The 230,686-nt window shown below is 69.2% G+C and carries 202 protein-coding genes, 1 tRNA gene and 1 pseudogene (1 of these 204 cut by a window edge); 102 read left to right on the forward strand and 102 right to left on the reverse strand.

Annotated elements, in window-relative coordinates; genetic code table 11:
- A partial coding sequence (locus DMH01_RS32195; protein WP_148106600.1) for an HNH endonuclease signature motif containing protein occupies positions 1-362 on the forward strand: 362 nt, incomplete at its 5' end.
- Between the two features lie 104 nt (positions 363-466).
- Here the strand turns inward: DMH01_RS32195 and DMH01_RS32200 are convergent.
- The 3 genes from DMH01_RS32200 to DMH01_RS32205 all read right to left on the reverse strand — a co-directional run bounded on the left by DMH01_RS32200 (position 467) and on the right by DMH01_RS32205 (position 4,704).
- The gene (locus DMH01_RS32200) at positions 467-1,540 is read right to left on the reverse strand and encodes a SagB/ThcOx family dehydrogenase (protein WP_125681457.1); all 1,074 of its coding nucleotides are present in this window, start codon (positions 1,538-1,540) and stop codon (positions 467-469) included.
- Between the two features lie 53 nt (positions 1,541-1,593).
- Positions 1,594-1,716, reverse strand: a complete 123-nt coding sequence (locus DMH01_RS43580) for a hypothetical protein (protein WP_255432121.1) — start codon at positions 1,714-1,716, stop codon at positions 1,594-1,596.
- Between the two features lie 81 nt (positions 1,717-1,797).
- The gene (locus DMH01_RS32205; RefSeq protein WP_125681459.1) at positions 1,798-4,704 is read right to left on the reverse strand and encodes a BTAD domain-containing putative transcriptional regulator; all 2,907 of its coding nucleotides are present in this window, start codon (positions 4,702-4,704) and stop codon (positions 1,798-1,800) included.
- A gap of 432 nt (positions 4,705-5,136) precedes the next feature.
- On the opposite strand from DMH01_RS32205, the gene DMH01_RS32210 reads away from it, so the two are divergent.
- Positions 5,137-5,415: a YggT family protein gene (locus tag DMH01_RS32210; protein ID WP_125681461.1), complete on the forward strand. Its 279-nt coding sequence runs from the start codon at positions 5,137-5,139 to the stop codon at positions 5,413-5,415.
- 58 nt (positions 5,416-5,473) lie between these two features.
- Complete coding sequence (locus DMH01_RS32215; protein ID WP_125681463.1) at positions 5,474-6,415, forward strand: Ku protein; 942 nt, start codon at positions 5,474-5,476, stop codon at positions 6,413-6,415.
- Here DMH01_RS32215 and DMH01_RS32220 read toward each other — a convergent pair.
- Both DMH01_RS32220 and DMH01_RS32225 read right to left on the reverse strand, forming a co-directional pair.
- Positions 6,402-7,040, reverse strand: coding sequence for a B3/4 domain-containing protein (locus DMH01_RS32220; RefSeq protein WP_125681464.1), 639 nt, complete (start codon positions 7,038-7,040; stop codon positions 6,402-6,404). The genes DMH01_RS32215 and DMH01_RS32220 overlap by 14 nt on opposite strands.
- Positions 7,041-7,051: 11 nt before the next feature.
- Positions 7,052-7,663 carry a LysE family translocator gene (locus DMH01_RS32225; RefSeq protein ID WP_125681466.1) on the reverse strand — a complete coding sequence of 204 codons (612 nt, stop codon included), beginning with the start codon at positions 7,661-7,663 and terminating at the stop codon, positions 7,052-7,054.
- Between the two features lie 148 nt (positions 7,664-7,811).
- Between DMH01_RS32225 and DMH01_RS32230 the strand changes: the two genes are divergently transcribed.
- The 3 genes from DMH01_RS32230 (at position 7,812) to DMH01_RS32240 (ending at position 9,501) form a co-directional block, all read left to right on the forward strand.
- Complete coding sequence (locus DMH01_RS32230; RefSeq protein ID WP_125682430.1) at positions 7,812-8,312, forward strand: ATP-binding protein; 501 nt, start codon at positions 7,812-7,814, stop codon at positions 8,310-8,312.
- Positions 8,312-9,196 carry an alpha/beta fold hydrolase gene (locus tag DMH01_RS32235; protein ID WP_125681468.1) on the forward strand — a complete coding sequence of 295 codons (885 nt, stop codon included), beginning with the start codon at positions 8,312-8,314 and terminating at the stop codon, positions 9,194-9,196. The genes DMH01_RS32230 and DMH01_RS32235 overlap by 1 nt, the downstream gene beginning before the upstream one ends.
- Before the next feature lie 98 nt (positions 9,197-9,294).
- The gene (locus DMH01_RS32240) at positions 9,295-9,501 is read left to right on the forward strand and encodes a CsbD family protein (RefSeq protein WP_034320799.1); all 207 of its coding nucleotides are present in this window, start codon (positions 9,295-9,297) and stop codon (positions 9,499-9,501) included.
- Positions 9,502-9,547: 46 nt separating this feature from the next.
- Here the strand turns inward: DMH01_RS32240 and DMH01_RS32245 are convergent, their stop codons facing one another.
- Complete coding sequence (locus DMH01_RS32245) at positions 9,548-10,654, reverse strand: cytochrome P450 (RefSeq protein WP_125681470.1); 1,107 nt, start codon at positions 10,652-10,654, stop codon at positions 9,548-9,550.
- Between the two features lie 88 nt (positions 10,655-10,742).
- Between DMH01_RS32245 and DMH01_RS32250 the strand changes: the two genes are divergently transcribed.
- From DMH01_RS32250 to DMH01_RS32260, 3 genes are all read left to right on the forward strand, one after another.
- On the forward strand, positions 10,743-11,210 hold the full coding sequence (locus tag DMH01_RS32250; RefSeq protein ID WP_125681472.1) for a MarR family winged helix-turn-helix transcriptional regulator: 468 nt from the start codon (positions 10,743-10,745) through the stop codon (positions 11,208-11,210).
- Between the two features lie 93 nt (positions 11,211-11,303).
- On the forward strand, positions 11,304-11,900 hold the full coding sequence (gene sigK / locus DMH01_RS32255) for an ECF RNA polymerase sigma factor SigK (RefSeq protein WP_125681474.1): 597 nt from the start codon (positions 11,304-11,306) through the stop codon (positions 11,898-11,900).
- Positions 11,897-12,619, forward strand: coding sequence for an anti-sigma factor domain-containing protein (locus DMH01_RS32260; protein ID WP_125681476.1), 723 nt, complete (start codon positions 11,897-11,899; stop codon positions 12,617-12,619). Before sigK ends, DMH01_RS32260 begins: the two co-directional genes overlap by 4 nt.
- Before the next feature lie 4 nt (positions 12,620-12,623).
- On the opposite strand, the gene DMH01_RS32265 is transcribed toward DMH01_RS32260, so the two are convergent.
- Genes DMH01_RS32265 through DMH01_RS32280 form a run of 5 tightly spaced genes read right to left on the reverse strand, consistent with a single transcriptional unit; the run spans position 12,624 to position 14,785 of the window.
- Positions 12,624-13,190 carry an alkaline shock response membrane anchor protein AmaP gene (locus tag DMH01_RS32265; RefSeq protein ID WP_125681478.1) on the reverse strand — a complete coding sequence of 189 codons (567 nt, stop codon included), beginning with the start codon at positions 13,188-13,190 and terminating at the stop codon, positions 12,624-12,626.
- The gene (locus DMH01_RS32270) at positions 13,187-13,714 is read right to left on the reverse strand and encodes a DUF6286 domain-containing protein (RefSeq protein WP_125681480.1); all 528 of its coding nucleotides are present in this window, start codon (positions 13,712-13,714) and stop codon (positions 13,187-13,189) included. The genes DMH01_RS32265 and DMH01_RS32270 overlap by 4 nt, the downstream gene beginning before the upstream one ends.
- Positions 13,711-14,097, reverse strand: coding sequence for an Asp23/Gls24 family envelope stress response protein (locus tag DMH01_RS32275; RefSeq protein ID WP_125681482.1), 387 nt, complete (start codon positions 14,095-14,097; stop codon positions 13,711-13,713). The genes DMH01_RS32270 and DMH01_RS32275 overlap by 4 nt, the downstream gene beginning before the upstream one ends.
- Positions 14,098-14,102: 5 nt before the next feature.
- Positions 14,103-14,279: a hypothetical protein gene (locus DMH01_RS43100; RefSeq protein WP_005154991.1), complete on the reverse strand. Its 177-nt coding sequence runs from the start codon at positions 14,277-14,279 to the stop codon at positions 14,103-14,105.
- A gap of 41 nt (positions 14,280-14,320) precedes the next feature.
- On the reverse strand, positions 14,321-14,785 hold the full coding sequence (locus tag DMH01_RS32280; protein ID WP_125681484.1) for an Asp23/Gls24 family envelope stress response protein: 465 nt from the start codon (positions 14,783-14,785) through the stop codon (positions 14,321-14,323).
- A gap of 247 nt (positions 14,786-15,032) precedes the next feature.
- Here DMH01_RS32280 and DMH01_RS32285 point away from each other — a divergent pair, with 247 nt between their 5' ends.
- Complete coding sequence (locus tag DMH01_RS32285) at positions 15,033-16,238, forward strand: alkaline phosphatase (RefSeq protein ID WP_125681486.1); 1,206 nt, start codon at positions 15,033-15,035, stop codon at positions 16,236-16,238.
- Positions 16,239-16,289: 51 nt separating this feature from the next.
- On the opposite strand, the gene DMH01_RS32290 is transcribed toward DMH01_RS32285, so the two are convergent.
- A complete protein-coding gene (locus DMH01_RS32290) occupies positions 16,290-16,901 on the reverse strand; it encodes an ANTAR domain-containing response regulator (protein WP_005157321.1) in 612 nt (203 codons plus the stop codon).
- 172 nt (positions 16,902-17,073) lie between these two features.
- Here DMH01_RS32290 and DMH01_RS32295 point away from each other — a divergent pair.
- From DMH01_RS32295 to DMH01_RS32305, 3 genes are all read left to right on the forward strand, one after another.
- Positions 17,074-17,150, forward strand: a tRNA-Leu gene (locus tag DMH01_RS32295).
- A 541-nt stretch (positions 17,151-17,691) separates the two neighbouring features.
- On the forward strand, positions 17,692-17,931 hold the full coding sequence (locus DMH01_RS32300; protein ID WP_125681488.1) for a hypothetical protein: 240 nt from the start codon (positions 17,692-17,694) through the stop codon (positions 17,929-17,931).
- Between the two features lie 107 nt (positions 17,932-18,038).
- Entirely contained in the window at positions 18,039-19,265 is a 1,227-nt protein-coding gene (locus DMH01_RS32305; protein ID WP_125681490.1) for a CdaR family transcriptional regulator, read from the forward strand.
- Here the strand turns inward: DMH01_RS32305 and DMH01_RS32310 are convergent.
- The 4 genes from DMH01_RS32310 to DMH01_RS32325 form a co-directional block, all read right to left on the reverse strand.
- Positions 19,227-20,291, reverse strand: coding sequence for an FUSC family protein (locus tag DMH01_RS32310; RefSeq protein ID WP_125681492.1), 1,065 nt, complete (start codon positions 20,289-20,291; stop codon positions 19,227-19,229). The two genes, DMH01_RS32305 and DMH01_RS32310, sit on opposite strands and share 39 nt — an antisense overlap.
- A 234-nt stretch (positions 20,292-20,525) precedes the next feature.
- Positions 20,526-21,113, reverse strand: coding sequence for a hypothetical protein (locus DMH01_RS32315; protein WP_125681495.1), 588 nt, complete (start codon positions 21,111-21,113; stop codon positions 20,526-20,528).
- Positions 21,110-21,535, reverse strand: coding sequence for a hypothetical protein (locus DMH01_RS32320; protein WP_125681497.1), 426 nt, complete (start codon positions 21,533-21,535; stop codon positions 21,110-21,112). The genes DMH01_RS32315 and DMH01_RS32320 overlap by 4 nt, the downstream gene beginning before the upstream one ends.
- The gene (locus DMH01_RS32325) at positions 21,532-23,817 is read right to left on the reverse strand and encodes an FdhF/YdeP family oxidoreductase (RefSeq protein WP_199745715.1); all 2,286 of its coding nucleotides are present in this window, start codon (positions 23,815-23,817) and stop codon (positions 21,532-21,534) included. The genes DMH01_RS32320 and DMH01_RS32325 overlap by 4 nt, the downstream gene beginning before the upstream one ends.
- Before the next feature lie 272 nt (positions 23,818-24,089).
- Between DMH01_RS32325 and dnaK the strand changes: the two genes are divergently transcribed.
- Genes dnaK through DMH01_RS32400 form a run of 15 tightly spaced genes read left to right on the forward strand, consistent with a single transcriptional unit; the run spans position 24,090 to position 37,366 of the window.
- The gene (dnaK, locus tag DMH01_RS32330; RefSeq protein WP_125681501.1) at positions 24,090-25,955 is read left to right on the forward strand and encodes a molecular chaperone DnaK; all 1,866 of its coding nucleotides are present in this window, start codon (positions 24,090-24,092) and stop codon (positions 25,953-25,955) included.
- A gap of 5 nt (positions 25,956-25,960) precedes the next feature.
- Complete coding sequence (locus DMH01_RS32335; RefSeq protein ID WP_125681503.1) at positions 25,961-26,443, forward strand: nucleotide exchange factor GrpE; 483 nt, start codon at positions 25,961-25,963, stop codon at positions 26,441-26,443.
- Positions 26,443-27,345 carry a DnaJ C-terminal domain-containing protein gene (locus tag DMH01_RS32340; protein WP_125681505.1) on the forward strand — a complete coding sequence of 301 codons (903 nt, stop codon included), beginning with the start codon at positions 26,443-26,445 and terminating at the stop codon, positions 27,343-27,345. Before DMH01_RS32335 ends, DMH01_RS32340 begins: the two co-directional genes overlap by 1 nt.
- Positions 27,342-27,653, forward strand: a complete 312-nt coding sequence (locus tag DMH01_RS32345; RefSeq protein WP_125681507.1) for a chaperone modulator CbpM — start codon at positions 27,342-27,344, stop codon at positions 27,651-27,653. Before DMH01_RS32340 ends, DMH01_RS32345 begins: the two co-directional genes overlap by 4 nt.
- A gap of 2 nt (positions 27,654-27,655) precedes the next feature.
- Positions 27,656-30,286: an ATP-dependent chaperone ClpB gene (gene clpB / locus DMH01_RS32350; protein ID WP_125681509.1), complete on the forward strand. Its 2,631-nt coding sequence runs from the start codon at positions 27,656-27,658 to the stop codon at positions 30,284-30,286.
- Complete coding sequence (locus DMH01_RS32355; protein ID WP_125681511.1) at positions 30,283-31,533, forward strand: CdaR family transcriptional regulator; 1,251 nt, start codon at positions 30,283-30,285, stop codon at positions 31,531-31,533. The genes clpB and DMH01_RS32355 overlap by 4 nt, the downstream gene beginning before the upstream one ends.
- A gap of 45 nt (positions 31,534-31,578) precedes the next feature.
- Positions 31,579-31,923, forward strand: coding sequence for a hypothetical protein (locus tag DMH01_RS32360; protein WP_125681512.1), 345 nt, complete (start codon positions 31,579-31,581; stop codon positions 31,921-31,923).
- The gene (locus DMH01_RS32365; protein ID WP_233621736.1) at positions 31,920-32,864 is read left to right on the forward strand and encodes a Dyp-type peroxidase; all 945 of its coding nucleotides are present in this window, start codon (positions 31,920-31,922) and stop codon (positions 32,862-32,864) included. The genes DMH01_RS32360 and DMH01_RS32365 overlap by 4 nt, the downstream gene beginning before the upstream one ends.
- A 4-nt stretch (positions 32,865-32,868) precedes the next feature.
- Positions 32,869-34,257, forward strand: a complete 1,389-nt coding sequence (locus tag DMH01_RS32370; RefSeq protein WP_125681516.1) for a glucose-6-phosphate dehydrogenase — start codon at positions 32,869-32,871, stop codon at positions 34,255-34,257.
- Between the two features lie 18 nt (positions 34,258-34,275).
- Positions 34,276-34,488: a hypothetical protein gene (locus DMH01_RS32375; protein WP_125681518.1), complete on the forward strand. Its 213-nt coding sequence runs from the start codon at positions 34,276-34,278 to the stop codon at positions 34,486-34,488.
- A complete protein-coding gene (locus DMH01_RS32380; RefSeq protein ID WP_125681520.1) occupies positions 34,485-34,934 on the forward strand; it encodes a CBS domain-containing protein in 450 nt (149 codons plus the stop codon). Before DMH01_RS32375 ends, DMH01_RS32380 begins: the two co-directional genes overlap by 4 nt.
- On the forward strand, positions 34,891-35,697 hold the full coding sequence (locus DMH01_RS32385) for an oxidoreductase (RefSeq protein ID WP_125681523.1): 807 nt from the start codon (positions 34,891-34,893) through the stop codon (positions 35,695-35,697). Before DMH01_RS32380 ends, DMH01_RS32385 begins: the two co-directional genes overlap by 44 nt.
- Positions 35,698-35,717: 20 nt before the next feature.
- Positions 35,718-36,653, forward strand: coding sequence for an alpha/beta fold hydrolase (locus DMH01_RS32390; protein WP_125681524.1), 936 nt, complete (start codon positions 35,718-35,720; stop codon positions 36,651-36,653).
- Positions 36,650-37,051, forward strand: a complete 402-nt coding sequence (locus tag DMH01_RS32395; RefSeq protein WP_125681526.1) for a hypothetical protein — start codon at positions 36,650-36,652, stop codon at positions 37,049-37,051. Before DMH01_RS32390 ends, DMH01_RS32395 begins: the two co-directional genes overlap by 4 nt.
- 33 nt (positions 37,052-37,084) lie before the next feature.
- On the forward strand, positions 37,085-37,366 hold the full coding sequence (locus tag DMH01_RS32400) for a hypothetical protein (protein ID WP_125681528.1): 282 nt from the start codon (positions 37,085-37,087) through the stop codon (positions 37,364-37,366).
- 1,018 nt (positions 37,367-38,384) lie between these two features.
- Here DMH01_RS32400 and DMH01_RS32410 read toward each other — a convergent pair.
- The gene (locus DMH01_RS32410; RefSeq protein WP_125681532.1) at positions 38,385-38,819 is read right to left on the reverse strand and encodes a hypothetical protein; all 435 of its coding nucleotides are present in this window, start codon (positions 38,817-38,819) and stop codon (positions 38,385-38,387) included.
- Here DMH01_RS32410 and DMH01_RS32415 point away from each other — a divergent pair.
- A complete protein-coding gene (locus DMH01_RS32415; protein WP_233621737.1) occupies positions 38,809-39,300 on the forward strand; it encodes a DUF4386 domain-containing protein in 492 nt (163 codons plus the stop codon). The genes DMH01_RS32410 and DMH01_RS32415 overlap by 11 nt on opposite strands.
- A gap of 281 nt (positions 39,301-39,581) precedes the next feature.
- Here DMH01_RS32415 and DMH01_RS32420 read toward each other — a convergent pair whose 3' ends face one another.
- Positions 39,582-40,172 carry a TetR/AcrR family transcriptional regulator gene (locus DMH01_RS32420; protein ID WP_125681536.1) on the reverse strand — a complete coding sequence of 197 codons (591 nt, stop codon included), beginning with the start codon at positions 40,170-40,172 and terminating at the stop codon, positions 39,582-39,584.
- 115 nt (positions 40,173-40,287) lie between these two features.
- Between DMH01_RS32420 and DMH01_RS32425 the strand changes: the two genes are divergently transcribed.
- Genes DMH01_RS32425 through DMH01_RS32435 form a run of 3 tightly spaced genes read left to right on the forward strand, consistent with a single transcriptional unit; the run spans position 40,288 to position 41,423 of the window.
- Positions 40,288-40,785, forward strand: a complete 498-nt coding sequence (locus DMH01_RS32425) for an iron chaperone (protein WP_125681537.1) — start codon at positions 40,288-40,290, stop codon at positions 40,783-40,785.
- A complete protein-coding gene (locus DMH01_RS32430) occupies positions 40,782-40,961 on the forward strand; it encodes a hypothetical protein (RefSeq protein WP_125681539.1) in 180 nt (59 codons plus the stop codon). The genes DMH01_RS32425 and DMH01_RS32430 overlap by 4 nt, the downstream gene beginning before the upstream one ends.
- A 12-nt stretch (positions 40,962-40,973) precedes the next feature.
- On the forward strand, positions 40,974-41,423 hold the full coding sequence (locus DMH01_RS32435) for a pyridoxamine 5'-phosphate oxidase family protein (protein WP_125681541.1): 450 nt from the start codon (positions 40,974-40,976) through the stop codon (positions 41,421-41,423).
- 521 nt (positions 41,424-41,944) lie between these two features.
- Here DMH01_RS32435 and DMH01_RS32440 read toward each other — a convergent pair.
- The 12 genes from DMH01_RS32440 to DMH01_RS32490 all read right to left on the reverse strand — a co-directional run bounded on the left by DMH01_RS32440 (position 41,945) and on the right by DMH01_RS32490 (position 53,554).
- On the reverse strand, positions 41,945-42,757 hold the full coding sequence (locus DMH01_RS32440) for an enoyl-CoA hydratase/isomerase family protein (protein ID WP_125681543.1): 813 nt from the start codon (positions 42,755-42,757) through the stop codon (positions 41,945-41,947).
- Positions 42,754-43,200, reverse strand: coding sequence for a hypothetical protein (locus DMH01_RS43105; protein WP_199745716.1), 447 nt, complete (start codon positions 43,198-43,200; stop codon positions 42,754-42,756). The genes DMH01_RS32440 and DMH01_RS43105 overlap by 4 nt, the downstream gene beginning before the upstream one ends.
- A 4-nt stretch (positions 43,201-43,204) precedes the next feature.
- Positions 43,205-43,966 (reverse strand): 3-hydroxyacyl-CoA dehydrogenase, encoded by a 762-nt coding sequence (locus tag DMH01_RS32445; protein ID WP_125681545.1) that lies wholly within the window; start codon positions 43,964-43,966, stop codon positions 43,205-43,207.
- 21 nt (positions 43,967-43,987) lie between these two features.
- Entirely contained in the window at positions 43,988-45,217 is a 1,230-nt protein-coding gene (locus tag DMH01_RS32450; protein WP_125681547.1) for a cytochrome P450, read from the reverse strand.
- 59 nt (positions 45,218-45,276) lie between these two features.
- A complete protein-coding gene (locus tag DMH01_RS32455; RefSeq protein WP_125681549.1) occupies positions 45,277-46,473 on the reverse strand; it encodes an NAD(P)/FAD-dependent oxidoreductase in 1,197 nt (398 codons plus the stop codon).
- Between the two features lies 1 nt (position 46,474).
- A complete protein-coding gene (locus DMH01_RS32460) occupies positions 46,475-46,666 on the reverse strand; it encodes a ferredoxin (RefSeq protein ID WP_125681551.1) in 192 nt (63 codons plus the stop codon).
- Positions 46,663-47,820, reverse strand: a complete 1,158-nt coding sequence (locus DMH01_RS32465; RefSeq protein ID WP_125681553.1) for an acyl-CoA dehydrogenase family protein — start codon at positions 47,818-47,820, stop codon at positions 46,663-46,665. Before DMH01_RS32465 ends, DMH01_RS32460 begins: the two co-directional genes overlap by 4 nt.
- On the reverse strand, positions 47,798-49,435 hold the full coding sequence (locus tag DMH01_RS32470; protein ID WP_125681555.1) for an AMP-binding protein: 1,638 nt from the start codon (positions 49,433-49,435) through the stop codon (positions 47,798-47,800). The genes DMH01_RS32465 and DMH01_RS32470 overlap by 23 nt, the downstream gene beginning before the upstream one ends.
- 5 nt (positions 49,436-49,440) lie before the next feature.
- Positions 49,441-49,842, reverse strand: coding sequence for a Zn-ribbon domain-containing OB-fold protein (locus DMH01_RS32475; RefSeq protein ID WP_125681557.1), 402 nt, complete (start codon positions 49,840-49,842; stop codon positions 49,441-49,443).
- Positions 49,839-50,999: a thiolase family protein gene (locus DMH01_RS32480; protein ID WP_125682432.1), complete on the reverse strand. Its 1,161-nt coding sequence runs from the start codon at positions 50,997-50,999 to the stop codon at positions 49,839-49,841. The genes DMH01_RS32475 and DMH01_RS32480 overlap by 4 nt, the downstream gene beginning before the upstream one ends.
- Positions 51,000-51,004: 5 nt before the next feature.
- Complete coding sequence (locus tag DMH01_RS32485; protein WP_125681559.1) at positions 51,005-51,808, reverse strand: crotonase/enoyl-CoA hydratase family protein; 804 nt, start codon at positions 51,806-51,808, stop codon at positions 51,005-51,007.
- An 87-nt stretch (positions 51,809-51,895) separates the two neighbouring features.
- On the reverse strand, positions 51,896-53,554 hold the full coding sequence (locus DMH01_RS32490) for an AMP-binding protein (protein ID WP_125681561.1): 1,659 nt from the start codon (positions 53,552-53,554) through the stop codon (positions 51,896-51,898).
- 161 nt (positions 53,555-53,715) lie between these two features.
- Between DMH01_RS32490 and DMH01_RS32495 the strand changes: the two genes are divergently transcribed.
- The 4 genes from DMH01_RS32495 (at position 53,716) to DMH01_RS32510 (ending at position 58,017) form a co-directional block, all read left to right on the forward strand.
- On the forward strand, positions 53,716-54,669 hold the full coding sequence (locus DMH01_RS32495) for a triacylglycerol lipase (protein WP_125681563.1): 954 nt from the start codon (positions 53,716-53,718) through the stop codon (positions 54,667-54,669).
- A gap of 44 nt (positions 54,670-54,713) precedes the next feature.
- Positions 54,714-55,838, forward strand: a complete 1,125-nt coding sequence (locus tag DMH01_RS32500; protein WP_125681565.1) for an NAD(P)-dependent alcohol dehydrogenase — start codon at positions 54,714-54,716, stop codon at positions 55,836-55,838.
- Entirely contained in the window at positions 55,838-57,283 is a 1,446-nt protein-coding gene (locus DMH01_RS32505; RefSeq protein WP_125681567.1) for an aldehyde dehydrogenase, read from the forward strand. The genes DMH01_RS32500 and DMH01_RS32505 overlap by 1 nt, the downstream gene beginning before the upstream one ends.
- Before the next feature lie 74 nt (positions 57,284-57,357).
- A complete protein-coding gene (locus DMH01_RS32510) occupies positions 57,358-58,017 on the forward strand; it encodes a TetR/AcrR family transcriptional regulator (protein ID WP_125681569.1) in 660 nt (219 codons plus the stop codon).
- A 1-nt stretch (position 58,018) separates the two neighbouring features.
- Here the strand turns inward: DMH01_RS32510 and DMH01_RS32515 are convergent, their stop codons facing one another.
- From DMH01_RS32515 to DMH01_RS32530, 4 genes are read right to left on the reverse strand one after another with little or no spacing between them, the layout of a single operon-like run.
- On the reverse strand, positions 58,019-59,365 hold the full coding sequence (locus DMH01_RS32515) for an NAD(P)/FAD-dependent oxidoreductase (protein ID WP_125681571.1): 1,347 nt from the start codon (positions 59,363-59,365) through the stop codon (positions 58,019-58,021).
- Positions 59,362-60,384, reverse strand: coding sequence for an alpha/beta hydrolase (locus DMH01_RS32520; RefSeq protein WP_233621739.1), 1,023 nt, complete (start codon positions 60,382-60,384; stop codon positions 59,362-59,364). Before DMH01_RS32520 ends, DMH01_RS32515 begins: the two co-directional genes overlap by 4 nt.
- A 5-nt stretch (positions 60,385-60,389) precedes the next feature.
- On the reverse strand, positions 60,390-61,898 hold the full coding sequence (locus DMH01_RS32525; protein ID WP_125681575.1) for an NAD(P)/FAD-dependent oxidoreductase: 1,509 nt from the start codon (positions 61,896-61,898) through the stop codon (positions 60,390-60,392).
- Entirely contained in the window at positions 61,895-62,275 is a 381-nt protein-coding gene (locus tag DMH01_RS32530; protein ID WP_125681577.1) for a hotdog fold domain-containing protein, read from the reverse strand. Before DMH01_RS32530 ends, DMH01_RS32525 begins: the two co-directional genes overlap by 4 nt.
- Before the next feature lie 189 nt (positions 62,276-62,464).
- On the opposite strand from DMH01_RS32530, the gene DMH01_RS32535 reads away from it, so the two are divergent.
- From DMH01_RS32535 to DMH01_RS32560, 6 genes are read left to right on the forward strand one after another with little or no spacing between them, the layout of a single operon-like run.
- Complete coding sequence (locus DMH01_RS32535; RefSeq protein ID WP_125681579.1) at positions 62,465-63,109, forward strand: hypothetical protein; 645 nt, start codon at positions 62,465-62,467, stop codon at positions 63,107-63,109.
- Positions 63,102-64,433: a glutamine synthetase family protein gene (locus DMH01_RS32540; protein WP_125681581.1), complete on the forward strand. Its 1,332-nt coding sequence runs from the start codon at positions 63,102-63,104 to the stop codon at positions 64,431-64,433. The genes DMH01_RS32535 and DMH01_RS32540 overlap by 8 nt, the downstream gene beginning before the upstream one ends.
- Positions 64,430-65,191, forward strand: a complete 762-nt coding sequence (locus DMH01_RS32545) for a gamma-glutamyl-gamma-aminobutyrate hydrolase family protein (RefSeq protein ID WP_125681583.1) — start codon at positions 64,430-64,432, stop codon at positions 65,189-65,191. Before DMH01_RS32540 ends, DMH01_RS32545 begins: the two co-directional genes overlap by 4 nt.
- Positions 65,188-67,518 (forward strand): AMP-binding protein, encoded by a 2,331-nt coding sequence (locus DMH01_RS32550; RefSeq protein ID WP_125681585.1) that lies wholly within the window; start codon positions 65,188-65,190, stop codon positions 67,516-67,518. Before DMH01_RS32545 ends, DMH01_RS32550 begins: the two co-directional genes overlap by 4 nt.
- The gene (locus DMH01_RS32555) at positions 67,515-68,612 is read left to right on the forward strand and encodes a Zn-dependent alcohol dehydrogenase (RefSeq protein WP_125681587.1); all 1,098 of its coding nucleotides are present in this window, start codon (positions 67,515-67,517) and stop codon (positions 68,610-68,612) included. Before DMH01_RS32550 ends, DMH01_RS32555 begins: the two co-directional genes overlap by 4 nt.
- A gap of 20 nt (positions 68,613-68,632) precedes the next feature.
- Complete coding sequence (locus DMH01_RS32560; RefSeq protein WP_125681589.1) at positions 68,633-70,087, forward strand: aldehyde dehydrogenase; 1,455 nt, start codon at positions 68,633-68,635, stop codon at positions 70,085-70,087.
- Here DMH01_RS32560 and DMH01_RS32565 read toward each other — a convergent pair.
- Entirely contained in the window at positions 70,076-70,693 is a 618-nt protein-coding gene (locus DMH01_RS32565) for a TetR/AcrR family transcriptional regulator (protein ID WP_125681591.1), read from the reverse strand. The two genes, DMH01_RS32560 and DMH01_RS32565, sit on opposite strands and share 12 nt — an antisense overlap.
- Positions 70,694-70,894: 201 nt before the next feature.
- Between DMH01_RS32565 and DMH01_RS32570 the strand changes: the two genes are divergently transcribed.
- The 3 genes from DMH01_RS32570 to DMH01_RS32580 all read left to right on the forward strand — a co-directional run bounded on the left by DMH01_RS32570 (position 70,895) and on the right by DMH01_RS32580 (position 73,978).
- Positions 70,895-71,587 (forward strand): transporter, encoded by a 693-nt coding sequence (locus DMH01_RS32570; protein WP_125681593.1) that lies wholly within the window; start codon positions 70,895-70,897, stop codon positions 71,585-71,587.
- Positions 71,584-72,936 carry an FAD-binding oxidoreductase gene (locus DMH01_RS32575; protein ID WP_125681595.1) on the forward strand — a complete coding sequence of 451 codons (1,353 nt, stop codon included), beginning with the start codon at positions 71,584-71,586 and terminating at the stop codon, positions 72,934-72,936. The genes DMH01_RS32570 and DMH01_RS32575 overlap by 4 nt, the downstream gene beginning before the upstream one ends.
- A gap of 355 nt (positions 72,937-73,291) precedes the next feature.
- A complete protein-coding gene (locus tag DMH01_RS32580; protein WP_199745717.1) occupies positions 73,292-73,978 on the forward strand; it encodes a GAF and ANTAR domain-containing protein in 687 nt (228 codons plus the stop codon).
- An 89-nt stretch (positions 73,979-74,067) separates the two neighbouring features.
- On the opposite strand, the gene DMH01_RS32585 is transcribed toward DMH01_RS32580, so the two are convergent.
- A complete protein-coding gene (locus DMH01_RS32585) occupies positions 74,068-74,406 on the reverse strand; it encodes a MerR family transcriptional regulator (protein ID WP_125681598.1) in 339 nt (112 codons plus the stop codon).
- A gap of 731 nt (positions 74,407-75,137) precedes the next feature.
- Between DMH01_RS32585 and DMH01_RS32590 the strand changes: the two genes are divergently transcribed.
- Positions 75,138-75,353 carry a hypothetical protein gene (locus tag DMH01_RS32590; RefSeq protein WP_125681600.1) on the forward strand — a complete coding sequence of 72 codons (216 nt, stop codon included), beginning with the start codon at positions 75,138-75,140 and terminating at the stop codon, positions 75,351-75,353.
- 255 nt (positions 75,354-75,608) lie between these two features.
- On the opposite strand, the gene DMH01_RS32595 is transcribed toward DMH01_RS32590, so the two are convergent.
- On the reverse strand, positions 75,609-76,067 hold the full coding sequence (locus DMH01_RS32595) for an STAS domain-containing protein (RefSeq protein ID WP_233621740.1): 459 nt from the start codon (positions 76,065-76,067) through the stop codon (positions 75,609-75,611).
- 535 nt (positions 76,068-76,602) lie between these two features.
- Here DMH01_RS32595 and DMH01_RS43585 point away from each other — a divergent pair.
- Together DMH01_RS43585 and DMH01_RS32600 are read left to right on the forward strand one after the other, a co-directional pair.
- Positions 76,603-76,725 (forward strand): hypothetical protein, encoded by a 123-nt coding sequence (locus DMH01_RS43585; RefSeq protein WP_255432122.1) that lies wholly within the window; start codon positions 76,603-76,605, stop codon positions 76,723-76,725.
- A 65-nt stretch (positions 76,726-76,790) separates the two neighbouring features.
- On the forward strand, positions 76,791-77,153 hold the full coding sequence (locus DMH01_RS32600; RefSeq protein ID WP_125681602.1) for a hypothetical protein: 363 nt from the start codon (positions 76,791-76,793) through the stop codon (positions 77,151-77,153).
- Positions 77,154-77,319: 166 nt separating this feature from the next.
- On the opposite strand, the gene DMH01_RS32605 is transcribed toward DMH01_RS32600, so the two are convergent.
- On the reverse strand, positions 77,320-77,916 hold the full coding sequence (locus DMH01_RS32605; RefSeq protein ID WP_125681604.1) for a response regulator transcription factor: 597 nt from the start codon (positions 77,914-77,916) through the stop codon (positions 77,320-77,322).
- Positions 77,917-78,303: 387 nt separating this feature from the next.
- Here DMH01_RS32605 and DMH01_RS32610 point away from each other — a divergent pair, with 387 nt between their 5' ends.
- A complete protein-coding gene (locus tag DMH01_RS32610) occupies positions 78,304-78,687 on the forward strand; it encodes a VOC family protein (protein WP_125681606.1) in 384 nt (127 codons plus the stop codon).
- A 166-nt stretch (positions 78,688-78,853) separates the two neighbouring features.
- Here the strand turns inward: DMH01_RS32610 and DMH01_RS32615 are convergent, their stop codons facing one another.
- Complete coding sequence (locus DMH01_RS32615; protein ID WP_125681607.1) at positions 78,854-79,255, reverse strand: hypothetical protein; 402 nt, start codon at positions 79,253-79,255, stop codon at positions 78,854-78,856.
- 520 nt (positions 79,256-79,775) lie between these two features.
- Positions 79,776-80,534, reverse strand: a complete 759-nt coding sequence (locus tag DMH01_RS32620) for a calcium-binding protein (protein WP_125681609.1) — start codon at positions 80,532-80,534, stop codon at positions 79,776-79,778.
- Between the two features lie 855 nt (positions 80,535-81,389).
- Between DMH01_RS32620 and DMH01_RS32625 the strand changes: the two genes are divergently transcribed.
- The 3 genes from DMH01_RS32625 (at position 81,390) to DMH01_RS32630 (ending at position 84,723) form a co-directional block, all read left to right on the forward strand.
- Entirely contained in the window at positions 81,390-82,715 is a 1,326-nt protein-coding gene (locus DMH01_RS32625) for a hypothetical protein (RefSeq protein WP_125681611.1), read from the forward strand.
- Between the two features lie 207 nt (positions 82,716-82,922).
- Positions 82,923-83,087: a hypothetical protein gene (locus DMH01_RS42795; protein ID WP_158633266.1), complete on the forward strand. Its 165-nt coding sequence runs from the start codon at positions 82,923-82,925 to the stop codon at positions 83,085-83,087.
- 877 nt (positions 83,088-83,964) lie between these two features.
- A complete protein-coding gene (locus tag DMH01_RS32630; RefSeq protein ID WP_158633267.1) occupies positions 83,965-84,723 on the forward strand; it encodes a helix-turn-helix domain-containing protein in 759 nt (252 codons plus the stop codon).
- Between the two features lie 118 nt (positions 84,724-84,841).
- Here DMH01_RS32630 and DMH01_RS32635 read toward each other — a convergent pair whose 3' ends face one another.
- Together DMH01_RS32635 and DMH01_RS32640 are read right to left on the reverse strand one after the other, a co-directional pair.
- Positions 84,842-85,849 (reverse strand): 3-oxoacyl-[acyl-carrier-protein] synthase III C-terminal domain-containing protein, encoded by a 1,008-nt coding sequence (locus tag DMH01_RS32635; RefSeq protein ID WP_125681615.1) that lies wholly within the window; start codon positions 85,847-85,849, stop codon positions 84,842-84,844.
- Positions 85,846-86,928, reverse strand: coding sequence for an alcohol dehydrogenase catalytic domain-containing protein (locus DMH01_RS32640; protein ID WP_233621742.1), 1,083 nt, complete (start codon positions 86,926-86,928; stop codon positions 85,846-85,848). Before DMH01_RS32640 ends, DMH01_RS32635 begins: the two co-directional genes overlap by 4 nt.
- Positions 86,929-87,152: 224 nt before the next feature.
- Here DMH01_RS32640 and DMH01_RS32645 point away from each other — a divergent pair, with 224 nt between their 5' ends.
- From DMH01_RS32645 to DMH01_RS32665, 5 genes are all read left to right on the forward strand, one after another.
- The gene (locus DMH01_RS32645; RefSeq protein ID WP_125681617.1) at positions 87,153-94,154 is read left to right on the forward strand and encodes a type I polyketide synthase; all 7,002 of its coding nucleotides are present in this window, start codon (positions 87,153-87,155) and stop codon (positions 94,152-94,154) included.
- Between the two features lie 407 nt (positions 94,155-94,561).
- Positions 94,562-95,683 (forward strand): 3-oxoacyl-ACP synthase III family protein, encoded by a 1,122-nt coding sequence (locus DMH01_RS32650; RefSeq protein ID WP_199745718.1) that lies wholly within the window; start codon positions 94,562-94,564, stop codon positions 95,681-95,683.
- Positions 95,667-96,923 carry an acyltransferase domain-containing protein gene (locus DMH01_RS32655; protein ID WP_125681619.1) on the forward strand — a complete coding sequence of 419 codons (1,257 nt, stop codon included), beginning with the start codon at positions 95,667-95,669 and terminating at the stop codon, positions 96,921-96,923. The genes DMH01_RS32650 and DMH01_RS32655 overlap by 17 nt, the downstream gene beginning before the upstream one ends.
- Complete coding sequence (locus DMH01_RS32660; protein ID WP_125681621.1) at positions 96,920-97,897, forward strand: beta-ketoacyl-ACP synthase 3; 978 nt, start codon at positions 96,920-96,922, stop codon at positions 97,895-97,897. Before DMH01_RS32655 ends, DMH01_RS32660 begins: the two co-directional genes overlap by 4 nt.
- A gap of 38 nt (positions 97,898-97,935) precedes the next feature.
- Positions 97,936-99,831: an acyl-CoA dehydrogenase gene (locus DMH01_RS32665; RefSeq protein ID WP_125681623.1), complete on the forward strand. Its 1,896-nt coding sequence runs from the start codon at positions 97,936-97,938 to the stop codon at positions 99,829-99,831.
- Positions 99,832-100,168: 337 nt separating this feature from the next.
- Here the strand turns inward: DMH01_RS32665 and DMH01_RS32670 are convergent, their stop codons facing one another.
- On the reverse strand, positions 100,169-100,804 hold the full coding sequence (locus DMH01_RS32670; RefSeq protein WP_125681625.1) for a TetR/AcrR family transcriptional regulator: 636 nt from the start codon (positions 100,802-100,804) through the stop codon (positions 100,169-100,171).
- Between the two features lie 93 nt (positions 100,805-100,897).
- Here DMH01_RS32670 and DMH01_RS32675 point away from each other — a divergent pair, with 93 nt between their 5' ends.
- The 9 genes from DMH01_RS32675 (at position 100,898) to DMH01_RS32720 (ending at position 114,301) form a co-directional block, all read left to right on the forward strand.
- Positions 100,898-102,385 carry a carboxylesterase/lipase family protein gene (locus DMH01_RS32675; RefSeq protein ID WP_125681628.1) on the forward strand — a complete coding sequence of 496 codons (1,488 nt, stop codon included), beginning with the start codon at positions 100,898-100,900 and terminating at the stop codon, positions 102,383-102,385.
- A gap of 107 nt (positions 102,386-102,492) precedes the next feature.
- Complete coding sequence (locus DMH01_RS32680; RefSeq protein WP_125681630.1) at positions 102,493-104,451, forward strand: P-loop NTPase fold protein; 1,959 nt, start codon at positions 102,493-102,495, stop codon at positions 104,449-104,451.
- A gap of 59 nt (positions 104,452-104,510) precedes the next feature.
- Positions 104,511-105,284: an acetylxylan esterase gene (locus DMH01_RS32690; RefSeq protein WP_233621743.1), complete on the forward strand. Its 774-nt coding sequence runs from the start codon at positions 104,511-104,513 to the stop codon at positions 105,282-105,284.
- Between the two features lie 122 nt (positions 105,285-105,406).
- The gene (locus DMH01_RS32695) at positions 105,407-105,784 is read left to right on the forward strand and encodes a hypothetical protein (RefSeq protein ID WP_125681635.1); all 378 of its coding nucleotides are present in this window, start codon (positions 105,407-105,409) and stop codon (positions 105,782-105,784) included.
- Positions 105,784-108,588: an AAA family ATPase gene (locus DMH01_RS32700; protein WP_125681637.1), complete on the forward strand. Its 2,805-nt coding sequence runs from the start codon at positions 105,784-105,786 to the stop codon at positions 108,586-108,588. The genes DMH01_RS32695 and DMH01_RS32700 overlap by 1 nt, the downstream gene beginning before the upstream one ends.
- 292 nt (positions 108,589-108,880) lie before the next feature.
- Entirely contained in the window at positions 108,881-110,443 is a 1,563-nt protein-coding gene (locus tag DMH01_RS32705; RefSeq protein ID WP_125681639.1) for a S8 family peptidase, read from the forward strand.
- Between the two features lie 26 nt (positions 110,444-110,469).
- The gene (locus tag DMH01_RS32710) at positions 110,470-111,930 is read left to right on the forward strand and encodes a trypsin-like serine protease (RefSeq protein WP_125681641.1); all 1,461 of its coding nucleotides are present in this window, start codon (positions 110,470-110,472) and stop codon (positions 111,928-111,930) included.
- Positions 111,931-111,957: 27 nt separating this feature from the next.
- Complete coding sequence (locus DMH01_RS32715; protein WP_125681644.1) at positions 111,958-113,487, forward strand: S8 family peptidase; 1,530 nt, start codon at positions 111,958-111,960, stop codon at positions 113,485-113,487.
- A gap of 226 nt (positions 113,488-113,713) precedes the next feature.
- Complete coding sequence (locus DMH01_RS32720; protein ID WP_199745719.1) at positions 113,714-114,301, forward strand: SMI1/KNR4 family protein; 588 nt, start codon at positions 113,714-113,716, stop codon at positions 114,299-114,301.
- Between the two features lie 51 nt (positions 114,302-114,352).
- Here DMH01_RS32720 and DMH01_RS32725 read toward each other — a convergent pair whose 3' ends face one another.
- The 3 genes from DMH01_RS32725 to DMH01_RS32735 form a co-directional block, all read right to left on the reverse strand.
- Positions 114,353-115,396, reverse strand: a complete 1,044-nt coding sequence (locus DMH01_RS32725; RefSeq protein WP_199745720.1) for a quercetin 2,3-dioxygenase — start codon at positions 115,394-115,396, stop codon at positions 114,353-114,355.
- Positions 115,393-116,331, reverse strand: a complete 939-nt coding sequence (locus DMH01_RS32730) for an alpha/beta hydrolase (protein ID WP_125681646.1) — start codon at positions 116,329-116,331, stop codon at positions 115,393-115,395. Before DMH01_RS32730 ends, DMH01_RS32725 begins: the two co-directional genes overlap by 4 nt.
- Before the next feature lie 75 nt (positions 116,332-116,406).
- On the reverse strand, positions 116,407-117,288 hold the full coding sequence (locus tag DMH01_RS32735; protein WP_158633268.1) for a LysR family transcriptional regulator: 882 nt from the start codon (positions 117,286-117,288) through the stop codon (positions 116,407-116,409).
- A 154-nt stretch (positions 117,289-117,442) separates the two neighbouring features.
- On the opposite strand from DMH01_RS32735, the gene DMH01_RS32740 reads away from it, so the two are divergent.
- Positions 117,443-117,991 carry a WXG100 family type VII secretion target gene (locus DMH01_RS32740; protein WP_125681650.1) on the forward strand — a complete coding sequence of 183 codons (549 nt, stop codon included), beginning with the start codon at positions 117,443-117,445 and terminating at the stop codon, positions 117,989-117,991.
- Positions 117,992-118,033: 42 nt separating this feature from the next.
- Here the strand turns inward: DMH01_RS32740 and DMH01_RS32745 are convergent, their stop codons facing one another.
- The gene (locus tag DMH01_RS32745) at positions 118,034-118,822 is read right to left on the reverse strand and encodes an SDR family oxidoreductase (protein ID WP_125681652.1); all 789 of its coding nucleotides are present in this window, start codon (positions 118,820-118,822) and stop codon (positions 118,034-118,036) included.
- A gap of 38 nt (positions 118,823-118,860) precedes the next feature.
- On the reverse strand, positions 118,861-119,223 hold the full coding sequence (locus tag DMH01_RS32750) for a nuclear transport factor 2 family protein (protein ID WP_125681654.1): 363 nt from the start codon (positions 119,221-119,223) through the stop codon (positions 118,861-118,863).
- Positions 119,224-119,301: 78 nt separating this feature from the next.
- On the opposite strand from DMH01_RS32750, the gene DMH01_RS32755 reads away from it, so the two are divergent.
- Positions 119,302-120,096, forward strand: coding sequence for a MerR family transcriptional regulator (locus DMH01_RS32755; RefSeq protein WP_125681656.1), 795 nt, complete (start codon positions 119,302-119,304; stop codon positions 120,094-120,096).
- A gap of 184 nt (positions 120,097-120,280) precedes the next feature.
- Here the strand turns inward: DMH01_RS32755 and DMH01_RS32760 are convergent.
- A pseudogene (locus DMH01_RS32760) lies at positions 120,281-121,384 on the reverse strand (GTP-binding protein); the annotation flags it as partial.
- A 353-nt stretch (positions 121,385-121,737) separates the two neighbouring features.
- Between DMH01_RS32760 and DMH01_RS32765 the strand changes: the two are divergent.
- The 6 genes from DMH01_RS32765 to DMH01_RS32790 all read left to right on the forward strand — a co-directional run bounded on the left by DMH01_RS32765 (position 121,738) and on the right by DMH01_RS32790 (position 124,400).
- The gene (locus tag DMH01_RS32765; RefSeq protein WP_233621744.1) at positions 121,738-122,016 is read left to right on the forward strand and encodes a YbaB/EbfC family nucleoid-associated protein; all 279 of its coding nucleotides are present in this window, start codon (positions 121,738-121,740) and stop codon (positions 122,014-122,016) included.
- Positions 122,013-122,312, forward strand: coding sequence for a hypothetical protein (locus tag DMH01_RS32770; protein ID WP_125681658.1), 300 nt, complete (start codon positions 122,013-122,015; stop codon positions 122,310-122,312). The genes DMH01_RS32765 and DMH01_RS32770 overlap by 4 nt, the downstream gene beginning before the upstream one ends.
- Positions 122,313-122,332: 20 nt before the next feature.
- Entirely contained in the window at positions 122,333-122,689 is a 357-nt protein-coding gene (locus tag DMH01_RS32775; protein WP_125681660.1) for a hypothetical protein, read from the forward strand.
- Positions 122,690-122,726: 37 nt separating this feature from the next.
- Entirely contained in the window at positions 122,727-123,404 is a 678-nt protein-coding gene (locus DMH01_RS32780; protein WP_125681663.1) for a hypothetical protein, read from the forward strand.
- Positions 123,401-123,580: a hypothetical protein gene (locus DMH01_RS32785; protein WP_125681665.1), complete on the forward strand. Its 180-nt coding sequence runs from the start codon at positions 123,401-123,403 to the stop codon at positions 123,578-123,580. Before DMH01_RS32780 ends, DMH01_RS32785 begins: the two co-directional genes overlap by 4 nt.
- Before the next feature lie 496 nt (positions 123,581-124,076).
- Complete coding sequence (locus DMH01_RS32790; RefSeq protein WP_199745721.1) at positions 124,077-124,400, forward strand: class I SAM-dependent methyltransferase; 324 nt, start codon at positions 124,077-124,079, stop codon at positions 124,398-124,400.
- On the opposite strand, the gene DMH01_RS32795 is transcribed toward DMH01_RS32790, so the two are convergent.
- Entirely contained in the window at positions 124,397-125,920 is a 1,524-nt protein-coding gene (locus tag DMH01_RS32795) for an MFS transporter (protein ID WP_125681668.1), read from the reverse strand. The genes DMH01_RS32790 and DMH01_RS32795 overlap by 4 nt on opposite strands.
- Before the next feature lie 190 nt (positions 125,921-126,110).
- Here DMH01_RS32795 and DMH01_RS32800 point away from each other — a divergent pair, with 190 nt between their 5' ends.
- On the forward strand, positions 126,111-126,923 hold the full coding sequence (locus tag DMH01_RS32800; RefSeq protein WP_125681670.1) for a TetR/AcrR family transcriptional regulator: 813 nt from the start codon (positions 126,111-126,113) through the stop codon (positions 126,921-126,923).
- Between the two features lie 45 nt (positions 126,924-126,968).
- On the opposite strand, the gene DMH01_RS32805 is transcribed toward DMH01_RS32800, so the two are convergent.
- Together DMH01_RS32805 and DMH01_RS32810 are read right to left on the reverse strand one after the other, a co-directional pair.
- Positions 126,969-127,721 (reverse strand): hypothetical protein, encoded by a 753-nt coding sequence (locus tag DMH01_RS32805; RefSeq protein WP_125681672.1) that lies wholly within the window; start codon positions 127,719-127,721, stop codon positions 126,969-126,971.
- A 37-nt stretch (positions 127,722-127,758) separates the two neighbouring features.
- The gene (locus DMH01_RS32810; RefSeq protein WP_125681674.1) at positions 127,759-128,736 is read right to left on the reverse strand and encodes a S9 family peptidase; all 978 of its coding nucleotides are present in this window, start codon (positions 128,734-128,736) and stop codon (positions 127,759-127,761) included.
- A gap of 53 nt (positions 128,737-128,789) precedes the next feature.
- Between DMH01_RS32810 and DMH01_RS32815 the strand changes: the two genes are divergently transcribed.
- Positions 128,790-129,338, forward strand: coding sequence for a helix-turn-helix domain-containing protein (locus DMH01_RS32815; RefSeq protein WP_233621745.1), 549 nt, complete (start codon positions 128,790-128,792; stop codon positions 129,336-129,338).
- A gap of 19 nt (positions 129,339-129,357) precedes the next feature.
- On the opposite strand, the gene DMH01_RS32820 is transcribed toward DMH01_RS32815, so the two are convergent.
- A complete protein-coding gene (locus DMH01_RS32820) occupies positions 129,358-130,122 on the reverse strand; it encodes an SDR family oxidoreductase (protein WP_125681677.1) in 765 nt (254 codons plus the stop codon).
- Positions 130,123-130,125: 3 nt separating this feature from the next.
- Positions 130,126-131,019: an NAD(P)-dependent oxidoreductase gene (locus tag DMH01_RS32825; protein ID WP_233621746.1), complete on the reverse strand. Its 894-nt coding sequence runs from the start codon at positions 131,017-131,019 to the stop codon at positions 130,126-130,128.
- Between the two features lie 121 nt (positions 131,020-131,140).
- Here DMH01_RS32825 and DMH01_RS32830 point away from each other — a divergent pair, with 121 nt between their 5' ends.
- Complete coding sequence (locus DMH01_RS32830; RefSeq protein ID WP_125681679.1) at positions 131,141-134,335, forward strand: BTAD domain-containing putative transcriptional regulator; 3,195 nt, start codon at positions 131,141-131,143, stop codon at positions 134,333-134,335.
- Positions 134,336-134,388: 53 nt separating this feature from the next.
- On the opposite strand, the gene DMH01_RS32835 is transcribed toward DMH01_RS32830, so the two are convergent.
- The 4 genes from DMH01_RS32835 to DMH01_RS32850 form a co-directional block, all read right to left on the reverse strand.
- Positions 134,389-135,072 (reverse strand): response regulator transcription factor, encoded by a 684-nt coding sequence (locus DMH01_RS32835; protein WP_125681681.1) that lies wholly within the window; start codon positions 135,070-135,072, stop codon positions 134,389-134,391.
- Entirely contained in the window at positions 135,069-136,181 is a 1,113-nt protein-coding gene (locus tag DMH01_RS32840; RefSeq protein WP_199745722.1) for a histidine kinase, read from the reverse strand. Before DMH01_RS32840 ends, DMH01_RS32835 begins: the two co-directional genes overlap by 4 nt.
- Before the next feature lie 90 nt (positions 136,182-136,271).
- Positions 136,272-137,108: a CPBP family intramembrane glutamic endopeptidase gene (locus DMH01_RS32845; protein WP_125681685.1), complete on the reverse strand. Its 837-nt coding sequence runs from the start codon at positions 137,106-137,108 to the stop codon at positions 136,272-136,274.
- A gap of 130 nt (positions 137,109-137,238) precedes the next feature.
- Complete coding sequence (locus DMH01_RS32850; RefSeq protein WP_125681687.1) at positions 137,239-138,597, reverse strand: hypothetical protein; 1,359 nt, start codon at positions 138,595-138,597, stop codon at positions 137,239-137,241.
- Between the two features lie 176 nt (positions 138,598-138,773).
- Here DMH01_RS32850 and pip point away from each other — a divergent pair, with 176 nt between their 5' ends.
- Both pip and DMH01_RS32860 read left to right on the forward strand, forming a co-directional pair.
- Positions 138,774-139,739 carry a prolyl aminopeptidase gene (gene pip / locus DMH01_RS32855; RefSeq protein WP_125681689.1) on the forward strand — a complete coding sequence of 322 codons (966 nt, stop codon included), beginning with the start codon at positions 138,774-138,776 and terminating at the stop codon, positions 139,737-139,739.
- 31 nt (positions 139,740-139,770) lie between these two features.
- The gene (locus tag DMH01_RS32860; RefSeq protein WP_125681691.1) at positions 139,771-140,193 is read left to right on the forward strand and encodes a VOC family protein; all 423 of its coding nucleotides are present in this window, start codon (positions 139,771-139,773) and stop codon (positions 140,191-140,193) included.
- A gap of 89 nt (positions 140,194-140,282) precedes the next feature.
- On the opposite strand, the gene DMH01_RS32865 is transcribed toward DMH01_RS32860, so the two are convergent.
- Positions 140,283-140,888 (reverse strand): SMI1/KNR4 family protein, encoded by a 606-nt coding sequence (locus DMH01_RS32865; protein WP_125681693.1) that lies wholly within the window; start codon positions 140,886-140,888, stop codon positions 140,283-140,285.
- A gap of 44 nt (positions 140,889-140,932) precedes the next feature.
- Positions 140,933-141,874 (reverse strand): SDR family NAD(P)-dependent oxidoreductase, encoded by a 942-nt coding sequence (locus tag DMH01_RS32870; RefSeq protein WP_125681695.1) that lies wholly within the window; start codon positions 141,872-141,874, stop codon positions 140,933-140,935.
- Between the two features lie 49 nt (positions 141,875-141,923).
- On the opposite strand from DMH01_RS32870, the gene DMH01_RS32875 reads away from it, so the two are divergent.
- Together DMH01_RS32875 and DMH01_RS32880 are read left to right on the forward strand one after the other, a co-directional pair.
- On the forward strand, positions 141,924-142,490 hold the full coding sequence (locus tag DMH01_RS32875) for a TetR/AcrR family transcriptional regulator (protein WP_125681697.1): 567 nt from the start codon (positions 141,924-141,926) through the stop codon (positions 142,488-142,490).
- A gap of 210 nt (positions 142,491-142,700) precedes the next feature.
- Positions 142,701-143,000, forward strand: a complete 300-nt coding sequence (locus tag DMH01_RS32880) for a hypothetical protein (RefSeq protein WP_199745723.1) — start codon at positions 142,701-142,703, stop codon at positions 142,998-143,000.
- 379 nt (positions 143,001-143,379) lie between these two features.
- Here DMH01_RS32880 and DMH01_RS32885 read toward each other — a convergent pair whose 3' ends face one another.
- Positions 143,380-144,234 (reverse strand): alpha/beta hydrolase, encoded by an 855-nt coding sequence (locus DMH01_RS32885; RefSeq protein WP_125681699.1) that lies wholly within the window; start codon positions 144,232-144,234, stop codon positions 143,380-143,382.
- Between the two features lie 122 nt (positions 144,235-144,356).
- Here DMH01_RS32885 and DMH01_RS32890 point away from each other — a divergent pair, with 122 nt between their 5' ends.
- Entirely contained in the window at positions 144,357-145,010 is a 654-nt protein-coding gene (locus DMH01_RS32890) for a TetR/AcrR family transcriptional regulator (RefSeq protein WP_125681701.1), read from the forward strand.
- Here DMH01_RS32890 and DMH01_RS32895 read toward each other — a convergent pair.
- The gene (locus DMH01_RS32895) at positions 144,957-146,207 is read right to left on the reverse strand and encodes a LuxR C-terminal-related transcriptional regulator (RefSeq protein ID WP_125681702.1); all 1,251 of its coding nucleotides are present in this window, start codon (positions 146,205-146,207) and stop codon (positions 144,957-144,959) included. The two genes, DMH01_RS32890 and DMH01_RS32895, sit on opposite strands and share 54 nt — an antisense overlap.
- 138 nt (positions 146,208-146,345) lie before the next feature.
- Between DMH01_RS32895 and DMH01_RS32900 the strand changes: the two genes are divergently transcribed.
- Positions 146,346-147,431, forward strand: coding sequence for an S-(hydroxymethyl)mycothiol dehydrogenase (locus tag DMH01_RS32900; protein ID WP_125681704.1), 1,086 nt, complete (start codon positions 146,346-146,348; stop codon positions 147,429-147,431).
- Entirely contained in the window at positions 147,428-148,060 is a 633-nt protein-coding gene (locus DMH01_RS32905) for an MBL fold metallo-hydrolase (RefSeq protein WP_125681706.1), read from the forward strand. The genes DMH01_RS32900 and DMH01_RS32905 overlap by 4 nt, the downstream gene beginning before the upstream one ends.
- A 14-nt stretch (positions 148,061-148,074) precedes the next feature.
- On the opposite strand, the gene DMH01_RS32910 is transcribed toward DMH01_RS32905, so the two are convergent.
- The 7 genes from DMH01_RS32910 to DMH01_RS32940 all read right to left on the reverse strand — a co-directional run bounded on the left by DMH01_RS32910 (position 148,075) and on the right by DMH01_RS32940 (position 157,086).
- Entirely contained in the window at positions 148,075-148,542 is a 468-nt protein-coding gene (locus DMH01_RS32910; RefSeq protein WP_125681707.1) for a hypothetical protein, read from the reverse strand.
- Between the two features lie 38 nt (positions 148,543-148,580).
- Positions 148,581-149,978 (reverse strand): tryptophanase, encoded by a 1,398-nt coding sequence (locus DMH01_RS32915; RefSeq protein WP_125681709.1) that lies wholly within the window; start codon positions 149,976-149,978, stop codon positions 148,581-148,583.
- A complete protein-coding gene (locus DMH01_RS32920; RefSeq protein WP_125681711.1) occupies positions 149,971-151,140 on the reverse strand; it encodes a cation:proton antiporter in 1,170 nt (389 codons plus the stop codon). Before DMH01_RS32920 ends, DMH01_RS32915 begins: the two co-directional genes overlap by 8 nt.
- Complete coding sequence (locus tag DMH01_RS32925) at positions 151,133-152,497, reverse strand: tryptophan 7-halogenase (RefSeq protein WP_125681713.1); 1,365 nt, start codon at positions 152,495-152,497, stop codon at positions 151,133-151,135. The genes DMH01_RS32920 and DMH01_RS32925 overlap by 8 nt, the downstream gene beginning before the upstream one ends.
- The gene (locus tag DMH01_RS32930; RefSeq protein WP_125681715.1) at positions 152,497-154,248 is read right to left on the reverse strand and encodes an amino acid adenylation domain-containing protein; all 1,752 of its coding nucleotides are present in this window, start codon (positions 154,246-154,248) and stop codon (positions 152,497-152,499) included. Before DMH01_RS32930 ends, DMH01_RS32925 begins: the two co-directional genes overlap by 1 nt.
- Entirely contained in the window at positions 154,241-155,014 is a 774-nt protein-coding gene (locus DMH01_RS32935) for a thioesterase II family protein (RefSeq protein WP_125681717.1), read from the reverse strand. The genes DMH01_RS32930 and DMH01_RS32935 overlap by 8 nt, the downstream gene beginning before the upstream one ends.
- 728 nt (positions 155,015-155,742) lie before the next feature.
- Positions 155,743-157,086: an MFS transporter gene (locus DMH01_RS32940; RefSeq protein WP_125681719.1), complete on the reverse strand. Its 1,344-nt coding sequence runs from the start codon at positions 157,084-157,086 to the stop codon at positions 155,743-155,745.
- A gap of 139 nt (positions 157,087-157,225) precedes the next feature.
- Here DMH01_RS32940 and DMH01_RS32945 point away from each other — a divergent pair, with 139 nt between their 5' ends.
- Positions 157,226-158,488 carry a CdaR family transcriptional regulator gene (locus DMH01_RS32945; RefSeq protein ID WP_199745724.1) on the forward strand — a complete coding sequence of 421 codons (1,263 nt, stop codon included), beginning with the start codon at positions 157,226-157,228 and terminating at the stop codon, positions 158,486-158,488.
- 78 nt (positions 158,489-158,566) lie between these two features.
- Entirely contained in the window at positions 158,567-160,564 is a 1,998-nt protein-coding gene (locus DMH01_RS32950; RefSeq protein ID WP_125681721.1) for a fatty acid desaturase, read from the forward strand.
- Positions 160,565-160,571: 7 nt separating this feature from the next.
- Here the strand turns inward: DMH01_RS32950 and DMH01_RS32955 are convergent, their stop codons facing one another.
- From DMH01_RS32955 to DMH01_RS33000, 10 genes are all read right to left on the reverse strand, one after another.
- The gene (locus DMH01_RS32955; protein ID WP_125682455.1) at positions 160,572-161,987 is read right to left on the reverse strand and encodes a glycoside hydrolase family 3 protein; all 1,416 of its coding nucleotides are present in this window, start codon (positions 161,985-161,987) and stop codon (positions 160,572-160,574) included.
- Entirely contained in the window at positions 161,980-162,795 is an 816-nt protein-coding gene (locus tag DMH01_RS32960; protein ID WP_125681723.1) for an HAD family hydrolase, read from the reverse strand. Before DMH01_RS32960 ends, DMH01_RS32955 begins: the two co-directional genes overlap by 8 nt.
- Positions 162,792-164,573 (reverse strand): glycosyltransferase, encoded by a 1,782-nt coding sequence (locus DMH01_RS32965; protein ID WP_125681725.1) that lies wholly within the window; start codon positions 164,571-164,573, stop codon positions 162,792-162,794. The genes DMH01_RS32960 and DMH01_RS32965 overlap by 4 nt, the downstream gene beginning before the upstream one ends.
- The gene (locus tag DMH01_RS32970; protein ID WP_125681727.1) at positions 164,570-165,640 is read right to left on the reverse strand and encodes a glycosyltransferase family 4 protein; all 1,071 of its coding nucleotides are present in this window, start codon (positions 165,638-165,640) and stop codon (positions 164,570-164,572) included. Before DMH01_RS32970 ends, DMH01_RS32965 begins: the two co-directional genes overlap by 4 nt.
- The gene (locus DMH01_RS32975; RefSeq protein ID WP_125681729.1) at positions 165,637-166,161 is read right to left on the reverse strand and encodes a deoxycytidine triphosphate deaminase; all 525 of its coding nucleotides are present in this window, start codon (positions 166,159-166,161) and stop codon (positions 165,637-165,639) included. Before DMH01_RS32975 ends, DMH01_RS32970 begins: the two co-directional genes overlap by 4 nt.
- Positions 166,158-166,688 carry a dCTP deaminase gene (dcd, locus tag DMH01_RS32980; protein WP_125681731.1) on the reverse strand — a complete coding sequence of 177 codons (531 nt, stop codon included), beginning with the start codon at positions 166,686-166,688 and terminating at the stop codon, positions 166,158-166,160. The genes DMH01_RS32975 and dcd overlap by 4 nt, the downstream gene beginning before the upstream one ends.
- Complete coding sequence (locus DMH01_RS32985) at positions 166,685-167,647, reverse strand: diiron oxygenase (RefSeq protein ID WP_233621749.1); 963 nt, start codon at positions 167,645-167,647, stop codon at positions 166,685-166,687. Before DMH01_RS32985 ends, dcd begins: the two co-directional genes overlap by 4 nt.
- A 2-nt stretch (positions 167,648-167,649) precedes the next feature.
- Complete coding sequence (locus DMH01_RS32990) at positions 167,650-168,690, reverse strand: polysaccharide deacetylase family protein (protein ID WP_125681733.1); 1,041 nt, start codon at positions 168,688-168,690, stop codon at positions 167,650-167,652.
- A gap of 26 nt (positions 168,691-168,716) precedes the next feature.
- Positions 168,717-169,922 carry an MFS transporter gene (locus DMH01_RS32995; RefSeq protein WP_125681735.1) on the reverse strand — a complete coding sequence of 402 codons (1,206 nt, stop codon included), beginning with the start codon at positions 169,920-169,922 and terminating at the stop codon, positions 168,717-168,719.
- Between the two features lie 182 nt (positions 169,923-170,104).
- Entirely contained in the window at positions 170,105-170,536 is a 432-nt protein-coding gene (locus tag DMH01_RS33000) for an HIT family protein (protein ID WP_125681737.1), read from the reverse strand.
- Between the two features lie 190 nt (positions 170,537-170,726).
- Between DMH01_RS33000 and DMH01_RS33005 the strand changes: the two genes are divergently transcribed.
- The gene (locus tag DMH01_RS33005) at positions 170,727-172,025 is read left to right on the forward strand and encodes a phytase (protein ID WP_125681739.1); all 1,299 of its coding nucleotides are present in this window, start codon (positions 170,727-170,729) and stop codon (positions 172,023-172,025) included.
- 45 nt (positions 172,026-172,070) lie between these two features.
- Here DMH01_RS33005 and DMH01_RS33010 read toward each other — a convergent pair whose 3' ends face one another.
- Positions 172,071-174,365, reverse strand: a complete 2,295-nt coding sequence (locus DMH01_RS33010; RefSeq protein WP_125681741.1) for a beta-glucosidase — start codon at positions 174,363-174,365, stop codon at positions 172,071-172,073.
- Complete coding sequence (locus DMH01_RS33015; RefSeq protein WP_125681743.1) at positions 174,362-175,396, reverse strand: LacI family DNA-binding transcriptional regulator; 1,035 nt, start codon at positions 175,394-175,396, stop codon at positions 174,362-174,364. The genes DMH01_RS33010 and DMH01_RS33015 overlap by 4 nt, the downstream gene beginning before the upstream one ends.
- A 133-nt stretch (positions 175,397-175,529) precedes the next feature.
- Here DMH01_RS33015 and DMH01_RS33020 point away from each other — a divergent pair, with 133 nt between their 5' ends.
- The 3 genes from DMH01_RS33020 to DMH01_RS33030 are packed head-to-tail and all read left to right on the forward strand — an operon-like array spanning position 175,530 to position 178,602.
- On the forward strand, positions 175,530-176,822 hold the full coding sequence (locus tag DMH01_RS33020; protein WP_125681745.1) for an ABC transporter substrate-binding protein: 1,293 nt from the start codon (positions 175,530-175,532) through the stop codon (positions 176,820-176,822).
- Positions 176,819-177,784 carry a carbohydrate ABC transporter permease gene (locus DMH01_RS33025; protein ID WP_125681747.1) on the forward strand — a complete coding sequence of 322 codons (966 nt, stop codon included), beginning with the start codon at positions 176,819-176,821 and terminating at the stop codon, positions 177,782-177,784. Before DMH01_RS33020 ends, DMH01_RS33025 begins: the two co-directional genes overlap by 4 nt.
- A complete protein-coding gene (locus DMH01_RS33030) occupies positions 177,784-178,602 on the forward strand; it encodes a carbohydrate ABC transporter permease (protein WP_125681749.1) in 819 nt (272 codons plus the stop codon). The genes DMH01_RS33025 and DMH01_RS33030 overlap by 1 nt, the downstream gene beginning before the upstream one ends.
- Positions 178,603-178,609: 7 nt before the next feature.
- Here DMH01_RS33030 and DMH01_RS33035 read toward each other — a convergent pair whose 3' ends face one another.
- Positions 178,610-181,144, reverse strand: a complete 2,535-nt coding sequence (locus tag DMH01_RS33035; protein WP_125681751.1) for a tetratricopeptide repeat protein — start codon at positions 181,142-181,144, stop codon at positions 178,610-178,612.
- A gap of 399 nt (positions 181,145-181,543) precedes the next feature.
- Between DMH01_RS33035 and DMH01_RS33040 the strand changes: the two genes are divergently transcribed.
- Positions 181,544-184,024: a tetratricopeptide repeat protein gene (locus tag DMH01_RS33040; RefSeq protein WP_125681753.1), complete on the forward strand. Its 2,481-nt coding sequence runs from the start codon at positions 181,544-181,546 to the stop codon at positions 184,022-184,024.
- 391 nt (positions 184,025-184,415) lie between these two features.
- On the opposite strand, the gene DMH01_RS33045 is transcribed toward DMH01_RS33040, so the two are convergent.
- From DMH01_RS33045 to DMH01_RS33105, 13 genes are all read right to left on the reverse strand, one after another.
- Positions 184,416-184,970, reverse strand: a complete 555-nt coding sequence (locus DMH01_RS33045; RefSeq protein WP_125681755.1) for a hypothetical protein — start codon at positions 184,968-184,970, stop codon at positions 184,416-184,418.
- Positions 184,971-185,130: 160 nt separating this feature from the next.
- Positions 185,131-186,177, reverse strand: a complete 1,047-nt coding sequence (locus DMH01_RS33050; protein ID WP_125681756.1) for an ornithine cyclodeaminase family protein — start codon at positions 186,175-186,177, stop codon at positions 185,131-185,133.
- Entirely contained in the window at positions 186,174-187,097 is a 924-nt protein-coding gene (locus DMH01_RS33055) for an ornithine carbamoyltransferase (RefSeq protein ID WP_125681758.1), read from the reverse strand. The genes DMH01_RS33050 and DMH01_RS33055 overlap by 4 nt, the downstream gene beginning before the upstream one ends.
- A 9-nt stretch (positions 187,098-187,106) precedes the next feature.
- Complete coding sequence (gene sbnA / locus DMH01_RS33060) at positions 187,107-188,099, reverse strand: 2,3-diaminopropionate biosynthesis protein SbnA (protein WP_233621750.1); 993 nt, start codon at positions 188,097-188,099, stop codon at positions 187,107-187,109.
- Positions 188,086-189,024, reverse strand: coding sequence for a threonine/serine dehydratase (locus DMH01_RS33065; protein WP_125681760.1), 939 nt, complete (start codon positions 189,022-189,024; stop codon positions 188,086-188,088). The genes sbnA and DMH01_RS33065 overlap by 14 nt, the downstream gene beginning before the upstream one ends.
- Positions 189,025-189,029: 5 nt before the next feature.
- Positions 189,030-195,956, reverse strand: coding sequence for a non-ribosomal peptide synthetase/MFS transporter (locus DMH01_RS33070; protein ID WP_125681761.1), 6,927 nt, complete (start codon positions 195,954-195,956; stop codon positions 189,030-189,032).
- On the reverse strand, positions 195,953-203,878 hold the full coding sequence (locus DMH01_RS33075) for a non-ribosomal peptide synthetase (protein WP_158633269.1): 7,926 nt from the start codon (positions 203,876-203,878) through the stop codon (positions 195,953-195,955). The genes DMH01_RS33070 and DMH01_RS33075 overlap by 4 nt, the downstream gene beginning before the upstream one ends.
- A 133-nt stretch (positions 203,879-204,011) precedes the next feature.
- Positions 204,012-206,459, reverse strand: coding sequence for a tetratricopeptide repeat protein (locus DMH01_RS33080; RefSeq protein WP_125681766.1), 2,448 nt, complete (start codon positions 206,457-206,459; stop codon positions 204,012-204,014).
- Positions 206,460-206,592: 133 nt separating this feature from the next.
- The gene (locus tag DMH01_RS33085; protein ID WP_125681768.1) at positions 206,593-209,985 is read right to left on the reverse strand and encodes an ALF repeat-containing protein; all 3,393 of its coding nucleotides are present in this window, start codon (positions 209,983-209,985) and stop codon (positions 206,593-206,595) included.
- Positions 209,986-210,251: 266 nt separating this feature from the next.
- Positions 210,252-212,123, reverse strand: coding sequence for a S1 family peptidase (locus DMH01_RS33090; protein WP_125681770.1), 1,872 nt, complete (start codon positions 212,121-212,123; stop codon positions 210,252-210,254).
- 38 nt (positions 212,124-212,161) lie between these two features.
- The gene (locus DMH01_RS33095) at positions 212,162-212,674 is read right to left on the reverse strand and encodes a hypothetical protein (protein WP_125681772.1); all 513 of its coding nucleotides are present in this window, start codon (positions 212,672-212,674) and stop codon (positions 212,162-212,164) included.
- Positions 212,671-213,012: a helix-turn-helix domain-containing protein gene (locus DMH01_RS33100; RefSeq protein WP_233621751.1), complete on the reverse strand. Its 342-nt coding sequence runs from the start codon at positions 213,010-213,012 to the stop codon at positions 212,671-212,673. The genes DMH01_RS33095 and DMH01_RS33100 overlap by 4 nt, the downstream gene beginning before the upstream one ends.
- A gap of 164 nt (positions 213,013-213,176) precedes the next feature.
- Positions 213,177-214,037, reverse strand: coding sequence for a peptidoglycan DD-metalloendopeptidase family protein (locus DMH01_RS33105; RefSeq protein WP_125681774.1), 861 nt, complete (start codon positions 214,035-214,037; stop codon positions 213,177-213,179).
- 276 nt (positions 214,038-214,313) lie between these two features.
- On the opposite strand from DMH01_RS33105, the gene DMH01_RS33110 reads away from it, so the two are divergent.
- From DMH01_RS33110 to DMH01_RS33120, 3 genes are all read left to right on the forward strand, one after another.
- Positions 214,314-214,496, forward strand: coding sequence for a hypothetical protein (locus DMH01_RS33110; RefSeq protein ID WP_125681776.1), 183 nt, complete (start codon positions 214,314-214,316; stop codon positions 214,494-214,496).
- 227 nt (positions 214,497-214,723) lie between these two features.
- Positions 214,724-215,116, forward strand: a complete 393-nt coding sequence (locus DMH01_RS33115) for an STAS domain-containing protein (protein ID WP_158633270.1) — start codon at positions 214,724-214,726, stop codon at positions 215,114-215,116.
- Positions 215,109-215,306 carry a hypothetical protein gene (locus DMH01_RS33120; RefSeq protein WP_125681780.1) on the forward strand — a complete coding sequence of 66 codons (198 nt, stop codon included), beginning with the start codon at positions 215,109-215,111 and terminating at the stop codon, positions 215,304-215,306. Before DMH01_RS33115 ends, DMH01_RS33120 begins: the two co-directional genes overlap by 8 nt.
- Here DMH01_RS33120 and DMH01_RS33125 read toward each other — a convergent pair.
- Positions 215,285-216,121: an SDR family oxidoreductase gene (locus tag DMH01_RS33125; protein WP_233621752.1), complete on the reverse strand. Its 837-nt coding sequence runs from the start codon at positions 216,119-216,121 to the stop codon at positions 215,285-215,287. The two genes, DMH01_RS33120 and DMH01_RS33125, sit on opposite strands and share 22 nt — an antisense overlap.
- Positions 216,122-216,338: 217 nt before the next feature.
- On the opposite strand from DMH01_RS33125, the gene ligD reads away from it, so the two are divergent.
- A complete protein-coding gene (gene ligD, locus DMH01_RS33130) occupies positions 216,339-218,327 on the forward strand; it encodes a DNA ligase D (RefSeq protein WP_233621753.1) in 1,989 nt (662 codons plus the stop codon).
- Between the two features lie 41 nt (positions 218,328-218,368).
- On the opposite strand, the gene DMH01_RS33135 is transcribed toward ligD, so the two are convergent.
- Positions 218,369-219,646 carry a serine hydrolase gene (locus DMH01_RS33135; RefSeq protein ID WP_125681785.1) on the reverse strand — a complete coding sequence of 426 codons (1,278 nt, stop codon included), beginning with the start codon at positions 219,644-219,646 and terminating at the stop codon, positions 218,369-218,371.
- Between the two features lie 102 nt (positions 219,647-219,748).
- On the opposite strand from DMH01_RS33135, the gene DMH01_RS33140 reads away from it, so the two are divergent.
- The 3 genes from DMH01_RS33140 (at position 219,749) to DMH01_RS33150 (ending at position 221,537) form a co-directional block, all read left to right on the forward strand.
- A complete protein-coding gene (locus DMH01_RS33140; RefSeq protein WP_125681787.1) occupies positions 219,749-220,378 on the forward strand; it encodes a TetR/AcrR family transcriptional regulator in 630 nt (209 codons plus the stop codon).
- A gap of 73 nt (positions 220,379-220,451) precedes the next feature.
- Positions 220,452-220,961: a phosphatase PAP2 family protein gene (locus tag DMH01_RS33145; RefSeq protein ID WP_125681789.1), complete on the forward strand. Its 510-nt coding sequence runs from the start codon at positions 220,452-220,454 to the stop codon at positions 220,959-220,961.
- A gap of 144 nt (positions 220,962-221,105) precedes the next feature.
- Entirely contained in the window at positions 221,106-221,537 is a 432-nt protein-coding gene (locus tag DMH01_RS33150) for a DUF6292 family protein (protein ID WP_125681791.1), read from the forward strand.
- Positions 221,538-221,552: 15 nt separating this feature from the next.
- On the opposite strand, the gene DMH01_RS33155 is transcribed toward DMH01_RS33150, so the two are convergent.
- Positions 221,553-222,011, reverse strand: a complete 459-nt coding sequence (locus DMH01_RS33155; RefSeq protein ID WP_125681793.1) for an SPW repeat protein — start codon at positions 222,009-222,011, stop codon at positions 221,553-221,555.
- A gap of 135 nt (positions 222,012-222,146) precedes the next feature.
- On the opposite strand from DMH01_RS33155, the gene DMH01_RS33160 reads away from it, so the two are divergent.
- The 3 genes from DMH01_RS33160 to DMH01_RS33170 all read left to right on the forward strand — a co-directional run bounded on the left by DMH01_RS33160 (position 222,147) and on the right by DMH01_RS33170 (position 224,592).
- Positions 222,147-222,674 carry a hypothetical protein gene (locus tag DMH01_RS33160; protein ID WP_125681795.1) on the forward strand — a complete coding sequence of 176 codons (528 nt, stop codon included), beginning with the start codon at positions 222,147-222,149 and terminating at the stop codon, positions 222,672-222,674.
- A gap of 294 nt (positions 222,675-222,968) precedes the next feature.
- Positions 222,969-224,009, forward strand: coding sequence for an ion channel (locus tag DMH01_RS33165; RefSeq protein WP_125681797.1), 1,041 nt, complete (start codon positions 222,969-222,971; stop codon positions 224,007-224,009).
- Between the two features lie 85 nt (positions 224,010-224,094).
- Positions 224,095-224,592, forward strand: a complete 498-nt coding sequence (locus DMH01_RS33170; protein ID WP_125681799.1) for a hypothetical protein — start codon at positions 224,095-224,097, stop codon at positions 224,590-224,592.
- Between the two features lie 5 nt (positions 224,593-224,597).
- Here DMH01_RS33170 and DMH01_RS33175 read toward each other — a convergent pair whose 3' ends face one another.
- The 4 genes from DMH01_RS33175 to DMH01_RS33190 form a co-directional block, all read right to left on the reverse strand.
- Entirely contained in the window at positions 224,598-225,164 is a 567-nt protein-coding gene (locus tag DMH01_RS33175; RefSeq protein WP_125681801.1) for a PadR family transcriptional regulator, read from the reverse strand.
- 40 nt (positions 225,165-225,204) lie between these two features.
- The gene (locus DMH01_RS33180; protein WP_125681803.1) at positions 225,205-226,071 is read right to left on the reverse strand and encodes an alpha/beta fold hydrolase; all 867 of its coding nucleotides are present in this window, start codon (positions 226,069-226,071) and stop codon (positions 225,205-225,207) included.
- Positions 226,072-226,093: 22 nt separating this feature from the next.
- Positions 226,094-227,485 carry an NAD(P)/FAD-dependent oxidoreductase gene (locus tag DMH01_RS33185; protein WP_125681805.1) on the reverse strand — a complete coding sequence of 464 codons (1,392 nt, stop codon included), beginning with the start codon at positions 227,483-227,485 and terminating at the stop codon, positions 226,094-226,096.
- A 92-nt stretch (positions 227,486-227,577) separates the two neighbouring features.
- On the reverse strand, positions 227,578-228,540 hold the full coding sequence (locus DMH01_RS33190; protein WP_125681807.1) for a sensor histidine kinase: 963 nt from the start codon (positions 228,538-228,540) through the stop codon (positions 227,578-227,580).
- 301 nt (positions 228,541-228,841) lie between these two features.
- Here DMH01_RS33190 and DMH01_RS33195 point away from each other — a divergent pair, with 301 nt between their 5' ends.
- Positions 228,842-230,686, forward strand: partial view of an amino acid transporter gene (locus tag DMH01_RS33195; protein ID WP_125681808.1) — the 5' portion only. Its footprint extends 135 nt past the window's final position; the window shows 1,845 of its 1,980 coding nt (coding positions 1-1,845); its start codon is at positions 228,842-228,844; the stop codon falls past the right edge of the window.

Consider the following 230,686-nt stretch of genomic DNA (forward strand, 5'->3'; position numbering starts at 1 on the left):
GGATCATCACCGACCCACTCTCCGGACAAGTCCTCGACCTCGGCCGCGACCGCTACCGGCCCACCGCCGGACTGGGCGAGTTCGTGCGGGTCCGGGACCGGGAATGCCGAAGACCCGGCTGCCACCGTGTCGCCCAAGCCTGCGACCTCGACCATTCGGTGCCGTGGCAGCACGGTGGCCACACCGCCGACACCGAGCTGGTCGATCTGTGCCGCCGCGACCACCGTTTGAAAGACGAACCCGGCTGGGTCTATCGGCTGGCCGCCGACGGCACCCTCACCATCACGACACCTACGGGGCACAGCTACGACAGCTCGCCACCGCCACTGCACGAACCCCGCACCGAGGAACCACCGTTCTGAGTCGTCGCCGAAATTCGGCCACGGCTCGGCCGCGTGAGCAGCTCTCGCTAGGTGGCCGTGCAGCCCAGCACTATCGCCGAAAAACGGCAAAGCCCTTCACGCACTCACAAACGAGTGCCCACCACCGACATGCCCAGCACCAGTTCGTTGGCTGGGTCGCAGCCGAGGAGATCTTCGACCAGTTCGTCGCGAAGCGCCGCGGTGAACGTGACGTTCAGTCCCAGCGCGGTCGCCAGCAGGTACACCGTCTGGCTCAGGTGACCGACGTCCATCAGCAGGACCCGATAGGTGCGGCTCACCGGGTACTTCCATTGGTTCCGCTCGATGACGCTGGTGTAGATCAGCAGCGCGCCGGCGTTCCGGGTCCACTGCTGGTCGCCGGCGAGCGCGACCAGTTCGTCGTCGTCGATCTTGCCGTCCAGCGGCGTGAGGGAGTGCCGGAAACCGTTGTAGTGGTAGACACCCTGATCCAGGTCCTCGACGTTCCTCGCGTAGACGTACACCTCTGTCGGATGCCTGGCTCCGCCCGACGGGCTCGTCTTGAAGACATTCCCGGTGGCGGGGATGTCGGAGTGCGTTTCGGGTCTCGTCGGCCGGGCCGACGTGAGGAGTGCGCTCAAATCGCGCAGCCGCAAGGGGTCTTCGCCGAACTCGCGGACGCTTCTGCGTTGGTTCAGCGCGTCGCCCAAGGCGATCGCGTTCAAAGGTTCCGGTGACGGTTCGGGCAGCGCTAGCGCGTCGTGCTCGCCGGAAGGCCTCACCGGAGAAGGCGGAGGGCTGGCCTTCGCCTTCTCCAGCAAGGTTTTCGCCGTCATTTCGCTGGTCGTGAACTCGGTCTCCCGCAAGGAGCGGGTGCCGAAGTGAAACGCCCGTGCGGACGTTCCCCAAGGGCCCCAATCCCGGAGGATCTCTTCTTCCCGTTGTTGCCGGGAAGAACCTTTGACCACCAGCACGTCGTACCGGATCATCGCTCGCGCGATACGGACGAGCCTTTCCCCGATCTCGGGATTCTCGTCCGCGGCGCGGACCGATTCCGGTTCTCGCCAAGAACTGAACCAGCGCAGGACGCGTTCTGTTCCTTCGGCGAGTTTCAGCTGGCGATGGCCGAGGTGATCGTCCCAGACGACGTCACCATCGGACCAATAAAGCGTTCCGCACGAGGAAACCCTGACCAGCATCGAATGTCTTGTGCCCCAGTCCCCAGTAATACTTTCCGAATACGTCCGGTCATTCAGCGTCGCGAGCGGAAAGGAGGCCCGCCGTGCGGAGGCGGTTCGAACCCGCCCCAGGTGCTCTGCGCCTTGTACTCCGCTTCGAGCTCGTACAAGAACTCGTCGTCGTCTTCATCGTGCATGCCGCCGATCCTCTCCGTGAGCGGTTACTCCGGTCAAGGGAATATACCTACGCCAACAGAGTACCGGAGCAGAACTGATAATTACGCGGAGTAATCGTTCAGGCGCTGTTTGAGTTCGCGTACCTCGGGGGCTTCCGAAATGCCGAGATCGGTGTAGATGCGTAATGCGAAGCGGCGATGACGGTCCGCATTCAGTCGATCACCGAGAATGTCGAACGCGAACGCCATCTCCTTGTGGGCGATGGGCAGCATGCTGCGATTCCCGGTCGATTCCAGCACTTCCACCGCGGTCGTCAACTGGCTGACCGCGAGCGCGCCGTCGCCGAGTCCGCGCGAATTGATACCGAGGGCGAGAAAGCATTCCGCCTCGAGATCGGGTGATTCGTTCTCCTTGGCGAGTCTCAGTGCCTGGTCGAGTTCCCGGGCGGCTTCGGGATAGCGCCTGTTCTCGGTGTGGATCAGCCCGATGCGGTGCCTGGCGCGGGCTTCGATGAGCACGCTGCCGTGGGCATGGGCGGTCTCGCGGACCCAGCCGAGGTGTTCGATCGCCTGGTCCGATTCGCCCTTGAGCCAGTGGGTGACCCCCGAGTTGCCCCTGGCCCGGCACTGCATCCGGATGTCGCCGGTGGTCGCGGCCAGTTCGAACACCTCGTTGAACAGCCGGTTCGCTTCGGTGAACTCGTTGAGCCGCCACAGGGTCAACGCGTACATGTGCAGGGCCTGGTACTCGAGCACCACGTTCCCGGTCACCCGCGCCGCGGACAGGGCGAGGGTCTCCAGCTCCCTGGCCTGCCGGTAGTAGCCGCGGTTGTCGAAGTAGCGCCACACCGCCGAACAGAAGGGCACGAGGTCGGAGTACTGCTGGTGGTTGTTCATCGCGACGGCCACCGGCAGCACGTTCTGCCATTGCGCGTCCATCCAGTGCGCCGCCTGGTCGTAGTCGGCGAAGGACTGTCCGAACTCGCTCTTCGGGACCTCGCGGCCGCCCGGCTCGTCTTCGGAGTCCGGGTCGATGAACTCCATCGCGGCCGCGACGGTGCTGCGGTAGTAGTCGAACAGCCGCCGCATCATCGCCTCGCGCTGGTGCTCGGGCTCTTCGGCGAGGAGGAGCTCACGACCGTAGCTGCGGAGCAGGTCGTGCATCTCGTACCGGTCCATCGACGGCTGGCGCAGGAGGTTCACGTCGACGAGGCGTTCGGCGAGGCGGCGGGCCTCGCCGAGGTTCACTTCCGCCAGGGCCGCCGTCGAGTGGAGATCGAAAGCGGCGCCGGGATGATGGCTCAGCCGGCGGAACACCCGGCGTTCGGTCTCGGTCAAGTTCAGATAGGACACCCGGAACGCGCCCGCGACGTCGCGTTCGCCGGCGGTGAGCTCGCCGAACCGGTTCCGTTCGTCGCGCAGCTGCCTGGCGACGAAGTCGAGCGTCCACGACGCCCGCGCGCGGAGCCTGCTCGCCGTGACGGCCAGCGCGAGCGGGAGGTCACCGCACAGGCTCGCGACCTGGTCGGCCGCGTCCGGGGATTCCCGCCGCAACCGCGAGGGCCCGACGATCCGGCCGAGCAGGTCCACGGCGTCGGCCCGGCTGAACGGTTCCAGCGAGAGCAGTTCGGCGCCGTCGAGGTCCACGAGCCGGGTGCGGCTGGTGATCAGCACGCAGCAACTCGCCGAACCGGGCAGCAGCGGGTTCACCTGCGCCGCCCCGATGGCGTTGTCCAGCACCAAAAGCACGCGTTTGCCGGCGAGGCAGCTCCGGAAGAGCGCCGCGCGCTGGTCGGTCGCGGCCGGGATGTCCGAACCCTGGATGCCCAGCGACCGCAGCAGCGCCTCGAGCGCGGCCCCCGGATCGACCGGGTCGCCCGCGGGCGAGAACCCTTCGAGGTTCACGAAGAGCTGCCCGTCGGGGAACAGCGGCGCGAGCCGGTGCGCCGCGTGGACGGCCAGCGCGGTCTTGCCGACACCGGGCATCCCGTCGATCGCGATCAGCCTCGGCCCCGCAGAGGAGCCTGCCTGGCCGATTTCGAGGACGGTCCGCAGTTCCGCGGCGCGGCCGCCGAACGCGGGGAGGTCCGCGGGAAGCTGCGCGGGGCGGGGGAACAGCGCCTTCTGCGCGTCCGCGTCCTCGCGTCGTCCGCCGGTGTCCATCCCGTTCCGGAGCCCGCCGACGCCGTACCGGACGAGGGCGCCGTCCGTCATCAGCTCGGCGTCGGCGCGCAGGATCTGCTGGTGGAGCGTGCTCAGTTCGGCACTCGGGTCGACGCCGAGCTCCTCGGCGAGCGCGATCCTGGTCCGGTCGAACGTCCGGAGCGCGTCGGCGCCGCGGCCCGCCCGGTAGAGCGCCAGCATGGTGAGGCACTGCAGGGTCTCGCGCGTGGGATGCCAGGCGGCGAGGTCGAAGGCCTCGCGAGCCGCCGCTTCGGTTTCGCCGAGCCGGAGCCTGGCGCCGATCAAGAGCTCGCAGGCGGCAAGGCGTTCTTCGTCGAGCCGTCGCGCCGTCTGCTCGATGGCGTCGCCTTCGAGACCGTCGAACGCAGGGCCTCGCCAGAGCGAGAGCGCGTCCGCCAGCTTGACGGCCGCCTGGGAGATCAGCCCGGCCGACAGGAGTTCGGCGCCCTGGTTGTAGTCCGCTTCGAAGCGGACGGAGTCGAGCGAGGCGCTGCTGATGACGACGCGGTACGCCGAGCCGGTGGTGACCACGGCGGACCGGGCCACGCCGAGGTCGTGCCGCAGCCGCGCGATCGCGTTGCTGACCTGGCGGACCGCGGTCTTCGGCGGATTCTCCGGCCACATCGTGCCGATCAGATACGACACCGGGACCAGCCTGCCCGCGTTGATCAGCAGCGCGGCGAGCAGACGCTGTTCACGGCGTCCGCCCAGCCGGACGGGAACGCCGTCGACTTCGGCTTCGAGCGGGCCGAGAACGGAGAAGCTGAGCTGGGATGGCCGGCCGAGATGCGATCCCGCCGAATCGGGTAAACGATCAGCGGTCATATGCGACTATGTCGTCCGAGACCGTGAGCGTGCTCACGCACTACCTCCAGTCCGTTCGCCGGCTGATCGGCACCCTAACCCACCGCTTCGGCCTCCAGCCAGATCGACGCGGGGCACGCCGTACGGCATTCGGCCTAACGGGCGCGCTCGGGCCTGCCCTGAAACCGGTTCGATTCTACGCCCGGCCGCCCCTGAACTGCGCGGATGCCGGGCGGTGGAGAGCCGATGTAATTCCGATGCAGGGCCTTGGAAAGCTGAAGACATCAGCTGGCGGGTCGGCGCGACGGGGCAGCGCGCCGAACCGTGTGTAGGGGCTCCGCGGCGGTTGGCCTTCGTACTGGGGGTGGCCAACCGCCCTGGTAGCCCTTTCTTGCTGTCACAGGTTGCTCCCAGCAAAGCGCGGCACACTGGACCAAAGAGGAGTGTGCCGTCATGAGTGCTCTAGGTGATCTGCTGGGCTACCTGCTCACCCTGTTCCTGATCGTGCTCATCGTCCGGATGGTGCTCGACTGGGTCGTCACCCTCGCCACCCGTCCGCCCGGCTGGGCCTTCCGTGCCCGCGGGATCGCCCATCGGCTGACCGAGCCCGTGCTGGCGCCGGTCCGCCGCGTGGTGCGCCCGGTGCGGGCGGGCGGGGTCGCATTCGACCTCGCCTTCACCCTCGTGTTCCTCGGGGTCGTCCTCCTGCAGTCCCTTGCGTTCAGCCTCTGACCAGGTGTGATCCGGCGCGATTCCGGGTACCAGCCCGCTGGAGGAGAGGAGTGTGCCCATGCGTCCGGTCTGGAGCGGTTCGCTTTCGCTCGGTCTGGTGACGGTCCCGGTCCGGCTGTACAGCGCGGTCGAGGACCATACGGTGCACTTCCGCCAGTTCCAGCGCGGAACCGAGGACCGCATCCGGTACCGGCGGGTGAACGAGCGCACCGGCAAGGAAGTCGGCTACGAGGACATCGTCAAGGGTTACGAGCTCGACAACGGCGAGTACGTGGTCGTCGAACCCGAGGAACTCGACGAGATCGCGCCCGGCCGGTCGAAGTCGCTCGACATCGAGAGCTTCGTCGAGCTGGACGCCATCGACCCGATGTTCTTCGACAAGACGTATTGGCTCGCGCCCGCGAAGGACGAGTTCGAGCGTCCGTACGCGTTGCTGCTCGAGGCGATGGATTCGTCGGGCAAGGCCGGGATCGCCAAGTTCGTCATGCGCGGCCGCGAGTACCTGGCGCTGGTCCGCTCCGGGGACGGGGTGATGGTGCTCAACACCCTGCATTTCGCCGCCGACCTGCGGGATCCCGCCGAGCAGCTGCCGGACCTGCCGGGCAAGGCGAAGGCGCGCGGCAAGGAACTCGACATGGCCGTCAGCCTGATCGACGCGATGAGCGACGACTGGCGGCCCGAGGACTACCGCGACACCTACACCGACCGCGTGCGGGAGCTGATCAAGGCCAAGAAGAAGGGCGACACCATCACGCCCGCGACCGAACCCGGTGAGCCGACGAAGGTCGTCGACCTGTTCGAGGCGCTTTCGAAGAGCGTGGAGAGCGGGAAGGCCAAGAAGAAGTCCGGAGCGAAGAAGCCGCCCGCGAAGAAGGCTGCCGCGAAAGACCTGTCCTCGCTGTCGAAGGCGGATCTGGACAAGCTGGCACGGGAGCGCAACATCAAGGGGCGTTCGAAGATGACCCGCGCCGGCCTGGAGAAGGCGCTCAAGGCTTCGTGACGACAGCCAGCTCGCTCGCGATGGCCTCGATCAGCAGCCGGACGTCCTCGGCCGCCGTCGCGTGCAGCCCTTCGGAAACGATCAGCACGTCGGACGTCGTGGCGGAGACCGCGGAGTGCCCGCTCTGCCGGTTCGTCCACCGCCTCGCGTGGGCTTGCCCGTCCTCGTCGGCGAAGATCACCTCGCCGGGGTTCGGCTGCTCGACCGTGCCGGCGAAGGTCACGTACTTCTCGTCGCCCCGCGCGTGGCGGACCTCCAGCGAGCCGCTGATCTTCGCGACGTCGAGCACCGCGACCGGGATGGCGTAGGCGACCGAAACCGCGTTGCAGAGATCGATCACCGGGTGGATCCGGGGGAGTGTGCCTTCTTTCCGCAGCCTGCGCAGCAGTGACTCGGACGCGCAGCGGTACTGCGTCGGCTTCAGGCCCATCTTGGCGAACGCCCGCCGCCAGGCCTGGATCTCGGGGAATTCCGATTCGGGCCCGTCCGCGAGCCGCCGCGTCGCCCGCGCGAGGAACTTCTCGAGGTCGACCGGCATTTCCGCGGTGATACCGGTGGCCCGCAGCGTGCCGACGGCGAGGCCGGGGTGGGCGGCGCGGATTTCCGGGTGGTGCTGGAGTCGCATGCTGAACCTGTCTACTGGGTGGTGAACGCGAGTTTGACGCCGAGCGCGGCGAAGGAACCGGCGAAGATCCGCCGGAGCCAGGCGAGTACGCGCGGCCGGGAAAGGACGTGGTGCCGCACGCCGGCGGCGAGGACGCCGTACACGCTGAACACCACGAAGGTCGCCAGCATGAACACCCCGCTCAGCAGCAGCATCCGAGGGATCGAACCGGGCTCTCCCGCCGGGACGAACTGCGGCAGGAACGCGAAGAAGAACAAGGTCAGCTTCGGGTTCAGGACGTTGATCAGCACGCCGGAGGTGATCGTCCGCAGGGTCGACGCGGGTTCGGGAGCACCGTCCACGACGATCGCGTCCCGGTCCTTAAGTGTCGCCCACGCCATGTAGAGCAGGTAGGCGACGCCGAGGTACTTGATGATCTCGAACGCCACCGCGCTCGCGTGCAGCAGCGCCGCGAGGCCGGTGATCGCGGCGAGCATATGCGGGACGATGCCGAGCGTGCACGCCGTCGCGGCGATGACGCTCGCGCGTCTCCCTCGGGCCAGCCCGGCGGAGAGGGTATAGACCACGCCGGTGCCGGGCGTGGCGACCACGACCAGCGTGGTGATCAGGAAGGCGATGCTCACGGGTTCACTGTGCGCGCTTTTTGGTCCGATGGACAGGGCCAAAGCCGAGTGACCGCACAGGACCAAAGGCTTGCGTGAGGCGGCGTGAAGGGTTCACCGGATGGAGTGGCATGATGCACGCTCGCACGTCGACGAGGAAGGCCTTGGTTTGAGCGCGCGCACTTCCCAGATGGACGACCTCCGGCTGGTGGCACAACCGAATGCCGTGTTGTGCTCCGAGCTCTTCGTCCGTCTCATCCTGTCGGATTGGTCCTTGCGGCCGTTGCTCGATCAGGCGAAGACCGCCGCGGCCAGATTGGTGGGCACGCTGGTCGACGCGGCCGATCCGAAGGAGCCGCCCTTCCTGACCCTGCGCTTGCGCCTGCGGTCGGACGTGCTGGTCATCGAAGTCGACCACGAGCTGGACGGGCTCCCCGTGCCGACGCCCGCGCCGGGTGAGCGGACCGGGGTGGCGCCGAGCGAGACCCGCGGCGTGACCTTCTGGTGCGAGCTGCCGCTGCCCGGTGGCCTGTCGGCAGGGCAGGTCCAGCTGCCGAGGCGGGGCGATCGCCGCACCCTGGTGGACGAACCCGTCTCCGGCGAGCCCGTCGGCGCCGATCCGGAAGTCCTGGAACGGCTTTTGACCCGGTTGAGCGGCTGGTCCGGTTGATGGCCACGAAGCGCGTCACCACGCCGGTGCTGGAGATCGAGTACGAACATTCCGGTGAAGCGGGCGGGCCGCCGGTGGTCCTGCTCCACGGCTTTCCGTACGACGTGCGGGCCTACGACGAGGTCGCCACGCTCCTCGCGGCGGACGGCGCCTCCGTGTACGTCCCGTATCTCCGGGGGTTCGGTGGCACGCATTTCCTCGACAAGGCGACACTCCGCTCCGGACAGCAGGCCGCCCTGGCGCAGGACCTGCTCGACTTCATGGACGCGCTGGGGCTGGAGAAGGCCGTCGTCGCGGGATACGACTGGGGCGGCCGCGCGGCGTGCATCGCGGCGGCGCTCCGGCCCGAGCGCGTGCGCGGGCTGGTCTCGGTGGACGGCTACAACGTCCAGAATCTCGCCTACGCGGGGGAACCCGCGCCGCCGGAATGGGAACGCACTTACTGGTATCAGTTCTACTTCCACTCCGAGCGCGGCAGGCGTGGGCTTGCGGAGAACCGCGACGAGCTGTGCGCCTTGTTGTGGCGCACCTGGTCGCCGACCTGGACCGGCGCGGACGAGGCGTTCCCGGCCAGCGCTCCCAGCCTCCACAACCCGGACTTCGTCGACGTCGTCATCCACTCCTATCGGCACCGCTTCGGCCTGGTGGAAGGAGATCCGCGGTATCAGGCGATCGAAGACCTGATCGCGCAGGAGCCGGCCATCACGGTGCCGACGGTGGTGCTGGAAAGCGGGGACGACGGCATCGGCGGCCCGAGCGCGGAGGGCGACCGCGAGTACTTCACCGGGCCGTACGAGCATCGGGTGCTGCCGGGGGTGGGCCACAATGTCCCCCAGGAGGCTCCTGAAGCGTTCGCGGCCGCGGTGGCGTCTCTGCTCCGGTGAGGACGATCACCCGTCCGTGTGCGTGACGAATCCTGATCTTCGGTGGTCCTTCGGACGTAAGGCGCACGATCCGGGCGCCACGGACGGAGGAGGACCCGATGTCGTTGGGCGACAAGATCAGCAACAAGGCCGAGGAGTTCGGCGGTAAGGCCAAGGAGGCCGCCGGCGACGCCACCGGCAACGACGAATTGCGCGCGGAAGGTCAGGCGGACCAGGCGAAGGCCGGTCTCAAGGGCGCGGTCGAAAACGTGAAGGACGCCGTCGGTGACGCGGCGGACAAACTCCGCGACACCTTCAAGAAGTAGTGCTTTCCGGGCCGGGGCGGCGGGTTTCCGCGCCCCGGCCCGTTTTTCATTCGTGCAGGACCACCGGCAGGCTCGTGAGCCGCGTTCCCTGGATGCCGCCGAGGAACGTCTGCCGGAGTTCGCCGTAGGGCACGGCGAGCCGGGCTTCGGGGAAGTCCGTGCGCAGAACCGCCGCCACCGCCCGCAGTTCGAGCTGCGCGAGCTGGGCGCCGACGCAGAAATGCGGGCCCGCGCCGAAGGTCAGGTCCGGGCCCGGTTTCCTGGCCGGGTCGGTGTTGATGCCCTGGATGTCGACGAGCACCGGGGCCTTGGCGGGGAGCCGGATCCCGGCGAGATCGACCTCCGAGGTCGTGAACCGCCAGAGCGTGAACGGTGCGGGCGGATGCACCCGGAGGGTTTCCCGGACCAGGTGACTTTCCGGGGTGGTGTCCCCGTTCAGGAGCCGCGAGACGAGGAAGCCGATCGAGGCGTCGGTGGTCAGCTGCCCGGCGAAGATCAACGCGAACAGGTGATACCGGAGGTCCTCTTCGGACGTTTCAGGCGGCAGGTTGTCGCGTAGTTCCGTCGCGAGCCCTTTCCGGTTCGGGGTCAGCCCCGCGGCGGCGAGATCCGCGATCGCGGCGATGGCCTTGCCCTGGGCGCCCGGTTCGGGGTCGGACATGCGACGGCACGCGTCGACGGCGACGTCGAGCAGGTGGAGCGGGATGCCGAGCAGGTCGAGCAGCACGGTGAGCGGGAACCGGGTGGAGAACCCGTCCATGAGATCGACCGGGCCGCCGCCGAGGTCCGTCAGCAGGGTTCGTGCGATCTGATGGATCCGCTCGGATTGCGCCTGGATCCGTTTGGCGCTCAGCAAAGGGGCGTGCGCACGCCGCAAGAGCGCGTGGTCGGGGCCGTCCAGTGTGGTGAGGGACGGCTGTTCGGCGGCGGTCTGTTCGAGCCTGGTCCAGCCCTCGGGGGCGAGCGCGGGATCCTTCGCGAAGCGCGGGTCCGCCAAGACCTCGCGGGCCAGCTTCTCCTCGGTCACTATCCACGCGCTTCCGCCTTCGGGGGCGGCCACTTCGACGAGAGGGCCGGCGGCCCGCAGCGCGGGGCGGACAGGGTCGGGTTCGGTGATGCCGCGGGTCGTCGCGGCGAACGGATCGGGGAGCACAAAAACTCCTTCATGTAAAAGTAGCTTCACCATGAAGGTATATTCGGAGCCGGTAGGTTGTCAAAGCGCACGGATCCGAGGAGGGGTGATGGAGGACGACGTCGCGGCGCGGAGCGCGTCGCTGCTGGACGGCCTCCGGAGCTTCGGGGCGAGCTACACCGAGTTCACCCGGCGTTTCGCGGACTGGCTCGGCCTGCACGCCACCGACGCCGCCGCGCTGGTGGAGATCCTCTACGCCGAAGACACCGGCTCGCCGTTGTCCCCGGCCCGGCTCGGCGAACGCATCGCGCTGACCTCCGGCGCGACCACGAACTTGCTGAACCGGCTGGAAAACCTCGGTTACGTGGTGCGGACCAGGGAGAACAGCGACCGGCGGCGGGTGACCCTGCGCAGCGGCCCGGACATCCAGGGGCCCGCGCGTGAGTTCTTCGGCCCGTTCAGCGCCGGGCTCGCGGCGCTGGTGGCGGAGTACCCGGCGGAAGAGATCGAACGGTTCGAGGCCTTCCTGCGGCATCTGAAGTCCACAATGGACGACGTGCTCGAAGAACAGGGGTGACTCCGGACCAGTCCGATCCGCACTCGGCACCGAATCCCTCCCGGACGCCACGGAACCGCGTAGCCGGGCGTCGGGTGAGGTGGAGGCGGCTTGATGGTCGAGGGAGTGCGGGCGAGTCCGCGCGGAAGCGGCGGCACCGGAGCGGTGCCCGCCGAGGCGAGTTTGATGCAACGGGTCGCGGCAGGTGACGAACAGGCGTTCGCCGCTCTGTACGACGTCGTGGCGGGACCGGTGTGGGGAGTGGTGAACAGGGTCGTCCGCAACGGCACGTTCGCCGAGGAGGTCACCCAAGAGGTCCTGGTGGAGGTGTGGCGGACGGCCGCCCGGTTCACCCCGGGCAAGGGGAGCACGCTGGCCTGGGTGCTCACGATCGCGCACCGGCGGGCGGTGGACCGGGTGCGTTCGCATCAGGCCGCGCTCGACCGGGACGATCGCGCGGGACGGCTCGACTTCCGCCGCCCGTTCGACGAGGTCGCCGAGTCGACGATCAGCAACCTGGAGCAGCAACGGGTGCGCCAGTGCCTGTCCGCGTTGACCGACCTGCAACGGGAATCGGTCGTGCTGGCCTACTACAACGGCTACACGTACCCGGAGGTCGCGGAGGTGCTCAAGACCGCGCCCGGCACGGTGAAGACCCGCATCCGCGACGGCCTGATCCGGCTGCGCGACTGCTTGGGGGTCGGGCAATGACTGCGGAGCTGCACACACTGACCGGTGCCTACGCCGTGGACGCCGTCCCGGAGGAGGAGGCCGCGGCCTTCGAACGGCACCTGCGGGGGTGCTCCGCGTGCGGCCAGGAGGTGCGGGAGCTCCGGGAAGCCGCCGCGCGTCTGGGGGCGGCGCTCGCCACCCCGCCACCGCCGAGGCTGCGGGAAGCGACGCTCACGGAGGTCGCCCACACCCGTCAATGGCCTCCGCTGGTCGCTGTCGCGCGTCGAGGTGGCCCGGTGAAGACGCGGGTCGCCCTCTGGGGTGCCGCGGCGGCCGCCGTCGGAGCGCTGGTGTTCAGCTTGGTCACCACGACCACCGATCCGGGAGCCGACCCCGCCCAGCAGCAGCTGGCCTCGGTGAACGCCGTGCTCACCGCACCCGATGCCTCGACTGCCTCGACGGTCAAGGGTGCCGAACGCGGCACCACCACGGTCGTGACCTCACGCGGCAAGGGCAAGCTCGTCGTACTGGCCGGTGACCTCCCGCCGTTGGCGCCCGGCAAGGCGTATCAGGTCTGGCTCATCGGGGCGAGCGGCGCGCATTCGGCGGGCCTGCTGGCGCCGGACGGTCCACATCGGACCCATCCGGTGCTCGCGGACCTGCCGGGCGGGATCGACCGGGTCGGCATCACCGCGGAACCCGCCGGAGGCTCGCCCGCCCCGACGGTTCCGGCGGTGGTCATGGTCGATTTGGTCTAGCGGGTCACTGAACGCGGGATCCGGCCTTCGCGGAGAAACGGAACTCGATGGTCATCGGAAGCTCGCCGAGATCCAACGCCTGACGCAGCCTCGGCAGGCCCTCGGTGGTGATCCGGTCACGGATGGCGGCCAGATCGCCGTCCTGTTCGGCGCTCAGCACCACGGCCAGCACCGGCGCGTCCTGGGAGCCGCCGAGCGTGGCGTGCGCGGCGTGGACGCCGGGATAGGTCGCGACCTCCGCGGCGAACGGTTCCACCGCGGTGCTCGCGGCCAGCGTGGTTTCACCGGTCTCCTGGCCGAAGCGCCAGGTGTGGGACTTCGGTTTGCGGACGGGCTGCGCGACGAGCCAGCGCAGCGCCAGCAGTCCGGCCACCACCGCGGCCCCGGCGACGGCGTACCAGACCCATCCGGGTGGCATGGCGGTGCCGGGAACGAGCGGGGCGCCCGGATCGAGCAGCGGGATCCTGCCGAAATGGGTGCCGACGGCGAACCCGCCGGCGGCGAGCAACACGATCCCGGTCAGCACCAGCAGGGTGCGGTTCAGCCGGGCGGGGCGGTTGAGGTCGGTCATGACGCGCTCCTGGTGGCCTTGACGCGGACCCGCACGGCCGGGACGGAGGCGGGGCCGATCTGGGAGAGGCGGTGCTCGATGGCCGCGCGGACGGCGTCGGCGAGGCCCGCGGTGTTCGTCCGCCCGGTGGTGACCACCGAGACGATCTTGCTCCGCTTGACCTTCAGCTTCGCCGCCGAGACACCATCCACAGTGGACGCCGCGGTACGCAGCGTCGACCGGTAACCGCGCCGGGAGGCCCCGGAATCCGTGCCGCTTTCGAGCGGCAGCACGGTGGGCCGTCCCGGCACGATCGCGGCCACGAGGAGCAGCAGGCCGAGGAGTGCGACCACGCCGCCCGCGATCGCGGGAAGCGGATCACTCCATCGGGTGCCGTGCAAGGCGGACGCGACGGCGTCGTAGCTGATCCACGGTTTCTCGCCGATGATCGTCTGGACCGCGACGGTGGCGGCCAGCGCGCATCCGGCGAGCACCACGATGCCGACCAGCACGGCCGGGACGGTGCGGCGGGGGCGCCGTTTCATCGGACCCTCCTCGTTTCGGTCTCCGTGGAATGCAGGGCCGTGACGGTGATGTCGACCCGCGTGACGGCGAGGCCCGACAGTTCGCCCACGCGGCGGATCAGGTGCTCTCGCGCCCTTTCGGCGGTGGCGCGCACGGAAAGCGGGTACTTCACCGAGAGCCGGACGTCCAAAGTGGCCGTCGATCCGCTGACGTGCGCGCTCACCTTGGCGCCCTGGTCGAGGTCTTCACCGCCGACCGCGATCCCGAGCACCCGGGAGGCCGCGCCGCCGACGCCGTCGAGTTCGGTGATCGCCCGTGTGGCGATCCGCTCGACGGCGCCGTCGGCCACGGTCAGGGCGCCGCGCCCGTCCGTTCCGGGCTCGGCGGCGGTCATGGTCGTCATGGCGATCAGCCCCTGTCGCGGCCCGCCAGGGCCGAAAGGTCGAGCTTGCCGTCGAGGAACCGGCCGACCAGCAGGCCGAGGACGGCGAGCACGAGCACGACGAGGAAGGCGCCGAAGCCGCCGAACGCGCCGGCCACGCCGAGCACGAGACCGGTCAGCAGGCCGAGATGGGTGGCGTTCATGAACGTTCTCCTTGTGGTCGGGCGCGAACCGGCGCCGATGGTCACTGGACGCGGGTGGATTCGGTGCTTTCGTCGGTGTCGTCGTCGCCGGGGATGTGCACGTCGGACACGTTGATGTTGACCTCGACGACCTCGAGCCCGGTCATCTGCTCGACCGCGCCGATCACGTTGCGGCGCACCGATTTGGCCAGATCCGCGATCGCGACGCCGTATTCGACGACGATCTGCAGATCGACCGCGGCCTGGCGTTCGCCGACCTCGACGGAGACGCCCTGCCCGGCGGACGCGGTGGCGCCCGGGATGCGCTCGCGCAGCGCGTTGAACGCCCGCACGGCGCCGCCGCCCAGCGCGTGGACACCGGTGATCTCGCGGGTCGCGAGGCCCGCGACCTTCTGCACGACGGTGTCGGCGATCGTGGTGACGCCCTGCGTGGAGACGAGCGCGCCGTTCTCGGCCGGGGCGGTGGAGTTCGAGTTCGGCTTGGCGGTGGTGGCGGTGTTCGTCATCGCGATCTCCTCGGGTTCGGATTCCGTTGCCTGCGGTGGAAGTTCTTCGCTTCCACACTCCATAGACCCAGCCGCGCGAAGATCGTCACGACCCGATCGTGTGGTCTGGATCTCACCGATCGTGGGTATGTCTTTCGGCCTAATCCCCGCGGCCGACGACGGCGCCGTCCTTTCAGCGCGGCTGAGCGGACCCCTGGCCTTCGCGTGACTTCTCTGTTAGGAAAGGTTCCTAACTAACGGAGGCGATATGCGCGGACGTGGTCTGGCGGCGGCGACGGTTCTGGTGGTCCTGTGCGGTGGTTCGGCCGCCGTCGCGGACACGACAGCGGCGCGCTCGGCACGCAACATCATCTACATCCAGGGGGACGGTCTCGGCCTCGGCCAGCGTGACCTGCTTCGCCTGGCGCTCAAGGGCAAGAACGGCAGGCTGGCGATGGACGGGCTCGCGGTCACCGGCCTCGTGCGGACGTCCTCGGCCGACCCCGACGAGATCGTCACCGACTCGGCCGCCGCGGCCACCGCCCTCGCGGCCGGGCACAAGACGCGCAACGGCGCCGTCGGCGTGGATTCCCACGGGCGCCCGCTGGAGACGATCCTCGAACGGGCGAAGCGGGCGGGGAAGTCGACCGGCCTGGTGACGACCGCGCAGGTGACCGGCGCGTCGCCCGCGGCCTTCGCGGCGCACGTCCCCAGCCGGGACTCGCAGAGCGACATCGCGAAGCAGTACATCGAGAACAGCCGCCCGGACGTTCTGCTCGGCGGCGGCGAGGACTGGTGGTATCCGAAGGGGAATCCCGGGCTCTGGCCGGACAAACCGGGGGAGGAGAGCCGCAGCCCGTACGGCAACCTGGTCGAACGCGCACAGCGAACGGGCTACACCTACGTGCGTGACGGCGACGAACTGCGGAACACGCGGGCGAACCGGATCCTCGGCCTGTTCGCGAACGAGGACATGGTCGACTACGGCCCGGACGACGTCGGGAAATACGCGCCGCGGGTGCCGCTCCAGCAGATGGCGCGCAAGGCCCTGGACACTCTTTCCCAGAACCCGCGCGGCTTCTTCCTGTTCCTGGAGGAAGAAGGAACCGACGGGATGTCGCACGAGAACAACGCGCACGGCGTGATCGACGCGGGCCGCGCGCTCGACGCCACCGTCGCCGAGGTCATGCGGTTCGTCCGCGCGCATCCCGACACCCTCGTGATCATCGGCGGCGACCACGAGACCGGTGGGCTGGCCATCGAGAACTACGACGCCTCCGACACCGACCCTGACCAGGACGGTCCGTTCGACGTCCCGGGTTCGAAGCTGCGGTTCACAGTGGACTGGACGACCCACGACCACACCGGCTCCGACACCCCGGTCACTGCCGAAGGCCCCGGCTCCACCCGTTTGGGTGGCACGGTCGAGAACACCGACGTCCACCGGGTGATGCGGGCGGCAAGCGGCCTCTGAACCGGAAAAGGCCACCTCCGGCGACGGAGGTGGCCTTCACGGGCGTTTCGGTCAGCCGATGCTTTCGACGACAGCCTCGGCGACCGCCTTCATCGTGGTCCGGCGGTCCATCGCGGTGCGCTGTATCCAGCGGAACGCGTCCGGCTCGGTGAGCCCCTGACGGCTCATCAGCAACCCCTTGGCGCGGTCGATCACCTTGCGCGTCTCGAGCCGGTCCGTGAGGCCCGCGACCTCGGACTCGAGCGCCTGGAGCTCGGCGAACCGGCTCACGGCCAGCTCGATGGCCGGCACCAGGTCACGCTTGGCGAACGGCTTGACCAGGTACGCCATCGTGCCCGCGTCCCTGGCCCGCTCGACGAGGTCGCGCTGGCTGAACGCGGTCAGGATGACGACCGGCGCGATCCGGTCGCCGGTGATCTTGGAAGCGGCCTCGATACCGTCGAGCTTGGGCATCTTGACGTCGAGAATCACCAGGTCGGGCTTCAACTCGGTGGCCAGGTTGATGGCCTGCTCGCCATCCCCGGCCTCACCGACCACCTCATAACCCTCTTCACGGAGCATCTCGACGAGATCCAGACGGATGAGGGCCTCATCTTCGGCCACGAGCACCCGCCGCTGGGGTGCGGCGACGGCACCATTGGCCTCGGCAGCCTGCTCGGTCACCGGGGTCCTCCTGAAGGTCGTCGGGCAGTTCGGCTCGCGGTCTGTCCGCGAACCTGAAGCCTACCGGGAACGATCCAGACGGCTAGATGGCGTTCACCACGTCAGACGGTCGTCACACTCCGGGCCCGGCGAACGGCGCGCTCCCGTGATCCCGTAAAGTTCACCAGGCATCGCCCCCGTAGCCCAACTGGCAGAGGCAACGGATTCAAAACCCGTCCAGTGTGAGTTCGAATCTCACCGGGGGCACCAACAGGAACCTCACAAGCCGAACCGGCGCGCTGCGCCGGGAGCTTGATCGTGATTGTCGCGTGTTCGCCGCCGTCGTGGACCATGATGGCGAGCTGGACGGCTTCGAACAGCGCTTGAAGGTACGGCCCCGCCGCCTCCGCTCGGGCAGTGCTGCAGATGTACCGCCCGTACCCCCGGAGATCCGCAGATCGCCCGCGCGCGTTCGACCTCCGACATGGGCCGGAACTGTAAACGGCCGCCCCGCTCTGTCATGCGATCGCGAGCGGCACGGTCGCTCGGCTCAGCCCGATCGTGGCAGGAGGCACCGACACAGCGATGAATGCGGTGTACGACCTTCCGGAATGGGCCGAGCACATTCGGTCCTCTGGTGGTGGCAACCTGATCGCAATTTTCAGGACGGGTGAACGGCTTGTTCGCGATGTCACCGTGAACAGAATTGTTGATGCTGTGCCACAAAAAGCAAAGGGAACTCGCGACCTGACCAAGATCGGTCTTGACCTCCGAGAATCGTGTGTGGCGAAATGCGGGTGAGGAGGTCGGCATGACGCGCTATCTCGTTCGACGGCCGACGGACCCACCCTTGCCGGGGCTGGATTCGTTCGCTGACGATGCCTTGGCGCGGCGCTGGTTCCTGTCGCCGAGGTCGTACGCGGTTGCTCGCTTTGAGCGGCTGCGCGCCGGGTTTTCCCTCAACTACGCGGCAGTACGTCTGGCGGCCGGGGTGACGGACCATCTCGCGGGTCTCGAACTCGGATTCCGCCTTCCGGCTCGGCGTGGGTGAGTCGGCAGGATGCCGGGAGGCGCGCGTTCGGATTGCGCAATACGGTTGTCATCACGGTGATGACGAGCTCGGTGATGAGGGGTTGGCGATGGTGACGGGAAGCTTCGATGAGTGACCCGGCGTTCGCTGAACTCGTCGCGTGGGCCGAGAGCCGGTTGTCACGACTGATCGACGAGGTGTTCGCGGCGGTGTGCGAGCGCATCGACCTGTATGGGGACGAGAAGATCGTGCCGCGTGCCGACCTGCATCGGTCGATCGCGGTGAACCTGCGGTTCATGGTCGGCGCGCTGGGCGACTCGGCCAGGTCGATCGAGGAGGCGGCGCCGGGCGAGACGGGTCGCCGTCGCGCACGCCAGGGGGCGCCGTTGCCGGAGGTATTGCAGGTGTACCGGATCGGCTGCGCGATGCTCTGGGACCTGCTGGTCGAGCATGTCAGGGACATGACCCGGCCGGACGCGGCCGACGGCCTCGTCGACGTGGCGAGCCTCTTGTGGCGGGTCGCCGACGAGCACGCCGTGCGGCTGACCGAGGCCTATCGGGCGGCCAGCGCGGAGTTGCTGATCGCGCAGCATCGGCGCCGGTCTGCTTTGGCCGCGGCGCTGTTCACCGGTCAGCGGGTGTTCGACGCCGGCGCGTGGGAGGCCGGGCGGTTACTCGGCCTGGCCGTGGACGGGCAGCTGGCCGTGGTGGCCGCGGAGACCCGGGGCCTGGCTGAGGAGAGCCTGCTCGGTGTCGAGCAGCGGCTCGCCGAGGTCGGGATGGTCTCGGCCTGGCAGCTGACTCCCACGATGCAGGCCGGAGTGATCTCGGTCCGTGATGAGCAACGCGACACGATGATGTCGATCGTGAAGGACGTCGCGGTGGCTCGTACCGGGGTGAGTCCGCTGTACCGGTCGTTGACCGAGACGCCGCGGGCGCTGCATCTCGCCCGGACGGCGCTCGCCGGTCTGCCGCCTGGACAGCCCGCTGTGCGCGCGTTCGGTTCCAGTCCTCTTGCTGCGTTCGTCGCTTACGACCCGGACGAGGGACGCCGCCTGGCCGCCGAGGTCTTCGGTGCGGTGCTCGACCTGCCATCGGAGGAGCGCGACGTCCTGCTCGAGACGTTGCGTGCCTACTTCGATCAGGGCGGCTCGACGGACGGGGCCGGACGTGTCCTGCACTGTCACGCCAACACCGTCCGGTATCGGTTGCGCCGGATCCGGGAGCTGACCGGCAAGTCGCTGACCGACCCGCGTGACCTGGCGGAACTGGTGACCGCGGTGCAGGCTCTGAGCCTCGATCCCGCCCGTGGTGGATCAGCCGACGGGTCGTCGGCGGGGACCGGCGAGCCTTAGCTCGTCGCCGGCCGATCGGCACGGCCCGCGAACGACGACCGAGGCCGCGATCCCGGCGGCGACGCCGATCAAGGTGTCGACGAGCCGTGCGGTGAGCAGCGTCGCGGGCTCGGCGGGGGAGGCCAATTCGGTCATCACCATGATCAGCGGGGTGAAGAAGCCCAACGCCAGGCCGTAGTGCCGCGCCATGAACAGCTCGGTCGGGAACAGCAGCACCATCACGACGACGGCGAGTGACGTGGTGCCGAGATGCAGTTGGAGCAGCCCGGCGGTGACGACCAGTCCGGCCAGAGTCCCTCCGACGCGGTGCAGGCTTCGGTGGACGACGCTGCCGATGCCGGGGTGAAGAAGGCTGCGGGTGTCCGCCACCGCCAGCGGCACCGCGGCGGAAGCCATCGCCCAGTTGGCATGGTCGACACCCAGCAGCAGGCCGGCGGCGCCTGCGGCCACGACGGCGACTGCGTATCGGAGGGCGTGGACGGACGAGCACGACAGTTGCCGTCCCCTGCCGCACCAGCCGCGGAGGCAGCGCGCGGCGATCGGTCCCTGGGCACGTCCGGCCGCGGTGAGTCCAATGAGGACGGAGAACACCACGGTGCCCGCACAGATCGACAACGCGGCCAAGGGTGGGACCCGCGCCGGAACCGTGGCCGTGGCGCCGAGCGCGAAGATGCCGAAGAAGGGACCGCGCGGGCTGAGGTCGAGCCGGGTCGTCACGAGGGCACCGACGAAGGCGAAAGCGGTCACGGTGGAGACCAGGATCCATGGCTGTGCCTGGTTTCCGGACAGGAACGACCCGATCCCCACCGCGGTCGACAGGACCGCTCCGGCTTGCGCCTGGTGACGCAGCCTGGAGCGGCGAGTGCCGGTCCGGCCGTACATCCCGGTGAAGGAGCCGAACACGGCATAGATGATCAGCTCCGGATATCCGAGGACCACCAGGGCCAGCCCGGGGATGAGCAATCCGATCGCGACCCGGCACGCGTGCGACCAGTCATCCGGTGCGGGGCCCACGCGCGCCGACATGCGAGCGAGAGCCGACCGAGGCGATATCGTGCTTCTCCTTCGGGAATGCCGGGAAGGACTGTCAGCGGAGCCGTCGTTCCTCGTCCTCTTCGAGCCGGCTTTTCTCTTCCTCGCTTCGCTCTTCCTCTTTTTCGATTTCTTCTTCGTGCGGTGTTTTGTTGGACATCGTGTCAGTATAGGAAAATCCACAGGGATGAATATCGTCTACAAAGATCTTTGTTTCCGGTGACAGGTTCAGTCGGTGAAGACGGTCTGCCTGATGTGAACGCAGTGGGCGGATCGCCAGGAAGGGGTCACGACGAACTTCACCGGTGCCCAGGGGTCGCAGGCTTCCCAGGGTTGTTGCCGTCGGGCGTCGAGTGGTGCGCCGATGGTCGCTTGGAAGTCCCACTGTGCGTTCGGCAGCCTGCCGGCGACGGCGGCGATCTGAACGAGGAGTTCACCGATGTCGGGCCCATAGGTGCCGGGGTCCAGGCCCAGGTGACGGCACAATCCGGCAGGCGATGCCGATTCGGAGAGCAGGATCCTGACCACCCGGCTCAGTTCGATGGCGATCCGCTCGGCGTCGGCAGGTTCGCCTGTGCCGGCGAGCGAGATCGCGACCAGCCGACGGCAGGACTGTTGCAAGAGGTTCGTGAACCGAAGAGACAGGTGCATGTGCCTGTTTTCTTCCTCGTCGGCAGGCAATCCCGTATTTCTGGTCGACAGTTGCCGCCGCAAGCGCAAGTTGATTTCTCGCATCCGGTCCAGCTCGCTGCGCAGAGATCTGGTCGAGGTGGCCAGTGTTTCGATTTGTCTCTGCGGTGGTTCGTCGTCGTTCATGTCCTGGGAAACCTCGCTTCGGCACGGATCTTGCGCCCCGATTCGTGCAGTGCCTCGCGGATGAACGGGTACAGCGTCGGCATCGCTTCGTCGTTCAGGAAGTCCTGCAGGACGGGCGGTTCAGCGGTGAACGGTGTCGCGGAGCGGTAGCGCACGACGGCGTCCACGACGTAGCTCGCGTCCGGGGTTTCCATCGCCAGCCGCGCCCGTAGCGCGACCGTGGTGTCGGTGCTGTGGACGTAGAACTTCCACTCCTGGTCGTTCGCTTCGCCCGCGAACTCCTTGCTGCTCAACGGGAATCCCGAGTGGGCTCGCGCGCTGACCTCGTATTGGCGGATGTCGTCCAGGCGGAGCAGATCGAGGGAAAGCGCGGTCAATGGAAGTTCCTCGGTGTCGTCGGTGCCGCGGACAGCAGGTCTCACCTGGAACGCTCGACCGTCACCTTCAGATGCTTCATCAGCGGCTGATCGCTCTGGGTGCTGTAGTCGCCGATCGCGCACAACACGTTCATCTCCGGCATGTACCCGGCGGCGCAGCCGGGCGGGATGTCGTACGGCACCGCGAGGTAGCCCTTGAGCGAGCGGGTGGTGCCGTCCTTGGCGGTGCTCGTGATGTCGACCGGGTCGAATTCGGACAGACCTCGGTCGAGCATGTCCGCGGAGTTCAGGAAGATCAGCGTGCGCAGGTTCTTGATGCCGCGGTAGCGGTCGTTGTCGGAGTAGATCGTGGTGTTCCACTGATCGTGCGACCGCATCGTGCCGAGCGCGAGTGTCCCCGGGGCGGGGACCACGTCGGGAACGTCCGCGGTGGAGAACTCCGCCCTGCCCGACGGCGTGTGGAAGACCCGCTCGCGTGCCGCCTGGTGAAGCCGGAACCCGAGCGGCTGCCGCACCCGTTCGTTGAAGTCTTCGAATCCGTCCAGCGCTCGCGACATCGTGTCGCGGATGCGGTCGTAGTCGCCGACGTAGTCCTCCCACGGCGTCGCGCTGTCCGGCAGGGTCGCGCGGGCCATCCCGGCGATGATCGCGGGCTCGGACAGCAGATACGGCGACGCCGGCGTCCGCTTGCCGACCGAGAGGTGCACCATGCTCATCGCGTCCTCGACCGACGTGGCCTGCGGCCCCGCCGCCTGGAGGTCTCGTTCCGTGCGGCCGAGGCAGGGCAGGATGAGGGCCTGCTTCCCGTGTTCGAGATGGCTGCGGTTGAGCTTCGTGCTGACCTGCACGGTCAGTTCGCACTTGGCCAGCCCGGCCGCGGTGTAGGGCGTGTCCGGGGCGGCGAGCACGAAGTTGCCGCCCATGCCGACGAACACCTTCACATCACCGCGATGCATCGCCTCGATCGTGTTCACGGTGTCGAGCCCGTGGTGCCGCGGCGGCGTGATCCCGCAGACCTCGGCGAGCCGGTCGAGGAAGTCGGCGGACGGGCGATGGTCGATGCCGCACGTGCGGTTGCCCTGGACGTTGCTGTGCCCGCGTACCGGCGAGGGCCCGGCACCCGGGCGGCCGAGGTTGCCCCGCAACAGCAGCAGGTTCACGATCTCGCGCACGGTGTCCACACCGTGTTCGTGCTGGGTCACGCCGAGGCACCAGCTGATGATCGAGCGCTCGGCCGAGCGGTAGACCCCGGCCGCGGCGCGGATCTGGGACTCGGTCAGGCCCGACTGCCGCTCCAGTTCGTGCCACGAGATCTCCTGGCAGGCGGCGCGGTACTCCTCGAAGCCGGACGTGTACGCCGCGAGGAACGCGGTGTCGAGTGCCGCCGGGTCGGTCTCGGCCATCTCCAGCAGGGCTTTCGCCATCCCGCGCAGGAGCGCCATGTCGCCGCCGATCCGCGGCTGCAGGTTCAGGGTCGAGGTCGGGGTGGCGCGGAAGGTGGCCATCCTCGCGAAGTCGTGCGGGATGATCGTGCGGGTCGCTCCCGCCTCGACCAGGGGATTGACGTGCACGATCTGCGCGCCCCGGCGGTAGGCCTCGGCCAGCGCGGTGAGCATGCGCGGCGCGTTCGAGGCGGCGTTGACCCCGAGGATGAACAGCGCGTCGGCCTCCTCCCAGTCGTGGATGTCGACGGTTCCCTTGCCGGTGCCGATCGCGGCCTGCAGCGCCCTCCCGCTCGCCTCGTGACACATGTTCGAGCAGTCGGGGAGGTTGTTCGTGCCGTACTCCCGCACCCACAGCTGGTACAGGAACGTGGCCTCGTTGCCGAGCCTGCCGGAGGTGTAGAACGCCGCCTGATCCGGTGAATCCAAATCGCGCAGTGTGCGGCCGACGAGGTCGAACGCTTCCTGCCAGGAAATTGGGACATATCGATCAATTCCGGCGTCATAGCGCATCGGTTCGGTCAGCCTGCCGTGTGCCTCGAGTTCGGTGTCACTCCATTTCCGGAGTTCGGACACCGTGTGCTCGGCGAACAATTCCGGGCCGACTCGTTTCCGGGTCATCTCCCAGGCGACGTGCTTGATCCCGTTCTCGCAGATGTCCAGATGGAGGCCCTTGGTGTCGTCGGGCCACGCGCAGCCAGGACAGTCGAAGCCGCCGTTCTCGTGATTCATCCGCAGGATCGCCTGCGGGCCCGCCACCAGCTCCTTTTCCTGTACGAGGAACTTGGTCACGCTCTTCGCCGCGCCCCAGCCCGCGGCCGGATGGTGGTAGGGCTTGAACTCCGGCTTGCGTCCGTCCGGTCCGTCCCCGTGTCGCTCTGTCACCGTCATCCTCTCGGCATGCCTTCGTTCCGGTTCTGATTCAAGCACGAGAGGCGCATTCGGGCATCATCGAGCACAATTGTGAACCACCCGTTGTGACCGGATGACAAACTTTTTAGTGGCGTCCCACAACGCTGGCGGAAAATGCCTGGTCGCAATTCAGGCGCACATCTTTTCGTCTTGACGCCCCTTATCGGGCTCAAGTAGACCGGTCACGAATTCACTGTTCCCGACACGGGAATTCGTGTGAGCGACTGCGCTGGAAGGAACACGCCGTGGCGAAAGCGGTAGGCATCGACCTGGGGACGACCAACTCGGTGATCGCGGTGCTGGAGGGCGGCCAGCCGGTGGTGATCGCCAACGCCGACGGCGCGCGGACGACGCCGTCGGTCGTCGCCTACACCGATTCGGGTGAACGGCTCGTCGGCCAGCTGGCGCGCCGTCAGGCGATCTTGAACCCCAAGGGCACGATCTCCTCGGCGAAGCGGTTCGTCGGGCGCCGCCACGACGAGGTCTCGAGCGAGCTGGACGCCGTCGCCTTCGACGTCGTCCCCGGCTCGGACGGTGCCGTCCGCTTCGATGTGCATGGCAAGCAGTACGCCCCTGAAGAGGTGTCGGCGCTGGTCCTGCGCAAGCTCGTCGACGAGGCGTCGAAGTTCCTCGGTGAGAAGGTGACCGAGGCCGTCATCACCGTGCCCGCGTACTTCAACGACGCACAGCGTCAGGCGACCAAGGACGCCGGCCGGATCGCCGGGCTCGAGGTGCTGCGGATCATCAACGAGCCCACCGCCGCCGCGCTGGCCTACGGTCTGGACAAGAAACAACAGGAGACCGTGCTGGTCTTCGACCTCGGCGGCGGAACGTTCGACGTGAGCGTGCTCGACATCGGCGACGGTGTCGTGGAGGTGCGGTCCACCGCGGGGGACACCCATCTGGGCGGTGACGACTTCGACCGGCGCGTCGTGGACCACCTCGCGGACGAGTTCGAGCGGGACAACGGGATCGACCTGCGCAAGGACCCGCAGGCCCTGCAGCGGTTGTTCGAAGCAGCGGCGAAGGCCAAGGAGGAGCTGTCGTCGGTCACCCGCACGACGATCAACCTGCCGTTCATCACCGCGGACGCCTCCGGGCCGAAACACCTCAACACCACGCTCATGCGGTCGACGTTCGACCAGATCACCGCGGACCTCGTCGAACGGTGCCGCGGCCCGGTCGAGCAGGCGATCTCCGACGCGAAGCTCTCGCCGAGCGACATCGACGAGGTCATCCTGGTCGGCGGATCCACGCGGATCCCGGCGGTGCAGGAACTGGTGCGCCGCCTGGCCGGTGGCAAGGACCCGAACATGACGGTGAACCCGGACGAGGTGGTCGCGCTGGGTGCGGCGGTCCAGGCGGCGATCATCAAGGGCGAGGCGAAGGACGTCCTGCTGCTCGACGTCACGCCGCTGTCGCTCGGTATCGAGACCCTCGGCGGCATGATGACCAAGGTCATCGAGCGCAACACCACGATCCCCGCCCGGCGCAAGGAAACGTTCAGCACCGCCGAGGACGACCAGTCCGCCGTCGACGTCGTGGTGCTGCAGGGCGAGCGCGAGAAGGCCGCGGACAACCGGGTGCTGGGCCGGTTCCGGCTGGAGAACATCCGCCCCGCCCCGCGCGGCGTCCCGCAGATCGAGGTCGTCTACGACATCGACGCCAACGGCATCCTCAACGTTTCCGCGCAGGACAAGGAAACCGGTGCCGAACAGCGCATCACCATCAGCGAGAGCTCCAATCTGGACGGTTCCGAAGTCGAGCGGATGGTGGCCGACGCCGAGGAGCACCGGGCCGAAGACGCACGGCTCCGCGAGCTGGTCGACGCACGCAACACGCTCGACCAGGCCGCCTACCAGGTCGAACGACGGCTGACCGAGCTCGGCGAGAGCGTGGCCGTGCACGACAAGGCGCGTGCCGAGATGCTGGTCGGGGACGCGCGAGAGCTGCTGAAGGACGACCGGGAACCCGGCCTCGACCGGCTCCGGTCGCTGACCGCTGAGCTGCAGCAGCTCTACCACGGTCTCGCCGCGGTCACCCCCGGGGAAGCCAAGCCGCCGGCCGACGGCGACGACGACGTCGTCGACGCCGAGTTCACCACGTCCTGATCACGATGACGACAGAGGACACCGCGCACGACGACCACGTCGATGAGAAGGCGCTGCGCGAACAGATCAAGAACCTGGAAGACCACGTGCGGCGTGTCTCGGCGGATTTCGACAACTACCGCAAACGCACGGCGCGCGAGGCCGAACAGCTCGCCGACATCGAGCGGATCCGGACTGCGGCCGCTTGGCTGCCGGTACTCGACAACCTGGACGTCGCGCTGGACCACGCGGACGCCGACCCCGCCTCGATCGTCGAAGGGGTCAAGGCCGTCCGGGAGCTGGCCGACGCCGTCATGGCGCGGTTGGGCTTCGCCCGGCGCGCGGAGGAGGCCGGGACGCCGTTCGATCCCGTCGCTCACGAGGCCGTGAGCACCGTCCAGGCGGGAGAGGTCTCTCCGGGCACGATCGTCGAGGTGGTGCGGCCGGGCTACGGCGAGGGACCGACCCAGCTGCGCCCGGCCGCGGTCGTGGTGGCGAGGCAGGACTGATGGCGCAGGACTTCTACACCGTCCTGGGGGTGAGCCGGACCGCGGACCAGGCGGAAATCCAGCGTGCGTACCGGAAACTGGCCCGGCAGTACCACCCGGACATCAACAAGGACCCCGGCGCCGAAGACCGGTTCAAGGAGATCTCCGAGGCCTACGACGTGCTGTCGGAGCCGGAAACCCGCCGCCGTTACGACGCGTTCGGCCCGGATTTCCGGCAGGTCCCCGACGGGATGGACCCGGAAACGTGGGCACGGGCAAGGTCCGGTGCCCCGTTCACCACGGGGAGCCCGTTCGGGAGCGCCGAGGACATCGACCTCGAAGACCTGCTCGGCGGGATCTTCGACGGCAGGGCCCGGCGGCACGGCCCGATGCCCGGCGCGGACCAGGAAGCCTCGATCGAACTCACCGTCGAAGACGCGCACCGCGGTGGCAAGCGGTCGATCACGTTGGGCCCGCGAACGATCGAGGTCGACATCCCGGCAGGCGTCACCGACGGTCAGCGGATCCGGCTCGCCGGCCAAGGCGGGCGCGGCACGGACGGCGCGCCTCCGGGTGACCTGTACCTGATCGTGCACCTCGCGCCGCATCGGCGGTACCGCGTCGACGGCCGGGACCTGACGGTCGATCTTCCGCTGACGCCGTGGGAAGCGGCACTCGGAACCACTGTGACGCTCGAAATCCCCGGCGGGGAAGCGAAGCTGAAGGTGCCGCCGGGCACGTCGACCGGGCGGAGGCTCCGGCTGCGCGGCCGCGGGCTTCCCCATCCCCGTGGCGCGGCGGGCGATCTCTACGCCAAGGCGTCCGTGGTCGTCCCGTCCGAGCTGACCGACGAGGAACGGGAACAGTTCGAACGACTGGCCGCGGTGTCCGCATTCAACCCGAGGAGCTCCGACCGGCGATGACCACCTACGCGCTGGTGCGCCACCCCGGCGCCGCCTACCTCGATCTGAAGACCTTCGCCCACGCGACCGGGCTGTCCGAGGAACTGGTCCGCCGCTTGACCGCGCTCGGACTGTTCAAACCCGCCACGGACAGCGGCGGAGAACTGTGGTTCCCGGCCGGAGAACTCGTGGCCGCGGCCCGGATCCGGCGTCTGCGTGCCGGATTGCCGCTCAACTACGCCGCCGTCGGCCTCGTCGCCGACCTGCTCGACCGCATCGCGGAACTCGAGGCGGCCCTTCGTACCCGATCTCGACGCAGCGGAGACTGACCATGGACCCGAACAGGCTCACCCAGAAATCCCAGGAAGCGCTGCACGACGCCCAGACCGCCGCGCTGCGGCTCGGCCACCCCGATGTCGACGGCGAACATCTGCTGCTGGCCCTGCTCGACCAGCCCGACGGACTCGTCCCGCGGTTGCTGACCGAGGCAGGCGCGGACCCGGCCCTGCTGCGCGGCGAAGTCGAGGCCGAACTCGCGCGCCGTCCCAAGGTCACCGGGCCGGCCTCCGCCCCTGGTGAGACGCGCGTGACCGCCCGGCTCGCTCGTGCGCTCGACGCCGCCGACCGTGAGGCCGGCCGGCTCAAGGACGACTATGTCTCGGTCGAGCACCTCGTCGCGGCCCTGGTGGAGGAAGGCGCCACGAGTGCCGCCGGACGGCTGTTGCGATCCGCCGGCTTGACCCGGGACAAGTTCCTGGAGGTGCTGCGGAAGGTGCGCGGCAATCAGCGCGTCACCTCCGCGACGCCGGAATCTGCTTATGAGGCCTTGGAAAAGTACGGCCGCGACCTCGTGGCCGATGCCGCGGCGGGCAAACTCGACCCGGTCATCGGCCGTGATGCCGAGATCCGCCGCGTGATCCAGATCCTCTCGCGCAAGACGAAGAACAACCCCGTGCTCACCGGTGAACCGGGGGTGGGCAAGACCGCGATCGCCGAAGGACTGGCGCAGCGGATCGACCGCGGCGACGTGCCGGAGGGGCTGAAGGGCAAGACGGTCTTCTCCCTCGACCTCGGCGCGCTGGTGGCCGGGGCGAAGTACCGGGGCGAGTTCGAAGAGCGCTTCAAGGCGGTGCTCAACGAGGTGAAGGCCGCCGAGGGCCGGATCCTGCTGTTCGTCGACGAACTGCACACGGTCGTCGGCGCAGGGGCCACCGAAGGCGCGATGGACGCGGGCAACATGCTCAAGCCGATGCTCGCCCGCGGCGAATTGCACCTCATCGGGGCCACGACGGCCGACGAATACCGCAAGTACATCGAAAAGGACGCCGCGCTCGAACGCCGGTTCCAGCCCGTGCTGGTGGACGAGCCGTCGGTCGAGGACGCCATCTCCATCCTCCGGGGGCTCAGGGAACGTCTCGAGGTGTTCCACGGCGTCAAGATCCAGGACAGCGCTCTGGTCGCCGCCGTCGTGCTGTCCCACCGGTACATCTCGGACCGGTTCCTGCCGGACAAGGCGATCGATCTGGTGGACGAGGCGTGCGCGATGCTGCGCACGGAAATCGATTCGATGCCCGCGGAACTCGACGAGCTGAGCCGCCGCCTGACCCGCGGCGAGATCGAGGAAGCCGCACTGGCCAAGGAAAACGACGCGGCGAGCGGGGCGCGGCTGGAAGAACTGCGCCGCGAGCTGGTCGATCTGCGCGCCGAAGCCGGCGGGATGCGCACGCAATGGGAGGCCGAACGCGCCGCCCTGAACAAGGTCCAGGCCTTGCGTGAGGAGATCGAACGAGTCCGTCACGACGCCGAAGCCGCCGAACGCGCCTACGACCTCGACCTGGCCGCGCAACTGCGGCACGGCAAGCTGCCCGAGCTCGAGCGACGACTCGCGGGTGAAGAAGAGCTGCTGGCGGCCCGGCAGGCGGGTACGCGGCTGCTGCGTGAGGTCGTGACCGAGGAGGAGATCGCCGCCGTGGTGTCACGGTGGACCGGCATCCCGGTCAGCAGGCTGCAGGAGGGCGAGCGGGAGAAACTGCTGCGGCTGGACGACCTCCTCCACGAACGCGTCATCGGGCAGGACGAGGCGGTGCGGGCGGTCGCGGACGCCATCATCCGCGCCCGCTCGGGGATCAAGGATCCGCGCCGCCCGATCGGCTCGTTCCTGTTCCTCGGCCCGACCGGGGTCGGGAAGACCGAACTGGCCAAGGCACTCGCGGCGAGCCTGTTCGACACCGACGACAACATCGTCCGCGTCGACATGAGCGAGTACCAGGAGCGGCACACGGTCTCCCGCCTCATCGGCGCGCCGCCCGGGTACGTCGGCCACGACGAGGGCGGCCAGCTCACCGAAGCCGTCCGCCGCAAGCCGTACTCGGTCGTCCTGCTCGACGAGATCGAGAAGGCGCACGCGGACGTGTTCAACACGCTGCTGCAGGTCCTCGACGACGGACGGCTCACCGACTCGCAGGGCCGCACGGTCGACTTCCGCAACACGGTCATCATCATGACCTCCAACATCGGCGCCCACTTCCTTGTGGACGGTGTCGACGCCGGCGGGGAGATCAAGGCCGACGCGCGTGACGCCGTCATGGCCGCCCTCCGCGGGCACTTCCGTCCGGAGTTCCTGAACCGGATCGACGACATCGTGCTGTTCACCCCGCTCACCGAACCGGAGATCGAGCGCATCGTGGAGCTGATGCTCGCCGACCTGCGTGGGCGCCTGGCGGCGCGGCGGATGACGCTGGCCGCGCCGCTCGACACCCTGCGCTACATCGCCGAGCAGGGTTTCGATCCGGTCTACGGCGCACGCCCGTTGCGCCGGTTCCTCGCCAGGGAAGTGGAGACCAGGATCGGACGGGCACTGCTCGGCGGGGAGGTCGGGGACGGCGCCGTGATCCAGCTCGGCCTCGCCGACGGCAAGCTCACCGTGACCTGCAGGAACCCCGGCACCGAGGAAGCGGCGTGAGCGACCCCGATTCACCGGTCGATCCCGTACGCGAAGGATCGTCCGTCGTCGCAGCCGCGCTCGTCGACTGGATCGAAGCCCGGCTGCCGCGGCTCGTGGACGACGTGTGCGCGGCCGTCCGCGAGCGCATCGAGCTCTACCGCGACGAAAAGATCGTGCCGCGTGCCGACCTGCGCCGGTCGATCGCGGTGAACCTGCGGTTCATGGTCGACGCCCTGGCTGGGACCGGAGACCCCGACCAGAGTGCTCCGGAGGACACCGGAGCCCGCAGGGCACACCAGGGTGCCCCGCTGCCCGAAGTGCTGCAGGTGTACCGGGTCGCCTGCGGGATGCTGTGGGACTTGCTGGTGCGGCACGCCCGCGCGTCCGCGTCGGAAGGCGCCATGGACGAGCTGGCCGACGTCGCGAGCCTGCTGTGGCAGGTCACCGACGGCCATGCGGTCCGGGTCACCGAGGCCTATCGGGCGACGAGTGCCGAGCTGCTCGCGTCCCAGCAACGGCGGCGTTCGGCGCTGGCCGAAGCGTTGTTCACCGGCCAGCGGGTCTTCGACGCGGGGCCGTGGGAAGCGGGACGGCTACTGGGTTTTTCGCTGGACGGCAAGCTGGCGGTGGTCACCGCCGAAACACTGAGCCTGGCCCAGGAGAGCCTGGTCGGGATCGAGCGGCAACTGGCGAGGCTCGGCATCGTCTCGGCGTGGCACCTCACGCCAACGCAGCAGGCCGGTGTCGTGTCGCTGCGCGAGGAGCAGTACGACGCGCTGCTGGCGCTACTGCAGGACCTGGCCAGGGCCCGGACCGGTATCAGCCCGCTGTACCGGTCGCTGACCGACACCCCGCGCGCACTCCATCTCGCCCGCGCGGCCCTCGCCGGCATCCAGCCGGAACGGCGCGAGGCCCGCGCGTTCAGCGCCAGCCCGCTCGCCGCGTTCGTCGCCTATGACCCGGACGAAGGGCGACGGCTCGCGGACGAGGTCTTCGGGGCGGTACTCGATCTGTCCGCGGAGGAACGCGATGTACTGCTGGAGACGCTGGAGGCCTACTTCTCCGTCGGTGGCTCGTCCGAACGGGCGGCGCAGGTTCTGCACTGCCATGCCAACACAGTCCGGTACCGGCTGCGCCGGATCCGCGAACTGACCGACCGGTCGCTGACCGAACCCCGGCAGGTCGCCGAGTTGGTGACCGCCCTGCAAGCGCTGAGCCTGAGCTCGCCGCGCCGGTCCGGCACGGTGCTGCTCGGCGAGCGCTGATCCCTTGTCGTACCGCAAACCTTTCATCGAATCCTGGGAAGTCTCATGAGCGAGCAGCGCACGATCACCGCCAAGACCATCGGCACGCCGCAGGGCGGGCTGTTCGACAATCCGTGGCCTCCCGATTTCCCCGCCGTCGGCCAGCGGGTCGCGATCTTCGTCTACGAGGTGACGAAGGTCGACGGGGAAACCACCGGGGATATCCGGACCTTCCATGTCGGCCCGGCCGAAACCGCGTCCAGTGGCGCGATCGGCGCCGAGTACGAACTGCCGCAAGGGGTCGCGGTCGCGTGGCGCGGTTGCGGGACCGGCACGGTGGTCCGGGTCTCCGATTCCACGCAGCGTGAGCGCACCTGCGAAGTGACCCCCGAAGACGCGGGATTGCTGTGAGAACACCGGAAAATCTTGCCCAGCCCGTTCTCGCGCCGCTGACCGAAAGCGCGCTCTTCATGACCCTGACGATCGGGACAGGGGGAGAGGCGGCCGTGCACGACCTGTTACCGGATCTGGCGGGGATGGTCCGGTCGGTCGGGTTCCCGTTGCCGGACGAGCATCTGACCTGTGTCGCGGGCATCGGCTCGGCGGCGTGGGACCGGCTCTTCACCGGTGAGCGCCCGGCCTTGCTTCATCCGTTCCGCGCCCTGTCCGGATCCAGGCATCAGGCGCCGTCCACACCCGGCGACCTTTTCCTGCACATCAGGGCGACACGGCTGTACCCGTGTTTCGAACTGGCTCGCCGGGTGGCGGCCCGCCTCGACACCGCGGTCTCGGTCCAGGACGACACGGTCGGGTTCCGCTACTTCGACCGCCGGGATCTGCTCGGCTACGTCGACGGCACGGAGAACCCGGTCGGCCACGCCGCCGGGGTGGCCGCGCTCGTCGCCGACGAGGACCCCGGCTTCACCGGCGGCTCGTATCTGATCGTGCAGAAGTACCTGCACGACCTGGCGAAGTGGACCGCCAAGCCGGTCGAGGAACGCGACCGGGCGGTGGGTCGGCATCTGGCCGACGATGTCGAGATCCCGGACGCGGAGAAGGCCGTCGATTCCCACGTCGCGCTCACCACGATCGAAGGCCCCGACGGGACCGAAGGCAAGATCCTGCGGGACAACATGCCGTTCGGGTCCATCGCCCGCGACGAGTACGGCACTTACTTCTGCGGATACGCCGCCGACCCGGGAGTGACGGAGCGGATGCTCACCCGGATGTTCCTCGCCGAGCAACCGGATCAGCTCCTCGACGTGTCCACCGCGGTCACGGGCGGCCTGTACTTCGTTCCACCGGCCGGTTTCCTGGCCGACCCTCCCGCGCTTCCAGCCGGCCGGGGCTGAAGCGATGGGGGACTGGAACGCCGGAGCGCTCGTGATCTTCGGGATCACCGGCGACCTTGCGGCGAAGATGACGTTGCCCGCGCTGTACCGGCTGGAACGTCGGGGAGTGCTGCGCTGCCCAGTGGTAGGTGTCGCCTCCGGCGGGTTGTCCACTTCGGACCTGAGGGATCTGGCGCGGCGGGCGATCGAGAAATCCGGAGAATACTTCGACGAGACGGTCTTCGCGCGCCTGGTGCGCCGTCTGACCTACGTGGGCGGTGATGCGAACGACCCGGACCTGTACGAGGCGCTGGCGGAGGAATTGGCGAACGTCCGGCGGCCGCTGTACTACCTCGCGCTGCCACCGTCGTTGTTCGCGCCGGTCGTGGAACGGCTTTTCGCCAGGGGCCTCCTGGCCGACGCGCGCGTGGCTCTGGAGAAGCCGTTCGGCGAAGACTTGACTTCGGCGCGGGAACTGCGCGCACGGCTCCGTCAGGTGCTGGACGACCGGCAGATCCTTCTGGTGGACCATTTCCTCGGCAAGGAACCGGTCATCGAGATCGAATACCTGCGGTTCGCGAACCACGCCATGGCACGGCTGTGGGATCGCGAGAGCGTCGAGGCCGTGCACATCACCATGGCGCAGCGGCTGGACGTCGCCGGACGCGGCCGGTTCTACGACTCGGTCGGAGCACTGCGGGACGTCGTCCAGAACCACCTGCTGCAACTGCTCGCGCTGATCGCGATGGACGCCCCCATCGGGCCCGGCGTGGCAGACCTTCGGGCGAAGAAACTCGAGGTGCTCAAAGCGATCCCGCCGGTGGACGTCCACACCGCCGTGCGCGGGCAGTACGAGGGATACCATGCCGTGCCCGGCGTGGCGCCGGGTTCGGACACCGAAACCTACGTCGCGTTGAAGCTGGGGATCGACAGCTGGCCTTGGGCCGGCGTGCCGGTCTTCCTGCGAGCGGGCAAGTGCCTGCCGGACAGCGCCACGGAGGTGCGGCTGTTCCTGCGGCACACGCCCCGGTTGCGGTTCCTGCCCGACGCGGCGCAGGTCGAGGCCAACCAGATCGTGCTCCGCGTCTCGCCGACGCCCGCCCTCCGGCTGCGTCTGTCCGGTTTGGACAGTCGAGGGCGATGGCGGCCGATCCGGCTGGACACGACCTTCGAACGGGACCTCGGCGGTCCGCGCTCGCCCTACGAGCGCCTGCTCGCCGACGCTCTGGACGGTGACGACCGGCTGTTCTCCTGGCAGGACGCGGTCGACGAGAGCTGGCGCATCCTCCAACCCCTCCTCGCCTACCCGCCGCCGGCGCGACCGTACGCGATTGGCACGTGGGGCCCGGCCGCGGCGGACACGTTGGTGGAGGGCTATCCCGCCTGGCAGCCGCCGTGGCTGCCAGGCGCCTGAATCAGCTGAGAGGCATCGATGAACTGGATCCAAGAAACCAGCCCCGGCCCGGAGCAGGACTGGTACTTCAACACGAGGACCGGTGAGGTCGAACGGGGCCGCCAGTCGCGTGGTGTCGACCTGCTCGGCCCGTACCCCGACGAGGAAACCGCTCGCAGGGCCCTGGAAATCGCCCGGGACCGCACTGCCGCGGCCGATCGCGCCGACACCGAGTGGAACGACACCGAGTGACCCGTTTCGGTGGCGCGACCGTGGCCGAGGCGATGCTCCACGCACCGAAGCTGCTCGATCACACGGCGACCGTCACCCAGGTACGCGAACTGTTCCGCGACGACCATGTGCACGTGGCGCTGGTCGTCGCAGGCGCGGTACTGGTGAGCGTCGTCGAGTGGCCGGACCTCACGGGCCTGCCCGGTGGGATGCCCGCATGGCGCGCGGGACGGCTGACCGGCCGGGTGGTCGGCCCCGAGGCCGATCTGCTCGCGACATGGCAGGCGATGCGCGGCCGTCGACGGAGGTTGGCTGTGGTGGACGGCGACGGCGGTCTGCTCGGTCTGCTGTGCCTCAAACGTTCCGGTCTTGGTTTCTGCTCCGACGCCGATGTGGCGGCACGGGCCCGTTCTCAGGAGAAACATGCACGCGATACAGCAGTACAAGCCGGGAAAACTGATCTATAGGCGGGTACCCGATCCCAGACCAGGGCGAGGCCAGGTCCGGATCGCCGTGAACGCGTGCGTCGTGGACCGCGGGGACGCCCCGGTTCCTGGGCTCGCGGTGGCCGGAGTCGTCGACAAGCTCGGCGAGGGGGTGTCACGCCGCTGGTGGGGCGAGCGCGTCGCCGTCCACTTGGGACCGGATGGCGGCGGCTACGCCGACCACGCGATCGCCCCGGTCGAGGCCCTGCACGCGCTGCCGGACTCGCTGGACGACGCGGCAGCGGCCGCGATGGTGGGGATCGGGCGCAGGGCGATGGGCATCGTCGAGGTCGCCGACCTGGTTCCCGGCGACGTGGTCCTGGTGCTGGTGTCCCGGGACGGGATCGGGCCTTTGCTCGCGCAGTCGGCCCACAACGTCCGCGCCACCGTGGCCCTGACCGACGGGGCGACCATCGTGGGCGGCCAGGTGACAGTGGTCCTCGACGGCGTCGGAGGGAAGGCGGGCCGTGCCGCGTTCGACCTGCTCGCCCCCGGCGGGCGCATGGTCCACTGGGGCGCCGACCCGGCACGGTTCACTCCGGAGGAGCTGCGGGAGCGGGACTTGTCCGCGATATCGGCTGCGGACTCAGCCCTCGCGAATCTCTCGGGCGGCTTGCGCCACCTGGAGAACGCGGCACTGACGGAAGCCGCCTTCGGTCGTGTGGTGCCCACCGTGCGGACGTTTCCGCTCAAGGACGCCGTCGTAGTCATTCCGGAGATCGGTATCGCGGTCCTCGTCCCCTGACGACGGTGGAAAGGTGGCTCATGGCACGCACGATCGCGGATCTCCCGGACCATGTCCGGGCATCGTTCCCCTACGAGTCGAACTTCCTGCGGGTGAACGGCAGGCGCATGCACTACGTCGACGTGGGCCCACGGGACGCGGCGACGGTCCTGCTGCTGGGCGGAAATCCGGCGTGGGGCTTCCTGTGGCGTGACGTCATGCGTCCGTTGCTCGATGCCGGTCTGCGCGTGGTCGTTCCCGACCAGATCGGGTTCGGCCTGTCCGAGAAGCCTCATGATCACGCGGTGCACACTCTCGACAACCACGCCGCGAACCTGGTCGCGCTCATCGACGGGCTGGGGCTGAAGGACGCGACGTTCGTCTGCCACGACTGGGGAGGCCCGACCGGCTTGGCGGCGATCGCCGTCCGGCCGCACGCCGCCTCGTCGGTCGTGGTGATGTCGACGTGGGCCTGGGCCGAACCCTCGGCCGAATTCCACCACCGTGTCATGCCGTGGAAACTCATGCACGCTCCGGTCGTCGGGCCCTACCTGCTGGGCGCGCGGGCCGCGATGCCCGGACGCGGTATGTACCTGTCGGTGGTGGACCGCGAGAAGTTCGTGCGCGAGGCGATGGCGGCTTACGTCGAGGTGCTCGCCGACGCCGACGAGCGGGCGTTGACCTGGATCTGGCCCCGGTCGATCCCTTTGGGACACGACGCCGACCTCGCACGTGAGCGATTCACCTGGCTCGAAGCACAGGTCCGCCGGATGCGGCTCCCCGCCGCGGTGATCTGGGGCCGCGATGACGATGTGTTCACCAGGGACGTGTTCACTCGCCACTGGACCCGGTTGTGGCCGCACGCGGAAGGGCCGTATTTGGTGACTGGCCGGCATTTCCTCCAGGAGGACTCCGGTGCGGAGATCGGCGAGATCCTGGTCGGCTTCGTTCGCCGCGTGACCGGACAGCGCCGATGACCAGGAACCACGACGTCGTCGTCGTGAACGGCCGGCCTGCCCGGGTTCGGTCCGTGCCGCTGCTCGCGGAGCATCAGATCGGCCACTATCCCGAGTTCCGTGCCTTCTTTTCGTCCGTGTTCGGCCTCGATGCCGACCCCTTCCGGGCCCCCGGCGTGATCAGGGTGGGTGGGCGTCACTACGAACTTGTGTTCGTTGGCTACTCGGGGCAGCCGTTTCCCGCCGGCGTGCGGATCGCGGCCCTGGTACCGGGCCTCGAACCGATGGACGAGGAGCAGGCGTTGAGCGACCTGTGGGCCTTCGTGGCCTGGATGATCGACGGCGTCGGGGGAGCCTGGGATGTCGGTGCCTTGAAGAAGACCGGGCGGATCTACCGCATCAGCGGTCGCCGGGTATAGCCGCTTCGTGTCTGGCGTCAGGGGCGAAGGACCGTGGAACGGCATTTCTGCGAGAGTCAGATTTGCAGGACTTATGAAGCGATCTTCGCGCAGCCCGTCACACGCGACCTCGAGTGGACTGCCTTTGTCGCGTTGTGGAACGACCTCGCGGACTTCGTTGTGGAGTCCGGCGAAGAGCTGACGGTGACGATTCAAGGCAGGTGTGAGGTGTTCTGTCGTCCTTCCGGGGGTTGGGTCTCCACGGAGGACGTCGAACGAGCCCGGGAGGCGCTTGTCGCGCCGCAGCCTCACGAAGGCTTTGAAACTGCCACCTGACGGGCGAGAACCAGAACTCGTCGACCACCGGCTGCGCATCGGAAGACCAGCCCCGCTCGCGCGGGGAGAACAAACCTAGAGTTTCGTCACCGAACACGATCCGGGGACCAGCCCCACTTGGGCGGGGACGACACCGACAGAACGATCAGCGCGGCCTGGTGGACGGGACCAACCCCGCTCGCGCGGGGACGACCGACCCGAGGATCTCGCCCGCGAACTGGGTGGTGGACCAACCCCCGCTCGCGCGGGGACGACACTAACTGACCTAGGTCTTTGAAGATCAAAATGCTGGTTTTCGTTCAGTTGGGTGGTGCTCAGGCTGATCATGGGGTCGGATCAAACCTTAGGACGTTGATTCGGCGAGTTCTCGTTCTGCGGTGTCGGCTTGCGGAAGTGGGTTCGGCGGTGCCGTCGTTTGAGGCATCGACGGTGTTTCGCGTGGTCGATGCGGCTCGGGGGCTGTGTGCGGGAGGATGCCTTCGCTGCGCCATTTTCGGAGGATGCGTCGGCCGTAGTTGTGGGTTCCGGCGATGCGGTCGAGTTCGGCTCCGGACGGTGTTCGGCCTTGTGAACGTTCGCGGAGGTAGTGGGCCCACATCAGTTGTTCGGCGGTTGTGGTGTGTGGATGGTTCGGTTCGCCTGGTGTGGGCGCCTGTTGCTCAGCTGGGGTCGGCGGGGGAGTCCGGAGTCGAACCTTCGCGCGCACTCACCCGTGATCCAACGGCGAATCCTCGCTCAGGACAAGGAACTACAGGCTCCGGAGCCCGACGAGACCGGGCCGGTCGCCGCCGGTGAAGACGCCCTACTCGGCAAAGGCGATCTGCGGACCAGCAGGCAGCATTTCGAAAACGCCTACAACCTGGCGAAGCAGGCGGGTGACGGAGAGAGCCAGGCGCGCGCGATGCTGGGACTGTCGGGCCTGTGGGTGCACGAACATCGCACGGCCACCGGCACCCACCAGATGCAGACCCGATTGAGAAACGCGCTTTCCGCTGTCGGCACGGAGTCCTCGCTGGCACTACGGCTGCGGGTACGGCTCGCGGGCGAGGTCGACTACCGGGCGGCCCGCCACACGGAAATCCTTTCCATGCTTGAGGAAACCCGGCTCGCGGACGACGCGGAGGCGCTGAGCGTCGCCCACCACTGCCTGCTCGGCCCGGACCACGGACAGCTGAGACAGACCCTGGCCAGGGAACTGATCGGCGAAAGCACCCACACCGGCCGTCGCGGCGACCGCCTGATGGGCCTGCTGTGGCATACCGTCGACCTGTTCCTCTCCGGCCATCCGCACGCCGAACGGCGGCTGGGCGAACTGAGGCAAGCCCTCGCCGAGCAACTCACTCACCACCGGGGTACTGAACAGCCCGGACTTCCCGGCCGGCGCCTCCACGCAAACCAGCGCGCTGGCCACCGGCGCCCTTCTGCTGGCCGGGCAGTTCGGGGTGGTGGGCATCGCGGTTCTCCTGTTCCCCTTGGTGAAACACCACGGCGAAGCACTGGCGCTGGCACACATCGGCTTCAGAGTCATCGAACTCGCCGCGAGCCTGTTCTACCTGGCGATCCCGCTGATGGTGATCGAACTCGGAGCCGGGTTGCGTGACGGCACGATCGACGCCGCCACGTCGGCGAGTCTCGGCGCTTCAGTGAAAGCGCAGCAGGGGGTCGCCACCTTGCTGATCTATCTGGTCGTCACCGCGGCGGGCCTGTGCATGTCCATCCTGCTCCACCGGTCGAGACTCGTCCCGCGCTGGCTCGCGGTCCTCGGCATCGTCAGCTACCCGACGTTGCTGGCCGGATGCGTCCTCGACCTGTTCGGCGTGGTCGACGTGACCCAAGGCGTCGGACTCGTCGCGCTGGTCCCGGGCGGTGTCTTCGAAGTGGTCCTGCCGATCTGGCTGTTCGTCAAGGGCTTCACCTTCCCCAGCGGCGCCTGAGCATGAGCCGCTCATCGTTTGCGGTGTAGACCTCGCGCTCCTGGTTTCGAGGCGGCCCCACTCTGAGGATCGTGAAGGTGGGGTAGGAGGTGTGGCGACGCATCGCCGAAGTACCCCGGAACGGTGGGGCTCACACCACCAACGCGGTGCCAGTGTGGTCGTGGCCGTCGGCGACGGGAAAGCTCTTGCCGCCGGCCATTTTTGGTGATTGTCCTGATGTGTTTCGTAGCTCGGCGTGTGATCGGGACACGATCCCGGATGATCGTGCGCGGAGCCGTTGTTCACCGGGTGGTGCGGTAGGCAGCCATGAACATGTCCAGCAGGTCGTCGACGGCGTTCTCGTCGATGGGGCGGGTCGACAGCAGTTGGCGGTAGTACAACGTGCCGCACAGCACCTCGGCCGCGAACTCCAGATCCACGTCCGCGACCAGTTCGCCGGCGTGCTGCGCGCGGGTGATCCTGTCGAGGGTGCGTTTCTCCACGGTGAGCAGGAATCGTTCGTGCAGGGTCGCTCGCAGTGCCGGGTCGGACTGCGCCTCGGCGATCAGCCCTCGGTAGACGGGGCCGATGGGTGGGCTGGAGAGTGCGGGGGCGGAGCGCAGGAACTGTTCGCGCAGGTCCGCTCGGACATCGCCGGTGTCGTGGTAGTCGAGGTCGGTGGTCCATACGCGGCTGAGCGCGTCCAGCAGGAGTGCTGCTTTGGATGGCCAGCGTCGGTAGATGGTGTGTTTGCCGACCCCGGCCCGGCGGGCGACCGCCTCGATGTTCAGGCCTGCGTAGCCGACCTCCGCGGCCAGATCGAGGGTCACTTGAAGCAGTTCGTCGGTGCGCGCGGCGCCTCTACGTCGCGGTGTGGCGTGCTGGTCGGACATACCGTCATTCTATCGGCACGTAGCGTGCCGTTGACAAGTCGTGGGCGTCGAGCGCATGATCGTGCCCGATCGGCACGGTGCGTGCCGATGTTGAGATCGTCGGAAGGACGCTGCGATGGGCAGCAGTAGAAACAGGACGCACGAGGGCTTCACCACCGAAGAGCGCGCCGCGATGAAGGACCGTGCCACGGAACTGAAAGCCGCGGGGCGCGGCAGTTCGCGTGCCGCAAAGGCGGCACAAGCGGAGCAGGACGTGGTCGCGAAGATCGCCGAGATGCAGCGAGCGGACCGGGTCATGGCCGAGCGTGTCCATGCCGTCGTCAAGGCCAACGCTCCGGTCCTGGAGCCGAAGCTGTGGTATGGGATGCCCGCCTACGCGCTGGACGGGAAGGTGGTGTGCTTCTTCCAGAGCGCGGAGAAGTTCAAGGCGCGCTACGCGACACTCGGGTTCAGCGATCTGGCCAGGCTGGACGACGGCCCGATGTGGGCCGCGGGTTTCGCCTTGACCGACGTCACGGCTGAGGTGGAGGCGCGGATCGGTGCGCTGGTGGAGCAGGCGGTGGCGCCGGCCGGGAATCGAGAAGCGTCCGCAGCCGCGGCGGAACCGGCGTGATCGCCCTGACCTCCATCGAGTCCGTCACCCTCGACGTGGCCGACCCCACGGCCGCCCAACGCGGTGTCGTGCGGGCCCCGGACGGGACGAGTCCGGTCAAGCCGGCGCTGTACCGGCGCCGCGCCCTTGCCAAGGTCGTCGGCACTCACGTCCTGATGTGTCCGCACGCGAAATAACAGGAGGAAAGCATGACAGGCGCGCCGCCGCGTGGACTCGACGAAAGACTGCGGGACACCCGCGCGAAACTGGAGAACGATGTCGATGTCTGGATCGCGACGTCGGGCTCCACGGGCGGCGGTGCCCACCTCGTCCCCCTCTCCTACCTCTGGGACGGCACCGCCTTCCTCGTCTCGGCACCGCGAACCTCGGTCACCGCCCGCAACCTGCTGGCCGATGGCCGAGTGCGGCTCAGCCTCGGACCGACCCGCGACGTCGTCATCGTCGACGGCACCGCCGAGCCGGTGGACCCCGCCCCTGAGACGGGCGACGCGTTCGCGACGAGGACCGGTTTCGACCCGCGCCGGCTCGCCGAGCCCTACCAGTACTTCCAGATCCGGCCACGGCGCATCCAGGCCTGGCGTGAAGAGAACGAGCTCCGGGGACGCGACCTCATGCGCGATAGTCGCTGGCTCGGCTGACCGCGCCGGCAAGTGCTCCGGTGTGAAGGGCCCTTCGACCCGACAACGCCGGGAGTGGGTCAGGTGGGTACTCGTCGGCGAGATGCCTCTGTTCTGGCTGTTTGGCTTCGGGTTCGCGCGTGAGCGTTCGGATTTTGGTGGGCAGGGCACTTCGCTTCGGCCATCGTCGTGGATCTGGTGGCGGCATAGCGATCCACGGACTGCCGCCACCCGGTTCCGGTCGATCAGTTCTGTGGTGCCGCTCGTCGACGTCCGGATGGGTGGACGATGCCCGGCCGGTGGATGGTCTGCGCGTGATGCGGGACCAGATCGTCTTGCCGGAGGCGGGGTCGTCGTGGTGGACGGCCTGGCGGTCAGTGTGGCTTCCGGGGAACCCGGGCGTCGTAGGTTCGTTTCCGGTCACGCCGGGAGAAAGTTCGGGGACACGGCTTAACGGATACTGAAGACGGATGAGGAGCTAAGGAAACCGGTCTCGCGCGTCCATTGCGTATGCGTTCCGCGGTGTCGATGGTCGACCAGTCTCAGGAATTCGGTGCCCCTGCTTGGGTTCTCGTTCGGACGTTGCCGAAGTCGGCCGGCCGGTGTTCGAGGAAGGCGGTGATTCCTTCCCTTCCTTCCGCGGTATCGGCCAGTGCGGCGATCTGACGGGCTTCGTTGTCGAGATGCGGCGCCAGTGTCGTGGTCGGAGCTTCGCGGACGAGGTGGGCAGACGCGGCCAGTGCCTCCCGTGGTCCACGGGCCAGAGAGTGGGCCATCGTGCAGGCGTCATCGAAGGGGTTGTCGGTCACGCGGCTGATCAGGCCGTAGCGCTCGGCTGTGTCGGCGTCGAGTTGGCGGTTGGTGAGGATGAGGTCGGCGGCTCGGGCGGGTCCGAGGGTTCTGGTGAGGATCCAGGAGGCGCCGCCGTCCGGTGAGAGGCCCGCCGCGGTGTAGGCCGTGCGGAAGCGGGCGTCGGTTCCGGCGATGACGATGTCCGCGGCGAGTGCGATGCCGAGGCCGCCGCCGGCGCATGCTCCTTGGACGGCGCTGATGACCGGCATCTCCAATGCGCGGAGGCCGAGGATGGCTGCGTGAGCGGCGTGGGCGACTTGCCCGACGAGGGCTCCGGGGGTCGTGGTGTTCGCGAAGGCGCGGAGATCACCGCCGACGCAGAACGTGTCGCCTTCGGCGTAGAGCACGGTGGCGCCGATATCGGGCATGGCGGCCACGGTGCGGACAGCTTCCGCGAGCGCCGTGGCGAGCGCCAGGTCGATCGCGTTCTTCCGCTCGGGGACGTTGAGTCCGATGCGGGCGACACCGTCCCCGTGGTCGAGGCGCACGGGTTCGCGGATCATAGGGCTACCTCGCAGTGAGTCAGGCCGGGGAGATCGGCAGACGGAGCGCGCCGGGGGCGGCATCGGGTACGGCCGGGTTCTCGGGTGGCGACGGGGCGGAGCCGTTCGTATCCGTTGCCCAGGGCCGGCTGGGGATCGGGGTCGCCGTTGTTCGACCAGAAGGACATGGCGCGTTTCTTGCCGAGGACGAACGGCGACGCTCCGTGGACGCGTTTGCCGCACAGGATCACCGCACGGCCTTCGAATCCGAGCGCGTTCCAGCCGGGCTGGACGGTACGGCCCCGCGCGGCGAGCTCGGCCACCGCGGCGGCGTTGAGTACCGGTGCAGTGCCGATCCGCTCCCCGGTCGCCGGGTTGACGGCCACGAGCTGGTCGCCCGTTCTGCTGCTCGCCTTCATGGCAGTGGGTTCGCCGATGCTCGGCTGCGATAGGCGTGCGGACACGGCGCTAGCGCGGGGCCATGCGAATGGCTCCGTCGAGCCGGATCGTTTCGCCGTTGAGCATGGGGTTGGCGATGATGTGCTCGACCAGCGCGGCGTACTCGTCCGGGTCGCCGAGCCGTGCGGGATGCGGAACCTGTGCGCCCAGGGAGGCTTTCGCCTCGTCCGGCAATCCGGCCAGCAGGGGAGTGTCGAACAGTCCGGGTGCGACGGTCATGATCCGGACCTGTTTGGCGGCGAGGTCGCGGGCGATGGGCAGGGTCATGCTCGCGATGCCGCCCTTGGACGCGGAGTACGCGGCCTGGCCGACCTGGCCGTCGAACGCGGCGACCGACGCGGTGCACACGATCACGCCACGTTCCTCGCCCACCGGGTCGTGAGCGAGGATACGTTCGGCGGTGAGCCGGGTGACGTTGAACGTGCCGATCAGGTTGACCTCGACGACCTTGCGGAACTGGGCCAGCGGGAACGGGCCGTCCTTGCCGACGGTCTTGTAGGCGTTGCCGATTCCCGCGCAGTTGACGGCCACGCGCAGCGGCCCGAGCTGCTCGGCCACATCCAGCGCGGCGGCGACCGAGGTCTCGTCGGTCACGTCGGCGGGTGCGAACCGTGCGGCGGCCCCCAGCTCTTGAGCGGCCTGCTCACCGGAAGACGAGGGCAGGTCGAGCAGGACGACGTTCCCGCCCGCCTTCACGATGCGGCGTGCGGTGGCCAGGCCCAGCCCGGAGGCGCCGCCGGTGACGATCGCGACGGTTCCTGTGATGTCCATTATGGATGTCCTTTGTGGTCTTCAGGCGAGAGCGCCGACTGCGGTGGACAAGCGGACGGGAAGCTCGCTGATCCCGTTGATGAAGTTGGATCGCGCGCGCACCGGTTCGCCGATCACCTCGATGGCAGGGAACCGGTCGAACAGGATCGGCAGCAGCGCTCGCGCTTCGAGGCGTGCCACGGCGTTGCCGAGGCAGAAGTGCGGGCCGGCGCCGAAGGACACGTGCGGGTTCTCGGTACGGGTGATGTCGAACCGGTCGGGGTCGGTGAAGACGTCCTCGTCCCGGTTCGCCGAGGCATAGCAGAGCACCACCTTGTCGCCCGCCCGGATCTGCTGCCCGCCCAGTTCGATGTCCTGCACCGCGGTACGCCGGAACTGGGTGACCGGCGGGAAGTAGCGCAGGATCTCCTCGATCGCGGTCGGCAGCAGACCGGGGTCGGCCCGCAGCCGCCGCCATTGGTCGGGATGTTGTGACAGCGTCAGGATGGTGCCGTTGAACAGGTTCCTGGTCGTCTCGTTGCCGGCGATGACCAGCAGCTGGAAGAACCGGTCGAGGTCGTCGTCGGACAGCCGCTCGCCGTCGACCTCGGCGTTGACCGCCAGGCTCCAGACATCGTCGGTCGGATGCGCGCGCTTCCGCTTGGTCAGCTCCGCGGCGTAGGCGAACAGCTCGATGAACGCCGAGACATACGACCTGGGATCACCGACCTGCGGGTCGCCGAAGCCGACCATGCGGTTGGTCCAGTCGTAGAGCAGATGGCGGTCGCCGGGCGGGACACCGAGGATGTCCGCGAGCACGAGCAGCGGCATCTCGGCCGAGACGTGCTCGACGAAATCGAGGTCGCCACCGTCGCCGAGTTTGTCCACCACGTCGCGGGCGTGGCGGGTGATCGACTCACTCATACCCGCCACGACGCGCGGGGTGAACGCCTTGCTGACGATCCGGCGCAGTTTCGAATGCTCCGGCGGGTCGGTGTTGAGCATCGCGCGGCGCATGTCGCGCAGCTCCCGAGGGCTGCTGTCGCGGATGAACGTGCCACCCTCGTGGGAGCTGAACACATCGGTGCGTTTACCGGCCGCCACGACGTCGGCGTGGCGGGTGACGGCCCAGAGGCCGGGGCCGCCGTCGAAGCCGTCGGCGGCCGGTTCGGGGCACCACACGACCGGGCTCTCACGGCGCAAGCGGGCGAACAGGGCGTGCGGGAAGCCGTCCTGATACGTGTCGGGATTGCCCAGGTCGGGAAGTATCACGCCGCCTCCTCAAGTCGTGTGGCCGTGCAAGATGAGAGTATGACCGTACGGACGGTCAGTCAAGTGGTGCGAGTCTTCGCGAAGGCGAGGCCGTCGTCCCAGGAGGCTTCTCCGGTGATGAGCCGGCGGTACTTCATGATGTCCCGCGGCCGGTTCAGGGTGAGTGCTCCGGCGAGCCGGTCGCCTTCGCGGTAGAGCGCGGTGAACCCGGTGCTGTCGGTGTCGCCGTCGACGACACGGACTTCGTCGGTCGCGGGGATGCCGACGAACTGGAAGCGGCTGCCGTACCAGTCCGACCAGAAATACGGCACGGTCGCGTACGGCCGGGCGTTGGCGGGATCGAGCGCGTTGCGCGCCGCCAGGGCGCCCTGTTCGGCCGCGCTGGTCCAGTGTTCCAGCCGCATGTGCCGGGAGAACGCCGGGTTGTGCCAGCGGGCGACGTCGCCCGCGGCGTAGACGCCGGGAGCTCCGGTGTGGAGTGTCTCGTCGCAGACCACGCCGTCTTCCAGTGTCAGGCCGGAACCGGTCAGCCACTGGGTGGCCGGGGACGCGCCCACTCCGACGACGACCATGTCCGCCTCGAGCACTGTGCCGTCGGAGAGCCGGACCCGCTCCACGGCGCCGTCGCCTTCGATCGCGGCCACGCCGACACCGCAGCGCAGTGTGGTGCCGTTGCGGGTGTGCAGTGACGAGCATGCCGCGCCCATCTGCGCACCGACGGCCCGGACCAGGGGAGTGGGCTGGGCTTCCACGATCGTCACCGTGAGCCCGCGGTCCCGCGCGCTGGAGGCGACCTCGGAGCCGATGAAGCCGGCCCCGACCACGACCAGGTTCGTGCCGGGGGCGAGGGCCGCGCGCACCGCCATCGCGTCGTCGAGGGTGCGCAGGGTGTGCACGCCGCGCAGCGCGTCCGAGCCGGGGATGGTGCGGGCGCTGGCGCCGGTCGCGATCACCAGCGCGTCGTATCCGTACTCCTCGTCACCGATGCGGACCGTCCTGTCCTGAGTGTCCACACCGGACGCCGGCCGGCCGAGGACCAGCCGCACGCCGAGCTCGTCAAGCAGTTGCTCGTCGCGGAACATCGGCGGCGCGGTGTCTTCCTTTGCCAGGAAGGCTTTCGACAGCGGGGGCCGGTCGTAGGGCAGGTGCTCCTCGGCGCCGATGAGGGTGATCGGCCCGTCGAAGCCGGACTTGCGGGCGGCCTCGACCGCGCGCAGCCCGGCCAGTGACGCGCCGACGACGACAAGGCCGCCCACCTTAGGGCTCCAGCCGCAACGCCTCGGTGGGACAACCCGACACCGCCGCTTCGACCTCAGCGAGCGCGTCCCCCTCGGCGACCTCGTCGAGCAGGACGAGATCGCCGTTGTCGTCGATCTCGAAATGGTCCGGTGCCAGCGATTCGCAGATTCCCAGGCCGGTGCAGCGGCCCCTGTCCAGCACGATCTTCATCGCGCGCTCCCCACGGTGTCGAGATTCAGGTTCTTGGCGATGATCTCGTTCATGACCTCGTTCGCGCCGCCGCCGATGCCGAGCAGGCGGGCGTCCCGGTAGTGACGCTCCACTTCGGACTCCCGCATGTAGCCCATGCCTCCGAAGATCTGCAGCGCTTCGTTGACGACGTGATCACACGCGTACACGGCGGTGTTCTTCGCCATCGCGATGTCGACGCTCACCTGTTCGCCGTCGTTGTACCGGCGTGCGACGTCGTGGACGAAGGTGCGTGCCGCGGTGGTCTGGCGGGCCATTTCGGCGAGTTTGTGCCGGATCACCTGCCGCTGCGCGAGCGGCAGCCCGAAGGTGACGCGCTGCCTGGCCCAGTCGAGGGACAGTTCGAGGCAGCGGGCCGCGGTGGCGCAGGCCTGCACCGCCATGATCAGGCGTTCACTGTCGAAGCGCTGCATGATCTGCCGGAACCCGGTGCCTTCCCCGCCGACGAGGTTGGCGACCGGCACCCGCACGTCGACGTAGCTCAGTTCCGCTGTGTCGGAGCAGCGGCAGCCCATCTTGTCGAGTTTGCGGGTCACGGTGAACCCGGGCGTGGACGTCTCGACGATCAGCAGCGACACACCGCGGTGCCCGGCGTCTCCGGTGCGGACGGCGGTGGTGATGAAGTCGGCGCGGGTACCGGAGGTGATGTAGGTCTTGGCGCCGTTGACGATGTAGTGGTCGCCGTCGCGCACCGCCCGGGTCGACAGTGCCGCGACGTCGGAGCCCATTCCGGGCTCGGTGACGCCGAGCCCGCAGATCTTCCGGCCCGCCAGCGCCGGGCGGACGAACCGGTCGATCTGGTCCGGGTCGCCGGCGGCGGCGATGTGCGGGGCACCGATGTTGTGCGTCATCAAGGCGCCGAGCAGCCCGGAACTGCCGCCGCGCAGGAGGATCTCCTCGGTGACGACCAGGACGTCGAGGAATTCGCCCGCCCCGCCGGCGGCTTCGGGGAAACCGAGTTCCAGGAGGCCGAGTTCGGCGGCCTGTTCGTGCAGCCGGCGCGGGACTTCGCCGTCCTCTTCCCATCGCGGGAGGTGGGGGACGATCTCCTTTTCGGTGAAGTCGGCGACCATCTTGCGCAAGCTGATGCGCTCAGGAGTGGTCCACGGATCCATGGCCGTCCTTTCTCGTTTCTGCGGTATCGCGGGCCCACGCGTAGTCGGCCTTGCCGTTGTCGTGCCGGTGGATCTTGTCGGTCCGGATGAAGTCCTTCGGGACCTTGTAGCCCGCGAGCCGTTCCCGGCAGCCCGCGGCGAGCTCGTTCGCGGTCGGTGGAACTTCGGTGGCGGAGTGGTAGAGCGCGACGACTTCCTGACCCCAGCGCTCGCTGGCGCGTCCCACGACCAGGGCGTCCGCGACGCCCGGCAAGGCACGGAGCACCTGTTCGACTTCCTCGGCGAAGACCTTCTCGCCGCCGGTGTTGATGGTGGTGGCCTCGCGGCCGAAGAACTCGATGCCGCCGTCGGCGAGCAGTCGCGCTCGGTCACCCGGCACCGAGTACCGCGTCCCGTCCACGGTGACGAAGGTGGCGGCGGTCTTGTCCCGGTCGCCGAGGTAGCCGCGGGGAATGTGGCCGCCCTGAGCCAGCCAGCCGATCTCGTCATCGCCGGGGGCGAGGACGCGGGTGCGGTCGTCGGCGAGCACGACGGCGTTGCCCTTGCCCGCGAACCGGTTGCCGGAGCCGCGTTTGGCGTGCAGTCCCGTTTCGGAGGAGCCGAGCATGTCCGTGATCCGCAGCTGTGGCAGCAGTTCCTTCAGCCTGGTCTTGAGTTCGTCGCGCAGGGCCGCTCCGCTGTTGACGAGCAGCCGCAGGTCCGGCAACGGCCGTGGTCGCTGTTCGAGCTCGGCCACCAGCGGAGCGCCGAAAGCGTCGCCGACGATGGCCAACGAGGTGACTCGCCGGTGCTCGCAGGTTTCGAGCAGCGTGGCCGCGTCGAAGCGCTCGGGACGGGGCTGGATCACCACGGTGGCGCCGCCGAGCCATCCGCCGAGCGCGATACCGGCGCCGGCGCCGTGCATCAGCGGGGGAGCGGGCAGGACGCGGCCGCGGATCGCGAGAGCGCGGCGGACGGCGTGTTCGACGTCGGTGATGGCGGAGCCGTCGCGGTCGCGCACGCCCAGCGGCCCGGCGACCAGGTCGCCGACCCGCCAGATGACACCTTTGGGCATCCCGGTGGTGCCGCCGGTGTAGAGCAGGTGAGCGTCGGCAGGGCTCGCTTTCGGCACTCCATCGGCCGGATCCGCTCCGGCGAGTGCGGTCTCGTAGTCGAGCGCACCCGGCAGCAGCGGTCCGGGTGTTCCATCGTCGACTTGCAGCAGAAGCGGCGAGTGGTCGAGCCGGGGAAGTACCTCCGCGAGCGCGGGGGCGAAGCGGGCCGCGTACAGCAGCGCGCTCGGCCGCGCGTCGCGCAGCAGATACGCGAGTTCCTCCTGGGTGTAGCGGTAGTTGATGTTGAAGGGCGCCACGGACGCCTTGTGCGCGCCGAGCAGGCCTTCGAGGTACTCGGATCCGTTGTGCAGCAACACTCCGAGGTGGTCCTGCCCGGTCTCCCATGGCTCGACGTGGTCGGCGCGGCGGCCGAGGCCGTGGTCGCGCAGGACCGCGGCGAGTCTGCGGGTGCGGTCGGTCATCTCGCGCCAGGACACCACTCGCCCGGCGATCACACAGGGTTCGTCGCCGAGTTCGGCGGCGATGGCTTCGTGCAGGGAGGCCAAGTCCAGTTCGGGCATCGGAATCACGCTCCCGCGGTGAAGATCGGATGGCTTTCACTGCCGTCGGCGTGCACGAACTCGGCGCGCAGGGGCATCCCTGCCGACGGTGTGGCGGTGTCCACCCGTGCGTGAAGCCAGGGGCCTTCAGTGAGTTCGACGATCCCGACGGTGTAGGGGACGAGGTCGGTGTAGGCCCGGTTGGGCGCGCGGTGCACGACGGTCCAGGACACCAACGTCGCCGTTCCCGCCGCGCGGACCCAGCTCAGTTCGGTTCCACCGCAGCCCGGGCACACGGCGGCGTCCGGTGCCGCCGCCTGCGCGCAGCGGTCGCAGTGTTTGATCAGCAGTTCGTCCCGTGCCGCGGCGTCGAAGAACGGGCCGCTCTTCGCGTCGCGGGTGATGGGAGGCCAGGCGTGTTCGGTCATCGGCCCGCTCCGCTCAGGATCAGGGTCGCGTGGTGTTCGAGGATGCCGCCGTTGCCGCTGACCATGATCACGTCGCGCCGGGCGGCTTGGCGTGCGCCGGCCTGTCCGCGCCCCTGGATCACGGCTTCGACGATGGGGGTGAACCCGGTCAGGTAGTAGGCCGACAGCTGGCCGCCGCCGGTGTTGCACGGCAAGGAACCGCCGGGGGCGAGCCGTCCGTCGGCGACGAACTTCCCGCCCTCGCCTTTCGGGCAGAAGCCGTAGTCCTCGAGCGTGACCAGGACGGTGTAGGTGTAGCAGTCGTACAGCTGCAGGAGGTCGACGTCGTCGACGGTGACTCCGGCCATGCGCAGCGCCCGCGGCCCGGACTCGGCGGCGCCCGTACGCAGGCCGAAGCGTGAGTCGCGGTGCATCACCCGTCCTGGATGTGCCTGCCCCCAGCCGAGGACGCCGACCGGGGGCTGGGCGAGGTCGCGGGCGTGGCCGGCGCTGGTGACGATGACCGCGGCGGCGCCGTTGGACACCAGGCAGCAGTCCAGCAGCCGCAGCGGATCCGCGATGACCGGCGACTCCTGGTGTTCGGCCAGCGTCAGCGGCACGCGGTGCTGTGCGTCGGGGTTGTCCGCCGCCCACGCGCGCTGGGCCACGGCGATCGCACCGAGCTGTTCACTGGTCGTGCCATAGGCCTCGAAGTGCCTGCGCGCGGCCAACGCGTAGAACAGGTTGGGGGTCACCGCCCCGATCCCCGCGTGATACCCGGCGAACCCCTTCGGCAGGGAACGGCCGGACCCGCCGAACGCGTCCCGCCCGGAACCCTGCGACTTGAGCGGCGTATCGGCGAACACGCAGGCGACCGCGGTCGCCTCGCCACGCTCGATCGCCGCCGCGGCGTGGGCGATCATCACCGCCGGGCCGGCCCCCAGCGCGCCGATCTCGGCGAGCAGACGCAGGTCGGTCATCCCGAGGACTTTCTGCAGCGACAACCGCGGCGCTCCTCGTACGCCGGGGGTGACGAGCAGTCCGTCCACTTCGGACATCGCCAGCCCGGCGTCGGCGGCGGCGAGGCGTACGGCCTCGGCGGCCAGATCCGTCGCGCTGCGGTCATAGATCTTGCCGACGTCGGTGAGACCGAGTCCGGCGATCGCCGCCCCACTCATGCGCGTCACCGGCTTTCCCAGCTGGGCTTGCGTTTCTCCGCGAACGCGCGTGGCCCTTCCCTGGCGTCGGCGGTCTTCATGATCGTGACCGCCTCGGCGTCGGACAGCTCCCAAGCGGCGGGTTCCCAGTCCGAACCGAGTGCGAGCATCTGGTGAATGACGCGTTTGCTGGCCTGTACCGCCAGTGGCGCGTTCGCCGCGATCACGTTGGCCAGCGCCAGAGCCTCGTCGAGCACCTTCTCCTGAGGAACGACCCGGTTGACCAGCCCCCAGTGCAACGCGGACTCGGCCGTGATCGGCGCGCCGGTGAGGGTGGCCTCCAGTGCGACCGCCAGCGGGACGCGCCGGGCCAGGCGCAGCAGGCCACCGCCCGCGGCGATGATGCCGCGGGTGACCTCGGGCAGCCCGAGCTCGGCGGTTTCGCTCATCACCGCCAGGTCGCAGGCGAGCATGAGTTCCGTGCCGCCGCCGAACGCGTAGCCGTTGACCGCGGCGATCACCGGCTTGTCCAGCCGGCGCTTGAGGAACCCGCCGAAGCCGCGTTCGCGCTGTTCCCGGGTGATGAGCGGACGTCCGGCCGCGACCTCCTTGAGGTCCGCTCCGGCGCTGAAGGCGCGGCCCGCGCCGGTCAGCACGCCGACACGCAGCTCGGGATCGGCGGCGAACTCGTCGACCGCGGCCTCCACCGCGACCGACATCGCGGCGTTGACGGCGTTCATCACGTGGGGCCGGTTCAAGGTGATGAGCGCGACGTGCCCTATCCGGCGCAGGGTCGCCGGGGGTTCGCCGGTGGGCAAGGGATCTGCCATGTCTCCTCCGCAGCCTCGGTTCTGTAGATGACCGTACGGACGGTCAGTCAAAATGGCAAGAGTGTGCCCCGGACGTTTCGCGGTGGGTCAGCCGTCCGCGCGCCGGGTGTACAGCTCGGCGATCTCGGACGCGTACTTCTGCGTGATGGGTTTGCGCCGGACCTTCATCGTCGGGGTGATCTCGTCGCCACCGGGTTCCCAGAACGCCGGGAGGAGGGCGAACTGCTTGATCTGCTCCGCTCGCGAGAGCTTCGCGTTCCCGGCGTCGACCGCGTCTTGGACGGCGAGCCGGATGCGCTCGTCCTTGACCAGGACGCCGGGGTCGGGCTCGAGGCCGAGTTTCTCGCCGAAGGCGGCGGCGACGTCCGGGTCCAGGGTGATCAGTGCGACGTTGTAGGGCTTGTTGTCGCCGATCACCATCATCGGGCCGATCAGCGGGGAGCCGGAGCCGATGGCGTTCTCGATGTTGGTGGGGGACATGTTCTTGCCGCCCGCGTTGATGATCAGTTCCTTCTTGCGGTCGATGATCGTGATGTGGCCGTCGTCGGCGACGGTGACGATGTCGCCGGTGTGCAACCAGCCTTCCGGGTCGATCGCCTCGGCGGTCCTGGCCGGGTCGTCGCGGTACCCCTTCATCAGGAAGGGGCCACGCGCCAGTAGTTCGCCGTCCTCGGTCAGGCGGGTCTCGAGGCCGGGCAGGGGTGTGCCGACCGTTCCCGCTCGAGCCTGGGCGGGCGGCGCGCCGATGCCGAGGCCGCACTCCGACATGCCCCATGCCTCGCTGACGGGAAGTCCGAGACGTTCGAGGAAGGCGTAGACGTCGGGTGGGATCGCGGCTGCGCCGGACAGGGCCCAGCGAAGCTTGTCCAGGCCGAGTTGGGCGCGCACAGCGGCCAGGACCTGCGGTTCACCGGCCTGGAAACCGGCGGCGAGTCCGGGATCGGCTTGCAGCCGCATCTCCAGCCCCAGCTTGATCTTCTCCCAGATCCGCGGCACCCCCGCGAACGTCGTCGGCCGCGCGGCGGCCAACGCGGCAGGCAGTTGCCGCAGATCGGCGACAGGGGTGACAGCGACCCCGTAGCGCATGGCGAAGTAATGGTTGAGAAACCGGTCCGCGACGTGGGCGGCGGGCAGATACGAGATCCCCATGTCGTCGTCGCCCAGCGGGAAAGGCGAGCTGAAACTCTTCGCCAGCGCGAGCACACCGCGGTGGGTGTGCTCGACACCCTTCGGCGGCCCGGTCGTCCCCGAGGTGTAGATCAGGCACAGCACGTCGTCCGGCCGCACCGAACGCCAGGAAGCCTCGAAGTCGAAGCCGGGGGAGGGCTCCAGGCGGTCGAGGTCACCATCCTCGACGATCAGGAGATGTTCGACCGGGCCGCCTGCCGCGCGGATCCGGTCGGCGAACTGCCGCTCGCAGATCACCACCCTCGTGCCGGCGTGGCCGAGCAGGTAACCGATCTGCTCCGGAGAGCTGGTGTTGTAGATCGAGAACGTCGTCGCGCCGAGATGAGAGGCGGCGGTCTCGCTCAGGTGGAATTCGGGGCGATTGGTCAACATCGTCGCGACGGTCTGTCCACGGTGGACACCCAACGCGGCGAGCCCGCCCGCGATGCGGCGTACCGCCTCGCCGTAGGCGCGCCAGGTGAGGTCCGGGCTGTCGTCCACCGTGTGCAGCGAGATGGCGTCCGGCTTGACCGAGACGGTGCGCTGGAACGCCTCGGGGAAGGTCAGGGGCTCGGTCATGGCTCTCCTAGATCGGCACGACGGCCGTCTTGTGTCGACGTTGACTTTGAGCAACTATGAGCCCGACCGCACGTACAGTCAATACATCGTCCGAGGTGTTCAGAGGGCTGCGACGTGCTCCGACCTCACCGCGCAACGAAGCGCGAGATGGGTGAGACACCATGGTTGCTCGTACCATTCCGGCGATACTCGCCGTCCTGCTCATGGCTTTCGCGGGCGTGCCCGCGATGGCGGCCGAAGACCCCGGTCCGCCGCTGTCGGCGCCGGAGGCCGCGATGGACGCGGCCGTCACGTGTACCGCCGACATCAAGGACGCCAGGGTCAACCCGGTGCTGCTGGTGCACGGCACCGGCGCGACACCGCAGGAATACTGGAGCTGGAACTACGAACGCGCCCTGCCCGCGCTGGGGGTGCCGGTCTGCACGGTGGCGTTGCCGGAACGGGCGCTGATCAGCGTTCCCATCGCCAACGAGTACCTCGTCCACGCGATCCGCCGCGTCCACGACCTGAGCGGCCGTAAGGTTTCCGTCCTCGGTCACAGTCAGGGGGGCACGCACATCCTGTGGTCCCTGCGGTTCTGGCCCGACCTGCCGGACAAGGTCGACGACGTGGTCGCACTGTCCGGTGACTTCCACGGCACCGCCATCGGCAACCTCGTCTGCGCCGGCCCCTGCACGGCGATCTCCTGGCAGGCTCGGATCGGTTCGAACCTGCTGACCAGGATGACCCGTGATCCTCTTCCTGTCGGGCCGTCGTACACCACGGTCCAGACCGTGTTCGACGAGATCGTCACCCCGGCGCCGCAAGCGGGCCGGCTCGACGGCGCGGCGAACTTCACGGTTCAGGACTTCTGTCCCGGACGTCTCGCCGATCACGTCACGATGCTGGCCGACAATGTCGCCTGGCAGGTCGCCGTCGATGCCCTCACCCACGACGGTCCCGCTGTCGCGAGCCGTATCAGGGCCCAATGCTGGAAACCGTTCCTGCCCAACGTGGATCTGCTGGGTTTCGCCAACGCCGTCCCCACGGTCGGCAGCGCTCTCGGCGGCATCCTGGGCCTGACCCAGCCGAAGCTGCCCGCCGAACCCGAACTGCCCGGCTATGCCCGACCGTAGCGGAAGACTTGACTGACCGCACGTACGGTCTGTAAACAGTATCCATGACCATCACGACCGGCACCGTGCGAGCGACCGCTGCCGTGCTCCGCGCACCGGACGGGCCGTTTTCTCTCGAGAGCGTCGTCCTGGACGCCCCCGGACGCGGCGAGGTCCTCGTGCGGATCGCCGGAGTCGGGCTCTGCCATACCGACCTGCTGCCCCGCACGCCGGTCGTGAAGCCGCCGGTGATCGCCGGACACGAGGCCGCCGGGGTGGTGGAGGCCGTCGGTGACGGCGTCGCCGACCCGCGGGTCGGCGACCACGTCGTGCTCTCCTTCGACTCCTGCGGCGACTGTGCGAACTGCCTGGCCGCCCAGCCGGCGTACTGCGAATCGTTCTGGCCCCGCAACATGTCGGGCAAGCGTGCCGACCGCTCGACGGGTGCCCGCGACGCGGCGGGCAACGCGGTCAAGGGCCGGTGGTTCGGCCAGTCCTCCTTCGCCACGCACGCCGTCGTCGCGGCACGCAACACCATCAAGGTCGACCCGGCGCTGCCACTGGACCTGCTCGGCCCGTTGGCCTGCGGTGTCCTGACCGGCGCCGGGTCGGTCTTCAACTCCCTCGACCTCAAGCCCGGAACCGGCTTGGCCGTGTTCGGCGCCGGAACCGTCGGGCTCTCGGCGATCATGGCCGCTCGTGTCGCCGGGGCGACGACCATCGTCGCGGTCGATCTCAACCCGGAACGGTTGCGGCTCGCCGAAGAACTGGGCGCCACCCACGTCGTCGACGCCACGACCCCGGACCTGACCCAGCATCTGCGGAAGCTCACCGGCGGCGGTCTCGAGTACACCTTGGACACCACCGGTGTCCCCGAGGTGATCACCACCGCGATCGACGTGCTCCGCCTGCGCGGAGTGTGCGGGCTGCTCGGAGTGCAGCGCGGGGCGCTCGCGATCAGGCCCGACCAGTTCGCGCTCGGCCGCACCGTCAAGGGAATCCTCGAAGGCGACGCCGTACCCAAGCTGCTGATCCCGCGGCTCATCGCGCTGTGGCGACAGGGCCGGTTCCCTTTCGACAAGCTCATCACCACCTTCCCCCTGGACGAGATCAACGACGCGGAGGCCGCGATGCACGCCGGCTCCGTCGTGAAACCCGTCCTGCTGCCCATCCCGACCAAGGAGCTGTGATGACCGTCCAAGCCGAGGCCCTCTTCATCGACGGCGGCTGGGCGCGGCCGTCGACCGCCGAACGGATCGCGGTCCATTCCGCGAGCACCGAGGAACTGCTCGGTCACGTCGCCGCCGGAGTGGAAGCCGACATCGACGCCGCCGTCGCCGCGGCTCGTCGCGCCTTCGACGACCCTCACGGCTGGTCGTCCTGGGAAGCATCGGCACGAGCCGACGTCCTGGACCGGTTCGCCGCCGAGCTGTCGGCGCGCAGCGGCGAGATCGTGCGGCACGTGAGCAGCCAGAACGGCATGCCCATCCGCATCGGGCTGCAGACCGAAGGCCTCGTTCCGGCCAATCTGCTGCGGTACTACGCGGGCCTGATCCGCGAGCAGCCACCGGAAGAGCTCCGGCCATCACTGGTCAGCGGCACGACAGCGGTCCGCAGGGAACCGATCGGGGTGGTCGGGGCGATCGTGCCCTGGAACTTCCCCCAGTCCCTGACCTTCTTCAAACTCGCCCCCGCGCTCGCCGCGGGGTGCGCCGTGGTGCTCAAACCCTCCTCGGAGACGGTGCTCGACGCCCTGCAGATCGCCGACGCCGCGATCGCCGCAGGCCTCCCGCCCGGCGTGCTCAACATCGTGCCCGGCTCAGGTCGCGGAGCGGGCGCCCACCTGGTACGCCACCCCGGCGTCGACAAGATCGCCTTCACCGGCTCCACCGAAGCGGGCAGGTCGATCGCGGAAACCTGTGGCAGGCTGCTGCGCCCGGTGACCCTCGAACTGGGCGGCAAATCCGCCGGCATCATCCTCGACGACGCAGACCTCACGGTGAGCATGAAGGGCATGTTCAGCTCCTGCCTGCTCAACCAGGGGCAGAGCTGCTTCATCAGCACCCGCATCCTCGCCCCGCGAAGCCGCTACGACGAAGTGGTCGACGCCTTCACCGCACTGGCCTCCTCCCTGCCCATCGGCGACCCGCTGGACAAGGCCACCGTGGTCGGCCCGCTGGCCAGCCGGAAGCAACGCGAAAGCGTCGAGGCCTACATCGCCACAGGCACGGCCGAAGGCGGCCGGATCACCACCGGAGGCCGCCGCCCCGCCGGCTTCGACCGCGGCTGGTACCTCGAGCCGACGATCTTCGCCGACGTCGCCAACGACCACACCATCGCCAGGGAAGAGATCTTCGGCCCGGTGCTGGCGATCATCCCCTTCACCGACGACGAAGACGCCATCCGCATCGCCAACGACTCCGACTACGGCCTCGGCGGCACCGTCTGGACGACCGACATCGACCGCGGACACGCCCTCGCCCGCAAGGTCGTCACCGGCACCATCGGCGTCAACGGCTTCACCATGGACCCCGGCGCCCCGTTCGGCGGCGTCAAAGCCAGCGGCCTCGGCCGCGAACTAGGTCCGGAAGGCCTGACCGCGTACCAGCGCTGCAAATCCATCTACCTGCCCTGAATGCCGGCAGGTCTTCTAGACTGGCCCTGATCGACCGTCCGTACGGTGACCACGCGAGACACAGGGAGAACGCGGTGCCCCGACCAGTCGGCAGGCGAGCAGAGATCCTGGAGACGTTCGCCCGGCACGTCGCCGAACGCGGCTACGACCAGACCAACCTGGGAGACATCGCCGACGAACTCGGCATGTCCAAGGGAACCATCGTCCACCACTTCGGCACCAAGGCCCAGATGCTGCGCGAAGTGGAAGAGAACTACATGCGCCGCCAACTCCACGCGGTCCAGGGAATGTGGGAACGCCTGGAGAAACCGCAGGAGCGCGTGGCCGCGATCATCTACGCCTCGGTGCTTCTGCACGTCGTCGATCGCCACGCCACCGTCGCGACCCAGCGGGAGGTCGTGCAGCTGTCGGACGACCCGGCGATGCAGGAAGTCCGCAAGCTGCGCGGCGAGATGCAGCGCCTCACCGAAGCCGAACTACAGCATGGCGTCGACGCCGGACTCTTCCGGAAAGTCGACGCCCGCGTCACCACCTTGCAGCTTTTTGGCTCTGTGCAATGGATGTGGGTCTGGTTCGACCCCAAGGGCGCGCAGAGCCCCGAAGAGGTCGGGGCATCGATGGTCGACGTCTTCCTCGGCGGCCTGCTGCTGGACAGGTACGGATTGCAGCAGGTGGCGGACCCTAAGGGGGCCGTGGTCGCCGTGGTACGGGAATGCCTCACAGCGGCCGAATAGCTCATCGTGGGCGGGACAGGCTCGCCAAAACCTGCTTCGCGGCCTGCTCACCTGACGAGGCCGCGTCAGCGAGTGAGGGCATGTCGAGCTGATAGTCGCCGGCCAGATACACGGGGCCGAGGTGTCGGCGCAGTGCCGGCAGCGAGGCCCGTCCGCCGGGTGCCCAGAACGGCACGACCCGAGGATGCCGCCGGACGATTCCCTCGTCGAGTTTTCCTTCGAGCTCGGGATAAAGCGAGAGGAGGTCCGCGGTGAACCGGCTGACGATCTCCTCGTCGGTGAGTCCGAACAGGCTGTCGGCCACGGCGCCGCCCGCGAAGCAGGCCAGTGCGCCGCCCGGCTTTCGTGGGCCGGGACCGCGCTGAGCCGCGGCGTGGTTGAACATCGCCTGGAACGACAGCTGGGGTGTCGACACGGCGATGTAGTCGTCCCATCGCTGAGGGCCTTCCTCGCGGGTGAAGTAACCCACCACCAGGTACCGGCCGTAGTGGATATCGTCGAACGCCGTCCGATACGCGGACGGGAGGCCGGGCATGAGCTTCACGGCCACATCGCCGGGAACGGCGACGATCGCCCGGCGGGCCCGGATCCGCGCCGGTCCGTTCGCGTCTTCGTAGTCCACGACGACGTCGTTCTCGGTCCACTCCACCGATTTCACCGGCGAATTCAGCCGGAGCCGTTCGCCGAGGTCGGCGGCCAGGATATCGGTGAGTGTCTGGTTTCCCCCTTCCGGCAAGGAGAAGTTGGGCACCTTCGCCGGATCGGTCAGGAGGATGCCCATCGAGGTGACGAACTGGGTCGCGGCGGTCTCCTCGGGCTCGCACCCCATCCATTGCCCGGACCACGACCGGACCATGTCCCGCGCGACCTCGGACCTGACACCTCGAAGGACATACGACGCGGAGAGGGCGTCGAGCTTCGCCCGGACCCGCTTCGCCAGGCGGTGGTCGGGGTTCAGTTGCAGGAACGGTGCCGCCGCGAGGATGCGGGCGCCGACGGCCGCCAGCCCTAACCGGTCCATAAAGGACATCCGGGAGCGGAACATCAGGCCGAACGGATTCGAGGTGTCGACCTGTTTTCCGTGGAGCGCGAGGGCCACCTTCTTGCCCGCCAGCGTCCCCATACCGACCTGGTGGCGTTCGAGGGCTTCGATCAGGGTGCCGGTTCCCTCGGTGAACTGGGTTCCGAGGTTGATCCAGTAGTCATCCTGGCGGACCGACTCCACGCGGCCTCCGGCCCGGTCGGCCGCTTCGAGCACGACGACGTCCTTTTCGGACAGTGTGGTCGCCGCCATCAATCCCGCCATACCGGCACCGATCACGACGACGTCCGTCTCGAGCTCGATCATGGTTTGCTCCGTTCCGGTGATGAGGTGAGCGTTGCGGCGACGGCTCGTACCAGCCGCATCGTGGCCGCTTTGCTGCTCGGGCTGATCGCGGTGAAGCCGATGTAGCCGTGCACGAGTTCGGGCTCGTGGATCACCTCTGCGGGTACACCGTTTGTCATCAACGCGGTCGCGTAGGCGATTCCGTCGTCGCGGAGCGGGTCGAATCCGGCGACCGCCACGATGGCGCGGGGGAGGCCCGTCAGATCGTCTGCCAGCAACGGGGAAACACGCGGGTCGAGCCGGTCGGTTCCTTCGGGGAGGTAATGCCCCATGAACCACTCGATCTGCTTGGCGGACAACGCGGGAGAGCCGGCGAACTCGTCCTGGGACGGACGCCGCTCCGAAATATCGGTCACCGGCTGGATGAGCACCTGCGTCATCGGCTGGACGGCCTCACCGCGTAGCCGCTGGCAAAGCACGGCGGCGATATTGCCACCGGCGCTTTCACCCGCGACGACGATCCGATGTGGGTCCACTGCATGCTCGATGGCGTAATGCCACGCGACGAGCGCGTCGTCGTGCGCCGCCGGGAAGGGGTGTTCGGGCGCGAGCCGGTACTCGACGGACAGGACGTCGGCGCCCGTTCCCCGCGCGAGCATCCGCGCCGGGGAGGCGTAACTCGCGCGGCTTCCCAGCGCGAATCCGCCGCCGTGAAAGAAAAGGATCAACCCTCGGGCGGACTTGCCTGAGCTGTAGCGGGTCGCCCAGAGCCCATCGCCGAGATCGACTTCCTGCTCGACCGGGCACGGGGCGATCCGGTCGGCGAACAAGGCCGCGTCCCGTTCGGTGACCTTCCTCGCCTCTGTCGCCGGCAGATCGCTGTAGTCGCCACCGGCTTCCGTGAGCTTCATCAGGAGGGCGACGTCGGGCGCCATCCGCTCGCCGGCGCTGTTGACCGGAGGACGTGTCAGCAGCTTGAGGAGTGGGGGAGGGGTGCGGCTCAGGGCGATGACGAGGGCCCGTTGGAGACGCCGGCTCACCGTGGTCACGAGTCGGCCGCCGCGCTCGTGAGGTCGGCGGACGCGGAGGTCCGTGCGGAGAACCGAATGTGCCGATCGACCAGTTTCCCCTTGAAGAGCCGGTTGTCCTTCACGAACGTCGTGTGCATCCGCCACGGCAATTCGGTGCCCTGGCGGGGAAGTTCGGGTTTCGCCCGCTGCATGTAGCCCGCGGTGAGGTCGAGGAGATCCGTGGTGGCGAGGCCATCCGGGACGACCGGGACCGCGATGTCGTACCCGTTCGCGTCCATGCGCCGGAGCACGTCGCCGACCAGCCGGCACACGTTGCTCAATCGGAGGGTCCACGACGCCTTCGTGTAGCCGAGCATCATGGCCCAGTTCGGTACACCGGAGATGAGGGCACCGCGGTAGAGGAGGGCGTCGGACATCTTCACCGGGAGACCGTCCACTGTGGGCTGGATACCGCCCAGCATCTGCATCACGAGGCCGGTCGCGGTGACGATGAGGTCGGCCTCCAGCTCCTGGCCCGACTGCAGCAGGATGCCGTTCTCGGTGAAGCGGTCTATCCGGTCGGTGACCACGTCGGCGTTGCCACTGCGGAGTGCCTTGAAGAACTCCCCGTCCGGGGTGACGCAGAGCCGCTCGTCCCAAGGGGCGTACGGAGGGTTGAAGTGGGTGTCCACGTCGATGTGCACCGGAAGCTCTTTGAGTGCCCACTTGCGAAGCGCCTTCCGCCCGAAGTCGGGGAACTTGCGCAAGGTGCTGACGAGCAGGAAGTCGATCCAGATGTTCTTCAGGCGCGTGGCCGAGTAGCCGCGCTTGGCCCCGAGCAGCTTGGTGAGCTTGACGGCGATGTTGTCGACCCGCGGCTGGGAGGCGATGTAACTGGGCGTGCGCTGGAGCATCGTCACATGGGCCGCGCCGCCGTCTCCCATCAGCATGGCCGGGAGCATCGTCACCGCCGTCGCGCCACTGCCGATGATCACCACGCGTTTGCCGCTGTGGTCGTAATCCTCCGGCCACTGCTGGGGATGGAGGATGTCGCCCTGGAAGTCGTCCTGACCTTCGAAGTGGGGCGTGTATCCCTTGTCGTATCGGTAGTAGCCGGTCGCGCTGAAGACGAAGCCCGCCTTGATGGTCTTGCGCTCGGTGCCGTCTTTCACGGCGACTTGAAGCGTCCACCGCGCCTTGGCGCTCGACCAGTCGGCGGAGGTCACCCGGTGCCCGAGTCGAAGGATCTTGTCCAGGCCGAACTCGGTGACCGTCTCGTCGAGGTATTCACGGATCAACGGCGCTTCGGCGATCGCGCTCCGGTGCCGCCACGGCTTGAACTCGTAGGCGTAGGTGTGCAGGTCGGAGTCGGACCGGACACCCGGATAGCGGAACAGGTCCCAGGTGCCGCCGATCGAGTCCCGGGACTCCAGCAGGAGGACCTTCTTGCCGGGGAAGTCGGCCATCAGGTGCCGGGCCGCGCCGATGCCGGAGATACCGGCACCGATGATCACGATGTCGGCGGATTCCGTGGCGTCTTTCATGCTGCACTTCCTTCTCGGTTGGCGGGTACGACACCGGTCCCGCGGGCCCGGGTGGCGACGATGGGTTCGGCGAGGACTTCCGCCTCGCCCGTGTGATCGATGGCCCGGGCGATGACGCGCAGCTCGAAGTCGATCGTCCGGCTCCGGGCGCCCTTCGCCGCGAGTCGGGCTTCGACCTCGACGACGTCGCCGCCGCGCACCGGAGCCAGGAATTCGACGGACGAATAGCCCGCGAAGAGGCTCTCGTGGCCGTCCATGACGATCGCGAGATGGGTTCCGGCGTCGCCGAACAGTGCCAGGCCGAACGCGCCGTCGACGAGGTTGCCGGCGTAGTGAGCCTCGGAGTAGGCGACGTAGCGCTGGTGGATGACTTCCATGAGAGCTCCTGTTCGGGGACCTAGTAGGTCATCCGATTAAGTCAGGTGATCGAGTGTGTGACAACTTCCCGCCCTCGTCAAGAGGCGGTGCCCGAAAGGGGCTGTTGACAACACGCACGGGGGCGCTCATCATCTTCGTCAATTGATCGAGTCATTTGACTAACTCGCCAAGATCGAAAGGGCCGCCTGATGGCCGAGATCATGACGTTCCCCGAGGCCCCCGCGAGGGAGGGCTCGACCTTCCCCATCACGATCGAAGACGACGCGAGTCCGGTCGTCCGGCTGATCGGGCGCACCTTGCGTGACTCCTCGCGGATCGGTCACGCGACCGAGGTCTTGGGCCGCTCCGTCGGCACCGTGGCCGTCCGCTCCCACGACACACCGCAGGCCGCGACGATTTCCTTCGGTGGCAAGACGATCACGGTGACCGGAGGAGTCGTGGCCGAGCCCGACGCGATGGTCGTCGTCGATCTGCGGGCGCGCTTCGCCGCTGTGCGGGAGCCCGCCGGCGATGTCGTCCTGGCCGCCGGCACCTTGCGCGCGTTGACGCCGCCGCTACCGCACTGGCGCGAGGCCGCCCGGCATTTCTGGGCGGTGACAAGGGAAATACCAGGCATCCCCGACGTTCTGCTCGTCGACGGCCCTGAGCGGGCCCGGTTCGGAGACGGGGCGACCGAGTACCTGATGGCGGGGCCGCCCGACGTTCTCGCCGGTGTCTTCAGCGGAGCGGACGACTTCGTCGCCTCGTTGGCGGCCGGTCTGCGGCTCAAGGGCACGTTGGCACAGATGTCGGTCATGACGGCCGCGTCCTGGAGGGTTCGGTTCGATGTCTGATACACGCGCCGTGCGCCTCGAGGCGACGAACCACGACGGAAGCTTTCTGGGCAAGAACGTCTCGATGACGAAGTTCGCCTCGGGCAAGGAATCCGGCTTCGCCTTCGCCGACATCCTGTTCGCGATCGACCTCGGCAACGAAATCGTTCTCGGTGACGCTTTCCCGGACTGGCGCGGCAATCTCTACGACATCCAGATGATCCCCGACCTGTCGACGATCGTCGAGTGGAAACCGGGCCTGGACGCGGTCATCGGCGACTACTGGCTGAAGGACGGCACGCCCGTGCCGATCTGCCCGCGGAATCTCGTACGGAAACTCGTGGCCCGGCTGGCGGTTCTCGGGTACACCGCGACGATCGCCGTGGAGATCGAAGCGACGCTGTTCGAGGAATCCGTCCAAGAGGCGCGAAAACTCGGGTACCGGAATCTGACGCCGTTGGGCGGCGGTACTGGAGCGACATACCACTTGGCGAGGTCCAAGGACTGGGTCGACTACATGGAAGCGGTCGTCGACCGCCTCGATCGCGTCGGCATCGCTTGGGAGGCATGGACCGATGAGGCCGCCGCCGGGCAGACGGAGCTGAATCTGGCGCCGGCGGATCCGATCACGCTGGCCGACTCCTGGGCGCGGACCCGTCAGGTCATGCGTGAGGTCGCGTTCGAGCAGGGCCACACGGTGACCTTCATGGCCAAGCCGACTGCGGGCTATGGACAGGGCGCCCACATCAACCTGTCGCTCCAGAGCGATGGAGTGAACCGGTTCTTCGCCGAGGACGGCCCGTCCCGGCTGATGCGGCACGCGGTCGGCGGCCTGCTGGCCACGATGGAGGGCAACACCTCGCTCGCGTTGCCGCAGATCACGTCCTACCGGCGACTGGTCGACTTCACCGGGCCGCCCACCACCGTGAGCTGGGGCGTCAACAACAAGACGGCCGCGGTGCGCGCGATCACCGGGCACCCCAAGTACTCGCGCCTCGAGTACCGGCTTCCCGGCGCCGACGTCAATCCCTACCTGGCACTGGCCGGGGTGTTGGCCGGAGTGCTGGCAGGCATCGAGCGGGAGATCGAGCCGCCCGAGCAGGTGACTGACATGGCGTGGTGCCTGCCCGACAATACCGGCGTGCCCCGGATTCCCGACACGATGTCGAAGGCGGGCGCGGCGCTGGAAGCCGATCCGCTCCTGCGCGAGTACCTCGGTGACGAGTTCGTGGACTTCTGGGTCGCGTCGCGGCGATGGGAATGGATGGAGTTCCACACCAAAGGCGGCGACCCGTTCGCGGAGCTCTCCCAGTGGGAGTCCACTCGCTACTTCGAGTTCCCGTGAGCGCGCGTCCGCTGATCGGCATCACCGGCAGGCGGTTCCGGCTGGAGCTGATCAAGGGAGCCGACGAGCGGTACGGCGACCGTTGTCTCGACAGCTACATGTCGGACTTCGCGAGCCGGATCGCGCAGGCCGGTGGGCTTCCGGTGCATCTCTCCTACGACACCGACGCGACGGCGATCTGTGAGCGGCTGGCCGGTGTCGTGATCACCGGCGGGCAAGACGTCCACCCGGCGTTCTGGGGTGGCGACCCGGGAGTGGTCCGCGACATCGATCCGAGAACCGCCCCGATGGTCCACGACGCGGCCCGGGACGAGTACGAGATCGCGCTCGTCCGTGCCGCCCTGGACCAGGGGATTCCGGTGCTCGGTGTGTGCCGGGGGATGCAGGTGCTCAACGTCGCGCTCGGCGGCACCCTCGTCGCCGATCTTCCGGCCGGCCCGGTGAGCCATCTGTCGGCGGAGACCGCGCCGACCGACGGCACCGCCGATCATCTTGTGTCGTTTGAGGAAGGCTCGATCGCCGCCGGTCTGTTCGGTGAGTACGCGATGACCAACTCGTGGCACCACCAGGCCGTCGACCGTTGCGGCACCGGCCTGGTCGTGACCGGGCGGACGAGCGACGGCGTGGTCGAAGCGGTCGAGCTCCCGGGCGCACCGGTGCTCGGCGTCCAGTGGCACCCGGAGTGGATGAAGAGCGAGGACCCGGCGATGGCGTGGATCGTCCAGTCCGCGGCGAAGACGCGAAGGAGCTTGCCATGACCGCGAAAGTGGCACCCGGACAGGCGGGTGACGACCCCACCGTCCCGACACTGACGGAACTGCTGGCGCGGCGTGCGAAGGACTCGCCGGAAAGGGAATTCCTGCGTTTCGGGGAGTGGTCGTGGAGCTTCGCCGAGATCGACGAATGGACCTCCAGACTGGCGCACCGGCTGATCGAGGTCGACGGCGTCCGGCCGGGCGACCGGGTCGCGATCATGCTCCCGAACGTCGTGCACTGGCCCGTGGTGTGGCTCGCCGCGTTGAAGGCGGGCGCGATCGCGGTACCGATCAACAGTTCCTACCAGCGCGCCGACCTCGACTTCGTGCTGCGGGACTCCGGGGCGCGCGTCGTGTTCACCGACGCCGACCGCTCGGAGCTGATCGCGGCGGTCGTCGCCGGTGAGGACATCCGCGTCGTCGATGTCGCCGACGACGGGTCGGAACCGTTCCCGGCGACGCCTCCGGCGGTGCCGATCGACGGCGGTGCGCTGGCGAACCTGCAGTACACGTCCGGCACGACCGGTTTTCCCAAGGCGTGCATGCTCACCCACGACTATTGGGTCCGGCTGGGCTGGCTCTGCGCGTCGGCGACCGGGCTCGGATCCGAAGACGTTCTTCTTACGGCGCAACCGTTTTCGTACATGGATCCACAGTGGAACACCGCGCTGGCGCTCACGGTCGGCGCGCCGCTGGTCGTACTGCCCCGGTTCTCCGCGTCGACCTTCATGGCCGACGTCCGACGGCACCGGGCGACCTTCTTCTACGTCCTCGGGTCGATGCCGACGCTGCTGTTCAAGCAACCGCCCGCCGCCGAAGACCGCGACAACGACCTCCGGCTCGTGTTCTGCTCGGGAATCCCGGTTGGGCTTCACTCTCGGCTGGAGGAGCGTTGGGGCGCGCCGTGGCGCGAGGTCTACGGGATGACCGAGTCCGGGATCGACCTGTTCAGCCCCTTCGACGACGCCGGTGCGGTGGGAAGCGGGAGCCTGGGACGGCCGGTACCGACGAAACAGGTCCGCGTCGTCGATCCCGGCGGCACCGAGGTTCCCGACGGCGAGGCCGGTGAGCTGATCATCGCGGGCACGCCGATGATGAACGGCTACTGGAACCGCCCAGAGGAGTCCGCTCGGGTGCTACGGGACGGCTGGCTCCACACCGGCGATGTGGTCGTCCGCCGCCCGGACGGCGGAATCCGGCTGGTCGGCCGGATCAAGGACATGGTGCGGCGCGGCGGCGAGAACGTCGCGAGCGTTGAGGTCGAAGCCGCATTGGAGCGGGACGACCTGGTGGTCTCGGCCGCTGTCGTCGCCGAACCCGACGAGATCCTCGGCGAGGAGGTCAAGGCTTTCGTTCAGTTGGCGGCGGGTGTACGGCCCGATCGTGCGACCGCCGAACGGATCGTCGAGCGGGCGGGCAAGGAACTCGCGCGGTTCAAGGTGCCGCGCTACCTCGAATTCGTCACCGATTTCCCCCGCACTCCGTCCGAACGCATCGCCAAACCGGCCCTCAAGGCCCGAGCCGCAGCCGATCCCGGCGTGACCTACGACCTCGGTGCGCGACGGGGATTCCTCGGCATCGAAGTCGTCCGGGACGTCGCGGTGCTGACCTTCCGGCGCCCCGAGAAGCTCAACGCCCTGGACGTCGCCACCCGGCGCCGGCTGGCGAGCGTCATTCGCGAATTCGGTACGGGCGAGAGCGTGCGCGGGATCGTGCTCACCGGTGAGGGCCGTGCCTTCTCCGCGGGCGAAGACCTCCAGAGCGCGCCGTCCACGGACGCCGGGATGCTTGAGGCGTTCGCGAGTTTCCACGACATCACGAGGGCGTTTCTGGAGACGCGGGTGCCCGTGGTCGCGGCCGTCAACGGAATCGCGGTCGGGGGAGCCTCAGAGCTCACCTTGTGCTGCGACACCCGGATCGGCACCCCGGAAACCGAGTACTACCAACCGGAAAACGGCCGGGGCATCACGATTTCGAACGCGTCCAGCGTGCTGCTGAGGCGACTCGTCGGGAACCACGCGATGCGCGTGGTGCTCGGCTCTCCGCGTGTCCGGGCCGACGAAGCCCTGCGGATCGGCCTGCTCGACGAGATCGTCGAGCCCGGCGCCCTGATCGGCCGCGCCATCGACACCGTCATCGAGTGGACACCCGAGGGGAACACGACGGCCCTGCACCTCGCGCTCCTGCGCCCGTCGGCAGAGGACGTCGAAGCGGCCTTCGCCCGGGAAGACCTCGCTGCGGCCCAGGCGTGGGAGAGCGGGGTTCTGACCGCGGGCATCCAGCGCTTTTTGTCCACCGACAAAGAATCCGTAGAGGAGACGTCGACATGATCGACACCGAGGCCGCGGTCCTGACCGCCGTCGGCGAACCGCTCGAGCTGACCGTCATCCGGGTGGACGACCCGGAGCCGCACGAGGTGCGGGTCGCGGTCACCAACGTGGGGTTGTGCCACAGCGACCTGCACTACATGACCGGAACGGTCCCGACCGGCCTGCCGGTCGTCGTCGGGCACGAGGTGGCGGGCGTGGTCGAGGCGGTCGGCTCGCAGGTGTCCGGCCTGCGACCGGGAGACCGCGTGGTCGGCGCGCTGACGCCTTCCTGCGGCCGCTGCGCGAACTGCGAGGCGGGACGGTCGACCCAGTGCGGCCGGGTGGAGGAGATCCGCCGACGTCCTCGGCCCGCGTTCCAGACGACGGCCGGCGAGCCGATCGAGCGACTTGGCGACATCGGGGCGTTCTCCCGGCACGTCCTCATGCGCGAGAACTCGCTGGTGAAGCTCCCCGACGACGTTCCACTCCACGTCGGTTGCCTCCTGGCCTGCTGCGTGATCACCGGCGTCGGCGCCGTCTTCCGCGGCGCCCGCGTGCGACCGGGCAGCACGGTCGCGGTCATCGGGTGCGGCGGCGTCGGCTCGGCCATCATCCAGGGCGCCAGGCTCGCCGGCGCCTCGGCCATCGTCGCGATCGACCTGGACGACGCCCGGCTCAAGGCCGCGCGCGGCTACGGCGCCACCCATGTCATCAACGGCGGGGACGAGGACCTGGTCGCGGAACTTCACCGCCAGCTGGGCGGCGGAGCGGACTACGCCTTCGAGGCGGTCGGCTCGGCCCGCACCGCGGCGACGGCGCTCGCCCTCGTGCGCCCGACGGGGACCGCGTGCCTGGTCGGGATCGCCCCTGGAGGCACCGAGCTCAGCATCCCCGCATCGGACTTCTTCTTCGAGGAGAAGCGGCTCATCGGCTCCTACATGGGCTCGGGCCAGGCACGGCAGGACATCCTCCAGCTCGCCCGCCTGTATCAGCAGGGACGCCTGCTGCTCGACGAGATGGTCACGCGCGTCATCCCCTTCGGCGAGATCAACGAAGGCTTCGAGGCGATGAAATCCGGCGACGTGACCCGCGTCGTCGTCGATCTCCAATCCTGACCGGCGAAGGAAACGTGAAGATGAGCAACGAGATTCCCCGGCCGGTGAACTACATCGCCGACGCCTGGAGCGAAGCCGAGACGATCCCCGGCGCGTGGAACGTCGACCCCAACACACGCGAACCCGTCCACCGCTCCGTCACGACAGCCCCCGACGATGTCGAGCGCGCGCTGCGGCACGCGGAGCGCGTGTACGACGTCGGACCCTGGGGCGAGGACGCCCGACGCGAGCGCGCCGAGATGCTGGAGCGCGTCGCCGACATCGTCGAGAGCCGTACCGAAGACATCGCCCGCACGGACTCGCTGACCAGCGGCACACCGATCAGTGTCACGCGCAAGGTCGCGGCCTTCCTGCCCGCGAGGATCCGCGCGTCGGCGGCGGATCTGGTGACCATCCCGCGGGTCACCGCGCTGGCGGCCGGCGGCCGGGACGTCCGCCTCTACAAGGTGCCGTGGGGCCCCGCCGCGATCCTCACCCCGTGGAACGGGCCGAGTTTCATTCCGGCGGCCAAGATCGCGAGCGCGATAGCCGCGGGCTGCCCCGTCATCCTCAAACCCTCGGAGCACGCGCCCGGCAGCGCGCAGGTCATCGTCGAGTGCTTCCTCGAAGCGGGCCTGCCCAGCGGCGCGCTGCAACTGGTGCACGGTGCGGGCGACGTCGGCGCCAGGCTGACCTCCGATCCGCGAGTCAAGATCGTCTCGTTCACCGGTGGATCCGGCGCCGGGCGCGCCATCGCCCGGGCGGCCGCGGAGGACTTCAAGGTCTTGCAGCTGGAGCTCGGCGGGAACAATCCGGTCCTCGTGCTCGACGATGCCGACCTCGACGTCACCGCGGCCGGCATCCTCGACGGCATGACCAAACTCAACGGTCAATGGTGCGAGGGACCGGGCAAAATTCTCGCGCACCACAGCCTGGTCGATCCTCTCCGCGAGGCCTTGACCGAGCGGATCGCCAAGCTCGTCGTCGGGCACTCTCTCGACGAGGACGTCCAGATCGGGCCGATCTCCAACGCCCCGCACTTCGAGACCCTCAAAAGCAGGATCGAGGGGCTTCGCGACCTCGGAGCGACCCTCCACCAGCCTGCTCGGCTGCCCGAACTCGACGGCTATTTCCTGTCGCCGGCCATCGCCGTCGGAGCCGACCCCGCTCGGGCCACCGCCGAACTGTTCGGCCCGGTCGTTTCGCTGCACGCCGTGGACTCCGACGAGGAGGCGTTGCGGATCGCCAACGCCACTCCCTCAGGTCTCGACGCCTACGTTTTCGGCGCCGACACGGACCGCGCGATCGACGTCGGCTCCCGCGTCCTGTCCGGCGAGATACGGGTCAACGGCGCCAAGATCGCCGACCTCGGTGACGACTCGGCTCAGAGTTTCTGGGGCCCGGCCGGTATCGGCGGCCACGGACCGGCCGAGTCGGTGCGCGTGTTCTGCGGTGACCGGGTCGTCGGTGTGGATTCGCCCGACTTACCGTTGTGAGGGCGCCACGGGCGTGAAGCCGAGCCGCGCCGCGAGCCAGCTATCGAGCACCGACGTGGCGAGCTCCATCTGCCCCAGCGCGGCGGAGCGATCCCCGTAGGTCAACCAGTTCGCGGCGAAACCGTCGGCCAAGGCGGCGATGACGAAGGCGATCTCCTCGACGATCTCCGGTTCGATCGGATGGTCCGAACCGGCGTCGCGCAGCGCGGTGCGCACGGTGTCGAGGGCCTTGTCGTACACCGCTATACCGCGGTCTCCGTGCTGGCGCCGCGCCCAGCTGATGAGTTCCATCGCCGCCATGGTGAAACTGGCCGACTCGAGATAGCACTCCATGACTCCGCGCAGGAGCCGTCGAGCCGTCTCCGCCACGTCGCCGGGGGAGTCGTTGCCCTCGAGCGCGTCGCGGTACCTGCCCGCCACGAACTCGTAGACGTCGGCGAAGAGATCCTCTTTGGAGTCGTAGCAGTAGTGCAGCATCGCGAGGTTCGCTTTGGCCTCCTCAGCGATCCGCCTGGTCGTCGCGCCTTCGATGCCGTGGGTCGCGATGACCTCCACCGCGGCCTTGATGAAGTCGCTGCGCCGTTGGGCGGCGGGGATCCGTGGCACGCAATCCTCCCGGTGCACGTAGTTGGACGCTTGATTAAGTCAAGACCAGCTTAGCAGCGGAAGTTCTTAGTCAAGCGACTTGATCGGATGGCTAAGTCCGGCGTACGCTATGGCTCGGATCACAAATCCGTGCAGCGTCCCCAGGGCTTCGGCCGCCGGCCCGAACACCGCCTTCAGGCATGAACCAAAGGAATCAAGGACATGAAGGACCTGCTCTTCATGCTGGCCGATCTCTGGATGATCTTCGCCGGCTTCTTCTTCGGCTGGAAATTCATCCGGCGCTACGGCAACTACCTGCTCGGCTTGGAATGGATGATCGTCGCCACGTCGGGCTCGAACTTTCTCCTGTGGGCACTTCTGGGCGGAGACGAGGACAGCTTTCTCTACACCATCGCGTACTTCTTCGACGCTTTCTCGCGATCCGTCGGCATCACCCTCATCCTCGTCCTGGGCCTGATGCGCGTGACGCATCGGTACAAGCCCTCCGTGGCGGTCGATATCGGCGTGTTCGCGCTCGCTGCCGCCGCCGGGCTGTACCTCCAGCAGTTCCGCGCCGACAAGCTGCACCTCGGCCCGGCGACGTTCTACGTCGTGGTCAACGTGCTCACGACGATCTTCCTCGCCTACTTCGTCTGGCGGCTCTGGCGCATCGGCGCCAAAAAGCAGGCCCTCGCCACAGCCCTGGTCACCCTCGCGGGATCCGTCATCGCGATCACGTACGACTTCTTCCCGATCCCGGGCGACGACGCGCACCGGACGCTCTTCTACACTGCGGCGCTGGCCACCTGGGGATTCCAGATGTTCGTGTGCTTCTTCGCCTATCGGGCCCTGCACGACCACAACGTCGCGAGCCGGCACAGTGCGAACACGGCCTTGCAGGGAGTTGAAGGATGAAGACCGGCGACGTCGAGTACAGCGCCTTCAGCGGCTGGGTCGATCCGCCCGCGGACGTTCTTCCTTGCCTGGCCGAGAACATCACCTGCGACGTCGCGGTCGTCGGCGGCGGCCTCAGTGGCATGTCGACGGCGCTGCGGCTGGCCGAACGCGGGCAGGACGTCGTGCTGCTGGAGGCCGAATTCTGCGGGCACGGCGCCAGTTCCCGCAACGCCGGGCAACTGGCGGGTGCTCCGGGCGGAGATCTTCAGCTCCTCAATCTGTTGTACCGCAAGAAGATGCCCGGAATGATCCGCCTTGCCGAGCGTGCCGCGCACCACGTCGAGGGCCTGATCGAGAAGCACGACATCGACTGCGACTATGAACGGACGGGCAATGTCTTCGCGGCGACGTCCCGTGGCCAGCTGGGCCGCGTGCGCCGGGTGACCAAGATCCTTCGGCGCGTCGGCGCCGACGTGGAACTGGGCACGAGCGACGAGCTCGGAATCCCCCGGGGATTTCTCGGCGGCATGCGCGAAAAGGTCGGCGGGATCATGAATCCCGGCCGATTCACCTTGGGGCTGCGACGTGTCCTGCTCCGCACCTCCGCGCGAGTCTTCGAGCAGACGAAGGTCACCGACGTGACGCGCGACCGCGGCCAGGTGGTCATCACCACCCCTCGGGGTGAAGTGCGGGCGAACAAGGTGGTGCTGGCGACGAACGCGTACGCCGGGGAATGGGACATCACGCCGCCGCGGCTTTCCGTGCCCATCTGGGTCAACGAGGTAGAGACCGAGCCCATCGACCCCGCCCGAATTGCAGCGCTGGGGTGGACCAGCCGCTCGGGACTCGTCACCCAGCACAACATCATGGAGAACTACCACCTGACACCGCGTAACACCGTCGTTTTCGGCGTCCGGCGGCTCGAGCGCGGCAGGACATATCCACTCCCGGCGAAGGAACCGGACCCGGCCCTCGTCGAAGAGCTCGCCGAAGCCTTCGCGACCCGGTTCCCGGCGCTGTCCGACGTCGCGATCGATCGCGCGTGGGGAGGATGGATCGCGATCACCTCGTCCTGGCTGCCCCTCGCCGGACAACTCGGCGAGAACGTCTACTACTCGATCGCCTGCAACGGCCACGGTCTGGCTCAGGCTCCTTATGTCGGCTCCCTCATCGCCGACCTCATCGTCGACGGCGAACGACACGAGGACTTGGCTGGTCTGTGGGTGAAGAAGCCCAAGTTCTCGCGCCCGATGATGATGAGCCCGTGGGGACTTCGGACCATCTGGGCCGTCGACCGGTTCAACGACTTCGTCAACGGGAGCCGACGCAACGCCCGACGAGGCTCGGTACCTGTGATCCGGTCCTGATCGACGACACCGACACGCCAACCGAAGATCAACCGCCCCGCTGAGAAGCCGTCGAGGTTGAGGGCCGCGAACGTCCACCTCTTACCCGATCACCTCGCCACGGGGCGGGAAGCCTGCGGCGGCAGCCGTGTTCGCGCCTTCTGGCGGTAGCGCTACAATGAGTCACGTATCGTGAGGTCGTTCAGACTGTGTGGAACCGGTCGGACTGTGGCCTCGGGCGGGCCACCGAAAATGAGGCGAGCCGAGCACCTGCCAGCGGGCATGACGTGCCCCTCTGCGGGTAACCGCTCCTGAGCTCGCTGGTGACCGGATCCACGTCACCGCGGTTGAGGAACCACTCGACAGGTGACCCCGCATGACACCGCCCGACGAACTCGAGAGCGTCCTGGCTCGCCTGCACCGCGCGGCCTCCGACGGGCGACACCTCGGCGACGTCGCTTCCCTGCGCATCGCCGGGCTGCTCGGCCTGGACGTCCTCACCATCGACCTGGTCAACAGCGCCGGAACCCTGGAACTGGTGTGGAGTGACCCGGCGGACGGGCCAGGGCCCGAGCTGGATGATCTGCAGTACACCCTCGGTGACGGCCCCACCCTGGAAGCCGTCGAGGAGGGCTACACGGTGTCCGAACCCGATCTGGCCGCCACGGATCAGGCGCGCTGGCCGTTGTTTCTGCCTGCCGCGATGCAGTCCCCGGCTCGAGCCGTCATCGCCGCCCCGCTGCAAGTCCACGGCGAGACTGTCGGAGCCCTCACCGGGTACCGCGCCACGCCCGGCGCGATGACCGCATCGCAATCACACGATTTCCATCGCGTCCGCCAAGCGTTGCTGCCCTTGGTGTCGCAGAGCGCGCCGAATGGGACCGGGGACGGTCTCCGCCGCTACCGCGAAGAAGTCCAGCAAGCCGCCGAGTTCCTCGCCGCCACCCTTGCCATCCCACCGGATCACGCACTCGCCCGGCTCCGCGCCTACTCTTTTCGGCACGACCGGTCCTTGGCGGACCTCGCCCGCGACGCCCTCACCCGCCGCCTCCGACTGGACTGATCACAACCCGTGGGGCATGTGACGTGGAGTAGTTCACGCATGGTGCGCCGGCAGCCGCGAGGTGCGGTGGCAGATCCAGACTTGATGGCTTATTCGGGGGCGCGGAGTTCGTTGTTCTGGCGTTGGGCTTCGTGGAGTTGGTCTTCGAGGGAGACGATGCGGCAGGCGGCGTCGACGGCTGTGCCCTGGTCGACCAGTTCCCGCACGCGGCCGGCGATGCGCAGCTGGTGCCGGGAGTAGCGGCGGTGCCCGCCTGTCGAGCGCTGCGGTGTGATCAGACCGGCTTCGTCGAGGCTGCGCAGGAAGTTCTGGGTGGCTCCCAGCATGTCCGCGGCGCGGCCCATCGTGTAGGCGGGGTAGTGGTCGTCGTCGAATTTATTGGCCCCGCCCGGACCGGGATCGGGGGTATTGCGTTGGTCAGGAATCATTCCACCTCCACATCACAAGGGACCCCGGGCGCCACATGTGGCGCCCGGGGTCCCAGGGTTGGGTGTCACCATTGTCTACCGGCCGTGAGGCCGATGTCCTGCATCCGCGGTGTCCGTCCGAGAGGCGGACGATGCGGAGATCGCTGATTCGTAACCGAGAACCACCTTCCAATCCGATGGGCCTGCGGTACCCGCGCGGCACTACTGCCCAGCCGCCGCGGGCGATCCAATGATGCTCCCGTTCCCTTCTATCCTGTGTTTCTCTCTTACTGGGTACTGCCTGTACTGCGATTTCAACAGACGTCACCGGCTGGAACCCTTCCCTTGATCGGCCCCAGCACGCGTGCTGCCTTGCAACTACCTACTGAATTGCTACTGCGTACTGCATTTATCGGTTACTGCACTTCTTCGCCGGGATCGGCCTTGTCGTTCACGTCTTCATTTCTCGATCCCGGTGCTTCTCCGGTCACCAGTCGAAACCTGTTCACCGATTGGCTTCGTCCTGCCTGACCGTCTTGTCTCACCTCGCGGGTAGTTCCGTCATCTCCCGCGCCTGCTTGACGTTGTCTCTCTCGGTACAAGGAGAACAGTACACACATCCAAGGTTGAATGTCTACTGTCACGGACACAGATTTTCTCTTGCCCTGGCCTGGAGAGGCGCCGGTGGGGCAGATCCGCAGGTCAATGTGCGGGTAGCGACGAACGACATCACTCGAAAGGGCAGGGCTGGAATGACCGACTCGACCGCACGGCAGGACCCGTTCGGCCTGACCGGGCTGCGCGACCACCAGGAGTACGTCGACGCCCTCAAACGCTTGGCCGAGCAAGGCCGTGGTGAACGCCGCATCCCGCTGCTGTCGGAGACCGAGGCCCACGTCGTGGCCGAACTGCTGGGCCAGTTCGCCATCCACAACCCCATCGGACATCTCAATCAGCTCGGCGCCTGAACGCACAGAGGACGTTCGTCTCGATGCTCGGTGGTGGAAACGTGACGAGCTCGATCCCGAGAAATCCGCGACCAGAAGCTGTGGGTGAGGACCCTTCCGTCGAGGCTTACGTCACCAGGGGGCCGGCGCTGGTGAACGATCTGACCGCGGAGCAACGCGGCCGGGTTTCGTGGCTGGAGCGGCGTTGAACCAGGACGTGGTGAAGGAGGGGCCGGATCCTGGCCGATCTCGCCACGTCGGCGATAGTCAGCGACGTCAGCGGTGTGGGTGGCGGCTGCGGTTCGACGCTTGACCGTGATCATTGCGGGCGTCGCCCTTCGCCGGGACTTCCGCTGGAGGCGATGCGGGCTGGTGGTCGGGCCGGGGTTGCGTGGATGGAACGTCGTCGTCGGTCCCGGCCGGTGTGACGATGGCTGCCGAGCGTGAGCCGTGGATGATCAGTCGTTCGTGCGGCCGGGCGATCTGCAGTAGCCGGGAGACGGCGCGCGTGGTGACGACCAGCCGGAAGTCGGTGTGCGGGGCGGCTTGCCGGTGGGCGGCCAGAAGGACCTCCAATCCGGTGGAGTTCAGGAACGGGACGAGACTCAAGTCCACGATCAACCGTCGAGGCCGACGGCTCAACGCCGCGTCGATCGCCTGGCGTGCGGCGGGTGCGGTGTGCAGGTCCAGGTCGCCGTCCACGATGAGGATCAGTGTGCGGCCGAGTTGTTCCACCGTTACGGCCAGCGGAGGGCACCGGTACGCCGGAGGTTCATGTCCGCCGGTGGGGACCTCGGTGACCGTCCGAACGACACCGAGGCCTGTTCTGTTTTGCGGGGCCGCAGCGGGTGCCGTGCGATCCGGTCGTGGGCGACGCGACCGGCGAAGATCGAGCGTTATGAGTTTCACGTTCCGGGCTCCAGGCTGGACCGGCCATCGCTGAGTCTCGCCGCGGAAGGTCGGGCGCGCGGTCGAGGGACAGATGCGGCCAGTGTGACGGTCGATCGTCGCGAGGGCGGGTGTCTGGGCACTCCGGCGCTGTCGCCGGGATTCTATCGCGTACTTGGGTGAAAAATCGGCGTCCGGTCCCGTTTCGTGGTGTGAGGTACCGGTCGCGCATCGGCGGGCGCGGTGCCGGGTTCAGGGGGTTACGCTGACGGTAACGCCCGATCGGCCGTCCGGAAGTCGACGGAACGGATTGTGGCGTATCGGGTTTCGCCCAGGACCTCGGCGTCTCAGGCTCGAGCCGCTTGTTCGCCAAGGAGTCGTCATGGGCATTCTCGCCTGGATCGTGCTCGGCCTCGGGATCGCCGGGGCACTGCCTCCGCTGACCAACCACGCGATCAGCGGAGGATTCCTCACGTTCATGCCCCGCCGGAATGTGCACCGATGACCGGCCAGGCGGCGGGATGGCGATGGCGTCACGCGTCGCGTTCCGAGAGGCAGGGAACGAGGATCATGGCGGAGCTCGAGCCGTTCACCGACAGCGCGGAGCGCGATCGGTCGCGGTGGAGCCGGCGGAGGACGGTGTCGGTCTCGTGCACCATCGTCAGAGTCCTTTGTGGATTGTTCGCGACGGTGCTCGCGGCGTGGATCGTGCTGGTTTTCGGTGAGGCCAACCCCGCGAACGGGGTGGCCGAGTTCGTCCGAGGTTTCGCCGCCGGTGTTTCGCTGGGGTTCGACGACTTGTTCACCCCGGACGACGCGAAGTTCCGAGTGCTGCTCAACAGCGGCCTCGCCGCGATCGTGTGGTTGGGCATCGGGTCACTGGCCACGATGCTGATCCGCCGGTTCGCCCTCCACGGGCCAGGGGAGTCGTGACCCAGGGATCTCGACGCCAGGATGTCGCCGCCGGCAAACCGCCTGAACAAGAGGGGCCCGCATGCCATGACCGTGGTGTGACGAGCGCTGACTTAAGTGACAGGGCGGATACCCTCGCCACGAGGCGTGACCCGCGGAGAATCAGCTCAGGCAGGAAACGGGGCTATCAGGTGATCAGGCGGCGTCGGAATCCGTGCGCGACGGCTTGAGCGCGGTCGTGCACGCTGAGTTTGCTGAACAGTCGGCGGGCATGGGTTTTCACTGTGTCTTCGGCCAGGTATAGCTCGCGGCCGATCTGTCCGTTGCTTTTGCCTTCGCTCATTCCTTGCAGCACCTGCATCTCGCGCTGTGTCAGCCGGACTCCAGGGTCCAGCGACTGCCGAGGGGCCGACACGGGAGTGGTGGCGAGCGTCTGGGCCACCGCGGCGACGAGTTCTGGCCGTGAGGCATCCCAGCGTAGGTAACCGCGGGCTCCGCCGGCGATCGCCGCGGCGATGGTGGCGGCGTCATCGGGTGCGCCGAACACGAGGACATTGGCCTGGGGATTCGCCGAGACCAGTAGCCGGGTGGCTTCCAGTCCGGATGGCACCGCACGCTGGGTTCCCACGAGCACGACGTCGGCAGGCTGCCGGGAGTATCTCGTGCGCAGCTCATCGCCATGCACGACATGATCGATGCGGTCGACCCCCGGAACCGAGGACAGCGCCCGGGTGAGTCCTTCCCGGACAATACGTCGCTCGTCGCAGATCAAGATGGTCGTCAAGTTGTTCCTTCCCGCCACACGTGTGGATCATCTTCCCTGGTGACACCAACGCTCGGCGCCGATTGCGGCTGTCGGTGATCATCAGCCCTGCGCGGGCGACGATGAAGTGGCTTGGTGCAGACACGATCGGGTTAACTCCGCGTGGTGGAGGCCCATCGACTTTACGCGTCGCGGCTGGGAGAGACCCTGTCAGTTAAGGAATGGACCGTCGGTCCTGCGACGACGGCGGGCAGTGGTGCGCCAGGGCGGCTGCTTGCGTCGCGCTTGGGTGGATGCAACTGTATGTGCCGACGGCCAGTTGGCTCGGTCCCATCACCAGGGCCGGTGCCGTCACCGCTCCAGACCGTGGCGGGTCACACCCGTACCCGTCTCGTCAGGAGTGTCGTCGTGAGCAGTACCGCCCTCGTGGGCTTGTCGGTTCCCCTGGATATGCGACGAATTCGTACCTTCCGGCTGGAGCGATCGCTGAGGTTCTACCTCGCCCTGGAGTGCGAAGTCCGCCTGTCGGGTGATGGCTGGGTGCTGGTGGGCAACGCGGACACCTTGTTCATCTTGGAACGCGGTGGCGCCGTCGTTCCCTCAAGCGGCACTGGTCCTGCGCTCAGCGTCGGGAACCTACTGCATCTGTGCCGTAGCCTGTGGGCGTCCAGCATTGACACGAGCCCGATCAGCTATCCCGCGTGCGCGCCTGGCGGCCGGATCACCGTTCGTGATCCTGACTCGCATGCTGTCTCCATCAGTCAGGCGGAGAGCCGGGGAAGTGTTAAGTGAGGCAAGGCCAACGTGTCGTGAGTGGCGATTCAGTGTGCTTTTGTCTTGCCCCTCACCAGGTGAGGGGCAAGCGTCGTGCGACGGCGGTCTGGGTCAGCCGGTGCAGTTGGGTACCGCGGGGGTGCTTCCGACACAGTTGCCGGGTGTGTTGGCGGTGATCGGGAAATTACGCCTTGGCGCAGGCGACGAGGACACCGATGGTCGCGTTGGCGGCCGTGGCGTGTGCGGCCGCGCTCGCCGCGGCGGCCGTGGCGGCGGCGGTGCTGAACGCACCCAGGTTGGCGGCGGCGTCGCTGATCGCGGCGGGCGTCCCGGTGAGCACACCCTCGGCGAACGCCTTGGCAGCGGCGGCAGCGGCGGCTGAGTCGGCGACGTTGGCCGCGGCGGCGGTGGCCGAGTTCGCGGTGTCGACCGCGGCGGCGATAGCGCTGGCACAGCTTGCGGGAGGGGCGTTCGCCGGTGCCAGGTCCGTAGTGGACGCGGCGGCACTGGCCGGCGCCATGGTCAGCATCGTGAGGGCGCTGACGGCGAAGGACGAGGCCGCGATACGGCGAAGGTTCATATTCATCTGCGGAACTCCTGAATCAGGAATGAAGAGCGAGTCCTGGCCGACCCGGTGAAAAAACCGAACCACCGGAACAAAGCCGGCTGAAAGTGAACCGGCTCATACAAGAAGTGGAGCACCGAACGAATATCAAAGACGAAAAGGCACCCGTACGTGTCCGTGTGGCGAGAGTGATCGGCGCCGGTGTGCACCGAACGAGCTCCGTTCAGTGGCACGTCTTCGCGCCGGCGTCTCGAGTTCATGAGCGCGGCGAACGCGAGGCTGTCACCGAGAAGCATCGCGATGCCGGCCGCCTTGACGGCGGACCCGACGACGGCCCGCTGGCTGCTGGCGCAGACTCAAACCCAGGACCCCTAAGCCCCCGCAGCTGTCGCTGTGGCAAAGCCGCTTGACACAAGAGGCTTTGAGTTCGGTGGGGCCGGCACTCGGACGAGCAGCGAGGTAGCTCCGACTCGCCTCAACGCGAGAGACCGCGCACGAGGGGACGGACGGCTACCGCGGTTGTACGAGTCCGCTGGCTTCGTCAGAGGGTGACGTGGGTGGCTTGTGGCCCGGCGGGCAAGAGGCAGGCGTAGCTCAGGGGGAGCAGGTTCACGAAGGTTCCGTTGGCTCCGGTGCAGATGTTGCTCGCTTCCTGGACTCGGCGGTTGGCGGGGTTGAGGGGGTTGAACACGCACACGTAGCCCACTGGGTCGACGGTGAGGGACAGGACGCCGCCGGTCGCGTTGCACAGTTCGGTGGCGTTGCCCGTGCTTGAGCCCGGGCCGGACGTGGGTGGCGTGCTCGTGTTCTCGCAGCTGGCGTGGATGTCAGGATCAGGCGCGGGTCCTTGGCAGGTGTCGATGCCGTCGCCGCCGTCGAGACTGTCCTGGCTGCCGTCGTTGGATGCGCCGATGAGGGTGTCGTTTCCCGCGCTGCCGGAGATGGTGTCGATGTCCAGCCCGCCGGCGAGAGTGTCGGCCCCGGTGCCGCCGGTGATGGTGTCGTTGCCGTCGCCGCCGTTGACCGTGTCGTCGAAGTCCGATCCGGTGATGGTGTCGTTTCCGCCGTTGCCGTTGATCGTCTTGGCGGGGTTCGTGCCGCCGCAGTCGATCGTGTCGTTGCCGGGACTTCCGGTCACGACCGTACTGGTCTGGGTCACGCCGGGGCTGACGACACAGTTGACGGCGGCGTGGGCGGCCGGCGGGGCAGTTGCCCACAAGGCCGGGACCGCGAGGGTTCCGGCCAGCATGGCGACGATTCCCCGGCGGACCGGATTCTGCTGAATTCTCATGATCTTCATTTCCCGAAACACTGTGAGTGATGACTCGCGCGGGCGCGGTGCGCCGGCGGAATGGAGTGGTGCGAACAGTGGCCGCTGTGTGGCTGAGCTGTCGGCGTTCGCCTCGTTCGCACAAAACCACGGTTCGTGATCTTGAACCGGGATCTTCACGGATATGTCACGTCACCGAGGTCTAGGGGTACCACGGGCAATTTACTCCGGCGGTCGCGGAAACCGATACGGCTGTACCTCGAATGCGCGTGCACCGTCCGGAGCCGACACGAGATTGTGTCGTCCACGCCCGGCCGAGTTCGGCATGACGGCCGTCGCCGACAGTGGGGTTCGACGCGGCATCATTTCGCGCATTCCTGGTGAAATGAGGGTATCGAGTCGCCCCTAGGTCGTCCGGTGGTGCTCCAGGGAAGCAGATCGCGACCCCTTGTCGGACCTCGTGTGCGCCACCGCGCGGTCGAGCGCCTCGGCTACCTCCGCAGGGGTGCTGGCAGTTGCGCCGGTTTTGGCACCAGAGCCAGACGAGTTCCGTCGGCTACGTCTTCGGTTCCGAGCCTGGAGTGCGGCGAAAGTGTCGCATGCGGTGGGAGAGAGGGCGCCTCACAGCGGATACAGCCGACTGCGACGTCGGCCGCGATCATGGGCATTCCGCGGAGCCCTGATCACGTATGGGTGACTAGCCACGGTTGCGCTTGCAAACCCTGGTGAAGGGGCGAAGGGTCGGTCATGTCGAGGGTGTTGATTTGTCGGTCCCCTTTCGCGAACACGGCACCGGGCAGTGGCCCCAGACTTTCGGTCATCACACCACCTCGCAGATCCGTGGCATCAGTCCCGGATCCCCTTTTATCCGTTGGAAGGTTGATCATGAGATCGACAGCGCGTATCAGTGCGGCAGGCCAGATCGGCCGGGTCCTGATCGGTGTGGGCACCGCCGCGGGGTTCGCCCTCGCGGTTCCCTCGCAGGCGTGGGCGCTCCCGCCGGGGTGCACTCAGAGTGGCGCCAACTTCACGTGCACCGCTGGGATTCCCGCCGGTGATGTACTGGACGGCACCACGGGGAACAACATCATCACCATCACCGGCGGTGCCGTGAACGGCACGGTGAACGGCCTCGCCGGCAACGACACGATCACGGTGACCGGCGTCGCCGGATCCCTGGGCGCCAACGGCCCTCCGGGAGCAGCCGGTAACGCTGGTACACCCGCGGGCACCGCTGGTGGCAACGGCGGAGCAGGAAACGTCGGCGGTGCCGGTGTGGGGACGACCGGCGTCATCAACGCCGGTGACGGCACGGACAGCATCACTGTCCTCGGTGGTGCGGGAGGCAACGGCGGGTACGGCGGTCAGGGCGGGGCAGGCTTCGCCAGCGGTGCCGGTGGCGCCGGTGGCAGTGGCGGTGTCGGCGGGATCGGTGGTGCAGGTAACGCCGGGAACGTCACCGGCGGCGTCGGCAACGACACCGTCGTCCTCACCGCGGGCAGAGGCGGCAACGGCGGTCTCGGCGGCCTCGGTGGCAACGGCGGCGGTGTCGCCGGAGGCGCGGGTGCCGGGGGTATCGGTGGCGCGGGTGCGGCCGGTGGTGTCGGGAACTCGGGAGCCTATAACGATGATCTCCTCGATGTCGGGCTCGACAACGTCACTGCCAACGGTGGTGCCGGTGGTACCGGCGCGGCCGGTGGCGTCGCCGGCTGCGGCCATGGCGGCGGAGCCGGAGGCGTCGGCGGTGCCGGAGGAGCCGGCGGTGTCGGGAACTCCGGGACCGTCAACGGTGGTGCCGGTGCCGACACGCTGAAGTCCAACGGCGGGCTGGGCGGCAACGGTGGCGTCGGTGGCAAGGGCGGCAACGGCTCTGCAGCCGTTCAGCCTGGCGGAGCCGGCGGTGTCGGCGGCGCGGGTGGCGCCGGTGGGATCGGAAACTCCGGAACTCTTACTGGTGGAACCGGTGTCGACTTCATCACCGCGACCGGTGGCAAGGGCGGTAATGGTGCCGGCGGCGGTAACGGTGGCACGGGTTGCAGTGGTCCCGGTGGTCCTGGTGGCATCGGCGGTGCCGCGGGTGCCGGCGGTCTCGGGAACTCCGGAACCATCAACGACGGGGCGGACACCATCGCCACGCCGTCCGGCGCCAGTGGCCTCGCGGGTGGCAACGGCGTCGCCGGAATCAACAACGGCGGCGTCTGTACCTGCTGACCAGTGAGCTCCCAGCAACACCGGGGATGTCGCCGCCGACATCCCCGGTGTTGCTGGGGCTCGCACACGATCACCGCCCCAGAGCCCGCTTATGGCGGTTCGTGGACCCGGCTAGTGGCCTGGTCCGGCACCGTGAACTGGCCGCCGGTCCCGCCGCCTTCGCACCGATGACGGCCGCGACCGCCCGAACCCGCCGATGGTCACCTGTTGCCCTACCAGGACAACAGGTCCGCGCCGCAGCAGGAGGCCTCGGACTACAGGGGTACGCTGCCGTGGTCGTCGGTGATCGCGTTGTGGTGTTCGCCGGTGGTGTCGGAGTCGCCGCTCGGTGGCATCGTCCGCGCCGTCGTGAGACTGACCGGCCACAGTTGACAGTTTCCGGTTGACACCGGTTATTGCCCGCCCGCGTCGGCATCGGCTTCGAAGGGCAACGGGTTCAGCGACTGGCGGCCCAGGTGCAGGTGTGGTCCTGTGTGGATCGTCCGCATCGGACCGCGGTTGTTGTCCCGGCTGTCCCCACCCTGGTCGTCACCTCGGGGCGTTGTGACTCAGCGCGTCGGCCGTCGTGCTCGTGGTCGGCAGCCGGCCCTCTTCTTTCGTCTCGTGCGAGTGGCATCGCGAAAGCTAGGGAAAGCGGCGGGCGACCTCGGAGTGCTTCCGCATCCGGCAGGCGAACTGGCGCCGGTCCAGTGGTGCTCAACGATGCATCCCCGCCGCCGCTCCAGACGCGTTGGCACGCCAGGCCAGGGTTGCCGTTCCCGTGCAGCCGGGGAGTATCGGGTGTTGTGGCTGGGCGGCAATGTCCCGTCTATGAAGTTGGACGATCCCGGGGCGTCGTTGTCCTGGTTGAGAGGTGATCAGTTGGCAGAAGAATGGTGATCTTGTGGAAAACCGGACAAAGAGGTTGAGGCGTCTGCGCTTGCGATCATGTCAGTGCGTAGTTTGTCACGATGACGAATGCGCCACGACGCTGATATCAGTGCACATTCGGCGGTAGAATTCACAGGGTGCAGCACTGGCTGGAGTGGCGCATCAGGTCGGTTGATCTTTTCCGGTGAAGTAGAGTGCCGGTTCGACGTCGATGTCCTGGTCGGGTTAAGATGGGCAATGGGTAGAAGTCTGCGCAGGGCAACCAGGTCAGGTTACCCGTGGTCAGGTGTACGTTAAGGCAAATCGGAATCGAGCTTCATGTCGGCGTGTCATGGAGAACTGATCCGTGAGCACGGCATGTGACCGAGGGGGTAATGGCGTGCATGGCGAAAGTGCTGTATCACGAAAGCCGATACCTCGAGCTTTTGCAATCTTGACGGCTATTGGGGAATCGGGTGGAAGTGACACGCTGAGCGGTATATCGAACTCCACGCGATTGCCGAAAAGTACTGTACATCGGTTGCTGGCCGAGATGCAAAATTGTGGTCTTGTTGAGAGAGCGGGGCATCACTACAGTCACGGCTCGGCCTTGGCGCGCGTCGGGAAGGTCGAGGCAGGGGTGGGCGTGCAGCGGTTGCGGAGAGGTGTTCTTCCGTACCTGATCGATGTACAGCGCCGAACCGGATATTTCGTCGGTATCGGGGTCGCGCGTGGGAGCCGGGTTCATTTCGTGCAAACGATTTACGATTACGATCACTGTCCACTTGTTGAGCAGATCGAAAACGATTCGCAGCTTACTATCAGTGCGGCGGGGAAGGTCCTGATGGCATATGACCCGGGCCTGGTGGCAAGGCTGTCCATTCGTGATGGGCATCTTGAGTGTGCTGGCCCGGAAGCCGATCTTGAAGCATGGATGGGTTTGGAGCTGGAAGGAATTCGGCGTCGGCAGATATACTTCAATCTGGATGGCCCTGGCTTGCTGGCCGCTGCGGCGGTACCCGTCTTCGATGTCGCCGGCGTGATGGTCGCTGCCCTGAGTTTTGGAGCTCTGCGGAAGAGATTCGATTCGCGTGAGGCGCACTCGTCGCTACTGGCGGCACGGATTGTGGCCCATCGGATACTTCGCAGTGATCTTTGAAGCCTCTTCTGTATTCGACTTGTGACCTGTCGACTCGACGGTATTCGTCATGTCCACCTGGCTGCGCGCCGTTATCCGCGGACCGATACCGGCACGATCGCACCATGCTGAGGCCGCCTCACGTTCGCAGCAGGAGGGCGGTGACGTGTGCTCCGGTGCCCAGCCCGACGATCACGACGTGAGCAGTGTCGATGTCGTCGAAGGCAACGGAGAGGTTGACCGGATAGGTGCAGGTCAGCAGGTTGCCGAAGGAGGACAGGGTCTCGACGTAGCGCGCGGGCCGGATGCGTTCGGCCCAGTGGTCGAGCAGCAGCCGGACCCCCTGATGGGTGATGAGCGTGATGTCGGACGCCGGAACGCCGTTGCGTTCCAACAGGTCGTGCACGATCTTCGGAATGCTGTCCTTGTAAAGGCTGCCGAGCAGTTCGATGCCGGTCTGGGTCATGTCCAACGTGGGGGCGGGCATACCGGTGGTGCGGTCGATCGGCCAAACGTGCCTTTGCTGCAACGTGAGTGGGTTCAACCCGATGGTGATGGCGCGTTGATAGGCGCTGTCGGTGAGCGCGGCGTAATCGGTTATGGCGAATCGGTCGGACGGGCCGACGACGGCGGCCGCGGCGGCGTCCCCCATGCTGGTCGAGTGGCCCTGGGTGTAGTCGATGTGCCTGGTCATGTTCGTTCCGCAGGCCACCAGGCAGTAGGTCGCGCGCCCCGCCGCGATCGCCTCCGCCGCTTGGATCACGCCGAGCAGGAATGGGGTGAACTCGGCGTTGATCGGGACGACCATCGCGGTGCGCGGCAGGCCGAGGTCGTGGTGGACCTGATAAAGCTCGTTGGGTGAGTTGTACTCGGGAACGGTGATATAGCCGTAGATCCGGTCGATCTGTTCCGGGGTGACTTCCGCGCGCTCCAAGGCCTGGCGGCAGGATTCGGTGACGAATCCGGTGATCGATTCGTCGGGACCCAGGACGTGGCGACGATCCAGGCCGCGGAACAGGACGGACTGGTAGATGCCTTGTGCGTTGCGGCTGGTGTCGAGGCTGGCGAAGATCGGGTCGTCGTTGCGGCGCACGCCTCGTGGGACGCGGTGGCCGCAGCCGAGGATTCCTGCGCGTCGGGAAGTCATCTGCCCTCCTCGTACGAGATGTAGGGCTTGATGATGTTGCCTGCCTTGGTACGCATCAGTTCGAAGGCGTGCTCGACGTCGTCGAATCCGAAGCGGTGGGTGGTCAGGGGGGTGGGGTCGACTCGCCCGGTCTGCATCAACCGGAACAGGCGGGTGAGCCGGTCCCCGTTGATCGGTGCCATCATTCCCCGGATCGTCTTGTCTCCCATGCCCATTCCGAACGAGATGATCGGAACGGGCAGTGGTTCCTGGTTCGCCCACCCCTGGTAGCCGGTGTTGACGATGGTGCCCCCGGGTTTGGTCACACGGATCGCGGCTTCGAAGGTCTCGGGCGTGCCGAGCGCCTCGATCGCGCTGTCGACGCCGTGGGAGCCGACTGCCGCCCGGATCTGTTCCACCGGTTCGCCGCGCCGGGGGTCGAGAACGACGTCGGCGCCGAACCGCCGGGACAGCGCGGCGCGTTCGGGCCGGGTGGCGGTGGTGATGATCAGCCCGGCGCCGAGCAGGCGCGCGCCGATGGTGGCGCACAGCCCGATCGAGCCCTGGGCGAAGATCGCGACCGTTCCGCCGTAGGGGATCCGCGCCAGCTCTGCGGCACTGACGCCCGTGGCGAGCACGTCGGTGGCGTACAGCGCCTGTTCGTCGGTGATGTCGTCCGGGATGGGCACGACGTTGAAATTCGCGTCCGGTGCGACGAAATACTCGGACAGGTTTCCTTCCCGCTGGGTCGTCCATTTGTAGCCGCCGACCATGCCGCCGCATTGGGCGACGAATCCGCGTTGGCAGTACTCGCACCATCCGCAGCCGGTGACGCCGCCGACCGCGACGCGTTGCCCTTCCCGGATGCCGGTGACCTCGCTGCCCGTCCGGTGTACCACTCCGACGCTCTCATGACCGAGCGTTCGGTCCAGCGGGATCGCCATCGCTCCCGAGATGGTGTGGATGTCGGAGGTGCAGATGCTGGACGCGGTCGTGCGTACGACCACCTCTCCCGGCCCGGGTTCGGGAATCGGTTTCTCCCGTATGCCGACTTGGTCGGTGTCGATGAAGACCAGTGCGCGCATGAGTTCGCTCGCCACGCCGTCGATTCCTTCCGCAGGCTTGTGAATCCTTGCAAAGGTGCAGACGAAGGTCGTGCCACGGTCGCAGCCGGGCGCGGTGATGTCGACCGCCGGTTCCGCCGCACGGAACGGCCGATGTCCACGCTGTCCAACCCTCGCTACGGTCGGTCGCATGGTGCGCCGCCGCGGGTTCGCACTGCTCTCGAAGCCGTCTTCCCAGCGAGTACGAAGAAGGGTGAACCGTGACCGATCAACGACACCAGCCGATCGCGATCGTCGGCATGGACTGCCGTTTCCCTGGCGGGGTGGAAACTCCTGAGGATTACTGGCGGTTGCTCGACTCGGGACGCCACTTTTCCACATCGTTGCCCACTGATCGGGGATGGGATCTCGCGTGGCTGTGCGACCCGAATGCGAAGGCCACAGGTGAAACCGTTGTGCGGCAAGGGAGTTTCTTCGCCGACGTGAGCACCTTCGACGCCGGGCTCTTCCGCGTGAGCCCGCGGGAGGCGACGCTGATGGATCCGCAACAACGCCTGCTGTTGGAGAGCACGTGGCGGGCCATCGAACGCGCGCGCATCCCCGCTGATTCCCTGAGCGGGACGCGCACCGGAGTCTACGTCGGGCTCCGTCATTCCAACTACCACTCCGTGGGCACGCCGCCGCAGGCGGGGAGTGGCGCGGAAGCCGACCTGTTGACCGGAGACGCGATGAGCGTGGCGTCCGGTCGGCTTTCGTATCTGCTGAACCTGAGCGGTCCCGCGTTGTCGGCGGACACCGCGTGCTCGTCGGGTCTGGTGGCGTTGCACCTGGCGGTGCGGGCGCTGAGGACGGGCGAGTGCGACATGGCGATCGCCGCGGCGGTGTGCGTGTTGTCCACACCGGACTTGTTGGTGGAGTTCGGCCGTGCGGGGGCGTTGACCAGTGACGGCCGGTGCAAGCCGTTCGCCGCCGAAGCCGACGGGTTCACTCCGGGGGAAGGCGTCGTGGCGGTGGTGCTGATGCCGCTGGACCGGGCGCTGGAGACCGGGCGGCCGGTGTGGGCCGTGGTGCGCGGGACCGCCGTCAACCACGACGGTACCGGGGCGGGGCTGACTGTGCCGTCCGGTGCGGCTCAGCGGGCGTTGATCGCGGACGCGCTCGCCGACGCCGCACTGCGGCCGGACCAGGTCGACCTGGTGGAGGCGCACGGCACCGGGACCAGGGTCGGCGACCCGATCGAGGCCCAGTCGATCCAGGCGGCCTACGGGACAAGGGATCCCGCGTCGCCGGTGTGGCTGGGGTCGGTCAAGTCCAACCTCGGGCACACCCAGGAGGCGGCGGGTCTCGCCGGGGTGGCCAAGATCGTCATGGCGTTCGCCGGCGAACGGATGCCCGCCACGCTGCACGTGGCCAATCCGACGCCGGAAGTGGACTGGTCGACGGGAAATGTGCGGCTACTGCGGGAGGCGCGGGATTGGCCGCGCGGCGACCGGGTGCGCCGCGCGGGTGTGCTGGCCTACGGGATCAGCGGGACGAACGCGCACGTGCTGCTGGAAGAGCCGCCCGAGCCACCCCCTCGCCGCGTCCGCCCGGCTGCGAACAGGTCCGGGCCGAAGCTGTGGCCGTTGTCCGCGGCCTCGGTGCCGTCGCTGCGCGGGCAGGCCGCGGCGATGGCCGGCTGGGTGCGTGACCGCCCCGACGCCGATCCCGGGGACATCGGCTGGTCCCTGGCGACCACCCGCGCTTCGTTGCCCGAACGCGCCGTCGTGGTGGGTGCGACCGTCGAGGCCCTTCTGGCCGGGTTGGACACACTTGCCGACACCGGGACGCTGTCCGAGGAGGCAGGCGCTCGGGCGCGGGCGGACTTCTCGGCGCAGCCGGTGTTCGTCTTCCCCGGGCAAGGCCCGCAGTGGGCGGGTATGGGTGCCGCCCTGTGGGACGAGTCCCCGGTGTTCGCCGAGGCGTTGCGCCGCTGTTCCCATGCCCTGGGGCAATGGCTCGACTTCGACGTGGTGGACGTGGTGCGCGGCGTCAGTGGCACGCCATCGCTGGAAGAATCGGAGGTGGTCCAGCCCGCGCTGTTCGCGATGTATGTGTCCCTGGCCGAGCTGTGGCGGTCGCACGGCGTGCGACCCGCTGCGGTGATCGGGCACAGCCAGGGCGAGATCGCCGCCGCGTACGTCGCCGGCGCATTGACCCTGCCGGAAGCCGCTCAGGTTGTGGTGGGGCGTTGCCGAGCGCTCCGGAAGGTCACCCGGGACGGCGCGATGGCGGCGCTGGGGCTGTCCGAGGAGCGGGCCAGGGCGCTGATCGACCGCTGGCGCGGCAGGCTCGACGTGGCCGCCGTCAACGGTCCTGCCGCCACCACGGCCGCCGGGGACACCGCGGCCGTCGACGAACTGCTGCGGCACTGCGAGGCCGAGGGCATCTGGTGCAGGAAGGTACCGGTCGACTACGCCTCCCACTGCTTCCACATGGAGGCGGTCCGCGACGAATTCCCGGTGCTGCTCGCGGGACTGCGGCCGACCGCGCCGGTCATCCCGATGTTCTCCACCCTGACCGGACGCGGTGTGGGCGGCGCCGTCCTGGACGCGGACCACTGGTACCGGGGAATCCGCCAGCCGGTCCTGTTCGAACAGGCCGTGCGCCGGGCGATGGGGCAGGGTTACCGGCGGTTCGTCGAAGTCTCACCGCACCCGGTCCTGGCGGGCTCGGTGCGGGACATCGCGGCCGACCTGGGGGTCGACGCACTCGCCGTTCCGACGTTGCGGCGCGGGCGCGGCGGGTTCGCCGGCGTGCTGGCCGGCGCGCACGTGGCCGGGATCGAGGTGGACTGGTCCCGGCAGTACCCGGACGCGGTCGAGGTCGACCTGCCGACCTACTCGTTCGACCACAACCGCTACTGGATCCCGGGCATGTCGCGGTCGCGCGACTTGTCGTCGGCGGGCGTGCGGGAAGTGCGGCACCCGTGGCTCGCCGTGTCGACCGATCTGCCCGGCGGCGTCACGGTGCGGACCGGCCACCTGTCGTCGACCGCTCAGCCGTGGCTGGCCGACCACTCCGTGTTCGGCTCGGCGATGCTGCCGGCGACCGGGATGCTGGAACTCATGCTGCACGGCATCGCGGGCACCGGTGCCGGTCGCCTGGAGGACGTGGTCTTGCACTCGCCGCTCGCGCTGACCGAGAGCGGCGCGGACATTCAGGTGCATACGGATCCACCAGGGGACAACAGCCGTCGCCCGGTCAGGTTGTACTCGCGTGCTCGCCTGCCAGGCGCTTCGTGGATACACCACGCGGACGCCGTCGTCACCGAGTCCGACGACGCCGAGCCGGTGTACGCCGTCGAGTGGCCGCCGGCCGACGCTGTCCCAGTCGATGCAGAGGAGCGGTACCGGGAGTTGGCCGGGAAGGGGTACCTGTATGGGGCGGCGTTCCGCAACATGACGGCCGCTTGGCGGACGGATGGGCGGATTTCCCACCTCGAGGCGGCGGTCGACCCGCGGCCGACGGACCAGGGCTTCAGCGTCCATCCGGCGCTGCTGGACGCGGCCCTGCACGGCGTACCTCTCGATGGGGACGGCCGACGGATCCTGTTGCCATGCGCGATCGACTCCGTCACGGTGCACAGCCGGGGCGCGACGACGTTGCGCGCGGTCATCACCGGCGACTCCGATCGGGTGGACCTGCGCGCCACCGACGCGTCCGACAAGCCTGTGGTCGACATCCGGGGGCTCCGGCTGCGTCCCACGACCGCCCGCGCGCTGCGCGCCACCCGCACGGCAGGGGACGCCATCACGTTCGACACCGCGTGGCGCGCCGTCGAACCAGCCACCCCGCCGCCGGGCCGATGGACTGCAGTGAGCCGCTGTGACGACCTGCCGGTGGACGCGAACCACGACAGCATGGCGAAGCTGATCGCCACGTTGCCGGCAGCCGGCCCGATGCCCGACGTGGTAGTGCTGGACTGCCGGGAGCGTCCGCGCGCCGACCAGGGCACGGAAACCGGGCGACTCCGCGAACGGCTGCACCGCGTGCTCGCCGACACGCAGGCATTCCTGGCCGAGGCCCGGCTGGGGCGATCCCGGCTCGTGCTGCTCACCCGTCGCGCGCAGAGCACCGCGTTCGGCGAGCCCGTCGACGACGTGTCCGGTGCGGCCTGCGCGGGGCTGCTCCGTTCTGTGCACAAGGAATACACCGACCGGGTGCGGGTGGTCGACCTGGACGACGACGTGCCGGATCTCGCCGTTCTCGCCGCCGCCGCGTCCGCGGGTGGGCCGGACGCCGCGGTGCGCGACGGCAGGTGCCTGGTACCTCGTCTGGTCCGCTCAAGTGACGAGGCGCTGGAACTGCCGGCAGGTGACACGCCGTGGCGGCTGGCGCCCGGGTCGTCTGGAACGTTCGAGGACGTCTCCGCCGACGTCGCGCAGGACCTGCGCATACCGGTCGGGGAAGGCCGGGTCCGGCTGAGGGTCGAGGCGACCGGCGTGAACTTCCGGGACACCATGATCTGTCTCGGACTGATCGAAAGCGACCGGATCGGCTGGGAGGTGGCGGGCACCGTCGTGGCGACCGGCCCCGGGGTCGCCGCACCGCGGGCCGGCGACCGGGTGGTGGCTTTCGCCGGGGACGGCGGTGGCTTCGCATCGATGGCGGACCTCGACCATGAGCACGTGTTCCCGATGCCACGCGGGTGGAACTCTGCCCAAGCCGCCGGTATCACCATCCCGTTCGTGACCGCCTATCACGCGCTGCACGTCCTCGGCCGCGTGCGACCGGGGGAGAAGGTCCTCGTGCACGCCGCGGCAGGCGGGGTCGGCACGGCGGCGGTCCAGCTCCTCCGGGCATGGGGTGCGGACGTCTACGCGACCGCCGGCACGGCGAAGCACCCGACGGTCGTGGACCTGGGCGTGCCACCGGGGCATATCGCCGATTCGCGGTCACCGTCCTTCGAGCCCCGTCTGCTCGATGCCACCGGTGGGACCGGGTTCGACGTCGTCTTGGGCAGCCTCACCGGGGAGTTCGTGGACGCGTCGCTGCGGCTGCTGCGGCCAGGAGGTCGCTACCTAGAGCTGGGCTTACGGGACGTCCGCGACCCGGAGGAGGTGGCTGCCCGGTACCCCGGCGCCACCTATCATGCCTTCAACCTGGTCGAAGAGCCGGCGGGAACGTTCCGGAGGGCGTTCGACGCGCTCCTGCCGATGTTCGAGGACGGGACGGTCCGGCCGTCGCCCGTGCGGCGGTGGGGTGTCCGACAGGCGCGCCAGGTGCTGCGCCGGCTCGGCCAGGGGCACACCACGGGCAAGGCCGTGCTCACGCCCCCTTGCGAACTCGACCCCGAGGGCACGGTCCTGATCACCGGGGGTACCGGCACCCTCGGCGGGCTGCTGGCCGTCCACCTCGCCACCGCGCACCGCGTGCGCCACTTGCTGCTGGTGAGCCGGCACGGCGAACAGGCGCCTGGCGCGACGCGGTTGCGGAAGCGGCTGGCCGCCATCGGCGCCTCGGTCACGGTGACGGCCTGCGACGTCGCCGACCGGGACGCGCTGGCGACCGTCCTCGCCGGCGTCCCCGAGGGGCACCCGTTGACCGCCGTCGTGCACGCTGCCGGGATCCTGGACGACGGCTTGGTCGCCGACCTGACACCCGAACGGCTGGACACGGTGCTGCGGTCCAAAGTGGACTCGGCGGTCAACCTGCACGACCTCACCTCGGACCTGGACCTGCGGGCGTTCGTCCTCTACTCCAGCGTGATCGGCCTGGTCGGCTCGCCTGGTCAGGCCGCTTACTCCGCGGCCAACGCCTACCTCGACGCACTGGCCCACCACCGGTGCCGGCTCGGCTTGCCGGCGGTCTCCGTCGCCTGGGGGTACTGGCAGGAGGACAGCGCGCTGACCGCGCGGATGGGCCGCGCGGACCGGGCTCGTGCCGCTAGGCAGGGATTCCTTCCCGTACCCACCTCGCAGGCCCTGAGCGCCTTCGACACCGCTCTGGAACTGGGCCGGCCGAGCGTGGCCGTCACCGCGCTGGGCGTGCTCGACGACCAGTCGTCCGATCTGTTCGCCGACCTTCCTCACCGCCCGGCCGGTTCCGACAGGGAAGCCGGGGACGGAGAACGCGCGGCGCTGCTGGCCCGTCCGGCGGGTCAGCGGCTCGACGCCATCACCAGCCTGGTGCGCAGGCACGCCGCGGCGGTCCTCGGCCACCCGGGTCCCGAGGACGTTCCGCACGACCAGCTTTTCCGACGTGCGGGCTTCGACTCGCTGTCCACCGTCGAACTCCGCACGAGGGTCGCCGCCGCGACCGGCACCACACTCGCCGCCACGGCCTTGCTCGACCACCCCACTCCGGTCGCGCTTGCCCGGCACGTCGACACCCTGCTCGACGGCTCGATGGTCGACGGCTCGGTGGACGACGGCGATGACGGGACGGATGCAGCCCAATCGTTCGTGACCGATGTCCTGACCATCTGGCGTGACGGCGACGCACGGCGGGCACGCCTCATGCTCGACGAAGCCGCACGAGACAGGGCCGCCGGTGATCTGCCGAGGCCGACGTGGCACCGGCTCACCACGGCTCCGGCACCCCTCCGGTTGCTCTGCGTGCCGCCGATCATCGCCTCCGACGCCGTGTCGCCCTACGCCACGTTGGCGGACGGGCTTGAAGGCTCGTGCGAGGTGTGGACGACCCGGTTGCCCGGCTCCGTCGAGGGCGAGCCCGTGCCGCGCAGCCTGGACGAGCTGGCCGAGGCGTGGGCGAACTCCGTGCCCGATGGCGAGATGTGCCTGCTCGGGCACTCGTCAGGAGGCCTGCCCGCCTGCCACCTCGCCGAAGCCCTCCGTCGCCGGGGCAGGGAAGTACGGGGACTGGTCCTGCTCGACGCCGCGACTCCGAGCACGCTGCCGGAGCGCGTGGCCAGGACGGTCATTGACCGCTTGGTGCAGGCGTCGGCCACGGTGAGCCTGGCCGCGTTAACCGCACTCCGCAGGTACGAGTTACTGCTCGACGCGGAGGGGGACACGCGGTCGGAGGTGCCGGTGCTGTTCCTGCACCCACACGACAGTCGCCTCCACGAACTCTGGTCGGGTCGGCTCGAGGTGTGGGAGGTGTCCGGCACCCACCTGTCGATGCTCGAAGAACACGCCGCCGAGACTGTCCGATCAATCCGGGACTGGCTCGACCTCCCGGACGTGAACATGCGAACGCCCCGGTCACTGAGTCAGGAGGGACAGCTCCTGCCGTCCACCGTTCGTGCCGACCCGTGACCGGAAACGAATTCGGTGCGCTCGCCGGATGGCGATCGCTTTGGCCGGCTTGCCGGTGCGCATGTCCGGCCACACGCGGAGTTCGGCGCAGAACCGGTCGACACCGGCCACAATGGACTGAGGGGATATCGCCGTCCGAAGCTGAAGACCGTGCGGACAGGTAAACGAGTTGGGTGTTCGGCGAAGGCCTCCCGCTCCGATGCCGCGCGTCTCGCGGTGATTCGATCGTGAACCCATCCTGCAGAGGATGGTGAAGCGAGCCGAGTTCCGCCCCGCGGAACGTTGGATTCACCGGGCGTCGGCGTCGGCTTAGTCTGGCTTTCGAAGCGGCAAGGGCACAGCCCAGATAGCAAGATCCGCGGCATTGTGATGCCCGTCGAGCATCGACCTCCGCTTTGGATACCAGGGTGTCCGACACCAGGATGGTCGACTCCTTCGCTGACGCGGGCATTTTGACGATCGCGAACTTCATGGAGGTGACGATGGATACCGGCCCGATCGGAATCTTGGGCACCGGTTCGTACGTGCCCACCGGGATCCGAACCAACGAGCAGGTCGCGGCGAAGGCCGGGGTGGACGCGGAGTGGATCGCGGAGCGCACCGGGATCAGGTGCAGGCACGTCGCCGGCCCGGAGCAGGCCAGTTCGGACCTGGCTGCCGAGGCGGTGCGCAACGCGCTGGAAGGGGCCGGACTGGCGCCGGAAGCGTTGGGGCTGCTGGTTTTGGCGACGTCCACACCGGACGAACTGGGACCGTCCTCGGCCTGCCGGGTGCAGGCGCTGCTCGGTGCGCACAACGCGGTGGCGTTCGACGTTTCGGCAGCGTGCACCGGATGGTTGTTCGGGGCACGGGTGGCGCACGACTGGCTGCGCGCCGGTACCGGAGAGCGGTATGCCGCCGTGGTCGGCGTGGAGTGCTATTCGCGGTTCCTCGACGAAGGCGACCGGGCGACCGCGTCGCTGTTCGGGGACGGTGCGGCGGCAGCCGTGCTGGGACAGGTCGAGGAGGGGTGCGGGTTCGCCCCGATCGTCCTGGGCAGCGACGGCAGGCAGGCGGGCGACGTGCTCATCCCCGCCGGCGGCAGCCGAGCTCCGAGCTCGACCGACACCGTGGCACGCGGTGGGCACTTGATCCACATGGACGGCGGGCGGGTCCGGGAGTTCATCCTGGACATCTTCCCGAAGGGGGCGGCGGACGCCCTGGGCCGGTCTGTGTTGTCACGGGACGAGGTGGACCTGGTGATCTCCCACCAGCCCAACCCCGTACTTGTGCGCTGGGCGTGTGAAGCGGCGGGGTTGGACGTCAATCGCCTGGTCGTGGTGGGCGACAAGGTCGGCAACATCGGGGCCGGCGGGCTGCCCTACGCGCTGGCCTCCGCCCACCGCCGGGGCCGGCTTCGTCACGGGGACCGGATCCTGGTGGTCGGGTTCGGCGCCGGGTTGACGTGGGGCAGCACCGTGCTGACGTGGGACGGCGCGGCGAGGAACGGGGACCGCATGGAGGAGAAGGCCGATGCCCTCGGGAGATGAACCGGTTTTCCTTGTCCCCGGCCAGGGCGCCGACGCGCGCGGGGTCCTGCACGAGCCCTATTGGGCCTCGGACGTGGTCCGGTCGGTGGCGGACGACGTCCTCGCCGTCGTGCAGCAGGTCCTCGCCGAGGAATGGCCGGGGAAACCGCCTCCGCTGCGCGAAGTCCTGCTGGACCCGGCCCAGACTGTCCACATGGGACTCGGTGTGCCGCAGATCGCGGGCTACGTGGTCTCGGTCGTGACCGCCGGGGCGTTGGTCGCCTCCGGTGTGGAGCCCGTGGCCGTCGTGGGCCAGAGCTTCGGGGAGATCGCCGCACTGGTCTGTGCCGGGTCGTTGGACGTGGCGGACGGCGCTAGGGCGGTGTGCGCGCTGAATTCGGCCTTCGAATCCGTGCGCGGGCAGGGTGCGATGGCGTTGTTGCCCGGCGTCGGCGAACGTGAGTGTCGCGAGCTGCTGGCCGGGATCGGTCTGCCTGACCTGGTGCTGGCATGTGTGAATTCCCCTGAGCAGACCGTGGTGAGCGGTTCGTCCGAGTCCGTGACGGCCCTGGCCACGGTGCCGGAGCTGAAGGTGGTACGGCTGCCCGTCCCCTATGCCTCGCACCACCCCGGGCTCGGCGGGGTCGCGGCACGGTTCTTCGAGGGCCTGCGTGCGGTGACCGTGCAACCTCCGCGGGTACCGGTGTACTCCCCGGTCGCGGGCAGGCGCTACACGCCCGAGGACGACCTGCGTCAGGCGCTGGCCGACTGCGTGACCAAGCCGGTGGACCTGCCCCCGTTGGTGCGGGAACTCGCTGCGCCGCAACGGTTGTTCGTAGAACTGGGCGCGGGGGACACGCTGACCCGTGCCGTCCGCGCCACGGTGCCCGCGGCACGGGCCGTCGCACTGCTGGGAAGCGATCCGACCTGGTTCCTGGACATGACCAACGAGCCTGCCCGGCAGGCAATCCCGAACTGCAAATCCTCAGCAGAAAGGAGCGCGATGATGAGCACCTTGACCGTGGACGGACTTCGCGGCGTGATGGTGGCGTGCCTGGGGGGCAGCGGCACCGTCGACCTGGAGATCACGGACCTGAAGACGCGGTCCTTCGAGGACCTGGACTTCGACTCGCTGGCCCGGGTCGAACTGCTCCACCGGCTGCGGGAGTCCTTCGGAATCGAAATCTCCGACGAGGATTTCCAGGGCTTCTCCGGTCCTCGTGACCTGCTCGACCACGTCAACGCTGTGGAGCGGGCATGACGGCTCGCGGCGCGCGTCTGCTCGGGGTCGGCGCGTACCGGCCGAAACGCGAGGTCGGCAATGTCGAAGTCGGCGAGGCGATCGGCGTCGAGCCGGGATGGATCGAGGCCCGGTCCGGGTTCGCGAGCAGACGGTTCGCCTCGTCCGACGAGACGGTGGAGGCGATGGCCGTCGTCGCCGCGACCGATGCGCTGATCAAGGCGCAGTTGGCCGCGACGGACATCGACGTGGTCATCATGGCGACGTTCACCTACCTGTGGCAGATGCCGGCCGCCGCGCCCGTGATCGCCCATCGGCTCGGTACCAAGGGTGGGGCGTTCGACCTGAACGCCGCCTGTGCCGGGTTCTGCTACGCGCTGGCCGCCGCCCGGGACTTCATCCGCTCGGGCAGCGCGCGGCACGTCCTGGTGGTGGCCGCGGAGCGGATGACCGACGTGGTCGACTCCCACGACAAGAACACCGCGTTCCTGTTCGCCGACGGTGCCGGGGCGGCGGTGGTGGGCCCATCGGAGGGAGCCGACGTAGGACCCGTGGTGTGGGGGTGTGATGGCGCGCAGGCGTCCGTGCTGACGATGACCACCTCGTGGGCCGACTTCGCCGCCGATCCCACGGCCGAGCAGCCGTACGTGCGGATGGACGGTCAACGGCTCGCCCAGTGGATCCGCCGGGAGGTCGTCCCTGCCGCCCGGCGGGCGCTGGACGCGGCTGGGGTCGGCTGGTCGGACCTGCGGGCGTTCATCCCGCACCAGGCCAACGCCCGGGTCGTCGGCATCCTCGCCGACGTCCTCGGCGTGCCGCCGGAGGTCGTCGTCGCCAAGGACGGCGTCCGGTCCGGCAACACCAGCGCGGCGTCGATCCCGCTGGCGATGCACGCCCTGCTCGACCAGGAGCAGGTGGCAAGCGGCGACCGGGCCCTGCTCATCGGGTTCGGCGCCGGGGCAAGCTACGCGGCCCAGGTGGTCACGCTCCCGTGATCCGAGGCGCGCCCGTCGCAGAGGACTGAGAGGACCCCATGTCTGATCGCACCGTCACCTCGATCGAGAGTGTTCCCACGACAGCCGTCGAAGCGGCCGGTACCCTCGCCGGACTGCTGGCCGGCCCGCTGCCCGCCGAGTCCCGGCGGGAGATCCTCGACCTGTTCGGGCACGAGATCTTCACGCCCCGCCACGGGCACCCCGAAGTCGACGGCTACCGGCTCACCTACCAGCGGATGCGGCACGTCGCCGATCACCTGGGGCGGCCCAACCTGGCCCACGACCCGCACCGCCTGTTCGAGCTCGTGGCCGCCGCCGGCGTGGTCGACCCGTCGCTGTCCGTCGCGATGGTCATCCATCACGGCCTGTGCCTGTCCTTCCTGGAGGACCTGGTCCCGGACCCGCGGCAACTGCGGGAGGAAAAGGACGCACTGATGGCGGTGCAGGCCGCCGGCCACCTGCTGGTCACCGAACTGGGGTACGGCAGCAGCCAGCTCCAGGTGCACACCACGGTGACCTACGACCCCGGCGACCGGAGCTTCGTCCTGCACACCCCGAATCCAGCCGCCCGCAAGTTCATGGGCAACGTCGGGCTGCGCGGGGTGCCCCGGCTCGCGGTGATCAATGCCCGCCTGGTCGTCGGAGGCCGGGGCCGCGGGGCGTTCCCGTTCCTGGTCCCGATGGCGCACGAGAATGGCCCGCTGCCCGGCGTCCGCGTGCTGCCTACGCCCGCCGGTGTCGTGCCGCTCGACTACGCCCTGGTGGACTTCGACCACGTGCGTCTGCCCTTCGGCTGCTGGCTCAGTGACGGCGCCGTGATCGACGACGACGGCGAGTTCACCGACCCGCACAGCGGCGACAGCCGGATCGCGCGGTCCCTGACCGCGGTGCAGAACGTGTGGACCGGCATGTCCGGAGCGCTGGCCGCCATCAGCCGCACCAGCGCGGCCACCGCCCTGCGCCTGGCCACCCAGCGCACCGCGCTGGCGCGGGTCGGCACCGCGCGTCCCTTGATCGACTACGTGTCGCAGCAGCGATCCCTGTTCTCCTGCCTGGCGTCCGCGCTGACCATCACATGCCTGGCCAACGACGCCCGCAGGGTGCGCTCCGACCTCGTCCTGGCGTGGCGCAACGGCGACCCGGGTGCGCCGGTGCCGACCGGGACGATGACCTGGACACCGTGGACCGACGTGAACCGCACCTTGGCCGTCACCAAGGTCATGGCGGCCTGGGCGGCCGAGGCGATCACCGCCGAATGCCGTTTGCGCTGCGGTGTGATGGGCTCATTGACCGCCAGCCGCTTCCTGGACTACCAGGGCCTTGGGCACATGCTCAACTCCGGCGGCGGCGACAACTTGTTGATCCTGCTGGACGCCGCCCGTGCCCTGGTCACCGAAGCGGGCTCACGCCCGGCCCCCTCGATACCGGAGACCCACACCCGAACGGTGAGCGACCCAGGGCTGCTCCGCGACCTGCTCGCCGTCCAGGAACACACCCTCGCCCACCGCATCCACGAGGCGGTGGAGGACGCCAAGACACGGGGCATGGACGACTTCGAGGTGTGGAACCCGCACACCGCCGACCTTCGCGTACTCGGCGAGACCCACGGCCAACGGCTGGCCGTCGAAAGCCTGATCGCCGCCTTGGACACCCTCCCCGACACCTCGGAGGCGGCGACCGCACGGCACCTCGGCTCGGTCCACGTACTCGATGAGTTGTCCCGGCGGGCGTCGTGGTTCCTGTGCGAGGATCTGCTCGGCACCGACCAGGTCCGCGGGATCGAGTCGGACCTCGCCGCGCACTGCGCCGCACTGGCCGGTCACACCGACGAACTCCTCGACGCGTTCGGCGATCTGGTGCCCTTGTCGCATTCGCTCCTGGGCGGCGACGACTACATCCGGTCCGTCATCGAGTGGGCGGAGTCGTCCGCGTAGACGCACCGCCCTGCGACCGGCCCGGTGCGGATCGCTCCGGGCGGCCGCAAGTCTTCCGCTGGAGGACGCCCGCGACCGGGCTGGCGCAGGCATCGGTCGCATTGTCGTGGTCGACTGCGGCATCCGTGGCGTCTCAGAGGCATCACACGCTGTGGTCTTTCCTGCTTCCCACCGGGTATCTCACAAGGAGTGCCGCCGCAGGAGGCCTTGGCGCCCGGACTCGGTCCAGGCCGCGTCGAAATCCGTGTGCGACGGCTTGAGCGCGATCGTGCACACCGTCGCGCGCTGGTACGGCACCCCGATTCTCGGAGGTCGGCGTCGACGAGGGGAAGCGCTCTTAAGGAACCGTCAGCGGCTGCCTCGTCACTGACGCGGAGGTTCTCCTGAACAGCCGGTCCAGATGCAGGTCGATCGCGGCGAGCGCGTCCTGGGGCTTGATCACGTCGAGTTCGATCAGGGAGGTGAAGCCGGTGAGGGCGAGGAGCAGGTTGGTCTCGGTCGCCGGGTCGCGGCCGGAGTCGATGTGCCCGTCGGTGATCGCCTGGCGGACCAACTGCTCGACGAGCGCCCGCCCTTGGACGAGGCCGCGGCGCGCGTGCTCGTGCACGGCTTCGTCGTGCAGCGCCTCCAGGACGTAGGCGGCGCTCATCCGGCTGGTCGCGCGGGCGTCGGGATGCAGGGGGAGCATTTCCGCGAGCGTCAGTCGCAGCATGTCACGGGGGTGTGGACGGTCACCGAGTTTTTCGAGCCCCTGGTGTACGCGCGCCGAGGTCTGCTCGGACGCGAAATCCATGGCGAAGGAGAGCATGGCGGTCCGGGAGGCGAAGTAGTGCTGCAACTGCCCGAGTGACATGCCCGCCTCCTGCGCCACCACGCGCATCGTCAGCTGTGTGACGCCGCGCTGCTCCACCACCCGCCACAGTGCGCGGGCGATCGCTTCGCGGCGTGCGTGGTGATCCACCTGTTTCGGCATCGCCGACCCTCTCGTGCCCCGGGACTGTTCCAATACAGTTGACATAATACACCTGACCCATAATCCTGGGGCCACTCGCGGGAAGGAATCGTCATGTCCGAACAGCCCAAGGTGCGGACCACGGAAGGCGTGGTGCAGGGACTCTGGCGGCAGGGGCACGCGGTGTTCCGCGGCATCCCCTACGCCCAGCCGCCGGTCGGAGCGCTCCGCTTCGCCGCGCCCGCGCCGCCGCACCGCTGGGAGGGAACGAGGCAGGCGGTCGAGTTCGGCCCCGTGGTGCCGCTGTCCCTGCCGATCGACGTGCCCCCGCAGGGCACCGACTGGCTGACGCTCAACGTCGGCACTCCGGATCCCGGCGCGGCGGGACTGCCGGTGCTGGTGTGGATCCCCGTGGGCGGCTACGTCTCGGCGGCGTCGAGCGACCCGATGTACGACCCGGCGGCGCTGGCCGGGGCGGGAGTCGTCGTGGTGACCATCAACTGCCGCGTGGGCGCTGAGGGATTCGCGTTCCTCGACGATGCGCCGCCCAACCGAGGATTTCTCGACCAGATCGCGGCGCTGGAGTGGGTGCAGCGCAACATCGCCGCCTTCGGAGGCGACCCCGGCCGGGTCACCGTGGGCGGGGTGTCCGCCGGGGCGGGCTCGGTCGCCGCCCTGCTGACCATGAAGTCCGCGCGCGGCCTGTTCCGGCGGGCCATCGCCCATTCGGTGCCGGGGCTGCACAGCACGCCCGCGCTGGCACGGCAGGTGACCGCCGCGTTCGCGGACCGGCTCGGCGCGGTCCCCACCGCCGAGGCCCTGCGCGACATCGACCCATGGCACCTGGCCGCCGAGCTCACCTCGTTCAACGCCGGCCTCCACGCGCACCGGGAGAGCTGGGGACGCCTCACCGAGACCGGCACCGCGCTGTGCCCCGTCGTCGACGGCGAGGTCCTCCCGGAAACGCCCTGGCCCGCGCTGACCGCCGCGCACGCGAGCGGGACCGAACTGCTCGTCGGCCACACCCGGGACGAATTCCGGTACTTCAGCGTCATGAGCGGACGGTGCGGCACCTTCACCGAGGAGGACGCCCGCGCAGCTCTGGAACTACTTGCCCCGCAGCCGGACGGCGCGCGGGCCTACCGGGCCGCGTTCCCGCATGCAGGCCCGGAGGAGCTGGTGGAGACGGTGTATTCCGACGCCCTCTTCCGCATGCCGTCGCAGAAGCTGGCCGAGGCGAACGCGGCAGCCGGCGGCACCTCGTACCTGTTCGAACTGTGCTGGGTTTCCCCGGCCCTCGGCGGCATCCTGGGCGCCTGCCACAGCCTCGACGTGCCCCTGGCGTTCGGCACGCTGGACAGCCCCGTCGGCACCCAGCTCATCGGCGAGGAGCCCACTCCCGAGGCCGTCGCGCTCTCCCGCGAACTCCAGGAGACATGGGTCCGCTTCGTCACCACCGGCGACGCGGGCTGGTCCGCCCACCGGCCCGGCGGGCACCTCACCCGCGTCCTGGACACCGAGTCGAAGACTCTGCCCTACCCCGAACAGACATCCCGCCAGATCTGGGAAGGCCACTCGCCCGCCCCCTTCGATCTCTCGTAGAGGGCTTCGTCGTCGGCGAGGGTCGGATCCTCACCGACCGGTATCCCGGTTCGGTCGAGGGAACGAGGGCTCAGTACGGGGGATGGGCTGTCAGAATCGAGAGTGTGATGAGTGCCGAAGATCCGAATCCGCCGCGGCTGACCGCGCGGGTGATCGGGGGCCCGCGGGAGTACGACCAGCCGTGTCTGGTCGAAGTGCGTCTGCTCAACACGAGCGACGTCGTGGAGTTGTTCGATGTGACCTTCCGTGCGGACGGTGGTTCGATTCCCGAGTCACTGGAGCGAGTGAGTCAGGCCGTGTATCCCAGCGGGGATCATGTCTGGACGATCCCGGTACTGCTCAACGAGCAGACGTCGGCCCGGTTGGTGGTCGAGGCCCGCGGCGAGCAAATGAGATCACATCGGCGTATCGAGCTGACCGTGCCGAGCGAGTCCGAGGTCGACTCTGGTGGGGACAGGGCTGCGCCCGTCGAGGCCTCGAAGCTCACGCCGTCACGGTTCGCGTTGCTCAGTGACCATCCGATCGCCCCGGGTGAGGACATGTTCGAGCATCGGGCCATCGCTGAACGCATGGCCGGATTTCTCCTCGACGCGCGTGCCGTCACGCCGTTCACGATCGGCATCCAGGGCGGTTGGGGTGTCGGCAAAAGCAGCCTGATGCAGTTGCTGCGCCACGCAGTCGAAGACCGGGCCGAGGAACATCGCGGGCGGGTCCGCGTCGCTTGGTTCAACGCTTGGACCGCGGAAGGCACCAACGCGCTCACCGGCCTCATCCGGTCCGTGCTGGACCAGCTCGACCCGAGTGTGCTTCGCCGGATCCTTCGCCGCGCCCGGCGTTCCTCGTGGCTCGCCACCCCGTTCGTCGTTTTGGCCTCGTGGGTCGGCCTGCGGGCACTGGCCGACGACCTGTGGCAGCGCTTCCGGGTCGACGCCGCGCAGCGCAACCGGATCCGCAAGGAAATCCAGGACGCCGTCGCCGCGTGGTCGGACAAGAACCGTCCCCTCGATCAGCGGCGGATGCTCGTGGTCTTCATCGACGATCTCGACCGATGCTCCCCGGAGAACATCGTCCAGGTCTTCGAAGCGATCCGCCTCTATCTCGACGCACCGGGGCTGACCTTCGTCATCGGCTACGACCCGGCGATCATCGGCGACGCGCTCGCCCAAAGCGAACACGCCTCCTCCGCCGACCTCAGCCGTGCCTACCTGGAAAAGATCATCCAGGTCGACTACGTCGTTCCCGTCCCGGACCCCGAACGGTCGCTCGACCTGGCACGTGCCTGCGCCCACACCTCCGGCATCGCGCATCTGCTCGCCGACGAAGACCTGTCTCTGCTCGTCCAGCGCAGTGAACGCAATCCACGGCGGCTCAAGCGGTTCCTCAACACTTTCGTGCTCTCCCACCAGATCGACGGCCACTCCTCCCGGCTGCGCTCGGACGAGCACATCAAGATTCTGTTGCTGCGCATGTACTTTCCCAGTCTGTTCCGGCTGATCCTCGTCGAGCCCGAACAGGACATGCTCGGCCAGCTCATCGAACTCGCCCGCCTCCGGGCCGCCGTTCGCGCCGGTAGCGACATGGACCGTGAGCAAGTCGAATGGCTCTGCCGGATCACCGGTCTCGCCGCCCCGGCCGACGGCGAGTCGGCGGAGGACGTGTTGACCCGGCTGGAGAAGAACATCCCCGAATCCGTGATCGCCTTGTCCCGCGACAACGGCCTGTTCTCCCTCGCCTGGAGCCTCGGCACTCCGCACCAGCGCGCGGACCTGCTGCAACGCGCCCGCGAACGCCTCCCCTCATTGGCGCCGATGGGATTGTCAAGCACACCGGCCGGCGGAACGAAGAACGATCGCATGGTCGTGTGCTCCGGCTGCGGCACATCAGGCCATCTCAGCGACACGTTCTGCCCGAACTGCGGCACCTACCTCGAAAGGTCTGCCGTCACAGCCGATTCCGACGGCGGCACGTCCGCGATCACGTCACCGGCCGGAGGGCCATCCACGGGCCGCGAGGTTGCGGGTGGCCAGGCCGAGTTCGGTCTTCGGTACCAGCAGGGCCGCGGATAGTTTGATGCTGCGTTGTTTTGACGTCACGCGGGCGCGGTGCGGTCGCCCTGACTCCCGCGGTGTCCATCGCCGCACCGCAGAATTACTCGATCGGCGCCCGTGACTACGAAAAGGAAGGTCCACACGGGTCCGTCAAGGCCGCGGGCGGCACCGCGCACACGCTGTACTACCCGGCGGACCTCAAGGGTGACGCCTCCGCTCACCCGGTGCTGATTTGGGGAAACGGCACCGGTGCGACGGTCGAACAGTACGAACTCCTGTTCACCCATCTCGCGAGCTGGGGCTACGTCGTCGCGGCGGCGAACACCGGTCAGTCGGGCTCGGGGAAGGAAATGCTCGACGGAGCGAAGTACCTGATCGCGGAGAACTCCCGTGAGGGCAGCGTTTTCCGCGGCAGGATCGATGCCCGCCGCATCGCGGCCGCCGGGCACTCCCAGGGCGGGGGTGGCGCGATCGCCGCGGGCGCGGACCCGTTGGTCAAAACCGTCATCCCGATCATGCCGGGACCGCAGGGCAACGTGAACAAGCTGCACGGCCCGGCACTTTTCGTGTCCGGCCAGGCGGACACCGTCGTCCCCGCGTTCTATGTCCACAGCAGGTTCTTGGCCTGCGACCAGGTGCCTGCGGTGTACGGCGAGCTGAAGGGCGCCACGCATTTCCTGCAAGGGGACACCCGCTACCGGGCCGTGGGCGCATTGACCGCGTGGCTGCAGTACCACCTCGTCGGCGACCAGGTCGCGAAGGGCGTTTTCTTCGGTGCGAACCCCGGACTCGCCCAGGACGACGACGGCTGGTCCGAGTTCAAGCGCAACAAGGCGGCGAACGCCACCTAGGCGGATTGGGTCAGGGTCCTTACTTATCGCCTTTGTGCTGGTCAGTGCCACTGACCGGGTGGAAGGTGTAGGGACTGCCTGCCGAAGGGAAGACCGTGTCGAAGCGAGTCCAGGAGACTGTGGTGTCCGCTCTCGAATTGCACCTGGTCAGGGAGCGCATGGTGGTGGGTGTGGCGCGCCGGATGGCCACCATGCCGGACGTCGCCCCGTACCTGAGGGGTTCCTCACGTCCGGTGGCGATCCGGCTCATCGGCGAGGTGCTCGCGCGCTGCCTCGACGCGCTCGCGCCGGGTAGCGGGCTCAGCGCGGGACAGGACGCGTTGCGCTCGCTGCCCGGGGAACCGGCCGCCGTCAGGGCCGTGATCGCCCGGGCGGTGGGCAGGCCTGCCTGGGAACAGCTCTCCGGAGTCATCGAAACGTTCGGCACCACCTCGCAAGCGGTGCGCGACGCGGCGGAGGTTCTGTTCGACTGTCTCGTCGACCTGGCACGGCCCCACTGATGACGGGCCGTCCGGAGTGGCCAGAGGTGGTCAAGGAGGTCGGCAGGCCTGCCGCCTTCGTCGTGGTCGAGGGGGAACCCCGCGCCGGGCGGACGACGTTGCTCGGCAGGCTGGGCCGTCACGAACGGCAGGGCTCCGTCGTGCTCCAGGCGCGTTGCACGCGCCTGGCCGATCCCGTCCCGCTCGGGCCGGTACTCGAGGCCTTGAAGGCGGCTACCGTCGAGTGGGCCGCATCGGCCTCGAGGCTGTCACCCCTCGCGGGTTGCCTCCGGCCGCTGCTTCCGGAACTCGACGCCGTGCTGCCGCCGCGCCCGGAGGTGGCCGGCTCGACACGTGCGCTGGTCTTCAGGGCGCTGCGTGAACTGCTGACGCTGCACGAGCGCACCGTCCTCCTTGTCGACGACGTCCACGACGCCGACGAGGAGACGCGCGATCTCCTGCGCTATCTGGCGGCCTGCCCCTCGCCACGCCTGGCTGTCGTGACCGGTTCGGTGCCCTGTCGACGGCAACCCGTGCCCGGGGCCACCTGGTGGCCTCCCCGGACGGGCGTGACCGCGTACTTCACCTTGGATCCGCTGGAGATCGAGCAAGTCGTGGAGTTGGCCGGGTCGCGTGAACTCGCCGAGCGGATCCACCGGCGGACCGGCGGGGTCCCCGGCGCGGTCGATGCCGTGCTGAAGGCGATCGCGGACGTCGCGGACGAGCGGTCCGGGGTGAAGCTCGCCGAAACCGTCCTCCCGTCGGCCTGGACGACGTCGGTGGCCGCGCGGCTCGCGGACACCTCGCCCAGCTGTGCGTCGCTCGTCGAAGCGGCGGCGGTTCTGGGGCACCCCGCGGGAAGCCGCGCGCTCGCGAAGGTGTCCGGAGTGGACGGTGACGAAATCGTCGACGCCTTGCTGTGCGCGCTGGGCGCCGGATTCCTGCTGGATCTGGGACGGGACCGGTACGGGGCGCGTAGTCCCTTGCTGGCCGACACCGTGTACGACTCGATTCCGGGACCGCGCCGATGCCTGTTGCACACGCGCGCGGCGAAGCTTCTCGCCGCCGACACGGAACCGGCCGCGGCGCGGATCGCTCGTCACCACCGCGAGGCGGGTGAACTCGCGGAATGGATCCGGTGGACCTCCGTCGCCGTCGACAGCGCGGCGGCGGAGGGAAGCCCGGACGAGGCCGTCCGGCTGCTCGCCGAGGTGCTCGAGGACCCGGGATTGTCGCGAGCGGGGAGGGAGAAGTTCGCCGTCCGGCTCAGCAGGGAGATGATGCATGGCCTGGTCGACGAGGACACGGTCCGGCTGCTCCGCGTCGCGGTGCGCGACTGGTCGCTGAGCAGAGCGGCGCGGGGTGAGATCCGGCTCAACCTCGGCAGGATCCTGATCAACCAGACCGGGCAGGTGGACGCCGGGCGCTCGGAGATCGAACTCGCCCTCACCGACCTCTCGGGCAAGCGTGCCCTGCTCGCCCGAGGCCTGGCGACGCTGGCACTACCCCATGTCGGAGCGGTGTCGGTCGAGGAGAACCTGCGCTGGCTCGACCAGGCGGAACAGGTGAGCAAGGGGATCCGCGACGTCGAGGTGCTCGCCGCGGTGACCGCGAACCGGATGTCCAGCCGGATGCAGGTGGCCGATCCCCGAGTCTGGCAGGACGTCGGCGACCTGCCGGACTCACCGCCGTCGGCGGACGTGCGCCGGCAGGTCAGCCGGACCTACATCAATCTCGCCGACGCGGCCGCGTGGAACGGGTACTACCCGGTCGCCCGGACGTATCTCGCGACGGCACGCCGCCTGATCCACGACGAGCACCAGCCGTATCTGGAGGCGCTGGCCGACGGGGCCAAGCTCCGGATCGACGTCGCGACCGGAGCCTGGGCGCAGGTGGAGACCGAGGCCCGTCGCCTGGCCGACCGGGTCGGTCACGAAAGCTCGCTCGCCGCGGAACCGTTGCTCGCGCTCGGCTGGCACGACTTCGGGCTGGGGCACCGCGCGTCGGCGCTGAGCAATTTCGACGCCGCTTTCGCCCTCGCCGGTGGAAGCGTCCCGCTGCAGGCGTCCGCGTTCGCCGGGCGAGTGGCGGTGCTGCTCGCGGGAAAGGACCTCGCCGCGGCACGACGGCTCACGGATTTCGGTTTGGACAGCTTGCGCCGTAAGAACAACTGGGTCTGGGCGGCGGAACTGATGCCCCTGGCCGTGCGGGTCATGCTCGACCGGCAGGAGTCCGGCGCCGCCGAAGAACTCGTGGTCGAGTACCGGCAGGGCATCGCCGGTCGCGACGCGCCACTGGCGCACGCCGCGGAGATCCTCTGCCAAGGCTTGCTCGCGCGTGCCCGTCCTGCCGAAGCCGCTGAACTGTTCGGCCACGCGGCCAAGGCGTATCACGCCCTGCCTCGACCCTACGCCGCCGCGGGCGCGGACGAACTCGCCGGTGAATGCCATCTCGAACTCGACGACCAGGAGCGGCTCCTGGGTGCGTTCACCTCGGCCGAGACGACCTATCGTGCGCTCGGGGCCCTTGTGGACGCTCAGCGGTGCCGCCGGATCCTGGTCCGGCGCGAGGATCCCCGCACCCCGCGGCGGGGGCGCCGAGGCTACGGCCAGTCTCTGTCACCCCGCGAGCGTGAGGTCGTGCTCCTGGCAGCGCAGAATCTCACCAACCGTCAGATCGCGGAACGGCTCTTCCTGTCGGCGCGCACGGTCGAGGTCCACATCGGCCGGGCGCTGAGCAAACTCGATCTGCCTTCGCGTGCGGTGCTGAGCGAGGAATTGCTGCGCACCCGGCTCTCCTTGCCGCACGACTCGGCGACGGCCTGACCGCGACGCTTCCCCGATGATCGCAGAATCAAGAAGGCCTTCGTGTGTCCGCGCCAATAAATGGGGACCCGCATCTGTTTCCACTACGGTCCTGAATAATTTTCCGAGATCGATTTTGTGGCTGTTTTTCATGCGAAAAGCGCTGGTGGGAACGTTGCGCTATTTAATTGAGTAGTCGGCGCGGGGCGACCACTATTGTTTCTCCCGGCTCGAAATTTCACAGTTGTCGCAACGTGGTCGCTATCACGTTCGTCTCTCTCCCTGCCTTTCCCCGCTTCAGAGGAGTATGCCGATGGGTGAACGTTTCCGTTCTCGAAGGGCCGCCGTGGTCGCCGGCCTGGCCCTTGCCCTTTCCGCCACCGCGCTCGGGCTTCCCGCCACCGCGTCGGCGGGGAGCCAAGCGATCCTGAAAGGGGGGCCCGCGGCGATCCCCGGCGCCTACCTGGTCACTCTCAAGGCGGGACAGGCCACCACCACGAACGTCCAGGCACTGGCAGCAGGCTACGGCGGGCAGGTCACGCGCACCTACGACGCCGCGCTGCGCGGTTTCGCGAGCCGGATGACCGAGGCGCAGGCAGAACGGCTCGCCGCGGACCCGGCGGTCGCCTCGGTCGAGCCGGACGGCATGGCGTACGCGACCGACGTCCAGAACGATCCCACCTGGGGCCTGGACCGGATCGACCAGAAGGATCTGCCGCTCGACAAGAAGTACGGTTACGCCAACAAAGGCGACGGTGCCACGGTCTACGTCCTCGACACCGGGACGGACTACCGGCAGAGCGAGTTCGGCGGGCGCGCGAGCAGCGGCTACGACTTCGTCGACAACGACAGCGACGCCTCGGACTGCCACGGCCACGGCACGCACGTCGCCGGCACCGTCGGCAGCACGACCTACGGTGTCGCGAAAGGCGTGAAGATCGTCGCCGTCCGTGTGCTCGGCTGCAATTCCAGCGCGCCGTGGTCGACGATCGTGTCGGGGATCGACTGGGTCACCAAGAACGCCAAGAAGCCCGCGGTGCTCACGATGAGCCTCGGCGGCGGCGCCACGTCCACTGTGGACCAAGCGGTGCGGGGCGCGGTCCAGGCCGGGATCACCGTCACGGTCGCGGCGGGCAACGAGGGGCAGGACGCCTGCAACGTCTCGCCCGCCCGGACGCCGGAAGCGATCACGGTCGCCGCGAGTGACAGCCAGGACAAGCGGTCGATCTTCAACTCCTCGCAGTCGTCGAACTACGGGACCTGCACCGATCTGTTCGGACCGGGCAGCAATATCACCTCGACCCGCAACGGCGGCGGCACGCAGCAGATGAGCGGCACGTCGATGGCCACCCCGCACGTCGCAGGCGCGGCCGCGCTCCACCTGACCGCGAACCCGTCGGCCACCCCGGCTCAGGTCACCAAGGCGCTGGTGGACAACGCCACACCCGGCAAGATCTCCGACGCCAAGGGATCGCCGAACAAGCTGCTGTACACCGGTTTCCTCGGCGGAGGCACGCCGAACCCGCCGTCCTGTGCGGGCGGCGCCAGCGGCGACGACGTCGCCGTCCCGGACGCCGGAGAAGCCGTGGGCAGCACCGTGACCATCGGATCCTGCGACGCGAAGGGAACCTCCGGCACTTCGGTGGCCGTGGCGATCAAACACCCGTACACCGGTGATCTCAAGATCGACCTCGTCACGCCGAGCGGCAAGGTCGTCAACCTCGAGCAGGCGGGCGGCGAAAGCACCGTCGACCTCTCCAAGACCTACACCGTCGACACCTCGGGCGAGAACCGTTCCGGTGACTGGAAGCTGCGTGTCCAGGACGTCTACCGGTTCGACACCGGCGTGCTCGACAGCTTCGGCCTGACCTTCTGATTTCCTCCCTGCTGAAAGGAAACACCGTGAAAAGGAAAAGAGTTCTCGGACTGCTGGCACTGGGTGTGGCGGCGCTGTCGACCCCTGTGGTCGGCGGAACCGCCGGGGCGACGCCCCAGCCGACCGCCTCGGCGATCGCTCCCACCGATGCCGCCCCGGTTCCCGGCGGCGCCCACGCCCAGGGCATCGGCGGCGTGCCCGCTTCGGTGAAGGACTATCCCTTCGCCATCGCGGCCCTGCGTGAGGGCGGCTCGCGACCCAAGGGGCAGAGCTGCAGCGGTTCCGTCGTGGCGCCCCGCAAGGTGATGGTCGCGGCGCACTGCAAGGAACTGGCCGGCGAGAAGTCCGTCCTCTATGGACTCGACGACCTGCTGAGCACCGGCGGCACGCAGCTCAAGGCCGTCGACTACAAGGTCCACCCGAAGTTCACCCAGCCCTGGTACGGCTACGACGTCGCGATCATCACCACCGACGCCGACATCCCCGTCCCGGCCGGCGGTTACGCGAAGGTCGCCACCTCCGCCGACACCGGCCTGGAGGCGCCGGGCAAGGACGGTTTCAGCCTGGGCTACGGCAAGAAGACCCACAACGACAGCCCCGCCGACGTCACTCTGCAGAAGCTGACGCTGCCGATCGTCCCCGCGAACCAGTGCACCGGGGTGGAGAACGGCGTCGACCCCAGGACGATGATCTGCGCCGGGTACTCCGACGGCCGCAAGACCGTCCTTCCCGGTGACAGTGGTGGCCCGTTCATCGTCAACGGTGTCGTCGTCGGCATCACGTCGTGGAGCCGGAGCGACTTCCGGTGGTACAGCGTCTACAGCCGCCTGAACAACGAAATGGGCGACTGGGTCAAGCAGCAGATCGGCGAAGTCCCCAGCACCGACAAGTTCACCCTCGCGGCCTCGCCGGGTTCGGCGAAGGTCGAACCCGGAAAGTACGTCTCGACGTCGATCACGAGCAAGCCGGGCAAGAACGGCGCCGAGGACGTCGCGCTGACCGCGTCCGGGCTGCCCGACGGCGCGAAGGCGACCTTCCAGCCCTCGACCATGAAGTCCGGGGACACCGCGAAGCTCACGATCGAGACCGCGGCCGGAACGCCCGAACGGGACTACACGATCACGGTGTCCGGTAAGGGAACGACCGACACCGTGACCACCACGCTGACGCTCACCGTCGGCAAGGGCGGCAGCGAGCCGGGCGACCTCAAGGTGACGCTCAACCCCGCGTCGGGCAGCGCACGCGGCGGCTTTCTGGTCAGCACGAAGGTGTCCGTGACCGGTGGCAGCGGCTCCATCATGCTCTCGGCCGCCGGTTCGGGCCTGACGTTCGCGCCGACCTTCAACCCGCAGAGCATTTCCAGCGGCGGCACCTCGACGATGCAGGTCTTCGCGCCCTTCAAGGCGGGGACCTATCCGATCACCGTGACGGCGAAGGACGGCTCCGGCAAGACCTCGACCGCCACGTACACGCTCACCGTCCAGTGACCGTATCCATCACAGAGGTGACCATCCATGCGTAAATTACTGCTGACTTTAGGCGCGTTGACTCCCTTGCTGGCGCTGGGTGCCGGAAGCGCCGTCGCGGCCGAGGCCGAAGGTGTTGTGGTTCAAGCGAAGCAGCACTACGGCGATCAATACATCGTCGTGCTGAAGGACGGCGTCGCGACCGCGCAGGCGTCGGCGTCGTCGCTGACCGGACGCTTCGGCGGCGAGGTGCGGTCCACTTGGTCCGCGGCACTGAACGGCTTCTCGGTCAAGAAGATGACCGAGAAGCAAGCTCGGCGGCTCGCGGCGGACCCGTCGGTCAAGGCCGTCTATCAGGACGGCACCGCCCGCGGCGCCGACACGCAGGCGAACCCGACGTGGGGTCTGGACCGCGTCGACCAGAAAGCCTTGCCGCTGGACAAGAAGTACACCTACAACAACAGCGGTGAAGGCGTCACCGCATACGACCTCGACAGTGGCATCAACCCCGCCAACCCGGAGTACGAAGGCCGGGCCAGCCTCGGCAAGGACTTCATGGGCGGTGACGGCAAGGACTGTCACGGCCACGGCAGCCACACCGCCGGCACCATCGGCAGCAAGACCTACGGCGTCGCCAAGAAGGTCAAGATCGTCGGGCTGAAAGTGCTCGGCTGCAACAACACAGGGCCCGACTCCGGCATCATCGACGCCGTCGACTGGGTGACGGCCAATGCGAAGAAGCCCGCCGTGGCGAACATGAGTCTCACCATGGACGCTCCGGGTGTGGGTGACGACGCGCTCAAGAAGTCGATCGCGTCGGGCGTCGTCTACGGCGTCGCGGCGGGCAACGCGTCGACCGACGCCTGCAACACGAGTCCCGCCAGGGTGCCGGAAGCCATCACGGTGAACGCCACGGACTCCAACGACAACCGGTCCGGCTTCTCCAACTTCGGCCCCTGCACGGACATCTTCGCGCCAGGCTCCAACATCACGTCGCTGAGCCCGAGCAGCGGCGGGTCGGCGACCATGAACGGCACCTCCATGGCGACACCGCACGTCGTCGGCGCGGCCGCGCTCTACCTGGCGGCCAACCCGTCCGCGACGCCGAAGCAGGTACGCGACGCACTGGTGAACAACGCCTCCGACGGCGTCGTCAAGAACCCCGGCAGTGGCTCGTTGAACAAGCTGCTGAACGTGTCGTTCATCGGTGGCGGCGGCCCTGGGCCGACGTGCGGTTCGAAGTCGAACACCACCCCGGTGGCGATTCCGGACGCAGGTGCCGCGGTGACGAGCGCGGTCACGCAGGAGGGGTGCGATGGCAGGGCGTCTTCGTCGCTGCCGGTGAAGGTCGACGTCAGCCACACCTACACGGCCGATCTGGTGCTCGACCTGATCGGGCCGAGCGGCAAGGCCTACCGGCTGAAGGGTTCCGGTGGGGTCGGCTCCGCTGCCGGTGTCCACGAGACGTACACGGTCGACGCCTCAGGTGAGAACGCCAACGGCACCTGGAAGCTGAGCGCCCAGGACGTCTACAAGTTCGACACCGGCTCGATCGACGGGTTCACGGTCACGTTCTGACCGGCCACCGCGGTCACCGGCCGCGGAACGAAGCCTGGTGGGCCATCGCAAGAAAGGTGGCCCACCAGGCTTTCATGTTCGCCGAGCAGGTTGTTCATGAAGAACACCGGCCGGAGCACGGTCGCGGGAGACCTGGCGCGGCGATGTGCTCCGCCCAGTCTCGCGCGACCGACGTTCTTGTCGGTGCGGCTGGATACGATGCGCTCCTGCGGAACCAGGAGGAAAGTTGACAGACTGCCCAGACATCGACGCGTTGCTGCGCATCATGCCCGACGATCACGGTGCCGACGAGCGCGTGGATTGGGCAGCGGTCGAGGCGCGCCTGGGCACCTCCCTGCCCGGCGATTATCAGGCGTTCATGGCTGTCTACGGCGGTGGAGCCGTCGACAACCTGGTCGTTCTTCCGCCTCTGCCCACAGGTAGCGGCTGGTCGGGTTCGATCTCGGAGCACACCCGGCAGTTGCGCGATCTGTGGGAGATCGACGGCGGCGGCTCTGGTGTTCCGCTGCCCTGGGGGACCGGATGCAACGGCAACGAGCTGGGGTGGCTGATGACCGACCCGGACCCGGACCGGTGGCCGGTGGTGGTCTGGCGCCGTCACGAATCACCGCGTTGGGCGCTGTTCGAGTGTGGCATGGCCGAGTTCATTCGCAGGCTCATGACCGCCGATTTCGACGAGTGCCCTCTCAGTGATCTGTCGCTGTGGGGACGCGTGAGCTCCTTCGTCCACTACCAGGAGCAGCAACGGCGATTCCAAGCGGGCCTGGACCCCATGACCGGTGAACCCGATCCCTACGCCGGCATGTTCGCCTGAACAGTGCCGTCGGCGAGCCTCTCCGGCTCCTTGCTTCAGCCGGGGAAGGGCTCAGATGCCGGTGGCCCGGACGCGCTCGGGCGGGCCACCCGCCACGACGACGTCCAGGTCCGGGTTGGCTCGCATGCCTCCCATCACCACCGACGGGTCGACGAGTCCCTCGGTGTGCACGTGGTCCTCGGTCGGCACGCCGGTCACGTCGAAGAACGGCTCGAAGATGTCCGAGGTGAGCAGGCCGAGCAGTTGGGTGTTGTGCGCGGTGACGGCGAAGCTGTGCACGATCCCGGGAGGGGCGTGCAAGAAGTCTCCGGCGGTGAGCAGGATTTCCTCGCCGTTGACCCACAACCAGATCCGGCCGGACAGGCACAGGAAGTTCTCGGTGTGCCGCTGGTGGAAGTGCCGGATGATGTACGGCTGCGGCGCGGCGAGGGTGTTCACCGCGAAGTACCGTCCTCCGGTGTTGCGACCCCGGGCCAGGAACGAGTTCACCGCGTCCGGCCAGCCCCGCCGGTCCCCGGTACGGGCTCGCAGGAAATAGCCTTCCGCGCCCGAGGGAAGCGTGTCGTCCCAGACCTCGCCGGGGGCCACCCGGGGTAGGTCGTGCGGCGTCGCTCCCGGCGGTACTTCGCCCGTCACGGCACCGGCGGCGGCATAGATGTGCCGTTCGACCTTCGCCGCCTCGGGGAGTTCGTCGAGCGCGCCGCCGGGGGCGGAGTACTGGAGCAGCTTGGTCAGGTGACTCAGCATGCGGCAGGCCACCGGGGTGCCCGGCGGCACGTGCACCGAGTCGCCGGGTACCAGGATTCGGCTCTCGCCGGGCAACCAGAACTGGGCGCCGCCGTCGACGACGTAGAAGGAACGCTGGTGGCCGGCGAGACTGTGGAACGGGATTTCCGCGCCGCGCGGGCCGAGGACGAACGCCGCGTCGAAGAGGCCGCCGGTGTCCGCGGTCCGCGCGATGACAGTCCACAGTAGACCGCCGGTTTCGAACCGGAGGCCCTCACCGGCGGCGAGGTAGTAGGGGACCGGTTCGCCGGGCAGGGCGTCGATGACCGGAGTGAGTCCGTGCATGGTCTCCAGATCGGGCGTCGTCACCGGGTTTCTCCTGTCGTGGAAGGGGTCGGGAGGTACTTGCGGAAGAAGTCGTGGATATCGGAGAAGCCGAACGAGGCCGGTTCGCCGTCGGTGGACGAGACGCGCCGCACGGCCCGCGCGGTGACGTCCGCCGCCAGCCTGCCGTCGTCCATCACCCGGCCGAGCGGCACGTCGAGGCGGCCTGGCGGGTTGAGGAAACCGTGCCGGTAGCCCTCGAGGAGGTACAGCTCGCTCGGCACGCCGGCGGCCACGAGCGCCGTGTGCAGCCGCTCGCTCTGCCGAGGGGACACGAGCACGTCCGCGGTGCCGTGGGAGAGCTGGAACGGGGGCGCCGCCGAGCTGGTCCAGGTCAAGGGGCTCGCTTGCCGGGCCTGCTCCGGTCGGCGTGCCGGATGTCCGCCGAGCAGCCGGGCCTCCGGTGACGCCGCCCCGTCTTGTCCGGGGCGGGCCGCTTCCGCGTCGGCGACGACTTCGGCGAGGTCGACCGGGGGATAGGACGCCGCCACCGCTCGTACCGGTACGGCGCCCCTTTCCCGCTCGCCCGGTACCTCGGTGAGGTGTCCGGTGAGCCCGGCGAGCGCCGCCAGGTGGCCACCCGCGGACGCGCCCCAAAGTCCTACCGCGCCGGGGCGGAGACCGTATCGTCCGGCGTGCGCGTTCAGGAAGCGGACGGCGGCACGCACGTCGTGCAGTTGGGCGGGGAACGACGCCTGTGAAGAGAGCCGGTATTCGATGCTCGCCATCGCGCAGCCGGTGGCGAGGGCGTGCCGTGCGAGATCGGGCGCCAGCGTGCGGTCTCCGGTGAACCAGCCGCCACCGTGCAGCCACAGGACCACCGGCACCGGTCCGTCGCTCATCGGGAGGTAGAGGTCCAGCAGCAGATCCCCGGTGTCTCTCCGGGCGAAGACGACGTCGGCGGTGAAGCGGTGGGCCATGCGGTCGAGCTTGGTCGCCCGATTCGGGAGACACCAGCGGGATCGTCCGCACGATCGTTCGGCGGATCCGGACGATCAGGCGGGCGCGCCGCCGAGTTCGGCGGCGATCCGGACAAAGCGCTCGAGCGCTTCGGATCGGCGTTCCCGGCGCAGATACAGGAAGGTCGTCGCCGGTGGGGCATCCTCGATGGGCACGAACGCAAGCCCCGGCCGCGCGTAGGTGGCGGGCGCCGATTCCCCGGCGATGTTGACGCCCTGTCCGGCGCCGCACAGTTCGAGCACCTCTTCGAAGTTCCTGGCGATCGGCAGCAGCCGGGGTGCGAAACCGGCCGAGGTGAGCGGCGAATACCACTGCTCGGCGCCCTTCTCGTCCTCGACCGAGACGAAGGTCTCCCCAGCCAGCTCGGCCAGCCGTACCGAGTCCCGAGCGGCCAGCGGGTGCCTGTCCGGCATCACCAGCACGCATCCCTCCTCCCACAACGGCACCGACTCGAACGCGGGAGCCGGGTTCCGGCCGAGCTCGGCGACGAAGGCGCAGTCCACTTCGCCGTCGGTCAGCGCGTCGTGGCAACCGAGGAAGCCCAGCTGCCGGACCTGCCAGCGGACCCGGGGAAGTTCGTCCGCGACCGCCGCCATGATCGCGCGGAACCGCGGACTGGAGACCATCAGCCCGACCCGGATACCCGGTTCGTCGATCGCCTTTCGAGCCCAGTCCAGGACATCGTCCATGGCCGCGATCGCCTGCCTGGCCCGCGGCACCAGCTCCCGGCAGGGCTCGGTCAGCTCGACGCTGCGTGAGGTGCGCCGGAACAGCGGGCGGGCGAGCCGCCGTTCGAGCGAAGCGATCTGCTCGCTCACCGCGGACGGGCTCAGGTGCAGCAGGGCCGCGGCGCGGCCGAAATGACGTTCCTCCGCCACGGCGAGGAAGCACCGGAGGTGATGAAGGGTGAGGTCCACGTTCACCGCCGCGCACGCGTCCACTGGTGGGCGGGCTTGTCGACAGGGGCGGACATGAAGTGCAGGGTAGTCCGCCACATCCACCGGCGGGACATCGGATGATCGATGCCGAAGATGGTGCCCACAAGGGTTTTCAGGCAATTCCGGTAGTCGCATGGCTGATCCGTTGGTCGCACCGGTGAAGGAGACATCGGCGGTGGCCGGGGTTCCGTTGCTGGAGGATGCGACAGGGCTCAAGGAAGCCCTCGACGCGCTCACCGGGAACGCCGACGAGGTCAAGGCCCAGGCCGAGACGTGGACCAACGTCGCCAAAGAGCTGGAGAGCGTCTCGGCGGAGTTGACGGACCTGGTCAAGAAGGATCTGCAGGAATGGAAGGGCGACGCCGCCGACGCCTATGGCAAACGGGCCGACGACACCTCGGCCTTGATCGCCGGCGCCGAAGCCATCGTCGCCATGCGCCACCCCCTGGCCGACCGCGTGACGGTCGCCCTTGTCCCCGCCGCGTGGGAACGCGAGGGGAAGACCGGCTTCCGCGACCGGTACTTCCTGGAGATCTCCAGCAGCCGGTTCGCGGAAACCCTGCGCTCGGCCAGAACCTACTCGTGGGACAAAGCCATCGAACGCCTTTCCTGGTTCAAGGACATCGATTGGGAAGCCGCCCGACGCCGCTGGACGCGGGGCGACTTCACCAAACCGGAGTAGCCGCACGCCGTCGTCGTGGATTCGGCGGGCCAGGTTTCCGGCTCAGACGGTCGGAACAGTCCCACCGTCGATCACGTACTCGGCGCCCACGATCGCCGAGGCGCGGTCCGAGACCAGAAACCCGGCCAGGTCCGCGATTTCCCCGGTGTTCGCGAACCGTCCCAGCGGTACTCCGCCCAGGGAGTCGTAGATGGTCTGCTTGGCTGCTTCACGGGTGATTCCGTTGCCCTCGGCGATCCGGTCCACAAACCTTTCGTAGGCCTCGGTCTCGATCCCGCCGGGGCTGATCGCGTTGACCCGTACGCCGCGCGGCGCGAGCTCGTTGGCAAGCCCCTTGCTGTACGTGCGCAGAGCGGCCTTCGCTGCCGCGTACGCCAGCGACGCGTCGTACAGGGGTAGTTCACGCTGGATCGAGGTGAAGTGCAGCACCACGCCCGCCCCGGACTCGATCATCGCCGGGAGAAGAGCTCGATCGAGCCGCACCGCTCCGAGGAAGTTGAGGTTCAGCTCGGTGAGCCACTGATCATCGGTGATGACCGCGAATCCACCGGCCGGGGTCGACGCACCTCCGACGACGTGCACCAGGATGTCGAGTGCGCCGGCCGCCTCGGCGATTCGAGCGGCCACCGCGTCGGTGCCTTCGATCGTCGTCGTGTCCGCTTCGATGAATCGGTCGGGATGCTCGTACCCGTCGGGCATCGTTCGCGCCGTCACGTACACGTCGGCACCCATCTCTCGCAGCCTCTCCGCGACGGCCTTGCCCGAGCCCTTCGAACCGCCCGTGACCAGTGCCCGGCGGCCGTCGAGACGATCGCGATCCGAACTGGACATTTCTCTCTCCACTCAAAATCGGCGTAGCGCGGGTTCGGTCAGGCCGAGTGGTTGGCGATGACGAGTTCGGCGACGAGCCCGTCCCGCACCGTGAACCGGTAGTCGAGTTCGGCGACGCCACCCGGGAAGGTGCCCTCGAGCCGCACGGTCACCACCCAGTGGGCGTCATCGACGCGGCGAGCGCCGATCTGTTCGGTCGTGTACTCGAACTCGGACCCGGCGTCCCGCAGGAACGCGTGGATCTCCTCTCGGCCGCGGAAGGTCTCGTCCTGGTCGACGACCACCGCGTCCTCGGTGAAGAACGACGAGGCGGTGTCGGCGTCGCGGACGACGTGGGCGGCGAAGAACTCGCGCACGGTGGTCGGGAGCAGATCGGACGGGAGATCGGTGTGCTGTGTCATGAGCCCACCGTGTGCCCTCGCGGCGCGGGAGGGTCAAGCCGTGGACTCTCCCCCAGGGGGAGGGTCCACAATGGAGGGGTGCTGACCATCGGGGAGTTCTCCCGGCTGACCCACTTGAGCGTGCGGACCCTGCGCCGGTATCACGAGGCGGCCCTGCTGGAACCCGCCGTGGTGGACGAGACCACCGGTTACCGCTATTACGGCCTCGGCCAGATCCCGACCGCGCAGGTCATCCACCGGCTCCGCCAACTCGACGTCCCCCTGAGCGACGTGCGGCGAATCCTGCGGACCCCCGACCCCGGTGCCCGGGCGGCCCTGGTCGCGGATCACTTGCGACGCCTCGAGGACGAGCTCGACCGCACCAGGGCCGCGGTCGTGTCGCTGCGGCGCCTGCTCCGGCCCGACCCCGCGCCGATCGATGTCGAGCTGCGCGCGGAGCCTGCCCGGACGGTCGCGGCGGTGGAGGCCGTAGTCGGGCATCGCGACGTCGTGACCTGGTACGCAGGCGCGATGGCCGAACTGGAGGCGGCCGTCGGCGCCGACGCGACCGGACCGCCGGGCGGCAGCTACGACAACGCCCTCTTCGAACAGGAGCGCGGTCACGCGCTCGTCTACCTGCCCACCGCCGCGCCACCTCGCACCGGACGCGTGCACCCCGTGGTTCTACCGGCCGCGGAACTGGCCGTGACCACCCACGTCGGCGAGCACGACGACATCGAGGTCACCTACGGCGAACTCGGGACCTGGGTGGTGGAGAACGCGATGTCGGTGGCCGGGCCGGTGCGGGAGGTCTACGCCGTGGGCCCTCGTGACGCGAGCGATCCCGCCGCGTGGCGCACCGAGATCGGCTGGCCGGTCTTTCGCGTCACCTGAAGCGGTCAATGCACTGCGATGTAACCGACGGAATCGCCAAGTGGGGAACGTTTCTTCTGGCGAGGCACCCGTGCGGAAGCGTAGGCGAGCAGGGGGCAGAGCGCGGGTTGTGGCGGAGCCGGCGGAAGCGTGATGTGCAGGAGCCGAACTGGCCGCCGAAGCGGTGGAGTCACTGGGCCGGGTCGATGGCGCCGCGGGTGGAGATGAAGCCAGGCAGGCTGGGAAAGTGGACCGGGGGCCGGCCGGTGTACACAGTGTCGCCGACCCTCAGCGTGGGGGCGTCGGCCAGCCCGATCACGTCTCCAGGATAGGCGGAGTCATCTCTGGACTGTAGGTGGCCGAAGGCTTTTTGTGCGTATTTGGTGGCGAAGGGTTTGCCGGTGGTGGCGTGGGTGACGATCATTCCGCGCTTGAACACCCCGGAGCACACGCGGGCGAAGGCCACCTGGTCGCGGCGAGCCGGATCCATTCTGGTCTGGACCTTGAACACGAAGGCCGAGAACGGTGCGTCCAGGGCGCGGGCCTCGCCGTCCGTGTCCGTGCGCGGAGCGGGACGAGGAGCGAGTTCGGCCAGCGAGTCCAGCAGGTGGCGGACGCCGAAGTCGCACACGGCGGTACCGAACAGCACCGGAGTCGCGGTGACGGCGAGGAATCGGGACTCGTCGAATTCGCCGCCGGTGGCGTACAGGAGTTCCACTTCTTCCTGGGCTCGCACCCAGTCCGCTCCGAGATCGCTCTCGTTCTGGTGTGCTTTCGCGGGCCGATACGGAACGAACTTCCCGCTCGGGACGTCGACCACACCGCGCAGGTGCCCGGCGATCCCGACCGGCCAGGTCAGCGGCATGGGCTGCACCCCGATCCGGTCGGTCAATTCGTCACAGAGCCGCAGGGCCTCCCGGCCGGGCCGGTCCCACTTGGTGATGAAGGTGATCACCGGGATTCCCTGCTGACGACAGAAATCGAACAGGTTCAGCGTCTGTGGTTCCAGGCCTTGGGCCGCATCCAGCAGCATCACGGCGGAATCAACGGCCGAGAGGACCCGGTAGGTGTCGACGGAGGAGTCCGCGTTCCCCGAGGTGTCAAGGAGGTTGATCACCGTGTCGCCGTAAGCGAATTGGAGCGCCGCGGAGGTCATGGAGGTTCCGTGTGCGCGTTCCGACTCCATCCAGTCCGTTCCCGCCGCCGAGAGCACTCGCGCGTGCCGTGCCAACGCCGTGATGAGCGTCGACTTGCCGGCGTCCGGGTGGCCGATGACCGCGAACGTGCGGCGACGGCGCGCCTCGCCGATCACCTGACTTCCTCTCACGTCAGAGTCGCCTCGCCGACTTCGCCGCGCAGGCGAGAGCGGCCGCGCGCCGTCGATTCTTGGTCACGATTCAAGGATTCGGCACCCCTCCTGGTCGTGGCGACCACGGGGCAGCATCCTGCCACCGAGATCGCTCGCCCTGCACGGCCTTACCCTCAGAAGCCAGGGGAGCCGGCGAGGATCGTCGCGGCGGAACTGCTCCAGCTGGTCGACGATGGTGATCTAGGTCACGATGTCTCCGGCGTTTGCCCCGAACCGTCCGCATCGGCAAAGTCGACGATGCTTACATGCACGGTATGAACGGATACGACTGGGCTCCGCCTACGGCCGCGGAAATGGCCGTTTGGGAGGCCAAGGCCGCGGAATTCGAACGCCTGGCCGCCGAACAGGCCGAAGAACGTTTCACCGGTCGTTCGGACAGCGGCCTCGTCGAGGCCGAGGTGGACGGCAACGGACGGCTGACCGACCTCGACGTGAGTGCCGAGGCGCTGCGTCAGGCCTACCCGCAGAACATCGGCCCGGACACGATCGAAGCCATCGCCGCCGCCCGGGCCGCGGCCGGCGCGGCAGGCCGTGAGAAGGCCGAAGGAATCCTCCCAGGGGTGCACGCGTGAGCCGCAGGCGCAGGCTGGAGAACCTGGTCAGCGAGATCGAGGAGCGCGACGCCGCGCTGACGACGGCGCTCGCGAACGTCAGGGGGCAGACCATCGAGGTCGACATCCCCGACGAACTCGGTGTCGTCGAGGTCTCCGGTGCCGGTCGGCTGGAACGCATCGAAATCGACCTCGAAAACCTTCCCTACACCACGGCCCAGACGTTGAGCGAGAACCTGCTGGAGGCGATCGTCGCCGCCGAAGAGCACGCGCAGGAACTCAGGCAGCAGGCCCTCGCCGCCTCGCGCCCCCGCTGATCACCGAACGGAGAACGACTTTGGCTCGAATCGAAGGCACCGGTTACTACGTCGTACCGGACGCCCTCCGCAAGAACACCGACGCGTGGGTGACCACCGGGGACGCCTGGCGGGAGTTCGTCGACCGCGGCGGCGACTACGCGGCCATGTCCCCCACCGACATGGGGCTGCTCGGTATGAAGACCGGTTTCCCCACGGACTACAACGTCGCCCGCGAGACCATCCTGAAGACCGCTCGGATCGGGATCGAGCAGATCGACGACGTCCGCGACAACCTGGACAAGGTCGCCAAGGAGTACGAGAACCGCGACGCCGAGTACTACGAGAAGTTCGGATACATGGGCAGCGACGACGACGCTGCGGACAGTCGCTTCTAGGCCCCGGCACACCGAAACCTAAGGAACAGAACAGAGCATGGCGACACGCCAGAAGGCCGAGTGGCCTGAGAACGCGGCCAACAAGGTCCAGGAGAAGGCCGAAGAGCACGAGCACAAGGGTGCCCTCGACACCCTGTTCATGATCCGGGATCTCCTCTTCGGCAACGCCGACCGGATGGAGGAACTGGCCGTGTGGTGGGGCCAGGCCTGGTACATGGTCGACTCGGAGACCGCGATCGACGACTCGCGCAACAATCTCGCCGCGTACTGGCAGGGCGGCGGGTACGACTCGTACAACACCTACGCGATCAACGCCACCAAGCGGATCTCCCGCAACGAAGGTGTGTTCAACGAGATCGCCGGCACGATGGAGAGCTGCATCGACATCGTCTACGAGACCTACGGCGACGCGATCGCTTTCATCAGCGAGTGCGCCAACCAGATCGCCGAGGCTTCGGCGAACTTCCTCGAAGACCTCATCAACCCCTTCGGCGAGGCCGCGAACGTCATCCGCCTGCTCAACGGTTTCGTCCAGAACGTCAGCGATCTGGTCGAGGCCTCCGTCCGCAAGATGGGCGACCTGCGCCAGATGGGCGTGTTCCTCGCCCGGCAGGCGAACGACTTCAGTGACGTCAAGGAGATGGCCGAGGCGGCCGGGAACCCCGAGCTCTGGGGGGTCAAGCCGGTACCGAAGGAACCCGCGGCCGCGCAGTGACGGACGAACCGGCGAAGGAGCCCGACGGCGAACGCCTGCTCGAGAACCCGTGGGATCCTGAGACAGTCGCCGCCAAACGCAAGAAGGCGGGTAAGCCGAAGGCCAGGATCAAGGGGGCGGACAAGCCTGCCGAGGAGGATCCCGAGTTTCGGATCAAGTTCGGTAAGGCCTGGTAGCCGTCCCAGCATGGGTCCACATAGGACGAATGCGTCCTATGTGGACCCTTCATGCTGGAAGTGGTCGGGCGGCAGGCGATCGAGGCTTTGCGGTGACCGGCGTACTTGTCCGGCCGGCCTCGGGCGCGGCGCGAACCATCGCTGCGACGTCCCCACGGCTCGACCTACGATACCTTCGACAAAGTACAACTGGCCAACAGCCTGAGCTGCTCAGGCCGGCGGATTGGGCGAAATGTCGAAGAATGGCGCGGGCTTCATCTTCTTGATGGTGCTGGGCGGAACAGGAGTCATATTTTGGGTCAACCAGATTCCTGCGATCGGGCTCCCTCTGATCGGTGCCGCGATCGGCGCCCTGCTGGGCGCGGCAATTCGCTCGCGCAAGAGGAGAGATCGAGGCTAGTGAGACGACCGACTGCTTCTCTCCCAGGGTGTCTCACGGAGTTCATTCAGTTTCCGCGCTGTTCTGCGCGCCGCCGCCAGGGTCGGTGGCCGCGAAGTGACGTCGCGACCTGAGGGCGTGGACACGACGAGCCGGGCCAAGCTCGCTGGAAGTGCGTACAAGGACGAGGCCGATCTGGCGGCAAGGCAGTCGCTGTACAGCTGGCAGCAGCCGCGCTACTACCTGCCTGGCATCGTCCTCGATCATCTGCCGCCTTCGGCTACGAGCGTGCTCGACCTGGGCTGCGGGAACGGGAAATTCCTCGACCGCATCCGTCGCGAGCGTCCGCGAACGCTCGTCATCGGAGCTGACATCTCGCCAGGAATCCTGGCGCCCTTGCCGACCTGCCTGCGGCGCTCGACCGCGCTGGCAGTTCACTAAGGTTGCTGTGCTTTGTGTGGAAGCCGGAGCATTGTGGCGATCAGGATGGCTCCGCCGGTCGTCACGAGGACGCTGACCAATGCGGCGATCCGCATCTCGTGGGTGAAGGCGTCGAAGGCCACGCTCCGCAGCGCTTCCGCGGTCTGGTGCGGAAGGGCTTGTGCGACGTCGACGGCTCCGCCCAGGGTTTCCTTGGCCGCCGCCAGTTCTGTGGGGTCGAGGCCGGTGGGGGCCTGCGATGCCATTTGTGAGCGGTAGACGGCGGTGCCGATGCTGCCCAGGACCGCGATGCCCAGTGCACCACCGAACTCGGCGGAGGTCTCTGCGAGTGCGGAGGCGGCGCCGGCCCGCTCCGGCGGTGCGGCGGACAAGATCACCTCGGTGACGACGGCGGCCACGCCGCCGATGCCGAGGGAGACCACCGTCAAAGCGCCGACAAGGTAGCCGATGCCCGAGCCGGTCCGGATCAGGGACAGCGCGAGGTATCCGGCGGTCGCCACCAGAAGTCCGGCGATCATCACGGTGGGTTTGCCGATACGGTGCGCCATCGAGGTGGCCAGTGCGATACCCACGGGCATCACGAGGAACGTGGGCAGTGACCACAAAGCGGACTCGAAGGGGCTCATACCGAGTACGAGCTGCATGAACTGCCAGTTGAACAGTGAGAAACCGATCATGGCGAAGGTGTTCAGGGCGTTGATGAGCAGTGGCACGGTGAATCGGGCTGTGCGGAAGAGCGCGAGGTCGATCATCGGGTTCACGGTCGTGCGCTGGCGCCGGAGGAACAGCACGCCCACGGCGAGGCCGACGAGGATGCTGAGGGCCGGGATCCAGCCGAAGCCGTGCTCCGCCGTCAATTTGATGCCGTAGATCACGGCGAGGATGGCGACCAGGGACAGCAGCGCGCCGAGCAGGTCGAAGCGGCCAGGCTTGGGGTCGCGGTACTCGGGCAGCAGCAACGGACCCAGCACCAGCAGCAGGATCATCACGGGGACGTTGATCAGGAAGACCGAGCCCCACCAGAAATGCTCCAGCAGCAGTCCGCCGACGATGGGCCCGACGACGGCGCCGCCCGCGAAGCCTGCGGTCCATACGCCGACGGCGGTGGCCCGTTGCCGGTCGTCGTGGAACATGTTCCGGATCAGGGAAAGGGTGGAGGGAGCCAGTGTGGCTCCGGCGATTCCCATGAGGGCGCGGGCCGCGATCAGGACCTCGGGGCTGGACGTGTAGGCGGAGAGGATCGAGGCGAGGCCGAAGGCCGCGGCGCCGGTCAGGAGCACTCGCCGTCGTCCGACGCGGTCCCCGAGGGTGCCCATCGTGATCATCAGGCCTGCCAGCAGGAAGCCGTAGACGTCCATGATCCACAGCAGCTCGGAGCTGCTCGGCTGGAGGTCGGCGGTCAGGGAGGGGAGCGTGACGAACATGACGGACAGGTCCATGGACGCCAGCACGCAGGGCAGGACCAGGACGGCCAGTCCGGCCCACTGCCTGGTTCCGGCTCTCTTGTTTTCTTCGCTCATTCCGTCGCTCCCGAGCTCATTTCGTCACGCTGTGCGTACTTAATACGCATGAACGCGTACAAGATACACATGCGGGCACGGGCGGCGGCAAGCGAATTATTCGCGCCAAAAACCCCTGTTCAGTGCGATGCGATGGATATGGGATAGAATTTCGTCACAACCTCGGAGGTTGTGACGATAAGGGAGAGTGATGTCAGAGTCGTCGGCCTGTATGTCCTGCGGAAGGGCGCTCGAGCCCGCGGAACGGGGGCGTCCGCGGCGCTACTGCTCCCGCGCCTGCCAGGCGCGGGCTTATCGGGCGCGGAGGACGGAAGAGCCGGTCGACGTCCCGGAGGAGGGCGGCAACGCGCCACACCTCACGATCGAGCGCATCGTGCGAGCGGGAATCGAGGTCGCGGACGCTGAAGGGCTGGCCGCGCTTTCGATGCGCCGGGTCGCCGCGGACCTCGGAGCGAGCACCATGGCCCTGTACCGGCACGTGGCGTCCAAGGACGAACTGGTGGCTTTGATGGTGGAGGCCGCGTTGACCGACGTTCCGCTGCCCGATGTGCCGCCGCGTGACTGGCGGCACGGCCTCGAGCGAGCCGCCTATCGCGATTGGGAGCTCTACCACCGCCACCCGTGGATCCTGTCGAAGGTCCTCGTGACGACCCACATCCACTCGAGCCCGGCACTCGCGGCCGACAGCGAGAGTGCCTTTTCCGCCTTCGACGGACTCGGTCTCGAACCGGCCGACGCCTTCCGGTACATGTTCACGTTCGCCTCCTACGTGCAAGGTGTGGCACTGACCTACATCAGCGACGTGGAGGCGGAACGTCAGGCGGGACACGGCAGGGACGATCAACGCCGGCGGGTCTTCGATCCCGGCGTGTACCCGCGGCTCGCCCCCGCGATGCGCGCGGGCGCCGACCCCTGGGACCTCGACACCCTGTTCGCCGCCGGCCTCGCGGGTGTCCTCGACGGCATCGCGGCCGATCTCGAACGGCGGGGCATCGAGGCGTGAAGTCCGGTGCGGTCGCCGGTCGTCGGGATGAGCTGGATTCCGGGCCTAACCGGCATCGAGGCGGAGGCCGTTGCGGGTTCGGTAGCGCTGTTCGAAGTCCGCCTGGAACGCGGCGGGGTCCGCGTTGAGGGGGCGGCGTTCGATGAGGTGGTCGTCGGAGACGTAGAAGTTCCGATCGCCGAAGTCGTCCGGTTCGCCGGGGGCCGGGGTGCCCGGCGGGTAGTGCAGCACCCAGCCGGTGTCCATCCGGACGCCCTTGATCCCCTTGGTCGAGCCGCCGAGCCGCTCCCGCCGAAGGTGGTAGTGGACCATGGCGCGGGCGTTGCTCTCGCTGATCTTTCCCGGCCCCAGCCCCAATCCGGTCAGGGTGAGGGCACGGTCGGACCGGTCGTCCCAGCCGTCGACCACCAGGTCGGCAGGCCGTGTGACTCGCAGCGCGGTCTGTAGCGCGGTGGTGACCTGCCGCGCCAGTTCGGTGCAGCCTTCCGGGCCGGCCGCGAAGACGGTCCTGTTCCATTCAGGTAGGCCATCGTCAGGCGGCGTCCATCCGGCCGCGATCAGGTTCTCGTGGTCGGCGGGCGACATTCGCCACCGCTCGTCGACGAACTCGTTGCTCACCAGCCCGGCGTAGATTTCGGTGACGAGGTCGGGATACTGCGGGTCCTGCTCCGCCGAGAACTGGACGAAGCGGTTGCCCTCCGCGTGCATGACCAGTTTCGCCGTCGGCGGCAACTCGTACAGCAGTTCGCCCAGGTTCACGGCGAATTCGGCCCAGTCCGGGCCTTCCGGGATGCTCACGGTCAACTCTTCCTCGGTCGGGGAGATCGGGTGAACCTTAGTCCGACTTGAGCCAGGCTGCGACGTCGGTGATGACTTCGGGGTCCACGTGGTGTGGACGTGTGTAGTCCTCGGGTATCGACGGTCCGGTGCCGGGGAAGAACAGGTGATCGTCGGCGGCGTAAGTGCGGAAGGTGACATCCGGTCGGTCGGCAAGGCCGGCGCGCCATCCGGCCAGATCGCCGTCGACGGTCACCTGGTAATCGCGCTCGCCTTGCAGGAAGAGCATGGGCAGATCCAGCGTCGCGGCGACCGCCACCGGATCGTAGGCGCGTAAGTCCAGCCAATACGGTGCGGGCATTCCGAACGGCAGTGCCGCGGCGGATGTGGCAGGCGAAAGATCCGGGCCGTCCACCAGTTCGGCTTGTTCGGTGGCTGCCTCGACGGTGGGCAGCAGCGCCGCGGTCGCCGGATCGGTCTTCGTCAGATATTCGATGACGCGCACCATCGACCACTGCATCGGCACGGTGTCCCCGGCGAGAACGACAAGACCGGCCACCTTGGATCCGGCGGCTGCCACCCGAGGCGCGAATTTGCCGCCCATGCTGTGCCCGATCACGAAGACCCGACCATCGTCCACTGTGGGCAGTCCGCGCAGGATCTCGATGCCCGCGACGGCATGGGGGACGTATTCGTCGGTCGGGGTGAATTCCGGTGTGGCGGCGACCTGTTCGCCGTGCGCGTGGGTGACCTTGTCGAAACGCAAGACCGCCACACCGTGGGCGGCCAGGCCCCAGGCGATGTCCTTCAAGTTCTTGTTCGGCCCGGCCGTGCCGTCCCGATCGAACGGTCCGCCGCCGGCGAGCAGGACGGCCGCCGGGTGAGGGCCCTCGCCGTGCGGGACAGTGACTGTGCCGGGCACGGCGAGGGCGCCCGAACCCACGGTCACCTCATGTTCGTCGAACAGGCCCGGATCCGCGTACTCCGGCGGCTGCCACGCCTCGAGGTTCACTTCGACCGATCCGTCCGGCGTCATACTGTCCTCCGCTCACCGTTCTCAACTTTGAGAACGGTATCACGAATGAGAACATGGCCCTCGTGGATTCTCTGGAGCTGCTGGCGCATCCGGTGCGGCTGCGGATCGTGCATGCCTTGTCCGGCGGGCGGACACGCACGACCGCGCAGCTGTGCGCACACCTGCCCGACGTATCGAAGGCGACGGTGTATCGACACGTCGACCTGCTCGCCACCGGGGGCGTTCTCGAGGTCGCCGCCGAGCACCGCGTGCGGGGTGCCGTGGAGCGGAGCTATCGCCTGCGCCCGGAGCGCGCGACGATCGACGCCGACGCGGTGGCCGCGGCGAAGCCCGAAGACCACCGCGAGGTTTTCGCCTTGGCCATGGTCACCCTGCTCGCCGAATTCACCACCTACCTCGACCGTGAGGACGCCGATCCGGTCGCCGATCTGGTCGGCTACCGGCAACACGCGGTGTGGCTCGATCGCGAGGAGCTGGAAAGCTTGATCGACGGTCTGCGCGCGGCGATCCTTCCGCACCTGCGCAACCCGGCCACCCCGGACCGTGCGCAGTATCTGCTGAGCCCGATCCTGTTCCCGGCCGGCGGTCAGGCCGACACGTAGCCGCGAGCGGTGCCTTTCCTTACTGCGACGCGGGGATGCCCTGGCCGATGCCGCCGTCGATGGTCAGTCTGGCGCCGGTGGTGAAGGTCGCGTCGAAGGCGAGGAACAGCACGGCCGCGGCGACTTCCTCCACGGTGCCGTGCCGCTTCATCGGGGTCGCCGCGTCGCCCATCTTCATGAAGGCGTCCCGGCTCTCGTCGGTCATGCCGACGATGCCCATCGTCGGGGTGTCGATGAACCCGGGGCTGACCACGTTCACCCGGATGTTCCTGGGTAGCAGGGCGCCGGCGATTCCCTTGGCGAACGCCCGGACGGCGGCCTTGGCTCCGGAGTAGACGGTCAGGGCGTCTGTCCCGCCTTCGTCGGCGATGGACGTGGTGAAGACGATCGAGCCACCTTCGCGGATGAGGGGAGCCAGCCGCTGGGTGGTGAAGAACGCGCCCTTCGTGTTGGTGTCGAAGCTCTGGTCGTAGGACTCTTCGGTGACCTGGGAGAAGGGTTCGAGCTTGGCGAGTCCGACGTTGACGAACAGGAAGTCGATCTGGCCGAGCTTGTCTTCGACGTGGTCACCGAGCGCGCGGATGTCGGCCATGCTGGTGACGTCGGATCGGACCACGTGTGCGGCCGGGGACGCGAGCCGGGTCCGCGCGGTTTCGATGTTCTTCTCGTTGCGGCCGGTCAGCAGGACTTCCGCGCCACCATCGAGGAGTGCCTGCACGACCGCGAGTCCCATGCCGTGCGTTCCGCCCGCGACGACGGCTTTCTTGCCCGAATACTCGTTCATCGTCTACTCCGTGGTTTTCTTGATCAGATCGACCATCCCGGCGAGATCGCGGCCGTGGGCGGACTGTCCGATGAGGTCTCGCAAGGGGATGAGCAGGTGGGACAGCAGGGCTTCGTCGACCTTCCGGGAGTTGCTGGCCGTGACGATGTTGGCGATGGCCACCGCCTGCATGTCCGGTGGGGAATCGGATTCTTCGGCCGTCCGCGTGCTGGTGTCGTTTCGCTGGGCGAGCTGGGGGAGCGCGATGGTCGTCGCGGTCAGCCAGGGGGCCAGCAGGGACGAGGCGAACTCCGCCGGATCGGCTTTCTCCGTGCCGACGAGGGCGAGTGCGTGGCTCGCCCCGGCGAACTGGCCGTACATCGCGCTGAGCAGGGCCAGGTCGTAGAGCGACGCCAAGCCGGGGTCGGTGCCGACGTACGTGGTGGTGCCCAGCCGGTTCAGCGTCTGCTCGTACTCGTCGAAAACGGGCCGCGAGCCGCTGTAGAGAACGCGGGCTTCGGGTTGGCCGATCATCGGAGGCACGGCCATGATCCCGCCGTCGAGATAGCCGGCACCGCGTTGGGCGGCCCAGTCGGCGGTCTCCCGGGCTTGAGCCGGAGTGCCGTTGGTGAGGTTCAGCACTGCTCGGCCCGCCAAGGCGTCGCCTGCCGGTTCGAGGACTTCGTGCAGGACGGGGTGGTCCAGCAAGCAGACGACCACCAGAGGGCCGGCCGTGACCGCCTCGGTGATCGTGGCCGCCCGCATCGCGCCGTCGGCGACCAGGCTGTCGGCGTTGCCCGCCGAGCGGTTCCACACGGTGGTGGGGTGGCCGGCGGCCAGGAACGCGGCGGCCAGCGCCTTGCCCATCGCGCCGAGGCCGATGACCGTCACTGGGACGGGTGGTTCGTGCTCGTTCACGCAAACTCCCTTCGGGTCTGTGAACACCACCCTTCGAGTCGCCACACCGGGTCCGGTCCAGGTCCGGTCTAGGTCGGGTGCGCGTCGATCCCGGCAGTGGTTCGCCGGATACCGTGGTGTCGTGCGTTTCGGAGTGCTCGGTCCGCTGGCCGTGTGGACTGCCGACGGGGTGCGGGTCGAGGTCCGGGAGTCGAAGGTCCGTGCGCTGCTGGCCGCCCTGCTGATCCACGAGGGCCGTCCGGTGTCGGCCGATCGGCTGATCGATGATCTGTGGGGCGAGCGGCTCCCGCTCAATCCCAGAAAGACCCTGCAGACGCGGATCTGGCAGCTCCGGCGCGCGCTGGACGAAGCCGAGCCGGGAGCGCGGGACCTGGTGGTGTCCCAGCCGCCCGGATACCTGCTGCGGGTCGACCCGGTCAGCGTGGACATGGGTCGGTTCCGGGACCTGGTCGCACAGGCACGGACCAGTGGCGACGCCCGCGCCCGGGCCGAGTTGTTGTCGGATGCCCTGCGGCTGTGGCGAGGGACGGCCTTCGCGGACTTCCAGGACGCGGAGTTCGCCGGGCATCTCATTCAGCGCCTTGAGGAGGAGCGGCTGGTCGTCCTGGAAGAGCAGGCCGAGGCGAGGCTGGAGTCGGATGACCGGCTCGCCGCCGAGCTTGCCGGCGAGCTCGGCGAACTGACGGCCCGCCACCCCCTGCGGGAACGGCTGTGCGCGGTCCACATGCGTGCGCTGTACCTCGCCGGGCGCCAAGCCGAGGCACTGGCCGCCTACGACCGGCTGCGCCACCGGTTGGCCGAGGAACTGGGCCTCGACCCCGGCCCTGGACTAGCTGCCCTTCACCAGGCGATTCTGGAACAGGCCGACCACCTCGGCCGCACCGCTGGCGCCGCGCCACGGACCAATCTGCCCACTCCGCTCAGCGCTTTGATCGGCAGAGCGGACGTCGTCAGCGCGGTGCGTTCGAAGCTGGAGACGGATCGGTTGGTCACGCTGACCGGCCCCGGCGGTGTCGGCAAGACACGGGTGGCCGTGGAGACGGCCGGCAAGCTGGTGGATGCCTTCCCCGACGGCGTTTGGCTGGTCGAACTGACCAGGTTGGATCGCCGGGACAGCCCGCGGACGTCAGCGGAACTGACCGAACTGGTGGCCGCGGTCCTCGGCGTCCGCGATGACGCCGCAACGGCCGCTGGTCCCGTTTCCTTGCTCGAGCGGCTCATTGGCGCTCTGAGGACGAAGCGACTCCTGCTGGTCCTGGACAACTGCGAGCACGTGATCGACCCGTCCGCCGAACTTGCCGAGCGGCTGCTGTCGACCGCGCCGGGCCTTCGAATCCTGGCGACCAGCAGACAACCGCTCGCGGTCGGTGGCGAGCAAGTGTGGCCCGTGCCGCCGCTGGAGCCACCGCCGCCCGGGTCGGCCATCGAAGCGGTGCGCGAGTTCGGCGCGGTCCGGCTGTTCCTGGCACGAGCGAGCGCCGCCGTGCCCGGGTTCGATCTGACCACGGACAACGCCGAGGCCATCGCCACGATCTGCCGGCGGCTCGACGGAATTCCCCTGGCTCTGGAACTGGCCGCCACTCGGATCCGGACCTTGGGCGCGCGGGAGCTGGCCGCGCGAGTGGATGACCGGTTCCGGTTGCTGGCAGGCGAGAACCGGGGAGCACCGGTCCGTCAGCGGACGTTGCGGGCGATGATCGACTGGAGCTGGGAACTGCTCACCGAGGCCGAACGCGTCGTGCTGCGCCGGCTGTCCGTCCACTTCGGAGGTTGCACCATCGAGGCGGCCGAAACCAGCTGCGCCGGCGGGGGAGTGCGGACGCGGGAGGTCCTCGACCTGGTCGCCCGGCTGGTGGACCGCTCGCTGATCGTCATGACCGAGACCGCGGACGGTCCTCGGTACCGGCTCCTCGAATCCGTCGCGGCCTATAGCCAGGAACGTTTGCACGAAGCGGGCGAGTCCGAACGAATCCGGCGGCGCCACCGCCAGTATTACCTCGACCTCGCCGAACGCGCCGAGCAGTACCTGCGAGGCAGGCAGCAACGACACTGGCTGCGGCGTCTCGACATCGAGGCCGCCAATCTCCACCGCGCGCTCGAAGACGCGATCGAGCGCGACGAAGCAGAGCCTGCCCTCCGGCTGGTCAACGCGCTGGGCTGGTATTGGTTCCTGCGCGGACGGCTCGGCGAAGCACGTCGAACCCTGAACCTGGTGCTGCAACTGGAGGGAACGGCGCCCGCGGCCACCAGGGCCATGGCGACGGTATGGCGAGCGGGCATCGCACTGCTGATCCGCGACGCCACCGATCCGGACACGGTCGAGCCGAGCCGTGTGCTGGACACGGTGTACGAGTCCGTCGCCGACCCGGCGGAACGAGCGTGGGCAGAGTGGTTTCTCGGCTACGCGCAGGGCGGTTTCGGTGTCCCGGCAACGACCGGTGATCGGCTTCTGCCGGCCTACCGTGCCGTCGGCGACAAATGGGGTGTCGCGGCCGTCCTGATCACGAACACATTCGCCCTCGCCCAGGGTGACATCGTGGAATCCGGCAGGCTCGGCCGCCAAAGCCTGGCTCTCTTCGAGGAACTCGGCGACAACTGGGGACAGCTGAAGGCCAGACAGGCCCTCGCCACACTGGCCGAAATCAGCGGCGACTACGAACACGCCGCCCGCCTTCGCGAGGAGGGACTCCGCAACGCCGAAGACCTCGGGTTGTGGACCGAGGCGGCATACGAACTGTCGGGACTCGGCCGCAGCGCCTTGCTGGCAGGCGACTACACCACAGCTGAGGAATTCCACGTCCGGGCGATGCGCCTGGCCGCCGAACAGTCCCACCAGTGGGGCGTCCAGTACGCCGAAGTCGGCCTCGCGCTCGGCGCCCGCAGACAGGGCAAGCTCGACGCCGCCGAGACGCATCTGCGCAACTGGCTCGACTGGTGCCGGCGCTGGAAGGGAAACCCCGGCCTCGCACTGATCCTGGCCGAACTCGGCTTCATCGCGGAACAACGCGGCGACGCCGCGGCGGCGCTCGCCCTGCACCTGGAAGGTCACGCGGCAGCACAGGCCACCGGCGACCGACGGGCGATCGCGCTCGCACTGGAAGGGCTGGCCGGAGCGCACTCGCTCGCCGGACATCATCACCGTGCCGCCCGCATGCTCGGCGCGGCCGGCACACTCAGGAACACCGCAGGAGCACCATTGCCACCCGCGGAACACGGTGACATCGATCGGATCACCACCAGGGTCAGGCACTCCCTGGGCGAGGACGTCTTCGCCACCGAATTCGACCATGGCAAGAAAACGCGACGACCGCGATAGATTCTCCTGGAACGGCGATTCCGGTCCAGGCAAGGAAACGATTGCCGCGAGTGTCAGTCCGTGCCGGATACCAGGCCGATCCGGTAGGCGAGGACGACTGCTTGGACGCGGTCCCGCAGGTCGAGTTTGGTGAGGATCCGGGACACATAGGTCTTCACCGTCTCGGAGGAGATGACCAGTGCCGCGGCGATTTCGGCGTTGGACAGGCCGGCGGCGAGGTGTTCGAGCACTTCCAGCTCGCGGGGCGTCAGCGTCCGCACGACGTTGTCTCGTGCGGGGCGGGAGGTGTCGGTGGGGCGGAGCCGGTCGGCGAAGTGGCCGATCAGGCTTCGGGTGACCGCGGGGGCCAGCAGGGACTCGCCGCGGGCGATCGTGCGGACGCCGTCGACCAGTTGCGCCGGCGGTGAGTCCTTGAGGAGGAACCCGCTGGCGCCGGCGCGAAGTGCCTCGTACACGTACTCGTCGACGTTGAACGTGGTGACGACCAGCACCTTCATCGGTGCCTCGACGCCGGGGCCGGTCAACAGGCGGGTCGCCTCGATGCCGTCCAGGACAGGCATGCGGATGTCCATCACGATCACGTCGGGGCGCGACCGCCGCGCGGTCTCCACCGCCGCACGGCCGTCGGCCGCCTCGCCGACGACCTCGATGTCGGGCTGTGCGGAGAAGATGGTGACGTACCCGGTGCGCACCAGTTCCTGGTCTTCGCAGATCAGCACCCGGATCGGCTCGGTCATAGGTGGCTCCCTGGAATCATGGCCCGGACACGGAAGCCGCCGTCGTCGGGCAGGGCACCGGAAACCAGTTCCCCGCCGAGCATGCGCACACGTTCCCGCAGTCCTGTCAGGCCTCGGCCACCGGATGGTGTGGCCGTGGCGCCGATCGCGGGACCGAGGGTGATCACCTCGACCTCGATGTGGTCCGTGCCGTGCCGCACCAGGACCTTGGTCGGGTTTCCGGTCGCGTGTTTGAGCGCGTTGGTGAGCGCCTCCTGTACCACGCGGTAGGTGGTCAGCTCCACGTCGACGGACCGCGGTAGTTGCTCGCCCTGCTCGGTCCACTCGACGGGCTGACCCGACAGCCGGGCCTGTTCGACCAGATCGGCGACCTTTCCCATGGCCGGTGTCCGGTCCGCGGTCCTGGATTCGCCGGTCGCCTCGAGAATGCCGAGCAGGGACCGCAACTCGGTCAACGCTCGGCGTCCGGTGTCGCTGATGGCGCGCAGGCCCGTCCCGGTCCGGTCCGGCGCGGACTCGAGCAGGAACTGCGCCGCGTCGGCCTGAACCACCATCGCGGTCACGTGATGGGTGACCACGTCGTGCAGATCCCGAGCGATGCGAGCCCGTTCGGCGGCCGCGGCCACCTCGGCCGTCAGCCGTCTCCGTTCAGCCTCTTCCGCGCGCCATCGACGCATACCGGTGCCGGCCAGCCAGATCACCACCAAGACGAGATAGAACGCGAGAAAATCCGGAAACCGTTGCGGTGAGCCAAGATTGTGCAGTGCCACGGTGAGCACCGCATAGCCCGCGGTCAGCACCGCGGCAAGCCCCCGGCGGAACCGCACCAGGTGCGCGCCTGCGGCGTACAACGCGAGGAGAATCCCCACCTTGCCGAACGTGTCCGGGTAGCTCAGCACCTGACCGATCGCGAACGCGGAACCGACGATCGACAGGCATACGGCGGGCATGCGGCCGCGTACGGCGAGCGGCAGGCACATCGCCAGCGTCAGCGCCGCGCCGACCACCGCGTCGATGCCGCCCGTCCCGCGCCGAGGGAGATCGCCGATCTCCGGGCCGATGTGGGCGACGGTCGGCGCGAATGCCAGCACGGTCACCACCGCCGCCAACGCACTGTCTTTTGTGGACGATGGGAGGTCTCGCCACCCGTCGAGTGCGGTGCTGAGGCGGGATGCCGCGCTGGCAAGCATTCGGCGAGCTTAGCGCCGCCGCAGGGGCACGAGGTTGCCGCGCTTGTGCGCGGCGATGAGCATGGGCACGGCGAGCAGCAGGCTCACGAGGACGGGAATGATCGACCCCTCGATACCGAACTGGCCGCCGGTCACCAACTCCGGGCCCGTCGGTTCGGCGATCAGCAACCCCGGCGACGCGTGCCCCGAAACGGGGAGGCCGAGCAGCCCGACGGTGGTGTTCCAGGCGAAGTGCAGGCCCACGGCCGCCCAGATACTGCGCAGCCACAGGAAAGTGGCACCCAACAGGACACCGGCCTCGACGGCGATCGCGAACCCGGTCCACAACGTGGCGCCGGGATTGGCCAGGTGGATGGCACCGAACAGCACCGCGGTGCTCGTCAGCGCGAACCAACTGCCTCCCAGCCGTTCCAGCCCCTGCAGCAACAGGCCGCGGAAGAGCAGTTCTTCGGTCACCGCCGCACCGAGTTGCACCGCCATGATGCTCACGACGGTCGCCACGGCGCTACCGGACGCCCAGGTGAACGAGAACTCGGTCATCACCATGAGCACGGACACGGCGATGAACAGGAAGCCGAGCCCGATGCCGAGCAACGCCAGGGTCCCGGCCCGTGCCCTCGCGATCTCCGGCGTGTTTCGCCGCGCGACGTAGCGCATCACCGCCCAGTAGACGGCGACCGCGGCCACCGCGCCCACGGCTGCCAGCACCGGCGGCCCACCCGAGGACAGCGCCGACACGCCGCCGACACCGACCGCCCCGATCAGCGTCCAGACGAGCGGAAACCGCAGGATACGGCCCGCTCGCCCGGGCTGGTGATCCGTAGGTGCGATCGAACTCGTCTGCATGGCGACCTCCAGAAGAACCACGGCCGCACGGATGGCGACCCGCCGGAAACGCTAGAAGCGCACCGGCGCAGGCGAATCACCAGCGAGCGGACGATCCGGGTAGCTCTCACGGGGGACAGGCGGTTCCCGGCTACGTCGCAAGTGCGCGATACGGTCGCACGACGGCTTCGACGAACGCCGCGACCTGCTCGTCGATGTGCACCTTCCCCTCGGAGTCGTTCTCGACGAGGAACAGTCGCCCGGCGACGCTCTTCTGGGCCTTCAGCAGAGCGAAGTCGTCCCTGTTGTAAAGGGTGTCCGCGGCGTTGCTGGGCAGCCGGTGCTCGTCGGACACCTCGAGAGTGATCACTTGTCCCGCCACCGAGATCTTCGGTGGCTCGCCCCGCCTGGCCAGCCGGGCGGCGCGCTCGGCGTCGGAGGCGCGGACGTGGACGATCTGCGACGCCGCCAGGACCTCGTCGCCGAACACCTGAAGTGCTCCGATCGTGTCGGCCCTGGCGAATTCGACGATCGTGATCGGGTTGCTCCGGCGGTTTTCCCACACACGATGGCCGAGCGTGTGCAGGGCCGGCCGGAGATCGTCCTCGCGCTCCACCTGGAACGCGCCGCCCTGCTGGGCGCTGAAGCCCGCACCGCGGCCGTCGCCGAGGAGCATCAAGGCGTGGAGGAATTCCTGGAAGGCGTAGACGTAGTCGTTCAGCTCGTCGACCTGCATCCGCCATCGCCGAAGCTCGTCGGCGATGGCCCGCCGGACCAGTGACTTGCCGGCGCCCGGCAGGCCGGTGACGAAGATGACCGGCGCGCGGTGGCGGAACGCCAGGTGCCGCAGGACCGCGTCTGCCGCTTTGGGCGAAAGCTGGTACGCCGCGCGCTGCTCTCGGATGCGGTCCGCGAGGCGCGACGATCCGTTGCCCCACTTGCTCCCGGCCAGGAGTTCCCCGGCCAGGAACGATTCGATCGGTTCGGACTCGCTCCACATCTCGTCGAAGTGGCTGCGGAACACCTTGGCGGCAGAGATTTCGTCCAGCCGTTCGGGCCGGTCCTTCCCGCCGTTGCGCCGGTTGAGCACCGTGTGGTGCTCCAAGCCGGAGAACACGTGGTACGAAAGGTGACCCGCGGTCAGTGCGCGGGACACGCGGACCTCGATCCCCGCCCCGAGCAACTCGGCTCCGGCGGTGAGGGAGGCAGGCTCGGTGCGGGTGATCACGCGTACCCCGCGGCGGCCGTTGATCTGCGACCACGCCTCCTGAATCTCGGCGAGCGCGGGAGAGCGGTCCGCCGGCAGCAGATTCGGGACCAGCGCGTCGAGCCGTTCGACGTTGTCGTTCTTGGAGATGACGAGCATCTCCGCCAGGTAGTTCCGCCGGGTCATCCGCTGGGAGAGCCCGGTCGGCAGGCGGGTGCGACGCCACAGGAACCTGACGGTCGCCACGATGAGCGCAACGACCACGCCGCTGGTGACGGGCACGAGGAGCTGGCTCCAGTTCATCGGCGTCCCCGGTCCGCCGTCGCCTCGGTCGTAGCCATGCAGCCTGCCTCTCGCAGGTGTCGGTACTCCAAAGCCAAAGTTTAGGCGCACCGAACTTTATTTTCAAGTATGGCGCACTCTGGGCTTGTTCGATCATTCCCTCTCGTTGCGCGCCCGCGCGCGGGGATCATGCGTGGATGGCATCCGATGACGCGCGTTACCCACCGATCGAGCCGTACGAGTCCGGCATGTTCGATGTCGGCGACGGCCATTCGTTGTATTGGGAGGTGTCGGGGAACCCCGGCGGCAAGCCGGTCGTCGTGCTGCACGGCGGTCCCGGCACAGGGAGCTTTCCTGGGATGCGGAGCCTTTTCGACCCGGCGCGCTACCGCGTGGTCCTGTTCGACCAGCGCAATTCCGGGCGCAGCATCCCTTCGGCCGCCGACCCGGTCGTGGACCTGTCGGCCAACACCACGCAGCACCTCGTCGAGGACATCGAGGCGCTGCGGAGCCACCTGGGAATCACCCGCTGGCTGGTGTGGGGCCGCTCATGGGGCGTGACCCTCGCTCTCGCTTACGCCCAAACGCATCCCGGGCAGGTGACCGAACTGGTGCTCGCCGCCATCACCAAGGGGGACCGACGCGACACCGACTGGATCACCCGCGACATGGGCCGCGTTTTCCCGCGCGAATGGGAACGATTCCGCGACGGTGTCCCCGCCTCCGAACGCGACGGCGACCTGTCGGCCGCCTACAGCCGGTTGCTCCACGACCCGGACCCCGAGATCCGGGCCACGGCCGCACAAAGGTGGTGCGAATGGGAGGACACCCACATCTCGCTGGCCCCCGACGCCACGCCGTTCCTGTCGATCGCCGACCCGGAATTCCAGCTGACCTTCGCCCGCCTTGTCACCCACTACTGGTCCAACGGCTGCTTTCTCGACGAAGGGCAACTGCTGCGCGACATCGAGCGACTCCACGGGATTCCCGCCGTGCTGATCCACGGGCGCTACGATGCCAGCAGCCCACTCGGGATCGCTTGGTCACTGCACCGGGCTTGGCCCGGAAGCGAGCTCGTGGTTCTCGACGACACCGGTCACAACGGCGGCAGCATGACCACCGCGATCATCGCCGCCACCGACCGCTTCGCCCGGAACCGGTAGTCGGTACGGCCGCGCGGGAAAGGAATCGTGCATGACGAGTCGGTTCGAATGGGCGACCATGGACAGCGTGGATCCGCGGCGGCTGGCGGATTTCTGGTGCGGCGTCCTGGGTTACGTCGTTTATGACGACAAGAACGGCGCCGTGGTCGAGATCGGGCCCGATCCGGAGTCGCCGGACGGACAGCGGCTGGCCGCGTTGCGTGGCGGGCCCGCCGTCCCGAACATGGTCTTCGTCCGTGTCCCCGAGGCCAAGGCCGGCGCCAAGAACCGGGTGCACTTCGAAATCTGTCCGATCGACTGTGACCAGCAGACCGAACTGGAGCGGTTGCTCGCGCTCGGCGCGTCCAAGACGGATGTGGGACAGGGAGACGGCCGGTCCTGGGTGGTACTGGCCGACCCGGAAGGAAACGAGTTCTGCCTGACACGCAGCCTCGCGCCGGGGGAGTTCGAGTGACGTTGAGCGCGGTGACGGAGTTCGATGCGTTGCACGGCGGCGGTGTCGGCGGCGGGGACACGCGAGAAGCGCCACGGCTGACGGTCTCGCTACGCCCAGGTCAGCACTCCGTCGTCGCTGATCGTCGCCTGTCCTGACCGCGGCCGGGTGTCCGGTGCGGTGTACTGCTCCAGGCGGTCGGCGGTGTCGGCGAGCATCGCGCTGATGCCGGTCCAGGTCGTGCGGTGAGCGCCGGCTTGGGCCATCCAGTCCATCACGCGACCGTGGTCGGCGCCGGGACGCAGGTCGATGGCGAGGACCGCGCCGTCGACGGCGCGGCAGACGGGGAGCAGGGCTGTGCAGAACCCGAGGACGGGTTCGCCGGCGGCACGCTGGTGGTGTCCGTCGGGATAGCAGCAGTCTTGGTCGGGATAGGCGCTTAGTCTGGCCCATTCCTCCCGTACGCGCGCAACCGTCAGGGGCATGTACACGCCGGGGAAGGTAAAGGCGGTGCGGTAGTCGGCGTCGTCGTCGACGCCGTCCATCAGTCGCCACCACGCCGGCAGATCGTCCGGGAACGGCCGCCCCACCGCGGTCTGCACGGCGCGGATGTCGCTGGCGGGTGCTGGGGGCCGGAGCGTGGCCGCGGTGACCGGTGTACGGCTACGCAGCCAGGTCGTGATCCGTTCCCACGCCGAGTCGATTCCGCCGTTCACCGCCACAGGTTCCTTCCCTTCGATATCTCCGCTGACGGGCCAATCTACGGGTCGGGAGTGACTTCGGTGGCGGTACTCGTGATCTGCCAGAGTCCGGTCGCGAGCCCCCGGTTTTCGGCGGCGGCCGAGCGGCGCGCCGGACCGGCCGGGCCGCGGATCTCGAACGGTCCGGTCGGGCCAAGGTAATCGCCGCCGTCGACCGGTCCGGTGGCGGCGATGAGCTGGGGTGCGATGCCGGCGGTGACCGGCTGGGAGAGGTATCGGTCCGGCAGTACGAGGAGGCGGGACCTCCACGTGCTCCCCCGGGCCAGGGCGTTGGTCAGCAGCTGTGACGTCGTCAGTCCCGGGTGGGCGGCGATCGACAGCACCGGGTCGCCGGCCGTGCGCAGCCGTCGATCCAGCTCTGCGGCGAACAGGAGGTTCGCGAGCTTGGAGGCTCCGTAGGCGCGGGTCGGCGAGTACCGCCGACGCTCCCAATGCAGGTCGGTGAGGTCGAGCCCGCCGGTGCGGTGCCCGAGGCTGGACGTCGTCACGACCCGGGCGGGGCGCCCGCGATCACCGGCTGCCCGCAGCGCGGGCATCAGCAGCCAGGTCAGCGCGGCCGGACCGAGGTGATTGGTTCCGATCTGCAGCTCGAACCCGTCCCGGGTCCGGCTGTGCGGCCCCAGCGATACCGCGGCGTTGTTGATCAGCACGTCGATGCGATCCCCGGTGAGTTCCCGGATCTTCGCGGCGGCGGACCGGACCGAGGAGAGGTCGGCCAGGTCGAGCAGAACGGGTTCGGCCGAACCGGTGCCGCCGATCCCGGCTCGCACCTGGTCGACGGCCGCCGCTCCCCGCGCGGTGTCGCGAACGGTCATCAGGACCCGCGCACCGGCCGCCGCCAACGCGCCGGAGAGGGCGAGGCCGAGGCCGGAGGTCGTCCCGGTGACGACGATGATGCGGCCTGCCAGGTCGGGCAGGAGTAACTCGTGTGACAATGTCATATGAAAAGCCTGCCCGGTTCGGATGACACTGTCAACTAGAATGACCGGTGTGACACGAACCGAGACCGCCGAGGCGACGCGGCAAGCTCTTGTCCGCGCGGCTTCCGAACTGCTTGATCAGGGTGGCCCTGACGCTGTGACCTTGCGTGCGGTCGGAGCTCGGGCCGGAGTCTCGCGAGGTGCACCCTACGGGCACTTCGAGAACAAAGAGCATCTGCTGGCTCAGCTCGCCATCAATGCGTGGGGTTCCCTGGCGGACGACGTCGAGCGCCTTCGCGCGGACGTCGAGTCCACTTCGGACATACGACTGGAGCGAGCCGTCCTGGCGTTGATCGGCGTCGCCCGGCGGTGGCCGCACCGGTACGCGCTGATGTTCAGCGCTCCGGCCGATACCCCTGCCGCCCGGGAGGCCGCGGGCCGTCTCGAGCGCGTGTTCCTGGCCCTGGTCGCGGACATGGTCGGCGAATCCGACGCGCCTCGGTACGGTGCACTGCTGATGTCGAGTGCGCACGGCATGGCGGGATTGGAGCTCAGCGGTCATCTGGCGAAGGACAAGTGGCAGGTCGGTGTGGAGGAACTCGTGCACATGTCGATCGACGCGCTCCGGTGCGGGTGACCCGGGTACTTTGTCCATTGTGGACCGCGACGCCCGGAGGTGGTCTTCCTTGCGTCTCAGGCGGTGAAGGGCCCCTTCGCTGCATCACATGAGGGGAAAGTCCCCTTCGGCTCAAGCGGGCAGGATCGCCGCGTCTCGACTCTGCGGGACCGATGGAGACGGGAGGCGTGATTCGTGCGCGTGGTTGGACTTCGGGAGGAGCAAGAGAACGTGTCACCGCTGGAGGGTACGCAGAAGTTCCTGCGGAACTATGTCGCCGACGCCGGAAGCCTCGACGAGCTGCGTGACGATGCGGCCCGGACCGCGGCGTGGAACCCTCGTCCGATTCGCGCCGCGCTCCGGGCGATCGACGCGCTCATCTCCGATCCACCCCGTGATGGCACGCTGTCCTGGATCGTGGAGTTCGACGCGGGTTGGGTGCTGGACGATCCCAGTGATTCCGGGGCGATCGAGTTCCTGTACCGGATCACGGAGGTGCTGCGCGAAGTCCTCGACCGTGCTCAGCGGTAGCGCCCGGGGTCACTGTTCGTCGGCATGCGGGGCAAGGCTGTTGAGGATTCACACTCGGCGGCCTGTCGACGGGGTATGTCGTGAAACGTATGGCCAGTGCGTCGCAGTACTGTATGGAGACGAATGGGGGGAGGAGGGTTCCTTGGGTACATGATGATCGATAGCGGTAGAAACCTTTGTCGCCGACGGAACTGCGACGAGGTGGAGTTCTGGCTGGGTTTGTGCGTCCAGGACTGGGTGCGGTGGCAGGACGGCCTGGAAGCTCTGGACCTGTCCGACGACGAGAGGCCGGCTCCGCCTCGCAGTGTGTTCGTCGCCCCGGTGCACGCACGCAGCGTGTCGCAGCGGGTGCCGGCGACGGGGTGAGCCGCGTTCGCATCTAAAGGGCCCGGCAGGTCCTGAGGTAGCTGAGGAACGATGCCTGCAGACCGGTCACGTGCGTTTCGCGCAAGACCGCGCTGGTGACGGCTCCGCCGAGTGAGCTGAGGCGGTGCAGGACGGTGGCTGTGTTCACCGTGAGATTTTGGTAGATGGCCAGGTCTCCGAGCAGCTCTCGCTCGTTGAGGGTCACGTGAAGCTTGGCGGCGGGCTGATCTTCACCCCTCTCTTTGAGCTGGGTGAAGATCTGACTGTCTTCACTGGCGACGCCGGGGCTGCCCGCGCCGATGCTCTCGAAGAGGGTGTTGCCGGTGAGCCAGGTGTAGAGGCTGAAGAGGCCGCCGTAGGAGTATCCGAAAAGGCCGTGACCGCTCGTGGCCGTGCCGTAGTCGCGTTCGATCCGCGGATGCAGTTCCGCGGTGAGGAAGTTCAGGAACGCGTCGGCGTGGGTGTCGCGTAGTTCGGCGAGGTAGGCGTCGGATTCCTCGCGTGTCCTCGCGCCCGCTTGAACTCCCATCTCCACGGCGTCGATGAGCTCCTTGGCGATGGGCTCGCCGGGCGGCACGAGGTCTCGGTTGCGCAGCCGATCCCAGTGCTGTGCTTCTTCGCCCGCGTAACCGACGCTGACCTGGATGTAGGGCTGGATCCGCTGCATGGGGTCCGCCTGGGTGACGATGAGCGGAGCCGTCAGGCCCACGGCCCAGTTGCCGTCCAGCACATACACCGCGGGCGTTTGCGTCGTGGCGGGGTCGTAGCCCGGTGGTGTGGTGACCCAGACGCCGTAGTCGTGCCCTCCGCTCGAGCGCATCTCGAAGTAGTCGGTGTCGGCGAGGCAGCCGTGCCACATGGTGCTCATTCGAAGGTCCTTCAGTACGGGGTCGGTCCTCGTGGCCGTCACGAGTGATTTCTTCGCCGCGACGGGTGACCATGGTGGGACCACCATGGCACCGTCTCTTTTCCAATGGATAAACTGTGGGAGTGATCCTGTCAAGCACGGAACGCACCGGCGACGCACGCGAGCGTCTCCTGGCCCGGCTTCTCGACGCCTTCGACGAGGACCTTCCCGCGCCGGAGGTGTCGCTCCGTGAGATCGCCGCCCGGGCCGGGACCAGCCACGCTCTCCTGCGCTACCACTTCGGGTCACTTCCGGGCGTCTTGGCGGCCATGCTCAAGGCGCACCGATCCCGGGACAACGAGGCGCTTTTCGAGGCCGCCCGGCAGGGCACCTTCGACGACCTGGTCGTGGCGATCTGGCGGAACTACACCCGCCCGGAGCAGCTGTCACGTGTCCGCGGCTTCTTTCACGTCCTAGGACTGGCCGCGTACAGCCCGCAGGACTTTCGCGAGTTCATCGACTCGCTCGACGACCTGACCGAGATCCTGGCCTCGCTCGCGGAACGCGAAGGGCTCGACGCCAAGGATGCGCTGACCCTGGCCTCCGTCACGATCGCCGCGATTCGTGGCCTGCTCCTCCAGGAGATCCTGACTCCGGGGGCCGCCTCGGAGGACGCGATCGCCCTGATCCTGCGCATGAGCAAAGGCCGATTTCCACGCACACATCCGTATGACGCGCCCGCCTCAGAGACTGGCGATTCCGGCGCTCAGGGCCAAGGCCGCGGCTTCACCGCGTGAGGTGACGCCGAGCTTTTTCAGCAGTCCGGTGACGTGGAACTTGACCGTGCTTTCGGTGATCCCGAGTGCGACGGCGATGGATTTGTTGCGCTGCCCTTGAGCGACCAGCCGCAGCACTTCGAGTTCGCGGCGGTTGAGAGTCGACGGCAGCGTCTCGTCGGGCCTGCCGCCGGCGGGGTCGAAGGGAACGCTGATGGCGACGTGGCTTCCCCAGTCGGGGAGGGCGTCGATTTCGACGGTGGCGCCGAGGGTTTTCGCGCGCCCGTCGAGTTGCAGGCGGAGTCCGGTGCTGTCGAGGCTGCCCGATCCTTGGTCGCGGACGTCGAGGTGCAGCGCGGTGCTGTCACTCGACCAGGCGACCCGGAGCCGGGTCAGTTCGGGTTGGCTGGTGAAGGTCAGCACCGCCGTGCAGGTCATCGCGCGGGCGGCGTGGGCGATCTCGCCGGGTATCGGCCGCCCGTTCTTCGGCGGGGCGACGAAGTCCAGTTGCGCGTCGTGGTGGCGCAGCATTTGCCGGATTTCCCGCCGCAGCCTGGCGAACGCGGTGTGCACGGGCTCTTCGGACTGGGCGAGATCGGTTTTCTGGGCCGTCCGGAGCGCCACCAGCGCGGCCGAGGCGGTGTCGGTCGCGGCGAGCCGGGCGCGGTGGTCGTCCAGCCGGGAGGACCGCAGGGTGGTGAGGATCGTGACGAGCGCGGTTTCGTGCGCCGCGGCCATTTCGGCGATCGTCCTGGCGCGTTCGCTGGAGGCCGCGCGGGATTCGGCGAGGTAGTCGGGGCTGGCCTGGGTGACCTGTTGCCGGATCGAGGTCGCGACGATGCCGAAGACCTCGGCCAGGGGAGCGGGGTGCGGGAAGCGGGCCCGGCTCGACCGGGGGACGAGTACGAGCAGGGTGCCGATCGGGTCCTGCACGGCCCAGACCGTGCGGTCGGCGCCGCCGAGAGTGGCCGTCGTGGTCACCTGATGGCCGGGTGGCACGTTCGCCTTGAGCGCTTCGAGTTCGGCGATGGTGACCTTGTCGGTGATGTCGCGGGCGCCGGCGACCTTGCGTGGCCGGCCCGTGCACTCCCGGGTGAAGATGACGAGGGCTTGATGCGGCCAGCCGTCGGCGAGGAAGCGGGAGAACCGGTCGGCGATTTCGCGCAGCGGGCCCTCGATGACGTCGCGCAGTGCGGTCAGGTCGGCTGGATCCGGCATCCGGCGAACTTACCTGGTCGAAAGGACAGGATCCACTGGACCGATGACCAGGTCGCGGCCGGGGCCTTCCGGCCTAGCCTCACGTGAAGCATGCGTCGGTGCGCATGCCTGTGTCGTCGACGGTGGAGGAAACAGGGAATGCCACAGCAGGTGCGCGGAGTGATCGCCCGGTCCAAGAACGCCCCGGTGGAGCTGACGGACATCGTGATCCCGGACCCGGGCCCCGGCGAGGTGGTCGTGTCGATCGCGGCCTGCGGGGTCTGCCACACCGACCTGACCTACCGTGACGGCGGCATCAACGACGAGTTCCCGTTCCTGCTCGGTCACGAGGCCGCCGGCACCGTCGAAAGTGTCGGCGAAGGCGTGGATTCCGTGCGGCCGGGGGATTTCGTCGTCCTCAACTGGCGCGCGGTGTGCGGGCAGTGCCGGGCCTGCAAGCGCGGGCGTCCGCAGTACTGCTTCGACACCTTCAACGCGACACAGAAGATGACGCTGACCGACGGCACCGAGCTGACCCCGGCGCTGGGCATCGGCGCGTTCGCGGACAAGACGCTCGTCCACGCCGGACAGTGCACCAAGGTCGATCCCGCCGCGGACCCGGCCGTCGCGGGCCTGCTCGGCTGCGGCGTGATGGCCGGTCTCGGCGCGGCGGTCAACACCGGCGCCGTCGGCCGCGGGGATTCGGTCGCGGTGATCGGCTGCGGGGGAGTCGGCGACGCCGCCATCGTCGGGGCCCGGCTGGCGGGTGCGGGCACGATCATCGCGGTCGACCGCGACGAGCGGAAGCTGGTGTGGGCCCGTGAACTCGGCGCGACCCACACCGTCGACGCCTCCGGCACCGACACGGTCGCGGCGATCCAGGAACTGACCGGCGGTTTCGGCGCCGATGTCGTCATCGACGCGGTCGGCCGTCCGGAGACGTGGAAAGCGGCCTTCTACGCCCGTGACCTGGCGGGCACGGTGGTCCTGGTCGGCGTTCCGACGCCCGACATGCGCCTGGAGATGCCGCTGATCGACTTCTTCTCCCGCGGCGGCGCGCTGAAGTCGTCCTGGTACGGCGATTGCCTGCCGGAACGGGACTTCCCGATGCTGATCGACCTCTACCTGCAGGGCCGGTTGCCGCTGGAGCGGTTCGTGACCGAGCGGATCCCGCTCGACGGTGTCGAGAAGGCCTTCGAGGCCATGCACGCCGGCGAGGTGCTGCGTTCGGTGGTGATCCTGTGAGCGGGGACCTGAGGATCGAACGGGTCGTCACCGCCGGGGTCTTCGAACTCGACGGCGGCTCGTGGGACGTCGACAACAACGTCTGGCTCGTCGGGGACGACGACGAGGTCGTGATCGTGGACGCCGCGCACGACGAGAAGACCATCACCGAGGCCGTGGGCGGCCGTACCGTGGTCGCCGTCGTCTGCACCCACGGGCACAACGACCACGTCACCGTCGCCCCGCAGCTGGGCGAACAGCTGGACGCCCCGGTCGTCCTGCATCCGGGGGATCGGGAGTTGTGGGAGATGACCCATCCCGGCCGCCGTTTCCGGCACACGGAGGACGGTGAGCGGATCGCCGTCGCCGGCACGGAACTCGAGATCATCCACACGCCAGGGCATTCACCCGGATCGGTGTGCCTGTACCTGCCCGAGGCGAAGGCGCTCTTCTCCGGGGACACGCTCTTCTCCGGTGGGCCCGGCGCGACAGGGCGCTCGTTCTCCGACTTCCCGACGATCATCTCCTCGATCAGGGAACGGCTTTTCGCGTTGCCCGAGGACACGACCGTCCACACCGGACACGGCGATCCCACCACCATCGGCACCGAAGCGCCGCACCTGGCCGAATGGATCGCCCGCGGGCACTGAGCCGACCGTGGTCCTCACAGCGGTGGCCGGTACTTCCGGGTGAACCGGACGCCGTTGAAGGTGTGGGTGCAGCACGGGCACGCCGGGTCCAGGTCGTCGGCACCCAGTTCGGGGTCGACGGCCCGCAACCGGTTGTCGTCGTCCACGTAGAGGCCGCTGTAGTAACTGGCCTCGCCGATCCGCACGTATTCGCGTCGTTCGTGCGGCTGCCGGGCGACCAGCCAGTAGATCGGCTCGGCGGAGTCGAGCCGGGCGGCGGCCTCGTCGCGCACCTCGTCCCAGTCCTCGCCGATCTTGCCGAGCAGGAACCGGAACAACGGCGTGTAGTCCAGGCCCCGCCGTCGCCGCCCTCCCATGGACCCGCGGGTCAGGTCGGAGACGCGTTCGGTCTTCGTGGTGCGCTGGTGCCGGTAGTCCCCGCCGTGGTCGTGGTGGACGGCCCTGGCCCGGGTGTTCACGCGACGGTACAGCGGCTCCTTCACCACATCAGCCTTCCACACGGCTCGCGTACGGCGCCGATTCACCTGGCATGGATGTCAGCCCCGGCGGTGGGGGCGAAGCGGGCTTGGAAGAAGCGGAGGTGGGGTGGTTCGTGGGTGAAGGTGAGGCCGTGGGTGATGTCGTGACGGTTCTTGTGGACACGGATGAGGCTGTCGGCGACGTGGTCGATATGGCTCTGGGTGTAGACGCGGCGAGGGATGGCGAGCCGGAGGAATTCCAGGGGTGGGTAACGGTTTTCGCCGGTGACCGGATCGCGTCCGGCTGAGACGGTGCCACGTTCGACGCCGCGGACGCCACCTTCGAGATAGACGGCGGCGGCGAGGGTCTGGCCGGGGAGTTCGGTGCGGGGGAGGTGGGCGAGGACGGCGGTCGCGTCGACGCAGACGCAGTGCCCGCCGACGGGCCGGACGATCGGGACTCCCGCGGTGTGGAGGCGGTGGCCGAGGTATTCGATCTGGGCGATGCGGGCGCGGATGTGGTTCTCGTCGACGGATTCGGTGATGCCTTCGGCGATGGCTTCCATGTCGCGGCCCGCCATGCCGCCGTAGGTGTGGAGGCCTTCGAAAAGCAGGACGAGGCCTCGTGCCTGTTCCGCGAGATCGGGATCGCGAAGGGCGATCCAGCCGCCGATGTTGGCGAGACAGTCCTTTTTGGCCGACATGACGGCGCCGTCGGTGGGAGCGCACAGCGCGAGGAGGATGTCCGCGATCGAGCGGTGCGCCCAGCCCGGTTCGCGTTGTTTGACGAACCAGGCGTTCTCGACGGCCCGGGCGGTGTCGAGGAAGACGGGGATTCCGTGGGCGTGGGCGAGGTCGCAGGCGGCGGTGAGGTTGGCGACGCTGATCGGCTGGCCGCCCGCCATGTTCACGGTGGCGGCGAGCGAGACGTAGGGGATGGCGCTGCCGTGTTCGGCGATGACGGCCCGCAGCTTGTCGAGGTCGACGTTGCCTTTGAACGGGTGTTCGTCGACGGCGTCGTGTGCTTCGTCGATGATGACGTCGTGGAAGGTGGCGCCGTTGAGTTCCTGGTGGGCGCGGGTGCTGGGGAAGTACATGTTGCCGGGAATGTGGCTGCCCGGGCGGATGAGACAGCGGGAGAGGATGTTCTCGCCGCCGCGGCCCTGGTGGACGGGGATGACGTGCTCGTAGCCGTAATGGCCGCGCACGGCCTGTTCGAAGAGGTAGAAGCTGCGCGCACCGGCGTAGGCTTCGTCGCCGCGCATGAGCGCCGACCACTGCCGGTCGGACATCGCGCTGGTGCCGGAGTCGGTGAACAGGTCGATGTAGACGTCGTCGGAGCGGAGCAGGCAGGGGTTCCATCCGGCTGCCCGTAAGGCTTCCTCCCGGTGTTCGCGGGTGGTGGTGCGGATCGGTTCGACCATCTTGATCCGCCAGGGTTCGGCTGGGTGGTCAGGCATCTCGGGTCACCTTGTTCCGTTCGAGGTGGTTGAGGAGCGGGCCGGTCATGGCCGTCGTCACGAGGGCCATGGCGACCATCGCGGTGTAGAAGGCGCTGTCGATGACGCCGAGGCCGAGCCCGATGCTGAGGAAGACGAGTTCGGTGACGCCACGGGTGTTCATCAGGGTCGCGAACACCGCCGCCGGACGCGGAGGCTGCCCGGCGAGGCGGGCGCCGAGGTAGGCGCCGCCGCCTTTCGCGACGACGGCCACCGCGATGATCGCGAGGGTTTCCGTCACCAGGGCGCCGTCGAGCTCGCCGAGGTCGACCTTCCGTCCGATGAGGACGAAGTACAGCGGGACCAGCAGGGACGCGAGGGGTGTGATCAGCGCGACGGGGTCGTGCCGGGACGCGGGCCGTCCGGCGGCCACGCCGACCAGGAACGCGCCGATCGCGGCGTGCAAGCCGATGGTGTCGGTCATCGCGGCCCCGGAACAGGCGAGGGCGACCATGGCCGCGGCCGCGGTCGGCCCGGAAAGGCGGTCCATCGTCCGGCCGAACCACGGCCGGGCGAGGCCGAGCAGGCCCAGCAGGAACGGGAACGCCGCCAGCAGCGCCCAGGCCTGAGTTCCACTGTGGACGGACGCGACGACGGCGAGTGCCGCCCATGCGGTGGCGTCGGTGAGCGCCGCAGCGGTGAGCGCGCAGCGGCCGCGGTCGTCGTCCAGCATCCGCCGCTCGGCCAGGATCCTTGCCAGCACGGGAAAGGCGGTCACCGCCATGGCCGCGGCGGCGAACAGGACGAACGGGGCGGCCCCGGCCGGAGCGTGGCGGGCGGCCAGCCAAAGAGCCAGCAGCACGCCGAGGACGACCGGGACGACGGTCGCGCCCAGCGCGGGCACGAACGCCGCCGTGATCCGTGCCGCGGTCAGCGACGGCGCGAGGCGGGCGCCGACCCCGAACAGGAACAGGATCAGGCCGAGTTGGGCGAGCGCGTCCAGCGTCGTGCCGACGCCGCCGGGCAGGCCCGGTCCGCCCTGCAGGGCGAGGCCGACGACGAGTCCGCAGGTGATCTCCCCGAGGACGGCGGGCTGTCCTGCCCGGGTGAACACCCAGCCGAAGCAGCGGGCCAGGGCCAGCAGGACGGCGAGCGCGGCGAGCAGAACGGCGAGATCAGGCATCGGGCACCCGCCACCGCCTGCCGTCCGCGGTGGGGACGAGCCCGCCGGGGAACATCGGCGGCTCGTCGCCCGCGGCTTCGCCGAGCAGGCCGCGTAACTGCAGTTGCACACCTTCGGCGAGCACGTCGCCGAACATCGCGCGGGAGAAGTCCTGTGAGGACACTCCGCCGACGAGGCCGGCGAAAGCCGCTTCGGCGGCCCCGTGCCGGCCGGTCAGCCGTCGCGCCTGCCGGAAGTAGTCGTCCTCGTCGGAGTCCAGTTGGTAGAAGCTGATGAGGAAATCCCGGAAAAGGCCGAATTCCCGGCGGTAGCGGGCTTCGAACTCGGCGAAGCATCGCTTCTCGTCCGAGAAACCCGCGAGGGTGCTGTTGATCGACCGGGCGGCCAGCAACGCGCTGTAGGTGGCCAGGTGCACCCCCGAGGAGAACACCGGGTCGATGAAGCAGGCGGCGTCACCGACGAGCACCATGCCCGGGGACCACAGGACGGTCCGGTCGTAGGAGTAATCCTTCCGCACGCGGAGGCGGTCGTAGGGTGGCTCGGTCGCGCGCCGCGCGTCACGGAGGTACTCCTCGATGAGCGGGCAATCCTCGATCAGCGCCGAGTAGGCCACGTCCGGATCGCCCTGGACGCGGTCCGCCGCTTCGTGTTTGACGACGGCTCCGACGCTGGTCAAGGTGTCCGACAGCGGGATGTACCAGAACCAGCCATCGGGGAACGAGACGCACAGGATGTTCCCGGTGTCGGGCGCGGGCATCCGGCGGCCGCCCTCGAAGTACCCGAACAGCGCCAGGTTCCGGAAATGCGGCGAGTACTCGCGGGTGCCGCCGACGTCGTGGTGGAGCCTGCTGCCGTGCCCCGAAGCGTCGACCACGAACCTGGCCGTCGCCTGCCGTTCGTGCCCGGCGTCGTCGAGGTAGCGGACGCCGCCGATCCGCTCGCCCGCCTGGATCGTGCCGAGTACTCGATGTCCTTGCCGGACTTCGGCGCCGAGCCGGCGGGCCCCGTCGAGCAGCAGCGCGTCGAACCGGGTGCGCTCGACCTGGTAGGCGTACGACGTGGGCCCGGCCATGCGGTCGGACGCGGCGAAGGAGAACGTCCACGGTTCGGCACCGGTGCCCCATTTGAAGGTGCCGCCCCGTTTGCGGACGAATCCGGCCCGGTCGATCTCGTCGCGGACCCCGAGCATCGCGCAGATCCCGTGGATCGTGGCCGGTAGCAGGGATTCCCCGATCTGGTAGCGCGGGAAGCGGTCCTTGTCCAGCAGCAGCACCCGGTGGCCTTCCGCGGCGGTGAGGCCGGCGGCGGTGGAACCTCCCGGTCCGCCGCCCACGACGATCACGTCGTAGTCGTCCATCACGGCGTCACTCCTTTCTCTGTGGTGGGAACGAGTTCGGCGAGCCGGGCCACCGTGCGGCGCAGCAGGACGTCCCGCAGCGAACACGGCACACCCAGTGCCCGTAGCCGCGCGGCGAGCGCCGCGGCGGAGAGGCTGTGCCCACCGAGGTCGAAGAAGTCGCTGTCCGCGTCGACCGCCGGGATCTCCAGCTGGACACGGAACGCGGCGGCGACGAGCTTCTGGGTGGAGGTCAGCACGACCGCCCGCCGTACCGGGACGGGCGGGGCGAGGGCGGCCCGGTCGATCTTCCCGGTCGGCCCGAGGGGCATGGCGTCGAGCGGGATCATGGCGGAGGGCAGCAGATACGACGGCAGCACCGCCCGCAGCCGTTCCCGCAGCCGCGCGACGGTTCCCGTGTCGAGCACGACATAGGCGACCAACCGTGGCTCGGCGCCTTCGACCCTGACCGCGGCCTGCCGGACCCCGGGAGAGGCGAGCAGTGCCTGCTCCACCTCGCCCGGCTCGACCCGATGGCCCCGGATCTTGACCTGATCGTCCAGCCTGCCCAGCCATTCGAGGTGACCGTCGGCCGCGAGACGGCACCGGTCGCCGGTCCGGTACCGGCGTTCTCCCGCGGTGACGAACCGGTCCGCGGTCAGCTCCGGCCGCCCGAAGTAGCCCAGCGCGAGGCAGGAACCGCTGATCAGGAGTTCGCCGGGTTCCCCGACCGGCACCGGTCGCAGCTCCTCGTCGACGACCTGGGCGGTGGTGTTGCCGATGGGGCGCCCGATCGACGGCGTCGCGCGTTCACCGAGATCGCAGGACGTGGTGAACACCGTGCACTCGGTTGGGCCGTAGAGGTTCACCGCGGTGACGTCCGCCGCGCCACGCAGATGTGACCAGAGGTCTTGCCCGATGGCCTCCCCGCCCATCAGCAGCATCCGCGGACGAGCCGGTCCGTCGAGCAACCCGGCTTCCAGCAGCGCCGACATCTGCGCGGGCACCGCTTCCACGACGGACAACCGGTGTTCCCGCACGAAGTCCACATAGGAGCCCGGATCCGTACGGACGGGGTCGGGGACCAGATGCAGTTCGTGCCCTCCCGCCAGCCACGACAGCGGGTTCCACGACGCGTCGAAGACCAGCGGCAGACCGTGCGCCACCCGCTGCCGGCCGCGGCTCGCGGGAAAGACCCGGGCGGCGAGTTCGCCGTACAGGTTGACCAGGCTCCGGTGTCCCACCAGGACCCCTTTGGGGGAGCCCGTCGAGCCGGAGGTGTAGATGAGGTACGCCGGACCGGCGACGTCGCTGGGCGACCGGTGCCCGGTATGCCCCGCGAGCTCCGTCATCCAGTCCTCTGTGGACAGGACCACGTCCGCCCGGTCCGCGAGACTCACGGCGTCCGTCAGCACGACGGCGGGGCGGGCGTCGGCGAGGATCGTGTCGACGCGGGCGGCGGGCAGGGCGGGGTCGATCGCAAGGTGGACCGCTCCCGCCTTCGCCGTCGCGAGCACGCCCAGCACGGCCCGGACGGACCGCGTCATCGCGCAGGCCACCACCGTCCCCGGCGCCGCGCCCGCATTCCGCAGCGCCTGGGCGAGCCGCTCGCCCCAGAGGTCGAGTTCGTGGAACGTCCAGGAGACCTCGTCGGCCACCAGGCAGACCCGGGCGGGGACCCGCCTGGCCCGATACTCGAACAAGTCGCACCAGGTCACGCGGGGGAGCCGTCGTGCCACGCCGCGCACCGAGGACGACACCGGTTCAGTCATCGCACGGCTCCGTTCCGAGCCGGACTCGGTCCCAGAAGCCGGTTTCCTTGCCTGGTGCGAGAACCGCCAGGTGGCCCCCTGGCACGACACAGCCGGTGAACCGCCCGGTCGTCCAGGCCCGCCAAGCCCGGATCTCCTCGTCACCGGTCGCGAAGTCCAGGTCGTCCTTTCCCCGGATCGCGACCAGCGGGCAGGTCAACGGCACTTTCGCGGGGCCGGGGTAGGCGCTGGTCAACCGCAGGTCGCCGAGGAACAGATCGAGCGCGTATTCCCGGAGTTCGGGGCAGTCGCGGTAGCCCGCCGACGAGGGCGGGCAATGCAGATCGAGCAGCCGCTCCGCCTCGGCGGCGTCCGCCTTCGCGTATCTCCCCGGAACTCGCCGCTGAGGTGCGCACGCCCCCACGACGACCAGCCCCGCGGGGCCCGGCCCTCCTCGGGCGAGGACGCGCTGGGCCACTTCGAGTGCGACGAACGCGCCCATGCTGAAGCCGATCAGCACCGTTCGTGAAAAACCTTCGGCACCGATGCGGGCGAGGCAATGCCGGGCGATCTCCTCGGCGAGGGCGGCGAGCGATTCGGCGGGCGGCTCGGTGAGACGCGCGCCGTGTCCCGGATATTCCACCCCGCGCACCACCGATCCCGCTGCTGTTCCAGCGAGCCCGCGCAGGCCGAGTACCGTCCCCCCGGCAGGCGGGAAACACAGGTATTCAGGGCCATGCCCGAGTTGTGTGTCCACTGTGGACAGTGCCTTGACGGCAGTGTTCATCGCCACGTTCCTTCTCCCGAACCGGTTCGTCAACGGGGGGTCGCGGCCCGTTGAGGACGAAGCTGAAGGGCACAACGCGTCGCCTCGGCGTCCACATCGGACGGAATGGTCCGGTGTCGCGCGCTGCGAGCGAATTCTTCACGATGTCGCGCTATCCCGGTGAACGTCCGGGCTCCGCGCGGATGACGCGCCTGGCGAAACCGGGTTTCGCCTCGCCCGCACCTTTGGGGTGCTTCCGCGACCGCGCCGACCGCGGGAAAGATGCGGGCTCCTACTTGTTCTCTTCCGTTGGGTGATAACCGTCAGAGGTGGTGGACCGAAAGATACGACGCCGTTAGGCCGTCCGGGGTAACAGTTTGATGGCGAGATCAAACTGGCTGCAAGCGGCGATCCGCGCACGGTGCCGCTCACCCGGCCGGGCTACCTCAGTGTGAGTGCTCGCCCGCGGTCGCAAGGGTGACCACACGGTGGCAGCGAGGTGGCCGGCGTCGGGATCCCACACCCGGGTCGCGAGCAGCGCGCACGTGGTCTTGCCCGCACCGGACGGCCCGGTGAGGGCCCGAAGGACACGTGTGATCGAAGACGAGTCCGGTCGCGCGATCGCGGGGCGCGCTGAGCACCGGAGCCGCGTCCGTGACAGCGCGATCCCCGCCGATCCGGGAGCCGATCCTCGTCTGGACGAGGTCAGCGTCGTCGAGGAGATCTCCGGCAGCCGGCCTGCCGCGCGGTCACCTCCTGTCGGAGTTCAGGTCGGTGCCCCGGGTTTCGGCGCTGAAGAGCAGCGCGACGAGGGTGACGGCGATGGTGCCGACGAGGTACAGCACGACCGCCGTGGGCCCCTGTTTTTCGGCCAGCCACACGGCGATGAGGGGCGCGGGCGCGCCGGCGATGATCGAAGAGCCTTGGAACACCAGGGAGGCGCCGGCGAACCGGCGGCGGGTCGGGAAGAGTTCGGCGATCCACGCGGCTTCCGGTCCGGCCAGGAGTCCGTGCAGTGCCGCGCCGACGCCGATGCCGAGATAGAGCAGAGGCAGATTGTCGGCTTGGACGACGGCGAAGAAGACCGGCGCCCACACCGCGAGCCCCGCCGCCGGGACCAGCATGGCGATACGCCGTCCGACGAGGTCCGACCAGTGGCCGCCGGCCAGCATCCCCGCGAACTGCAGCAGTGACCCGACGGCCACGGCGAGGAGGACGTCGGACTTGTCGTAGCCGAAGGTCTTCGTGGCATAGGCGACCACGAAGACGGTGTAGACGTAGAAGGCCACGTTTTCGCCCAGTCGCACGCCGAGACCGCGGAGGAGGGGGCCGGGGTGGGCGAGTGTCTCGAGGATGCTCGACCGCTCCCGTACGGCGTCCGTGGATACCGCGGCCCGCGCCTGCGCCTCCTGGAATACCGGCGACTCGTCGACGCGCCGCCGGATCCAGAAGCCGATGACCAGAAGCGGGATCGCGAACAGGAAACCGATGCGCCAGCCCCATTGATCGAAGGCGTTTTCGGGGAGGACCAAGGCGATCCCGCCGACCACGGCCGTGGCCAGCACCGCGCCCAGCGGCGCCCCCGCTTGCGGCCACGCCGACCAGAAGCCGCGCCGCTTCGGGCTTCCGTACTCGCTGACCATCAGCACCGCCGCGCCGAACTCACCGCCGAGGGCGAACCCCTGGATCAGCCTCAGCACGACGAGCGAAATCGTCGCCCCGATGCCGACCTGGGAGTAGGTGGGGAGCAGCCCGATCGCGGAGGTCGACAGCCCGAGCAGCAGGAAAGTGGTCACCAGCATGGGTTTGCGGCCGAGGCGATCGCCGAGATGGCCGAAGACGATGCCGCCGATCGGGCGCGCGACGAAGCCGAGCCCCTGTGTCGCCAGCGCGAGCAGTAACTGGGCGAACCCGTCGCCACCGGGGAAGAACAGCGGCCCGAGCACGGTGGCCGCCAGGATCCCGTAGAGCGCGAAGTCGTACCACTCCAGCACCGCGCCGGCGGTACTGCCCGCCAGGACCCGCCTGAACGCCGACCGGCTGACGCCGGATCTCGGATCGGCCGTTTCGTGCGAGGCGGGCACGTTCGTCACTTTCGCTCCTCGTCGAGTCGGCCGGATCAGGCTCGGCGTCCGATATTCGAACACCTTGGGACGCTAATCGGACACGTAGGAAGATAGACCGCGGTGGCGGGATCGCGCAAACAAAAGGAACCGCCGTTAGGCTCCCGGGATGGGCGTGAGCGCGCGTGATCCGGCAGAGCTTCCCGAGCCGGTGATGCTCGAGCTGCGCCGCCTCACCGCCGAACTGCTGGGGAATGTGTCGTCGTATGCCGACGACATGCTCGGCTACATCCTCGAACGCATCCCGGAGGCCGGTGCCGACGACGACCTCCGCGGGCTGACACTCGGGTCCTGCTCGTCGAATCTCGAAGCAGCGCTGTCGATGGTGCGGCACGGTATCGACGTCGGCGCCGCGACGGCGCCGGTCACCGCGCTCGAGCACGCACGCGCCATGGCGGCGCGCGGCTACAGCGTCGATGTGATGCTGCGCTTCTACCGCATGGGACACGCCTACTTCAGCGAACGCATCCTGGCCGGGATCACCGCTTTCGTGCCGGATCCGGCGCTGGCGCTCGTGGTGGTGGACAACCTGCAGCGCTACGCGTTCGCCTACGTCGACCGCATCTCCAGCGAGGTCGCCGCCGAGTACGTCGCCGAGCTCGACCGGATGCAGAACCGGGTCCGGGCGGCTCGCACCGACGCGGTCCGCGGGCTGATCGCCGGGGACCGGATCGACCTGGGGCGCGCCGAGCGCACGTTGTCGCACCGGTTGACCGGATGGCAGACCGCCTTCGTCTGCTGGACCGAGCGCGACGACGCCGACCTCGCGCGCGTAGGTGCCGCGGTCGGCGCTCACTTCGGTTCCGGTCGGCCCCTGCTCGTCCCGGACGGTGTCCAAGCGCTGTGGGGCTGGGTCTGCGGCACGCGTGCCCCCGGAGTGGCGCCGGAAGACCTCGCACCCTTGGAGGGCCGGATCCCCGCCAAGGTCCGGATCTCCATCGGCACGCCGGCGAAGGGCCCAGTGGGCTTCCGTGACTCGCACGTGCAGGCGCAGCGCGGCCGCCGGATCGCCGAGCTCTCCGGCCGGGTCTCGCCGGTGACGTCGTATGCCGAGCTGGCGCTCGTGGACACGATGAGCGGCGACCTGGACCTGGCCCGCGCCTTCGTCGCGACCGAGCTCGGTGCCCTGGCGGTCGAGGGGCGCCGGGCGGAGGAGGAACGGCGGACGCTGCTGGCAGTGCTGGACGCACAGGGCGGGCTGGCCGCAGCGGCCGAGGAGCTGGGGGTGCATCGCAACACCGTGCTGCAGCGCCTGCGCCGGGCGGAGGAACGTCGCGGGCGTCCAGCTACGAACCGGGTCGCCGAGTTGCACGCCGCGCTGCGGCTGGTGCAGGTGCTGGGCCCGGTGGTGCTCACGCCGGAATCCGGCTGAGCGGCATGTGCGGCGCGCACATCCTCATGGGCTCCGAACTACTGGTCGGGTCTGAACGCGCTTCGTACGTTGCTGGGTATGTCAGCGACCTCGGACACAGCCCCACGCCACGCGCTTCCCGACCCCGGCGAACGGGTCCCGGCGATCTCGTGGCCCATCGTCGGCATCTTCTGCGGTGCCATCGCGCTCTTCGCGTTCTCCACCTGGGCGGCGCTGACCGGCGGGCTTCCCGTGCCGGTGACGGTGTTGCTCAGCGCGGCCGCGATCTTCGTGCTGTTCACCGTGCTGCACGACGCCGCGCACTACTCGGTGAGCACCCACCGCTGGGTCAACGTGGCCTTCGGCCGGGTCGCGATGCTCTTCGTGTCGCCGCTGATCTCGTTCAAGTCGTTCGCGTTCATCCACATCGAGCACCACCGCAACACCAACGACGACGAGAACGACCCCGACCATTTCGTCAGCGGCGCTCCGCTGTGGCAGGTTCCCGTCCGGTTCGCGCTGATGGACGTGCCGTATCTGGGCTTTCTGGTGCGTCACTGGCGGCGGCGTCCCCGGGCAGAGGTCCTGGAGACCTCGTTCCTGCTGGCGGCGAGTGCCGCCGTGATCGTCGCTTCCGCGTTCACCGGGCACCTGTGGACGCTGGCGGTGCTGTACCTGATCCCCGAGCGGCTCGCCATGGTCGTGCTGGCGTGGTGGTTCGACTGGTTGCCGCACCACGATCTCGAGGACACGCAGCAGGAGAACCGCTACCGCGCGACCCGCAACCGCGTCGGCGCCGAATGGATCCTCACCCCGTTGCTGCTCTCGCAGAACTATCACCTCGTGCACCACCTGCACCCCTCGATCCCGTTCCACCGGTACGTCGCGACTTGGCGACGCAACGAGGAGGCCTACCTCGAACGTGACGCGGCCATCGGCACGGCCTTCGGGCAGCAACTCGACCCGGACGAGTACCGCGATTGGAAGCGGCTGAACGGGAAACTGGCGCGGCTCCTCCCGGTGCGGATGCCGAAGCGATCTTCCGCCCGCGCCGCGGTGTTCCATCCGGTCCGGGTCGCCGGGGTCGATCGGTTGACCGGCGACAGCGTGTTGATCACCTTCGACGTGCCCGACGACCTGCGCGACGAGTTCTCGTTCGAGCCAGGTCAGCACATCACCGTCCGAACCAGTCTCGGAGGTGAGGAGGTACGGCGCAACTACTCACTCTGCACCTCGGCCACTTCCGGCACGCTGGCGATCGCCGTCAAGCACATCCCGGGCGGAGCCTTCTCCACCTTCGCGATGGAGCGACTCCAGACCGGCGACACCCTGGAGCTGATGACACCGACGGGGTCGTTCGGCATACCGCTGGACCCGATCGCCACGAAGAACTACGTGGCGATCGCTGCCGGAAGCGGCATCACCCCGGTGCTCTCGATCCTGCGGACGTCCCTCGCCGTCGAGACCGAAAGCCGCTTCACCCTGATATACGGCAACCGCGACGCGGCGGGCACGATGTTCCGCGAAGAGCTGGAAGAACTCGAGGCGCGGTACGCCGACCGGCTCCGGATCGTCCACGTGCGCTCCCGCGACCCGCGGCACCCCGCGCGGCTCCGAGGCCGCATCGACCGCTCGAAGCTCGTCCAAGAGCTCGGCTCCGACCTGTCCGTCGCCTCGGTGGACGACTGGTTCCTGTGCGGACCGGCCGAGATGGTGACCGACCTGCACGGCCTGCTCGTCGAGCGCGGCGCCGAGCCGGACCGAGTCCACGTGGAACTCTTCCACGGCTACCGGAAACCCAAGCTCACCGAAGACTTCAGCCCCGCGACGGTCGAGGTCAGCCTGCGCGGCCGACGGCACGAGGTCCCGCTGGCGGCCGGCGACACCGTCCTGGAATCCGCGCTGAAGGCCGGGCTGGAGGCGCCGTATGCCTGCCTCGGTGGAGCCTGCGGCACCTGCAAGGCGAAGGTCGTGCTGGGATCGGTCGCGATGGAACAGAACTTCGCCCTGTCGCGGACCGACGTCGAAGACGGGTACGCGCTCACCTGCCAGGCGCACCCGACCACGCCGTCGGTCACCGTCGACTACGACGCTTGATCGGTGCTCACGGCCACTGGGCGGTGAGCTGTTCCACCGCCGCCTCGATGTTGACCGCACCGGCTCCGTAGGTCCGGATACTGGCTTTGACCCGCGGAGTCACGTCGTCCGGCAGCCCGACGGCCACCACGATCGCGTCGGGCCGGGAGGCCAGGGCCTCGGCCAGCCGGGCGGCTTGCCATGGGGTTCGGTAAGCGTCCCTGACCACCAGCACCACCGGGCCGGTCGGCGGCAAGACCACCGGGTCGTCTTCGGTGGCGAGCACCGTCGAGTGGGCCGCGCCGAGCTCGGTCAGCCGGTCGGCGAGGCTCCAGTGGGCTTCACCCAGCGCGTTGCCGCCGGCGCGCAGTTCGACCACGAAGGCGGGAGCGGTCAACGCGACCGGTCCGTCGACGCGCAGAGCGCGCCGCGCGGCTTCGAGCCCGAGTTCACGGGGTGCGGCCTTGGCGCGCAAAGCGGAGACTCGCGCGGCCGCGGTTTCCAGTGTCTCCACCGAAAGTGTGCCGGCGCGGACGGCTTCGGAGACCGACGCGCGGATGGCCGTGGTGAGCTCCGCGTCCTCGGTCGGGCCGAGCAGCAGCAGATCCGATCCCGCCCGCAGGGCACGGACGGCCACCGCGCCGATGTCCTGGTTGCCTTGGCCAGCCTCGATGGCGATCGCGCTGGACAGCAGCACACCTTCGTAGCCCAGCTCTTCGCGGACGAGGTCGTGGAGCAGACGGCGGCTCAGCGTCGCCGGGTTGTCCGGGTCCAGTGCGGGATAGAGCACGTGGGCGGTCATCATCGCGTGGACGCCCGCCTTGATCGCCGACACGAAGGGCGCCAGCTCGCGCTCGCGGAACGTCGCGGCCGGAATGTCCACAATGGGCAGTGCGTGGTGCGGGTCGGTCACCGTCGCGCCGTGGCCGGGAAAGTGCTTGGCACAGACGGACACGCCACCGTCCTGCATGGACTCGATGAACGCCGAGCCGTGTGCGGCGACCAGATCCGGCCGGGCGCCGAAAGACCGGACGCCGATGATCGGGTTGTCCGGATCGCTGTTGACGTCGATCGACGGGGCCAGATTGAGGTTGACGCCGCAGGCCTTCAGATCCGCCGCGATGGCCGCGGCGACTTCGGCGGTCAACGCCAGGTCGTCGATCTCGCCGAGCGCCAGGTTTCCCGGATACGCGCTGCCGGTCTCGTAGTCGAGGCGGGTGACGTCACCGCCCTCTTCGTCCAGCGCGATCAGCGCGTCGGGTGCCGTCCGCCGTAGCGCGCGGGTGTGCCGGACGATGGCTTGCCTGCCACCGTCCAGATTGACCGGGAACAGGGTGACCCCGGCGAGCCCGTCGTCCAGCGCCGAGTGCACCCACGCCGGCGGTTCGGTCCCGGTGTACCCGGCCAGCAGGCAGGCGTTGACGAGCCGGTCCAACTCATTCACCGACAACGGAGGTCTCCTTCGCGTAGAGCTGTTCGAGTACGACGGCGACGCCGTCTTCGCTGTTGCTGCCGATCACGTGGTCCACCAGTGCGAGCACGTCGGGGTGCGCGTTGGCCACGCCGTACGCCGTACCTGCCCAGGACAGCATCGGCAGGTCGTTGGGCATGTCACCGAACGCGATCACGTCCGAGGCCGCGACCCCGCTCCGCGCGGCCAGCCGGGCCAGCGCGGCCGCCTTGTTCACGCCGATCGCGATCGCTTCGACCAGGCGTGAGCCGTTTGAGTGGTACGCGGCGACGAGCCCGTCCAAGGCCGGTTTGGCCAGCGCGAGGAGTTCGTCGGCGGAAAGCGAGGGGTGCCTGCCGAGCAGCTTCGGCGCGGGCAGGCTCAGCAGTGTCGCGTCGTCGGCGCGCTCGATCGTGGCGCCGCGGTCCCATTCCCACGGCTCGTAAACCGAGTCCGCGACCAGCCGGTCGGCGTGTTCCACGGCGATACCGATGCCGGGGACCGCCGCACGCAGCCTGGCGACCGCTTCGGCCAGATCCGGGGTCGTGATGGCGTATTTCTCGACGACCGTCCTGGTGTGCATGTCGTACAGGTAGGCGCCGTTGGAGCAGATCGCGAGGCCCCGGTCGCCGAATCGCCCGGCGATCTCGGCCACCAGCCGCGGCGGACGGCCGGTGGCGACCACGAATTCGGCGCCCGATTCTTCGACGAGCGCGAACGCCGACACCGTGCGGTCGGAGATCGTGCCGTCCGGGCGCACCACCGTGCCGTCGAGATCCGTGGCCACCAGCAAGGGGGTCATGACATCGATCCTTCGTCCGAGAACAATCCGGTCCATGCGTCCCGGCTGGTCAGCCGCGGCAGCGCCGCGCGGTACTGCTCGCGGACGGCGGCGCCGTCGCGGATGAACCTGGTGAGCACTCGTGCGCCCTGGTACGCCAGCCGGACCAGGTGTGCGCGGTCGTACGTGCGGACGCGGACACCTCGTTGCGACGCGTCGGTCACCACCGCCGTGCGCAGCGCGCCGACCCGCCACCAGTCGGCCTCCGAAACCGGCACGGAGCCCAGGGCAAGCCGGTGCACGCCGAGCAACGGCCCGAGTGCCAGCCGGTCGAAGACGCTCGGTTCGCTGATCGCGATGTCGTTCGACGCGAGCCCCGGCACGGCCGTCGGTGGATGCGCGACGGTCTCCGGATAGCGGGCGCGTACTTCGCGGATCCGCGCCAGCGCCGCGACCCCGCCGTCGCGCAGGATGTCCGGCCCGTCGAGAAAGTCCGACACCGCTTGGATCAGGGTCGCCGCGGCGCCGTACCGCATGCCCAGCAGCGAGGGGATCAGCTCGGCGAGCAGGATTCCGGCGATCTTCAGCACCGGGAAATCGCCGTGCAGCGCCGAGATGATCGTGTAGTTGCGCAGGATGAAGTACCGATTGAGCTCGTCGGAGTCCTTCCACGGGAAGTCGGTGTGCCACAGGCCCGCGCCCGGCAGCGTCACCGTCGGGAACCCGTGCTCCCTTGCGCGGTAGGAGTATTCGGCGTCGTCACCCTGGAAGAACAGGGGGAGCGGGTAGCCTGCCTCCTTGACCACTTCGTACGGGATCAGGCACGCCCACCAGCCGTTGTAGCCCGCGTCGACGCGGAACTCCTGCCGGTACGGCCTGCCGGTGACCGGATCCGTGGCCAGCAGGTCGACCGCGTGCAGGCTGTGCCGGATCGGCATACCCGGCCGGATACCGTCCAGGTCGGTGTACTCGGCCGCCGCGTGCAACCGCGTGGGGTGCAACAGGTTCAGCATCTGGCCGCCGAGGATCAGCGGTTCCGCCGTGGCCGCCGAAAACGCCGTCATCCGGACGAGCACGTCGGGTTCCAGCACGATGTCGTCGTCCATGAACAGCACGTTCACGCCATCGCCGTCGACCTCGTACAGGCCGCGCGTGAAGCCGCCCGCGCCACCCAGGTTCGGCTGCCGCAGGTACCGCAGCTTGCCCGGCGGCAGCACACCCTCGGCCCGCACAGGGTCGGTGCCCTGATCGACGACGTACACGGCGTGCACCGCGGCCGCCGCCCGGTCGTCGTCGGCGATCGCGGTCAGCGTGGCGAGGCAGTCGGCCGGGCGGTTCATCGTGCAGATGGTCACCACCGTCGGCCGTGACCGCTCCGCCGCCGGAACCGTCCAGCGCACGTCGCGGACGACAAGTCGTTGGCCCGGCTCGGTTTCCCAGTCCAGCCACAACGCGCCGCCGTCGACGAACCGGTCGAGGGGAGCGACCAGCGAGATCGGCTCACCGTCGACGACCCGCGCCGCCACCACGCGCGACTCGCCCTCGAAGTCCGACGCCAGCAGGGAAACCGTGCCGGATCCGTCGGCCTCCAGGTCGACCTCGACGGCGCCGACCGTCGTCCAGCGCTGCCAGTAGCTTGCCGGGAACCGCCCGAAGTACGTGTTGCCGGAGACCTTCGACGCCGGCTCCAGCGTGAGGGTGGTCCGCTCGCGGCGGGCGCCGCCCGAGACGATCTGAGCGTAGAGATCCTTGCTGATCACCGGATCGGGCCCGGCGAACAGCCCGCGTTGCGCGATCACCGGCGCACCTCGGCGGTCACCGCGTCCAGCCCGGCCGCGGTCTTCGACAGCGGGAACCGGGCCGCGTTGCGCAGTCCGGCCGCACGCAGGTCCGTCAGCGCGCTGTCGTCCTTGGCCAGTAGCCGGATGGTGTCCGCGAGCGTGGACCGGGTGAACCGCGTCGCCGAGTCGCCAAGTACCTCGGTCAACCCCGGCACCGGCTGATACGCCACCGGCAACCCGCAGGCCTGCGCCTCGACCGCGACGAGCCCGAACGCCTCCAGCGTCGTCGACGGCATCACGAGCAGGTCGTGCCGCGCGAAGGCCTGCCACAACGCGGGCCGGTCGAACCAGCCGAGGTACTCGACTTGAGTCGTGTCCGCCGGAAGCGCGGCGAACTCGTGCTCGGGCGCCGCGACGCACAACGTCACGCCGGGCAGTCCTGTCAGGTCCGCGATCAGCTCGGCCGCCCCCTTCTCCGCGGTCAGCCGCCCGGCGTACAGCACGCGGAACCCATCCCGCGGACCGGGCCGTGGCGGCGGCGAGTGCAGCAGCCGATCGGGGATTCCCCAGGGCACGTGCACGATCCGCTTCGGTTCGACCGGCGTGACCTCGCGCAGGAGGCCGGCCATCGCCGACGTCGGCACGACGACCGCGTCCGCCGCCGCCGCGGCCTCGTGCAGCACCTCACGCTGGGTGGGATGCTCAGCCGCGAAGAGCAGATCGGTACCGTGCACCAGTGCGATCCGCGGATGGTCGGGGAACGCGCGGAGCAACGCGGGTGTGGCACCGAAACTCAAGTGCTGCCAATGCACCGCGTCGAAATCGGCCGGATCGAACCGACGCCGGATCGCCGTCGCGAGTGCGTCCACATAGGACCAGAATCCCGGCCCGTCGAGCTGCTTTCCCGGCACATCGAGCAGTTCCGGCCCGCCGGGCTCCGCGTCAGAGCCGAGCATGAAGACAGCGGCCTCGATCGGCGCTTCCGGGGCGAGGTAGAGGTCCTTGAGGAGCTCGACGCTCCCGCCGGGGCTGCCCGGCGGGAGGTCGATCCCGGTCAGTGTCTTCGGAGTCTTCGGCGTCTTCACGACAGTTCCTCGTACAGCCGGGAAATGTCGATCCCGGCCGTACTCGTGTATTTCACGCCGAAGTGCTGATAGCTCGCCAGCGATCCGTGCGCCACCAAGAAGATGATCTTGCCGAAGGTCATCAGCGGATAGACCCGGACCGGCCTGGCCACCCTGATCTCCAGTGTCCAGTTGATCGCGTGGCCGACGTGCCCGAGCGGCGCCGAGACGTGGACCCAGATGCCGAGCCCGCCGATCGTGTGGTCACCGTTGATCATCTGCGCGTAGCGCTCGGAACGGGTCCGCTCATGGGTGACACCGAGGTACAGCCGCCCCGGTTCGAGCACCAGGCCCTCGGGCGGGATGACGAGCTCGGTGAACGGCGTCGACCTCGCCGCGTCCAGTTCGGTGTCGAAGACGCGCAGCTTCTCGCCGAGGCGCCAGTCGTACGCGTTGGGCGACAAGCGGTCCGGCTCGAACGGATCGATCACGATGTCCCCGCTCTCCAGCGCCTTCCCGATCGCCTTGCGGGTGAGGATCACGACGTGACCGCCACCCGGTCGCGCCAATAGCGGGACTCCTGCGGGCCGACCGCCGACTGGTACTTCCCCGCGTAGAGATCGATCTCGCCCGAGGACACGAAGAACATGATCTGGCCGATCTTCATGCCGTGGTAGACGCGCAACGGCTGCACGGGGGAGAGCATGAGCGTCCACTGGCCGTGGAAGCCGATGTCCCCGATCGGGGCGGTGATCTCGACGAACAGCCCGAGCCTGCCGACCGAGGACCGGCCGAACAGCAGCGGCACGTAGATGTCCGAACCGATGCGCTCCTCGGTGTGCCCGAGATAGAGCTGGTCGGGCTGGAGCACGTACCCGTCCTCGGGCAGCTGGATCGTGTCGGTCGGGTTCGGGTGGTAGGCGTCGACGACCTTGTCCCGATAGGACATCAGCGTGCCGCCGAGTGTGACGTTGTAGCTGTTCGGGTTGACCTGGTCCGGGCTGAACGGGGAGATCGCGATCCGGCCGTCGGTCACCGACTCGGTGATCTCCGGCCCGGTCAGGATCATTTGACGCCGCCCTTGGCCGTCACGAAGTGGTACTTCACCTTGTCTTCGATCCCGAGGTCCCGCAGCAGCCGGTGCACGGTGGCGAAGTCGTTCATCATGACTTCACCGTCCTCTTCGGCCCGGCAGTCGGCGATGATCTCGTCGACGTGCTCGATTCCGGCGAACCGGAGCACCTGCGGCCACAGCTCGTAGTCCTCGGCGCCGAACGCGGTGATCGCCTCGGGGAGGTACCGGATGAAGAACTCCTGCCGCTCCGGCTCCAGTTTCGGGTAGATCTCCTTCATCAGTTCGGCCAGCACGGGACCGTGCGCCGCCTCGTCGCGCGCGTGCAGCCGGGCGATGAGCGCGTGCATCGGCTGGATGGACTTGTCGCCGGCCAGCAGGTCGAGGAAGGCGTTGATGCTGACCTCGCCGACGACCGTCCACATGAGATAGAGCAGGTCGCGCTGCCACTGCTCGTCCATGCTCTCCGCGAGCGCGTAGAGCCTGCGGTTCGTCACCGGCTCCACAAAGGACTCTTCGAGGCTGATCTCGCGTGCCTCGCGGGTGCGCTGCATCGCCATCATGTGCATGTAGGTGTGCCACACCTCGTCGATATGGGACTGCTGGACGACTTCCTTGACCTCGTAACGGTCGACGCCGGGGAAGACGCCGTGCGCCAGCTTTTCGAAGGTCGGGTTCGCCACGTGTTCCTCGGCGGCGATGACGCGCTCGTTGTAGGCGATCCACGCCAGCGTGTTGACGAGCAGCCGCTGCTCGTCCGACGCTTCGAGGAACCGCGGGTGCTCCGAGAACGGCATGAGGTGCAGCGGGTAGTCCAGCAGGCTGGGGTCGTACTCGCCGGGGTTGACCACTCCGGCCATGTCGGTGCGGATGGTCGCGCGCTTGGGCCAGGCCGCCGCCAGCCTGCGCAGCATGCTCGGTCCGACGTGGGTCTCCGCAAGCTCGATGGGATGCATGATCATCTCTTTCCTGTCGCGAAGTTCGGGGTCACCAGGTCTTCGACGCGGACGAACTCGAGCCCGCGGGCAAGCAGTCCTTCGATCACCGACGGCAAGGCGGTGACGGTCTGGGAACGGTCGCCGCCCCCGTCGTGCATCAGCACGATCGAGCCGGGAATCGTTTGCCGCAGCACGGTTCGCGCGATCACCTCCGGGCCGGGCATCGCCCAGTCCTCGGTGTCGACGTCCCACAGCGCGAGCCGCGCGCCGAGGTCCGTCAGCGAGCGGAGCACCGCGGGGGTCCGTGATCCATAGGGCGGGCGGAAGAACGCGGGCACGGTGCCGAAGGACTCCGCGATCACGTCGCCGGTGCGGTCGAGCTGGTCGGCCAGTTCGGTCGCCGAGAGATCCGGCAGATAGGGATGGGACCACGTGTGGTTGCCGACGCCATGGCCCTGTTCCGCCATCCGTCGCAGCTCTTCGCCGCGCGCGCCCGCGTTCAACCCGACACAGAAGAACGTGGCGCGAACGCCGTAGGACTCGAGAATATCGAGAATCCGCCCGGTGTAGGGAGGATGCGGGCCGTCGTCGAACGTGAGCGCGATCTGCCCGCGGGTCCGGTCGCCGTGCTCCAGTGAGCGCCCGGCCGCCGTCATCGCGGCCAGCGCTTCGTCACTGGAGGCCATCGCCGCGTGATGTTCGTCCAACCGCCCGGTGAGCGATCCCGACTCGAGCTCCAGGCGTACCAACGAGCCGGGATCCCGCCAGGCCGCGCGCGCCAGCTCGACGGCGGGCACCGAGCCGAAACCGGGCCTCGGTGGCAGGATGGCCGGGTCGGCGCGGTACATGTCCAGGCCGGCGGCCATGAAACCACCGTCGAGCATGCCGTTGGTGCTGTCGACGACCGCGGTCACCGAGCCGCCGAGGCCGTTCAGATAGGACGCGATCTCCTTGCTCCGGTCCGCGGCGAACCGCACGGCCGGCCGGTCACCGTGCCCGTTCCCGTCGAGAACCGCGATCTCGAAACCCGAGGCGGTCCAGCCGATTCCGGCGTACAGCATCGATTTACCCCCATGGTGCGTGTCACTCAATCCAGTCCGGCTGTGGTGAGGTGCTTGGCGGTCGCCCGCCGGACGACGATCGGTCCGGCGACGGCGATCACCGCCGCGAGCAGGCCGGGCACCACCATGGCGGTGCCCAGCGAGGTGGCGTCGGCGAGCGGGCCGATGACCGCGGGCCCGCCGAGCTGCCCGGCGTAGGCCATGGTGGTCACCCAGGAAAGCGCGCGCCCGACGTTCGCGCCACCCGCGCCGACGGCACTGAAGATCGCGGGTACGACGGTCGCCAGACCGGCCGCGACGACCACCCAGCCGACCAGGCCGAAAGCCAGCCGCCCCCCGGGAAGCAGTGGTGCGACGAGAACGAGCGCGTAGCCCAGCACGGCGACCGATCCCGCGTACCGCATCCAGCTCGCCGGGTTCACCTTCGACCGGAGCCGGTCGGCGGTGAGCCGGGAGACGGTCAGCGCGGCGGCGAACGCCGTGTACGCGAACGACGCCGTCGCCGGATCCGCGCCGAGCATTCCTTGTGCGTGCAGGGAAGCCCAGCTGTAACCGGCGCCTTCGCTGACGAAACCGGCCAGCGCGACCACGCCGAGCAGCACGATCGTGCTCGTCGGCAGCCCGCCGGAAGGGACGACCGCGTCCCCCGCCACCTCGTGCCGCGTCTCGCCGGTCAGCAAATGCTTGCCCGGTAGGAAGAACAGCACTGCCGCGACCACGCCGGCGCCGGCCATCAGCGCCGTGCCGCCCGTGTCGAGATGCAGGCCGACGGTGATCGTGAGGCCGCCGGCCACCCCGCCCAGGCTCCACACTCCGTGGAACGTCGACATGATGGAGCGTCCGTAGCGGGTTTCCACCTCGACGGCGTGGCCGTTCATCGCGACGTCCAAGGAACCGAGCGCGCCGCCGAGCACGAACGCGGCGGCCAGCAGGACCGGAAAATTCGGGGCCAGCGCGGGACCGAGCAGCGTGAGTGCCGCGACGGGCGCGATCACCCGTACCACCGCACGGCTCGACCAGGCGTCGGCCAGTCGGCCGGCCACCGGCATGCAGGCCATCGAGCCGAGCGCGGTGATCAGCAGTACCAGCCCGATCCGGCCCTCCCCGAGGTGGAGCCGGGCGTTGATCGACGGCAGTGACGCGCTCCAGACGGCACAGATCAGCCCGCAGAGCCCGAAGACGCCCATCACGGCCATTCTGGCGCGACGAACGGCGGGCTCGGGACGCGTCACAGCGGCGGGCTTCCTTCTCTGCTGGCGGGCATGGCAAAGGAGGAGTCCCTCTTTGTCCACATAGGACAAAGCTGCGAACTGTCCCCCAGTTCGACCGGGCCCGCGACGGTGCGGCCGGTTATAGTAAAGAAACTTTCCTAATTAGGATGCAGGCCGGACGGTCCTGCTGTCAAGGGACAAACTCACGGCTCGAGCGGCGTCGCGAGCAGAGTGCGCATGGCCGCCAGCTCGTCGTCACCTTTCACCGTGGCGACCCAAGGCCTCGTCAGATGATCACCCGTCGTCCTGGGCACCAGGTGGACGTGCAGGTGGAAGACGTCCTGCCAGCCGGCGGATCGGTTGGCCTGGAACAAGGTCAGTCCGTCCGGCCGCAGTATTTCGCGGATCCGGGCGGCCATCGAGTGGGCGGTCCGCATGACGGCGGCCGCGCCCTCGGCGGAGATCTCCCAGATGTCCGCGGCGTGTGCCCTGGGCGCCACCAGGGTGTGTCCCGGCAGCACGGCGGTGTGGTCGAGGAACGCGATCGTGTGCTCGTCCTCGAACAGCACGCGCCCGGCGCCCTGTCGGCCGGCCGCGATCTCGCAGAACACGCAAGCGGTGTCGGTTTCGTCCATGCCGCCGACTTTAGGGCGAGACGACCTTCGACGGTGAGTGTCCACAATGGAGTTTCGACTGAGTGGATCGCCGGGAACGGCCGGGGGTGTTCATTTCCTGGCCATCTGGATGTGCTGTTACTTTCGGGTAACTTGTCATGCGGTGACTTCATAGTGGGCTGTCCGATTCGCTTCAGGAAGGAACACCTCGATGGCTCAGGCCTCTAGAGCCCGCGTCACCGTCGGCGGTCTCGTGCTGGTCACGGCGCTCGCCATGGTCTTGCCCCCTTCGGCCGTGGCGGCAGGCGAACTGCCGAGCGTGAAGCCGACGACCGAAACCCCCGCCGTGTACGACGACGAGGCAGGCGGCAACGCGGACGCCGACGACCCGGCGATCTGGCGCAACCCGGCGGCTCCGGACCGCAGCCTCGTCGTCGCCACGGTCAAGGAAGGCGGCCTGCGCGTCTACAACCTCGACGGCCGCGAAGTGCAGTCGATTCCGGCGCCGAAAGCGCCCGGCCCGGACGACGCTCCCGGCCGGTTCAACAACGTCGACCTCGTGCACCGGATGAAGGTCGGCTCCGGGGTGAGCGACCTGGCCGTCGCCAGTGATCGCGGCCGTGACCGGCTGCGGATCTACCGCATCGACGGCGGGAACGCCGGTGCCCCGCTCACCGACATCACCGATCCGTCCGCGCCGGCGATCTTCTCCGCGTCGCAGGAGGAGATCAACGAGCAGCGCACCGCTTACGGCCTCGCCACGTGGACCGATCCGTCCAGCGGCCGCTCGTTCGCGGTGGTCAGCCAGCGGGAACGCACCGCGCTCAGCCTGCTGGAGCTGACCGCGGGCGCCGGGGGCACGGTCTCCTACCGCAAGGTGCGCACTCTCGCGTTGCCGTCCGAGTTCCGGCTGCCGAACGGCAAGTCGTGGACCCCGTGCGGCGAGCCGGGCGAACTGCCCCAGGTCGAAGGGATGGTCGTCGATCCCGCGAACGGCACCCTCTACGCCGGGCAGGAGGATGTGGGGATCTGGCGGGTGGACGCCGACCTCGAAGGCACTCCGAAGCTCATCGACAAGGTCCGCGAGTACGGCATCCCCGGAACCTACGACGAGGCGACCGAAGAGTGCGTACCCGGATCCGACCCGGGCTACGGCGGCACGCGCCTGTCGGCCGACGTCGAAGGTCTCACCCTGCTCAAGGAGAAGGACGGTGATGGGTACCTGCTCGCGTCCAGCCAGGGGGACAACAGCTTCGCCGCCTACGACCGCGAACTCGGCGACGACAACGAGTACGAAGGCGGCTTCCGGGTGATCGCCGCGTCCGCCACCCTGGACGGCACCGAGGAAAGCGACGGCGCCGCCGTCCTCAACGAGCCCCTCGGCAGCAAGTACCCGAACGGCCTGCTGGTCGTCCAGGACGGTGACGACAAGCCGGGGGAGCCGGGTCGCGACGCCACGAACTTCAAGTTCGTCGACCTCAAGCGCGTACTCGACGCCCTCGACGACTGACCGGGGGGCCGCCCGGCACGCGGCCGGCTCCGCGTGCCGGGCGGTTCACGCGAAGTCCGGTGTCAGCACGCGGTCGAAGCCCACTTCGCGACGTGGGCCCGTCAACGTGCAGGGGAGGGTCGCGACTATCCGGGCGCTCGACGTCCCGACCCGCAGTTCGACGTCGCCGGGTTCCACGATCCGCTTGCCCGCTCGTCCGGTGTAGGACGTCAGATCGGCGTGCAGCCCGATCTCGATCACCTGGGTCGCGCCGGGGGCGAGGTCGACCCGCTTCGCCGCGATCAGCTGCTGGACCGGGCGGGCGACCTCCGCCACCGGGTCGTGCAGGTAGATCTGGACGACCTCCGTCGTGGTGCGGTCGCCTGTGTTGCTCAGCGTCACCCGGATCCGGCAGCGGCCGTCCGTGGGCCACGCGGGATCCGGCGTCGTGACGTCGTCCCAGCTGACGGAGCCGTAGGAAAGCCCGTGCCCGAACGGGAAAAGCGGTGTCGGGTCGACCGTGCTGACCTCGCTGCGCTGCCCGAGCGGCGCGGTGAGATAGGTCGACGGCTGGGAGGCCCTCTCGCCCGGGAAGCCGACCGGCAGCCTGCCGGAAGGGTCGATCCGTCCACTGAGGACATCGGCGAGCGCGGCGGCGCCCTCTTCTCCCGGGTAGAAACCGCACACGATCGCGGCGAGGTGGTCGGCCTGTCGTGACAGTTCGTACGGGCGTCCACAGAGGAGGATCAGGACCACCGGTGTCCCGGTCGCGAGAAGGGCTTCGAGGAGTTCTTCCTGTCGTCCCGGCAACTTGAGATCCGAGGTGTCGCACCCTTCCCCCGAGGTGCCGCCGCCGAACAGGCCGGCGCGGTCGCCGAGCACCGCGACGCAGATCTCCGCTTCCTCGGCCGCGGTGACGGCGGCGGCGATGTCGGCGTTCTCGCCGCCGAGGACGGGGCAGCCGAGGGCGTAGGTGACCTCGTGGTCCTCGCCGAGCGCGTCGAGCACCGTCGGAACCGGTATCCCGAGGGGCACGTCGGGATGGTGCACGCCGACGTGCATCGGGAACGAGTAGCAGCCGAGCATCGCGCTGGGGTCGTGCGCCCGCGGGCCGACCACGGCGATCCGGCGGCCGGGGGAGAGGGGGAGGAGCCCGTCGTTCCGCAGCAGCACGATCGAGCGTTCGGCGATTTCCCTTGCCAGTGCGCGGGAATCCGGATCGTCGAGGTCGATCTCGTCCGGCACCTCCGGTGCCCAGTCCTCGTCGAGCAGGCCAAGTTCGCATTTCTGCCGCAGCACCCGTTCGAGGGCGCGGTCGACGACGGCGGCGTCGACCGCGCCCTGTTCCACCGCGGCGAGCAGCGGCTCGCCGTAGCAGTCCACAGTGGGCAGTTCCACGTCGATCCCGGCGGTGAGCGCCTGTGCGGCGGCCTCACCGCGATCGGCCGCGACGCCGTGCAACGTGTGCAGGAACGACACGGAGAAGTAGTCCGCGACCAGGGTTCCCTCGAAGCCGTAGGTGTCACGCAACAGATCAGTGAGCAACGCGGGATCCGCGGCGGCGGGGACGCCGTCGTTGTCGATGTAGGCGTTCATCACCGACCGGGCGCCCGCGCGCAACGCCATCTCGAACGGCGGCAGCAGGACGTCGGCCAGTTCCCTGGGGCCGACCGAAACCGGGGCGAGGTTGCGACCGGCGCGCGAGGCCGAGTAGCCGGCGAAATGCTTCAGCGTCGCGATCACCCCGGCGGATTCGAGCCCGGCCACGTAGGCCGCGCCGATCGTGCCGACCAGATGGGGATCCTCGCCGATGGTCTCCTCGATCCGGCCCCAGCGCAGATCCCGTGCGACGTCGAGCACCGGCGCGAGTCCTTGATGGACACCCAGCCGTCGCATCGTCCCGCCGATCCGCGCGCCCATGCGGTACACGAGGTCCGGGTCGAAACTCGCTCCCCAGCACAGCGGCGACGGATAGACGGTGGCCTTCCAGGCGGCGAGACCGGTGAGTGTCTCCTCGTGGACCAGCGCCGGGATACCGAACCGGCCGCTTCCGACGATCTCCCGCTGGGAGCGCGCCAGGCTGTGCGCGCCGATCACCGGATCGACGGGCCGGGTGCCGTACACCCTGGTCAGCTGGCCGATCCCGTGACGTACCAGTTCGTCCCAATCCAGTGCAGCGTCGGCGAAGTCGTGCTGGTGTGGCGCCATCTCACCGCCGGAGTCGATGCCGACCCAGACGCCGTAGAGCTGGGCGAGCTTCTCCCGCAAGGTCATCCGGTCCCTCAGCGCGCGGACGCGATCGGCGGGATCCGCCGCGGTGTCGTGCCATGGCCGGGACGACTCACTGGGCTGGGTGGTCAAGGACGTCCGCCCTTCGTCGTGGCTCCGAGGGCCCGCGTCGAGCGGCGCACCACGAGACCCGTGGACAAGGTGATGTGGGTTTCCTGCTCGGGTTCCCCGCTGATCAGCGAGATCAGGAGGGTGATGGCGCGGTGGCCCATTTCGCGGATGGGCTGGTCCACCGTCGTCAGCGGCGGGGTGCAGAGCGCGGATTCGGGGACGTTGTCGAAACCGACCACCGACAGGTCGTCCGGGACGGACAAGCCGAGTTCCGCCGCGGCCCCGACGGTCGCGATCGCCGAGATGTCGTTGGCGGCGAACACCGCCGTCGGCCGGTTCTCACTGGTCAACAGCTCGTGGGCGGACCGGGCGGAGATCTCCGGATCGTAGGCGCCCAGCCGGATCAGGTCCTCGTCGATCGGCACTCCCGCCGCGGTGAGCGCCCGCAGGTACCCGGTCTTGCGCAGTTCGGCCGATTCGAGATCCGGCCGTCCGGCGAGGAAACCGATGCGGCGGTGGCCGAGCTCCAGCAGATGCTCGGTCGCCAGCTGGGCGCCGCGCAGGTTGTCGGAATCGATGGTGGGCACCGTCGAGGGACCGGTGTGCGGGTCGACCGCGACCACCGGCGTTCCGGGGACGGCCTCCAGTGAAGCCACCGGCGTGACCAGCACCGCGCCGTCGACCAGCGTGCCGGAAAGCCTTGAAAGATAACGCTTCTCCCAGCCCGAGGCGTCCCCGACCCGGCCGCCGGCCGAGTAGACGACGAGTTCGTAGCCGGTGCCGCGGATGGCGTCGGCGGCGCCCTTGAGCAATTCGGTGGAGAACGGTTCGAGGTCGGCGACCAGGATCCCGATCACGTTGGTCTTGTGATTGCGCAGGCTCTGGGCGACCAGGCTCGCCTCGTAGCCGAGTTCGTCGATCACCGCGCGGACCTTGGCCAGCGTCGCGGCGGCGACGCCGTAGCGGTCGTTGATCACTTTGGAAACCGTGGCCACGGAGACGCCGGCGCGGGCCGCGACGTCACGGATAGTGACCCTCGAACTGGGCTGCATACGGTCAGACTAGCCATGTAAAACGTTATCGACAACGATTGACATCGGAATTTCGGGCGCGCAAACTCATCGCCAGTCCGGGCGCAGTCACGCCCCGTCCTACTCGGCCGAAGTCGTCAGGAGTGGACTCACCATGCTTTCGAACCGCCGAATCCCCGCCGCCGCCGCGCTGGCGGCGGCCATCCCGCTCGCGCTCGCCGGCTGCTCCGGGGGCACCGAGACCGCGGCCGAGCCCAGCGGACCGGTCACCCTCACCTGGTGGCACAACGGCACCACCGACCCGATCAAGTCGATCTGGGCCCAGGTCGTCGCCGACTACCAGAAGGCGCATCCCGAGGTGACGATCAAGGGGCAGCCGCTGCAGAACGAGGAGTTCACCACCAAGGTCCCGCTCGCCCTGCAGTCGAACGAGCCGCCGGACGTCTACCAGTCCTGGGGCGGAGGCGAACTGGCGTCGCAGGCCACCTCGGGCAAGGTCGCGGACCTGACCGACGCGGCCAAGGACTGGCTCTCCTCGGTGGGCAAACTCGCCGAGAGCTGGCAGGTCGACGGCAAGCAGTACGGGATCCCGTGGGAGCAGCACTTCGTCGGTTTCTGGTACCGCAAGGACCTTTTCGCGCAGGCGGGCGTCACCGCTCCCCCGTCCACTTTGGACGAACTCAACACCGCCGTGGCCAAGCTCAAGCAGGCGGGGATCACCCCGATCGCGGTCGGGGGCAAGGATCGCTGGCCGGACGCGTTCTATTGGAACTACTTCGCGCTGCGGGCCTGCTCGGCGGACACGCTGAAGCAGTCGGTCAAGGCCGTGAAACTCGAGGATCCTTGCTGGACCAAGGCAGGCCGTGATCTGCAGGCGTTCCTCGCCACCCAGCCGTTCCAGCCCGGCTTCACCGGCACTCCCGCCCAGCAGGGCGCGGGCAGTTCGGCCGGGCTGGTGGCCAACGGCAAGGCGGCGATGGAACTGCAGGGCGACTGGGAGCCCGGCACGATGTCCTCGCTCACCGAAGACAAGGAGCTCGACTCGAAGGTCGGCTGGTTCCCGTTCCCGGCGGTCCCCGGTGGTCAAGGCGATCCCGCCGCGATGCTCGGCGGCGGCGACGGCTTCTCCTGCACCACCCGCGCGGCCAAGGCGTGCGCGGACTTCCTGCGGTACCTCGGCAGCGAACCGGTGCAGAACCAGCTCGCGGCGAAGGGCGCCGGACTGCCGATGACCGCGTCGGCGGCCGAATCCCTCAAGACCGAGTCGTTGAAGACCGTCTTCGACTACGGGCAGAAGGCCCCGTACGTGCAGATGTACTTCGACAAGGCGTTCCCGACCGCGGTGGGCGCCGCGCTCAACGACGCCGTCGCGAACTTCTTCGCCGGGCAGGGCACGCCGGAAGGCATCGTCGAAGCGGTGAACAAGGCCGCGGCGGGCGACAAGTGACGGCGACGGCCACGCGGGTGCGGGCGGCGGCGCGGCCGTCCGCACCCGCGGTCCGGACGCGGACGCCGGGAGTGCGCAAGAAGCTGGAACTGACCTTCCTGCTCGGGCCTGCGCTGGTGCTGTTCGCCGGGTTCGTGCTGGTCCCGATCGGGATCGCGGGGTTCTACAGCCTCTACGAGTGGAACGGTTTCGGTCCGCTCGACGATTTCGTCGGTCTCGACAACTACACCGACGCTCTGTCCGGCTCGGTGTTCCAGGGCGCCATCGGGCACAACCTGATCATCGCGGGACTGTCCCTTGTGGTCCAGCTGCCGCTGTCCATCGGGCTCGCGCTGCTGCTCAACCGGAAGCTGCGCGGCCGCGCGGTGCTGCGTGCGCTGGTGTTCGCGCCGTACGTGCTGTCGGAGGCGATCACCGCGGTGATCTGGCTGCTGATGTTGCAGCCGAACGGTTTCGTGGACCAGATGCTGCGTGGCATCGGCCTCGGCGGACTGGTCCAGCACTGGCTCGCCGACCCGGGGATCGTGCTCTACACCCTGTTCGCGGTGATCACCTGGAAGTACATCGGCTTCGGCATCATCCTGCTGCTCGCCGGGCTCCAGGGCGTGCCCGCCGAACTGCGGGAAGCGGCCGCCCTCGACGGCGCGTCGGCCTGGCAGGCCACCAGACATGTCGTACTGCCGCTACTCGGGCCGACCATCCGGATCTGGGTGTTCCTGTCGGTGATCGGCTCGCTGCAGCTGTTCGACCTGGTGTGGATCATGACCCTCGGCGGTCCCGCCAACTCGTCGGCGACGATGGCGACGTACCTGGTCGACCACGGGTTCAAACGGTACGAATTCGGTTTCGGCAGCGCGGTCGCGGTGATCCTGTTCGTGATCTGTTTCGTGTTCGCGTTGCTGTATCAGCGGTTCGCGTTGCGCCGGGACACCGACGGCGCGCTGACCAGGATGGTGGACTGATGCGCCGCGCCGGGACACCGATCGGGTACGTCGCCGCGATCGCCGTCCTCGGGATCACCGTGGTGCCGCTGTTGTTCGTGGTATTGGGCGGGTTCCGCACCACCGCGCAGATCAACGCCTCGCCCGCCGGCCTTCCCGGCCCGTGGGTGTGGGACAACTACGCGGCGATCCTCGGTTCATCGTCGTTCTGGACGTTCCTGGGGAACAGCGCGCTGATCGCGGTGATCGCCACGGCGCTGACCGTCGCGTTCGGATCGATGGCCGCGTATGCCTTGTCCCGCTACACCTTCAAGGGCCGCGAGGGTTTCTACACCTTGTTCACGCTCGGTCTGCTGTTCCCGCTCGGCGTGGCGACCTTGCCGCTGTACCTGTGGCTGCGTCAGCTGGGGATGCTGGAGAGTTTCTGGGGCGTGGCCATTCCGGAAGCGGCGTTCTCGCTGCCGGTGACCATCGTGATCCTGCGGCCGTTCATGCGGGCGATCCCCGGCGAGATCGAGGACGCCGCCGTGCTCGACGGGGCGAGCCGGATCGGGTTCTTCTGGCGGATCCTGCTGCCGCTGTCCGCGCCCGCGCTGACCACCGTCGCCGTGCTCGCGTTCGTGACGAGCTGGAACTTCTACCTGTTGCCGCTGCTGGTGTTCAACGACTCCGCGAACTTCACGCTGCCGCTCGGCGTGGCGACCTTCCAATCCCAGTACTCGCAGGACACCGCGCGCGTGCTCGCGTTCACCGCGCTGTCGATGATCCCCGCCCTCGCGTTCTTCGTACTCGCCGAACGCCGCATCGTCGGTGGGCTGACCGGATCGGTGAAGGGCTGACTTCCCGCTAGGAAACTCGCGTCGTGTCCGACAGGAGACGCTCGCGGACCTCGACGGCCTCCGGCACACCCATCTCGGTGTACGCGGAATGCGCGGTCTGCCAATGTTTCCGCGCGGCGACCGGATCCCCGGCGGCGAACAGGGCATCGCCGAGACCGCTTCGGGCTCTGGCCAGTTCGTAGCGGCTGTCCGACGCGGTCGCCGACTCGATCGACTGCCGCAGGCAGTGCACGGCGTCGGCCGCCCGGCCGGTGGCGAGCAGGGTCGCCGCCAGGTCGGTGTTCGCCGCCAGCATCCCTTCCCTGCTGCCGATCTCCCTGGCCAGTTCGATGGCTTGGCGGTGCTGCGCCAACGCCTCGTCGAACCGTCCCGCCTCGACGAGCAGGACACCGAGATGGTTGAGGACCTTGCCCTCGTCGGCCCGGTTGTGCGCCTGCCTCGCCACGGCGAGCGCCTGTTCGTACCAGGCCCAGGCGTCGGAGTCCTTTCCCATACGCCAGAACGTGGTGCCGAGACCGTCGAGCGTCCGGCATTCGCAAAGGTGGTCACCGCTCGCCCTGGTCACTTCGAGGGCCTGGGACAAATAGTCGACGGCGGCGGGGTAATTCCCCAGTCGCATCTCGGCGAGCCCGATATTGCACAACTGCCGCGCCCGGAACGATTCGTTGTTCCTCGCGACGGCGAACTCCATGGCCCGCCGGAAACAGGGCAAAGCGGCGCGATAGTCACCGAGACTGGTCAGCAACAGGCCGACGTTCCCCGACAGGTTGACGACGTAATCGGCTTCACCGGCGGCGGAGAACTCCTTGATCGCGTCCTCCAGGACCACGAGCGCCTCGGCGGTGTTCCCCCGCTGCCAGTGGGTCATGGCCAGCCCGTTCAGCACGTGCCCCCGGGTGGCACCGGACGCGACCCGGCCGGCGTTGCCGAACAGGGCGAGTGCGTCGCTCACGTGGACGCGGGCCTCGAAATAGCTCGTCATCACGCACGCCAGCCGCGTCACGTGCTCGTTCCGGCCCTCGCTCAGCGCCCAGCCGGACGCGACGACGAGGTTGACGCGCTCGGCGTCCAGCCAGGCCATCGCCTCGTCCGCCCCGTCGAACGCGAGAGCCCGCACCGCGGGGGTGGGCAGGTCCTCCCACCTCTCCGCCTCGTGGGGGAAACAGGTGACGAGCGCGGCACGGGTGGTGGCCAGCTGGAAGTCGAGCAGCCGGACCGCCGCGGCCCGGCGCACCCGGGCCTGGACGTTCTCCCGGACGCGTTTCTCGGCGAACACCCGGACCAGGTCGTGCAGTTCGAACCGGGACGCGCGGACGGTGACCATGTTGGCGGCCACCAGATCGTCGAGTTGGCGACGGACGACGTCGACCTCGACGCCTGCCAGCGCCGCGGCCGCGTGGTCGTCGATGTCCCGACCGGGATAGGCGGCGAGCAACCCGAGCAGGACCCGGTCCGGTTCGGCCAGTTCGTCGTACGACGTGCGCAACGCGACTTCGACCCCGTCGTCCAGCCGCAACATGGTCCGCAGATCGGCGAGGCGATCCCGGTGATCGGCCATCGTCCACTCGTCCGAGGCGGCCAACCGGCGGGTCACCAGCGCGAGGGCCAGCGGTAGCCGTCCGACCAGCTCGATGATGTCGGCGGCCTCGCCCCGCTCCGCGTCGACGCGTTCGTCACCGATCCCGTCGCGGAGCAACTCGACCGACTCTTCCGGCGTGAACACGTCGAGCGCCACGTGCCGCGCCGTCTCCAACCCGGCGAGGCGGCGCCTGCTGGTGACCAGCACCAGGCAGGTCGGAAGACCGGGAAGCAACGGCAGCACCTGGTCGACCGACTCCGCGTTGTCCAGCAGGATCAGCGCGCGCCGTCCGTCCAGCAGCCGGCGGAAAAGCGCGCTCCGGTCGGCGAGGGTGAGGCAGCCGATCTCGCTCCCGGACGCCCCGAGCCGGCGCAAGAAGCCTTCGAGCACCGCGGCCGGGTCCGCGGCGGGCCGATCCGCGTCGAAGCCGCGGAGGTTCACCACCAGCCGCACGTCGGCGAACCGGCCGCGCTCGGCCAGCAGCCGCGCGACCTCGCTGGCGAACCGGGTCTTGCCGACCCCGGCCATTCCGGAGATCGCCCACACCCCGGCGTCGTCCGGCCCCGCCTCCAGCACCTGGCGCAGCTGCGCCTGCCTGCCGACGAACCGGCCGACCCCGGCGGGCAGGTGATCGGCCACGCTGATCACGGCCGCCTCGGTGGCGTGTCCGGTGATCACCCGGTGCGCCTGCCGCCATTCCGCCGCGACGTCCATGCCGAGCAGCACGGCCGCGATGTCGACGACCAGCTCGACGTCCAAACGTTTGCGTCCTGGCAGGAGGCAGCGGTACACGGTGTTGTAGGCGGGCAGGTCGGCCGACCCCCGGGCCGTGCGCAGGCGCCGCACCCGCCGGTGCAGTTCCCGGTGGGTCAACCCCGCCCAGGCCAGCGCCTGCCTCAGCCGCTGGGAGAGGTCGTCGTACGACCGAGCGCCGACCGGGCTCGGCGGCTGTTCCTCCGGCACGGGAACCCCCTGGACACGTGAACCGATCCGTCCGGCGGTGACTCCCGGACCGAATGCTGACCGACCTTAGACGAGATTCGGCGACCGCTGGTGCCGGATGGGCTCTTGCCCAGTCCAGTACATGAAGGCCCCCTTCCTGTACCTAGGCGCAAGGATGGGGTCCTTCATGTACTGGGCACCGTGACCGCTGGTGCCTGTGGGGCGCAGGTGGCGCATGTGGCGATTCCTGGAGTCACGAGGTCCGGCACCGGCGATGTCACGTGATCGAACGGACGACACAGGTGATCCGGCGGACGACACGCGTGACTGGATGGCCGCCACGACCGTGGCGGGCGGAGTACCGGGGATTTCTCCTGTTCGGACCATTTCGATCGGCCGAACGGTCTACTCTTTTCGATCATGGATCCCGACCGGGCGCCGGAGCCGCTGGGCGCCGGTTCGTTCGACGAGCTGGCGGCCCGGCTGAACACGCTGCGCGGATGGCACGGCGTGTCGTACCGGGAGCTGCACCGGCGGGTCGTGCGGGGGCGGCGGACGGCGGGGAACCCCGAGCTGCCGGTGTTCAACACGGTCTACCGCTGCCTGCAGCCGGGCAGACGGCGCATGGACGCGGGTCTCGTCGCGGACATCGTGCGCGCGCTCACCGCCGACGAGGCGGTGGTGGCGCGGTGGCGACAGGTGTGCCAGGTGATCGCCGGGCTCACCGCCGACTCGTCCTGGGTGACCGTGGCGGGTGAGCTGCCCGCCGACAGCACGGAGTTCGTCGGCAGGCACGCCGAGCTGGCCGCGATCACCGGGGGCGACGAGACGCCGGTGGTGGTGATCGACGGGATGGCCGGAGTCGGCAAGACCAGTCTCGCCGTCCGTGCCGCGCACCGGCTGGCGGACCGGGACGGCGCCGCGGTCCGGTTGTGGGCGGACCTGCGTGGCTACGACGCCGACCGCGCGCCCGCCGACCCGCTCGCGGTGCTGGACGAATTCCTCCGGCGGCTCGGGGTGCCGGGCGGCGAGATCCATCGCCTCGGCCCCGCGGGCAGGCAGGACACCTACCGGCGGCTGCTCGCGGACCGGCGCCCGGTCGTGGTGCTGGACAACGCGGCGGACACCGACCAGGTGCGCCCGCTGCTGCCGGACTCGCCGGGCGCCATCGTGCTGATCACCAGCAGACGGCGCCTGACCGGTCTGGCCGGTGCGCGGATCGTGCACCTGGAGGCGTTTCGGGGGACCGAGTCACTCGACATGCTGCGCAGGCAGGTCGGCGCGGCCGAGATCGCCGAGGACACCGAGGCCGCCACGAGGATCGCCGAGCTGGTCGGTCATCTGCCGCTCGCGTTGACGGTGGTGGCCGGCCGGATCCGGAACCGGCGCGACTGGACGTTGCGCGACCACGCCGCCCGGCTCGCGGAACGCCGGGGCGGCCTGCGGGTCGAGGACGAGCTGGAGAACGCCATCGGCCTGTCCTATGCCGACCTGCCCGACGAGGCCGCGCTGCTGCTGCGACTCCTCGCGATCCATCCCGGCCGCGACGTCGACACGCGTGCGGCGGCCGCGCTCGCCGGGGTGGATCTGCGCACGGCGGAGGCACTTCTGGGTGAACTGGTCGCGGGCAGCCTGGTGCAGCGGCACGTCCGGGATCGGTTCGGCCTGCACGACGTCGTCCGCCTCTACGCGGCGGGGCTGGCGCGGGACGTGGACGCCGCCTCCGCGCGGCAGGCCGCGCTCGGCCGGTTGTTCGGCTACTACCGGCACGCCGCCTCCCGCGCCATGGACCGCTACGCCCCGCACGAACGCGACCGACGGCCCGAAGTGTCCACTTCGGACGTTCCGCCGCCGGACTTCGACGACGTCGCGGCGGCGACGGAGTGGCTGGACGCCGAGCGGCACAACCTGGTCGGCATCACCGCGCTGGCCGAAGAGCAGGGCGGACGCGAGGACGCCGCCACGATGTCGCCGATCCTGAACCGGTACCTGTACAACGCGCTGCACTTCGCCGACGCGGAGATCGTGCACGGCATCGCGATCCGGGCCGCCGACCCGCTGCTCCAGGCGAGTGCGCGGATGAGCCTCGGTGCGGTCTACCTGCGGTCCAACCGCTACCAGGAGAGCATCGACCAGTTCAAGCAGGCGCTCACGCGGTACGACGCGGGCGGTGACCGGGCCAGCTGGGCGCGGGCATTGAACAACCTCGGCAACGCGTTCGACCGGCTCAGCGACTTCGCGGCGGCCGAGGACTGCTACCGGCAGGCGTTGCTCGTGCACCGCGAGACCGGCAACCGCACCAGCGAAAGCCGCGCGCTGGGCAACCTCGGGAACAGCGCGATGCGCGTCGGCGACTGGGACAAGGCCGCGGCTTACCTGGACGAGGCACTGGCGATCATGCTGGAGGTCGGGGACCGGGTCGGGGAATGCCTGACCTACGGCAACCTCGGCACGGTGCGCGAGCAGCAGGGGCATTTCGCCGAGGCACTCGGCCACTACCGGCGGGCGCTCGTCACCGCACGCGAGTTCGGCTACCCGTTCCCGGAGACCGAGGCGTTGCTCCACATCGGAGTGCTGCTCGCGCGGCTGGGTGAGCACGACGACGCTCTGGCGCATCTGACCGAGGCGCTGGACCTCGCGCGCCGGAACAGCTTGGGCGAGTTCGAGATCAAGGCGCTCAACGGTATCGGCATCGCACTCGGCGACCGGGGTGACGCCGCGGGCTCGATCGCCAGGCACCGGGAAGCGCTTGCGGTCGCCGAAAAACTGGGCGACCGCTACGAGCAGGCGCGGGCGCACAAGGGGATCGAACAGGGTGTGGCCGCCACCGGCGACAGTGGCATGGCCGACGATCACGGGCGGAAGGCGCGGGCCCTGCTCACCGAGATCGGCCTGCGCTAGGCGTGTCGTCCGTCTGATCACGCGCGGCTTTACGCCCGCTCGTGGAAGGGGCCTCTGGTGGCCGGCGTCACAAAGATCCTACGCGGGGCTCTGACTGTCCATAAGGGACTTTAATCGGCACAGGTCGTTCCCTTGAGGGGTAGGGCAAGCGTGGCGCCTGTCGGCACGGGCGCCGCCGCCGACCCGCCCGCGACCACAAGACGGGAGTATTGGTGTCCTTTGTGGACTTTCAAGCCGCAAGCGGTCCTTCGGTCCTCGAGAAGCGTCCCTTATGGACACTCGGCAGCCTGGACCGCAGGGATCCGGCTGCGCTGGCCGGTGTCGCCGCACCACGGATCCGGGGCCGCCATCGAGGGGGGAGTGGCGGTGTCCCGGATCCGTGGTGACCGGCTCACTTCCAGACGTACGCGGCGCCGCCGAAGCCCGGCTGGACCTTCGCCCGCACCCGGGGGGTCGAGGCGAGGCCGAGATAACCGCCGCCCTTCTTCGGCGGGCCCGACCAGCGCACGACAACGGTGCCGCCGGTTCCGCAGCCCGCCGTCGTCCAGGTCTTGACGCTCTTCTTCTTCTTGGTGCTCCAGTAGTGGCCCTCCGCCTGGACGCAGACCCGGCCGTTGCTGCCTGCCGGGATCTTCCACGTGTAGCGGCGGTGCTGCGGGTTCTTCTTCGAATCCGGGCTGATGTAGCCACAGCCCGCCTTGCTCACCTTCCACTCGCCGAAGCCGGCCAAGGCGCGACGCCAGTCGCCGCAGTCGGCGGCGGTGACGTCGCCGTTCTCCGCGGCCTCTTCGGTGAGCTCGACCGCGGCCGTGCTGTCGTCGACCTCCGATTCGGTGACCGTGGTGGTGTCCGCCTGCTCGTCAGCGATCGCCGGCGCGGTCTGCGCGGTGAGCACCATGCCCGCGGCCACCAGGCCGGTGGTGACCCGTGTCGTCCATTTCTTCAACGTTCATCTCTTTCCGGTAATTCGATAGGTCGGCCGCGTAAGTGATTTTCCATCAGCCAATTACCTGGCCACGGCAAATATTATCGGCCCCGCGCGGAGCCGACCAGTGATCTTGGACGACGACCTTGATCGAAGTTGTTCGAAAACGCCGGCCCGGCCGTCAGCCGAGATCGACGAGAGACCCGATGCCCCAGTGACGGGCCTTCGCGGCGATGGCACCGTAGAGCGCCACGTCCAGCACACCCATGCCGAACGGGTTGAGCACGACGTGCGGCCTGGCGGTGCCGCGACTGGTGTACCGGCCGGTGAGCAGCCCGCCCAAGGTGGCGTCGATCGGTTTCGCCGTACCGTCCGACGGGCGGGTGACCAGCCCGGCGTCCATCAGGCGGCCGAGTGGGCGGCGCGGGTTGTCCGCCACCAGGTCGAGATCGTCCACGTACAGTGCCGCGGCGTCGAGGAACGTCTCGTCCGCGAGGTCGCCCAAGGACACATTGACCAGCAGCGCGCCGGGCCGAGCCCAATCTGGGGTCACGTAGCCCTCGTCGGCGGTGGTGGTGAAGACCGCGATCTCTCCGGCCGCGACCGCATCGCGGGCATCGCCGTGCACGGTCACCTCGAGGCCGTCGCGGGAAAGCAGATCCGCGAGACGGTGGGCGACGGCCGGGTCGCGGTCGTGCAACGACACCGCGCGCAGGGCCGTCAGCCTGCGGGTCAGCAGCGCCGCGTGCATCCGTCCCTGTGCTCCGCAGCCCACGATCGCGAGCGAACCCGCGCCGGCGTAACCCGTGGCGTCGACGCCGACCGCGCTCACCGCCGCCGTGCGCACCGCGCTCAGCAGGCCCGCCTCCATGATCGACGTGACCCGGGCGGTCTCGGCGTCGAAGCACAGGCCCAGTCCGCCCGCGCGTTCCAGGCCCGCGGCCGGATTGGACACGCTGGCGTTGATGATCTTCATGCCGTGGTGCGGCCCCACCGCGCCGGGCATGCCGATCGACCGGGTGTACGCGCCGTGCGAGTTCTCCCACCGCAGGTATGCCTCCGCGGGGAGCAGGCTCTCACCGCGGTCGTGGTCGGCGAGCGTCCGCCGGACGACCTCGACCGGGTCGATGCTCGCCAGGCAGCGCCGGACGTCCGCGCGCGACAGCACGAGCACCCGGCCCGCGCCCGCCAGTCCCGTGTCCGCCTGGTCGTACCACTGCTCGCTCATGCCGAATCCTTGCCGCGGCACCATTCCAGTGCCGCCATCGCGCTGTACATCTTGTTCTCCGCCTGGGCGAACGCGATGCTGTCCCCGCCGTCCAGCACCTCCGCGGTGACCTCCTCGCCGCGGTGCGCGGGCAGGTCGTGCATGAACACCGCGTCCGGGCTGGTCCGCCACAACGCCCGCGTCACCTGGAACGGGGCGAAAACCGTGCGCCAGTCCGGGTCCGGTTTGGTCGTCCCCGTCGTCTCCCACCTCGTGGTGTACACGACGTCGGACACGGGCAGGTCGTCCATGTCGTGACGCTCCACAAGGGACGCTCCGTGCCGCGCGGCGTGCGACCGCGCACGCGCCAGCACTCCGGGGTCGAGGCCGTAGCCGGGCGGGGTGCGCAGGTGCAGTTCGGTGCCGGGGAAACGGGTGAGCGCCAACGCGAGCGCGGCCGCGGAGTTGTTGCCCTCGCCGAGATACAGCACCCGCAGCCCGTCGACGCGCCCGAACCGGCGGACCAGCGTGGTGAGATCCGCGAGCGCCTGGGTGGGGTGCTCGTCCGCGGTCATGGCGTTGACCACCGACATCCGCTTCTGGTCTGCCATGGCCCGCAGTTCCGCCGGATCGCCCGCGGTGCGCACCACGAGCGCGTCGAGCATGCCGGCCAGCACCCGGCCCGTGTCCGCGATGGTCTCCCCGGTGTTGATCTGCAGATCTCCCGGCCCATAGGAGACGATGCGCGCGCCGAGCCGCAGCGCGCCCGCCGAGAACGCCGTGCGGGTGCGCGTGGAGGTCTTGCTGAAGTAGATGCCGACGACCTCACCGGACAGCGACGTGGCCGCCTGCCGCGGGTCGTCGGCCAGCCGCGTCGCCCGGGCGACGACGGAACGCAGGTCCTCGTCGGTGAGATCGTCGAGCGAAATGAGGTGGCGCAAGGTTTCTCCTTACCGGGCGGCGGTCAACGGCCGGGTCTTGACCTCGGGTACCTCGCCGAAGTGCTCGAGTACCCAGGAATCCGAGTAGATGGTGTCGAGGTAGCGGTTGCCGTCGTCGGGGAAGACGAGCACACAGCGGGATCCGGCGGGGATGCGGTGGCGCAGCTTGCCGAGCGCGGACACGGTCGCGCCCGACGACCCGCCGGCCAGGATCGCTTCCCGCGCCACCAGCAGCCGGCAGGCACGTACGCATTCCAGGTCGGTCACATGGACGACCTCGCTGACCACGCCGACGTCCACCAAGGGCGGCCGCCGCCCGGCACCGTGTCCCGGGATCAGCCGTTCCTCGGTCGGGGTGTGGAAGATGGCGCTGCCCGCCGCGTCGACGGCGACCAGTTTCGTGGCGAGGCCGTGGTCGCGGATGTGGTCGGCGCAGCCACGCAGCGTGCCGCCGGTGCCGACCGAGCAGAACAGGTAGTCGACCCGTCCGTCCAGCGCGGTGACGATCTCGGCCATGGTCCGCTCGTGCGCGGCCGCGTTGAGCGGGTTCTCGTATTGGTTGGGCCAGAACGCGTCCGGCAGCAACGCCACCAGTTCCCGCACCCGCGCGATCCGCGCGCCGAGCAGGTCGCCGCGCGGTGCGGAGACGACTTCCACCTCCGCGCCGTAGGCCCGCAACAGCGCGACGGACTGCGCGGTCGTCCGGGTGTCGACCACGCAGATCAGCTCGAGCCCGAAGTAGGCGCACAGCTGGGCGAGGCCGACGCCGAGGTTGCCGGAGGTCGACTCCACCACCACCGACCGGCCCGGTACCAGCTCACCGGCCTGGATCTTCCCGCGCAGCATGTGCAGCGCGGTGCGGTCCTTGACACTGCCGCCCGGATTGAACTTCTCCATCTTCGCGAACACCTGGACACCCGCGATCGGGACGACCCGATCCAGCGCGACCAACGGGGTGTCGCCGATCGTCGCGAGCACTCCGCTCAAATCACCCGTGCTCAACGGACACCCACTCTCTCCTGGCCGCCGGAACCGTGGCCGCGACATTGCCGCCGGACACGATCGCCACGGTCGGGCCACGCCACCGTCCGGTCAGGTGCGCGGCGGTCGCCACCGCGCCGCTCGGCTCCGCGAGCACACCGAACCGGTCGGACAGGAACTCCCGCGCGGCGACGATTTCGTCCTCGTCGATGGTGACGATGTCGTCCACGAGCACCTTGATGTGCCGCCAGGCGAGTTCGCCGAGCACCGGCGCGCGCAGCCCGTCCGCGATGGTGCGGTAGGTCCGCTCCACCGGCCACCGCACCAGCCTGCCCAGCCTCAGCGACTCGGCCGCGTCCCCGGCCAGCGCCGGCTCGACACCGACGACACGGGTGCCGGGGGAGACCGCCTTCACGGCGGCGGCGACTCCGGCGAGCAGGCCGCCGTTGCAGACCGGCACCAGGACGGTGCGCACCTCCGGCAGCTCCGCCACGATCTCGGTGCCGACCGTGCCGTGCCCGGCGATCACGTCGAAGTCGGCGGAACCGACGACGGTGGCGCCGGTCCGCGCCGCCAGCTCGGCCGTGGTCCGTTCGCGCAGCGCGGGTGGCACGATCACGACGTGCGCGCCGAGCGTCCGCACCGCCTCCACCTTCAACGCGGGCGCGGTGGCGGGAAGGACGACCGTGGCGCGCAGGCCGTGCTGTGCCGCCGCGTAGGCCACCGCACGCCCGTGGTTGCCGGACGACTGGGCGAGGACGTGGCTCGCGGTGAGCCGGGCGACCGCGTTGAGCGCGCCTCGTGCCTTGAACGAACCGGTCCGCTGGCGGTGTTCCGGTTTGAGCCACAGGTCGCCGACCGGGCCGAGCAGGGGAGTGCGGTGCACGGCGCGCCGGATCCGCTCGGCGGCGGAGCGCAGGTCGGCCGGGGTGACAAGGGAGGTCATCGCCGTCACCGCGCCAGGTTCCGGTCGGCGAGCGCCTGCACGCGGTCGAGATCGGCGTCGATCTCCGCCGGTGGTGCCGCGTCCGGCAGTAGATCCTCGATGTCGCGCAGCGGCCGGTACCGCAGCCCGAGCGCACCCCACACCACCAGCACGGCACCGGAGACCACCATCAGCGTGGCGAAACCGCCGAGCCGGTCGGCGATCGGTCCCGCGGTCAGGAACCCGAGCGGCTGCATGGCGGTCGCCAGCATGACGTTGATCGCCAGCACCCGGCCCTGCAGCTGCTGGCCGACCTTCGTCTGGATGATCGAAAGCCAGTGCGCGTTGCCGATGCTCATGCACGCCAGCCGCACGAACAGGCCGGCCGCGACCACGAACACCGACGGCCACGCCCCCATCAGCGCCACCCCGAGCCCGGAGCCGATGACGAACGCGATCATGCCGGTGGAACGGCGGGTGGTGCCGCCCCAGGTGACCACGACGAGCGCGCCGACCGCGGCGCCGATCCCGCCGACGGCACTGACCACACCCAGTTCGCCCGTCGAGCCGATCGACAGGACCAGCGGGGTGAGCCCCACCCACATCACGGCGGTGAAGTAGTTGACCACCGCGAAGTAGCCGATCATCACCAGCAGCGGTTTGCGGCGCAGCACGAACTTCCATCCGCCGGTGACCGCCTTCGCGAACGGTTCGGCCCGCGTGAAGAACATCCGGTTCGGGAACCGCACCAGTACCAGGGTGATCACCCCGATCGCGAACGTGGCGACGTCGGCCACGACGACCGCGGTCAACCCGGACAGTCCCATGAGGACACCGCCGAGGACCGGCCCGAGTACGGTGCCGAGCCCGGCGCCCATGTCGGCGAGCGCGTTGGCCTGCGGCAGATACGGCTTCGGCACCAGCTGGGCGATCGCCGCCAGGTAGGCGGGCCGGTGGAACGCCGACGCCACCGACATGACCCCGACGATCGCGCACACCGCCACGAGATCGAGCCGTCCAAGCGCGACCAGCACGGCGAGCACGGCCATCGCCGCGCCGCTCGTCAGGTCGCAGCACAGCATGATCCGCCTGCGGTCCACCCGGTCGGCGAGCGCGCCGCCGACCGGGGTCAGGAGCATGCTCGGCACGCGGGCGAGCAACACGACCAGCGCGAGATCGATGACGCGCCCGCTGAGCTGGTAGGCCCACACGCCGAGCGCGAACGCGCTCAGTTCGGTGCCGATCATCGACACGGCTTGGCCGCCGGCCACGGTGTAGAACGCGCGGAGCCCGCGCCGGGTCGCGGTCGCGGCGACCGGGACGTCGTCGACTTCCGGCGGCAGGTCACCGGCGGCCCAGCGGGGCAGCCGGTCCCGCAGCAGTGCGGCGACGTCGACGGCCTGGTGGCGCAGGAAGTAGTGCCCGGCCTTGGGCAGCACGGCCAGCTCGACACGGTCGGCGAACACGCCCCACTCGCGGTACCGCTCCTGGTACAGCTCGGTCGCCGGGTCGCTCGACCCGACCACACACAGGACCGGCGCCGTGAGCTTGGGCTGTTGCCCGGCGTCCGGGTCGAGTGCGCCGCCGAACCACGCCTGCGCCTGTCCGGCGTCGTGCCGCAGCGCGCGCAGCATCGCCGCGCTCGCGGCCTCGTCCATGTCGTCCAGCAGTCCGCCGGTGGCCCGCAGCGTGTCCCGGTAGAGCCGGTCCGCCACCCAGCGTTCGCGCGGGAACCGGCGCTGCAGCCAGGCGGAAAGCTTGCCCGGCAGGCGTGCGGAGGGGAAGCTGCCCGCCACGACCACTCCGGCGACGGTGCGGCCGTCGGCCTCGAGCCGGGCGGCGAGCGCGGTGGCCACCGCGGAGCCGACGCAGTGCCCGTACACCGCGACCGGGCCGGTGACGGTCCGGCCGATCTCGTCGGCCAGCAGGTCCACGACCTCGTCGACGGTGCGGAACGCCTCGTCGGGCCGTGCCACGTCGTGGCCGGGCAGTTCGACGGCGAGCAGGTCGATCTCCGGTGTGGCGGCGGCGAGTTCGGTGGCCAGTGGCTGGAACACCGCGGCCGAGCCACCGCCGTAGGGCACGCAGACGAGCGTCATGTCCGGCGTGCCCGTGCGAACGGGGGAGAGGCGGTGCAGCAGGCGCCCGTCGCCGGTTTCCTGCCCGGCGTCGAGATGGGCGGCCAGTTCGCGGACGGTCGGGTGCAGGAACAGGTCGATGACCCGAAGCCGTTCGTCGATCAGCCGGACCGCGCGGACCGCGGTGAACGAATGGCCGCCGAGGGCGAAGAAGTCGTCGTCCGCGCGGACCTCGGGCACATCGAGCACCTGTGCCCACACCTGCGCGACGCGTTGCTCGGTCGGCGTTCCCGGCGCGCCCGAGCCGGTCACCGGCACGGCGATGGGCTCGGAGGCGGGCTGGCTGACCGGGCGGGACCCGGCGCGGGCCGGGCCGGCCGCGGCGACCGGTTGGTCCACATTGGACAGTAAGCCGTCCAGGAGTGCCTGGAAGTCGGCGACGATCCCTTCCGCGGTACCGGCGTCGAAGAGGTCGGCCCGGTAGGCGAGGCCACCGAGGTAGGTGTCGCCGTCGTTGACCAGCACCATGCTGAGGTCGAACTTCACCTGCTCGCCCGCGTCGCGGACGGCCGTCACCTCGACACCCGGGATGGCGGGCGGCGTCGCAGGTTGGTCGAGGACGTTCAGCACTACCTGGAAGAGCGGCGTCGCGGCCACTGATCGCTGCGGCCGCAGCCGCTCGATGATCCCTTCGAGGGGTGTCTCGGCGTGCGCGAACGCGCCGAGCACGGTCTCGCGGGACCGGCCGAGCAACTCGCGGACGGTCGGGTCGCCGCCGAGGTCCGTGCGCAACACGAGCGTGTTCACGAAACAGCCCACCGTCGACTCGACGTCCGGGTGATGCCGCCCGGACTCCGGCACGCCGACCGCGACGTCGTCGGTCCCGGCGCGGCGGCCGAGCAGTTCCTGCCAGCAGGCCAGCAGCACCATGAACGGCGTCACGCCCGCCTCGGCCGCGACCTGCCGGACGCGTGCGGTGAGCGCGGCGGGGAGGGCGAACCGGACGTGCCCGCCGGACCAGTCGGCCACCGCCGGGCGGGGCCGGTCGGTCGGCAACGCGAGCAGCGGCGGCAGCCCGGACAGGCGGTCGCACCACCAGTCCAGGTCCTCGTCTCGCCCGCGGGCGGCCAGCCAGGCGGCGTAGTCCGCGTACTGGACGGGCGGGGCCGCGTCCGGTGCCGATCCCGCGAGCCGGGCGGCGTACGCGTCGGCGAGGTCGTTGCCGATGACGCCGCGCGACCAGTTGTCGGTCGCGATGTGGTGCACGGTGAGCGCGAGGACGTGCTTGTCGTCGGCGACCCGGAACAGCGAAGCCCGCAGCGGCGGCTCCCGGTCGAGCGCGAACGGCCTCGCCAGTTCCGCCCGGTACGCCGCGTCCACCCGGTCGGCCGCGATGTCCACAATGGACACCGGTACGCGCTCGGCGGGCACCGGCACGGCGACCGGGGTGCCGTCCCGCTCCTCGATGACGCTGCGCAGGACGGTGTGCCGGGCGGCGACGTCCCGGACCGCGAGCGTCATCGCCGCCGCGTCCAGCGGCCCGCGCAGCCGCAGCACGAGATCGGCGTGATAGGCCGACCCCGGGCCGAGCAGTTCGAGAAACCACAGCCGCGCCTGCGCGGACGACAGCGGCGCGGGTGCTTCGGGGTCCGGCCGCACGGGGATGGGCGCGCCGCCGGACACGCCGCCCGGGTCGGCGGCCAGCACGGCGGCGAGGTCGGCCAGCACCGGATGCTCGAACACCGTGCGCACGGCGACGTCGCGGCGCAGCGCCTCGCCCAGCCGCCCCGCCACGCGCACCGCGGCGAAGGAATGACCGCCCACGGCGAAGAAGTCGTCGTCGGCGGCGATGCCGTCGCTCCCGAGCACGTCGCCCCAGATCCGCGCCACGAGCCGCTCGGCCGGGGTCGCCACCGGTCGTCGCGCGGCGGGCTCCCGCTCGGCGACGTCGGGCAGCGCCGCCCGGTCGATCTTGCCGTTCGCGTTGAGCGGCAAGCGATCCAGCACGGTCAGCGAGGCAGGAACCAGGTAGTCCGGCAGGCGCTCCCGCAGCGTCCGGCGCACGGTCGCCACATCGAGCCCCGGTCCGACCAGCCAAGCGGCCAGGCGCCGGTCGAGGCCGGCGCCGACGGGAAGCACCACGGCCTCGGCCACCCCGTCGACGTCGCGGAGGGCGGCGGTGACCTCGCCCAGTTCCACCCGGTGGCCGCGCACCTTCACCTGGTCGTCGGCGCGGCCGAGGAACTGCACAGTGCCGTCGGCACGGACACGCAGCAGATCGCCGCTGCGGAAGCACCGCACGCCGGTGCCCAGCGGATCGGGGACGAACCGGGCCGCGGTCTGCGTGTCGTCGCCCAGGTAGCCGCGGGTGATCTGCGGCCCGCCGATCACCAGTTCGCCGGTCATGCCGTCGGGCACGACCACGCCGCGCGCGTCGACGAGATGGCCGACGACCCCGGGCAGTGGCGTGCCGAGCGGTACGTATCCGGTGCGCTCGTGCGGCGGGACGGCCGCCACGTCGCACGTCATCGAGATCATCGTGCTCTCGGTGTGCCCGTAGTGGCTCTGCACCCGCAGGCCGGGACGGGCCGCCTCGACCCGCTCGACGAGCGACCACGGGCACGCCTCGCCGGCGAGGATCAGCAGCCGCGTTGGGAGCACTGAGGCCAGATCCCCGTGCCGGGCAAGGAGTTCCAGGTGGCTGGGCACGCATTTGAGCACGTCGACCGGACGCTCGGCGAGGTATCCGGCGAAGGCCTCCGGATCCATCGCGGTGTCCCGGTCGACCAGGTGGACGGTGCCGCCGGTGGTCAGCGCGCCGTACACGCAGGTGAGGCCGAAGTCGGCCGCCGGGGTGGAGACGACCGCGAACGACGCGCCCGCCACGTCGCCGAGCCGGGGCAGCATGCCCGACAGGTAATGCGCGACGTTGCGGTGCTCGACCGCGACCCCCTTCGGCGCACCGGTCGAACCGGACGTGAAGATCACGTGGATCAGGTCGTTCCCCGCGACCGGGACGCCGGGCCGGGTGCTGGGCTGGTCCGCGACCGCGTCGTCGACGGTCAGGACGGTGACCCCGGGGACGGTGATGTCGAGGCCGGGTTCGGCGAGCAGGATCCGCGCGCCCGCGGTGGCGAGGATGGCGGCCACCCGCGCCCGCGGATAGGTGGTGTCCATCGGCAGGTAGGCGCCGCCGGACTTCATGATGCCCAGCACCGCGCACGCCACGTCCGTGCCCTGTTCGAGCAGCATCCCGACCGGCTCGTCGGCTCGTACGCCGAGCGCCCGCAGCCGGTGCGCGATCCGGTTGGCGCGTTCGTCGAGCCGCCGGTAGGTGAGCGTGCCGGTCGCGCCGACCACGGCGACGCGGTCGGGGTACCGGTCGGCGGTGTCCTCGATCAGCGTGTGCACCGGGCGGAGTCCGGCCCGCTCCGGCTCCGGGCCCGCCAGCGCCGGGGCGGTGACGGCTTCGAGGGGCACCTCGGCCACGGGCCGGTCGAGGTCCGCGGTGATCCCGTCGACGAGCGTGACGAACCAGCGGGCGATCCGCTCCGCGGTGCCCCGGTCGAACAGGTCGGTGCGGTAGGCCAGCCCGCCCGAATAGCCGTCGCCGGACCGGGACAGCGCGAGGTTCAGGTCGTACTTGACGCTGCGCACCGGCGGTTCGGTGACCCGGGTGGTCAGACCTGGCAGTTCGGGTGCCCGCGACGGTTCGTCGAGCACGTTGAGCATGACCTGGAAGACCGGCGACGCGTCGAGCCCGCGCCGGGGTGCGACCCGCTCCACGATCCGCTCGAACGGCACGTCCGTATGCGCGAACGCGTCGAGCACCGTGTCCCGGGCGGCGGCGAGCAGTTCGCGGCCGGTGGTCGCCCCGGCCAGGTCGGTGCGCAGCACCAGCGTGTCGACGAAGCAGCCGACGACCCGTTCGGCGTCCGGATGGCGCCGGCCGGACTCCGGTACCCCCACCGGCACGTCGGTCGTCCCGGCCAGCCTGGCGAGCAGGGTCTGCCAGCACGCCAGGAACACCATGAACGGGGTGGCGCCGGTGGTGCGGCCGATCTCCCGCAGTCGCGCGGTGAGCGCGGCGGGCACTTCGACCTCGACCTCGGCGCCCTCGTCCCCGGCCACGGCCGGACGGGGCCGGTCGGTCGGCAGCTCCAGCACCGGAGGGAGCCCGGCGAGCCGCTCGGACCACCAGTCCAGGCCTGCCTCGGCGGTGTCCGGCCGGGAACCGTTCCACGCCACCAGGTCCGCGTACTGGAGTGCCGGTGGCGGCGGCAGGTCGCGGCCGCCGAGGCGGGCCGCGTAGCAGGCGGCGAGGTCGTCGAGCACGACGGCGACCGACGGGGCGTCCATCGCGATGTGGTGGAACGTCAACGCCAGCACCCGCCGGTCGGCGCTGACGCGGAACAGCACGGCCCGCATCGGCGGCATGTCTTCGAGCGCGAACGGACGGGTAGCCTCGGCGGCCACCGCGGCGTCCAGCTCCGCCGCCGTGACGTCCACAGTGGACACCGGGACGGCGGGCCCGTCGCACCGCATCGGTTCGCCGTCGATCTCCCGGTACACGCCGCGGAGCACGTCGTGGCGGTCGGCGACGTCCCGGACCGCGGCGAGCAGCGCCGTCTCGTCGGCCGGTCCGGTCAGTTCGAGCACGAGCGGCAGGTTGTAGGCGTGGCCGCCGGGTTCGAAGCGGGCCAGGAACCACAGCCTGGCCTGCGCGGGCGACAGCGGCACCGGCGATCCGTCGCGGGGGAGCCGGGGGATGGCGGGCTCCGCGGCGGGGGTTCCGCCACGCAGCGCGGCGGTGGCGCGGTCGGCGAGCAGCTCACGCATGCGCCGCTGTGCGGGAGTGACCAGCGAGTCGGTCATACCGTGCTCCCTGTGGGGATACCGATGGCGTCGTCCTCCGCCAGCGCGGTCATCGCGATCCGTTCCAGTTCCGCGGCGAACTCCCGCAGCACCGGCCGGTCGAACAGACATCGCACCGGGACGGGGAAACCGAGCGCCTCGCCGAGCCGGCCGACGACCTTGGTCGCGGCGAGCGAATGCCCGCCAAGACCGAAGAAGTCGTCCAGCGCGCCGACCCGCTCTCGGCCGAGCACCTCGGCCCAGATCACCGCGACGAGTTCCTCGACCGCCGACGCCGGAGGGCTGTCCGGTCGCGCCGGTGCCGAGGGTGCGGGCAGCGCGGCGCGGTCCACCTTGCCGGTCGCCGTGGCCGGGAACGCGTCGAGCGGTACCCACCGGTGCGGCACCGCGTAGTCGGGTAGGCGTCCGCGCAGCACGGCCGCCACCGCGGCGGTGTCCACAGTGGACGGGGTGAGGTAGCCGACGAGATGTGGTTCGCCTTCCCCCGCACGCACCACGACCACCGCGTCGGTCACCCCGGCGACCGTGCGCAGCACGTGCTCCACCTCGCCGAGTTCCACCCGGTTGCCGCGGATCTTCACCTGGTGGTCGGCGCGGCCGTGGAACTCCAGCATGCCGTCGGCGCGCCAGCGGACCAGGTCGCCGGTGCGGTAGGAACGGCCCCCGTGCAACGGGTCGGTGCCGAAGGCGGCCGCGGTCTGCTCCGGGCGGCCCCGGTAGCCCGATGTCACGCCGGCGCCGCCGATGGACAACTCGCCGACCGCGCCGGGAAGCGCGGCTTGGCCGAACGGGTCGACGACCGTGAGCAGGGTGCCGCCGAGCGGTCCGCCGATCGGTATCGGCCGATCGGCCGCGAGGTCGGCGGTGGTCACCAGGTGGGTGGTCGCGGTGATGGTGGTCTCCGTGGGTCCGTAGCAGTTGCGCAGGCTCGCGACCCGGGCGGTGAGCTGCCGCGCCAGTGCGACGTCGAGGGCTTCGCCGCCGGAGAGCACGTGCAGTCCCGGCAGATCGGGAAGTCCGGCGGCGACGAGCATCCGCAAGGTGGTCGGTGTCGGGTTGAACCGGGTCGCGCCGGTCGAGACGAGCCGCTGTACCAGCGCGTGCCCGTCGACGGCACAGTCCCGGTCGGCGATCGCGCAGTGCGCGCCCGCGGTCAGCGTCGTCCAGATCTCGCCGGTGGCCGTGTCGAACACGAGCGGTGCCACCGCCAGCCAGGTGTCGGCAGGCCGCACGTCGGTGACTTCGCGGAAGGCGTGGACCAACGCGGCGAGATTCCTGTGCGTGACCGCGACGCCCTTCGGCCTGCCGGTCGAACCGGACGTGTAGAGGACGTAGGCGAGGTCGTCCTGGTCCGGCTCCCGCAGCGCGCCGGTGTCCGTGACGGGGGCATCGAGGTCCACGACGGTCAGGTGCGGCAGCGAGGCGCGGGCCACGTCCAGCGCATCGCCCCGGGCGGCGACGACCCGAATTCCGGCGTCGGCGGCGAGCGCCGCGATCCGGTCCGCGGGATGGCCGGGATCCAGCGGCAGGTACGCGCCACCTGCCCGCCACACCGCGAGCAGCCCGGCGGGCAGGTATTCGTCGCGCGGCAGGCATACGCCGACCACGTCACCGGTGCCGACACCCGCGGCGAGCAGACCGCGGGCGCCCTGTGCCGACCAGGTGGCCAGGTCCGCATAGGACAGTCGTCCGGCAGGCGACGACGTCGCCACCGCGCCGGGTGGTTGCGCGAGCACGTCGGCGACCGCGGTTCGGGTGACAGGCAACGGTTTCCCGGTGCCCCAGGCGAGCAGTGCGGCTCGATCCCCGTCGTCCAGGATGTCCAGTGTGGACAGTTCGGCGTCCGGGTCGGCGGTGAGGCGGTCCAAGAGGGTGCTGTACCAGCGGGCCCAGCGTTCGATCGTGTCCCGGTCGAACAGGTCGGCGCGGAACACGAGCCTGCCCGTGTAGCCGTCACCGGTTTCGGCGAGGTCCAGGTTCAGGTCGTACAGCGCGGTGGCGACCGGTTGCGGCAGCACCTTCACGGCCAGGTCTCCGAGCGCCGCGGTCGGCTGCTCGTCGAGGACGTTCATCATCACCTGGCACACCGGGGTGCTCGCCGCATCCCGCTCGGGTGCGAGCCGCCGCACGACCTCGTCGAAGGGCACGTCGGCGTGCGCGAACGCGTCGAGGACCGCGTCACGTGTCCTGGCCACGAGGTCGAGGCCCGACCGGGCCCCGAGGTCGGCACGGACGGCCACGGTGTTGACGAAGAAGCCGACCATCCCGGCCAGTTCGGCGGAGCGGCGGCCACTGTGCGGCACGGCGACCGCGAGGTCCCGTACCCCGGCCAGTCGCGCGAGCAGCAGTTGCCAGGCCGTGAGCAGGATCGTGAACGGCGTGGTCCCGGCGTCGTTCGCCAGGGCGCGGACCCGGCCGGTGACGACCGGGGACAGCTGGATCGGGACCTCGTCCGCAGTCCAGTCGGCGATGGCGGGGCGGGGCCGGTCGGCGGGCAGCCGCAGCGCGGGCAGGTCCGCGAGCCGCCGCTCCCACCAGTCGAGCCCCTCGGACCGGTCCTGCTCGCGTTCCCGCGTGGCGTGGTCGGCGTACTGGAGTGCCGGTGGTGCCGGCCAGTCGTCGGGTTCGGCGCGGTAGAACTGGTCCACTTCGGACAGAAGGAGCCGTTGGGAGACCGCGTCGGTGGCGATGTGGTGGCAGGTGAGGGTCAGGACGTGGTGGTCCGGTGCGAGCCGGAACAGGACCACGCGCAGCGGCGGCACGGCGTCCAGCGCGAACGGCCGCCGGATCTCCGCCGTCACCGCTGTGGCCAGGTTCGGCTCTGCCATGTCCACAGTGGACACCGGAACGGCATCGACCGGTCCGAGGAGCGCGACCGGCTCCCCGGCGATCTCGGTGAACCGGCTGCGCAGCACGTGATGGCGCGCCGCGAGCGCACGGATCGCGCGATACAGGCGCGACTCGTCCAGCGCGCCCCGGATCCGTAGCACGGTGGGGGAGTTGTAGGCGGCGCTGCCCGGGTCGAGCTTCGCCGCGAACCACAGCATGCGCTGCGCCGAAGACAGCGGCGCGGGGGCGGCCGGGTCCGAGCGGGCGACGAGCGCACGGTCGTCGCAGGCGGTTTCCTCGTCGATCCGTGCGGTGAAGTCGGCGAGCACCGGGTGGTCGAACAGCGTGCGGACGGTGATCCGGCGTCTCAGCCTGGTGTGCAGGAGGCCGACCACCCGGGTCGCCGCCAGCGACCGGCCGCCGAGCGCGAAGAAGTCGCTGTCCGGGCCGATTTCCGCGTCGAGTTCGAGGCATTCCCGCCACACCTGCGCGACCACCGCCTCGGCCTCCGACAGCGGCGCCGTCGCGGCCGGTGGGGCGACGGGCGCCGGCGGAAGCGCGCGCCGGTCGAGCTTTCCGTTGGGCAGCAAGGGGAGCGCGTCCAGGGTGCGCCACGAACTCGGCACCATGTAGGCGGGCAGCAGCCGCCGAGCCTGTCGCTCGACGGCCGCCGCGTCGACGGTCTCGGGGGTGAGGTAGCCGATCACGTGCGCGTCCACGCCGTCCGCGGCCACCGTCACCGCCGCGTCGTCCACATCGGACAGTCCACGCAGGACCGACTCGATCTCGCCGAGCTCGAACCGGTTGCCCCGCACCTTCACCTGGTCGTCGGCGCGGCCGAGGAACTCCAGTGTCGCGTCCGGCCGCCACCGGACCAGGTCGCCGGTGCGGTAGCAGCGCTCGCCCGGCCGCACCGGATCGGCGACGAACGCGGACGCGGACAGTTCGGGTCGTGCCCGGTAGCCGGTCGCCACACCGGCGCCACCGATCCACAGCTCACCGATCGCGCCGGGCGGAGCGAGCCTGCCCGCCTCGTCCATGACGTACAGCCGGGTGCCCGGCGTCGGCGAACCGATCGGGACCCGGTCGTCCCCGGTGACCCGGTGCGCGGTCGCCGCGACCGTGGTCTCCGTCGGGCCGTAGCCGTTCCACAGTTCACGGACCAGCGGCAGGGTCCTCGCGGCGAGGTCCGGGTCGAGCACCTCGCCGCCGAGCAGCAGCCGCAGCCCGGGGTCACCCGCCCAGCCCGCGGCGAGCAGCATCCGCAGGCTGGTGGGGGTGAGGTCGACGATCGTGACGCCGTCCTCGGCGATCCGCCGCGCGAGCAGGTGGCCGTCGACGGCGCTGTCGCGATCGGCGACGACGCAGCGCGCGCCGGTGACGAGCGGCCACCACAGTTCCTCGGCGGACACGTCGAAGGCGAGTGGCGCGAGCGCGAGCATCGCGTCGTCCCGCGTCATGCCGGGGCGGAGCCCCCGGGACCGGACGAACGCGTGCAGGTTCGCGTGGCTGATTTCGACACCCTTGGGCCGCCCGGTCGACCCCGAGGTGTACAGCACGTAGGCGAGCGCGTCACCGTCCGGGAGCACCGGTTCGAAGGGCGCTCCGTCGGTCCGGTCGGCGCTGATCACGCACAGGCCAGGCACACCGTCGGCGATCTCCGACGCCACCGGCTGGGCGCCGCCACGCGTGAGCACGACCCGTAGGCCGGCCTCGCTCGCGAGCCGGGCCAGTCGCGCGACGGGTTGCTCGGTGTCGAGCGGCAGATATCCCGCACCTGCCCGCCACACGGCGAGCAATGCGGCTGGCAGGAACTCGTCGCGCGGCAGGCACACCCCGACCGTGTCGCCGGCGGCCACCCCGGCCGCGGCGAGGACGCGCGCGATCCGGTCGGCGTGGCCGACCAGTTCCGCGTACGTCAGCTGCCCGTCCTCAGCGGACACCGCGACCGCGTCCGGTGTCCTCGAAGCGTTGCGCCACACCGCGTCCGGCACACCACCCGCGTCGTCGGCGGGCAGCGCGGGGCCGGTGCCCCACCACGTCAGCTCGGCGAGTTCCCCGTCCGACGCCAGTGCCAGCGAGGACAGGGCGATGTCCGGTGTGGACACCGCGGCGCGCAGAAGGTGCAGCAGGGAACGGGTGAACCAGCGGGCGCGGCCGGGGGCGAGCCACGACGGGTCGTGTTCGACGATCAGCTCGGCGCCGTCCACGGTGGAGTTCACGAACACCGTCAGCGGAGTGTGGCTGCCGCCGGTCGGCAGCTCGCCGAGCAGGTCCAGCCGCGTGCCCGGCCCGTGCGCCGACAGCGGGACGCCGTCCGGCTGCACCGCGATCGACACGGGCGTCAGCGGTACCCCGGCGGGCCGGTCGCCACCCCACAGTGCGGTGAGTTCACCGCTGGACAGGCCCCGATGGTCGATGGCGTGCGCCGCCGTGGTCATGGCCGCGCGCAGCAGGTCGCGGAACGACGTGTCCGCCTCGATCCGCAACCGGACCGGCAGGACGTCGACCAGCGGCCCGACGGTGTGTTCGAGTTCGGGCCGGTCCCGGTGCGCGGCCGCCATTCCCAGCAGCACGTCCTTGCCCCGCACCAGTTCGCCGACCAGCACCCCCAGCGCCGACAGGTACACCGCGAACGGCGTCACCCCGGTCGCTTCGGCGAGCGCGCGCACCGCCGACCCCAGTGACTCGGGCAGTGGCGTGCTGATCCGCTCGCCTGCGAAACGCCGCCGGCCGTGCACGACGCGGTCGAAAAGGGCGTCCGGCGGGATCGCTCCCGCCAGCTCTCCTGACCAGTACGCCGCCGGCCGGTCTCGTTCACCGGGCACCTCCGCGAGCGCGCGTTCCCGCAACGCCACCGCACCGACCTGTGCGAAGGAAGCCGCGGGCGCGCCTGCCAGTTCCGCCATGAGCACGCCGACGGACGCGCCGTCGGTGGCGATGTGGTCGGACACGACGATCAGGTCGGCCACGTCGTCGGCGAGGCGGAGCAGCGTGATCAGCAGGAGCGGCGTGTCCTGGGTGAGGTCGAACGTGTGCCGGGCGGCGGCCGCGGCCAGTTCCCCGGCACGGCGGTCCCCGTCGGCGAGCCCGCGCAGGTCGTGCACGTCCATCGGAACCGGAGCCGGTGGGCCCACCACCATGACCGGTTCGCCGTCGTGGTCGCCGATCGTGCCGCGCAGCACCTCGTGCCGCGCGACGATTCGGTCCGCGGCGGCCCGCAGCGCGGGCACCGAAATCCGGCCGCGCAGCCGCAGCCGCCACGCGACGGTCGTCGCGGTGCCGGTCGAGCCGAGCTGGGCGAGGGTCCACAGATCCCGTTGCGTGGCGGTCAAGGGGTAGCTCTCACGGCTCGGGTTTTCCTCCAGCGCCAAGGAAGGCGCCGCGGCCGGAGCGTCGGCGAGCCGCCGCGCGACCGCCGCCACCGTGCCGTCGGAGAGGAATTCCGCCAGCGTCACCACCCGGCCGGTGCTCTCCCGCAGCCGCGTGACCGCACGCGCGGCGGCGAGCGAGTGCCCGCCCGACTCGGAGAACCGGTCGTGCACACCGATTCCCGGCAGCCCGAACGCGGCCGCGACCACCTCGGCGACCAGCCGCTCGGTCTCGGTGCGCGGGGCGGCGTACTCGGTGTCCCCGCGGTCGAACACCCACGCCGCCAGCGCGGCCCGGTCCGCCTTCCCGGTTGTGCCGAGCGGGATCGCGTCGAGCACGGCGATCCGTGACGGCACCAGATGCGCGGGCAGCCGCGATCGCAGCCACCGCAACAACTCCGGCTCGGAAACCCCGTCACCGGCCGGTTCGACGAACCCGACGAGCCTGCGCTCCCCGTGTTCGTCGGCGGGCGCGAGCACCACGGCGTTGCCGACGGCCGGATGGGTGAGGAGCGCCGCCTGGACCTGTCCCGGTTCGATCCGGAAGCCCCGCACCTTCACCTGGTCGTCGGCGCGGCCGACGAAGTGGTGCACGCCGTCGCGGCGCCGGACCAGGTCGCCGGTGCGGTAGTGCCGGACGCCGCGGGGGTCGGTCACGAACTTCTCGGCGGTCAGCTCCGGCTGCCCCAGATATCCGCGGGTCACGAGCGTCCCGCTGACCCACAGCTCACCGACCTCGTCGTCGCCGAGCGCGCGACCGTCGGCGTCCCGCACCGAGAACGCGGCGCCGGGCAGCGGGGTGCCGATCGGCGGGTCGTCCCTCCCGTCCCGGGCGACCTCGTGGCACGAGCAGTTCACCGTCACCTCGGTCGGGCCGTAGCAGTTCACGATCCGCCGCACGCCCTCGTTGGCGTAGAGGCGGTCGACGAGCGACCGGTGCAGTGCCTCACCCGCGATCGCGACGGTCCGCACCGAACGCGGCAGCGGTGTGCGCGCCAGCACCGCCAGCACGGACGGCACGCCCTGAACGAACGTCACCTCGTCCCGTGCGGCCAGCCCGGGCAGCGCGAGCAGGTTCTCGGCGAGCACCAGGCTCCCGCCGGTCACCAGGGGCGGGAAGATCTCGGCGACGGACGCGTCGAAGCAGACCGACGCGGCGCCGAGCACGCCCCGCAGTTCGTCGTCGCCGTAGGTCGCGGCCGCCCACGCCAGCAACGCGAGCACGTTGCGATGCTCGACCTGGACACCTTTCGGCCTGCCGGTGGAGCCGGACGTGTAGATCACGTACGCGAGGTCCGCGCCGGAACCCGGGACACCGGGGGAGGTGGTGGGCGATGCGGCGACGTCCCCGACGGCCAGCACCGGCACGCCGGCGTCCGCGAGCGCGGCCGGATCCGGTTCGTCCGCCACCACCAGCGCCAGCCCGGAGTCCGCGACGACCGACGCGCCGTGCGCCGGGGGAGCGGACGGGTCCAGCGGGACGTACGCGCACCCCGCCTTCAGCACCCCCAGCAGCGTGGGCACCAGCCACCGGCCGCGGCGCAGGCACACGCCGATCAGGTCACCGCGTGCCGCCCCGCGGCGGAGCAGCGCGTGCGCGACCGTGTTCGCGACCTCGTCCAGCCGGGCGTAGCTCAGCCGCTCGTCGCCCGCGACGAGCGCACAGCGGTGGGGTGTCCTTCTCGCCTGCTCCTCGAACGCCTCGTGTACCCGTTCGAACACACCCAGATCTACCCGCAACCCGCTGAACCCCCTCATGACCCGGCCGGGCTTCGCCGACCTCGGCAGATTGAACTTCCGGTTCGGCGCCCGGTCCAGGAATTCCGACCGGAACAATGCGGACGGCAAGTTCCGGTCACGAAGCCACCATCGCGATGCCCATCGCGTCGTAAAGCGACCGCGCGCGTTCGCGGTACGGCCTGGCCTTGTCCGGAGCCCCGATGTCGTCGTGGGTCGCGGCGATACCGGTCAGCGCGCGGGCCTCCTCGTGCGGTTCGCGGGTGAGCCGGGCGAGTTCGGCCGCCCGCGTGTAGTGCGCCAGCGCGGCCGACCGGTCGCCGCACGCCAGCGCGCTGTCCGCGAGCCCGTTGTGCACGAGGGTCTCCAGCGGCCGGATGCCGGTCGTCACCGCGATGTCGAGCGCCGCCTCCTGCTGCAGGCGGGCCGCGGCCGCGTCGCCCTGCCGAAGGTGCACCAGCCCGAGATAGGCCAGCGCGTACCCTTCGGCCTCCCGGTGCCCCTCGGCCCTGCTGACCGTCAGCGACCGCCGGAGGTGGTCGTGGGCCTCGGTCCACCGGCCCAGCGCGCGGTAGACGTCCCCGAGATTGTGCAGCGAGATCGCCTCGCTCAGCCGGTCACCGATGCGCTCCGAGATGGTCAGGCACTGCCGATAGCAGTCGAGAGCGGCGTCCAGTTCGCCCCGGCGTTCGTGGATGAAGCCGAGGTTGGACAGCGAGCGTCCTTCGTTGAGTCGGTCGCCGGTCTCCTGGGAAACCGCGACCGCCTTGCTCAGGTGGTCCGCCGCGTCGGCGTACCGGCCCAGCTGCGCGTACACGGTGCCGAGGGTGTTCAGCGCGCGGCCGGTGACGACCGGGCTCCCGTCGACGTCGAGGCAGCGGGTCAGATGTGTCACCGCCTCGTCGAAATGGCCGAGCCTGGCGCAGATCGCGGCCAGGTCGACGAGGGCTTGCTGGGTGCCGATGGCGTCGCCCGCCCGCTGTGCCTCGGCGAGCGCGAGGCGGTGCAGTGTGCGCAGGGCGCCGTAGTGACCGTGTACCCGCAAGGCCTGCCACAGCACGGTCGAGAGGTCGCGGGCGTAGGTGCCGCCGGTGGCCGACGACTGTTCCGCGATGGCGATCAAGGTGGGCAGCTCCGCCGCCAGCCAGGTCGCCGCCTCCTCCGCGCCGGTGAACATGACGTTCTCGGTGATCGGGGTGAGCAGCGGTCTTCGGTTGGGGTCGCCCGCCGTCAGCGACCCGGCCGCGTCGGCCGCCCCGGCCACACAGTGCTCGGCGAGGCGGCGCAGGGCCGCCGACCGCCGCTGCGCCGGTTCCTCGCCGGTGCGGCTGCGCGCGTAGTCGCGGACCAGATCGTGGAATTCGAACCGTCCGTCCGCGCGGTGCCCGAGCAGCAGGTGGCTGTCGACGAGCGCGTCGAGGAGCCTGCCGGTCTCCGGCGGATCCGTGCCCAGCAGCGCCGCCGCTGCGGCGATATCCCAATGGGGGCCGGGATGGAGGCCGAGCAGACGTAGGGCCGAGGCCACGTCGCCGGGCAGCGCGTCGTAGGACCAGGACAGCACGGAGGGCAGTGAGGTCGTCTTCTCTTCGGTCGTCAGCGCGGCGAGCCGGTTCCCGGCCGGACGCATCGAGGAAGCCACGTTCGCCAGGTTCCGGTTGTGCGCGAGCCGCTCACCGACGATGCGCAGGGCGAGCGGCAGGCCGCCGCACCCCGACACCATGTCGGCGAGCGCGGTGCGGTCGGCGAATCTCCGTCCGGGGCCCGCCAGCCGGTCGAGCAGGGAGAACGACTCCTGCTCGGTCAGCAGCGGCACCGGCACCCGGTGCGCGTCGGCGCTGATCGTCAGCCCGTGCAGTGCCGAGCGGCTCGTCACCACCACCGCGCAGCCCGCGTGGCCGGGCAGCAACGGCCGGACCTGGTCCGCCGAGCGGGCGTTGTCCAGCACGATGAGGACCGAGCGGCCTGCCAGCTCACTGCGCAGCGACGCGGCCCGGTCGTCGAGGTCGGCGGGCACGTCCGCCACGGGCACGCCGAGCGCCCGCAGGAACGACCGCAGCACCTCGCCAGGGTCGGCGGGCGCCCCCGGCCCGTACCCGCGCAGGTTCGCGAACAACTGCCCGTCGGGGAAGTCCTGTTTGACCCGCTGCGCCCACTGCACGGCCAAGGAGGTCTTGCCGACCCCGGCCATGCCCTCCAGTACCGCCACGACAACGCCCTTGCCGTCGCCTTCGCCGAGGAGGGTGTCGAGCGCGTCGATCTCCCGCTGCCGCCCGACGAACGACGTGATACCCGAGGGCAGTTGTGCGGGCACCGAAGCGACCGGCGTTCTCGGGGGCGACACCGCGTCCGGGCAGTAGTGCCGGACGAACCGGCTCGCTTGCTCGCCCTGGAGACCCAGCCCCACCGCGAGCGCCTCCACCGAATGGCGCCGCGGCCGGGCGACCCGGCCACGCTCGATGTTGCTGATGCTGCGCACCGTCAGCCCGGTGCGTTCCGCCAACTCCTCCTGGGTGAGCCCGGCTTCCCGCCTCGACTCACCCAGCAACGAACTCGGACGACGGTCCATTTTGCGGATGTTAGAGCGGGTGCGACGACGAAAAGCCGTGGTTCGCCGACGATTTTGATCGAAATTGGTCGAAAACGCCGGGCGGGCCGGGTCCTTCGGCGAGCGAGGGACCCGGCCGTCCGGTCACCGGAGATCAGGGGTTGAAGAGGCGGTGCAGCCAGCCGAAGGTGCCTTCGAACGCGTCCCACGTCACTGAGCCGATTTTTTCGTAATGGCGCTCGATCAGTTGCTTCGGGACGCCCGACCAGCCTGGCGGCAGGACACCGCTGATGATCTTGATCGCGCCGACTCCGGTGAGGACGGTGTTCACCATCGCCTTGCCGAGAGCGGTGTGGAACTCCGTGCTTTCCCAGCCATAAAGCATGCCGGACGATCCTGCCGCGAGGAATCCGGAAGCGACGGACACGACCTTGGCGGCAGTGCCGATGGCGGCGAGAGTGGCGGCGAGTGGCAGGTTCAAGGCGAAGACCATCGCGCCGAGACTGGCGCCTGTGGAGATCAGGCCGGCCCAGTCCGAGAGGCTGTCGAAGAACTTCGCCGATTCTTCCAGGAGCCGATCAGGGTTGTTCTGCCACATCCCGATGATCGACGAGTCGCCGTGCGCGTTGGCATCCTCGCTGTCGTCCCTCGCCGCTCTCTGTGCCGCGAGCGCGGCCTCGGCTTCCGCGGCCATGATGACGATGTGCCGGGCGCGGCTCGCCTCGTCCGCCGCCGCCGCGGCGTCTTTGCCTGCCTGGATGGCGGACGCGCGGGCGCTGTTCGCGGAGGCCTGGGCTTTGTAGGCGAAGCTGACCGCTCGGTCGGCACAGTCGAACGCGCGCAGCATCGAGGAGTTCGCCGAGCGCCGTGCCTTGTTCGCGACGGCGGCCGCGGCCGCCGCCTGGTCGGCGGAGCGCCGGGCATCCGCGGCGGACTGCTCGGCGGCGGCGGCGTTGTTCGCGGCTTCGGTGGCGGAGCGCTGGGCGTCCGCCGCGTACCCGGCCGCCCGGTTGGCCCAGGTGACCGCTTCGGCGGCGGCCTTCCTGGCCTCCGCGGCGGCTTTGGACGCGAGGGCCGCGTTCGACAGCGCGTCCGACGCGATCCTGGCCGCGTGGGCGATCGCCGCCCGGATCGCGGCGACGTGCGTGGCCCAGTCGTGGTCGAGCTGGGTGGTGTCGAACTGGGTACCGGCGACGAAACCGCGCCGCATGTTCGTGGTGCCCGCGAGCGCGATCTTCGCCGCCGCCTTCGTGTACGGGCCGCCCTCGTTGAGCAGCCGGTACGCCTCGACCTGGTCGTCCTCGGCGGCCGCGTCGACGACGGACACCTTGAGGAACCGGTGCAACGCCGCGGGCGATCCGTCGTTCAGCGCCGCCTCCGCGGCGGTACGCACCGCGGTGCCGGGATTGTCGGCGAGAATCGCGAAGATCGTCCGCCTGTTGTCCTCGGCCGCGGCGTTGATCGCGCCGGTCGTGAGGAAATCGGTGACCGCGGCGGGATTGTCGGCCTCCAGCGCCTGGGCGGCGGCGGTGGCCACCGCCATCGTCGAGACACCGGCCACGGCGGCGACCGATTCGGCGTCGTCCTGCCGCTGTGACAGCAGCCGGTCGGCGCCCAGCCAGGCCAGGACGTCCTCGTCACCGCCCGCGACGGCGAACTCCGCCGCCGACTTGGTCCAGCTTCTGGTGAGCCCGTTCGAGACCAGCTGGAGCGCGGCCTGCCGCCCCAGCGTGGCCGCGCGGCCGGTGTCGCCGGCGCGCAACGCGGTTTCGGCGTCGGCGATCAAGGTGCGGATCGCCTCGTCGGTCAGCGCGTTCTGCGTTTGCTGCCGGGCGATCCTGGCCCGTTCGTCCGCCTCCTCCCGCGCGTCCCGCTGGGCGAGTTCGACGCCGAGTTCGGTCTCCTCGGCCAGCGAGGCGGTCTCGGCGTCCCTGGCCGCCTGCTCGACGGCCCGCGCCTGGTTGACCGTGTCCATGGCCAGGTTGGCCGCGGTGACGGCGCGCTGGGCGGCCGCCGTGGACCTGTTGGCGTAGTCGATCGCCTGGCCGGCGTGGTTGGCGGCCTCTTCGGCGGCGGCCGCCGCGGCATCCGCGTGGTCGGCCGCGCTGTTCGCGGCATCGCGCGCGGCGGCGGCCGCCGATGAGGCCTGGTTGGCGAACCCCCGTGCGGCGGTTGCGGCCCGGTTGGCGCGCGCCGCCGCTGCCGTGGCCTCGGCCGCGGCCTGACGGGCTTCCTGGGCCTCGGCCTGTGCCACCCCGGCGGCCGACGCCGCATCGGCCGACGCGTTCGCCGCCGAAGCCGCGTCGGTGGCGGCGGCCGCCGCCGAGGTGCCTGCCGAGACCGCGCTCCAGCTGGCGATCCGTGCCTGCTCGGCGGCTTTCGCGGCGTTCCGCGCCTGCCCGGCAGCGTTGCGGGCGGTGGCGGCGGCCTGCCGTGCGGCGGACGCGGCGCTCGCGTTCTTGGACGCGGAAATGGCGGCGTTGTACGCGCGAGCGGCCGCCTGGCCCGCCGCGGCGGTGGCGTGCGCGGCGGCTTGGGAGGCGTACGCGGCGCGGCGCGCGGCCTGCTGGGCGGCACGGGAGGCGCTGATCGCGGTGGCCGCGCAGGAGGCCGCGTTCTTCGCCGCGCGGGCGGCGGCGTTGGCCGCCTTGGCCGAGCGGCGCACGTCGTTCTGCGCGGCGCGGGCCTCGTCCAGCGCGGCGAGCGCGGCCTGTTTCGCCTTGGCCGCGGCCTCCTTGGCGGCGTTGGACAGGGCAACGGCCTGATCGGTGCACCGTTGCGCGATCCGGCCTTCCCGTTCGACGATCCCGACCAGCTGCTGGATGGTGGCGGACTCTTCGTCGCGGGCGCGGGCGATGTACTGGCCGGTGCGCAGGAACCAGTCGATAGCTTCGGGGGTACCCGTGTCGAGCGCCCGCTGGGCGTAGAGCTTCACCTGCGGTGACCCGGTGTTGAGCAGGGTGAAGACGACGAGCCTGGCGTCCTCGTCGTGGGCCGGGTACTGGCCGGTCTCGATGAACGCGGTGAACGCGGCCAGGGTGTTGGTGTTCAGAGCGTTGGTCGCCGCCCGCTGCACCGCGGTCCCGCCCGTGTTCTTGATGGTCAGTACCTCGACCCGCTTGTCCTCGGTGACCGCGGCGTCGTAGCCGTCCCGCAGGAAGGCCGACATCGCGGCGCTGCCGCCGGACAGGGCGGTGCCGATCCCGGCGGTGGTCGCGCGGCCCGCGAACGGCAGCGCGGCGAAGAGGGCGAACCGGTTGTCCTCGTCGATGGCGTGCTGGAGCCGGTTGTTCAGGAAATCCGTGATGTCCGCGTCCGAACCGAGCAGGGCGGCCTTCCCCTCACGGCGGACCGCCTTGCCACCGATCTTGTACTGCCACAGCGCCCGCCCCCTGGCGGTGTCCGGCAGCCCCGCCTCCGCCGGGCCGGTCTCGGCGAAAGCCGGGCCGGCACCGGCGAGGACGAACCCGGCGGGCAGTGCGGTCAGCGCGGCGGCGCCGCCGAACACGCGGAGCGCTTGGCGTCTGGACCATTCGTTCGAGGACATCACGGATTTCCTTTCCAGAGCGGAGCTGCTGGTGGTAGGGCCTTGTCGAGGGGGTAAGGCGAACGTCGCGATTCCTGTGATCGACCGGACGACACGCGTGATCCGGCGGACGACACGCGTGACTGGATGGACGACACGACGCGCGGCCGGCACATCGGCAGTAGGTACCTGAGACACGGTCGGCTCTAGCCCGAAACGTCACTCACGACCCGCGCTTGACCCGCCCGAGAACAGTCCACGGTCGACCTTCGGCTCAAAAACCTTGATTACCAGCCGAAATTGCTCAGGCCGGTGCCGTACTGGATCTGGTTGAACCCGGCCGTGCCGACCGTCTTCGTGTGGGTCAGCGTGATCGCACCGACCGGATCGACGGCCACCGCGGGCTCGACGTCGGCGCTGGAGTTGGTCACCGGGGTGGTCCGCAGCGCCGGCAGCCTGCCGGTGGTGGTGCCGTCCGCGTTGACGCCTCGCACGTACACGTCGCCGCCGTACCGCCAGGCGACGACGGCGCGCCGCTGGCCGTCGATGCCGACCTTCGGTTCCGCCCCGTTCGGGCCGTAGTTGACGGCGCCCCCGGTACCCGCCGCGGTGTACGACCGGACCGCGACCTGCCTGGTGCCCGCGTTGTCGTTCTGCCAGCCGACGACGAAGTTGCCCGCGAAGTCGGCGGCGATGCTCGCGTCCCGTTGATCCCCGGTACCGCCGGGGGCGCGGTAGCCCAGCGACTCCGAGCCGTCCGGGGCGAAGCCGCGGATGCGGATGGCGAACGCACCGCTGCCGGTGTCCATTTCCCAGACCACGACGGCGTTTCCGTTCGCGCCCATCGCCACGTCGGGGTTCTGGCTGGGACCGGCGCCGGGGCTGATGATCTGTTCCCACTTCTTGAGGGTGATGGCGGAATAGAACGCCAGGCGCACCTGCTTCGGGGCGCCGTCCCAGGTTTCGAAGGCGATGGCGAAGCCCGTGCCGTCCGGGTCGGCGGCGATCCGGGGGTTCTGCTGCTGTCCGGCCGCGTTCGCGTTGACCGTGGCCGCGCCGGTCTCGCGTGCGCTGGAGTCGAACGTCTTCACCTTGATGTCGTAATACCCGTTGCCGTCGTGGTCGTCCGCGTAGGTGACGATGGTCGTGCCGTCGTCACGGACCGCGACGTCCGGCTGGATGTGCTTCCAGTTCGCCGCTCCGGTCGAGGTGACCGCACGGGTGAACTTGGGCTGCCCGTTCTGGTACAGCCGCAGGTAGACGTTGGTGCCGACGGTGTCGGCGGGAGTGGTGCCCAGCCGGTCGTCCTCCCAGACCACCGCGGTCGTCGCGCCGTTGCGCGAGGTCGCGACCGCCGAGTCGGTCTGGTTGTCGCCGGAGACCGTGGCCGCGTCGGTCCAGTGGACGCCCAGCGCGACGTTCGCGATCCACGGCCGCACGTCGTCGACGCGGGTGTCGACGGCCCCGGTCCGGGTCTCGGTCGACGGCGTGCCGAAACAGCCGCCTTGCCAGGAGCGGCTGTTCACCGCGGCCACCTCGACGCCGGAGCCGGTGGTGCGCAGCGCGGGACCGCCGGTGTCACCGGCGCAGACGGCGGCGCCGTTCTGCCCGGTGAGCGCGAGGTTCCCGCCGGTGACCGCGTCGACCGTGAAGGTGCCCACGTGCTGACGCAGCGGTGCCCACTCGGTGGTGGTGCGGCCGTAGGCGGGGAGTGTCAGTTGCTCGCCTGCCGCCGGGGCGGTCGCGCTGACCGCGACCGGGGTGACACCCGGGACGGAAAGGTTGAGCTGGGCCATCATCAGGTCCCGTGACTCGTGCGGGACCAGGCGGAGCACGTTCCGCACCACGCCGGCGGTGGTCGTGAGATCGGGGCGGCCGATGGTCGCGGTGACGGGCTGGGGCGGGGTGCCCGACGGCGGAAGGCCCGTGCCGGGAGTGGCCGCGAAGCAGCTCGCGGCGGTGAGCACCCAGCCAGGTGCGACCAGCGCGCCCGTGCAGGCGCGGGCGCCGCCGCCGATGTCCAGCCGCACGACGAACGCGTGGTCGGAGTCGCCTCCGACGACGGCCGCCGCGGGTGCGGTCGTCACCGCGGTGGCGGCCAAGGCCAAGCCGGACACCAGGGCCAGTCTTCTCGAGCGGGCACGGACGGGTCTTGTCATGACTGAGTTCCTCACACGGTGCGGGAAGCGGTGGCCGGTCAACGGGAGACCTTGATTTCCAGGAGCGTGTACTCGCCGCCGGTGCCCTCCGGGTCGGCCTCGCCGACGCCCGCGTAGCTGTTCGGCGGCACCTTGTACGTCTTCGTCGTCCCGTCGTCGGGAGTCAGCACGACGTCGCTGGTGAAGTTCCCGGTGCTCACGCCGTAAACGGACGGCATCTCGACGGTCAGGTGGCCGGTCTTCCCGGAGACGCGGAAGCACACGTAGCCGGATCCGGGCTGGCCCCGCTCGGCGATCCGCAGCAGATCCGGATCCGTCGTGTCGGCGGGGCAGGTGGCGAGCAGCACGATGTGGCCGTCGCCGCGTTTGAGCAGAAACCCGCGCTCCGCCTGGATTTGCGCGGCTTGCGGGTAGTTGAAGTCCTCGATCGCGAGTGGTGGCAGGTCGTCCGCCTGTGCGGTCGCGTCGGCACCGGCGGACACGGCGCCGACGGCGAAGGCGACGAGAGCGGCGAGCGTGGCGGCCATCGCCGCTCTCAACGGATGCTTCATTCGGGTCTCCTCTTGCGGTGGGTGGTCGGTCGATAGGAAGCCGCTGCTCGTTCGAATTCGGCGCGAGCCTGGCCGGTCAGGCCGAGACCGGCCGCGATGAGCCGGACCGTGTCGCGGCGGGGCCTGCCGACCCGGCCGTGCTCGAGGTCCCTGATCGCTCGGACGCTGACGGTGGAGCGGGCGGCGAGAAGCCGCTGGGTCGTGCCGAGACTGTGCCGGTGGCTTCGCAGCAATTTGCCGAAGCGGGTCGGGCTTTCATTCGCCGGGGTCGTCGCCTCCAGCGCGTACAGCATGGTCGCTTGCCTGCCGGGCAGGATGGTGTGAACACCTTGAGTCACTGGCGTCCTCCGCGTTCGCTCAGCGACTCGCGTCACCGATGCCGCATCATGGTCGGAAAGCGGCAGGGCACGGACAACCGGAAACTTCCCCGAAGAAGTGCCGGTTCGGCTTCAGGACGTCGGGTGCCCGCTCGGCCCGGGCGGGCGGAGCGGGCTTGACGACGTCATCCGCAGCAGATGTTGTAACCGTGGTTCCGCCAGAACAACGACGGGCTCGGGTTGTCGAGAACCGGGTCGCCGGTGCTGTCCGACGCGCTCTCGTGCCTGCCCGGCCGGTATTCGACATGCGTGTGCGTGGCGGTGGCGCCGCGATACTCCTCGGTGCCGATCTGCCGGCCACGGCTGACGAACTCACCGACCGCGAGCCCGTTCGACGGATTGAGATGCAGATAGATGATCGTGAAATCCTGATCCCGGTTGTAGATCGCCAGCGTGGACAGGCCGCCGCTGCCGTTGCTGCCCTCGGTCTTCCTGATCACGGTGCCTTGGGTCATGGAGTACACGGGAACACCGAAGCCGCGCGCGAAGTCGATCCCCTCGTGCCTGCCGGAAGTGTTCACGTAGCCGTCGAAATAGGAGGTGATGCGGCCGGAATCGCTGTGGTACAACCCGGTTTCCAGCCAGTCGTTCCCCACCAGGCCGAGCATGTGCCCGGCGTTGTCGTTGTACGTCGAGGTCAGGTTGCCCTTGGCGCCGTGCGTGAACGAGTCGATCGGGCCGGTCCAGCCGTTCTTGAAGAACACGGTGACCACCGCGTCCCTCCGGTTCCACACCGAGGCCGCGTTGTTCCGCACGCACAGGCCCTTCCCCGCACCCGCGCCGAGGAAGTGATAGCAGTCGGCGCCCGTGCCGTAGTTACCGACCGACGCGTCGAAATCGCTGACCGATCCCTGCTGATTGCTGTTGTAGTACAAGCAGAACTCGCCGTCCTCGCAGACGCCGTTCCGTGCCGTCGCGGCCTGCGCCGACGGGGTGACCAGGAGAGTGCTGCTCAACGCCAATGCCACACCGAGCAGTCCGACCATGAATCTTCTCAACGACGTTCCCTTTCTCCTTGAACGTGGCGGATCAGCCGGTGCGCGACGCTACGGACGTGATGGGTGCCAGGGGAAGGCGTCAAGGGCAAACTGCCGCTTGTTCGGCGGCGGCAGGAGAATTGCTCCACCAATTTCGCGAAGGCTTCGCCGGAAAAGGCGACGGTCCTGAATCCAGCCGCACCAAGGGATCGGGGCGTTCTTCGGTCATCGGTGCCGCCGGACCGGTCCCGCCACCACATCCGGCCGGGCCGGTGGTGCTGGGGGATGCCCGACGCGAACGGGCCCACCGCGCGCGGCTCCCGGTTTCCCGGCGGCCTGGTCGCGGAGCCGGTGATAGGCGGTGATCACCGCCGCGAGCCGCGCAAGGTGTCTGGCATCGTCGATCACTCCCCGGCAACGTTCCTCGTCCGGCACCAGGTCATGTACCGCTTCTCGCAATATCTATAGTACGCACTGTAGATTCTGTCGAGCGGTGGGTATAGCTATTCTGTAGTGACTGCCAACGACCCCGGGTTCCCTCTTCAGGCCCATGGACGTACACCGCCGCCCCTGATAAAACGGCAGGCACAGCGGTTGAGTCCACAGCCACTCCGTGCTCACCCGGGCCTGGCCGGCTTCCCCAGCTCGCCGAAGATTCTTTGCCCGGGCTCCGTCACAGCTGTCCGGGAGTTCCCGTGTCGACCTTCCTCGAATCACCCCCAGCGGCGCACCGAGACCGCACCACGCCCACCCGCACGACCTCGTTCCCCCAGCCGGATCCCGGCGGATCGCTCCGGCTCACGGTCACCCGGCCCGATCCCGCCACGGCCGTCATCGCGGTCGACGGCGAACTCGTCGCCGCCACCGCTCCCCGGCTCGCCCATCTGCTCGGTCCGCGATTGACGTCCGCTCTGCGCACCGTGGTGATCGACCTTTCCGCCGTCACCTTCCTCGACACCACGGGTCTCGGCGTCCTCGTCCACGCCTGGCATCAGGCGACCATCACCGGGCGGACCCTGAAACTGATCACCGGACCGGGAGGCGTCGAGCGCGCTCTGGAGAGCGCCGGCCTGGACACCCGTGCCTGACCAGGAGACCGAACTACCCGAAGCCGCGGCGACCGGCGGGGGAGTCCTGCTCGCCGTGGGGCCGGTGGTGGCCTTCTTCACCTGGTGGTCGTGGTGGACGGCGGCGGGTTTCGCGCTGACCGCGGCCGGCGCGCTCTGGCTCGCCTTGGCCGCCGTCGCGCGGAACGGTCACGGAGAGCGCCAGTCGTGAGCGGGGTACGCGGTTCCCGCCTGGGCGCCCATCAACATCAGGCCGCCGTCCACGACGAGTGACGCGCCGGTGATGTAACCGGCAGCGGGCCGCGCGAGGAACGCCACCGCCGCCGCGACCTCGTCGGCGTGCCCGGTCCGGCCGAGGGGGATGCCGGGCCGTTCCTGCTCGCGAGGGTCCGCGTCGGTCTGCCCGGTCATCGGGGTGGAGATCTCGCCCGGCGCGACGGAGTTCACCGTGATCCCGTGTTCCGCCAGTTCCAACGCCAGCACCTGGGTGAGCGCGCCCGCGCCGGCCTTCGCCGCGCAGTACAGTGCCGCCCCCACGCGGGGAACGTGCTCGTGGACGCTGGTGATGGTGATGATCCGGCCGCCGTGCGCGGCGTCGACCATATGCCGCGCCGCGCGCTGGGCGCAGAGGAACACCCCGTCGAGGTCGACGTCCAGCACCTGCCGCCAGCGGTCGTAGGCCATGTCGATCGCCCGTTCGGTGCTGCCGGTCCCCGCGCAGTTGACCAGGACGTCGATTCCGCCGAGGTCCTCGGCGAAGGCGTCGACGACGCTCGCCGCGCCGGGCAGTTCCGTCAGGTCGAGCCGGCGTACGTACGCTGCCACGCCCTGTTCCCGAACCTCGGCGGCGGTGGATTCCGCGCCATCCGCGTCGGAGTGATAGGTGATGCCGACGTCGAGACCGTCCTTGGCGAGGGCGACGGCCACCGCGCGGCCGATCCCCGAATCGGAGCCGGTGACGACGGCGCGCCTCGGCGGTTCGGCCTCGGTGGGCAACGGGGCGGGGGCGGCTTCATGACCGTTCACGGCTTTCTCCCTTCGGCACGACTCCTCAGCCCATACCCGGTGGGTCGACGGCGAAACGATCCGGCGGGAGCGCGGTGTTAGGCCGTTCGGGTTACCGTCGACACAGGCCATCGGACGAGTGCGTTCGTCCTGGTCTGCTCGGTGACGGGAGCTCGTGATGACGCGGAAGTCGGCAAGCGGCCGGGATGAAGCGAATACGCCCGGTTGGGTGGAGCCGATGCTGGCCAAGCCGGACGGAGGACGGCTGCGTGAGGGGCCGGAGTGGGCGTACGAGTACAAGCTCGACGGCTACCGGGCGTGCATGAGGATCGCCGCCGACGGCACCACGGTCCTGACCAGTCGCAACGGGATCGACTTCACCGACGAGTTCCCGGGCCTCGCCGGGGTCCTCACCGAGGCCTTGGACGGGCGGAGCGCCGTGCTGGACGGCGAGATCGTCGTCTACAACGACGCGGGACAGATCGACTTCGGGATGTTGCAGGAGCGCCGCGGCCGCTATCAGACCCATCGCGGTTCCGTTCGCCGCGACGAGCCGTTCGAGGACGTGCCGGTCCGGTTCCTGGCCTTCGACCTGCTGCGGCTCGGTGACGTCTCCTTGCTGGGCGAACCGTACGACGAGCGGCGCGGGCGGTTGACCCGAATCCCGATGCCGGACCCGTACCGGGTGGAAGTGGTACGCGGCTTCACCTTCACCGACCTCGCCGCCGACCGCCGGACGCCGCGGCATCTGCTCGAGCATGTGCGGGCCAGTGGTCACGAGGGTTTGATCGCGAAGCTTCGCACCGCCGCTTACACCCCGGGCCGCCGCAGCGACGCCTGGGCGAAGCACCCGCTGATCCAGACGACCGAGGTGATCGTCTGCGGTTACCGGCCAGGGCAGGGACGGCTGCACGGAAGGATGGGCGGGCTGCTGCTGGGCGCCCACGACCCGGACACCGGCGCCCTGGTCTATATCGGTGACGTCGGCACCGGGTTCACCGAAGCCGAACGCGGCCGCCTGCAGGCCCGGCTCGACGGCCTCGAGCGGAAACGGCACCCGTTCGCCGTCGCGCCGCCCCGGGCCGACACCGCGCGGGCGCACTGGGTGAAACCCGTCCTGGTGGGCGAGGTGGTGTTCCGGCAGTTCACCCGCGGCGCCGGACGACTGCGGCACACCTCGTGGCGCGGACTGCGCGAGGACAAGCATCCCGCCGAGGTACTGGCACCGCGAAGGGAAGTGCCATCCGCCGCCGAGCCTCCAACGAGCGACCGGGCGAAGGCCGAACCCGCGGTCGAGGAGCGGCCCGCGGCGTCACCGACGAGGGGAACGAAGATCACCGTCCAGGCCGGTGGGCGGCGGCTGACCCTGTCCAATCTGGACAAGGTGCTGTACCCGGACGGATTCACCAAGGGGGAGGTCGTCAACTACTACTCCCGGATCGCGCCGATCCTGCTGCCACATCTGGCGGGCCGCCCGGTGACGTTCATCCGTTTTCCCGGCGGGGTCGGCGGTGAGCAGTTCTTCGAAAAGAACGTTCCGCACGGCGCGCCAGGGTGGTTGCCGACCGTCCGGATCGCCCGCGGCGGCACGCGTGGTCCGAGGGAGCCGATCACGTATGCGTTGCTGGACGAACTGGCCGCCGTGGTGTGGGCGGCGAACATGGCCGCCCTCGAACTCCACGTTCCACAATGGACCGTCGCGGGCGACGGTACCCGCCGTCCGCCGGACCGGCTGGTGTTCGATCTCGACCCCGGCCCGGGAACCTCGATCGTGCACTGCTGCCGCGTCGCCGAACGGCTGCACGCCGCACTGGCCGAAGACGGGCTGTCCGCGCTGGCGAAGACATCCGGTTCGAAGGGCATGCAGCTCTACTGCGCCGTCACCACCGACGATCCCGCCGCTCCGTCGGCCTACGCCAAGAAACTCGCGCAGCGCCTGGCCCGCGAGACACCGGACCGGGTGACCGCCGTGATGGCCAAGGCGCAGCGGACCGGGCGGGTGTTCATCGACTGGTCCCAGAACAATCCCGCCAAGACCACGGTGGCGCCGTATTCCCTGCGCGGCCGCGACCGTCCCACCGTCTCGACTCCGGTCACCTGGGACGAGGTCCGCGCCTGCCGTCGCGCGACACAGCTGGTGTTCACCGCCGACGACGTGCTCGACCGCGTCGGCGAACACGGCGACCTGCTCGCCGGACTCGACGGCACAAGGGCTGCTCTGCCTTAGCGCACAAGGGTTCGAGTGAGGGGCTCGAAGGCGGGGGCGATTCAGCCGATGCCGAACGCGCCGAGAAGTACTTCGGGGTCGGCGAACTGGCCGGGCCGGACGTCGAAGTTGTACTCGGGACGGTAAGGCCCCGGGTCGGGCAGGCCCAGGTCGGTGAAGGCTCGGCCGAGCAACCGGAAAAAGCCGTGGTGGAGCTCGCTGTTCGGGCTGATCGACTGCAGGGTGGCGGGGTCGAGGGAGTGGTCGCCGAGTACACCGGTCCAGGTGACGACGAGGCCGAGACTGGGCACGACGAAGTTGCTCTGATGCAGGAAACCGACCGTCGCATAGGCGTCGGAAGGCATCCCTGCCAGCGGGGCTTGCGAGTAGACATGGCGTGAGGGGATGGACGGTCCGACGCACGGGGCTCGATTGAGCCAGAACAGGTGGCTGTAGCAGGGATTCGTGTCCGACGGCTTGGTGGCCCGGGTGAGGTAGCCCGGGGCGAAGACCTGCTTGCCGCGCCAGTCGCCGTTGTTGAGCAGCAAGAGCCCGACTCGCGCGAGGTCGCCGGGCTTGAGGTACAGATTGGCGAATCCATAGGTGTTCCCGGTGCGGTCGCGCAACCAGACGTAGTCGGAACGGGAGATGCCGATCGGGCCGAACAGGTTGTGCTGGGCGAACGTCTGCAGGTCCTGTCCCACCGCGCGTTCCACGACATGGGCCAGCAGGTCGACCGGCCGCTGGCCGTAGTCGAAGTAGGTTCCCGGCTCACGCACGATCGGCAGCGCCAGGGCTTGTTTGACGACATTCGTATCCAGGCCGAGCACACTTGACGCGGCTTCGGTACCGATGGACTGTTTCAGCCCGGATTCCTGGTTCAGCAACTGCCGGACGGTTATCGCGCGGTGGGCGGCGTCGCCCCAGCCCGCCCCGGCGGGCAAGTACCGTCCGATCGGGGCGTCCAGCTCGATCCTGCCCTGGGTGTGCGCGATACCGGCCAGAATCGAGACCACGCTCTTCGTGGAGCTCCACACGTTCAACGGCACCGTGTTCGTCACCGGGTTCAAAGGGCCCTCGGCGACCAGGCAGTTGAAGCGGAAAACCCGTACCGACAACCGGTTCCGGGAGGCGGCGAACCGGATCGCCTCGGCCAGTTTCGTGGCATCCATGCCGACCTGGGCCGGTGTCGCCGTCCGCGGTTCCGCTCCGCCGGCGGGCAGTGCGCAACGCAGCGGTTCGCCGGGCGGGCCCGAGGCCGCCGCGGGCACGCCGCAGAGCCCGGCGGTGAGCAAGACGGCCACGCTCGACACGAGCGTCCGGAGACGTACGGACCGCATTGTCCACCCCGCTTGTCGCTATGACGGGCGCGGTGACCTGCACCGCTGGCTTTACCCGACGGTAAAGCTAACATCACTTTACCGTCGGGTAAAGTGGCGGCCGTGACACAGCGAGCCGGCCACGAGGGGCGACCGTCGGATGATCAGCTGCTGGACACGGCATGCGCGGTGTTCGCCGAAACCGGATTCCGCGGGGCGTCCATGGCGTTGATCGCCGCCACCGCCAACTCCACCAAACCCACGCTGTATGCCCACTTCGGCAACAAGCAGCAGCTGTACCGGACCTGCCTGGACCGGGAAGCGGGCAAGCTGGCGCAGTGGTTTTCCGACGTCTACCGGCGATCGGAGAACTTGCCGCTGCACCAGCAGGTACGGGCCGACATGCGGGCCTTCTTCGACTACGCCGCCACCCATCCCGACGGGTTCCGGCTGCTCTTCGACTCGCAAGGCTCCGTGGACAGCGTCGAGGTGCGCGAGAAGCTGCAGCAAGCGATGACCCAGCGCGTCGCACAACGGATCCGGGCCGTCCTCGGCGGGCGTCCGGCGGCGAGTGCCGAATTGCTCGCTGCGATGGTCGTCGGCATCGCGGTCCACGGTGCCCGCCACGCCCTGCTGATCCACCCGCTCGACCCCGCCAAAGCCGGTGAATTGGCCTCATCGCTCACCTATGCGGGATTGCGTCACCTCGACAGCGAACTCCTCGACGAACTCGACGGTGGGAGCGGACTTTGATCGGTCAAGAGCCGGTACCCCGAATGATCTTCGCCCATTCGGGGTAGTCGCTGACAGGAGGTGTCCACAACCGATGTGGCCGGAAGGCGAAGAGGCGCTACGGAAGCTGGACGACCATGGCCTGCCGACCTCGCGAGTGCATCCGGTCGTGGTCGCGACGACGACCGCGGCGCGAGGTGGCCTGCTGTGGTTCGTCGTCGCGGCCCTGCTCGCGGTGCGCCGGGGACCTTCCCGTCGCGCCGGGGTCTGCGGGTTGGTGGCCGCCGGTGCGGGCATGCTGAGCGGGCATCTGCTCAGCGCGCTGATACGCCGTCCTCGTCCCGCCACCCGTCGCCTGCCCGCCCGCGAATCCCTGCCGGAACGTCCTAATTCGTTCTCGTTCCCGTCGAAACACGCGGTGACGGCCGCCGCGTTCACCACCGCGGTCGCCCTTCGCTCGCCGAAGGCGGGCGCGGCCGTCGCTCCGCTCGCGTTCGTGGTCTGTTACGGCCGGGTCAGGACGCACGTCCACTGGCCGACCGACGTTTTCGGCGGGGTGGCCTTGGGGTTCGCCGTGGCGTATCGGCTTCGTGGCCGCCACTGAGTCCCCCGCGAAGCCGAAACCATCGCGAGGCCCGCGCATGGGATGCGGGTCCGGCGGGCACCCGCGTGGGCAGATGACTTCATTGCCGCGTCGAGCAGCCGGCGTCGCAGTGCCGGCGAGGACGAGCACAAGGTGGCGATCGGCATGGAACCGCAATCCGACGGAGTGGTGCTGAAAGGACTGCATCGCTATGTGAGCCTGGTGATCGAAGCGCTGGGATTGCACGGCGACGCGTATTGCGTCCAGCTCGAGCCGACGGCGAGCGCTTATGTCGCGCTCGAGCGAAGACTGCCGAGCAGGCCGGACCGCGATGTCGCGTTGCTGTGGGACGAACTGCACGGCTGGGCCTTGGCCGTCGAGACCGGCAGCGGTGAAGACCTGCTCATCGTCGGCTATCACGGTCTCGAACTGCTGCCGTCGCCCCGTGTGGTCGCTTCTTTCGCACAGCGCATGTTTTCGGACAGCCCGGAGGCGTCGCTCGATCCACCGGCGCTGGAAACGGCCGGGACAGAAGACGGGCTCATGCTCCGTCTGGCCGCCTACGCGGGCTACCGTCCGGCCGGCCGCGACCGGTGACGGGGCTGCCGACCGTCACCGGTGGGCCGGGCGGCGACGCGTCGACAGCGCCAGCGCGATTCCGGCGACCAGCACGATCGCGCCGGCGATCACGTTGCTCAGCCAGGTCGCCGTGTTCAGGGCCGGCATCCCCGGATATTCGAGCGGCACCAGGCCACGACCCCGGGAAATCACCCATGGCGAGCTCATCACCCAGGCGCCGAGTACCGGGATCACCCAGGCCACGGTGCGCAAGCCGGCGGAGCGGGCGCATCCGGCGGCGAAGAGGGCCAGCACGATGCCGCTGATCATGTTGGTCGCGGCCATGCCGAACGTGCCGGTGAACTCGATCACCCAGGGTGACAGGATCAAGTACACCCCCGCCAGCAGGACAAGCCCGATCGGCACCTCGGAAGAGCGGGCGGATCCGCCGGTCTCCTCCCGTGTCAGCGCGGGTGCTTGCTCGGTTTCGCGTGTGGTGGTCCGGATCGTCATGCTCGTTCACCTCCGCGTCGGTGCTCCGAACACATCGGCTACCCGGCACCTCCGGGCGACAAACCGCCGATCCGGGCGACGGCCGTTAGGGTCGGTAGCCGCATACTCGGCCGATCTCCGACGGGAGCCCGCTCGTTGTCCTACTTGGCAGATATCGTCGAGCCGCTGCTGGCGCGGGGATACGTGGACGAGAAGACGCTACTCGGCTGTTCCGATCAAGAGGTCGAGTCGTTGATGGCGGCCCAAGGCGTGGCCACGCTGCCGGCACGTTACGTCGAGTTCCTGAAGTTCGGTGGAAAGAACCCGTACTGGCTGAGTCAGGACGGCGAGTGGGATTACGGATGGCTCCTTGAGGCAAAGGAGATCGCCCGGGAAATCGTCGTCGACGACTACGAGGGGGACTTCGCCCCTTTCGAGGATGCCTTCGTCTTCCAGACGCACCAGGGGTACATGTTCTCTTACTTCACGGAGGACGATCTGGCCGAAGCCGATCCGACGTACTCCATTTTCTGTGGGGACCAGCCGATAGCGGACAGCCGGAAGACGTTCACGACCTGGATCCGCGATCTCGCCGAAGCACTTCCAGGGATCGTCGAACTCAGGAAGTCGATGTATGGCGTATGGAAGGTTCCCGACCTGGGGCCGGGTTCAGAGCCGGTCTAGCTCAGCCGAGTTGCGCCGATGGAGAACTCGGCCGTCTGATCGGCAGGCCCACCACGCCGATCGCCGACTCGATCGCCCTCGCGTTGAAGGACTGAAGGCCCGAGCGCTGTCGCGTCAACCGGTCGCCGGTGGACAGTCCTTTTCAGACACACGCTTCCTCATGACGATATCCGCCGTAGCGGTCCGGTAACGTCCGTTGCGCCGCTGGGAACGGTGTGGTCTGGTAACGGAATCCGCGGTCGGGGTGGAGCGAGTTCGAGTGAGCTCGCGGTCGCGGCCGGTGAGGAGGCGGGGGTGTCGTTCGTCTTGGCGCGGCTGCTGGCCCGCTGGGTGTTGCAGCAGGGCTGGCTGCTTCCGGTCGTCGTGGTCGTCTTCGTCTTCGCGACCAGCTGGCCGCTGATGGTGCTGGCCGAACCCGCGGGAGCCGAGCTCGTCCGGCCGGGGAACTACTGGTGGTACTTCGTGGTCACGGCCGCGACAGTCGGATACGGCGATTTCTCTCCGGAAACCACCGCGGGCCATTTCGTCGGGGCCTATGTCATCATCGGCGGGATCGCGACGCTCACCACGGTGTTCACCAAGCTCGCTTCCAGGCTCGAACAGACGAAGGGACGGCGGATGCAGGGGATGGAAGCCGTACGGGCGAGCGGGCACACGCTCCTGATCGGCTACACGGCAGGCCGCACCGAGCGCATCGTCGCGCAACTCATCGCCGACGGCGTGACCGGGCTCGTCCTTTGCGCGAGCGACGAAGTGCAGGTCCACCCCATGCCGTCGCAGCCGGTGGACTTCGTCCGTGGCGAGCCGACCGCGGCCGACGTGCTGGCCCGGGCCGCGGTCGGGGCGGCGAGCACCATCCTGGTCGACATGGGCGACGACAACGAGGCCTTGGCCGTCGCGGTGACCGTCGACCACGCGAACCGGTCGGCGCATGTCGTGGTGACGTTGCGGGACATGGAGAAATCCGAGCTGGTCCGCTATGTGGATCCGCGGATCAAGTGCGTGCAGTGGCACACACCGCGGATGGTCACGGAAGAACTGACCTCGCCGGGAATCGCCGAGGTCTACTCCGAGCTGATGACGGCGGGCGGGGCCGGGACGTACTCGGTGAGTCTGCCCGAGTCGCTGGGGCGGTTGAGCACCGAGAAATGCCGGTTGGCGCTGGGCCGCGCTTTCGGCGCCACGGTGCTGGCCGCGCGGACCGACGACGACCTGGTGGTCAATCCGTCGTGGGACGGCGATCTCCCGGCCGGATCAGTGCTCTACTACGTCAGCCCCCGGCGCCTCTCGGGCGCGGAAATCGAAACGGCTCTGCGAGGCACGACCGCAGGCTAGTGCTGACCGCACTGGGGAAGACGCCTTGCCTCCGGCGCGTGCGGGATCTTGAATCCTCACGCACTCACCGGAAATGGGGTCTCCTGTGTTCCGTCGCAAGATCGCGGCCGTCGCCATCGCGGTGGCCACCGGGTTCGGTCTGACCGTGACGGCCGGTACCGCCTCGGCCGACACAGTCACCCAGACCTGCTATGTCAACGGTTCGGACATCGGCCGGACGGTGAACGTGACGATCACCGTGCCCGCCACCGTCACGCGCGGCGTGCCCGTACCGGTCTTCCTCAAGGTCAGGGACGTCAAGGCCTGGACGGGCCGGCCACTGGGCGCGGGAGCGGTCATGGGCCTCGGGGTCATCAAGACGGGCGGCGCGGGCAGCGGCGAGTTCAAGGTCGATCGGCTGACCAACCCGACGGCGATCCCGGTCGGTGAACACTGGTACATCGAGGGCACCGAGCAGGTCGCCTTCACGACTCCGGGCACGATCACGCTCGGCCTTCGCATGTTCGGCCATCCGATCTACTACGGATGCTCGATCCCGATGGGGCAGGAGCCGCCGGTGGCCGCGACGGTGACGGTGACCTGACCGGCTTATTCGTGGCCGGCGCGTGCGGCGTGCTGGAGTCGTTCGATGGTTTCGTCGATCCAGTCCACCCAGGTCTGGGCCATCATCTCGCCCGCCCGGCGGACCGAGTCCCAGATGAGGGGATCGAGTTCGCCGCCGCCGGTGAGGGCCGCGGCCGCCGCGATCTGGTCCGGCAGCTCGACGGCGAGCCGCTCGCGATCCTTGACGTGGAGGTCGCGCATGACCCGGAGCTGGGTCACGGTGTCCTCCAGGGAGCGGGATCCGGCGAAGAAGAAGCGGACCATGAAGGGCACGCGGACTGGGTCGAGTTCGGTGACCAGCTCGCTCAGCCAGGAATCGAACGCCGCCCGCCCGGCGTCGGTGACCGTGTACACGCGGCGGTCCGGCCTGCTCTGCTGTGGCTCCACTTCGGACACGACCAGCTCGCTGTCCTCGAGCTGGCTCAACGTGCGGTAGATCTGGCTGAGCTGGGCGGGCCAGACGAAGTGGATGCTGCCGCGGATCGCGGTGGCCAGGTCGTAGCCGGACATCGGCTGCCGGAGCAGGAAACCCAGCAGGGCGAATCTGAGCATCGGGCTCCTTCCGGCGGGAGACCCGGAGAATAGCAATCGATCAGCTCCGGTCCGCGTGCCGTGCGAACCAGGCGGCGAGGAGCTCGGTGACGTGCCGGGGTCGTTCGCGGTGCGGCCAGTGTCTCGTGTCGAGCCAGTGCAGTTCGGAGCGTTCGCACCGGGCGGCACTGGGTTCGGCGAGATGCCCGCCGAGCGCACCGTCGCGGCGTCCCCAGATGATCTGGGTCGGCACGCGTACCGTCAGGTCGGAGCCGGCGCGGCGCGAGTGCCACATCGTCCGGAACATCGCGCGGTACCAGAAAAGCGGTCGTTGGATCGTGCCGGGATGGCGCCAGACGGCGCGGTGCCGGTCGAGGTCGGCCTCGCTCAGCCGGGCGCCGTGTCCGAGCATCGCCGCGAGGACCGCGCCGCCGCGCGCGCCGAGGACGGCCTCGGCGAGGCCGGGGATCTGGAACGCCACCATGTACCAGCTCCGCAGCAGCTGGGAAGGCTTGCGCCGCAACGAGTCGGCGAACACCTGGGGATGCGGGCAGTTGACGATGGTCAGCGACCGGACCAGATCGGGCCGTTCGATCGCCACCGCCCAGGCCACCGCCCCGCCCCAGTCGTGCCCGACCAGATGGACCGGCGCCGCGTCCTGCCGCTCGATGAGGAGCACGATGTCGTTCACCAGCCGGGACATCTCGTAGTCGGCGACGGTGGCGGGTTTGGACGAAAGGCCGTAGCCGCGCTGATCCGGCGCCAGTGTCCGGTACCCCTGTTCGGCGAGCGCGGTCATCTGCGGCTCGAAGGTGAACCAGAGATCGGGCCAGCCGTGGAGGAACAGGGCGGCCGGACCGTCGTCGGGGCCGTCGGTCTCGACGTGCAGCAAGACGTCGTCGACGTCGACGAACTGGGGCCGGAACATGGGTCTCCTCGTTCGGACGGGTTCAGGCGGCGCCGAGTACGGCGGCGACGGTCGCGGACAGGGGACCGGGATCGCGGTCGCGCAGCGGCCGCAGCACCCGGCGGGCGATCCTCGGGGAACCGAGCGACGACAGCGGCCGGTGAAGATTGAGCACGTCGTTGAAGGCCGCCGCCACCTCGGGGTCCAGTGCCGCCGCCCGTTCCAGGCGGTTGCGATAGCCCTCACCGAACCTGGCCGTCCAAGGTGAGCGGACCCCTTCGGTCCGGCATCCGTAGCGGAGGTCCTCGCCGAGCGCGAGGCGCCACGCCTCGGTGGACGTGGCGGCGATGGCCCGTGCCGCCCGGCGCCCGAACCCCGCGTCGTCGCCGTCGGCGAGTACCCGGCCGAGCGCGGCCGCGGAGAGAGCGGCCACGCTCATTCCCTGGCCGTAGATGGGATTGGCCGCGCTGGCGGCGTCGCCGAGCGCGAGCACGCCGTCGGGCATTTCGGGAGCACGGTCGTAATGCCGCCGGGTGTTGCTGCGGACGCGGAAGGTGCGGATCGGGCCGGCCGGAGTCGATCGGCGAAGTGCCTCGGCCACCACCGGTGCCGTCAGCCGATCGGCGAAATCGCGCAGCTCGGCCAGATCCGCCGGAACCGGTCCCCGCCGGGCGATCGAGCCGAACGAGATGTGCAGCAAGCCGTGCTCGACGCGAAGGACGACGCCGCCGACGGAGGAGCCGGATTCGGCCTGGCCGCCGAGGATGGCCAGCCATTCGGGATCGAAGGACGGATCGGGTTCGGTGACCACGCTGACGTAGCGCACGTCGGAGTGGACGACCGAATGCGGTGGTGGCCGGTACCCGATCCGCTCGAGCCACTGCGGCAATGGCGAGTTCCGGCCCGACGCGTCGACCACCAGATCGGCGCCCAGCTCCTCGCCGGGCGTCCGGACACCGGTGACCCGGCGGCGGGACCGGTCGGTCAGCAGCCCGGTGGCCGGTGTCCGGTCCAGGATCGTGACGTTCGGCAGTTTCCGTACGCGGGCGCGGATCGCGTGCTCGAGCAGGATCCGGCTCGCCCCGAAACCTCCGCTCCACCAGGCGGGTATCCGGATGGTCGTCGCGCCGCGGACCAGGAAGAGCGAACGATCTCCCAGCGCGGGATCACCGGAACCGGGGGTGAGGGCGCCGCCTGCCGCCAGTTCCGCCGACAGGCCGGGGAACAGCCCGACCAGTACCCGGCGGCCGGAGCCCAGCAGGCCGTGCGCGTGGTGCGACTGAGGCACGAATCGCCGGTGCCCTGGCAGCTCCGGGAGCTCGTCACGCTCGACGACGACCACCTCGTCGTAGTGCTCGGACAGGACCCGTGCGGTCACGAGACCGGCGATCCCCGCGCCGAGCACCGCTGCCCGGCCGGCGCCTCGATAGGACATAGTTCATATATAACTTGTTGAGTATGACTGGTCAATCCGCCAACCGCCGGGAGTGACGACGGACCGATGGCGGCCGCGGGGAAACGAGGCGGTCAGCGCGGCGTGGTGGTGAAGCAGGCGCGGACGGTGGTGCCCCGTGGCCCGGTGTGGAGACGCACGAGGTCGGCCAGGTGGTTGATCAGCAGGAGTCCGCGGCCGCGCAGCTGCCCCGCGCGGGCGGGTCGGCGTCCGGCCAGTGGATCGGTCAGGTGGCCGGTGTCGCGGACTTCGCAGACCAGCAGGCCGGTCTCCGGCCAGACGCTGAGCCGTCCCTGCCCGCCGCCGTGGTCCACGCTGTTGGCGAGGAGTTCGGTGACCACGAGTTCGACGTCTCCCGCTCGATCGTCGGTGAGCCCCGCCCTCATTGCCTGACCGCGGGCCATCGCACGGGCTTCGGCCAGGGCGACGGCGTCGCCGGTGACGGCGTCGAGAGTGATGTACGCGGCGGGTACGGTCGGGACCGGTTCGGGCAGCGAAGTGTTGTAGCCGTTGATGATGCGGTCAGGGGCGTAGCCGGCGCTGATGCGTTCGCCGGTGGAGTCGATCAGGAGTGGGTGGGTGGCTTCGGCGTCGGTCAGTGCGCGGACGTCGAGGCGGGTGACGTCGTAGGGACAGAGGATGGTGACCTCGCGGCCGGTGAACGCCAGATTGATCAGTGCCTCGTGCTGTGCGCACGCCGGATATTCCAGCTCGGACCGTTCGGCCCAGATCGGTTCGCCGATGATGCGGACGCGCCGGGCGGGGTGCTCGTCGGCGAACGCCCGCAGGACGCCGGGGATGATCCGGCCGGGATTGCGGCCTTCTTCGGTCATGTCCAGCAGCCGGACCCGCTCGGCGTCCTCGCCCAGCGCGGTCCGCAGCAGGTCCAGGTTGGGGCCCGGCACCGAGACCGCGACCGGTTCGCCGCCGTCCAGGCCTTGCCGGATGAAGGGGACCGTGCCCGCCAGGTAGTCGTCCTGCCCTCGGTAGAACAGCGCGGGGTGGACGAAGGGGTCGGCGGCAGTGGTCGGATTCATCGTGACCGGGTGCCCTCGTGCGGCGGATTCATGTACTCCTCGGCTCTTGCTTCTCGTCGACAGCCTAATCGCCCGTGGATCCGGCCGTGCGCCTCCGGTGTCGGTAGCTGATCCGGCGTCTGGAAGGCGCGCCTGCCGGATGGCGGGTGAGGGCTGGAGCCCTTACGACACTTACGTTTTCTTTACGGTGGGCGCGGTGATTCTTAGCGCTGGTTCGTTAGTGTCCGCGTCGGTGTGCGGCCACCACGATGGGTCAGGGTGGCCCGCGGGAGGCGTACGTGCGATTCGGGGAGGGCACGGAATGACCGAGGTACCGGAGCATGCTGTCCCGGAGCGGGTGGAGAGCCCGGTCCGGCAGGCGGCGCCGTCGGGCAAGGTCGGCCGGTGGCTGATGGAGCACCGGGTCCAGCCGGTCGGGCCGGAGAGCCACGAGGAGCACACCACCCCGCAGTCGTGGTGGAAGGTCATGTGTCTCACCGGCGTGGACTACTTCTCCACGTTGTCGTATCTGCCCGGGATCGCCGCGCTGGCGGCGGGTGCGCTGTCGCCGCTGGCGACGTTGCTGATCGTGGCGCTGACGCTGCTGGGCATGCTGCCGATGTACCGGCGGGTGGCGAAGGAGAGCCCGCACGGCCAGGGTTCGGTCGCGATGCTGGAGAACCTGCTGCCGTTCTGGCGCGGCAAGATCTTCGTCTTGGTGCTACTGGGTTTCGTCGCGACGTCGTGGATCATCACGATCACGCTGTCGTCGGCGGACGCCACGGTGCACGCGCTGGAGAATCCGATCACCCCGTCGTTCCTGCACGGGCACGAGGTGCTGATCACGGTCGTCCTGCTGCTGATCCTGGGCGGGGTTTTCCTGCTCGGGTTCAGTGAGGCGGTCGGCGTCGCGATCCCACTGGTCGCGATCTTCCTGGTGCTGAACGCCGTTGTCGTGGTCGCCGGGGTCGGTGAGGTGATCGCCGATCCCGCCGCGTTCGATCGCTGGCTGGACGCGCTCACCTCCGGCGGAGGCGGGTTCGGCGGTGTCATCGGCCCGGCGATCCTGGCGTTCCCCTTGCTGGTGCTGGGTTTGTCGGGTTTCGAGACCGGTGTGAGCATGATGCCGCTGGTGGCGGCCAAGGGTGAGAACGCCGAGCAGCGGCTGGCGAACCGGATCCGCAACACCCGCAAGCTGCTCACCGCCGCCGCGCTGATCATGTCGGTCTACCTGATCGCGACCAGTTTCGTCACCACGGTCCTGATCCCGGCCGAGAAGTTCCAGCCGGGCGGCGAGGCGAACGGCCGCGCGCTGGCATACCTCGCGCACGAGTTGCTCGGCGAATGGGTCGGCACGGCCTACGACATCAGCAGCATCCTGATCCTGTGGTTCGCCGGGGCGTCGGCGATGGCCGGGCTGATCAACATCGTCCCGCGCTACTTGCCCGCGTACGGGATGGCGCCGGACTGGGCCCGTGCCGTCCGCCCGGTCGTGCTGGTCTACACCGCGATCTGCGTCCTGGTCACGATCATCTTCAACGCGGACGTCAACGCCCAGGCCGGGGCGTATGCCACCGGGATCCTCGCGATGATGGTGTCGGCGTCGGTCGCGGTGGCCATCTCCGCGGCGAAGAAGCGGCAGCGCAAGGCGGCGATCGCGTTCGCCGTGCTGACCCTGATCCTGATCTACGCCTTGGTGGAGAACGTCATCGAGAAGCCCGACGGGCTCACCATCTCCGCGTTCTTCATTCTCGGGATCATCGTGGTGTCGCTGATCTCGCGGGTCACCCGCACCACGGAACTGCGGGTTGACCACATCGAATTCGACGAGCCCGCGCGCCGGTTCGTCACCGATTCGATCGCGCACGACGGCGCGCTCACCATCATCGCGAACCGGCGCCAGGCCGGGGACGCCGACGAATACCGGGCGAAGGAAGCCGAGCAGCGCGGCCTGAACCCGGTACCGGGCGCCGCCGACGTCCTGTTCCTCGAAATCGACGTCATCGACCCGTCCGGCTTCAGCGACGTGCTGAAGGTGCGCGGTGTCGAGATCGAGGGATTCCGGGTGCTCCGCGCGGAAAGCCCCGCTGCCCCCAACGCGATCGCGGCCATCCTGCTCGCCCTGCGCGACAGCACCGGCGTGCGGCCCCAATGCCATTTCGAGTGG

Source organism: Amycolatopsis sp. WAC 04182 (assembly GCF_003947465.1).
In the GTDB taxonomy this organism is placed as follows: Bacteria; Actinomycetota; Actinomycetes; order Mycobacteriales; family Pseudonocardiaceae; genus Amycolatopsis.

Excerpts from the sequence above, each read along its gene's own strand:
- DMH01_RS32620 (WP_125681609.1), bottom strand. The coding sequence starts at position 80,534 with ATGAAGATCATGAGAATTCAGCAGAATCCGGTCCGCCGGGGAATCGTC.
- DMH01_RS32915 (WP_125681709.1), bottom strand. The coding sequence starts at position 149,978 with ATGCCTGACCACCCAGCCGAACCCTGGCGGATCAAGATGGTCGAACCG.
- DMH01_RS43100 (WP_005154991.1), bottom strand. The coding sequence starts at position 14,279 with ATGAACGCCACCCATCTCGGCCTGCTGACCGGTCTCGTGCTCGGCGTG.
- pip (WP_125681689.1), top strand. The coding sequence starts at position 138,774 with ATGGCATCCGATGACGCGCGTTACCCACCGATCGAGCCGTACGAGTCC.
- DMH01_RS32550 (WP_125681585.1), top strand. The coding sequence starts at position 65,188 with ATGACCGCGAAAGTGGCACCCGGACAGGCGGGTGACGACCCCACCGTC.
- DMH01_RS32340 (WP_125681505.1), top strand. The coding sequence starts at position 26,443 with ATGGCGCAGGACTTCTACACCGTCCTGGGGGTGAGCCGGACCGCGGAC.
- DMH01_RS32425 (WP_125681537.1), top strand. The coding sequence starts at position 40,288 with ATGGGCAGCAGTAGAAACAGGACGCACGAGGGCTTCACCACCGAAGAG.
- DMH01_RS32925 (WP_125681713.1), bottom strand. The coding sequence starts at position 152,497 with ATGGACGACTACGACGTGATCGTCGTGGGCGGCGGACCGGGAGGTTCC.
- DMH01_RS32590 (WP_125681600.1), top strand. The coding sequence starts at position 75,138 with ATGACCGACTCGACCGCACGGCAGGACCCGTTCGGCCTGACCGGGCTG.
- DMH01_RS32495 (WP_125681563.1), top strand. The coding sequence starts at position 53,716 with ATGGTTGCTCGTACCATTCCGGCGATACTCGCCGTCCTGCTCATGGCT.
- DMH01_RS32500 (WP_125681565.1), top strand. The coding sequence starts at position 54,714 with ATGACCATCACGACCGGCACCGTGCGAGCGACCGCTGCCGTGCTCCGC.
- DMH01_RS32835 (WP_125681681.1), bottom strand. The coding sequence starts at position 135,072 with ATGACCGAGCCGATCCGGGTGCTGATCTGCGAAGACCAGGAACTGGTG.
- DMH01_RS32265 (WP_125681478.1), bottom strand. The coding sequence starts at position 13,190 with ATGACCGACCTCAACCGCCCCGCCCGGCTGAACCGCACCCTGCTGGTG.
- DMH01_RS33015 (WP_125681743.1), bottom strand. The coding sequence starts at position 175,396 with ATGCAGCCCAGTTCGAGGGTCACTATCCGTGACGTCGCGGCCCGCGCC.
- DMH01_RS32410 (WP_125681532.1), bottom strand. The coding sequence starts at position 38,819 with ATGCCCACCACCCCGAACTGCCCGGCCAGCAGAAGGGCGCCGGTGGCC.
- DMH01_RS32920 (WP_125681711.1), bottom strand. The coding sequence starts at position 151,140 with ATGCCTGATCTCGCCGTTCTGCTCGCCGCGCTCGCCGTCCTGCTGGCC.
- DMH01_RS32530 (WP_125681577.1), bottom strand. The coding sequence starts at position 62,275 with ATGGAAGTCATCCACCAGCGCTACGTCGCCTACTCCGAGGCTCACTAC.
- DMH01_RS32435 (WP_125681541.1), top strand. The coding sequence starts at position 40,974 with ATGACAGGCGCGCCGCCGCGTGGACTCGACGAAAGACTGCGGGACACC.
- DMH01_RS32505 (WP_125681567.1), top strand. The coding sequence starts at position 55,838 with ATGACCGTCCAAGCCGAGGCCCTCTTCATCGACGGCGGCTGGGCGCGG.
- DMH01_RS32985 (WP_233621749.1), bottom strand. The coding sequence starts at position 167,647 with ATGCATCCCATCGAGCTTGCGGAGACCCACGTCGGACCGAGCATGCTG.
- DMH01_RS33080 (WP_125681766.1), bottom strand. The coding sequence starts at position 206,459 with ATGGACCGTCGTCCGAGTTCGTTGCTGGGTGAGTCGAGGCGGGAAGCC.
- DMH01_RS32540 (WP_125681581.1), top strand. The coding sequence starts at position 63,102 with ATGTCTGATACACGCGCCGTGCGCCTCGAGGCGACGAACCACGACGGA.
- DMH01_RS32470 (WP_125681555.1), bottom strand. The coding sequence starts at position 49,435 with ATGCCCGAACTGGACTTGGCCTCCCTGCACGAAGCCATCGCCGCCGAA.
- DMH01_RS32745 (WP_125681652.1), bottom strand. The coding sequence starts at position 118,822 with ATGTCCAGTTCGGATCGCGATCGTCTCGACGGCCGCCGGGCACTGGTC.
- DMH01_RS32480 (WP_125682432.1), bottom strand. The coding sequence starts at position 50,999 with ATGAGTGGGGCGGCGATCGCCGGACTCGGTCTCACCGACGTCGGCAAG.
- DMH01_RS33005 (WP_125681739.1), top strand. The coding sequence starts at position 170,727 with ATGGCTCAGGCCTCTAGAGCCCGCGTCACCGTCGGCGGTCTCGTGCTG.
- DMH01_RS32700 (WP_125681637.1), top strand. The coding sequence starts at position 105,784 with ATGACGGGCCGTCCGGAGTGGCCAGAGGTGGTCAAGGAGGTCGGCAGG.
- DMH01_RS32625 (WP_125681611.1), top strand. The coding sequence starts at position 81,390 with ATGAGATCGACAGCGCGTATCAGTGCGGCAGGCCAGATCGGCCGGGTC.
- DMH01_RS32740 (WP_125681650.1), top strand. The coding sequence starts at position 117,443 with ATGGCTGATCCGTTGGTCGCACCGGTGAAGGAGACATCGGCGGTGGCC.
- DMH01_RS32885 (WP_125681699.1), bottom strand. The coding sequence starts at position 144,234 with ATGAGCACCATGTGGCACGGCTGCCTCGCCGACACCGACTACTTCGAG.
- DMH01_RS33065 (WP_125681760.1), bottom strand. The coding sequence starts at position 189,024 with ATGACCTCCCTTGTCACCCCGGCCGACCTGCGCTCCGCCGCCGAGCGG.
- DMH01_RS32250 (WP_125681472.1), top strand. The coding sequence starts at position 10,743 with ATGGAGGACGACGTCGCGGCGCGGAGCGCGTCGCTGCTGGACGGCCTC.
- DMH01_RS32575 (WP_125681595.1), top strand. The coding sequence starts at position 71,584 with ATGAAGACCGGCGACGTCGAGTACAGCGCCTTCAGCGGCTGGGTCGAT.
- DMH01_RS33050 (WP_125681756.1), bottom strand. The coding sequence starts at position 186,177 with ATGAGCGAGCAGTGGTACGACCAGGCGGACACGGGACTGGCGGGCGCG.
- DMH01_RS32345 (WP_125681507.1), top strand. The coding sequence starts at position 27,342 with ATGACCACCTACGCGCTGGTGCGCCACCCCGGCGCCGCCTACCTCGAT.
- DMH01_RS32585 (WP_125681598.1), bottom strand. The coding sequence starts at position 74,406 with ATGATTCCTGACCAACGCAATACCCCCGATCCCGGTCCGGGCGGGGCC.
- ligD (WP_233621753.1), top strand. The coding sequence starts at position 216,339 with ATGCTGGCCAAGCCGGACGGAGGACGGCTGCGTGAGGGGCCGGAGTGG.
- DMH01_RS33110 (WP_125681776.1), top strand. The coding sequence starts at position 214,314 with ATGCCCGACGCGAACGGGCCCACCGCGCGCGGCTCCCGGTTTCCCGGC.
- DMH01_RS32285 (WP_125681486.1), top strand. The coding sequence starts at position 15,033 with ATGCGCGGACGTGGTCTGGCGGCGGCGACGGTTCTGGTGGTCCTGTGC.
- DMH01_RS32730 (WP_125681646.1), bottom strand. The coding sequence starts at position 116,331 with ATGGCCCACCGCTTCACCGCCGACGTCGTCTTCGCCCGGAGAGACACC.
- DMH01_RS32800 (WP_125681670.1), top strand. The coding sequence starts at position 126,111 with ATGTCAGAGTCGTCGGCCTGTATGTCCTGCGGAAGGGCGCTCGAGCCC.
- DMH01_RS33000 (WP_125681737.1), bottom strand. The coding sequence starts at position 170,536 with ATGGACGAAACCGACACCGCTTGCGTGTTCTGCGAGATCGCGGCCGGC.
- DMH01_RS32315 (WP_125681495.1), bottom strand. The coding sequence starts at position 21,113 with ATGAACGACGACGAACCACCGCAGAGACAAATCGAAACACTGGCCACC.
- DMH01_RS32205 (WP_125681459.1), bottom strand. The coding sequence starts at position 4,704 with ATGACCGCTGATCGTTTACCCGATTCGGCGGGATCGCATCTCGGCCGG.
- DMH01_RS32280 (WP_125681484.1), bottom strand. The coding sequence starts at position 14,785 with ATGACGAACACCGCCACCACCGCCAAGCCGAACTCGAACTCCACCGCC.
- DMH01_RS32810 (WP_125681674.1), bottom strand. The coding sequence starts at position 128,736 with ATGACGCCGGACGGATCGGTCGAAGTGAACCTCGAGGCGTGGCAGCCG.
- DMH01_RS33105 (WP_125681774.1), bottom strand. The coding sequence starts at position 214,037 with ATGGTCGGACTGCTCGGTGTGGCATTGGCGTTGAGCAGCACTCTCCTG.
- DMH01_RS32950 (WP_125681721.1), top strand. The coding sequence starts at position 158,567 with ATGTCAGCGACCTCGGACACAGCCCCACGCCACGCGCTTCCCGACCCC.
- DMH01_RS32240 (WP_034320799.1), top strand. The coding sequence starts at position 9,295 with ATGTCGTTGGGCGACAAGATCAGCAACAAGGCCGAGGAGTTCGGCGGT.
- DMH01_RS32465 (WP_125681553.1), bottom strand. The coding sequence starts at position 47,820 with ATGGATCCGTGGACCACTCCTGAGCGCATCAGCTTGCGCAAGATGGTC.
- DMH01_RS32670 (WP_125681625.1), bottom strand. The coding sequence starts at position 100,804 with ATGCCGAAACAGGTGGATCACCACGCACGCCGCGAAGCGATCGCCCGC.
- DMH01_RS33030 (WP_125681749.1), top strand. The coding sequence starts at position 177,784 with ATGCGCCGCGCCGGGACACCGATCGGGTACGTCGCCGCGATCGCCGTC.
- DMH01_RS43580 (WP_255432121.1), bottom strand. The coding sequence starts at position 1,716 with ATGCACGATGAAGACGACGACGAGTTCTTGTACGAGCTCGAAGCGGAG.
- sigK (WP_125681474.1), top strand. The coding sequence starts at position 11,304 with ATGGTCGAGGGAGTGCGGGCGAGTCCGCGCGGAAGCGGCGGCACCGGA.
- DMH01_RS32260 (WP_125681476.1), top strand. The coding sequence starts at position 11,897 with ATGACTGCGGAGCTGCACACACTGACCGGTGCCTACGCCGTGGACGCC.
- DMH01_RS32560 (WP_125681589.1), top strand. The coding sequence starts at position 68,633 with ATGAGCAACGAGATTCCCCGGCCGGTGAACTACATCGCCGACGCCTGG.
- DMH01_RS32200 (WP_125681457.1), bottom strand. The coding sequence starts at position 1,540 with ATGCTGGTCAGGGTTTCCTCGTGCGGAACGCTTTATTGGTCCGATGGT.
- DMH01_RS43585 (WP_255432122.1), top strand. The coding sequence starts at position 76,603 with ATGGGCATTCTCGCCTGGATCGTGCTCGGCCTCGGGATCGCCGGGGCA.
- DMH01_RS32535 (WP_125681579.1), top strand. The coding sequence starts at position 62,465 with ATGGCCGAGATCATGACGTTCCCCGAGGCCCCCGCGAGGGAGGGCTCG.
- DMH01_RS32220 (WP_125681464.1), bottom strand. The coding sequence starts at position 7,040 with ATGCGACTCCAGCACCACCCGGAAATCCGCGCCGCCCACCCCGGCCTC.
- DMH01_RS33070 (WP_125681761.1), bottom strand. The coding sequence starts at position 195,956 with ATGACCGACTCGCTGGTCACTCCCGCACAGCGGCGCATGCGTGAGCTG.
- DMH01_RS32375 (WP_125681518.1), top strand. The coding sequence starts at position 34,276 with ATGAACTGGATCCAAGAAACCAGCCCCGGCCCGGAGCAGGACTGGTAC.
- DMH01_RS33085 (WP_125681768.1), bottom strand. The coding sequence starts at position 209,985 with ATGTCCTCGAACGAATGGTCCAGACGCCAAGCGCTCCGCGTGTTCGGC.
- DMH01_RS32570 (WP_125681593.1), top strand. The coding sequence starts at position 70,895 with ATGAAGGACCTGCTCTTCATGCTGGCCGATCTCTGGATGATCTTCGCC.
- DMH01_RS32615 (WP_125681607.1), bottom strand. The coding sequence starts at position 79,255 with ATGAATATGAACCTTCGCCGTATCGCGGCCTCGTCCTTCGCCGTCAGC.
- DMH01_RS32795 (WP_125681668.1), bottom strand. The coding sequence starts at position 125,920 with ATGAGCGAAGAAAACAAGAGAGCCGGAACCAGGCAGTGGGCCGGACTG.
- DMH01_RS32335 (WP_125681503.1), top strand. The coding sequence starts at position 25,961 with ATGACGACAGAGGACACCGCGCACGACGACCACGTCGATGAGAAGGCG.
- DMH01_RS32820 (WP_125681677.1), bottom strand. The coding sequence starts at position 130,122 with ATGAACGAGTATTCGGGCAAGAAAGCCGTCGTCGCGGGCGGAACGCAC.
- DMH01_RS32655 (WP_125681619.1), top strand. The coding sequence starts at position 95,667 with ATGCCCTCGGGAGATGAACCGGTTTTCCTTGTCCCCGGCCAGGGCGCC.
- DMH01_RS32895 (WP_125681702.1), bottom strand. The coding sequence starts at position 146,207 with ATGCCGGATCCAGCCGACCTGACCGCACTGCGCGACGTCATCGAGGGC.
- DMH01_RS32475 (WP_125681557.1), bottom strand. The coding sequence starts at position 49,842 with ATGACCGAACACGCCTGGCCTCCCATCACCCGCGACGCGAAGAGCGGC.
- DMH01_RS32210 (WP_125681461.1), top strand. The coding sequence starts at position 5,137 with ATGAGTGCTCTAGGTGATCTGCTGGGCTACCTGCTCACCCTGTTCCTG.
- DMH01_RS32485 (WP_125681559.1), bottom strand. The coding sequence starts at position 51,808 with ATGGCAGATCCCTTGCCCACCGGCGAACCCCCGGCGACCCTGCGCCGG.
- DMH01_RS33175 (WP_125681801.1), bottom strand. The coding sequence starts at position 225,164 with ATGCTCAGATTCGCCCTGCTGGGTTTCCTGCTCCGGCAGCCGATGTCC.
- DMH01_RS32870 (WP_125681695.1), bottom strand. The coding sequence starts at position 141,874 with ATGACATTGTCACACGAGTTACTCCTGCCCGACCTGGCAGGCCGCATC.
- DMH01_RS32420 (WP_125681536.1), bottom strand. The coding sequence starts at position 40,172 with ATGTCCGACCAGCACGCCACACCGCGACGTAGAGGCGCCGCGCGCACC.
- DMH01_RS32635 (WP_125681615.1), bottom strand. The coding sequence starts at position 85,849 with ATGACTTCCCGACGCGCAGGAATCCTCGGCTGCGGCCACCGCGTCCCA.
- DMH01_RS32680 (WP_125681630.1), top strand. The coding sequence starts at position 102,493 with ATGAGTGCCGAAGATCCGAATCCGCCGCGGCTGACCGCGCGGGTGATC.
- DMH01_RS33135 (WP_125681785.1), bottom strand. The coding sequence starts at position 219,646 with ATGCGGTCCGTACGTCTCCGGACGCTCGTGTCGAGCGTGGCCGTCTTG.
- DMH01_RS32930 (WP_125681715.1), bottom strand. The coding sequence starts at position 154,248 with ATGACTGAACCGGTGTCGTCCTCGGTGCGCGGCGTGGCACGACGGCTC.
- DMH01_RS32765 (WP_233621744.1), top strand. The coding sequence starts at position 121,738 with ATGGCCGTTTGGGAGGCCAAGGCCGCGGAATTCGAACGCCTGGCCGCC.
- DMH01_RS33180 (WP_125681803.1), bottom strand. The coding sequence starts at position 226,071 with ATGTTCCGGCCCCAGTTCGTCGACGTCGACGACGTCTTGCTGCACGTC.
- DMH01_RS32490 (WP_125681561.1), bottom strand. The coding sequence starts at position 53,554 with ATGACCGAGCCCCTGACCTTCCCCGAGGCGTTCCAGCGCACCGTCTCG.
- DMH01_RS32370 (WP_125681516.1), top strand. The coding sequence starts at position 32,869 with ATGGGGGACTGGAACGCCGGAGCGCTCGTGATCTTCGGGATCACCGGC.
- DMH01_RS32270 (WP_125681480.1), bottom strand. The coding sequence starts at position 13,714 with ATGAAACGGCGCCCCCGCCGCACCGTCCCGGCCGTGCTGGTCGGCATC.
- DMH01_RS32660 (WP_125681621.1), top strand. The coding sequence starts at position 96,920 with ATGACGGCTCGCGGCGCGCGTCTGCTCGGGGTCGGCGCGTACCGGCCG.
- DMH01_RS32900 (WP_125681704.1), top strand. The coding sequence starts at position 146,346 with ATGCCACAGCAGGTGCGCGGAGTGATCGCCCGGTCCAAGAACGCCCCG.
- DMH01_RS32750 (WP_125681654.1), bottom strand. The coding sequence starts at position 119,223 with ATGACACAGCACACCGATCTCCCGTCCGATCTGCTCCCGACCACCGTG.
- DMH01_RS33040 (WP_125681753.1), top strand. The coding sequence starts at position 181,544 with ATGGATCCCGACCGGGCGCCGGAGCCGCTGGGCGCCGGTTCGTTCGAC.
- DMH01_RS32275 (WP_125681482.1), bottom strand. The coding sequence starts at position 14,097 with ATGACGACCATGACCGCCGCCGAGCCCGGAACGGACGGGCGCGGCGCC.
- DMH01_RS32235 (WP_125681468.1), top strand. The coding sequence starts at position 8,312 with ATGGCCACGAAGCGCGTCACCACGCCGGTGCTGGAGATCGAGTACGAA.
- DMH01_RS32935 (WP_125681717.1), bottom strand. The coding sequence starts at position 155,014 with ATGAACACTGCCGTCAAGGCACTGTCCACAGTGGACACACAACTCGGG.
- DMH01_RS33095 (WP_125681772.1), bottom strand. The coding sequence starts at position 212,674 with ATGAAGCATCCGTTGAGAGCGGCGATGGCCGCCACGCTCGCCGCTCTC.
- DMH01_RS32310 (WP_125681492.1), bottom strand. The coding sequence starts at position 20,291 with ATGTCGGCGCGCGTGGGCCCCGCACCGGATGACTGGTCGCACGCGTGC.
- DMH01_RS32665 (WP_125681623.1), top strand. The coding sequence starts at position 97,936 with ATGTCTGATCGCACCGTCACCTCGATCGAGAGTGTTCCCACGACAGCC.
- DMH01_RS33185 (WP_125681805.1), bottom strand. The coding sequence starts at position 227,485 with ATGTCCTATCGAGGCGCCGGCCGGGCAGCGGTGCTCGGCGCGGGGATC.
- DMH01_RS33190 (WP_125681807.1), bottom strand. The coding sequence starts at position 228,540 with ATGAATCCGACCACTGCCGCCGACCCCTTCGTCCACCCCGCGCTGTTC.
- DMH01_RS32600 (WP_125681602.1), top strand. The coding sequence starts at position 76,791 with ATGGCGGAGCTCGAGCCGTTCACCGACAGCGCGGAGCGCGATCGGTCG.
- DMH01_RS32300 (WP_125681488.1), top strand. The coding sequence starts at position 17,692 with ATGACGCGCTATCTCGTTCGACGGCCGACGGACCCACCCTTGCCGGGG.
- clpB (WP_125681509.1), top strand. The coding sequence starts at position 27,656 with ATGGACCCGAACAGGCTCACCCAGAAATCCCAGGAAGCGCTGCACGAC.
- DMH01_RS32945 (WP_199745724.1), top strand. The coding sequence starts at position 157,226 with ATGGGCGTGAGCGCGCGTGATCCGGCAGAGCTTCCCGAGCCGGTGATG.
- DMH01_RS32580 (WP_199745717.1), top strand. The coding sequence starts at position 73,292 with ATGACACCGCCCGACGAACTCGAGAGCGTCCTGGCTCGCCTGCACCGC.
- DMH01_RS32780 (WP_125681663.1), top strand. The coding sequence starts at position 122,727 with ATGGCGACACGCCAGAAGGCCGAGTGGCCTGAGAACGCGGCCAACAAG.
- DMH01_RS33090 (WP_125681770.1), bottom strand. The coding sequence starts at position 212,123 with ATGACAAGACCCGTCCGTGCCCGCTCGAGAAGACTGGCCCTGGTGTCC.
- DMH01_RS32440 (WP_125681543.1), bottom strand. The coding sequence starts at position 42,757 with ATGATCCGCGAACCCGTGCGCCTCGACCACGGGGACGGTGTCGCCCGC.
- DMH01_RS32555 (WP_125681587.1), top strand. The coding sequence starts at position 67,515 with ATGATCGACACCGAGGCCGCGGTCCTGACCGCCGTCGGCGAACCGCTC.
- DMH01_RS32215 (WP_125681463.1), top strand. The coding sequence starts at position 5,474 with ATGCGTCCGGTCTGGAGCGGTTCGCTTTCGCTCGGTCTGGTGACGGTC.
- DMH01_RS32715 (WP_125681644.1), top strand. The coding sequence starts at position 111,958 with ATGCGTAAATTACTGCTGACTTTAGGCGCGTTGACTCCCTTGCTGGCG.
- DMH01_RS32385 (WP_125681523.1), top strand. The coding sequence starts at position 34,891 with ATGCACGCGATACAGCAGTACAAGCCGGGAAAACTGATCTATAGGCGG.
- DMH01_RS32445 (WP_125681545.1), bottom strand. The coding sequence starts at position 43,966 with ATGGACATCACAGGAACCGTCGCGATCGTCACCGGCGGCGCCTCCGGG.
- DMH01_RS32360 (WP_125681512.1), top strand. The coding sequence starts at position 31,579 with ATGAGCGAGCAGCGCACGATCACCGCCAAGACCATCGGCACGCCGCAG.
- DMH01_RS33020 (WP_125681745.1), top strand. The coding sequence starts at position 175,530 with ATGCTTTCGAACCGCCGAATCCCCGCCGCCGCCGCGCTGGCGGCGGCC.
- DMH01_RS32990 (WP_125681733.1), bottom strand. The coding sequence starts at position 168,690 with ATGCTGTACGCCGGAATCGGCTGGACCGCCTCGGGTTTCGAGATCGCG.
- DMH01_RS32675 (WP_125681628.1), top strand. The coding sequence starts at position 100,898 with ATGTCCGAACAGCCCAAGGTGCGGACCACGGAAGGCGTGGTGCAGGGA.
- DMH01_RS32305 (WP_125681490.1), top strand. The coding sequence starts at position 18,039 with ATGAGTGACCCGGCGTTCGCTGAACTCGTCGCGTGGGCCGAGAGCCGG.
- DMH01_RS32515 (WP_125681571.1), bottom strand. The coding sequence starts at position 59,365 with ATGATCGAGCTCGAGACGGACGTCGTCGTGATCGGTGCCGGTATGGCG.
- DMH01_RS33150 (WP_125681791.1), top strand. The coding sequence starts at position 221,106 with ATGGAACCGCAATCCGACGGAGTGGTGCTGAAAGGACTGCATCGCTAT.
- DMH01_RS32525 (WP_125681575.1), bottom strand. The coding sequence starts at position 61,898 with ATGAAAGACGCCACGGAATCCGCCGACATCGTGATCATCGGTGCCGGT.
- DMH01_RS33145 (WP_125681789.1), top strand. The coding sequence starts at position 220,452 with ATGTGGCCGGAAGGCGAAGAGGCGCTACGGAAGCTGGACGACCATGGC.
- DMH01_RS32860 (WP_125681691.1), top strand. The coding sequence starts at position 139,771 with ATGACGAGTCGGTTCGAATGGGCGACCATGGACAGCGTGGATCCGCGG.
- DMH01_RS32845 (WP_125681685.1), bottom strand. The coding sequence starts at position 137,108 with ATGCAGACGAGTTCGATCGCACCTACGGATCACCAGCCCGGGCGAGCG.
- DMH01_RS32390 (WP_125681524.1), top strand. The coding sequence starts at position 35,718 with ATGGCACGCACGATCGCGGATCTCCCGGACCATGTCCGGGCATCGTTC.
- DMH01_RS32705 (WP_125681639.1), top strand. The coding sequence starts at position 108,881 with ATGGGTGAACGTTTCCGTTCTCGAAGGGCCGCCGTGGTCGCCGGCCTG.
- DMH01_RS32395 (WP_125681526.1), top strand. The coding sequence starts at position 36,650 with ATGACCAGGAACCACGACGTCGTCGTCGTGAACGGCCGGCCTGCCCGG.
- dcd (WP_125681731.1), bottom strand. The coding sequence starts at position 166,688 with ATGATCCTGACCGGGCCGGAGATCACCGAGTCGGTGACCGACGGCCGG.
- DMH01_RS32850 (WP_125681687.1), bottom strand. The coding sequence starts at position 138,597 with ATGAACTGGAGCCAGCTCCTCGTGCCCGTCACCAGCGGCGTGGTCGTT.
- DMH01_RS32815 (WP_233621745.1), top strand. The coding sequence starts at position 128,790 with ATGGCCCTCGTGGATTCTCTGGAGCTGCTGGCGCATCCGGTGCGGCTG.
- DMH01_RS33155 (WP_125681793.1), bottom strand. The coding sequence starts at position 222,011 with ATGACGATCCGGACCACCACACGCGAAACCGAGCAAGCACCCGCGCTG.
- DMH01_RS32460 (WP_125681551.1), bottom strand. The coding sequence starts at position 46,666 with ATGAAGATCGTGCTGGACAGGGGCCGCTGCACCGGCCTGGGAATCTGC.
- DMH01_RS32960 (WP_125681723.1), bottom strand. The coding sequence starts at position 162,795 with ATGACCCCCTTGCTGGTGGCCACGGATCTCGACGGCACGGTGGTGCGC.